This window comes from Mycobacterium sp. 050128 (assembly GCF_036409155.1).
Lineage (GTDB): Bacteria > Actinomycetota > Actinomycetes > Mycobacteriales > Mycobacteriaceae > Mycobacterium.
The window spans coordinates 1-226138 of the sequence record NZ_JAZGLW010000001.1 but is presented as its reverse complement, the minus strand read 5'-3'; the positions used below and the strand labels follow the sequence as shown (position 1 = coordinate 226138).

Below are 226138 nucleotides of genomic sequence, written 5' to 3'. Positions count from 1 at the left end.
TCTATGCAATCGGATTCGTCGGCAACATGGTGGTGCCACGAAGTGTCGACCACGCGCTCTCGGCGCCCGTCGGCTTGGCGGTGCTGATTGACGCACTGCTGCTAGGTATTTTCGCAATTCAGCACAGCGTCATGGCGAGGCCCGCGTTCAAGAGATGGTGGACCCGATTTGTGCCCCCTTCGATCGAACGCAGCACCTACGTGATCCTGGCGAGTGCCGCGCTATTGCTGCTCTACTGGCAGTGGCGCACGCTGCCCGACCTCGTGTGGGACGTGAGTCTGCCGGCGGCACGGGTGGTTTTGTGGGCGTTGTTCTGGCTCGGCTGGGCTACGGTGTTCTTCTCGTCCTTCATGGTCAGCCACTTCGACCTGTTCGGCCTGCGGCAGGTGTACCTGGCCTGGCGCGGAAAACCCTACCGCGAGTTGGACTTTCGTGTTCGGTACCTGTACCGGTTGGTGCGTCACCCGCTGATGCTGGGTTTCCTGATCGCATTCTGGGCGACACCCACGATGTCGGTCGGGCACCTGCTGTTCAGCGCCGCCACAACGGGTTACATCCTGATCGCGCTGCGGCTGGAAGAACACGACCTGGTCGAGTCGCTGGGCGAGCAGTACCGTGCCTACCGTCGCGAGGTCCCGGCGCTGGTGCCCGGGACACGGCGGCACCCGCACGCGGCGGCCGGCCAGCACTAGCCCTCGACAAGCGTCGCGATCCGGTCCAGGGTGGCGCGCATACCGTCGGCGGTCTTTTGCGGCATCGAGCCACTGATGACCATCCGCTTGTTCTTTTCCTGCGACACGTCCCAGGTTTCGCGCACCAGCGTGCCGCCGTCCGCGGGCGAAAGCTCGTAACGCCAGATGCGGCCACCGACCAGGCCGCCCAGCCCGTAGGTTTGCCACGCGATGCGACGATCCGGCTCGTACTCGATGATGGTGTTGGTCGTGCGGTAGGGGAGGAACAACGTCTCCTTGCGCCCCCGCATCGCCATCCCGAATGTTGAACCCTTGGTCAGGGGAACCGAGTCCTGCGTGCAGCGATTCACCGACTCCGAACCGTCGAAGCTGGCATGTTTGCCGGCGTCGGCCAGTAGCGCGAAGATCCTGTTCGGCGGTGCTTTGATGACCCGCTCGACGCTGACCGTGTTTCCGTCCATTCGGCAACACTAGCCCCGGTCGAAGGATATGAGATCGGTCTGTATCGCCGCAGTCCGCGCGGTTTTTCGTCGCGGGTTCCCGGTATGTTGCGGATATGGATGTCAAGGAGGTGTTGCTGCCGGGCGTCGGCCTGCGATACGAGTTCGTCAGCCACAAGGGCGACCGGATCGGCATCATCGCGCGACGCGGCGGCGACTTCGACATCGTCCTGTACGGTTCCGACGATCCGGACCAGGCCCGGCCGGTGTTTCACCTCACCGACGAAGAGGCCGACACCATGGCCCAGATTCTGGGCGCTCCCCGCATTGCCGAGCGGTTCACCGAGCTCACCCGTGAAGTGCCCGGGCTAGAGGCGGGTCAGGTCCATATCGAGCCGGGCAGCCCGTTCGTCGACAAACCGTTGGGCGACACCCACGCTCGCACCCGCACCGGGGCGTCGATCGTCGCGATCGTGCGCGACGAGGATGTGCTCGCCTCTCCTGGTCCGGCCGAAATGCTAAGGGAGCGAGACGTTTTGATCGTCATCGGCACCGAAGAGGGCATCGCCGCCGTCGAGCAGATCGTCGACAAGGGCTGAGCCAGTGCAGGTTTCGGGGGCGCTGCTGTTTCAGCTAGGCGCCCTCCTCGCCGCACTCGCGGTGTTGGGGGCCATCTCGCGGCGGTTGGCGCTGTCGCCGATCCCGGTCTATCTGATGGCGGGTCTTTCGCTGGGCAAAGGTGGCATCTGGCCGATGGCCGCCTCGGGCGAGTTCATCATGACGGGTGCGCCCATCGGCGTCGTGCTGTTGCTGCTGACCCTCGGACTGGAGTTTTCCGCGACGGAATTCGCCGCCAGCTTGCGTCACCACCTGCCGTCGGCCGGGGTCGACGTGGTCCTCAACGCCACGCCGGGAGCGGTGGCGGGGTGGCTGCTGGGCCTCGACGGCATCGCGATCCTGGCACTGGCCGGCGTCACCTACATCTCGTCTTCGGGTGTGATCGCGCGCCTGCTGGAGGACCTGGGCCGGCTCGGCAACCGCGAAACGCCGGCCGTGTTGTCGGTGCTGGTGCTCGAGGACTTCGCGATGGCCGCCTACCTGCCGCTGTTCGCGGTGCTCGCGTCCGGCGGTACCGGGCTGGAAGCGGTCGCGGGGATGGCCGTCGCCGTCGGTGCTCTCTTCGCGGCTTTCTTCGCCTCCTATTACTGGGGCCATCACGTCGGACGGCTGGTGGCCAATGCCGACTCCGAGCAGCTGTTGCTGCGGGTGCTGGGCGTGACCCTGTTGGTGGCGGCGCTGGCCGAATCGTTGCACGCCTCGGCGGCCGTCGGCGCTTTCCTGGTCGGGCTCACCCTGACCGGTGACACGGCCAAACGAGCGCGCAAGGTGCTGGGCCCGTTGCGCGACCTCTTCGCCGCGATCTTCTTCGTCGCGATCGGTCTGCAGGTCGACCCGCATGAGCTGGTTCCCATGCTTCCGGTCGCGCTGTTGCTGGCCGCCGTCACCGCGGCCACCAAGGTGGCCACCGGGATCTTCGCCGCCCGGCGCGACGGCGTGGCGCGGCGCGGGCAGTTGCGGGCCGGCACCGCACTCGTCGCGCGGGGCGAGTTCTCGCTGATCATCATCGGATTGGCCGGCGCGGCGATCCCCACCGTGGCCGCGCTGGCGACGGCGTATGTGTTCGTGATGGCGACCCTGGGTCCGGTGCTGGCCCGATTCTCCGGCGGCCCGTCCCCCGCCAGCGGCTGGGGTCCCCGCGCAGCAGGGGAGGGGCCGCAGCCCGAGGGAGCCGGATCGCCGGCCTAGCCGATCAACCGATGTGCAGAGCCACCACCTGCCACCGGATTCCGTTGCTGGTGGGCAGCTTCTCCACCCGAGCGGCGATCGCGTGGATGCGGTCGCCGCGGCTGTAGCAGCCGAACACCTCGGCGGCGGTTTCCGGATCCCGGTGCCCGACCGGCTGCAGCCGCATCCGGCGCAGCACCGCGGCACCCTGGCGCCCGCCGCTCGACTGGCTGACCGACAGCACGGAGTCGACGAGGCCGCGCACCAACAGCGGCTGAAGCTGGGTGACCGGCCGCCGGTGATCGATGACCTCCAGCACCCGGCGCAGCGCGGCGTCGGCGAACGCCGCCGCCTGACGCATTGCCGCGGACCAGACCGCCGTCGTCGGCTCGGGTTGCCTGACCGGCCGCCCGCTGTAAGGCCGGCGCGGCCCACCGCCGCTTCGGCGTGCCACGGCCGGCTGCCGGCACCCGGCGACGTTGCGCGGCACCTCCCGTGGCGGCGGTTCGTACTCGACGACCGGCACGACGGCGAAATCGTCACGGTGAGCGGGGTTTACGGAGCTGATAGTCAATGCGCACTCTCCAAGGCATCGGACAACGAGCGGCCTGCAGGAGAGTGACAGACAATTGGTCTTTCAATTGCCGGTCATCATCGCACAATTCGACATCGCGCGTACCCGCGCCGTGTTGCGCCCTAGCGGACGATTACGGTGAGCGAGAAACCCGAAGGATTGACCTAGGAGGCCAGGGCCGCAATGGTGACCCGGTTGTCCACATCGGACGCATCCTTCTTTCGGCTCGAAAACACCGCCACCCCGATGTACGTCGGATCGCTGTCCATCCTGCAGCGTCCGCGCGCCGGACTGAGCTACGAGACGCTGCTCGCCGCCGTCGAACAGCGGTTGCCGCAAATACCTCGCTATCGGCAGAAGGTGCGTGAAGTCGGGGTCGGCATGGCCAGGCCGGTGTGGATCGACGACGCCGACTTCGACATCACCTACCACATCCGGCGGTCGGCACTGCCGTCACCGGGCAGCGACGAGCAGCTGCACGAGCTCGTCGCCCGGCTGGCCGCGCGGCCGTTGGACAAGAAACGACCGTTGTGGGAGATGTACCTGGTCGAGGGGCTGGCCCAAAACCGGGTCGCCCTCTACACCAAGTCGCATCAGGCGTTGATCAATGGGATGACCGCGCTCGAGATCGGCCACGTGATCGCCGATCGGACCCGAAAGCCGGCGCCGTTCCCCGAGGACCTCTGGGTCCCGGAACGCGAGCCCGGCTCGACGCGGCTGCTGGTGGGCGCGCTCACCGACTGGATGGTGGGGCCGGGTGCGCAGCTGCAGGCCGTCGGCTCCGCGATGGCCGGGCTGGCGACGAACTACGGCGAGCTGCTCAACGTGGGCCGCCGGGTCTTCGACATCGCGCGCACCGTCGCGCGCGGTACCGCGCCCAGTAGCCCGCTCAATGCCACCGTCTCGCGTCATCGGCGGTTCACCGTCGCCCGCGGAAGTCTCGAGGACTACCGCACGGTGCGCGCACGCTACGACTGCGACATCAACGATGTGGTGCTGGCGGTCGTGACCGGCGCCCTGAGCAACTGGCTGATGTCGCGCGGGGAAGGGGTGTCGTCGAGCGCGACGATCCGGGCGATGGCACCACTTTCGGTGTATGCCGAGGATCAGCACGATTCGACCGGGCCCGGCCAGATGATCAGTCAGGTCACCCCGTTCCTGGTCGACCTGCCGGTGGGCGAGGGCAATGCCGTGGTGCGGCTGTCGCAGATCGCGCATGCCACCGAGTCGAATCCGTCCGCCGCGCGGCTGGTCGACGCCCGGACCATCGTCACCTTGTCGGGCTTCGCGCCGCCCACCCTGCACGCCATGGGCATCCGGGTCGCCACCAACTTCTCGGCGCGGTTGTTCAACTTGTTGATCACCAATGCGCCCGGAGCCCAGTCGCAGATGTACGTCGCCGGCACCAAGCTGCTGGAGACCTACGCGGTACCGCCGCTGCTGCACAATCAGGCGCTCGCCATCGGTGTGACCTCCTACAACGGGACGCTGTATTTCGGAATCAACGCCGACCGCGAGGCGATGAGCGATGTCGACCTGCTGCCGGCGTTGTTGAAGCAATCACTCGAGGAACTACTCGAAGCTTCCCGCTAGTTGTGCGGTGAAATTGGTATGCGTGCATCTACCATTCGTTGATGTGGGCACTTCGAATCACGGCGCACCGGCAGCGAAGGTGAAGAAAAAGAAATCGCCGGCGCGCGACGCTGCCAGGATCTCCGATGCCGTCTATGAAGCCGAATTGTTCAGGCTACAAGCAGAATTCGTGAAGCTGCAGGAGTGGGTGCGGTATAGCGGCTCGCGAGTCGTAGTGCTCTTCGAAGGCCGCGACGCCGCAGGCAAGGGTGGTGCAATCAAACGGATCACCGAATACCTCAGTCCCCGTACCGCCACTATCGCCGCCTTGCCGGTGCCCACGGGTCGAGAACGTGGCCAGTGGTACTACCAGCGGTATATCGCGCATCTGCCCTCCGAGGGCGAAATCGTGCTGTTCGACCGATCGTGGTACAACCGCGCCGGCATCGAGAAAGTCATGGGATTCTGCACGCCGCAAGAACATGCGCTGTTTTTGCGGCAGACTCCGATATTCGAGCAGATGCTGATCGACGACGGGATTCTGCTGCGCAAGTACTGGTTTTCGGTTTCCGAGTCCGAACAGTTGCGCCGTTTCAAGGCGCGCCGTAACGATCCCGTCCGGCGCTGGAAACTGTCCACGACGGACTTGGAATCGGTGTACCGCTGGGAGGACTATTCGCGCGCCAGAGACGAGATGATGGTGCACACCGATACGCCGGTAAGTCCCTGGTACATAGTGGATTCCGATATCAAGAAGCACGCGCGGCTGAACATGATGCACCACCTGTTGTCCAGCATCTCCTACCACGAGGTCGACCAGCCGAAGGTTGATTTGCCGGCACGTCCGGTCCTCAGCGGCAACTACCAGCGTCCGCCGCGCGAGCTGTCGACGTATGTCGACGACTACGCCGCGACCTTGATCGAGGCCTAGGGATGGGCGCGACCCAGGTCTACATTCCGGCCACACTGACGATGCTGCAGCAGCTCGTCGCCGAGGACTCGCTGCGGCCGGTCAACGGCACCGCATTCGCGGTGACGCCGACACTGCGCGAGGCCTACGCGGAAGGCGACGAGGACGAGCTCGCTGACGTCGCGTTGCGTGAGGCGGCGCTGGCCTCGCTGCGGCTGCTGGCGGACCGGGAAGCCGGCGGAGCCGATCAGTCGGCACGGCCACGGCGCGCGGTGCTGGCCGCCGAGGTCGATGACGTCACCTTCCGTCCCGATCTCGACGATGCGGTGGTCAGAATCGGCGGGCCGGTCTCGATGGACCAGGTGGTCGCGGCCTATGTCGACAACGCCGGCGCCGAAGAGGCGGTCGCCAAGGCGATTGAGGCCATCGACGCCGCTGACCTGGGGGATGAGGATGCGGACCTGATCGTCGGCGACGCCCAGGACCACGATTTGGCGTGGTATGCGAACCAGGAATTGCCGTTCCTGCTCGAGCTGTTGTGACCGCCACGACGCGTCGGCGAATGTGACGCAATCCGGGCGTGTGGACCTGGAAAAGATACCGTAACTTACGGTACCGTAGCTTTCATTATGGGTAGGAAATTCCAATCGGTCACCGCGAATGTCGTCGACACCAAGCGCCCCACCGTCGCGGGGGCGGAACGGCATCCCGGCTGGCATGCGCTGCGCCAGCTCGCTGCGCGCATCACGACGCCGCTGTTGCCCGACGACTATCTGCATCTGGCCAACCCGCTGTGGTCGGCCCGGGAATTGCGGGGCCGCATCGTGCAGGTCCGCCGCGAGACCGAGGACTCCGCGACCCTGGTCATCAAGCCGGGCTGGGGTTTCAGCTTCGACTTCGAGCCGGGCCAGTACATCGGGATCGGACTGCGGATGGACGGCCGCTGGCGCTGGCGGTCGTACTCGCTGACCTCGAGCCCGGTCGCGCGGTCGGGGTCCGGCCCCGAGCGCACCGTGACGATCACCGTCAAGGCGATGCCGGAAGGCTTCCTGTCCAGCCACCTGGTGGCCGGCGTCGAGCCGGGAACCATCGTGCGGCTGGCCGCACCCCAGGGCAATTTCGTCCTGCCCGACCCGGCTCCGGCGTCGATGCTGTTCCTCACTGCGGGATCGGGGATCACGCCGGTGATGTCAATGTTGCGAACGCTGGTGCGCCGCAAGCAAATTGGTGACATTCAGCACATCCATTCGGCGCCCACCGAATCGGACGTGATGTTCGGCAGCGAGTTGACCGCGCTCGCGTCGGTGCACCCCGGTTACCGGTTGCGGGTACGCGAGACCCGAGCGCAGGGGCGGCTCGACCTCGCCCGGCTCGACGACGAGGTGCCGGACTGGCGCGAACGTCAAACCTGGGCCTGCGGACCCGAGGGCATGCTGGCCCAGGCCGAGAAGGTCTGGGCGGCCGCGGGGATCAGCGACCGGTTGCACCTGGAGCGGTTCGCGGTGGCCAAGGCGGCACCGGCCGGGGAGGGCGGAACGGTGACCTTCGGCCGAACCGGTCGCACGGTGGCCGCCGACGCCGCGACCTCGCTGATGGACGCGGGGGAGGGGGCCGGAATCCAGATGCCCTTCGGCTGCCGGATGGGTATCTGCCAGTCCTGCGTGGTACCCCTGCTGGAGGGCCACGTCCGTGACCTGCGAACCGGGCAGGAACACGAGCCCGGGAGCCGAGTGCAGACCTGCGTGTCGGCCGCTTCCGGCGATTGTGTGCTCGACATTTAAGTATTACTCATAGGTAACCTACGGGGTCGTAGGTTACGATAGCGTAGGTACTGACCATAGAATCGAACGCCGGGAGGTGAGAACGATGGCGATCACAGACGTCGACGTATTTGCGCATCTGTCGGACGCTGATATCGAAGCCCTGGCCGTTGAGCTGGATGCTATCCGCCAGGACGTAGAGGACTCACGCGGCGAGCGGGACGCCCGCTACATCCGCCGCACCATCGCCGCGCAGCGTGCGCTGGAAGTGTCCGCCCGACTGATGCTGGCCGCGAGTTCGCGGCGCTCGGCATGGTGGGCCGGCACTGTGACCCTGGGCGTGGCCAAGATCATCGAGAACATGGAGATCGGCCACAACGTCATGCACGGCCAGTGGGACTGGATGAACGACCCGGAGATCCACTCCTCCTCGTGGGAGTGGGACATGAGCGGGTCGTCCAAGCACTGGCGTTACACCCACAACTTCGTGCACCACAAGTACACGAACATCCTCGGGATGGACGACGACGTCGGCTACGGCATGCTGCGGGTCACCCGCGACCAGCGCTGGAAGAAGTTCAACCTTTTCAACCTGGTGTGGAACACGTTGCTGGCCCTCGGTTTTGAGTGGGGCGTCGGCCTGCAGCACGTCGAGATCGGCAAGATAGTCAAGAAGCGGATGGATCAGGACGAGGCGCGGGAACGCACGGAAGAGTTCTTCGCCAAGGCCGGCCGTCAGCTGCTCAAGGACTACGTCGCGTTCCCGGCGCTGACCTCGCTGTCACCCGGCGCGACCTACAAGTCCACGTTGAAGGCCAATGCCGTCGCCAACGTGATCCGTAACGTGTGGGCCAACGCGGTGATCTTCTGTGGCCACTTTCCAGATGGCGCAGAGAAATTCACCAAGACTGACATGATCGGCGAGACGAAGGGCCAGTGGTACCTGCGCCAGATGCTGGGCAGTGCCAACTTCGAAGGCGGATGGCTGCTTCGGTTCATGAGCGGCAACCTGTGCCACCAGATCGAGCACCACCTCTACCCGGATCTGCCGAGCAACCGGCTCCACGAGATCTCGGTGCGAGTGCGCGAGATCTGCGACAAGTACGACTTGCCTTACACCACAGGCTCATTCCTGGTGCAGTACGGCAAGACCTGGCGCACGTTGGCCAAGCTGTCATTGCCCAACAAGTACTTGCTCGACAACGCCGACGATGCGCCGGAGACGCGCAGCGAGCGGATGTTCGCCGAACTGGAGGCCGATTTCGCCGGTACCGACCCGGAGACCGGCCGGCGGCGCGGGCTCAAGACCGCCATCGCGACCGTTCGGGGTTGGCGCCGCAACAAGCGCGCCATGAAGAAAATGGAGCAGATGCTCAGGGACGCCGACGATCTGGCGGCCTAGGCGCTGCGCCTAGAGCTGGGTGAAGAACATCGCCGCGGTGCCGGCGGCAGCGCATGCTTGATAGAGCGGTTCCAAGCGCGCGGACTGCCGCCGGGCGGCGCAACGGCTTGACCAATACAGCGCCGCCACCGCGAACCCGAGTGCCACAATCCAGTTCACCGTGGTGATCCACCCGAATCCGGTTGGCGTCCTGGACATCCCGTGTACCGGCATCTCCATGCCGGGCATGTTCATGGCCAGGGAGTCCAGCTTCGGGTGGCTGGCCTGGCCGGGCAGGTTGCCGCTCATCACCGCGTACATCCACACCATCGCCGCCGCCATCACGGCGTAGTAGGAGTTGGTGAGTCGCGCACCGGTAGCGGACGAGCGTGCGCAGGCCGCGCGCACAAACCAGGTACCCGCCAAAACGAAGAAGATCATCGGCCCGGCCGTCGAGAGACTTATTCCGATGTGCCACGCCATCAGGATCATTGCCGCCGCCATCGTCAGGTGCAACAGATGGTCGATTGTGCGGGTCGATCGGTCACGTTGCGCGACAAGGATATAGACGTAAGTCGCAATGCTGACACCGAAGAGCGCGGTGACGATCCACCGCAGCGCAAAGTCGTCGATCAAGAGGTGGTCGCGCCTTCAAACATGCGCCGAACGGTACCCCCCTAGGGTACTAGGGTCAAGCATGGTGGCCGCCGGCGCGCCGCGTGGCGAAGGCGGGAGCGTTGCGGTCCGGGGCCGAGTCCGTCAGCGGCGCCGCGCACGTCGACTCGAATATTTGGTGCATGTACGTGCCGCAAGCTCAGGTTAGGCTAACCGCGGGTGACGTCGAGGCGTCCTCCAAGGGTCGCCGAGATGTCCCCTAACCCACGTTGCCGGTTCGCCAGTTGCCGGTGGCGTTGTGTGATGAAATCTCAACGACGCTGGTCGTCCGCTTTTCCAAGCCCTGTGGCCGCTAGGAGATGATTCACCATGACGCTGACGGTGATCCCCGACAAACTCAAGCAGCGAGCCGACGTGCTGGAGGTCCCGCTCCGACGCCCGCCCGCCGACAACCCCCAACCGGCCTGCACCCTCGACTTCGTAAGAAATGCGGTCGCCGACCTTGCGTACGGCGCTGACCAAATGCGAGACAAGATTTCGCGTGCAGAAACGGAGTGGAAAAGTCTGGCCGAGTCGCTGCGCAACGCGGCCTTCGCCTACGAAGTCATCGACGAGGGGAGCGCTGCGGCCCTCAGGAATGAAACGTCCGCGCCGCAGGCGGTCATGGTTGGGGTCGCCAATGAGGATTTCGGGCCGGCGATGCTTGGCACAGGGTCGGTTCTCGCCGCCCCCGTCCCGATCCCAACCCAGTTCCGAGAGGTAGAAGTTACGGCGCGGCAACTCGAGGAAAGCGATCAGGGCGCATCGCTGAGTCGCTTCGCGGATGCGTGGGAGCAGTACAAGTCGGTGTTACGGGATGCCACAAAGCGATTCGTACCGATCGAGGGATGGAGCAGCGACGACATCACCGGCGCGTGTCAGAAGGTCCAGGCCAATTTCAACGCGTACGCAACGTGGTTGAACGCGATGGCGGCACTGTGCCAGCAGATGGCTGACCAGGCGCGAGCAGTTGTGGATGCGCACAAAAAGGCTCGCCACGACCATGTCTACGCGGGCAATTGGCGGGCTGAGGGGCGCATCAAATATGACCACCAGACATTCGTGGACCTGGAGAAATTCATCTTGTCACCCGCGGGCGAGAACTTCACCAGAAAATATCCGAATTGGTGGCCTACGTTTTACACGGGGGTGTCCCAGGAGTCGTTGGAGGCAATCGCCCCGTACCGGGCAAGTCTGAAGAGCGTGGCACCGGTCAACCCGGATGCGCCGCCCCCGGCCCAAAATGTCGACAAGCCGAAACCCCCGAAACCATTCGTGCCCACCCCCGACCAATACTGGGAGTGGGAATGGGCCGCGGAATTGGAGGAGAGAAAAAAGCATAATTTGAAACCCGCGACGAAGCCGAAGGACGTTTTAAGGCCACCGTCGAAACCGGATCCGGCGAATGACCCAAACATCACCCCCGGGGGTGGGGGCAGCGGCGGACTCTCGGGTCTGCCCTCGATGCCGATGATGCCGATGACGCCTTCGACACCCCAGCCCGACCCGGCGATCGCTGAGGCCTTGAAGGACCTGAAAGGCCAAGGGGGGCCGAAGCTTCCGCACGGCGGTGGGGTCAAACCGGCATCGTTCGGTGGGGCCGGTGGGCCAGGGACGCCATTGCAGTCCTGGGGAGAGGACAGTGCGACGCCCAAGGCCGGCGCCGCCGGGCCCGCGGGTCCGGGTCGTGCAGTCCCGGGTGTCGGCGGGACGCCCGGCGCCATGGGCGGTGGCATGGGAGGCGCTCCCGCCGCCGGTGGGGACAAGGGCGGCAAAGGCAAGCGCGTCGAGGGTGATAAGGAAGCGCTGTATACCGAGGAACGGTCGTGGACTGAGGGTGTCATCGGTTTGCGCGGTGCCAAGGAAGTGCCCAAGCAGTAGGCGGCAGTCGTGGAACGAGGAGTAATCGATGGGCTTGGCGCCGCCGACGGGTGAGTACGCCGTGGAGATGCTTGCCCCGAACGCGTGGCCGGAGTCCGACGAGGACGTCAACTTCGACCGCGCCGAGCAATACATGCGGGTGTTGCGACAGGTCAGCGACGTAGCGGATAACTGCCGGCATCAGCAGCTCGAGATCTTCGACAGCAATGTCTGGTCGGGAAGTGCCTCCGGGGCCGCCGATAGCGAAGTAGGAACACTCGTCGCAGCGTTGGCGACTCTGCAGAACGGCCTTGCCACTGTGATCACCTGGCACAGAACTATCGCCAGATCGATCATTCAAGCCAAGTCAGACATCTACGACAACGTCGACGTCGCCGAGCGCAAGATCGACGCTCTGGCAAACGAATTCAGGCTGACCGAAGCCGAGCGGACCGAAGCGATCCGCGCGGTGGTCACCGCCACGCACGAGGCAAACGCCGGCGTGGTGACCGCGACTGCCGAGCAGATCCTGGCAAGTAAGGCCTGGACGCCGCCCGACACCGCACTTCAGGACTTGTTGGACCAGAAGGCGCCGCCCGGGAGGCCCGGCGACGACGAGCCGTCAGACACCGATCCAGCGCTGCCGGGACCCGTCGCCCCGCCGCCGCCAGGACCGGTTGCGCCGCCCCCGGTGGGGCCGGCGATTCCGCAGCCGTCGCTGCCCGGTCTCGGTGCGCCGACGATTCCCGGCTGGTCGCCGGCTACGCCTGCTGCCGCAACGCCCGGTCACACAACGCCGGGCAGCGGACCGACAACGCCGGGCACCGTCCGTCGCCCGGCGGCATCGGAGCGGGATGGCAGTGACGGTCCGGCTGATCCGCTGCTGCCGGATGCTGCGCCGTATGGAGTTGGGCCGCAAGATGATTCACCGCGGGTAGCGCCCGCCAGTGCGAGTGTCATGCCCGCGATGCCGATGGCGCCGGGTGCGGCCGGCGCCGGTGCCGCGGCCGGGTCCGCGTCGGGTGCCGGGCCGGGTGGTGGCGGGGTGCCGGGAGTGGGCGGTCCGGCCGGGCGAGTGTCCCGGGGTCAATCCGCAGGGGTCCGGCCGGCCGCTGCGACGCATCGTCCGGCGCCGCGTGCCGAAGGCGTAGCGCATCGTGAAACGGTCGATGCGGGGCAGGTGGCGGAAGTCAACGCGATTGCAGCGATCCCGGTTTCGCCGGCTCGGCTAGAACGCGACGCGATTGCCGACGCCGCAACTGCCGATGCCGCGCGCCGACGCGGGGCCGATCCGCTGCAGTTGGCTCGGCGCATCGCGGCGGCGTTGAACGCCCCGGTTGGCGACAAAGGGCCGGACCTCGGGTTCTTCTGGGTGACCGGTGTGACCACCGACGGCGCAATCGTGGTGGCCAACAGTTATGGGCTGGCCTATATCCCAGACGGCGTGCAGTTGCCCGAGCCGGTATTCATGGCCACAGCCGAGGACGCGATTCCGGCCGCCGAGCGGGCATCCTGGGCCACGTATCCGGTGGTGGCCGTGCAAGGCTGGGTGGCTCATCGCGACGCGGAGTTGCGCGCGGTGATCGGTACTGCCGAACAGTTCGCCGATTCCGACCCGGGTGTGGCCCAGCTGGTGCTCGACCCCGATGACATCCCCGAGAGCGGGGAGATGATCGGCCGCTCCCGGTTAGAGGTGGTGAATCCCGAAGCGGCCGAGCGGTTGGCGCAGACGCCCGACGCGCAGTTGCTCGCATTGCTGCCGCCGGCGCCGGCGGATGCCAACCCGCCCGGTAATGAGCGCATCAGACTGTGGCTACAGGTGATGAAGCCCATGGCCACCACCGACCCTCTTCGTCAGACGCCGCATCTGCAGGCCTTCCACGCCTACGTCAGTCATGCCCAGGGCGCCGTCGTCAACGATGCTTACGCCGCGGCCGACCCGGTAGCCCAGCGCTGCGCTATCGCCGACTGGTTCTACTGGAAACACCTCGCCGAACTCCTCGACGCCGCGTTGTCCATTACTTCTTAGTGCTGGCTCGGTGACCGCCCAGGTCTACTCTCGGAAATATGCTTGCAGCGTTTGGATTCGAAACCCTGGGTGTAGTCGTCGGGGATATGTTCTTCGTCGACCCGACCCCGAACGAAGGTCAGGAAACCCCGGAGCGGGGAGTCAGACTGGAACTCCGTGTTGTCGACCGGGCCGAGCCGCAGGGATCGATATACGCGGGCATCCCGATCGCCTTCAACCGTCCGGTCTGGCGGGTGGACCTGTTCGGGTCCACCGAGAGCCCACCGGGGACGCTGGACCGGGCCCATCACCACCCCAAGTTCAAGGGGTGGGAACCCGGGCGCCGGCACTTCGTCCCCGAGCTGTCAGCCGACCCGGTGTCGTGGTTGACCGAGCAGCTGGCCGATCCGGCCGCCGTGCTGGCGCGGGCGGGCGTCGAACCCGACGACGTCCCGGAGGCCGACAAGGCCGGACTCGCCGCGGCCGCCCCGGAGATTGTCGCGGCGGTGAAGCGGATGCTCGACGGCGTGCGTGACGGGGAATTGGCTCCCGCGCCCGCCGAACCGGTTGCCGCCGCACGCACCGGCTGGCTCTGACTTCGCCCGGCACGGGCTCGCGCCAAAGAGAGTGCCGGGCAACGACATTGTTATTACGTGCTGGGATGCTCCATTTCGACGAGCTTGCGAGCGATGTCCACCAGTCGGATGTTCGCCTCCTGCGACAGCTTCGCCAATAGGTCGAACGCCGCGGCGGCGTCGACGTTGAACCGCTCCATCAGCATGCCCTTGGCCTGGCCGATGATGTCGCGGGTTTCGACTGCCCGCTGCAGCTGCTCGATCTCGCCCGTCATGGCCCGCGCCCGACTCTGGTCCTCGCGGGCCTTGTTGGCCAGCGCCGCCAGCACGTGCATGTGCTCGGCCGCGAGGAGTGACTCACCACCCGCGACGTTCTGCGCCAACGCGGACAACGCTTCGTCGAGCGACGTGATCTCGGCTACCTGGTGCAGCACCCCGAATTGCTCGTCGCCTTCGTCGACCGCGACGTTCTGGCATGTCCACAGCTTCGGCAGAAAGACGTCCGGCTGCTGTGGGTCGGTGATGTCGTACCGCAAGATTGGCATGCTGTCGGCTCCCCGCCGTCGCATCGCTGATTCCACGGACGCGGCAAGCTGCTCCGTGCCGCGGGCCTGCGCGTCGTCAGGGTTGTCCGGAAACACGTCGGACACGAGCTCGCCGAGCAGCTCGCCGCGTGGTCGCAAGGAGAGGACTTCAAAGGTCGCATTGACGCCGCGGATACGCAGGTCGCGGTCCAGCAACATCATGGCCGCGTTGGACGCTTCGAGTGCCAGCGACGCTGACACGGCATCGAAACGATGCTGGTCCAGAACTCGCCGATGCTCGTACATTGTTTTGCGATACCCGATCTGGTCTCGATCGAATCCGCAGCCATTTCGTGAGCCGAACTGTAATTCTTACAGTATGGTGTGATAGTGGCCCCGGTGACCGAGCAGAAGCCGACCTTTTGTCGCATCTGCGAGCCGCTGTGTGGCATGATCGCGACGGTTGAGGATGGGCGCCTGGTGGCGCTTCGTCCCGATAAGGATCACCCACTCTCGTCCGGGTTCGCCTGTCAGAAGGGCATCGCGTTCGCCGAGGTGCACAACGATCCCGACCGCGTCACCACGCCACTGCGCCGCACTCAGGACGGCTTCGAACCGACGACTTGGGATGCGGCGCTGACCGACATCGCCTCGCGGTTGACGACACTTCTGCGCACTCACGGATCCGGCGCAGTCGGCTGGTACATGGGCAACCCGGGCGCCTTCAGCTATGCGCACGTATTTGCCGCGCTGATGTTCATCAAGGGACTCGGCCGTCACGGCCACTACTTCACGTCGTCGTCTCAGGACACCAACAGCAGGTTGATCGCGAGCCAGTTGCTCTATGGTGCACCGACTTCGGTGCCCATTCCGGATCTGACCCGCACCGACCTGCTGGTGCTGATGGGCGCCAATCCCGTTGTGTCACATGGCAGTTTTCTGACCGCACCGCGGATCAAGGACCGCATGCACGATATCGTCAAGCGTGGTGGACGCATCGTGGTCGTCGACCCGCGCCGCACCGAGACCGCCGCAGCGTTCGAATGGCTGGGCATCGTCCCGGATACCGACTCGTTCCTCTTGCTGTCGCTGTTGCACGTGATATTCGCCGACAACCTCGTCGACCACGCCGCCGTGCGCCGGCAAGCCGACGGAATCGATTGGCTGCGCCGACTATCCGAGCCGTTCACCCCGGAGGGCACCGCTGCCCACACGGGCATCGACCCTCGCGACGTACGGGCCCTCGCGCACGATCTGGTTCGCACGCAACGAGCGGCGATCTACGGTCGACTGGGCACCTGTATCGGGCGATCCGGAACCCTCACCACCTACCTCATCGACGCGGTCAATCTCGTCGCGGGGAACCTCGACACGCCGGGCGGTTCCGTATTCAGTTCGATGGAGACACTGGGGCAGCGGTGGCAGAACACGCTGATGGGTTTTGCGCTGCGACGTTCCTACCGTCGCAACCGATCCCGCATCGGCGGGATGGCCAATGCCATTGGCTCCGAACCCGCCGCGCTGATGGCGAAGGAAATCACCACTGCGGGTGATCGTCAGCTCAAGGCCTTGTTTGTATCGGCCGGCAACCCGGTTCTGTCGGTGCCCAATGGCAACGAACTCGAAGCCGCGTTCGAAGCGCTGGAATTATCCGTGGCACTCGACTTCTACGTCACCGAGACCACGGCCCACTGCGACTACATCCTGCCGACTACGACGATGTACGAACGCGATGACTTTCCGTACACCTTCCAAGGGTTCCAAGCCACGCCGTTTCGTCAGGCCACCGAGGCGGTCGTTGCGCCGGCGGGACAGGCGCGGCCGGAATGGGACATTGTCGACGACCTGACCCGGCGCCTGGCGCGCGCCGTGCCGGTATTTGCGGTTCTCGGGATTGTTCGAAAAGTGCTGGGAATCTTCGGAATCGCACTTTCGCCGCGAATATTGATGGATGCCCTCATCCGGATGTCTCAGGGCGGTGACCGGTTCGGCCTACGGCGTGGCGGGCTGACGCTGAAGCGGCTCATGCAGCAGTATCCGCACGGCGTCGTTGTGGCACAGCATATTCGGACCGGCGTATTACGCAACGCCATCGCCTACCTGTCGCGGCGCATCAAGCTGGCGCATACCGGCATCGCCGACGAAGTCGAGAAACTCGCGAACCGGCGCCAGCCCGACGGTTACCCCATGAAGATGATCGGGATGCGCGAGCCGCGTTCGGAGAACTCCTGGATGCACAACTCGCCTTTACTGATGCGCGGCGGCCGGACGCACCGCGCCCTCGTCCATGTCGACGACGCCGAGAGGCTGGCAATCGCCGACGGCGACCTGGTTCGGATCTCGTCCCCGTACGGTGCGATCACCATCCCGATCTCCACCACTAAGGACCTGGTGGCCAGGGTGATCGCGGTGCCGCACGGCTGGGGCCACAAGGGAACCGGGACCTGGCAACTGGCCAATCGGGCGCGTGGCGAGAACGTCAACCAGTTAACGTCAAGTGAGCCTGAGGATGTCGAGTACCTATCCGGAATGGCGTGGCTGACCGGCGTGCCGGTCCGGATCGAAGCGGTGGACGCGCGCAGCTCAGCCACTGGATAGCGAGTGCCCCTGTTTGGCGGTGCTACTGGATCGCGGTGCCGAAGAGGTGGCCGACGCCGTAGGTGAACGCTAGGCCCGCCGCCCCTCCGAGCACGACGCGCAGCACCGCCCGCCATACGCTGCCACCGCCGATCCGGGCGCTGAGCGCACCGGTGAGCGCCAAGGCCGCGAGCACGGCGATAAATGTCACCGGCACTCGAATGGCCGTGGGCGGCAATAGGATTGATATCAACGGTAGCAGCGCTCCGATGATGAACGACGCTGCTGACGCGGCGGCGGCCTGCCAGGGGTTGGCCAGCTCCTGGGGATTGATGTTGAGTTCGGCGTGCGCGTGGGCGGTCAGCGCGTCGTGCGCGGTCAGCTCTTTGGCTACTTGCGCCGCGGTTTCAGCTGATAGGCCTCGGTCCTGGTAGATGGCGGTGAGCTCAGCCAACTCGGCCTCGGGTATGTGCCGTAGCTCATGTCGCTCGGTTGCAAGTTGCGCCTTCTCGCTGTCCCGTTGGCTCGAGACGGAAACGAATTCGCCAAGGGCCATCGAGGCCGCCCCGCCGACCAGGGCCGCCAGTCCGGCGGTGAAGATCGGACCGCGCTCTGTGGTTGCCCCGGCCACACCTACCACCAGACTGGCCACCGAGACGATGCCGTCGTTGGCCCCTAACACCGCTGCTCGAAGGCTGTTCAGTCGGCCTGAACTGTGGCCGGCATGCGGTTCCGCCGCATGCGATGGTTCGTCCGGTACTGCCGCATCGGAGGGCCGGGGCGTTTGCGACATCGGGGGCTTAAGTGGCTGATCGTCACCCATGTCGCCTAGCCAAGCGCATTTCCACCCTGTCGCGCCAGCAAGCGCAGCCTCATCAAACTTTGTCGAGGTACCCATAGTTAGCTTTGCCTTTGCCGCGGTGAACGACGTTATGATCACGCTCGCCCGACCTCACTGGGCGTCCGTTCTAGCCAGCCGCCGCACAAGCCATGACGTTGGCGCCCGAGGTATTTCAACTTCGCAAAGGACCTTCATGACGGTCATTCATGGCTTGCCCGCCCATGTGCTGCTGGTGCATTTCCTCGTCGTGCTTGCGCCGCTGACGGCTCTGCTCGAGATCGTGTGCGCCCTGTGGCCCGCCGGCCGGCGGGGACATCTGGTCTGGTTGACCGCCATACTCGCCGTCGTGACAGCGGTGCTGACACCGGTCACGGCAAACGCCGGTGGCTGGCTGTATGACTTGCGGCGCGATCCCAGCCCGATTCTGCGCGAGCACGCCGAGCTGGGCGACACCATGAGCTATTTCGCTGTGGGGTTATTAATCGTTGCCGCGGCGCTTTTGGTACTCGGGTGGGCCGAACGTCGATCCGGCCCGCGTCACTTGGGCGTCAGCGCTACCGTCGCGGTGGTCGCGCTCGTCGTTGGTATCGCGACGATAGTTCAGATCTACCGAATCGGCGACGCGGGCGCAGATTCGGTGTGGGGCAACGAGATAGCGCACCTGAAACAGGCCAACAACAAGTAGTGGCGGTTTCAGGGTGGTCTCATCATGCCGCCGGGACCCATCATGCCGCCCCCCATTCCCGGTCCCATCATTGTCTGCATCATCGCCGGCATGCCCTCGTTCACAAATCCAGTGACCTCGCGGGCGTGAGCACGGATGGTTTCCGTGAGGGCGGGATCGTCAGCGGTCTCTTCGGCGATCACACCCGTGGGGGTCAGCGTGAGCTGGCGACGATAACCGCCGGCCTGGCGGAAAAGAGTCGGCAGGCTTTGGCTCATGCACATCACCTCGGTTCCCTGATCGAGGTGGGCGTACATGCTTGAGACATGCGCCTGCAGTTGGGCGGTCAGATCTGGAGACTTCGATTCGGTGGTGGTGCGCACGCCGCCGGGAATGTCTTCGACCACACGGCTGATCTCGGTGTGTCGCTTGAACATTTCCATGTAGCGGCTCATATCCATGTGACCGGCGCCCATGAAACCGTCTCCGTCGGTGAGGCGGATGGCCGAGGACGGTTCGAACAGGTTGCGAAGGACATAGCCGAGACCTACGACGCTGCTCGCTGCGATCGAACCGAGCGCAACGAGGGCCGCCCGTCGCGTCAACCTAGCCATCGCGGTCAGGCACGGAGGCAGCTGTCCCCTTGCCCTGGCTGCCGTCCCGAATCAAATCGCGCATCGCGAAGGCCACTACGACGACCATGGCCACCAGAAGCGCTGCCAACACGACGTACATCACGCCGCTGCCCCATCCCCAGCCACCGCCGTTCCACATCCAGCCCCAACCGCACATGTCCGGCGCTCCCTTTGTCAGGTGATCCTTGAGACAGAGGATGCGCGGGCCGTTCGCGAGCTTCTAGGGTCGATGGTCCCTCTTTATGCGTCGAAGCGCCTAGCCGAGGCGCTCGATGATGGTGGCGTTGGCCATGCCGCCGCCCTCGCACATCGTCTGCAGCGCGTACCGTCCGCCGCGCTGTTCGAGGGCGTTGACCATTGTGGTCATGATGCGAGCGCCGCTGGCGCCCAACGGATGTCCGATCGCGATGGCGCCGCCGTTGACGTTGGTCTTGGCCAGGTCGGCACCGGTGTCGTGAGCCCAGGCCAGCACGACCGGAATGCCACGTTGCGGGCGCGGGCGGCGGGCATTCCGGAGCCCGCCATGCGCGCATCATCGGCAAGATCCCCTCGGGCGGCATAGGGGGCAATCAACCCAAAGCGGCGAACCATCAGCGGATCGACAGGCCACTCATCAATGTGTCGATCAATCCGTCATAACGTCCAATCGCTTCGTCCACCGATGTCGTGACGCTGAGCATGCGATACAGCGTGGCTCCGATTAATGCGTCGGCGGCAGCGTCAATGTCGGCGTCTGCGCGTACGTGACCCACTGAGATTCCGATCTGTAGGCGGTGCCTTAGAGCGCCGTGGAAGCGGTCCGTGAGTTGCTGGTACAAGGTGTCACGGTCTCGTAGATCCTCAGCGGCGGCGGCGGCAAGGGCACGGACGAGCGCGACGTTTTCAGGCGCTGCACTGAGTGCGGCGTACTCGTGCATCCAGGTCCGTAAGTCTGCGACGGTGTTGCCCGTATTTGGCAGGGTGAAGTCGGTCAAGGCGTAGGCCTGCATGACGGCCTCGGCCACTAAGGGACCTTTCGACGGCCACCGTCGATATACGGTCTGCACCCCCACCCCGGCATCGGCGGCGACCTTATCCATCGACACCGCCCCATATCCGCCTTCTATGAGCAGGGCGCGGGTGGCTTCAAGGATCGCCCCATGTGCCGCTGCGCTGCGGGGTCGTCCTCGGCGGGATTGACTCACCAGCAGAACCTTAGGGCAAGATTCAGCGCCCTAACTGTTGCTCGTGCCTCCAGGAGGCCGGACACCCAGCTGTGTACATCGGCTTGCGAACATGAGACTATTTTCGAGAAAAATATTCTCGTAATAAGGATGGCCGGCTGGATGAGCAGCAAAGGCGGGAGAGGATTGTCCGATGACTGAGACCCACACTCGCGGTCTCCGGACAGGCGGCTATCGGGCCCTCGCGGTCGTCGCCATCGGCGTCTTGCATTTTCTAGTTCCAAGCGCTTTTGACCCCATCAACCGGCTCAGCTTCCCTGGCCATGCGCGGAGATTCACCTACATCAACGGTGCCATCGAAACAATGATCGGCGTCTTGATGGCATGTCCACGGACGCGTCGACAGTTGGTTGCCGTATCTGTCTGCTACGTCATCTACCTGACGGGCAACATCATTCGAGCCCGGACTGAAATCTGTAACCGTCAAGTTCGCCTGAGCGGGCGGGGCGGATAGGGGGAGCGAGATGTCGATCAATCACACCGCGCGGAGGGCTGTTGAAGCCGTCAAGCCTTTTGGTGATGCAGTCCGGATGAACGCGTCAGCCGCGATTCGGACCCGTCGACGTGGCTACGACGGCTGGACGGGTGCCGTGAACACCGACTACGACCCACAGAATCCGGGCACTGCTGCGCAACCGTTCGACGCCTACCGCGCGCTGCACAGGGGTGGGCGGGTGCATTACAACCCGAGGCGAGCCACCTGGATCCTCAGTCGACTCGAAGACGTTCAAGCCGCGTTGCGCGATACCGACCACGTCACCAGTACCCAAGGGGTCACCCGACTCAGGTTCTCGGCACCGCTCGCGGTGCTCACCGACGGCGAAGAACACACCCGGCTGCGCAAGCAGGTCCAACCCGGATTTAGCAAGGGAGCCATGAATATATGGCAGGGAATGACTGAGAAGCTCGCCGTGGAACTCGTGTCGGACCTCTTGGCCAACCCCGGTTGCGATGTCGTGCAGCACTTGGCGATACCCATGCCGATACGCCTGATCGCACAAATCCTTGGAGTACCCGAATGCGATGTCAGCGACTTTCGGCGATGGTCGGAAAAGGCTGTGGGCATCATGGAATTGACCCCCACCCCGACAGGCCTGGTCGGAGCCGCCAAGTCGCTGGCCGCCACAGTTGCGTTGCAACGTTACTTTGCAAGGCAATTCGCTGTCGGTGGACTCAAGGGCTCGGGCACCGTGTTGGGTCGGCTGCTTGAACACAACACTGATGGCAGCCTCACAGATCGCCAGCTTCTCCTCATCGCGATTCACCTGTTGATCGCCGGAAATGAAACAACCACCAACCTGCTCGGCGGGATGTTCGATACCTTTGCGCACAACCCCGAACAGTATGACTTGATCCGCGCCAATCCCGACCTCATCCCCATGGCAGTCGAAGAGCAACTTCGCATCACGACCCCGATACAGAACCTCTACCGCTATACCCGCGCCGATTACCGGATCGGTGATGTCACCATCCCAACCGGATCACGGGTCCTTCTCTCCTTCGGCGCGGCCAACCGTGACCCGCTGATCTTTGAGGATCCCGACGAGTATCGCGCCGACCGCAACCCGCGCATGCACCTCGCGTTCGGGTACGGCGCACATATGTGTCTAGGGGCACCATTGGCCCGCATGGAGGCACAAGCGGTGCTGCGCGAACTGGTAACCCATGTCGCCAGGATCAACCCAGATGGGCCGACGACGTGGTCCAGTCACAGCTCCTTGCGCGGGCCAACCCATCTGCCGGTCCATCTGATGCCAGCCTGACTGCTTCGCTTCCCCTAGCAGAAGTCTCAAGAAGTCGATCCTTCGTTGTGAAGCCGCCTAGCCGAGGCGCTCGATGATGGTGGCGTTGGCCATGCCGCCGTCCTCGCACATCGTCTGCAGTGCGTATCGTCCGCCGCGCTGCTCGAGCGCGTTGACCATTGACCGCGCCACCCGACGAACTGTAATTCGCGGTGCAGCCTCTTGCCGCAAGTTGTTGAACCTCAGGCGGTCGGAGGGAACACGGCCTCCGGCGGTAGGGAACTCATGGGGTACTCATTTCGCGATAGGACAACCGTCCCAGTCGGCGTGGACATACCTTCGAGATAGTGGTGTCCATCGGGAATCCCCGAATCAACCATCGAATTCAGCAATTCGACGACTTCTGTCGCTTTGGCGGCGTCGAGCCGCCACAACACGGTGCCACTGTGAAACTCAATGTCTGCGGCGCCCGGTTCGATGCGGAACAGTAGAGTCGACGCGCCGTGGTCCAGGCGAGCTGATCCTTGCTGCGTTGCCTGAGTGACCGCTGCCAGCACTTCGCTTACACCCGCATCGTCCATCGCCAGCAGCACCGCGTCGTGACCGGAATCGAGCTTTTCGGCCAGTTCGACGTAAATCACGCTCATGAGGACCATGCTTCCGTCGCGAATACCTTGAGCGGGTTGGCTGCCATTTCATCCCCACTTCTTCAGCAATCCGACCCTATCGCGACAGGCTACGCCCGTTCGCCGATCCGCTGATCTAGCCCAACCGCTCGATGATGGTGGCGTTGGCCATGCCGCCGCCCTCGCACATCGTCTGCAGCGCGTACCGTCCGCCGCGCTGTTCGAGGGCGTTGACCATTGTGGTCATGATGCGAGCGCCGCTGGCGCCCAACGGATGTCCGATCGCGATGGCGCCGCCGTTGACGTTGGTCTTGGCCAGGTCGGCACCGGTGTCGTGAGCCCAGGCCAGCACGACGGGCTTGCGGCGAGGACATCGGGCAGTCGAAAATTGCCGAAATCCTTATACGGTCGCGGGGACGAGGGCGCTAATGTCTTCGCCTTGAAGGAGTTTCACGGTCAGCGATACGTCGAAGTAATCCGTCCAGCGGGTGATCTTCCCGTCGTCGCCGACTACGAAGGTACCCATCACGGGGACTGCCGGCTTGCTGCCGTCCGGTGCCTGGATGTAGTCAAGGCGCTCGGTCAGCACCACTGGTCCGTCGCTGGCCATGTTCACGATTTCAAAGGCGTAGGCATCGGGAAACATTGCAAACTGCGCCGCCATATTCTCAACAATGGCATTCACGCCGTTGGACGCTGGCATGCCGACATTCTGATAGACAGCGTTGTCGGCAATCAGCGGTCGCAGCGCCTCTGCGTCACGTTCCTCCATCAGCGCGCAGAACCTGCGGACGACATCAACAGGTGCAGACATATCGCGGAACCTCCACGTCAGACTGAATCAGTGGGCATCACCTACAAGATGTATGTGACATTCGGACTGTATGTGACCTACACCGTGTATGCAATAGGCTGGCGCAGTGGCGCTTGACGATGAGGCCCTAGACACGAAAGCGCGCCGGGCGGCGCAGGCAGAAGCCACTCGTGCCGCACTCGTCGCTGCCGCTCGACGGCTGTTTGTCGAAAAGGGCTATCACCGAACGGGCACCCAAGAAGTTGTGGCAGAAGCTGGCGTCGGCACCCGTGGTGCGCTCTACCACCACTTCGCGGATAAGCAGGCGCTATTCGAAGCGGCGTTCCTTGCGGTCGAAGAGGACCTGGTCGTCGAGGCCGCAAAAAACCTTGCCGACCCTGCGGACGGCGCGCTAAACCAATTGCGGCAGGGCCTAATTGGCTTTCTGGATGCCTCGCTCACTCCTCATGTTCAGCGGATATTGTTGATCGACGGGCCAGCCGTCCTCGGCTGGGTCAAGTGGCGTGAATTGGAAAGCCGCTACGGACTTGGGGCCATCCGGGCCATGCTTGAACGTGCCATCGACGAGGGCGACCTTGCGGTAAATCAGCCCACTGACGCTTTGGCGCACCTTCTACTCGCCGCTGCCGACGAAGCCGCCCTTTTCATCGCGAACGCACCCGATCAACTTGTAGCGCGCGAGCAAGGAGTGCGGGCGCTGAACGCCCTGCTTGACGGGCTTCGAGTCAAGTAGTGCGATCAACAGTTAATAGAAACCCCACGCCTATGAAGCAGGGCCCTGTCGCTTCGTTGACTCTTATTAGCGGAGCCGCTCGATGATGGTCGCGTTGGCCATGCCACCGCCCTCACACATCGTCTGCAGCGCGTAGCGTCCGCCGCGCTGTTCGAGCGCGTTGACGAGTGTTGTCATGATGCGGGCACCGCTAGCGCCGAGCGGGTGACCAAGGGCAATGGCACCCCCATTGACGTTGGTCCGTTCAAGTATGCCGCTCTGCTCCCTATCCACGTCCTTTGCCCAGGCCAGCACGACGGGCGCGAAGGCCTCGTTAACCTCGAACAGGTCGATGTCGGCCAGCGTCAGGCCGGATCGCTGCAGTACCTTCTCGGTCGCCGGGATGACGCCGGTCAGCATGTAGAGCGGGTCATCGCCCACCACCGTGGTCGTGTGGATGCGCGCCAGCGGCCGCAGGCCCAGCTTCTTGGCGACCTCGCTGGTGGTGATCAGCACCGCGGCGCTGCCGTCCGAGAGCGGCGACGAGTTACCCGGCGTGATCTCCCAATTGATCTGCGGGAAGCGCTGTTCCATCTTCTCGCTGTAGAACGCGGGCTTCAGCGTGGCCAGCGTCTCCACCGTGGTGGCGGGACGAATGATCTCGTCGGTGTGCAGCCCGGCGATCGGGATCAGCTCGTTCTCGAACAGCCCGTCCTTGGTGGCGCGGGCGGCCTTGTCGTGGCTGCCGGCGGAGAACTCGTCGAGTTGGGTGCGCGAGAAGCCCCACTTGGCGGCGATCAGCTCGGCGCTGATGCCCTGTGGCACCAGCCCTTCGGGGTAGCGCGCGGCCATACCCTCGCCGAACGGGTCGCTGCCCGGCAATACTTGGGTGCCCATCGGCACGCGGCTCATCGACTCCACGCCCGCGGCGATCACCAGGTCGTAGGCGCCCGCGATAACGCCCTGGGCGGCGAAGCTGATGGCCTGCTGGCTGCTGCCGCACTGCCGGTCGATGGTTACTCCGGGAACCGACTCGGGGAAGCCCGCGCCCAGCAACGCGTTACGCGCGATGTTGACCGCCTGATCGCCAACCTGGGTGACGGCCCCGGCGATGACGTCGTCAACCTGCGCCGGGTCCACACCGGTGCGGGCCACCAGTTCGCGCAGGCTGTGCGCCAACAGGTCGACCGGCAGTACGTCGTGCAGTGCTCCGCTGGCCTTGCCCTTGCCGATCGGGGTCCGGACGGCGCCGACGATGACGGCGTCGCGGCCCTGAGAACCGGTCGAGAATGCGGTCATGACTCCTCCTCGAGTCCTGAGTATGGCTTGATATACCCAGCAAAACGCCTAGGTATACTGAAATCAACCCAGATGGGAGGTGATCTACATGACATTTCTGCAGGGCGCGCTGGCGGACCGCGAGAAATGGTCGCCGGTCGGTCAGTGCGCGATCGAGAAGACGATGGCGGTGGTCGGCACCAAGTCCGCGATGCTGATCATGCGCGAGGCGTACTACGGCACCACTCGGTTCGACGACTTCGCCCACCGCGTCGGTATTACCAAGGCCGCCACCTCGGCACGCCTGTCCGAATTGGTGGAGCTGGGGCTATTGGCGCGCCGGCCTTATCAGGAGCCGGGGCAGCGCAGCCGCGAGGAATACGTGCTGACCGAGGCCGGCACCGACTTCATGCCGGTGGTCTGGGCGCTGTTCGAGTGGGGACGACACCACCTGCCGGGCCGTCACAAGCTGCGCCTGACGCATCTGGATTGCGGCGCCGAAGCGCGCGTCGAAATCCGTTGCACCGAGGGTCATCTGGTGCCGCCCGACGAGCTCGGCATGCGGCTGGCTAAGTCTCCCTGAGCGCCGCCAGCAACCGGCGAGCTGCCGCGACACGGCGAAGGGCGGGACCGGAGAGCGTGTCCAGCGCGCATTCCGGGTCTGCCGGGGGGCCCATGTGCCCGCAGCCGCGCGGGCAGTCCTCGATCGCCTCGGCGAGGTCCGAAAAAGACTTCAGCACGTCGTCGGGCTGGATGTGGGCCAGCCCGAAGGAGCGGATGCCCGGGGTGTCGATCACCCAGCCGCTGCCGGGCAGCGTGTCGCCCAGCGGCAACGCGACGGACTGCGTTGAGGTATGCCGGCCCCTGCCGATGTCGGTGACTACGCCGACGGCCCGATCGGCTTCGGGCACAAGACGATTCACCAAAGTCGATTTGCCGACCCCGGAATGCCCGAGCAGCACGGTGATCTTGCCGTCGAGCAGGTCCGCCACGGCGAGCAGGGGGTCGTCGACGCCGGCGGCGATCACCGTGAGATCCAGGTCGACGAACTGCTCGGCGAAGGGTTCGGGCGGGGCAAGGTCGGTCTTGGTCAGGCACAGAATCGGTTTCAGCCCGCCGGTGTAGGCGGCGATCAGCGTGCGGTCGACCAGGCCGGTGCGCGGCGGCGGGTCGGCCAGCGCCACCACGATGAGCAGCTGGTCGGCGTTGGCGACCACCACGCGCTCGGTGGGATCGGTGTCATCGGCGGTGCGCCGCAACACCGTTCGTCGCGGACCCCGGCGCACAATGCGGGCCAGCGTGTCCGTCTTCCCGGACAGATCGCCGACGATGTCGACGTCGTCGCCGACCACGATCGGAGTGCGGCCCAGTTCGCGGGCCCGCATGGCGATGACCCGGTGATCCGGGCGGCCGCCCAGCACGCATCCCCAGCGGCCACGGTCGACGCTGACCACCATGGCGGACTGGGCGTCGGCGTGCTCGGGACGGGTTTTGGTCCGGGGTCGTGAACCCCGGCCGGATCGGACCTTGACGTCGGACTCGTCGTAGTCGCCCGGCCTCAAACGCTGGACTCCCCGTCGGCCAGCATCCGCGCCCACAGCTGGGCGAATTGCGGCAATGTCTTGGTGGTGGCGCCGATGTCGTCGACCTGGACTCCAGGTACTCGCAGCCCGACGATCGCGCCGGCCATTGCCATGCGGTGATCGGCGTAGACCCGCCAGGTGCCGGAATGCAGCGGCGTCGAGGTGATCACCAGGCCATCGGCGGTCTCCTGGCAGTCGCCCCCTAGCCGGTTGATCTCGGCGCTCAGCGCGGCGAGGCGGTCGGTCTCATGGCCCCGCAAATGGGCGACACCGGAAAGCCGTGACACCGAGCCAGGTGTTGCCAACGCCGCCAGTGCCGCGACCGACGGCGTCAGCTCACCGACCGCGCGCAGGTCGACATCAAAGCCTGGGTAGCCGTTGTAGCCGTTGGCGCCCTGCACTTCGAGATATGAATCAGACTGGGTGACAACGGCATTGAGCTTTCCAAACACGTCGAGAATGTCGTCGGCGGGTTGCACGCTGGTCGACGGCCAGCCGGTGATGCGTACGGTGCCGCCGGTGACCACCGCTGCCGACAGGAACGGAACTGCGTTGGTGAGGTCTGGCTCGACTTCCCAGTGCCGGGCCGCGACGGTGCCGGGGCGCACGTGCCAGCGGTTGGGTACCGAATCGTCGACGTCGACTCCGCCCTGCCGCAGCATCACGGTGGTCATCGCGATGTGCGGTGCCGAGGGCAGCGACGCACCGATGTGCTGCACCGTCAGGCCGTTGCTGAACGACGCACCGCACAGCAACAGGCCGGAGACGAACTGTGACGACGCCGACGCGTCGATCGCCACGGTGCCGCCGGCGACCGATCCGCTGCCCAGCACCCGGAACGGCAGTCCGGTTCCCTCGATCGGGACACCAAGGTCGCGCAGCGCGTCCAGCAGCGGCGCGATCGGACGGACCCGGGCTTGTTCGTCGCCGTCGAATTCCACCGGAGCGTTCGCCAGCGCCGCCAGCGGCGGCACGAAGCGCAACACGGTGCCGGCCAGGCCGCAGTCCACGCGGGCGCCGGGGCCCGGGTCGAGTCGGCCGCTGACCCTCAACTCGGAACCGTCGCCGTCCACCCGCAGCCCCAGCGTGGCGAGCGCGCCGATCATCAGGTCGGTATCGCGGCTGCGCAGCGCGCCGCTGATGGTCGAGGCGCTCTGCCCTTGCGCACTCGCTAGTCCCGCGAGCACCAGCGCCCGGTTGGTCTGCGATTTCGAGCCCGGCACGGTCACGGTCGCATGCACCGGCGTCGGCGCGAAGGGGGCCGTCCAGGCGTCGGTGTTCACGGCTTCATCCTGCCGTGTCGGCGGGTGTCGTGGGTACGGGGCACCATGGAAGTCATGTGTGGACGGTTTGCGGTCACGACGGATCCGGCCCTGCTGGCCGAGAAGATCAAGGCGATCGGCGAAGCTACCGGTACCTCGGAGCGTGCGTCGGAGCCGAACTACAACGTGGCTCCCACGACCACGGTCGCGACGGTGGTCTCCCGCCACAGCGAGCCGGACGACGAGCCGACTCGCCGGGTGCGGCTGATGCGCTGGGGACTGGTTCCGCCGTGGGTCAAGACCGGTCCCGACGGTGGGCCGGATTCCAAGGGTCCGCTGCTGATCAATGCCCGGGCCGACAAGGTGGCCACGTCACCGGCCTTCCGCGGTTCGGCCAAGAGCAAGCGTTGCCTGGTGCCGATGGACGGCTGGTACGAATGGCGACCCAATCCGGACAACCCTGCGGGCAAGAAGACCGCCAAGACGCCGTTCTTCATGCACCGCGACGACGGTGAGCCGCTGTTTATGGCCGGCCTGTGGTCGGTCTGGAAACCGGACAAGGCTGCGGACCCGCTGCTGAGCTGCACGATCATCACCACCGACGCCGTGGGTGAGCTGGCCGCCGTCCACGATCGGATGCCCCTGGTCCTGGCCGAGCGCGACTGGGATGCCTGGTTGAATCCCGATGCCCCGCTGGACCCCGAGCTGCTGAACCATGCCCCGGATGTGCGGGGCATCGAGCTGCGCGAGGTGTCGAGGCTGGTGAACAGCATTCGCAATAACGGTCCCCAGCTGCTCGAGCCGGCCGAGCCGGAGGCCGAACAGATCACACTGCTATAGCGGGTCATCCCCTTCGAGAAGCAGCTTCTCGGGGTGGTGGTAGGAGTTGGTGCGCGGTTGGCCTCGATCAAGGTGCGGGGGCGGGATCCATTCGGTATCGCCGTTGGCGCGTTTTCTGGTGGTCCAGCCCGTCGGTCGCAGCATTCGGTGGTGGGGGCCGCAAGCGAAAGTGAGGTCGTCGACGTCGGTGGTGTGGCACTGGGCATAGTCGGTGACATGGTGAACTTCGCAGTAGAAGCCGGGCAGGTTGCATCCGGGCGCTGAACAGCCGCGATCCTTGGCGTACAACACGATTCGTTGTCCGGGTGAGGCGAGGCGTTTGGTGTGATGCAGGGAAACAGCTTTGCCCTTGTCGAAGATGGCCAGGTAGTGGTGGGCGTGGCGGGCCAGGCGGATGACGTCGCTGATGGGCAGCCGGGTGCCTCCGCCGGTGATCCCGTGGCCGGTGGCGGCTTCCAACTCGGCCAGGGTGGTGGAGACGATGATGGCGGCGGGCAGCCCATTGTGCTGACCGAGCTCTCCGGAGGCCAGGACCGCGCGCAGGGCGGCGTTGAGGCCGTCGTGGTGGCGTTGGGCTGCTGAGCGGGGGTCGTGATCGATGGCGTCTTGGCTGGGGGTGCCGTCGACGCAGGGGGTGTGGTCGTCGGGGTTGCACATGCCGGGGGCGGCCAGTTTGGCCAGCACCGCTTCCAGGGTGGCACGTAGTTCGGGGGTGATCCAGCCATGTAGGGCTGACATGCCGTCGGGTTGCTGGCTGCCCAGGGTCACCCCGCGCCGCCGGGCGCGGTCGTCGTCGGAAAAGTTGCCGTCGGGGTTGAGCAGGTCGGTGAGGTGCTCGGCGAACCCGGTCAACTGGTCAGGCCGGTAGTGGGTGGCCAGCCGGGTCAGGTCGGCTTCGGCGCGGGTGCGGGTCTCGACATCGACCCACCCGGGCAGCTGGTGGTAGAAGCGGCGGATCACCGCCACATGCTCGACCCCGAGCTGCCCGGCGCGTTGGGCTTCGGCGGTGGCGGCCAGCACCGGTTTTAAGGGTTCACCGGTCAGGGCGCGGCGCTCACCGAGATCAGCGGCTTCCCGCACCCGCCTGCCGGCTTCGGCGCGGCTGATCAATGTCCACTCCGCGATCGCGTGGGACAGTTTGCCGCCCAACTCCGCCGGGGTGGCCTCCTGCTGGAGTTGGTTGATCAGGGGATGCTCGCCGGCGGGTAGGCGCCGTCGTATCTTCTCGTAGCGGCCCAGCAGCACCAGCCGCTCGCGGGTGCACAGCATCTCGGTATCCAGGCCCAGGACGCCGTCCAGGGCGGTGTCGAGCGCGTCGAAGGCCGCCGTGACGACGTCCCCATCGACGACCACCGCTGAACTCATACCCTGAAACTAAACCCACCCACCGACAAAAAACGCCACCATGTGACTACAGAAACCACAGTGGCGCAAGAGAATTCGCCCGTGTGCACGCACGGCGACTGCCCCTCAAGGCAGGCAAAACGACACACGGCCACGAGGGAGTGCGGACTGGGTGAGGGCTCCAAAGATGCGAAGCTTAAACAGTTTTGGTGACACCGACATACGACAGCACCACATCGGATTCGTCGGTCACCTGAGTCAGCGTCGCGAAGGAGCGGATAAACGACTGACCCACGCATCCGTCGATTTTGACGTGGAAGCCGGTGATGATCACCCGGGGGTGTGGCCCCTTGAATTCTTTTCTCACGACCGGCACCACAACGACAATGCCGGGCTTAAGACCCACGGTGATCACCCCGTTCATCGGTGTGGTCACCAACGGCACAACACCCGGCACACCGGTCAACAGCCCGGTGAAGCCTAGGCCTGGACTGACGCCCGCGCTGCCTGCCATCGTGACGCCGTTCGACGTGCTCATATCGATTCCGCAGCCGATCTCGTAACCCACTTCGAGGACGCCCCGAGGCTGCTCGGGCCCGTCCAGCGAAGCGACGAATGTTCCGCGCGCGAGGTATTCGCGAGATGAGACCGCGGTGGTCAGCGGCGCAACGGGAACTTGCGACTCGTCCTTCGCCCCGAGGGCCAGGGTCCAGCCTTCGGGCGACACATAGGTAACCGGATCGGCCGAGGGCACCTGCCCTTCGACCGGCGCTACCGCGGCCGCGGGTGCGGCCACCGGAGCGGGATCAGGATCAGAATCGGGGTCGGCGGTCGTTGGAGGCGCCATGGTCACTGATGTGACAAGGCAAACCGCGACAACCGCGGCGCGGCGAAAGACCACGGTCATCGGTCTCACGCGCGTCACGGTACGGACTGTCTTATTCGAGTTGCGGGAGGCCCGAGCCGAGAGAGCGGAGTTGTTATTTATTCGTAATTGCGATGCGCTGCGAGTGCGCAACCCTGAGGCGACACAGTTTGTTCGGCAGACAGCTAGAATTTGTAGCGGCAGAGAGGACGACGATATGAAGCGTCATATGTGCGCTCGCGCCCTGCTCGTCGGTGCAATGAGCGCTGCGGCACTCGCGGCCAGCACCGGCACAGCGAACGCGGACTCGGACGCCTTCGGCGTGCCTTCGCCCGGGATCATCGATTTCCTCTTGACGAACACTCCCTCATTGTTCGCTGATCCATCCGACGAAGGTGGTCGGAAAGCGAACTCGGATCGGGTCGGAATGTATTGCGAAAATCTATTGGTGCACTGCCACTGAAAACACAAGTTCCGGCGATCTTTGTCGCTCAGCGACAAATCCCGGCGCGCAGCCGCGGACTTAACATGCACATGTGACCGGTTCGTACACCTACACCTTCGAAGACATCCAAAAACGCCCCGTCGCGGTGATCGGCGCGGGTACTTTGGGCCGCCGCATCGCCTTGATGTTCGCCACCCGCGGCGGAACGGTGCGAATCTACGCGCGGCGCAAGGAACAACGTGACGAAGCCATCCAGTACGTGACCCAGGCCCTGCCGAAGGTATTGGCCGACAGGGGATTAGGCGAAGCCGGCGTCGTGACCGCCACCGGATCGCTCGACGAGGCGTTGGACGACGCGTGGCTGGCCGTCGAGTCGGTCCCCGAGAAGCTCGAGATCAAGATTCCCTTGTGGGGCGAGATCGACCGGGCGGCGCCGGCGGGCACCATCTTCGGGACCAACTCGTCGTCCATCCCGTCGCGGCTAATGGGCGAAAACATCGGCGACAAAGCACGTTTGTGCAACATGCACTTCTACATGCCACCGGACATCAACGCGATCGAGTTGATGTCGAATGGCCAGACCGACCGCGGTCTGCTCGACACGCTGCTGACGGTGCTACCCGAATTCGGCCTGCATCCCTTCGAAGCGCGCAAGGAGAGCACGGGCTTCATCTTCAATCGCATCTGGGCGGCCATCAAGCGCGAGTCCCTCGCCGTGGTCGCCGAGGGCGTGGCCCGCCCCGAGGATATCGACGGGGTGTTCAAGCTCGTTCTGGGCGTGTCGGTCGGCCCGTTTCAGATGATGGACCTGGTCGGCCTGGACGTCGTGCTCGACATCGAAAACCACTACGCCGCCGAGCTTCCGCACCTGCCGAAGAGCGTGCGCGATCTGCTGCAGTCCTACATCGACGCCGGCAAGCTCGGCATCAAGACCGGCGAGGGCTTCTACCGGTACTAGTTGCTGAGCACCAGCTTCCAGTTGCCGTTGACGTTGCGGTCCGGCACGCACCAGAAGTTGTTCCAGTTGCCCGGAGTCGTCGCCTTCACGCCCGGGCCGGCGTCCTGACAGGCCTGCCGCGTCGGGTAGTTGCCCTCGGTCTGAATCGTGTCGGCGTTGCTGACGCCTAGTCCGGCCGTCATCAACCCCGCAAAAGCCAGCACACCGGCGGCAAACAGTCGCTTCATGTTCATCCAATCCTTCGTGGAACGTCGGCGATAACGTTAAGCCTTGTCAGGCGGCAGCATAGGGCTTTTCGCCGCGATGCTTATGCCCGCTGCAGCGAGACCGCGGTGGCTACGGCTTCCAGCAGCCGGGTGAGTTGCCCGGCGTTGCTGATCGTGCGGTCTCCGCCGGCGAGCCGGGTGAACACGCCCGCGATGAACGTGGTGACGGCCGTCGTCTGCGCGTCGAGCAGTTCGGGGTCGTCGGTGCCCGGCTGTAGGTGGGCGATCGCCTCGCGGGTCATCGCGTTCATCCGGGCGACGAACGCCTGGGACGTTTCGGCCAGATCGGGATCGCGCACCGCCCCCATCAGCAATTCATGGCGGGCCCGGTTCAGCATCAGCCCGGGCCCGTCGGCCTGCATGATGGTCAGCTCGGCCAGGTGTGCGAACGGCGAAAGAGGGTCGAGCGGCTCGTCGATCACCGACTGCAGGTTGGCGACGTCGATCTCGGCGACCCGTTTGCCGACGCCTCGTAACAGCGCGGCGCGGGTTCGGTAGTAGTAGGACGTGGTGCCGTCCGGCACTCCCGCGCACCGATCGACCCGTCCGTGCGTCAGCCCACGCGATCCCTGCTCGGCCAGCACCTGGATCGCGGCGTCACACAGTTCGCGCCGGCGCTCGTCGCCGTTGCGTTGCCGGGACCGGGTGCTGGCTGCCATAGGTCACCGAAGGACGGTGCCGCCGTCGATGTTGACGACCTGACCGTTGATCCATTCGCCTTCCTCGGACAACAGGAAGGCGACCAATGCGGCGATGTCCTCCGGATCGCCGACGCGGGTTCCGCGAATGCGCTTCAGCGCTCCGGCCTGCAGGTCCGGCCATTGCGGAACGGAGCGGATGGCCTCGGTCGCGGTGAACCCCGGCGCCACGGCGTTGCAGCGGATGCCGTCCTTGCCCCACCTGGAGGCGACGTGGCGGGTCAGCGCACCGATGCCGGCCTTCGCGGTGGCGTAGGCGGGTCGGGCGGGCTCGCCCTGGAACGCCGCCGCCGAGGACATGTTGACGATCGCGCCGCCCCCGCTGGCGAGCATGCGCGGAATCGCGTATTTCATCGCGGCCACATAGCCGCGCAGGTTGACGGTCATCACGCGATCCCACACGTCGAAGTCGATGTCGACGACATCGGTGTCCGCCCGGATCGTGCTCATGTCCGCGCCGACGTTGAACAACAGGTCGACTCCGCCGAAAGTCGTTGCGGCCGAATCGATCAGATTGGACACCGACGCGGGATCGGCGAGATCGAACCCGACGTGGGTTGCCGTGCCGCCGGCTGCCGAGATGCGCGCCGCGGTCTGCGCCGCGGCGTCGGCCGCGATGTCGCCGACGACGACCCGGCAGCCTTCCGCCCCGAGCCGGGCGGCGGTCGCGGCGCCGATGCCGGTGGCGCCACCGACCACAACCGCAACTCGTTCGGCCATCCCGCGCAATCCCATGAGTATTGACTTTACCTCTAGAACTGTAGAGGATCGCAAGTCATGGCCGGAATTCACCGGGAGCGGCCCGGGGCCGCCGATCTAGCGGCGGCAACCGACACTCCCGCGTCGCCGCTCGGCGACGACATCTGGATGTCGCGCGGCGTCTCCAATTCCTACGCGGTCGCCACCGACGACGGACGGGTCATCGTCAACGCCGGCCTGGTATTCGAGGGCCCGTTGCACCGCAAGGCCTTTGCCGACGTGCCCGGCCCGACCCGGGCCATCGTCGTCACGCAGGGTCACGCCGACCATTGGGGCGGGGTGCACACGCTGCGCGACGACGGCACCTCCAAAACCCAAGTGATCATGCACCGCAACTACCGGTACTGGCGTGACGACAACACGCTGCTGATGGGCTATCGCGTGCCCAAGACGTCGTTCGCCTTCCAGAAGTTCTCCGACGCCGTGCTCGAGCACTTCAAGACCATCGACCCGGCGACGATCGACTTCTCCTTCCCGGAGCCGACCACAACATTCGACCGCCACCATGAATTCACGGTCGGCGGCCGGCGGATCGAGCTGGCCTGGACGCCCGGCGGTGAGACCACCGACGCGCTGGTGGTGTGGCTGCCCGAGGATCGAATTCTGTTCAGCGGCAATCTGTTCGGCCCGTTGTTCGGCCACGTCCCGAATCTGATGACGATTCGCGGCGACCGATACCGCGACCCGATTCTCTACATCGAATCGCTGAACACCGTGCTGGAGTACGGGCCGCGGCGACTGATCACCGGCCACTTCGACCCGATCGACGGTGCCGATCGTATCGCCGAGGAAGTCACCGCGATGCGCGACGCCATGCAAGCCGTGCACGACCGCACTGCCGAGCTGATGAATGCCGGCGCCGATATCCACACGGCGATGCGCGAGGTCACGGTGCCCGAGTGGCTCGACATCGGCGAGGGCTACGGCAAGACCGCCTGGAACGTGCGCGCCATCTGGGAGATGTACACCGGATGGTTCCGGCATCGCTCCACCACCGAGCTCTACGGCGTAGCACCGGATTCCGTTGCGGCCGATGTGGTTAACGCTGCCGGAGCCGACGCCCTGGTCGACGCGGCCCGCGCGCACGTCGACAACGGGCGTCCGCTGCAGGCGATACACCTGACCGACCTCATACTCATTGCACAACCCGCACACCCGGCGGCACGCGCGGTCGCCGCCGACGCCCACGAGGCGTTGCTCGCCGCTGCCGGAAACTTCTGGGAAAAGGCCTGGCTCACCAAATCCATCAACGAATTGAGGACCGACTCATGAATTCCGTCAAGTTCGACTTCACCGGCACTAATGTGCTGGTGACCGGCGGGACCAGCGGCATCGGTAACGCGATTGCCGCCGAGTTCGCCAAGGCGGGCGCCGCTGTCACGGTGACCGGCACCCGCGGGTCGACCGCCGACTATTCCGAGACGGATCTGAGCGCATTCACCTACCGCCAGTGCCTGATCCAGGATCCCGACGCGGTCGACGCGCTGGCGGACTCGCTGGGCGAACTCGACGTCTTGATCAACAACGCCGGCGGCCCGTACCCTGCGGGCGACGAGTACGACCCGGACGGCTACGTCGCGTCGGTGACGCAGAACATGTTGGGCCCCATGCGGTTGACGATGCGCTGCCATGAGCGCCTGAAGGCAAGCGAAGCGGCCGGCGGTGCCAGCGTCGTCAGCGTGGTCTCGATGTCCGCCTTCCGTTCGGCGGTCTTCGTGCCGGGCTATGCCTCCTCGAAAATGGGTCTGCTCGCGTTGACGATGAATCTGTCGCGTCGCTGGGCCGACGACGGCATCCGCGTCAACGCCATCGCGCCCGGCCTGATCGACACCCGAATGACGCACCCTGCCATGGGAATTCCCGAAGTGATGGACGTCGAGATTGGCTTTCACACGCCGTTGGGCAGACCCGGAACGCCCCAGGACTGCGTCGGCGCGGCACTGTTCCTCTGTACCGACGCCGCGTCGTACATCACCGGCAGCACGATCGCCGTCGACGGCGGATACCTGACGGTCTGAATCATGAGCGACCCCAAAGATCTCGACAACGTCGCCACCCCCGATGACGTCTTCAAGCTGGCGTCACAGCGCACCGGCCTCACCGAAATCGATTCCGACTCTTGGCGAGACGGATTGCAGCTGATTCTCGACGACCTCAACAACTCGCCGGCGTTCACCCGGTACGGGCGCGAACGCATCTTGACGGACTCGACCGCGGCCCTGGGCCGGCGGATGCAGGTCCACGGCTACATCCAGGAGCATCCGGAGGTGCTCGACGCGCCGGTCGAGCGGCCGCTGGTCGTTCTCGGTATGCCGCGCACCGGCACCACCGTGATCAGTTACCTGCTGGACCAGGACCCGGGCCGCCGCTCGCTGTTGCACTGGCAGTGCGTGGACCCGATACCACCGGCGCCTACCGAGAGGTTGCGCACCGACCCGCGCTGCCTGGCCCTGCTGGAGGAACAGCGCAAGATCCTGGAGATGGTGACGCAGGCGAAAGTACCGCTGCCACACTGGGAAGACGCCGACGGCCCGACCGAGGACATGTTCATTCACAACCAGGACTTCAAGGGCCTGTCCTGGGACTCGTTCCTGTCGAGCGCGCGCTACTCCGAATGGCTGTTCGACGAGACCGATATGACGAGCACCTACGAATACCAGAAGCGGTATCTGCAGGTGCTGCAGTCCACCGCGCCCGGCGCATGGAGCCTGAAGATGCCGTCGCACTCGGTGCACATCGAGGCGCTGCTGAAGGTCTTTCCCGACGCCCGGCTGGTGTGGGCGCATCGCGACCCGTACAAGGCCACCGGGTCGCTGGCCAACCTATGGAAGCTGCCCAAAGGGATGACGCATTATCCCGAGGCTGTCGATCTGGAGGCCATGGGGCGCAACGCAATGTGGCAGATGCGCTATCACGTGGACCGGCCGTTGCGGGCCCGCGAGCGCATCGGCGACGAGCGCTTCTTCCACATGTACTACCACGAGATGATGCGCGACCCGATGGACGTGATGCGACGCCTTTACGAGTGGGCCGGCGATCCGCTGACCGCGGAAGCCGAAGCGCGCATGTGCAATTGGCTCGCCGAGCATCCGCAGGATCGGTTCGCGCTCAACTCCTACAGCCTCGACCAATACGGCCTGAGCGTTGAACAACTCGAGCCGGTCTTCGCCGAATACCTGGACACCTTCGACATCGAACTCGAGGCAGCGCCATGAAAATCTCCGTGGTCACCGGGCCGGGAAAGGCAGAGGTGCTCGAGGTCGACCGTCCGCAGCCCGGCGCGAACGACGTGCTGGTCCGGATGCGCGCCTGCGGCATCTGCGGTTCCGACGCGTTCTACATCACGATCGGGGGTATCCCGCCGCGCCAGGGACACACACCGCTCGGACACGAACCGGCGGGCGAAGTCGTCGAAGTCGGCGACCAGGTGTCCGGCATCGCCGTCGGCGATCACGTCGTGATCAATCCAATGGCCGCACCCAGCGGCATCATCGGCAACGGGGGCGCGGCCGGTGCGCTCGCGGATTACCTGTTGATCGAAAACGCGCTTCGCGGAACAAGTCTCGAAGTCATTCCCAGCCACATCCCGTGGGAGGTAGCCGCGCTCAACGAGCCGATGGCCGTCGCCCGCCACGGCGCCAACCAGTGCAAACCCAAGCCGACGGACAAGGTCGCCATCTTCGGTGCCGGCCCGATCGGCCTGGGCGCCACGCTGGCGTTCAAATCCCTTGGGGTAAGCCATGTGGTGGTCGTGGACCTGATTCCCGCCCGGCTGGAGAAGGCGCTGCAGATCGGGGCCGACGCGGTGATCAATTCCGCAGAGGAGCGCGTCGTGCAGCGCCTGATCGAATTACACGGCGCGGGTGAGTCGATGTTCCCGGGCAAGGCCGGAACGAACATCTACCTCGACGCGGCGGGGGCGTCCGCGGTGATCGATACCGCACTGGCCGCCGCCAAAAAGGGTGCGACCCTGGGAATCGTTGGCGTCCACAAGGAGCCGGTGCCCGTCGAGTTCGTCAACATCATGAGCAACGAGATCACCATTGTCGGCTCGATGGGATATCCCGATGAGATCTTCGAGGTGACCAGGGACATCGTCGCGAATTGGGAGAAGTATGCGGTGATCGTCAGCCACACAATCCCGTTCGACAGTGTCGGTGAGGCACTCGAACTCGCCAGCACGCCCGGCGCGGCCGACAAGGTCGTGGTGACCTTTTAGCCCCGTTCGGCCAGGTAGTCCAGCGCGAGTTTGGCGGCGTTGGCGCCGCACATGCCGTGCGCGCCGGGCCCGGGTGGGGTGGCCGCCGAGCAGATGTACATGCCGGGAATGCCAATGGTATAGGGCGACAGCGTGATTCGTGGGCCGAAGGCGAGCTGGCGAATGTCCTTCGAGCCGGTCATGATGTCGCCGCCGGCGTAGTTGGCGTTGTAGGTGGCCATCTCCGTCGTTGTGCGAACGGTGTGCCCGACGATGCGCTCGGAGAAGCCGGGTGCGAATCGCTCGATCTGGGCGATGATCGCCTCGGTGGCGTCACCGGTGTAGCCGTTGGGGACGTGCGCATAGCTCCACACCGGATGCGTATTGCCCACTGACCGTTGCGGATCGGCCAGATATTGCTGACCTATCAGCACGAACGGCCGCTTGGGCATGCGCCCGGCGTGGATGTCGCGCTCCGCCGCGGCCAGCTCCGCGTAAGTGCCGGCCAGATGCACCGTGCCGGCTCGGTGCGCGTCCGGGTTGGTCCAGGGCACGCCGCCCTCGACGGCGAAGTCGACCTTGAACGCGCCGGGGCCACGCCGGAACCTGGTGAAGGCGGCCGAAATTCGGCGGGGGAGACGGTCTCCCAGAATGCCGGCGACCGCGCTGGGCGCGAGATCGAACATCGTGACGTCTGCCGTCGGCAGCTGCGACGTGTTCTGCACCCGGACGCCGGTTTCGATCTTGCCGCCCAAGTCGCTCAGCAGCGCGACCATCGCGTTGGCGATCGACTGTGATCCACCCTCGGCCACCGCCCAGCCGTGCCGGTGCCCGGCCGCGATGATGCCCATCCCGATGGCGGAGGTCATCGGGTAGTGCAGCGGCCGGAAGGCGTGGGCCGCAACACCACCGAACAAGGCCCGGGCTTGCTCGGTGCGGAACACCCGCGCGAACGTCGACGCGGGAAGCACCGTGGGTGCACCGAACCGGGCCAGGATCAACGGATGATGCGGGACCCGCAACAGCGGCCCCATGATGTCGTCGCTCAACTCGTCGAATCGCGAGGCGGGGTAGCCGAACGCGAGGCGCCAGCGCGTCCCGTCACGTCCCAAACCCGCCGCCGTCTGCTCGACCGAGCGGTACAGCACACCGGCGCTGCCGTCGTCGAGCGGATGGACGCAATCGATCTCCGGCCAGCGCCACGACAATCCGTACCGCTGCAGGTTGAAGCCGCTCAGGAACTGCGAGCCGACGGCCATCGGGTGAATCGCCGAACAATGGTCGTGCAGCAGGCCCGCAACGATGGCCTCGCTGCTGCGGGTGCCGCCGCCAACCTCGTCGGCGGCTTCGAGCACGGTGACCTGCACACCCTGGGCGGCCAGGCGGATGGCGGCGGCCAGCCCGTTAGGCCCGCTACCCACCACTACTGCGGTACTCATGCCAGCGCTCCGTGACCGTGTTGTTGGTCGTCCCGGACGACCGGTTTGGTGCCGCTTAGGGACCATTCCACGTTAGTCGGGATCGGCCCGTTAGGGAGCCAGGGCTGTTCGGCGACCGCGTCGGCCACCCTCCAGGTGCCCCGCTCGACCACACCGAGGGCCGCGTCGATCAGCTGGTAGTGCTGGACACCGCTGCCGAAGGCCTCCGACTCGACCCAGGCGATCACGCACTCGCCCGGTTCGAACGCGGCTTCGCGCTGCACGGCCCGGATCATGTCCGCGTTGTGCAGGTGACCATCGCCGAAGTTGAAGCCGATCAACGAGTTGCAGACGAACTCGCCCTCGCGCACCGTGCGGCCGTCGATGTCGGGCAGGTGGGTCAACAGCAACGAGTACAGGCCGCGACCCTGGCTGTGCATGCTTCGCCACGCCGTGGTCTTCTGCAAGGTGATCTCCGCCCACCGCGGCTCGTAACCGGCCGCGACGAACTGGTCGAGCTGATTGGCTGCCGAGCGGGTGACGTTGTTCAGCTTCTGCTCCGCACCCGGCGCGAACGTCCACAGCGCCGAGGCCCAGTTGCCCGCGTACTGACGCATCGACGGCAAGAACGACACCTTGTCCGGCCGCAGATTGCCCAGCGCCGGGTAGAACAGCAGCGCGCCGGCGACGATGAACGCTAGCCAACCCGGCGTCATGTTCCACGGGGCGTACCGGTTCCAGTTCGGGAAGCCGAGGAACAGGAAGATCGTCGTGTAGGCGAAAACCACGTTCCATTCCAGCGGCACCGCCAGTGGAAAGGTGGAAATGATGAACAGGTGAAAGCCCACCATCAACAACACCGCGAGCAGCGTCACCCACTTGTTGGTGGAGAAGAACAGCACCAGCGGAGCCAGGATTTCGACGGTGGTGCCATTGACGTGTGCCATGAAGTCGGCCAGTCGCGACGGCCGCATATCGCGCGGAAATTCGCGATAGTGGGCCCGCTTTACCCATTTAGGCGCGAATATCGTGTTGCTCACCATCGGTGGGATGACGTTGGAGAAGTGCTTGCCGAACTTCGAGAAGCCGGCGCCGATCCAGACCACCACGATGACCATTTTCAGCGCGATGATCATGTTGACAAACGGCAGCGCGGCGAAGATGACGAGGACCGGCAAGTACTGCTCGCCGCGCGCGGCCAGGAAAATGGTCTTGTCCCGCAGACCGATCAGCACCAGTAGCGCGATCGGCGCGATCAGCAGGGCGGGGCTGACGAGACCGGATGTGTTGTCCGGCAATGCCTCTGAGAGCGAATCGCTGTGGACGCCCGGTGACAGCAGCGGCACGGCCAGGCTTGCCAGCAGCGCCAGATAGACCACGACGTCTAACCGGTTGCGCCGGTCGCCACCGGTGAACGGCACCCACTTCCAGGGACGCAGCCGGATCGTTCCCGGCCGGGCCCAGAACAGGATGCCTCCGGTCATCGGCTTGACCTTGCCGGCCAACGGGCCCCACGAGCCGGCCACGCCAATGGCTTCGAGGAGCACCGTCCACAGAATGACCTTTTGATAGACGATTGGCTGATTCCACCATTCGGTGACATGCCAGAAGGCGGGCAGACCTGACGTCGCCGTCGCAACGGTGATACCGCCAATAGCGAAGAACGCGACCAGCTTCACGACATAGATGGTGTGGATCATCTTGGGTGAGCCGAAGCCGTTTTCGGCCCAATTGGTGACGAGGATCCGCATTCGTTCCATCAACGGCTTCGCCAGGAAGGTATCCGGATCAACGTCGGGGAGATACGGCTTCGTGAACCCCATCGGAGTTGCTCCTTTGCTGGCGGGTTTCGGTGTGGCCACAACGTAGGAAATCGGGCGGGTCGCCAAGCAGTTGGCGGCCGACGAATTTGCGAACGGGAATTGTCGCCGGAAGACAACCCGAGGTCTACCGTCAAAGGGATGGCGAAAGCGCAGATCGGCAGCGACGTTGAGGTCAGCCGGCACGTCGCCGAGACCGCCGACCGATTGCACCGTCGGCTGGCCGAACTGGCCGCGGTGATGCACCGCTCCCTGGTAGGTCAGATTCCGGAATTGCCCGGCGATGAGCGGTTAACCGAGCTTCTCGGGGCCAGCGTCGAGGGAAATGTGGACGCGATTCTGCGTGCATTGCGCTACGACATCGCCGTCGAGCGGGTCGAGGCGCCGACCGCAGCGCTGGAGTACGCCCGGCGATTGGCACAACACGGCGTGCCCGTCAACGCGCTCGTTCGCGCGTATCGGCTCGGTCAGCGGCTGATGAATGAGTTGGTCTTTGCGGAAGTGCGCGCGCTCGATATCTCCGAACAGATGAGGTACGCGGTCATCGAGGCGATCAGCGCCACGCTGTTCGAATACATCGACTGGATCTCGCAACAGGTCGTCGCTTGCTATGAAGACGAACGTGAACGTTGGCTGGAGAACCAGAACAGCCTGCGCGTCCTGCGGGTGCGGGAAATCCTTGCCGCGACCAAGGCCATCGACGTGGATGCGACCTCCACGTCGATCCGCTATCCGCTGCGCTGGCACCACCTCGGCCTCGTGCTCTGGTACCCGGATACGAGCACCGAAGGCCGCGAACTCGCTGGGCTGCAACGGTTTCTGCGCGAACTGGGCGAAGCCGCCGGTGCGGCCGCAGGCTCGCTGTTCGTCGCCGCCGATCAAACCTGCGGATGGGGTTGGCTGCCTTACCGTGCGATGATGCCCGACGCCGCGGCGAAAGTTCGCCAATTCGCGCTGACGCGACCGGATTTCCCGAGTGTGGCGATCGGGACACTGTCGCACGGCATCGAGGGCTTCCGCCGATCACACCGGGAAGCGCTAAACGCCCGCCGCGTTGCGATGGTCGGCAAGCGGGAGCCGACGGTGATTGCGGCCACTGACCCGGGTTTGTCCATCGCGGCGCTGCTCAGCGGTGACGTTGCGGACACCCGCGCCTGGGTGCTCGACGTGCTTGGCGACCTGGCAGGCGACGACGAGAACGACGCGCGGCTGCGTGAGACGTTGCGCGTCTTTCTGGGCTCCGGCTGCAGCTACAAGACGGCGGCCGAGGTGCTCAACCTGCACTTCAACACGGTGAAGTACCGCGTCGGCCGCGCCGTCGCCCGGCGCGGCCGCGAGATCGGCGACGATCGGCTCGATATCGAACTCGCGTTGCTGGTCTGCCATTGGTACGGCATCGCCGTTTTGCAGCCGAGATGAGCGGGTTGGAGCAGCTCAAGCGCCCAGACGCGCGGTTGTAGCGCGGCGCCCGACGTTGGCCGCAACGCGGTCCCGGGTGCTGATTTGCGGCTGGGGCGTCAGCGCGTGGACGGCGGTGATGATTGCGGGCAGGAGCACGGGGGATAAGACCAAAAGGAGGATGAGGACGGGCAGCAACATGGGGTCACCTGATTTCTCCGCGCGCGCGGAAGAGCTGAAATAGATTGTGGTACTGGACGATTCGAGCCGGTCGCGGTCAGCTGGCTGCTGAGGGGCGCGGCGCTGGGTTCGTCGTGAAACCTATTGGCGCCGCCGTGTGCCGGCGATGTCGCGCAGCGACCAACTTGCGCGAAGGCGTTGTCTCCAAACGACAACTCGTCGGCGCCGGGGCGACGTTACCGCCTGGGCGCGCACCGTACCTCAGCCGGTTCCGTCGGTCATTGTTCGCTATACCCGTGCGCGATGCGCAATTGTGTCGCCGCGGACATTTTCTTTTCATCGAATGTGGCTAATGATATTGAGATGGCTATTCGCGACGACACCGTTTTCGAAGGTCCTTTGCAAGCACTCGCCCGCAGCGCCTGGCAAGTGCTCCTCCTCACCGGCATCCTGGCGGTTGCGCTGGGTGTCATTGTCCTGGCCTGGCCAGGACAGACGCTATTTGTGGCAGGCGTCCTGTTCGGCATCTACCTGGTGGTTTCCGGAATCGGCTACGTGTTTGCCGCCTTCGGTTCACACGCCGGCGCCGCGATGAGAGTGTTGACGTTCATCACCGGCATCGTGTCGCTGATTCTGGGATTCTTTTGCTTCCGCGAAGAATTCGAGGCGGTGACGCTTTTGGCAATCTGGATCGGCATCAGCTGGCTGTTCCGGGGGATGACGCTGCTTGCCGCGGCGTTGTCGTTGGACCACATGCCGGGCCGCGGCTGGCAGGCGCTGTCGGGGTTGGTGATCGTGGTCGGTGGTGCCGTACTGATCGTCTCGCCGCTGCACTCGATCGCTGTGCTGACCTTGGTCGCCGGCTGCTGGCTGATCGCCATCGGCATCGTCGACGTGATCAGCGCATTCCAGGTTCGCAGCCGGACCAAGGCCGCCTAGGGCAGTCGCGCTTCGACCTCCAGAGCCAGACACAGCTCGGCGATGTCTCGGGGCCGAGAAAGGGATCGGCCGGTCAACTCCTCGACACGGTGCAGCCGGTGCCGCACCGTGTTGGGGTGGCAATAGATCTTGGCGGCGGTGTCGTTTGCGGAACCGCCGACCTCCACCCAGGCGCGGAACGTGCCGAGCAGAATGGTGCGTTCCTCGTCGGGCAGCTCGTCGAGTCGCTGCAGCACCAGTGATTTGATCCTCGTCATGACCTCGGGGGCACTGACCGCGGCGACGGCGAGCGGAGTGTCGTCGAAGACCGTGATCAGTGAGCCGCCGACGGCCTTCCCCGTGACCGCCAGCCGGGCTAACCGCAACGCGTCGCTGGTTTCGGCGAGCTCGAGGAAGGGCGGACTGATGCCGACCCTGGCGGTCGCGGCGTGCTCGAGCACCTCAACGAGCGTGCCCAGGGCTTCTGGTACCGGTCCGCTCAGATGGACGATGCCGACCTGTAAGTCGGGCAACAGTCGCCACGCGGAACGGATATCACGGGCGGACAGCTTGTTCTCGATCGCTGGAAGCCCCAGCTTGCCAATGGCGGGCAATTCCGCGGCCACGACGGTATACGGCCCCGAAGTCGGCAGCCGCAGCAAATCGGCTGCCTCCCAAAGACTTTGGCTGTCGGTAATCCTGTGTGACAGCAAAGCTTCCACCAATGCCGAGCGCTCTTCCTCGCGCTCGAGAATCTGCGCGGTCAACTGCTGACGGTAGGCGTTGCTCATCGCCTGGGTGAAGATTTCCTGGGCGAGGAAGACCCGCGCCGTGGCGTCCAGGATGGAGTCGGTGGGAATTGCCGCGGCGCGCGCGGTGGCCAGCGTCTGTTCCCACATGAAGCGGAATCCGATTCGGTAGGCGGTCATCACGGCCGGCAGGGGTACACCCGCGACTGCGCGTTCTGTACCGGTGCGCTCCGCGGGCGCAACATTGGCATCGCCCTCACGGTTGAGCGAGTCGAAGATGAACGTCAGGTTCGCGACACAACTTTCGACGACGTCATCCTTCGCAACGACGTTGCCGTCGCGGTAGGCGTCGATCTCCCGGCAGAGCAGATCCGCCATCTGCGCGCCTAATCTCGGGGCGCGCGCCAACATGAGCCTGCCGAGTTCGACCACGAATGGATCGGCGGCGGCGTCACGCGGGACGCCGTCGGTCTTCGATGCGACGCTCATATCGAAACCCTATTCCGGGCATTGCCCGATGTGAACGGTCACACCGAATCCGTCCCGCTGTTGTTTTCGGCGACATTGTCCTGCGCAGATTCCGGAATGACGATGGAAACGGCACCACAGCACGTTTCCGAAAGGCATCCCATGACCGCCCTCAGCGCCAGTCTCGTCGCATCGAAGGATCGCCACCCCCAACGCGTAGCGCTGCGGTGCGACGGCCTGCAATTCACCTTCGCGGAGCTCGACGACGCGGCCGCGCGGGTAGCGACACTGCTGGAGCAGGCCGGCGTGGAGCCGGGCGATCGGGTGGGCATCATGCTGCCCAACACCCCGGCCTTCGCGATCGCGTTTTACGGCATCATCTACCGCGGCGCGGTCGCGGTTCCGATGAACCCTTTGCTCAAGGCCCGCGAGGTGGCGTACTACCTGTCCAACAGCGGCGCCAAGGCATTGTTCGCGACGCCGGCGTTCGCCGACCAGGCCACCGCGGGCGCCGCGGAGGTTCGGGCGCGGTGCTGGGTTGTCGACGACACCGCGCTCACCGACGTGATCGCGGGCCTGCCGGCTCAGAGCTCACCGGTCGATCGCGCCGACGACGACGTGGCGGTCATCCTGCACACGTCGGGCACGACCGGAAAACCCAAGGGCGCCATGCTCACCCACGGCAATTTGGCCCGTAACGCCGACGTAGCCGTCCGCACCCTGGTCGAAACCGGTCCGGACGACGTGATCATGGGCTGCCTGCCGCTTTTCCACGTCTTTGGATTGACCTGCGGGCTCAACGGGGCCGTCCTCGCGGGTGCGACGCTGACGCTCATTCCCCGGTTCGACCCGCGCAAGGCCCTGGAAGTGATTGAGCGGGATGGCGTCACGGTGTTTGAGGGGGTGCCGACCATGTACTCGGCGCTGCTGAGCGTGTCCGAAGAGGCCGCCCCCGAAGCGACACGGAGTCTGCGGACCTGCGTCTCAGGCGGTGCGGCTCTTCCGGTGCAAGTACTCGCCGACTTCGAAAAGGCGTTCGGTTGCGCCGTTCTCGAGGGATACGGCCTATCCGAGAGTTCTCCGGTCGCCGCCTTCAATCATCCGCACCGGCCGCGCAAGGCCGGCTCGATCGGCACGCCGATCGAGGGCGTGGAAATGCGGGTCGTCGACCTGGATGGGGTGGAGGTTCCGCAAGGGCAAAGGGGTGAGATCCAGATCCGGGGCCACAATGTGATGAAGGGTTACTGGAATCTTCCCGACGCCACCGAGGCCACGATCACGCCTGACGGCTGGCTGCGCACCGGCGACGTCGGCCGCATCGACGAGGACGGCTATTTCTACATCGTCGACCGGACCAAAGACCTGATCATTCGAGGCGGGTACAACGTTTACCCCCGCGAGATCGAGGAGGTGCTCTACGAGCACCCGGGGGTGGCCGAAGCCGCCGTCATCGGCATCCCGCACGACTCCCTCGGCGAGGAAGTCGGTGCCGCAATCGCTCTCAAGAAGGGCGCTGCGGTCACCGCCGACGAACTGCGCGAGTACGTCAAGGCCCGGGTAGCCGCATACAAATATCCGCGTCTGGTCTGGCTGGTTGATGCTCTGCCCAAGGGTCCCACCGGCAAGCTGCTGAAGCGCGAAATCGCCGTCCCGACAAGCGAAAGCACCCGCTAACCATGGCTGAAGCCCGGAATCCATCGAACGTCAGGGCCGACGAGCTGGCCGCCCCGCTCGATCTGCTACTCACCAGCGCCACCAAGCCATTCGCCGGCCGAATGACGCCGAACGCCACCTGGGCCCGCTTCGGCGCCGGCCTCGCCCAGCATCCGGGGGCGGTGGCCGACCGGGCCGGCACGCTGGCGCGCGAGCTCGGCAGTATCGCCACGGGTAAGTCACACCGTGTTCCGGCGCGCGCCGATAAGCGTTTCAGTGATCCTGCGTGGCAACAGAATCCGTTGCTGCACCGAATCATGCAGGCCTATCTGGCCGGCGCCGAGGCCGCCGAAGGGTTGCTCAACGACGCCGGGCTTGACTGGCGTGACAACGAGAAGATGCGGTTTGTGGTGGACAACCTGGTGGAAGGGCTGGCGCCGACCAACAACCCGCTGATCAGCCCACTGGGCTGGAAGGCGCTGATCGACACCGGCGGTCTGAGTGCGGTGCGAGGCGCGAAAGCCTTTGCCCGTGACATGCTTTCGAAGCCGCGAGTGCCGGCGATGGTCGAGCCGGACGCCTTCGCGGTGGGCGAGACCGTCGCCGTCAGCAAAGGTGCTGTCGTGCTGCAAACCTCGATGTTCGAACTGATCCAGTACATCCCGCAGACACCCAAGGTGCGCGCCATACCGTTGCTCATGGTGCCGCCGGTGATCAACAAGTACTACATCATGGACATCGCGCCGGGCCGCAGCATGATCGAATACTTCGTGCAGCAAGGGCAGCAAGTGTTCGTCATCTCCTGGCGCAATCCGCAAGCCCGCCATCGTGATTGGGGCTTCGATGCCTACGGCGCGGCGATCATCGAGGCGATGGACGCCGTGCAGAAGATCTCCGGGACGAACAGCACTCATCTGCTGGCCACCTGCTCGGGTGGCATCCTTGCTGCGATGACCGCGGCCCACCTCGGTGAGATCGGCGAGCAGGACCGGGTCGCGGGCCTGACTCTGGCGGTCACCGTGCTGGACGAGACCCGGGCCGGCTTCGCGGCCGCGTCGATGAGCGATCGCGCGGCGCAGGCGGCGATCCGGGTCTCCGGACATAAGGGCTACCTCGACGGACGCGACATGGCGGAGATGTTCGCCTGGCTGCGGCCCACCGACCTGGTGTGGCGGTACGTGGTGAACAACTATGTGCAGGGCCGCAAGCCGGCACCCTTCGACGTGTTGTTCTGGAATGCCGACACCACCCGGATGACGGCCGCCCTGCACCGCGACATGGTGCTGATGGGCCTGGGCAACGCGTTGGTCACCCCCGGGGCGGTCAGCATGCTGGGCAGCCCGGTCGACCTGTCCAAGATCACCTCAGACGCCTACGTCATCGGCGGTGTGGCCGACCACATTTCCCCGTGGCAGGCCACCTATCGCAGCGCTCGCCTGCTGGGCAGCAAGGACAACCGCTACGTGCTGTCCACCAGCGGCCACATCGCCGCACTGGTGAATCCGCCGGGCAATCCGAAGGCGTCGTACCGGACCGGTCCGGTCGATGTGGAGACCCCCGAGCAATGGCTGGATACGGCGGAAGAGTCGGCTGATTCCTGGTGGCCGGACTATGCGGCCTGGCTTGCCGAGCGCAGCGGTCCGGAGGTCGACGCTCCGAAAACGCTTGGTGGGGACGACCTGCCACCGCTCGGCCCGGCACCGGGCAGTTATGTGATGGAGAAATGAGAGCCACGCGCAGGCTGACACCGGTGAGCACTATTGGCGAACACCGATACGTCACCGCCGGCGGTCAACGGATCCGAGTGAACGTGCGGCCCGGAACCGGCGTGCCGCTGGTGCTGTGCAATGGCATTGGCGCCAGCCTGGAAGTGCTCGATCCGCTGGTGGAGCGCTTGAGTCCGGATGCGATGGTCCTCAGATTCGACGTTCCCGGCACCGGGGGATCTCCCACATCCGTTGCCCCCTATGGCTTTCCCTACCTGGCCTGGGTGCTTGGGCGGGTGCTGACCAAGCTGGGAATCGGCGAGGTGGACGTGCTCGGCCTGTCCTGGGGCGGCGCGCTTGCCCAGCAGTTCGCCTTCCAGAATCCGCGCCGCTGCCGGCGCCTGGTGCTGGTGGCGACGGGTACCGGCCTGCTAATGGTGCCCGCCCACCCGCGGGTGCTGGCGAAAATGGTTACCCCGCACAGGTTCTCGGACCCGGACTATGCCGCATCCATTGCCGGTGAGCTCTATGGCGGCACCGTCCGCGCGCACGGTGACGACGTTGCGCAACTGTTCGTGCGGCAATTGCACGCGGGTTCAAAAGTCGGGTACCTGCACCAGCTGCTCGCCGGTTCGGTCTGGACCAGCCTGTTCGCGCTGCCGGCGGTACGGCAGCAGACATTGGTCGTCGCGGGCACCGATGACCCGATCATCCCGGTGGTCAATGCCCGCATCATGCACGCATTGCTGCCGCATTCGCGGCTGCATCTGCATTCCGGTGGGCATATCGACCTGGTGCACAATGCAGTCGAACTTGCTCCCGTCATCGGGCAATTCCTGAACGAGCCAGGGCAACGACCGTGAGCCACGCCGACATTGAGGACATCGGTGCCTCTGACTTCTACTGCCACGAGCACTTGCCGGACGACGAGGAGCGCCAACCGCTACACGCTGTGCGCATGATCAGCGAATCAGCCAAGCAGCGTCCGCGGCCCACATTCTCCAGCTGCTCCTCGAGCACCAGCAAATTGCATGCCAGCTCGGCGGCCTTGCTGGAGGCTATCCAGCGCACCCATCGATGACCGCGGCACCCGGGGAGCCGGCCCCGCACCGCCGCTAGCCGACCGTCGTTCCCTGCCGAGCGTTCGTCAATGTTCGGCCGCACACAATGTTGCGCGGAAAATGGTTCGTGCGACAACGTCGGTCACTCGGCCAGATCCATCACGTTGCCGCTTACCGCTTATTGTCTGTCGGCATTGCTACACCTAGGCGGATTCCGGTGTCAGAAAACCGGTTTGGTGATGGAGTTTCGCGCGCATGTTACTGGCGACGGTAACTGTCAGTCTTGTCGCCGGATACCGTCGGTCTCCTGTTGCCGGTCACACAGGACGCCATTCTTGCGCGACGGATGACATATCGTACTCAGTTCTGAAAGGCTCGGAACGTAACCGTGACGGGAGCGGCTGGAATACGCGCCAGGCGGCTCGCGATGGAGGAGAAGACCGGATGGGCCACAAAATTCTTCCCGGCTGGTCATCACCTCTGGGCGCGACTACCAACCCGCATGGCACGAACTTCGCGGTTTCGTCGAGCGGCGAGCAGGTGACCCTGTGCCTGTTCGACGCTGACGGCACTGAGGAACAATTGGTTCTGCCGGAGCGTGACGGCGACGTTTGGCACGGGTTCGTTTCGGGGGTAGGGCCGGGGCAGTTCTATGGTCTCCGCGTCAGCGGGCCCTACGAACCCGAACGCGGCCTGCGCTACAACGCCGCCAAGCTGCTGCTCGACCCGTACGCTCGCGCAATCGAGGGCCAGGTGAGGTTCGGGCCCGAACTGCTCGGACACGCAACAGATAACCCATCCGCGCGAAGCCCGCTGGACTCGGCAGCTCACATGCCGCGCGGGGTGGTCCTCCCCGGCGCACCCGCCCCGACAGCACTCCGCCCACAGCACGCGCTCGCCGACACGATCGTCTACGAAGTGCACGTGCGCGGATTCACCGCCGCCCATCCCGGTGTGCCCTCGGAACTGCGCGGCACCTACGCCGGTTTGGCGCACGAGGCGGCGCTTGAGCACCTGATCCGTCTCGGTGTCACCACGGTGGAGTTGCTGCCGGTGCACCACTATGTGCCCGAGGAATTCCTGGTGGCGCGCGGTCTGACGAACTACTGGGGATACAACACAATCGGCTTCTTCGCCCCGCACGCCGGCTATTCCGCGGCCGTGCGGGCCGGCCGGCCCGGCGGCCAGGTCGAGGAATTCCGCGCAATGGTCGATACCTTGCATGCGGTAGGACTGGAGGTTGTGCTCGACGTGGTGTTCAACCACACCGCCGAAGGCGGACCCGGAGGTCCCACAATGTGCTACCGGGGCTTGGACAACGCCGCGTACTACCGCCTCGATCCTAAAGACCCAGGCTGCTACATCGACACCACCGGGTGCGGTAATTCGGTGAACACCGGAAACCCTGTCGCACTGCGGATGATCATGGATTCGCTGCGTTATTGGTTCGGCGAGATGGGTGTCGACGGCTTCCGTTTCGATCTGGCACCGACCCTGGGCCGGCAGGAGGGCGGCTTCGACCCGTTCTCGGCCTTTTTCGATTTGGTGGCTCAAGATCCACTCATTTCGCAGGCGAAGCTGATCGCCGAGCCGTGGGACGTCGGCCGGTGGGACAGCTACGACGTCGGCCGTTTCCCGCCGCTATGGAGCGAGTGGAACGGGCGCTTCCGCGACACCACCCGCGACTGGTGGCGCAGCCAGGACGGGATGCTGGGTGACTTCGCGTCGCGACTGTGCGGCTCGGCCGACATCTACGGCGGGCGTGGCGAGGGACGCCGCCCCAGCGCATCGGTCAATTTCGTTACCGTGCATGACGGCTTCACCCTGGCCGATCTGGTGTCCTACGACGGCAAGCACAACGACGCCAACGGCGAGGGTAATCGCGACGGCACCGACGACAACCGCTCCTGGAACTGTGGGATCGAGGGTCCGACAACGGATCCGGACGTGCTGGCGTTGCGGGCGCGACAGCAGCGGGCCTTTCTGGCGACCCTGTTGCTCTCGGCCGGTGTGCCGATGTTGCTGGGCGGCGACGAGGCCGGCCGGACCCAGCGGGGCAACAACAACGCGTACTGCCAGGACAACGAGATCACCTGGTTCGACTGGTCGACGATCGACCGCGACTTGCTGCGGTTCACAACGGATCTCATCGAGTTGAGGCGCCGTCATCCGGTGTTCCGACGGCGGCGCTTCCTCACCGGTCCAGCCGCTGCGGACTTGCGCTGGTTCACCGTGTCGGGGACGGAAATGACCGATCACAATTGGGCCGATCCCTTGGCGCGGAGCGTCTCCCTTTGGATAGACGGCTCAACGGACCCTGACGTCGACGCCGACGGCACACCACTGCTCGATGACGACTTCCTGTTCTTCGTCAACGCATGGTGGGAACCTCTGACCTTCACCGCCCCCGCCGATGCCTGCGCTCGCTGTTGGGACATCGTCTGTGACACGTTCGATCCTGCACGAACGGGCACTGCCGGCGCACAACTCGACGTCGGCCCGCGCTCGATCGTCGCGCTTCGGGGCCGCGCGGGTGACAAAACCCGGCCCGCAGGTGATTGACCGGCACGTCGAGATCGCCATGGGGAGGCTCCCGTTACGTTCCTTCGTATTGGTGGCGGGAGGGGCTGAATTGCTCGGGGCGCGAAGCGCCGACTCCACCTGGCGACTTCGCCGCTGAGCCAGGGAGGCGCGACGCGCGAGCGCGGGCAAAATCATGACGACCGCGTGGATCAAAGGATGACGAAACGTGTTGGGCTGCAGCGAGGATGGTGTGGTCGGCCAACGTTATCGCGGGCGTGCCTCCGCAAGCTGACGCCCGCGACGTCGGTATTGCATTGTCAACACGACCACCCCAACGAATACCAGCGCCGCGATGATCGCCCCGACCAGGGACGCTCCGCGGAATCCGGGTGCCTCCACGTCCATGATTCGTTGTCCCGCATGCGCGGCATTGCTGCCCCCGAACACGATGCTGAGCGTCATCAGATTCGGCAACGCCAACAGGAGCGCCAGTAGGGCCGCGATGCCGGCGATGACTCGCCCGCCGCGCTTGTGCCGAACCAGGACGGCCAGTAGCACCTGCAGCAACGGCACCAGTGTGCACAGTCCGCCGAAGAACAGACCCCACGCAATACCCCGGGCGAAACCTCTGTCGGACAGCTCGCCGATCCGCTCCGCCCACCAACGCGGGACGAACGCCGCCAGAATGAAATGCACGATGACGAGAACAGCGCCGACGCTCGCGAACAAGATCACTCGCTTGAGCCAGCTCGGCATTCCCGACTTCGAGGCCGTCGATCGATCCTTGGAGTCGGTGGCCACTAGGGCACCATACTTGTTGCTAGGCTGCTTACCGTTGGTTTGGCCGGTCAGGTCTCCCCGTCCGAGAAAGCATCGAACCTCTCGCCGCTTGGGGACCTGCGGCGTCTGTTCGCCAGGCGGACTTCAACGTGAAGGACGTTGCCAGGTCGTCGATTCCTGCCGATTCCGCGGTGCTGAAGTCGTCCCAGTACGCCGCAGGCGTACCGGGATAACGAGCAACCCATGCGGTACGTCAGGACCTTCGGCCCTACGTCCGGCCGCCGAGCACGCGCATGCTTTTCGACATCGGAGACGACAAATTCTCGAAGGAGTCGATCATGAAACCGTTGTCGGAGTCGCTGATGGATCTTGCCGCTCGGGTGAAAACGCTCGAAGACTCGGCCGCCGCGGTGCGGGACGAGAACCGAGCCGCGCTGCAGGCGCGCCGCGAAGAACTCGAAACCGTCATCGACCGCGAAGTCAAAGAGATTGAGAAGACGACGGCGGAGGCGAAGCAAGCCGCACGGGCCTGGTGGTCAGACACCAAGGGCGCAATCGAACGACAGATCGCCGCGATGCGCGCTGACTTCGAAAAGCGGCACGCTGAACTTGAGCAAAAGAGCGTAGAGCGGGCCGCCGAAAACGCCGAGGACGACGCGGTGGCGGCCGTCACTTTGGCAGGCTACTGTCTTGACGCCGCAGAGTGGGCCGTCGTGCGGGCCGAACAGACGCGCGGCGAGGCCGACGAGTTGGCCGCCACCAGGAGCTGACCTGCCATGACCACGTTGCAATCTCCGCAACTTTTCGCCGCATTCTGCTTCTCTCAATAGCTTTCCTACTGCTTGCGTCATCGTCTCTCTCGCAAGCGGATCGGCGTAGGGTTCGAAGTCATCGTCATCGTCAGCGTCGCGGCTGGGGGCAAAACACCGGAAGGGCTCGGTAGCGGACACTGAAGCGTGCATCTTCATGCTGTCCATCCACCTCGCCATCAAATGCAATGGCGGTCGGCCCGTCGACGCATTTGAAGCTGAACTCAGGAACATGCTGCTCGTGATACAGCCGGCTGCGTACCAGCCGTCCGGCCATCATCGCCGTCATGACGCGGATCTTGCTGAACGGTCTCCCGGTTTCCAGAATTCGCACATCGATCAGTCCATCATCGATCCGGTTGCGTTGCGCCGGCGCGAATCCGGACGGCAGGTACGTGGAGTTGCCCAGGAAGAACAGCGAGGTCTGGAGGGTCTTGTTGTCGTAGCGGATACGCACCGGCTCCTCATTCCGCAAGGTACGCAGCATTGCGTAAGCCGCCGCCGGCGGCTTGCCGATCTTGTGTTCAAGCCGTTCGCGTGCCCGCACGAAAGTGGGGTAGGCGCCGATGCTCGAAGTGTTGATTATCATTCGAGTGTCGTTGAAGCACATGAGATCGACGCGGAAAATGCTGCCCTCCCGTATCGCCCGAATGGTCTTGCTCACGTCCTCACAGCCAATGTCCTTGGCGAAGTGGTTGAACGTGCCGGCCGGGAAAACAGCCAGCGGACGGCCGCTATCCATCGCTGCAGCCGCCGCGCACGCGACGGTTCCGTCGCCACCACCGATCCCCAACACTTCGGCCCGCTCGGCCGCCGCACGCAGCACCTCTTTGATGTCGTCGTTGACGGCCAGTTGAATGATCTCGGCATTGGGCAGTTCCCGGCGAATTTGGGCGATCACCCGTTCGCCGGTCCCGCTGCCCGCGGCGGGGTTGACGACCACGATCAGGCCGGCACCGTGCGGGCGCGGCGGCGTATCGACGCGCAGCGGGTCGGCGTTCGGCAGATTGTGTTCGACGATCGGGGGGACCAGACGCCCACCCAACACGGCGATGGACGCGCCAATACCGAAGCCTGCCAACACATCACTGGGATAGTGCGCCCCCGTCGCGACGCGCGAAAGCCCGACCAGACCGGCCAGCACGGCGAGCACCAGCCCCAGCGTTGGGTTTTCCAGACCGACACCGACCGCGAACGCTGCTGCGCTGGCGGAATGACCGGAGGGCATGGAGCGCGACCTCGGAAGGGGCAGGCGCCGCGCCAGCGGAACCGACCCGAATCGGGGCCGCTGGCGTCGCCACACCCGCTTAGCCAGCTGATTGGTAATCGCACTTGTCACCGCCAGGCTGACGACACCGCGGCCCGCGCCGCGCCGCGCCGCGCGACTCCCCGAGAGCGCCATAGCAGCCGCTATCGCAAACCACAGCTTGGCGTTATCGGCGGCACGGCTGAGCGCTGGCATCGCGCTGTCAAGCAAGAGGCTGTGCGAGTCTGCGATCGCCTCAAACACCTCGGCGTCGAGGGCGCCGAGGCCCTTGCCGATCTGCCGCAACCCGGGTGATGTGCGCGGCGCCGCTTTCATCAAATCAATCTATATCTCGACGCCATCAATCGGATCCGAATGAAGCGCGTAAAGGCCCCGGTGGTGCTCCCCGGCGTCGCCCAGAATCTCAACACGGGCGTCTGGCGGGAGTGACTGCCCGTACTCCGGCCGTCCCAGACCCCTTGGCGGCTCGCTGAATCCGCGGTTGACACCCTTGACCCCGGGCTCACCCGACCCGCCAGCGCACCAAAGCTGGCCTCCTATAGGACATTTGGGGCCTGGGTGCTCACCCATCGCGGCCTGAGGGCCACGATTCGTCCGGTGTCCACAAGGGTCCTGTCACGACAGCCCCGAAGACGAATCCTCCGATGTGCGCGAATAATGCGACACACCATCGACTTCGGCCTGATGGGTGCGGGCGACCCCGATCCGACCTGATTATTGCGTGGAATTTACTGTCAGCGCCCGCCTGTACTCAGTTCGGCGCGCTGTCCGCGTACGACGACAGCTAGGCCCGTGGGCCCGGCAATGCGTTACGCTCGCTGATGCGGTCAAGCCCGGGAACGGCGAAATGCCGCCGACAACGTAACCGGTGGAGCGCTCGGCGGCAGCGCGTTTCGTCTAACGAGCGGGGCTAAGGCTCATCACGGGGTGCGGTTTGCTGGACGTACGAGTCGGTGGCCGGCCTTCGATGGCGTCCGGGCTGCTCACGGCGATAGATTAGCGCCCTTGGGTGGACATGGGCGCTGCAGGCCCAGTTCGCTGAAGGCGGGCTGGGCGGGGCGCTCCGGTGGGCCGCATAGACTGGAACGCCGGACCGTCGATCAAACTTCGATCGCATGCCGCGATGCCCAGTTAAACCCCGATCTCAAAGGTTGTGCCTTGTCTTCAAAGAAAAGCGAAACTCCTGGCTTGACGCCGCATTTCGAGGATGTGCAAGCGCACTACGACCTGTCCGACGAGTTCTTCGCGCTTTTCCTGGACCCAACGCGCACGTACAGCTGCGCCTATTTCGAGCGTGACGACATGTCGCTCGAAGAGGCCCAGTACGCCAAGGTCGACCTGTCGCTGGGCAAGCTCGGGCTGCAACCCGGCATGACGCTGCTCGACATCGGCTGTGGCTGGGGCACCACGATCGTGCGCGCTCTCGAGAATTACGACGTCAACGTCGTCGGCCTGACACTGAGCCGCAATCAGCAGGCGCACGTCCAGCAGCGTCTGGACAAGCATCCGTCCGGGCGAACCAAGCGGGTGCTGCTGCAGGGCTGGGAACAGTTCGACGAGAAGGTCGACCGCATCGTGTCAATCGGTGCTTTCGAGCACTTCGGTCGCGACCGGTACGACGATTTCTTCAAGATGGCTCACGAGGCGCTGCCGGCCGACGGAGTGATGATGCTGCATACCATCATCAAGCCCAGTGACCAGGAATTCGCCGAACGCGAGCTGCCGCTCACCATGACGAAGATCCGCTTCATGAAATTCATCATGGACGAGATCTTCCCGGGCGGAGACCTGCCCAACGCGAAGTCGGTCGAGGAGCACGCCAAGCGCGCCGGCTTCAGCCTCGAGCTCTACCAGCCGTTGCGGCTGCACTACGCGCGCACGCTCGACAACTGGTCGGCCGCGCTTGAGGCGAGGCGCGACGAGGCCATCGAGATTCAGTCGCAAGAGGTCTACGACCGCTACATGAAGTACCTGACCGGTTGCGCGGACCTGTTCCGCGAGGGCTACACCGACGTCGCGCAGTTCACCCTCACCAAGGGCTAGACCTGAATGTCGGCGGTGACCGCACCGGTGACGCTGATCAGATCCCGCGGGTCGACCGCGACGTCCCAGCCGCGGCGCCCGGCGCTGCAGAACACCCGCTCCCAGGCCAGCGCGCTTATATCGACGACCGTCGGCAGCGGCTTGCGCTGACCGAACGGCGAGACCGCGCCGACGATGTACCCGGTGGTCCGTTCGGCGACCACGGGTTCGGCCAGCGCGGCTTTGCCCACGCCCAGCGCCGCGGCGGCCGCCTTCAGCGACAGCCGGGCGGACGCCTGCACGATCGCGACGGCTAGCCCGTCGGGCACGGCGATCACCAGCGTCTTGTAGATCTGCCCGGGCGCAATGCCGTTGGTGCCCAGCGCGTTGACGGCTTCGACCCCGAACGAGTGCTCCCGCGGATCGTGGTCGAACTTCACCACCTCGTGCGGCACACCGGCCTTGGTCAGCGCCGCCAGTGCGGGCGTCGCGGCCACCGCTACGGCCCGGTGTACCCCGGCGGGTTGACGCCGTCTACCCAGAAGTCGACGCCGAGTGTGCCGCCCGGTACGCAGTTGTAGACCGACAGGTCCGTGACGCCGTTTTCCAGCAGCACGTCCTCGCACAGCAGCATGTTGCCGGTGTACTCCTTGGACGGCTTGGTGAGGACGATGTAGGCCGCGTCCGAGTAGACCTCGGGTTTGCGGGCCCGGCCCATCGCCTCGTCGCCGCCGAGCAGGTTCTGCACCGCGGCGGTGGCCACCAGCGTGCGCGGCCATAGCGTGTTCGACGCGATGCCGTCGGCGCGCATCTCCTGCGCGATGCCCAGCGCGCACAGCGTCATGCCGAACTTGGCCATCATGTACGCCGTCGGCTTCAGCCACTCCTGGCCGAGCAGCACCGGCGGTGACAGCGTCAGGACGTGCGGATTCTCCCGGCCCTTCATGTGGGGCAGACAGGCCTGCGACACGGCGTAGGTGCCGCGCACCTGGATGCCGTTCATCAGGTCGAACCGCTTCATCGAGACCTCGGCGATGGACCCCAGGTTGATCGCCGACGCGTTGTTCACGCAGATGTCGATGCCGCCGAACTGCTCGACGGTCTTGGCCACCGCGGATTCGACGGATTCCGGGTCGCGGACGTCCCCGACGATCGGCAGGGCCTGGCCGCCGGCCTCTTCGAGTTCCTTGGCGGCGGTGTACACCGTTCCCGGCAGTTTCGGGTGCGGCTCGGCGGTCTTGGCGATCAGCGCGATGTTGGCGCCGTCCTGTGCGGCGCGTTTGGCGATGGCCAGGCCGATACCGCGACTGGCGCCAGAGATGAACATGGTCTTGCCTTGCAAAGACGTGGCGTGGGACATGGCGTCACCCTAACGCCCGGTCCCAACCGGGCGGTTGGGGGGACCGCGGCGGAAATAGCACGTCGGCTGGTGCTGTTGATTCTCTCGTTCCCTGAAACGTTTGTGAGCCACCCGGGCCAACGTTGTCGGTCGCAGCCTTTAGATTGGGAGGTGAGGATCTGGTGTCAACGGCGACAAGCCTGTTAGGCAGTTCAATAGGCGAGGAGCAGTTGGCTCGCTTGTTCGCGAGTCCGGTGTCGCTAGCAGTGCTACGTGGCGACGCTGCAACAGAAGGGACCGTGTTAGAGATGGCCGACTTAGACGATGGCCCAGACACAGTGACCGGTTCCGACACCGTGGAGCCTGTTGCAGAAACCGATGAGCAACTGACCGCGCGCTTCGAGCGCGACGCGATTCCCCTGTTGGATCAGCTCTACGGCGGCGCGCTGCGCATGACGCGCAACCCCGCAGACGCCGAGGACCTGCTGCAGGAAACGATGGTCAAGGCCTACGCCGGATTTCGGTCGTTCCGGGCCGGCACCAACCTCAAGGCGTGGCTGTACCGGATTCTGACCAACACCTACATCAATAGCTATCGCAAGAAGCAGCGCCAGCCCGCGGAGTATCCGACCGAGGAGATCACCGACTGGCAGCTGGCGTCCAACGCCGAACACTCCTCGACCGGGTTGCGGTCGGCCGAGGTCGAGGCCCTGGAGGCGCTGCCGGACACCGAGATCAAAGCCGCGTTGCAGGCGCTGCCGGAAGAGTTCCGGATGGCCGTCTATTACGCCGATGTTGAGGGTTTCCCGTACAAGGAGATCGCCGAAATCATGGACACCCCGATCGGGACGGTAATGTCTCGCCTGCATCGGGGCAGACGCCAGCTGCGCTCGTTGTTGGAAGACGTGGCCAAGGAGCGCGGCTTCATCCGGGGTGAGCAGACGCACGAGGAGGTGTCGTCATGAGCGAGCTTTCGCCCGATGGCGCCTCGGCAGGCTCGGATTCACGCACGAAGGCCGAATGCGCTGAATTGATGGCCGAGGTATGGACGCTGCTCGACGGCGAATGCACGCCGGAGACGCGGAAAAAGCTCAAGCAGCATCTCGACGAATGCCCGCCCTGCCTGCGGCTGTTCGGGATCGAAGAGCAATTCAAGGCGCTGATCGCGACCAAATGCAGCGGTGACAAGGCCCCCGACGGCCTGCGCGAGCGGCTGCGGCTGGAGATCCGCCGCACCACGATCATTCGGGACTCGTAGTAAGGGCGCGCTCCGGCGCGACTACCAGGGGTTAGGCGTTGGGACGCCTGCCGTGGTTGGCCTTGCTGTGCTTGCGGTCACGCTTCTTGCGGCCACGTTTGGCCATGGGAGAACCTCCGTCGTTCGTTCATGATCTGCGGCGCTTGGCGCCCGTCAGGTTGCCGTCAATTCTCTCACGGCGCAGCGTGTGCTTTTTCACCCCACCGGGGGCCGGCCCGCGCGCCGGTATGCCTGATGATGTTGTGGTTCGATATACATGAGCTTGAGATGGAAGCCCAGACCAGCCAGCATGCGCAATGGCCGAAACGAGTGGGGTGAAGATGGCCGAGGATGTTCGAGCCGAGATCGTGGCCAGCGTGCTCGAAGTCGTTGTCAACGAGGGCGACCAAATCGGCAAGGGCGACGTCGTGGTGCTGCTGGAGTCCATGAAGATGGAGATTCCGGTCTTGGCCGAGGTCGGCGGCACGATCAGCAAGGTGAGTGTGGCCGTCGGCGATGTGATCCAGGCGGGCGATCTGATCGCCGTGATCAGCTAGCCGTCCGGCGCTTCGCACCTACCACCGTGGGACGACGCGGGAGTATTTGATGTCCACGCTCGGTGATCTTCTGGCCGAACACACGATGCTGCCCGGCAACGCCGTGGACCACCTGCATGCCGTGGTCGGGGAGTGGCAGCTGCTGGCCGACCTGTCGTTCGCCGACTATCTGATGTGGGTTCGCCGCGACGACGGCGTGCTGGTGTGCGTGGCGCAATGCCGGCCCAACACCTCGCCCACGGTTCTGCAGACCGACTCGGTGGGCAGCGTCGTGGCCGCCGATCGCCTAAGGCTGGTCGCCGAGACCTTCGCGTCGGGCATTGCGCAGCTGAAAACCGAAGCAAGCCAACAAGATTCGTGGCAACTTCCCGGGCCGCACGTCGCGGCGTCGCCGGTGCGCTACGCCGATCAGGTGGTCGCGGTGCTCACCCAGCACCAAACCGCGCTGACCGCCAACCAGAACTCCGGGCACCTGGAGACCGCCTACCGCGAATGTGCCGCCGATCTGGTCCACATGCTGGCCGACGGCACCTTCCCGGACGTACGCGACGTTGCCATGTCACGCTCCACGCCACGCGTCGGCGACGGATTCATCCGCCTCGACGTCGACGGCGTCGTCGCCTACGCCAGCCCCAACGCCCTGTCGGCGTATCACCGGATGGGACTGACCAGCGAGCTGGAGGGCCACAACCTCATCCGGATCACGCGGCCGCTGATCTCGGATTCGTTCGAAGCCCAGGAGATGGCCGAGCACGTGCAGGACCTGCTGGCCGGCGGTAAGAGCATGCGCATGGAGGTCGACGCCGGCGGGGCCACGGTGCTGCTGCGGACGTTGCCGCTGGTGGTGCACGGCGCCGGCGCGGGCGCCGCGGTGCTGATTCGCGACGTGACCGAGGTGAAGCGCCGCGACCGGGCCCTGATCTCCAAGGACGCCACGATCCGCGAGATCCACCATCGGGTGAAGAACAACCTGCAGACGGTCGCGGCGCTGCTGCGCCTGCAGGCCCGCCGGACCGCCAACGCCGAAGGCCGCGAGGCGCTGATCGAATCGGTGCGCCGGGTGTCGTCGATCGCGTTGGTCCACGACGCGTTGTCGATGTCGGTCGACGAGCAGGTCAATCTCGACGAGGTCATCGACCGGATCCTGCCGATCATGAACGACGTCGCGTCCGTGGACCGCCCGATCCGGATCAACCGCGTCGGTGATCTGGGCGTGCTCGACTCCGACCGCGCCACGGCGCTGATCATGGTGATCACCGAGCTGGTGCAGAACGCGATCGAGCACGCGTTTGACCCGGCTGCCCCGGAGGGGTCGGTGACTATTCGCGCCGAGCGCTCGGCGCGCTGGCTCGATGTGGTGGTGCACGACGACGGGCGGGGACTGCCCGACGGGTTCAGCCTGGAGAAATCCGACAGCCTGGGCCTGCAGATCGTGCGCACCCTGGTGGCGGCCGAGCTGGACGGCACCCTGGGGATGCGTCAAGCACCCCGCGGCGGCACCGATGTGGTGCTGCGGGTGCCGATCGGCCGCCGGTCCAGGCTGCTGTTGTAGACACCCACGCAACAGCGCGGCCCCGACGATTTGTCGGGGCCGCGCTGTCAAGAGACTGGGGTCAGACTCCGCTGCGGGCCTTCGTCCGGGCGTTGCGGCGCTTGAGCGCGCGCCGCTCGTCTTCGCTCATGCCGCCCCACACTCCGGAGTCCTGACCAGTGTTCAGCGCCCATCCGAGGCACTCCGTGGTCACCGAACACCGATTGCAGACCAGTTTCGCGTCAGCGATCTGCGCGAGCGCCGGGCCACTGTTTCCTACCGGAAAGAACAGCTCGGGGTCCTCGTCGCGACACACCGCCTTGTGGCGCCAATCCATAAGTAGTTACTCCTCACTATGTGCGCAGCATCGCGCACTGGCGTTATTCTTCGGCTCTTAACGCTTGCATGAGTAGGGATCTGTTCGGTACCCCCACATCTCTGCATGCAACCTTTCGATCGTTTCACAGGCACAACAGATGTCAATAGCGTGAGTTAGGCCGTGGGCTATCTCACTTTGGTTAAGGCTTAGTCAAGCCCTTACTCCGTTGTACTACACTCGCCGATTACTCTGCCGAGAATTTTCGGCCGCCCCGGCCCTTTGGCCCCGCGTTTTCGCAGCTCAGGATCGTTTGCTTTTCGGCGGCGCCGCCACTGGAAGCGCATCGCGCACCGCCCGGAACGTCATGGATTCGCGCAGTCCGAGGTACTCCCCGTCGTACTGACTGGCGACCGGCTCGCCGCTGCAAGTGATTCGCAGACAAGCTGTGTCGTCGTCTCGGACAAGTTGTTTGGCGTCCGGGTTCGGGTTCTTCGCGAGAATCTCGCGCAGTAATCGAAGCGTCGGAATCACCTTCAAACTCGTGACCGCGAACACGCCGAGGCCCGACTCGAAGCTGCAACCCGGGTTGGTCACCATAGGTCGGCTGTTGCTATAGGTCCAGGGCGTCGTGTTGGACACCCAGGCGAATTGCACGCCCGAGATGGGATCACGGCCGGGTAGCTCCAGCGTCATGTCCGGCGCGCGGCGGCGATAGCGAATCGTTGCGGGCACCGCGACCCGCCAATACCGCACCGGCGTGACCTTGACGCCCTTGTTGCGTTGGGCCTCCACCGCGGCGACCACCTCGGCGTCGACGCCCATTCCCGCGTTGATCACCGCGTATTGCTCACCGCAGTCGATCAGGCTGATGCGCCGCCAGGTCTGGTGGCGGCGGTAGTCGTCGATCAGCTGGATCAGCTGGTTGGTGGCGGCGACCGGGTCCCGGGAGATTCCCAGCGACCTGGCCAGCACGTTCGCCGAACCGCCCGGTACCACGGCGACCGCGGGGACGTGTCCCGGCCGCGGCGCACCGGGGCGGCCCAGGATGCCGTTGACGACCCCGCTCACCGAGCCGTCTCCGCCATGCACGACGACCAGGTCGACCCCGCTCTCGGCCGCCGCGTGGCCGAGCTCGGTCCCGTGACCGCGGTGGTTGGTGTGCTCGACGGTGAGCTCGAGACGGCTCTTGAGCGCATGCGCCAGCAGATCGCGGCCGGCGGGCGTGGTGGAAGTGGCTGCGGGGTTCACGATCAGAACGGCTCGCATGAGGCACGAGCTTATGCGGGGCGGTTAAGGCCTTGCTGTGGGGGAAGCGGCGAATCGACGGATGAGGGGTACCGCGTGGTTACGCTGACGCTGTGAATCGCGGCCGCCGCAACCGGGAGATACCACCGCCCCCGTCCGCCGTTCGCGGCGCCGGATTCATCGTCGCGGCGCAGGGGCTGGCCGCACTGGCGATGGCCGCGGTCCTGGTGGTGCGTGCGGTCGCCGGAGCCGACCAGCGGGTGGTCAACGGTTTGGGCACCGCGCTCTGGTTCCTGGTGATCGGCGGCGTCGTGCTGGCCGCCGGCCGCGCGTTGGTCGTCGGCCGGCGCTGGGGGCGCGGGCTCGCGGTGTTCACCCAGCTGCTCCTGTTGCCGGTGGCCTGGTACCTCGCGGTCGGCTCGCATCGTGCTGCCTTCGGCATACCGCTGGCCGTGGTGGCGCTGACGGCGTTGCTCTTGCTCTTCAGTCCTGCGGCGTTGCGCTGGGTCGCCGGAGACGATCAGCGCGGTCCGGCCAGCCCGGACAAAGACGGCCCGGACAGCCGGTAGGTGGTCCACTCTCGTTGCGGTCGCGCACCGATCTCGTCATACAGCGCGATCGCGTCGGCGTTCCAGTTCAGCACCGCCCACGACAACCGGGTGTAGCCGTTGTCGACACACTCGGCCGCCAGGGTCGCCAGCAGTTTGCGGGCCAGGCCGCGGCGGCGAAATTTGGGTCGTACGAACAGATCTTCGAGGTAGATGCCCCTGACGCCGTCCCACGTGGAGAAGTTGACGAACCACAGCGCCATCGCGGCTATCTCCCCGTCGACTTCGCCGACATGTCCGTACACGATCGGCGAATGGCCGAAAAGTGCTGCGGAAACCAGCTTTTCGGTAACGGTGCATTCTTCGGCCGCGCGTTCGAATTCGGCCAGCGCGTGGATCATGTCGGCTATGTCGGCGGCGTCTTCGGGTTTCGCGCGACGGATGTCTTCGCTCATTGCTCAACTCCTAGCGCGTTGAGAATCGTGGCGAATTTCGTTGTGGTTTCCTCAACTTCGGCGTCGGGATCCGATTCCGCGACAATGCCGCCGCCGGCGTGGGCCAGGGCGGTGCGGCGATCCGCCGACAGCTGCGCACAGCGGATGGACACCACCCAATAACCGTCGCCGTTGGAGGCGCACCAGCCCACCGCGCCGGCATAGAAGCCGCGGTCACCCTCGATCTCGGCAATCAGCTCGGATGCGGCCTTGGCCGGCACGCCTCCGACTGCCGGGGTGGGGTGCAGGGCCAGCGCTAAATCGATTGCGGTGGTTGACTTATCGCGCAGCCGGCCGCTGATCGGTGTGCACAGATGCCATACCGCGGCGGTGCGGCTCAGCTGCGGCTCGGGCGCGATGGACAGCTCGTCGCACAGCGGTTCCAGCGCGGCCCGCATCGTGTCGATGACCAGCTGATGCTCGTGGCGGTCCTTGGCGGATGCGGCCAGCGCGGCGCCGTTTGCGGCGTCGCGTTCCGGGTCCGCGGCGCGTGGGGCCGAACCGGCGAACGGCTGGCAGGTCACCCGGTCGCCGGCGCGCGCGACCAGAAGCTCCGGGCTCGCACCCACCAGCGCCGCGCCCGCGTAGTTCGCGCCGGCGGCGGTCAGGTCGGCCAGATAGCAGTAGGCCGCCGGATCGTTGGCGGCCAGGCGGCGCAGAACGACACGGGCGTCCAGCGGGCCATCGGCGGCCAGCTGCAACGCCCGGGCCAGCACCACCTTGCTCAGCGAGGTGTTCGGCGCGGTCAGCTCATCGCGGGCGCGGCTGATGCGGGCGCGGTATTCGGCCGGTGGTGGGATGGCCGCGGTGATGCGCACGTTCGGCAGCGGTTCCGTCGGCCAGTCGGGTGGCCCGTCGCTGTGCCGCACGGTGTCCGGCACCAGCAATGCGGCGGGTCGCTCCAGATCAAAAGGCAATGCGCCCAACACTATTGGGGCCGATCCCGCTCTCAGCGCGGCTTGGGCGGCGCCCAGGTCGTCGTAGCGCGCCCGCACGCCCTCGGCAACCAGGGTGCCGCGCGTGCCACACAGTGCGAACGGCGGTTCCGTGGTGCTCAACCGGGTGCGATTGCCTGCGGGAGGCCGGTCAGTCCGAGCGCGGCGAGCTGTCGCAGACCATGCTCGAACCCGCATACCGCGATCGAGCCGGCCAGCATCCAGAAGCGGCTGCCCTCGACCAGCGGCAGCTCGACCCAGCGGGTAATGACCGAGCGGGAGAAATGGCTGTGGCCCACAAACACCACGTCGCGCGAAGCCATGTGCTCCAACGCCAGCGCGACGGCCCGATCAGCGCGGGCGCTGACTTGCGCCACACTCTCGCCGCCGGGGCAACCGTGGGTCCACACCAGCCAATCAGGGACCGATTCCCGGATCTGCGGGGTCGTCAGCCCCTCGTAGGAACCGTAATCCCATTCGGCGAGCAGTTCGGATACCTCGTCGACCGCGAGACCGGCCAGTTTGGCCGTGGTCAGCGCGCGTATCCGCGGACTGCTGATCACCAGTGGGTCAGTGAGTTTCAGCTCACGCAGGACATGCCCGGCAAGCTCGGCCTGCAGCCGGCCGGTGTCGGTGAGCTCTATGTCGGTGCGGCCGGTGTGCTGACCGGATTTCGACCATTCGGTTTCGCCATGGCGGAGCAATACAAGTCTGTTGTTGTGCAAGCCCATGTCGAGTGATTCTGCCCCACGACTTGCCGTCCCCGAAGTGGGAAGGTCCTTAGCTCCCGGCCCGGAACGTGCCAGGATGGCAGGTGTGAGCGCGCCGACGACGATGAGGGGAAAACGAGCGATGAGGTGGGGGTACCTCCCGCTTGCGGGGGAGAGCGGCGCTGATGAGTGAGACGCGGGTATTGGCGGTCGCCAACCAGAAGGGTGGTGTGGCCAAGACGACGACGGTCGCCTCGCTGGGTGCGGCGATGGCGGAGAGCGGCCGGCGGGTGCTGCTGGTCGACCTGGATCCGCAGGGTTGCTTGACCTTTTCGCTTGGTCACGACCCGGACAAGTTGCCGGTGTCGGTGCACGAGGTGCTGCTCGGGGACATCGAGCCGAACGCCGCGCTGGTCACCACCATTGAGGGAATGACGTTGCTGCCGGCCAACATTGACTTGGCGGGCGCCGAGGCGATGCTGCTGATGCGGGCCGGCCGCGAGTACGCACTCAAACGAGCGCTGGCCAAGGTGGCCGATCAGTTCGACGTCGTCATCATCGACTGCCCGCCGTCGCTGGGCGTGCTGACCCTCAACGGGCTGACCGCTGCCGACGAGGTCATCGTGCCGCTGCAGTGCGAGACGCTGGCACACCGCGGCGTCGGTCAATTCCTGCGCACCGTCTCCGATGTCCAGCAGATCACCAACCCGAATCTGCGGCTGCTGGGCGCGTTGCCGACGTTGTACGACTCACGCACCACCCACACCCGCGACGTGCTGCTCGATGTCGCGGACCGTTACGACCTGCCGGTCCTCGCACCGCCGATCCCACGCACCGTGCGTTTCGCCGAGGCCAGCGCGTCGGGCTCGTCAGTGATGGCCGGGCGCAAGAACAAGGGCGCGATGGCCTACGCCGCCCTGGCGCAGGCGTTGCTCAAACATTGGAAGTCCGGCAAACCGCTGCCGACGTTCGCCGTCGAGGCGTAGGCGCCAGTCGTCGAGTGTGCGTTGATGGCGGCGACGGTCGGCGTGTCGTCGCCCTGAGCGCACACTGGACGTCGCAGTTGCCATAGGGCGTCGAGGCGTCGGCGTCAGCCCAGCGCGACCACGGTGTCGCCGCGCTGCTCGAACACCCGGGAGCCCGATACCGCCGGGACCACCGCGCGGGTGGTCGGGGCCCGCTCCACCGGGATGTAGCGTTCGTTGGCTCCGGTCATCGGGTCATAGACGCCGATGCCGCCGGTGACCGGAATCAGCAGCTTGCCGGCCATCATGGTGCCGGGTCCCAACGGGACCGTCTTGTCGCCCGCGGCGATGGTGTAGCGCAGGGTCAGGGTGCTTGCCTCGAACACCAACACGGAATCGCCGGTCCACCAGGTCACCAGGTTGCCCGCCTGCGACACCGCCGAGTCCGTCGGCGCCTGGGGCAGCAGCGCGCTCGACACCGTGGTGCCCATCTCATCGATCACGTCGACCCTGGGCTGCGGTGTCGGCAGATAGACGGCCGTGTTGCTTTGCCAGACGGTGAGCACGCGCGCGCCCGAGTTCGCCTTGATCCCGGGCTCGGACACGAGATGCTGCCGGGGTTCGTCGTCTTCCTTGCCCGGGCGCAGCAGGGCCAGGCGCAGGTCGCCCTGGTTTCCGCAGCTCTCCAGCACCGACACCTCCAACGAGCTGGCCGCCCCCGAGTACAGCTGGCATCCGGAGTGCAGTCCCCGCGACGACGGTTTCACCCGAGCGTCGGTCTCGCCGTAGGCCAGCATCCGGACCATGTCGGAGCGCCACAGCTCCAAGCGCGTATCCCCGACCGACAACACCGTCGTGCCGTCCGAGGACAGTCGCACCCGCGGGTCGGCGTAGCTACTGCGGGCGGCCCCCCGGCGGCCGGTGGTCCCGTCGATGGTGCTGACCTGGCCGCAACCGCGGTCGTCGCGGTAAACGGCGACCGCGAAGTGGTAGACCCAGGACACGCCGCACAGGTCGCTGTCGCGGGAGTAACTCCAGCGCGTCTGGCCGGTGCCGGCGTCGCGGCCGTCCACCTCACGGCCGTCGCCGGTGGTGACCGTCCCGCCCACGATCACGGGTGCCGTGGTGGCGGAGCTGGGCGCGGTCCACAGCTGCTTCAGACTGGCCGGCACCTGCTTGGCCGGCGTCGGGTTGGGCGCCGGCGTCGCGGCGGGCCGGCTGATCGTGGCCCGGGCATCGCTGGTCCACCAGATCAGCGACGCGGTCGCTGCGACGACGACCGCGATCGCCGCGGCGGCCAGCAGATCGCCTTTGGTCCGGCGTTCCGGTTTGACCATGCCTGGGTGTCGGCTCAGTTGGCGGGCGTGGCGGCTTCCGCCGGCTTGCGGCGACGGCGGCGACGACGGGGGTTGGCGCCGCCACTACTGCCACCGCCGGTCGCCGAGTCCGACGGCGCCTCAGGGGCGGCCTCGCCATCACTGCCGTTGCCGCCCGGGTGGCCACTCACGGGCTCACCGCCGCGGGTACGCCGCCGCCTGTTGGCCGAGCGTGCTCGCGCCGGCCTGTCCGATGTCGTGGTGCGTTCGGTGCGGTCGGTCTCGCGACGCTTGACCGGCGACTTCTTCGGCGCACCGATCGTGCCGGTGGCCTCGCCCGGAATGCCCATCTCGGTGTACAGGTGCGGCGAGTTGGAGTACGTCTCGGCCGGATCGGGGGAGCCCAGGTTCAGCGCCTTGTCGATGGCCGTCCAGCGCGGCAGTTCGTCCCAGTCCACCAGGGTCACGGCGATTCCGGTCTTACCGGCGCGTCCGGTACGGCCGATCCGGTGCACGTAGGCCTGTTCGTCCTCAGGGATCTGGTAGTTGATGACGTGGGTGATGTCATCGATGTCGATACCGCGGGCGGCCACGTCGGTGGCCACCAGCACGTCGACGTCGCCGGCCCGAAACGCCTTGAGCGCCTTCTCGCGGGCGATCTGCCCGAGATCGCCATGCACGGCGCCGACCTTGAAGCCGCGCTCGGCCAGCTCGTCGGCGACCTTCTGCGCGGTGCGCTTGGTGCGGGTGAAGATCATCGTCGCGCCGCGGCCGTCGGCCTGCAGTATCCGGCTGACCATCTCCACCTTGTCCAGCGCGTGGGCGCGGTAGACGAACTGCTCGGTGGTGTCGTGGGTGGCCGCCGAGTGCGGTGCCTCGGCGCGGATGTGGGTGGGCTGCACCATGAAGGTGCGGGCCAGCGTGATGATCGGGTCCGGCATGGTCGCCGAGAACAGCATCGACTGCCGGTCGGCCGGGATCTGGCGCAGGATGCGCTCGATATCCGGCAGGAAGCCCAAGTCCAGCATCTCGTCGGCCTCGTCGAGCACCAGCACCGACAATCCGCCGAGCTGCAGGTGGCCCTGCTGGGAGAGGTCGAGCAGTCGGCCCGGGGTGCCCACCACGACGTCGGCGCCGGTGCGCAGCGCGTCGATCTGGGGTTCGTAGGCCCGTCCGCCGTAGATCGACACCACCGACAGGCGGCGGCCTTCGTCGGCGGTCAGATGCTTGGCGGCGGCAGCCAGGTCCTCGGTGACCTGCAGACACAGTTCCCGGGTGGGCACCACGATCAGGGCGCGCGGCGTGCCGTTGAGCGGCCGCGCGTCGCCGCCGTTGGTGATGCGCTGCAGCAGCGGCACACCGAAGGCGAGGGTCTTGCCCATACCGGTGCGGGCCTGGCCGATGACGTCGTCACCGGACAGCGCCATCGGCAGGGTGAGTTCCTGGATGGCAAAGGCATGCTCGATGCCCTTTTCGGCGAGCGCCCGGACGATTTCGTCGCGTACGCCGAGTTCGGCAAAAGTCGGTTCAGTCTTGCTTGTCAATGCAGTCATGCGTGAGTGATGTACCTTTCGGTGACTTATTCGATTGGGTCGGTTTTCTCTCGCGGTCACGCGCGCACGAGTTCCGACTCCAAGTCGCCGAGTCACCGGGCCCTGCTGAGATTGGGCGGGCCAGCTGTGCACGCACATTTTCGCCGATAGCGGCAGTGCAAAGAAATACAGCCACTATCAATCTGCATGATAGCTGGTCGACAGCTCATCCCCATCTTCTGCCAGGTCTGCCGACTACAGTGATGCCCATGACTTCGGCCTCCTCTGCCGACCAAGTAGACGAATCGCCTTCCGTAGGACTGACCGCGGACCATCCAGGCGTCAACGAGCTGTTCGCAGTGCTCGCCTATGGCGAGGTGGCCGCGTTTTACCGGCTGACTGACGAGGCTCGGATGGCCCCTGACCTGCGGGGTCGCATATCAATGGCGAGCATGGCGGCCGCCGAGATGCAGCACTACGAGCTGCTGCACGACGCCCTGGAAAGCCGCGGCGTCGACGTGGTGTCGGCCATGTCGAAATACGTATCGGCGCTGGAGAACTACCACCGGCTGACGATGCCCAGCACATGGCTGGAAGCGCTGGTCAAGACCTACGTTGGCGACGCGCTGGCCGCCGACCTCTACCTCGAGATCGCCGACAAGCTGCCCGACGAGGTCGCCGACGTGGTGCGCGCTGCCCTGTCCGAGACCGGGCACTCGCAGTTCGTCGTCGCCGAGGTGCGCGCCGCGGTGACCGCGAGCGGCAAACAGCGCAGCCGGCTGGCGCTGTGGGCCCGCCGGCTGTACGGCGAAGCGTTCACCCAGGCCCAATACCTGTTGGCCGATCATGACGAGCTGGTCGACCTGGTGGTGTCCGGTGCCGGCGGCCTGGGTCAGCTCAGCGCGTTCTTCGAGCGTCTGCAGCAAACCCACGAGCGGCGGATGCGCGAGCTCGGTCTGGGCTGAAGCCCTACTTGGTGCAGGTCGCCAGGTTCGAGCCGTTGGCCGACGCCACCTCGACCTGACCCGCGGCGTTGACGATCGCGCAGTTCAGCTTGCCCACGATGCTGGTCGCGACGACCGATTGGGTCGTCACCCCCGGATTCAGCACGACAACCTTGGTCCAGGGCAGCGACACGTTGAACTCGGTCTGAGGGTAGCCACGGGCGTCGGTGTAGACGACGTTCACCAGGTCCAGCAGCGTCTTCGTCCCGGTCACGCTGTAGTAGATGGTGCTGGGATTCACCGTGGCCCTTGGTGCTACGACCGCGGGCGGCGGCACGGCCAGCGGCGGAGTCGTCAGCGCCGCGCTCGGCGGGGCCAGCGTCGTGACGGTCTCCGGCGGTAGCTGGGGCGCTTGCGACGTGCTCGGTACCGGGCGCTGCGTCGCGCTCGGCGGGCTGCTGGTCCGCGGTGCGGACGTGGTGGGAGCAGGCGGCGCGATGGTGGCCTTCGTCGACGCGCTGTCGCCGCTGTTGATGATCACCGCGGTCGCGATCGCGCCGATCGCCACCACCGCGCCGAGCACCGCGACCGCGGGGCGCCAGGAGCCGATCGGCCAGAGGAGCTCCTTGAGCTCGTCGTACTCGTATTCGTCGGTCGGGTGCTCGTCGTCGGCGTACTCGTCATCGTCGTAGCCGTCATCGTCGTAGCCGTCATAGCCGGCTCCGTCGTAGTCGTCGTCATCGGGGTAGTCGTGGGCGACGCCACGAGCTAGGCCGGCGCGATCATCGAGTGTGTATCTGATGATGCCGATGTTACTGAGGTGAATAGCCGAAAACGGCCGCCGCGAGCCACCTTGATCAGGCTGGGAGCCAATCGTTATCTGCCGTTCGACAGCGCTTCGCTTACCGCGAACTCCCCGCTGTCACCCTCTGCTCGGAGCGCACCGGCCGCGTCCACTAACCTGCTGCTTGAGACGCCTGGGACGGAACAGCAACGGAAGGGGCCATCGTGGAGGTCAAGGTCGGTATCACGGACAGTCCGCGCGAGCTGGTCTTCGCCAGTCCGCAGACGCCTGCAGAAGTCGAGGAGGCCGTGAGTGCCGCGCTGCGCGAAGGCTCGGGTCTGCTGGGCCTCACCGACGAGAAGGGCCGCCGCTATCTGATCCACTCCGCCAAGATCGCCTACGTCGAGATCGGTGCCGCCGACGGCCGTCGGGTCGGCTTCGGAATCGGGTCGGACGCCGGCGCGCACTCCGGCGGTAAGCGCGCTAAGAGCGAGTAAGCGGCACGTGTGACAACCCGCCCCAGGCGAACGCCACGGTGCCGTCGACGGCGTCCGACTTCGAGATCGGGCGGTCGGAGTCCAGCCAGTACCTGGCGCAGTCGACGCTGATGCCGACCAGGCCGACGGCGATCATCCGGGCGCGGTGCGGGTCGAGGCCGGAATCGGCGCTGATCAGCGCGAATACCGCGTCGATACACGATTCAGTGGCCGCTCGCACCTGTGCGGCGACATCGGGCTCGGTGACGTAGTCGTTCTCGAAGATCAGCCGGTACCCCTGGCTGTCGTGCTCGATGAAGTCGAAGAAGGCCTGAACGGCCGCGTGCAGCCGCCGCCGGTTATCGGTGGTGGTGCTCAATGCGTTCTGCACACCCGAGACCAGGTTGTCGACGTGGCGATTGAGCACCGCCAGATACAGCTCCAGCTTGCTGGAAAAGTGTTGGTACAGAACGGGTTTACTGACTCCCGCCCGATCGGCGATCTCATCCATGCCGGCCGCGTGGTAGCCATGGTCGACGAAGACATCGCTGGCCACGATCAGCAGTTGGCCGCGACGCTCGTCACGCGGCAACCTGTTCCCTCGCCGGTTCGTGGTCGCTATGCCGTCACTCGGCCGACCGCGGTCACCCGATCTGACGGCACGCCGTGCCGCCGACTTGGCGAGATCGCTCACTTGGTCCTCATTTGGATTGTGGCGACCGACCATCAGATATCGACAAGCCGGCCGCGCGCCGCTCGTCGCACAGACATTACTACCCATGGTGTACCTGTGACCGGCATCGGCACCGTCCGCGCAGGCCGAACCGGTGTCGTAGGGCGCGCCAGGGACACCCGGCGTCGCGGCTGTGCCATCCTGGGGCAATGACGTCCGAGCCGCCCGTGCACGGCAGCGGTCGAGTGCCGATGCTGCGTGACGAGTGGCGAGAACCGCTTCGCGCCCTGCGGGATCCGGTCGCGGTGGGCACCGGACGCGCCCGCGCCGATCGCGACCGTCCCCGCCAATGGCGGAAACAATCGTGGCTGGGCCGGTTCGTCTCCACCTACGGCTGGCGCGCGTATGCGCTGCCCGTTCTGGTGGCGTTGACCGCGGTGGTCATCTACCAGACGGTGACCGGCGTCGGCGCGCCGCAGCCGACGGCGACCAAGCCGACAATCCAAGGACCACCGGCCATCGGGGCGGTCGGCACGGCCATCCTCGACGCACCGCCGCGCGGCCTGGCCACCTTCGACGCCAATCTGCCGGCCGGGACGCTGCCGGACGGTGGCCCGTTCACCGAAGCCGGCGACAAGACCTGGCATGTCGTGCCCGGCACCACGCCGCAGATCGGCCAAGGCACCGCCAAGGTGTTCCGGTATACCGTCGAGGTCGAGAACGGTCTGGATCCCGCGATGTTCGGCGGGGACGATGCGTTCGCCACGATGGTCGATCAGACGCTGGCCAACCCCAAGGGCTGGACGCACAATCCGCAGTTCGCGTTCGTCAGGATCGATAACGGCAAACCCGACTTCCGGATTTCGCTGGTGTCTCCGGTGACGGTGCGCGAGGGGTGCGGCTACGAGTTCCGGCTGGAGACCTCCTGCTACAACCCGGCCTACGGCCCGGAGCGCCAAGCCCGGGTGTTCGTCAACGAGGCGCGCTGGGTGCGCGGCGCCGTGCCGTTCGAGGGCGACGTCGGCTCGTACCGGCAGTACGTCATCGACCACGAGGTCGGCCACGCCATCGGCTACGTGCGCCACGAGGCGTGCGATAAGCAGGGTGGATTGGCGCCGGTGATGATGCAGCAGACGTTCTCCACCTCCAACGACGACGCCGCGAAGTTCGACCCGGAGTACGTCAAGGCCGACGGCAAGACCTGCCGCTTCAACCCCTGGCCGTATCCGATCGCCTAACAAGCCGTCGGGGAAGCATCGCCGGCGATCGAAGCGTTGACTGGAGAAGTTGAGTCGCAAAGCTGACCGAGGAGATGTTCGGTGTCCACATCGTTGCCGCCGCTAGTCGATCCTGCCGGCGAGCTGAGTCGCGACGAAGTGGCGCGCTATAGCCGCCATCTGATCATTCCGGACCTGGGCGTCGACGGGCAGAAACGGCTGAAGAACGCGCGGGTGCTGGTGATCGGCGCCGGTGGGCTCGGCGCGCCGGCGCTGCTGTACCTGGCCGCGGCGGGCGTCGGGACGATCGGCATCGTCGACTTCGACGTCGTCGACGAGTCGAACCTGCAGCGTCAGATCATCCACGGCACCGCCGACGTCGGACGCGCCAAGGCGCAGTCGGCGCGCGACTCGATCCACGCGATCAATCCGCTGGTGCAGGTGCGGCTGCACGAGTTCCGGCTGGAGGCGAGCAACGCCGTCGACCTGTTCAGTCAGTACGACCTGATCGTCGACGGCACCGACAACTTCGCCACCCGCTATCTGGTCAACGACGCCGCGGTGCTGGCCGGCAAGCCCTATATCTGGGGATCGATCTACCGCTTCGAAGGTCAGGTCTCGGTGTTCTGGGAGGACGCCCCCGCCGACGAAGCCGGCAATGAGCGCGGCCTGAACTACCGCGACCTCTACCCGGAGCCGCCGCCGCCCGGCATGGTTCCGTCGTGCGCCGAGGGAGGCGTGCTCGGCATCATCTGCGCGTCGATCGCGTCGGTGATGGGCACCGAGGCGATCAAGCTGATCACCGGTATCGGTGAACCGTTGCTAGGCCGGCTGATGATTTACGACGCGCTGGAGATGAGCTACCGCACGATCAAGATCCGCAAGGACCCGGCCACGCCGCGGATCACCGAATTGATCGACTACGAGGCGTTTTGCGGTGCGGTTTCCGACGATGCCGCCGAGGCGGTCACCGGCTCGACGATCACCCCGGCCGAGCTGCGCGCATTGCTGGACTCGGGCAAGAAGCTGGCCCTGATCGATGTTCGCGAGCCGGTTGAGTGGGACATCAATCACATCGACGGCGCCCAGCTGATCCCGAATTCGTCGATCAGCTCCGGCGAGGGTCTGAAAAAGCTGCCGCACGACCGCAAGGCGGTGCTGTATTGCAAGACGGGCGTGCGCTCGGCCGAGGCGTTGGCCGCGGTGAAGAAGGCCGGTTTCGCCGATGCCGTCCACTTGCAGGGTGGCATCGTGGCGTGGGCACAGCAGATGCAGCCCGACATGGTGATGTACTGACGCTCGCCAGCGCGCCGCGCGGACCTGCATCATCTCCCCGCTGAGCCGATTGCCGGCCTCCTCAGCGCGTCGTAACGACGCGCATCGTCGCCCGGCTAGGCTAACCCCCGTGAGCGTCGAACCACCGCCGGAGCATGTGCTTTCGGCGTTTGGTTTGGCCGGTGTCGAGCCCATCGCGCTGGGCGCCAGCTGGGAAGGCGGCTGGCGGTGCGGCGAGGTCGTCCTCTCGGTCGTGGCGGACCACGCGCGCGCGGCCTGGTCTGCGCGAGTGCGGGAAACGCTGTTCGTCGACGGGGTGCGGCTGGCCCGTCCGGTCCGCTCGACCGACGGGCGCTACGTGGTCTCCGGATGGCGGGCGGACACGTTCGTCGCCGGTACACCGGAGCCGCGCCACGACGAAGTCGTCTCCGCCGCGGTGCGGCTGCACGAGGCCACCGGCAAACTCGAACGCCCCCGATTCCTGACCCAGGGTCCGACCACGCCGTGGTCGGACGTCGACGTGTTCATCGCCGCCGACCGGTCCGCCTGGGAAGAGCGGCCACTGCAGTCGATTCCACCCGGCGCGCGCACCGCTCCGCCCAGCGCCGACGCCCAGCGGTCGGTCGAGCTGATCGGCCAGCTGGCCACGCTGCGCAAGCCGACCAAGAGCCCAAACCAGCTAGTGCACGGGGACCTCTACGGGACGGTGCTCTTCGTCGGCACCGCCGCGCCGGGGATCACCGACATCACGCCGTACTGGCGGCCCGCGTCGTGGGCCGCCGGTGTGGTGGTAGTCGACGCGCTGTCCTGGGGTGACGCCGACGACGGGCTGATCGAACGCTGGAACGCCCTGCCGGAGTGGCCGCAGATGTTGTTGCGCGCGTTGATGTTTCGTCTGGCGGTGCATGCGCTGCATCCCCGGTCTACCGCCGAGGCCTTCCCGGGTCTGGCCCGCACGGCGGCCCTGATCCGCCTGGTGCTCTAGTCCTGCGGAAACGCGTAGCGCACTTCGCTGAGCGCGACCCTGCCGTCGACGGACAGCACTCCTTCGGCGCGCAACAGTTCCAATTGCCGCGTCGTCAGATGCCGGGCCGGTCGTCCGGAGGCGGTGATCACCCGATGCCAGGGCAGGTCGGAGGAGTCGGTGCGCATGATCCAGCCGACGATCCGCGGGCTGGAAAGCCCTGCGACAGCGGCGATGTCGCCGTAGGTGCAGACGCGGCCGGCGGGGATCGCGGCGACCAGCGCACGCACCCGCTCGACTTGCTCCTCGGTCACCGGCGCCACGGTCAGCCGGCCTGCAGCTGCTTGCGGATCAGCGCGGCGACCTCAGTCGGTTTGGCGCCGGGCACCATGTGGTTGCACTCGTAGGTCAGCGATTCGAAGTCAGAGCCCAACCGTTGCCGCAGACCCGTGACGAGCTGCTCGGTGACGTAGGGCGGCGACGTCCACGCCGCGCGCACCAACGTCGTCGGCATTCCCGCCCGCGGAAGCACGGCGGGACGGGCCAATTCGCTCCAGTAGGACATCATTGCCGGCACGCTCACCCGCCAGCCGTAGCGCCCGCTGGGCAGCTGGACCAGGTGCTCGTCGAGTTCGGCGTCGAGCACGTCCGGATCGACGTCCGCCCAAGAGCCGGTTGCCTTTTCCATGCGTGCTTCGGCCGGGTCCGGGTAGTCGGGGGAGGAGAACATCGCCTCGGCGATCTGGCGCATCCAGTCGCCATCCAAGCCCACCGCGGGGTCGAGCAGGAGTAGGCCCGCCACCAGGTCCGGCCGGGTCGCGGCCAGGTTCATGGCCAGCCCGCCGCCGAATGAGTGCCCGACGACCAGCACCGGGGCCTCGGCCGCCTCGTCGAGCAGCGCGGCCAGCGCCGCGACGTTGGCGTCAATGGTCCACGGCGCAGCCCACGACGACCTGCCGTGGCCGATCAGATCGGGAGCGGCAATGGTGATTTCGGGCAGCTGATCGCCCAGCTGCTGCCACCGCTGGCCGTGGCCGGTCAGTCCGTGCAGGGCGAGCAGCTGCACCGGGCCGGCCGGACCGAAGCGGTGCACGTGAAGGTCGCTGGTCACGCGTTGATGATGCCAGGCGCGGGGGACACCGCCGGTCGTAGCCGGACCAACTTGTCAGACCCTCGTGATGTCATGCCGGTATGTCGTTGACCTGGGGTGCCGAGGCGAGCGCCGTGCTGGCTCCGGGCGCTCGCGGTGCGATCCGGATCCTGGGCGGCCCGGGCACCGGGAAGAGCAGCCTGCTGGTCGATGCTGCCGTCGCCGCGGTCGACGCCGGTGTCGGTCCGGAATCGGTTCTGCTGCTTACCGGTTCGGGACGGATCGGGATGCGTCAGCGCAGTGCGTTGACGATGTCGCTGCTGCGTGCCACCGGCCCGGGTCGGTCCGCGATCCGAGAGCCGGTCGTGCGCAGCGTGCACAGTTACGCCTACGCCGTCTTGCGGCGGGCGGCCGAGCGTGCCGGGGACGCCCCGCCGCGGCTGGTCACCAGCGCCGAACAGGATGCCATCATCCGCGAGCTGCTGGCCGGCGACCTCGAAGACGAGGGCACCTCCGGCTGGCCGGCGCACCTGTGGCCCGCGCTGAGCACCGCGGGATTCGCCACCGAACTGCGAAATCTGTTGGCGCGCTGCGCGGAACGCGGCGTGGACCCACAAGAGCTACAGCGCATCGGCCGGCTGTGCCGACGACCGGACTGGAGTGCGGCGGGCCGGTTCGCTCAACAGTATGAGCAGGTGATGTTGCTGCGCGCGGCGGTCGGAACCGCGGCGCCGCAAGCGACGACACCGGCGCTGGGTGCCGCCGAACTCGTGGGCGCCGCCCTGGAGGCGTTCGCGGTCGACGCTGAGCTGCTGGCCGCCGAGCGCACCCGCATCCGGGTTCTGTTGGTCGATGACGCCCAGCAACTCGACCCGCAGGCCGCGCGGCTGGTCCGGGTGTTGGCGGCGGGAAGCGAACTGGCGCTGATCGCCGGAGACCCAAATCAGGCGGTGTTCGGATTCCGGGGCGGCGAGCCGGCCGGGCTCCTCGACGGCGATTCCCCCGCGATGACGCTGACGGAGTCGCATCGGTGCGCGCCGGCGGTCGCCCGCGCCGTCAGCGGCATCGCGCGCCGGTTGCCCGGCAGCAGCGACGGACGGCACATCGATGGCACCGGCGCCGAGGCGGGATCGGTCCAGGTGCGGCTGGCGGCGTCGGCGCATGCGGAGGCCGCGCTGATCGCCGACGCGCTGCGGCGTGCGCACCTGGTCGACAACGTGCCGTGGTCACAGATGGCGGTGATCGTGCGGTCGGTGCCACGAGCCGGAGCCCGGTTACCGCGGGCGCTGGCGGCCGCCGGGGTGCCGGTCGCCGCACCCGCCATGAGCGGCTCGCTGGGCGAGGAGCCCGCGGTGCGGGCGATGCTCACGGTGCTGGCCGCGACCGCCGAGGGGCTGGACGGCGATCAGGCGCTGGCACTGCTGACCGGGCCCATCGGTCGCGTCGACCCGGTTTCGTTGCGGCAGCTGCGCCGAACCCTGATGCGCGGCAAACCCGCCGATGCGGCAGGCGGTTTCGGTGATCTGCTGGTGGCCGCGCTGGGCGGCGGCGCGCCGCCGACGTCTCGCCCGCTGCAGCGGGTGCGCGCGGTCCTCGACGCCGCCGCGCGCTGCCATCGCGACGGCCAAGACCCGCGCTACACGCTCTGGGCGGCATGGCACCGGTCCGGTCTGCAGCGGCGCTGGCTGGCGGCCAGCGAGCGCGGCGGCACCGCCGGAGCCCAGGCCACCCGGGACCTGGACGCGGTGACCGAATTGTTCGACGTCACCGACCAGTACGTGTCGCGCACCCCAGGGGCGTCGTTGCGCGGTCTGCTCGAACACGTCGCGGCGCTGCAGCTGCCGAGCGTCAAGACCGAGCCGGCATCGACGGTCGAGCAGGTCCAGGTGCTCAGTGCCCACGCCGCGTTGGGACACGAATGGGACGTGGTGGTCGTCGCCGGCCTACAGGATGGGTTGTGGCCCAACACCGTTCCGCGCGGTGGTGTGCTGGCCACCCAGCGACTGCTCGACGTCGTGGACGGTGTCGGCGCCGACGTTTCGGTGCGTGCGCCGCTGCTGGCCGAGGAACGCCGGCTGCTGGTGGCCGCGCTGGGCCGCGCCCGGCGCCGGCTGCTGGTGACCGCCGTCGACAGCGACACCGGCGGGGCGGACGGGGGAGCGGCGCTACCCTCGCCGTTCTTCTTCGAGGTTGCGCAGTGGGCCGATGAGGACACCGATCTTGCTGTAGCGCAGCCTGTTTCGGCACCGCGTGTGTTGTCGACCACAGCGCTGGTCGGCCGGTTGCGCGGTGTCGTCTGCGCGCCGGACGGCGCCGTCGACGATGAAGCTCGCCATTGTGCGGCAACGCAATTGGCCCGGCTGGCCGCCGCCGGTGTGCCGGGCGCCGACCCATCCGGCTGGCACGGTCTGACCATGGTCAGTACCAGCGATCCGCTGTGCGACGGCGGCGATGCCGTCACACTGACGCCGTCGACGCTGCAGACCCTCACCGACTGCCCGCTGCGTTGGCTGGTCGAGCGGCACGGCGGGACTGACCCGCGCGAGCTGCGGTCCACGATCGGCTCGGTGCTGCACGCGCTGATCGCCGAATCGGGCAAGACCGAAACGCAACTGCTGGCCGAGCTGGAACGAGCCTGGGAGCACTTGCCTTTCGAGGCGCGGTGGCATTCGGCCAACGAGCTGACCCGGCATCGCGCCATGATCGAGGCGTTCGTCGAGTGGCGAGCGCAAACACGCGGCGATCTGACGGAGGTCGGCGTCGAGGTCGAGGTCGACGGGGTACTGGGCACGCCCCGAGCCGACGGTGGCGAAACCCGGCTGTGCGGCCGGATCGATCGCCTGGAACGCGACGCGGCCGGCCGGCTGGTGATCGTCGACATCAAAACCGGCAAAACCCCGGTCAGCAAGGACGATGCCCAGCAGCACGCTCAGCTGGCCATGTATCAGCTGGCGGTGGCCGAAGGCTTGATCCCCGACGGCGACGAGCCCGGCGGCGCGCGGTTGATCTACGTCGGCAAGCGCGGGGCAGCCGGCGCCACCGTCCGGGAGCAGGATCCACTGACGCCGGCCGGCCGCGACGAATGGCGCGACCTGGTCATCCGCGCGGCCGACGCGACCGCCGGGCCGCAGTTCGTCGCCCGGCGCAACGAGGGCTGCTCGCATTGCCCGATCCGGCCGTCGTGTCCCGCCCACGCCGACGGGTCGGCATCATGACCCCGCGTTACAGCCCGGACGAATTGGCTTGTGCACTAGGGCTTTTCCCGCCGACCGCCGAGCAGGCCGCGGTCATCGCCGCGCCTCCTGGGCCGCTGGTCGTGATCGCGGGGGCGGGTGCGGGTAAAACCGAGACGATGGCCGCGCGGGTGGTGTGGCTGATCGCCAACGGGTACGCCGACCCCGGCCAGGTGCTGGGATTGACGTTCACCCGCAAGGCCGCCGGACAGCTGCTGCGCCGGGTCCGCTCCCGGCTGGCCCGGTTGGCCGGTATCGGCCTTGGCTACGGCGAAACCGGCCCGGCGGCCCTCGAAGCGACGGGCACCCCGGCGGTCAGCACCTATCACGCGTTCGCGGGCTCGCTGCTGCGCGACTACGGGCTGCTGCTGCCGATCGAGCCCGACACCCGGTTGCTCAGCGAGACCGAACTGTGGCAGCTCGCCTTCGACGTGGTCAACGGCTACGGCGGGCAGCTGCATACCGACAAGGCACCGGCCGCGGTCACCTCGATGGTGCTGCGACTGTGGGGCCAGCTCACCGAGCATCTGGTCGACACCGACCAACTCCGCGACACCCACCTCGAGCTGGAGCGGCTGGTGCACGCCCTGCCCGCCGGCCCCTACCAACGCGACCGCGGCCCGAGCCAATGGCTACTGCGGCTGCTGTCCGCTCAGACCGAACGCACCGAGCTGGTACCGCTGCTCGACGCGTTGCAGGAGCGGATGCGCACCGCGAAGGTCATGGACTTCGGTGTGCAAATGGCGTCGGCGGCACGGCTTGCCGCGAACTTCCCGCAGGTCGGGGAGGACCTGCGCAACCGCTACCGGGTGGTGCTGCTCGACGAGTACCAGGACACCGGCCACGCCCAGCGCGTCGCGTTGTCGGCCCTCTTCGGCGGCGGCATCGACGATGGGTTGGCGCTCACGGCGGTCGGCGATCCTATTCAGTCGATCTACGGCTGGCGCGGCGCTTCGGCAACCAACCTGCCCCGGTTCACCACCGACTTCCCGCAATCCGACGGCACTCCCGCGCCGGTTCTGGAGCTGCGGACCAGCTGGCGCAACCCGCCCAGCACCCTGCACATCGCCAATGCCATTTCGGCGGAGGCACGGCGCCGGTCCGTGGCCGTGCACGCCTTGCGATCCCGCCCCGACGCCCCGCGGGGCACCGTCCGCGCCGCGCTGCTTCCCGATGCGCAAGCCGAACGCGAGTGGATCGCCGACCACCTGCACGAGCACTACCAGCGGGCGCGTGCCGACGGCGTCAACCCGCCGACCGCCGCGGTGCTGGTGCGCCGCAACGCGGATGCCGCACCCATCGCCGATGCGCTTCGCGCGCGCGGGATCCCGGTTGAGGTCGTCGGGCTGGCCGGCCTGCTGTCCATCCCGGAGGTGGCCGAATTGGTGGCCATGCTGCGCCTGGTCGCCGACCCGACGGCCGGTGCGGCGGCAATGCGGGTACTGACCGGGCCGCGCTGGCGCCTGGGCGGCCGGGATGTCGCCGCCCTCTGGCGGCGTGCCGCATCGCTTGGCGCGGGGCGCCCCGCAGATGCGTCCTCGGCCGAGTCGATCGCGATGGCCGCGGACCCCTCCAACATCGAGGCCGACACCGCGTGTCTGGCCGATGCGATCGGTGATCCCGGCCCGGCCACCGCGTATTCGGCTGCGGGATATCAACGCATTACCGCCCTGGCCGCCGAACTCAGCGCCCTGCGTGGCCACTTGGGGCATTCGCTACCCGACCTGGTCGCCGAGGTGCGGCGCGCGCTGGGTATCGACTGCGAGGTCCGTGCCGCCGCGGGTCATGGCGGCTGGGCCGGCACCGAACATCTCGACGCCTTCGCCGACGTGGTCGCCGCTTACGCGGAACGAACGAGCGCGATAGACGTGTCGGCTGCGGCGCCGGTGCTGGGATTGCTGGCCTACCTGGACGCCGCCGAGGTTGTCGAAAACGGTTTAGCGCCTGCGCCGTTGACGGTCGCGAGGGATAGGGTCCAGGTGCTCACCGTGCACTCCGCGAAGGGCTTGGAGTGGCAAGTGGTCGCGGTGGCCCACCTGTCCGGCGCAACGTTCCCGTCGACCGCGTCGCGCAGCAGCTGGTTGACCGATGCGGCGGAATTGCCGCCGTTGTTGCGCGGCGATCGCGCTTCGGCGGGCTCGCTGGGCATTCCGGTGTTGGACCTCTCGGATGTCACCAGTCGAAAGCAGCTGTCGGACAAGATTGCCGAGCATCGGCGGCAGCTGGAGCAGCGGCGCGTCGACGAAGAGCGCCGATTGCTCTACGTCGGGATCACCCGGGCCGAGGACACCCTGCTGGTCTCCGGTCATCACTGGGGACCCACCGGGATCAAACCGCGCGGGCCGTCGGACTTCCTGTGTGAACTCAAGGACGTCATCGAGCGGTCGGCCGCGGCCGGCGAACCCTGCGGGGTGGTGGAGCAGTGGGCGCCGGCGCCCGTCGACGGCGATCGAAACCCACTGCGCGACAACGTTATTGAAGCGATATGGCCTGCCGATCCGCTGGCCTCGCGGCGCACCGACGTCGAACGTGGGGCAGCGCTGGTGGCCGCCGCGATGGCGGTCCCGGCGAAAGACTGCGTGGACGTCGACGGCTGGGCTGCCGACGTCGATGCGTTACTGGCCGAGCGTGCTCGCTGCGAACGACGAGTCGAACGCGCCCTGCCCAGCCAGTTGTCCGTCAGTGGCCTGGTTGACCTGGCCCGCGATCCCGAGGGCGCGGTCCGGCGGATGGTGCATCGCCTGCCGACTCGTCCTGATCCACATGCATTGCTGGGCAATGCCTTTCACTCCTGGGTGCAACAGTTCTACGGAACCGAGGGGCTCTTCGACCTCGGCGACCTGCCGGGTGCGGCGGATTCCGATGTCGGCCACACCGCAGAATTGGCCGCGCTGCAGGAGGCATTCACCCGATCGCGGTGGGCGGCCCGCACACCCATCGCCGTCGAGGTCCCGTTCGAGATGCCGATCGGCGACACCGTCGTGCGCGGGCGCATCGACGCCGTCTTCGCCGAACCCGACGGCGGTGCCACCGTCGTGGACTGGAAGACCGGCGAACCGCCGCGCGGTGCCGAGGCGATGCGACAGGCCGCCATCCAGCTCGCCGTCTACCGCTTGGCGTGGGCGGCGTTGGCCGGATGCCCGGAGTCCTCGGTGCGGACCGCGTTCCATTACGTACGCACCGGCGCCACCGTGGTCCCCGACGAATTGCCCGATCTCACCGAGCTGGCACGGCTGGCCCCCCACCGCGAGCGTGAGGTCGCCGTCTGAGGCCATCAAGTGTCTGTCGACCGGCGATCGTGGTTACATTTGTGTCGTGCGTGTGGCGTGCGGTGTTGTCCAGCCAATGATGGACCGCTGTGCCCAACGGTAGGTTGCGACGGCTGAGAGGTCTCGACGAGAGACTGACCACCCAGCCCGGTCACTTGCTGATCGGCGTGTTGCGTATCCCCGAAGACCACGGCAGCCCGGCCCGTGTCATCACCCGCCGGCTGATCATCGCGCTGCTGGTCTTGTTCGGTGCCGCCCTGGTCGTCTACCTGGACCGCAACGGCTACCGCGACGTGCGCGGTGGACGGCTGACGTTCCTGGACTGCCTGTATTTCTCGGCGGTCTCGCTGTCAACGACCGGTTATGGCGACATCACACCGATTACCGAAACCGCGCGCCTGGTCAACACCGTCGTCTTCACCCCGCTGCGCATCGCGTTCCTGGTCGTGTTGGTCGGAACGACGCTCGAGGTGCTGTCCGAGCGGTCCCGGCAGGGGTGGAAAATCCAGCGTTGGAGGAACAGAGTGCGTAACCACACCATCGTGATCGGGTACGGCACCAAGGGCAAACGTGCCGTCGCCGCCCGGGTCAGCGACGAGGCCGCTCAGGGCGAAGTCGTCGTCGTCGATACCGATCGCAGCGCCCTCGAGCACGCCACCACCGCCGGGCTGGTCACCGTGCACGGCGACGGCACCAAGTCCGACGTGCTGCGGCTGGCCGGGGCGCAGCACGCGTCGTCGATCATCGTGGCCACCAACCGTGACGACACCGCCGTGCTGGTGACCCTGACGGCACGCGAAATCGCGCCCAAGGCCAGAATCGTGGCCGCCATCCGGGAAGCCGAGAACTCGCACCTGCTGCAGCAATCGGGGGCGGACTCGGTGGTCGTCTCCTCGGAGACCGCCGGCCGGCTGCTCGGTCTGGCCACCACCACGCCCAGCGTCGTGGAGATGATCGAGGATCTGCTCACCCCGGACGCCGGGCTGGCAATCGCCGAACGCGAAGTGGAGGCGAGCGAGGTGGGCGGATCGCCGCGGCACCTGCGCGACATCGTGCTCGGCGTCGTGCGCGACGGACATCTGCTCCGCATCGGCGCACCCGAAGTCGACGCCATCGAGGCCACCGACCGGCTGCTCTACATCAAAAACGCGGGGCATTAGTGGCGATCGCACGCGCGGCGAAGCCGGGCGAAGTCCCCCGCAGGCGGGCGGTGCCCCCGGGTCGGCACCAGGAGGCATAGCGTGGACTTTCAGCTGAGCAGTGTTCCGCTGCTCTCGCGCGTCGGCGCCGACCGGGCCGATCAATTGCGTACCGATGTCGAGGCGGCCACCGTCGGGTGGGCGGATGCGGCACTGCTGCGGGTCGACTCGCGCAACCAGGTGCTGGTCGCCAACGGCCGGGTGGTGCTCGGCGCGGCGGCCGAACTGGGCGAAAAGCCGCCGCACGACGCTGTTTTCCTCGGCCGCATCGAGAACGACCAGCATGTCTGGGCCATCCGGGGAGCGCTGCAGGCACCCGAGGACCCGGATGCTCAAACCGAGGTGGTGAACCTGCGCAGCCTCGGCCCGATCTTCGACGACACCAGCAGCCAGCTGGTGTCGTCGGCCGTTGCGCTGCTGAATTGGCATGACAGGGCGCGGTTTAGCGCGGTGGACGGCTCCCCGACGAAACCGGCCCGGGCGGGCTGGTCGCGAGTTAACCCGGTCACCGGGCACGAGGAGTTCCCGCGCATCGACCCGGCGGTCATCTGTCTGGTGCACGACGGCGGCGACCGCGCAGTGCTGGCCCGCCAGGCTGTGTGGCCCGAGCGAATGTTCTCCCTGCTGGCCGGATTCGTAGAAGCCGGAGAGTCTTTCGAGGTCTGCGTGGTCCGGGAGATCCGCGAGGAAATCGGCCTGAACGTGACCGATGTTCGCTACCTGGGCAGTCAGCCGTGGCCCTTTCCTCGTTCGCTGATGGTCGGCTTCCATGCGTTGGGCGACCCCGACGAGGAATTCGCGTTCAACGACGGCGAGATCGCCGAGGCGGCCTGGTTCACCCGCGACGAGGTGCGCGCGGCGCTGGCCGTCGGCGACTGGAGTAGTTCGTCGGAGTCGAAACTGCTTCTGCCAGGCTCGATTTCGATCGCGCGGGTGATCATCGAATCCTGGGCGGAACTCGACTGAAGCGCTAGCCGATGCGATCGGTGATGATCTGTAAAACGGAATTCGCGATCTGATCCGAGGCTTCAAGACCCACCACGCCGACCGACGCCAGCACCGCGGACTTGACGCGGTACAGATGGCTCCACTGGTGGGCGCTGAGCCGCAATGTCGACGGATCCGGCTTGTCGAGGGCGAAGCTGTAGTTCGGATCGTGCAGATCCATACACGCGTGCAGCGACGATTCCAGCTGACGGAATGCGCCTTGCGCCGCATCGGGATTCGGATAGCGCCCTGCCGCCTGGGTGACTCCATTGATCATGGCCCGGCCCATCGGCACGATGTCGTCGGTGACCCCGTGATAACCCGCGCTGCGAAATTCCGTCCAGTTGTTGCCGAAGGTGAGCTCATTGTGGCCGACTACCCGACACGGTTCGGCGGCGTTGGCGTCCGAAGGGGCTGGCTTCTTCAGGTCCGCCTCGGCGCGGTCGAGATCGTCGGCTTTGGCGATGCGGCGGACCTCGTCGAGTCCGACGATCATGTCGTCGACATGTGTGACATGCTGCTGCGACTTGGCCGGAGTGCTCGGATGCGCGCATCCCGACATCAGCATCACCGTGCAGCCCGCGATTGCGGCCGGCCACAGTTTACGAATCGAGCCGAATGGTCGCGATCGCGAATTCGACGCCATGGTTCGTATCGTAAGGCGCGAGCGATGGCAGTTGCCGTGGCTCAGCCGGCGACCTGAGCCAGCTTCGCTTTCACCTCGGCAGCACTCGGGTTGGTCAGCGTCGATCCGTCGGCGAACTTCACCGTTGGCACGGTCCGGTTGCCGCCGTTGACCGAACCGACGAATTCGGCGGCCGCCGGGTCGTGCTCGATGTCGACGGTCTCGTAGGGGATTCCGTTGGACTTGAGCACGGTCATGAGTCGGTGGCAATAGCCACACCATGACGTCGTGTAAACGGTAATCGGAGCGTTGCTCATAATCCGATAACGTAGCCCGCCGACGTTGCGTTCCGTGACGGGGACACCCGGGCGTACGGCGTGGCGAAACACCCGGTTTGTCGGCGACCGCTGCCAAGATGGACGGCATGCCGATGCTCGCCGATCCACTGACCGCCGGGCTGGACGACGAGCAGCGTGAGGCCGTGCTGGCGCCGCGCGGACCCGTTTGTGTGCTTGCGGGTGCTGGAACAGGTAAGACCCGCACCATCACGCATCGCATCGCCCAGCTCGTCGCGAGCGGCCATGTCGCCGCGGGGCAGGTGCTTGCGGTCACGTTCACCCAGCGCGCCGCGGGGGAGATGCGATCGCGATTGCGGACGCTGGACGCCAATACCCAGACCGGATCGGGCGTCGGCGCCGTGCAGGCCCTGACCTTCCACTCGGCCGCACACCGCCAGCTGCGGTACTTCTGGCCGCGGGTGATCGGCGACACCGGCTGGCAGCTGCTGGACACCAAGTTCGCCGTCGTGGCCCGCGCGGCCGGCCGGCTACGGCTCAATGTCAGCACCGACGACGTGCGCGACTTGGCCGGCGAGATCGAATGGGCCAAGGCGTCGCTGATCGGCCCCGAGGCGTATCCGAGCGAGGTCGCCGCCGCCGGCCGTGACATCCCGCTGGACGCCAAGAAGGTCGCCGACGTGTACACCGCCTACGAGGCCCTTAAGGTCCGCGACGAATCGGTGACCCTGCTCGACTTCGACGACCTGCTGCTGCACACCGCGGCCGCGATCGAGAACGACGCCGCGGTCGCCGAGGAGTTCCGCGACCGTTACCGCTGCTTCGTGGTCGATGAGTACCAGGACGTCACCCCGCTGCAACAGCGGGTGCTGTCGGCGTGGCTGGGCGATCGAGACGACCTCACGGTTGTCGGCGACGCCAACCAGACCATCTACTCGTTCACCGGCGCCTCGCCCCGCTTCCTGCTGGACTTCTCGCGGCAGTTCCCGGACGCCACGGTGGTGCGCCTGGAGCGCGATTACCGCTCCACCCCGCAGGTGGTCTCGCTGGCCAACCAGGTGATCGCGGCGGCCCGCGGCCGGGTCGCGGGCAGCAAGCTGCAGCTGTCCGGCCAGCGAGCGCCGGGTCCGGCGCCGACGTTTAGCGAGCATCCCGACGAAACCGTCGAGGCGGCCGCGGTCGCGAAGGCGATCGGCGGGCTGATCGAATCCGGCACCGCGCCGTCGGAAATCGCGGTGCTCTACCGCGTCAATGCCCAGTCGGAGATCTACGAGGAAGCGTTGACCGAGGCCGGCATCGCCTACCAGGTTCGCGGCGGCGAGGGCTTCTTCAGCCGCCAGGAGATCAAGCAGGCGATGGTGGCCCTGCACCGCCGTGCGCAGCGCAGCTCCGAGCAAGATCTGGAGGGGTCGTTGCCCGACGTGGTCCGCGCGGTGCTCGAACCGCTGGGGCTGACGGCCTCCGAACCCGACGGCACCCGGGCCCGGGAGCGCTGGGAGGCGCTGTTCGCATTGGCCGAGCTGGTGGACGCCGAGGTGGCGCAGCGCCCACAGCTGGATCTGCCGGGCTTGGTGGCAGAGCTGCGGGTCCGGGCCGATTCGCGGCACCCACCGGTGGTGCAGGGCGTCACGCTCGCGTCCTTGCACGCCGCCAAGGGGCTGGAATGGGATGCGGTGTTCCTGGTCGGATTGGCCGACGGCACTCTGCCCATCTCGCACGCCTTGGCCCATGGCGCCGAGAGCGAACCGGTCGAGGAAGAGCGTCGCCTGCTGTATGTCGGAATCACAAGGGCCCGAGTGCATTTGGCGCTGTCCTGGGCGCTGTCGCGCAGCCCGGGCGGTCGGCAGACCCGCAAGCCGTCGCGGTTTCTCAACGGCATCGCACCGCAGGCGCGCGTCGACCCGGCGCCGGGCAAATCCAGGCGTAAGCAAGGCGCTTCGCGGTGCCGGATCTGCAACAACAACCTGACCACCCCGGCGGCCGTCATGCTGCGCCGCTGCGAGACATGCTCGGCCGACATCGACGAGGCGTTGTTGCTGCGGCTCAAACAGTGGCGGTTGGACGTCGCCAAGGAGCAGAAGGTGCCCGCGTATGTCGTCTTCACCGACAACACGCTGATCGCGATCGCCGAACTGCTGCCCGACGACGAAGCGGCGCTGATCGCGATCCCGGGTATCGGCGCACGCAAACTCGAGCAGTACGGAGCCGACGTGCTGGAGCTGGTGCGCGGGCGCTGACGTCCAAAAACCGCAGGTCAGAAAATCGGTTGTCAGTGCGGTGGGCTAACATCTACTCTCGGTTACGCAATCTGCTGCCGGTGCGACGCCGGCATGCGCCCAGGCGAGAGGAGGTGGCCACGATGATCAACGACACGTTCGAGGTAGGCGTGGCCGGCGCGGTGCTGTCCGCGTGGACCTTCCATGCCGCCCACGCCGCCGTAAAGGCGGCCGGTGCAAAGCATCGCGCCGCCGCCGCGACTGACGCGTTCGTGGATCGGGGAACTACGTAAGCACTACGTAACCCGCCCGGTTTTCAAATGGCCACGGACCCTAAGTCACAAGGATCCGTGGCCATAGTTTTTGGGGCTGGAGTTTTTCAAAGCCCGCAACCTGGTCCGGATCACCGAAGAAGGACACCCAACCAGGAAGCAGGTGAGCAGGACATGTCGGCACAGACAGTCCCCAGACAGCCGGCGCCGGTGTTGCCATGTCACGCCGACGATCCCGATCTATGGTTTGCCGACGACCCGGCCGACCTGGAGCGCGCCAAGACGCTCTGCACGGACTGCCCGGTCCGGCGACAGTGCCTGGCCGCGGCGCTGGACCGTGCCGAGCCGTGGGGAGTGTGGGGCGGCGAGATATTCGAGCGGGGCTCGGTCGTGAGCTACAAGCGCCCGCGCGGACGCCCCCGCAAGGGCGCGGTCGCCGCCTAGACGGCCGCGACGTCGGGGTCGGCGAAACCCGGGACCAGCTCCTCGGTCAGCGCCTTGATCGGCACGTGAGCATCCAGCTGGCACAGGATCGCGGCGACCGACATGATCACCCGCATCGGGATCACCAGTTTGGGCGGTAGATCCATCTGCCGGGCCGTCCGGATCTGGGACACCGATCGGTCGATCTCGACGGCAGACATCTTCTGCAGCCACTTGCGGGTGTAGTGGAAGACCTCCACCTCGACCGGTTCGACGTACTGGCGCAGCATGTCGTCGATATCGCGCACCGACACCTGCTGGCCTTTCTGGATGAAGCCGGCCTTCTCCATCGTCGGCAACAGCAGGTCGTAGTTCTTGTCGCGGGCCAACCGGATCGTCATCCCGAGTTCGATCGGAAAGCCACCGGGCATGGGTGCGACGGCGCCGAAGTCGATGACGGCCATCCGGCCGTCGGGCAACAGCATGAAGTTTCCCGGGTGCGCGTCGCCGTGCAGCATCTGCAACCGGCCCGGTGCGTCAAAGGTGAGCTCGAGGAGCCGGCTGCCGATCAGATCGCGCTGCTCGACGGTGCCGTGGCGGATGATCTCGGCCATCGGCACACCCTGGATCCACTCCTGGACCACGACCTTGGGCGCACTGGCCACCACCCGCGGCACCGCGAAGTGCGGATGATCGCGGTACGCCTTGGCGAACGCGCGCTGGTTGTCGGCCTCCAGCCGGTAGTCGAGTTCCATCTCGGTGCGTTCGATCAGCTCGTCGACCACGCCCTGGACGTCGGCGCCGGGCGCGAGCTGTTTGGCCACCCCGACCATCCGCTGCATCGTCTTCAGGTCGGCCCGCAGCGCCTCGTCGGCGCCCGGGTACTGGATCTTGACGGCCACCTCGCGGCCATCGGACCACAACGCCTTGTGCACCTGGCCGATGCTGGCCGAAGCCACCGGGGTGTCGTCGAACGAAGCGAACCGGTCCCGCCACTTGGTGCCCAACTGCGCGTCGAGCACCCGGTGCACCTTCTCGGCGGGCAACGGCGGAGCATCCTTCTGCAACTTCGTCAACGCTTCGCGGTACGGCTCGCCGTACTCCTCGGGGATCGCGGCTTCCAGCACCGACAAGGCCTGGCCGACCTTCATCGCCCCGCCCTTGAGCTCGCCCAACACCTGGAAAAGCTGGTTGGCGGCCTTCTCGAGCAATTCGGCCTGAACCTCGTCTTTCGACTTGCCGGTCAGCCGCTTGCCGAACCCCAGCGCGGACCGCGCAGCAAAGCCGACCGGAATACTGGCCAGCTTCGCGTTGCGCGCCGCCCGACCCCGTTTGATCTCAGACACCTCTCCATCATCCATGACGACGCGGCCGCCCCGAGTTTGATCTACGCAACAGCACGGTGTCGGGCCGACCGACGGTCGCGTCGGTTACGCCTCAGCACGAACACAACGGATGCCTGGTCCACTGCCGCGCGACGATGGCTCCGGCGTGCAGATCGAATTCCAGGGTGGCGTTCAACGCCTGCGGTGGCCCGGGATCGGGCCCGGCATCGCGGCCACGCACGGCGGCGATCACCCGGTTCACCTGACTTAGGGCCAGCGCCGCGGTCGCCAGCAGGGTGGCGCGATCGGCCACGCCGACGGTCTCGCGCAGCTGGGCGGCGACCGCCGGCCACGCGGCATCGCGGTCGCTGCGATGTAAGTCGGCGCACCCCAGGCAGCTGGTCACGCCGGGAATGACCAACGGCCCGACCAGCCCGGTGCCGTCGCGGACCCGGACCGCCAGGTGCGCGACGCGCTGGCTGTGCAGATCGCGCACCATGCGCGGGTCGACGACCAGGTAGTCGGCCAGCACCACCAAGTCCACGGCGGCACGCGACACCGCGGCGTGCGGCTGGCTGCTGTGCGCGATCCGCGCCCCCGAGCAGCGCAGCGACTCCATCAGCAGGTCCGACAGCGGCCCGCGGCCGTGCACCCGGATCGACGCCGCCCGGCCGCCGGCCTGCCGGCAGCCGCGGGTCACTACCCCGGCGTTGACCAGCAGCGTGATGAGGTGCGTCAGGCCGTCGGGGTCCGTCAGGCCGTGTTCGAGGGCGAGGCGCTGCAACTCGGCGAACGGCAGGGGCGATCGCATCGCGTGCAAGAGCGCCGCCAGTGCCGCCGCGGCCAAGCCGCGCGGTGGCCGGACCAGCACCGCGCGCCGTGGATCCCAGCCCACTTGCACGGCACCGTCGGGGCGCAGCAACACGGGCATCGCCGGGTCCAGCGCATACGTCGCGGTGCCCGGCATGAATCCAGACTGTGCCACGGCCGGCACGCCGGGTGATTCAGCTGTCCACAGGAGCCGTCAGGACCTTCGCGAGGCCGCGTCCGGATCGTCGACATCCGCCAGATCGGGCAGTAGGCCAGCGTGCCGGCCGTGATCGTTAAGCGTTATTCACCCGGTGCGGGCGGCGGTGGACACGGTCGTGCGTAACGCCACGCCATGATCGTTCCGAATTGTGCGTGCGTATTTACTGGGCCGAACGTGTATCCGCAGGGCCAGTTGCGCTGTTCGCCGGGATCGTCGTTCGGGTCCGGATCAGCGTGCGCGATTCCAGCACCGAACGCCAGCGCCAATAGCGCCGATCCCGCCGCGATGATTGGTCGTTTGTGCATTTCCTTCACCTCGATCTATCGTCCGTGGCCGGCATCGCGTCCCTGGGCTAGTGCACCGGGCCGATGCGATCAACCTCTCCCGACAGTTACCCACACTGCGCGAGGGCTTTGCAACGATGCCGTGAACAGCGCGCAAATTATGTTGCGCGCCAGCGTTTCAGCCGGCCGGCGCGGTCACGATGATCGTCTGTTGCCCGGTCTTCCACGCAGTCATGAACGTCGTGATGCTGACCTTCGTGTTGCCGTGGTCGGCATACGGGTCGTTGAGGTGCACGGTCTCGTTGTTGGTGTCGACCCCGGTGACGACGAGCAGGTGATCGGCCGTTTTGCGCTGGTCGTTGCTGTCCAGAATGGTTCCGCCGTTGACCCAGGCGATGACCTTGCGATTGGCGCCGAGGTCCTGCTCGAGCGCGGACAGAGTTACCTCGTCGGGGTATTTGTCCCAGGTCATGCGCGATTTGATGCCGTAGTGGTCGAGCAGTACGACGGTATCGGCCGCGTCGATGCCGCCCTTCTCGGTTTCGTGGCCCGGGTCGCCGGTGGGCAGGTAAATCGGTCCGTCGCGGATCACCGAGGGTGTCTTCTGTGCCAGCTTGATGATCTGTTGCTCTGTCGCGGGGGTGCCGGTGACTTCGCCGACCACGTCGGCCACCGAAGCCAGTCCACAGGTGTCCTCCGTCGACTGCTGCACCCAATACTTGGCGGCCGCCTCGGGGTCGCCGTACATGCCGCTGACCGTCGGCCTCGCCGGCGCCGGCCCGCCGCTGGTCGAGACCGCGGGTGAGGTCGCCGCGGCACCCGTCGATGATGGCGCCGCACCGCACGCCGATACCACCAAGACGTTGCACAGACCGATGCAAGCGCAAACCAACGCGGTGCGCACCGCGGCTGCCATTCGGGAGTTAAACATGTTGCCGCCAAGGCCAGTCGGATGATCGATCAATGACAAAGCTAGCACCTGCAGCAAACACCCGCGACCCAATTGGACGTAATTCCAATAAGCCGGATTAACGGGTGCGCGGATGCCTGGCTCGGCTGTCTACCGAAACCGTCTACCAATTTGCTCCTGCGGTCCAAGTACGGAACTGCAATAGTGGTCGCGGGCTTTGCGGCGCCGCCGTGGCCCACAGCACCAAACCCGGGCAAAAGGTGAGGTCGGTCGATGAAAAGTCGTCTGTGTGGGCTGTCACTGGCGGCGTCGGTGATGCTGGTTGCGGCGGCCTGCGGTTCGCACTCCGCGAGCCCCGTGGCGCAACTGGCCACGGCTCCGCCGACGTCGACCGTGACGTTGACCGAGACCGGTTCCAACAACCTCTACCCGCTGATGGATGCGTGGGCCGCGTCCTACCACTCGAAATACCCCAACGTCACGATCACCGTCGCCAGCGACGTATCGGGCAATGGGATCGCGCAGGCCGCTAGCGGCGCGGTCAACATCGGTGCATCCGGTCTCTACCTGACCGAGGGTGACTTGTCCGCACACCCGGGCCTGCTGAACATCGCGTTGACCGTTTCTTCCGTGTACGTCAACTACAACCTGCCGGGTGTCCTCGTCCACCTCCGGCTGAATGGCAAAGTACTCGCGGCCATGTACAAGGGCACCATCAAGACGTGGAACGACCCGCAGATCGCCGACCTCAATCCGGGGGTGATCCTGCCGGCCATCCCGGTGATTCCGTTGCACCGCACGGACTCCGGGAGTAACGACACCTTCCTGTTCACCCAGTATCTGTCCAAGCAGGACCCCGACGGGTGGGGCAAGTCGCCAGGCTTCGCCACCGCCGTCGACTTTCCCGCCGTCGGGTCGGGTCAGAACGGAATGGCGGCCGTGGTGACCAGTTGCGCCCAGAGCCCGGGATGCATCGCCTACCTTGGCACCCGCTACCAGGCCGAGGCCGCACAGAAAGGGCTGACCGAGGCCGAGTTGGCCAATGCCTCAGGCCATTACGTGCTCCCCGACGCTGAGAGCGTCGAGGCTGAGGCCGCCGGGTCCGCCTCGCAGACGCCGGCCAATCAGACGGTCTCGTTGGTCAACGGGCCCGCCCCGGACGGGTACCCGATCGTCAACTACGAATACGCCATCGTCTACAGCAAACAGAAGGACCCCGCCGTCGCCCAGACGCTGCAGGCCTTCCTGCACTGGGTGGTGACCGACGGCACCGGCCCCAAATTCCTAGACCCCGTTCACATTTACCTTCGGCCGCTGCCGGATGCGGTCAGGACGCTATCCGATGCCCAGATCGCCAAGATCACCAGCTGAGCAAACGCTGACTCAGTCGTTGACGGGACCGCGTCCGGAACCGGGGTCGTCTTGCTCCAGCCGGGCGATGGCTTCGTCGATTCCGCTGGTATCGCCGCCGATGACGCGGTCGATGAACCCGGCGGGCTCGTCGAGGTCCTCGGCGCCGGGCAAGAGATCGGGATGTTGCCAGACGCCGTCGCGGGCATCCATGCCGGCGGCTTCCGTGAGCCGCTCCCACAGGGCCGCGGCTTCCCGCAGCTTGCGCGGGCGCAACTCCAGACCGACCAGCGTGGCAAACGTCTGCTCGGCCGGACCGCCGCTGGCCCGGCGTCGGCGCAGCGTCTCGCTCAATGCGGCCGCTCCCGGAATCCGGTCGCCCAGGGCCGCGGTCACCACGACCTGCACCCAGCCCTCGATCAGCGCGAGCAGGGTCTCCAGCCGTTCCAGCGCCTGGGTCTGCGCCGGCGTCGCCTTCGGCTCGAAAACGCCTTGGCCGAGCAGGTTTTCGATCGCGGCGGGATCCGAGAGCGACGCGGGGTTGAAGTCCCGTGCCAACTCCTCGATCCCGCTCATGTCGATCTTCATGCCCATCGCGTAGGCCTCGATGGCGCCCAGCAGCTGGCTGGATAACCAGGGAACATGGCTGAACAGCCGGTGGTGGGCCGCTTCCCGGGCGGCCAGGAACGTCATGATCTCGCTGCGGGGCTGCTCGAGTCCGGCGGCGAAGGCTTCCACGGCCTCGGGCATGATCGCCGCCACGCCCTTCGGCCCTAGCGGCAGGCCGATGTCGGTCGACGTCAGCACCTCGCGGGACAACCGGCCCAGGGCCTGGCCCAGCTGCGAGCCGAACGCCATGCCGCCCATCTGCGACATCATCGCCATCAGCGGGCCCGCCATGCCCTTGGCCTCCTCGGGCAGCGAAGACGCCCACACCGTCGAAATCTGTTGGGCCATCGGGTCGCACAGCCGCTTCCAGGTCGCCAGGGTGTTGTCCACCCAGTCGTTGGGGCTCCAGCCGACCGACTTGGTGGTGCCGGCGGGCAGCGCGGTGACGCCGTCGAGCCAGGTGTCGGCGAGGTGTACCGCATCGGCGATCGCGGAGTTCGTCGTGGCCGGGATCGGTGCGACGAATCCAATCGAGCTGGACGCGACTTGCCGGGCCAGGTCGTAGTTGACGGGTCCCGACGGGGTGCCCCCGGCCGGCCCGGTGCCCGCGTTGCTGAACATCTGACCCAGCTGCGTGAAGATTTGGCCCAGGTCACCCATGCTGAAGTCCCCGCCCATGCCGGACGCACCGAGCGGGTCTGACGGGCCCGAGCCGGACTCGGGGTTCTTCTTCCCGTGCTTGTCGCGCTCGGGGTCTTCTCCGTAAGAGAAGCCGAAAGGCAGGTCAGCCATGACCTCAACGGTACTCACCGGCGGAACAGAAGGCGTCATCCGGCGTCACGCTTGTAGCTGAACGAGACGCCGCGGTGTCCGGTTAGGGTAAGCGGCGTGAACAGGCGGATTCTGACCTTGATGGTCGCGTTGGTGCCCATCCTGGTCTTCGGCGTGTTGCTCGCGGTGGTGACGGTGCCGTTCGTCTCGCTGGGCCCCGGCCCGACTTTCGACACGCTCGGAGAGGTCGACGGTAAGCAAGTGGTCGCGATTGAAGGCACCCAAACTCACCCGACCACCGGTCATCTCAACATGACGACGGTGTCCCAGCGTGACGATCTGACCCTCGGCGAAGCGCTCACGCTGTGGTTCTCCGGACAGGAACAGCTGGTGCCGCGTGACCTCATCTACCCGCCCGGCAAGTCACGCGAAGACGTCGACAAGGCCAACAACGCCGACTTCAAAGACTCCGAGGACAGCGCCGCCTACGCCGCCCTGGGCTATCTGAAATTCGCGCCCGCCGTCACCGTCGCGACCGTCACCGACGCCGGACCGTCGACGGACAAGCTGAAGGCCGGCGACGCGATCGACGCGGTCAACGGCACTCCCGTGGTCAATGTCGAGCAGTTCACCGGATTGCTGAAGAACACCAAGCCCGGCCAGACGGTGACGATCGACTTCCGCCGCAAGAACGAACCGGCCGGCGTCGCGCAAATCACGCTGGGCACAAACAAAGACCGCGACTACGGCTTCATGGGTGTCGCGGTGCTTGATGCGCCCTGGGCGCCGTTCGCGGTGGACTTCAACCTGGCCAACATCGGTGGGCCCTCGGCCGGCCTGATGTTCAGCCTGGCGGTGGTCGACAAGCTCACCACCGGCGATCTGGCCGGTTCGACGTTCATCGCGGGGACCGGCACGATCTCGTCCGACGGCAAGGTCGGCCAGATCGGTGGCATCACGCACAAGATGGTTGCCGCCCAGGAGGCCGGCGCCACGGTGTTCCTGGTTCCGGCGAAGAATTGCTACGAGGCGACCTCGGACAATCCGCACGGGTTGCGCTTGATCAAGGTCGAGACCCTCGGGCAAGCGGTGGACGCGCTACACGCGATCCAACAAGGAGGTCAGGCACCGAGCTGCTAGCCCGCCATCGCGCGTGCTGAGAGTGCGTACAGTTGTGACCGTCCAGGAAAACCGGCAGCAACCGGCAACTAAGACGACGCCAGCCATTTCGATCAGGGAGCGTAGCCAGTGGGGATGCGGCCCACCGCAAGGATGCCGAAGCTGACTCGGCGCAGCCGGATTCTGATTTTGATCGCGCTAGGTGTGATCGCGCTGCTGCTCGCCGGTCCGCGCCTCATCGACGCCTACGTCGACTGGTTGTGGTTCGGCGAGCTCGGGTATCGCTCGGTGTTCACCACCGTGCTGATGACCCGCATCGTGGTGTTCCTGGTGGCCGGCCTGCTGGTCGGCGGGATCGTGTTCGCCGGGCTCGCGCTGGCCTACCGCACCCGTCCGGTCTTCGTCCCGAGCAACGACAACGACCCGGTGGCGCGGTATCGCACTGTCGTGATGTCGCGGTTACGGCTGGTGGCCATCGGTGTCCCGGCGGCGATCGGCCTGCTGGCCGGCATCATTGCGCAAAGCTACTGGGTGCGGATCCAGCTGTTCTTGCATGGCCAGAGCTTCGGGATCAGGGATCCACAGTTCGGTAAGGATCTCGGCTTCTACGCGTTCGAGTTGCCGTTCTACCGGCTGGTTCTCAGCTACCTGTTCGTGTCGGTATTCCTGGCCTTCGTGGCGAACGTGCTGGCGCACTACATCTTCGGCGGCATTCGGCTCTCCGGCCGCACCGGCGCATTGAGTCGTTCGGCGCGGGTGCAGCTGGTCAGTCTGATCGGCACGCTGGTCGTGCTCAAAGCCATCGCCTATTGGCTGGACCGCTTCGAGCTGCTGTCGCACACGCGCGGCGGCAAGCCGTTCACCGGCGCCGGCTATACCGACATCAACGCGGTGTTGCCGGCCAAGCTGATCCTGATGGCGATCGCGCTGATCTGTGCCGCCGCGGTTTTTTCCGCGATCGTGCTGAAGGACTTGCGGATTCCGGCGATCGGCCTGGTCCTGCTGCTGCTGTCGTCGTTGATCGTGGGCGCCGGCTGGCCGTTGATCGTCGAGCAGATCAGCGTGAGACCCAATGCCGCGCAGAAGGAAAGCGAATACATCGGCCGCAGCATCGCTGCGACACGGCAGGCGTATGGTCTGACGTCCGACCAGGTGACCTATCGCAACTACAGTGGTGACGGCCAGGCCATCGCCCAGCAGGTGGCGGCCGACCGGGCGACGACCTCGAACATCCGGTTGCTTGACCCGACGATCATCAGCCCCGCGTTCACCCAGTTCCAGCAGGGCAAGAACTTCTACTTCTTCCCCGACCAGCTGTCGATCGACCGCTACCTGGACCGCAACGGCGCGTTGCGCGATTACGTGGTCGCGGCCCGAGAACTCAACCCGGACAGGCTGATCGACAACCAGCGCGACTGGATCAACCGGCACACCGTTTACACCCACGGCAACGGGTTCATCGCCTCGCCGGCCAACACGGTGCGCGGCATCGCCAACGATCCGACCCAAAACGGTGGCTACCCAGAGTTTCTCGCCAACGTCGTCGGCGCCAACGGCAGCGTGGTGTCGGATGGGCCGGCGCCGCTGGACCAGCCGCGCATCTACTTCGGACCTGTCATCTCCAACACCTCGGCCGACTACGCGATCGTCGGACGCAACGGCGCCGACCGCGAATACGATTACGAGACCAACACCGAAACCAAGAACTACACCTACACCGGACTCGGGGGCGTTCCGATCGGTGACTGGCTATCCCGAAGCGTGTTCGCCGCCAAGTTCGCCGAGCGAAACTTCTTGTTTTCCAGCGTGATCGGCTCCAACAGCAAGATCCTGTTCAACCGTGATCCGGCTGCTCGGGTGGAGGCGGTGGCGCCGTGGCTGACCACCGACAGCGCGGTCTACCCGGCGATCGTCAACAAGCGCCTGGTGTGGATCATCGACGGCTACACCACCTTGGACAACTACCCGTACTCCGAACTCACGTCGCTGGAGTCCGCGACCGCCGACTCCACCGAGGTGGCGTTCAACAAGCTCGGACCCGACAAGCAGGTCTCCTACATCCGTAACTCGGTGAAGGCCACGGTCGACGCCTACGACGGGACCGTGACGCTTTACCAGCAGGACGAGCAGGATCCGGTGCTGAAGGCCTGGATGCAGGTCTTCCCGGGCACGGTCAAACCCAAGAGTGACATCAGCCCCGAACTGGCCGAGCATCTGCGTTATCCCGAGGACCTGTTCAAGGTGCAGCGGATGCTGCTGGCGAAGTATCACGTCAACGACCCGGTGACGTTCTTCTCCACCTCTGACTTCTGGGACGTGCCGCTGGACCCGAATCCGACGGCCAGCAGCTATCAGCCGCCGTATTACATCGTCGCGAAAAACATTGCGAAGAACGACAATACGTCGTCATACCAGTTGACGAGCGCGATGAACAGATTCAAACGCGATTATCTGGCCGCCTACATCAGCGCCAGCTCCGATCCCGCGACGTACGGCAAGATCACTGTGCTGACCATCCCGGGTCAGGTCAACGGTCCGAAGCTGGCCAATAACGCGATCACCACCGACCCGGCGGTGTCCCAAGACCTGGGAGTGATCGGGCGAGACAACCAGAACCGAATACGTTGGGGCAACTTGCTGACGCTGCCGGTTGCTCAGGGTGGATTGCTGTACGTCGAACCCGTCTACGCCTCTCCGGGAGCCAGCGACGCCGCCTCGTCGTACCCACGGTTGATCCGGGTGGCGATGATGTACAACGACAAGATCGGCTACGGCCCGACCGTCGGTGACGCGCTCACCGGGTTATTCGGGCCGGGCGCAGGTGCGGCCGCTACGGGGATCGTTCCCACCGATTCGGGTGCCCCGGCGACGCCGCCCGCGACCCCACCGACACCGGCCGTGGCGCCCGGCCCGAACAGCCCGCCCACCGCGGTGCCGCCGGCTCCGGATGGGGCGACGACGCTGTCGCCAGCGAAAGCCGCTGTCCTGCAGGAGATTCAGACCGCGATTAACGCCGCGCGCGACGCCCAGAAGAAGGGCGATTTCGCCGGATACGGAGCGGCGCTGCAGCGGCTCGACGATGCGATCACCAAGTACAACAACACCAAATAGATCGCCTTAGCCCGGCCGCGTCGCAGTCCCCAGGCGCCACAAGAAAGACGGCACAGGACGGTTCGCCGAAGCGATATCGCCGGTGCTATCGCATATGAAGACCACGTGGTCCCAGGCCGGTGGTGCTGATGTGAACAGCTGTGACGCACAGCTACTTTCACGTGCAGGCGGTGCGGAACCTATCCCGGTAGGCCTTCGGGCTGATGCCCAAGTGGTTGACGAATACCCGTCGCAGCGTTTCGATGCTGCCGAAGCCCGCGAGATGCGCAGTCTCGGTGACGGTTCGGCCGGATTCGAGCCCGGCACGCGCCAAGTCGATTCGCACCAACTCGACATAGCGCGCCGGTGTCATCCCCAGCTCCGACTGAAACAACCGGGTCAGCTGACGGGTACTCAGCGACGCTTTGGCCGCGAGCTTGGGCACGCTGTGGTCACGAGCGGGATCGGCGCTGATCGCATCGGTGACCGTGCGCAGCGGCGATCCCGCCGGCGGATCGGCCTCGACCAGCACCGAGAATTGCGATTGGCCGCCCGCGCGTTTGAGATAGACGACCAACCACCGGGCCACCTCACGGACCAGCTCTGTGCCGTAATCCATTTCGACCAACGCGAGCGCCAGGTCGATGCCCGACGACACTCCCGCGGAGGTGTAGACGTCGCCGTCGCGCACGAAGATCGCGTCCGGCTCGACCGTGACATCGCCGAAGGCCCGGGCCAATCGCCGTGCCTCGTGCCAATGCGTGGTGGCGCGCCGGCCGCTGAGCAAGCCGGCCTGCGCGAGGATGAACGACCCCGTGCAGATGGACGCCAGCCGCCGGGTGCGTGCCGCCAGTGATCCGATGGCCTGCACGAGTGCGGGGTCGATCGCCTGCCCGGGCAGATTGTCACTGCCGGCGACCATGACCGTGTCGGCGGAGTCGATGGCCGAGATGCTGTCCGTGACGCCCAACCGGGTCCCGATCGAGCTCGTCACGTCGCTGCCGTCGAGCGACGCGATTTTGAGCTGGTAGTCGGCGCCGAACCGGTTGGCCTCGACGAAGACTTCACCCGCCCCCGCGACGTCCAACAGCGTTACTCCGTCGAACACGACGATGACCACCACTCGCGAACGCGCTTCGGCCATCGATCCATTGTGTCGCTTTCTGTGGAGAAGACGGCAGGAACGACGAGGGTCGGTGTGCCCGTATTCCCACAAACTGACTGGCAACACCAACGAGGAGGCAAACCATGGATATTCAAGTGATGGACACCATTGCTGGCATCGCGATCCCCGACACCCCGCTGGTTCGCGAGATCACCACCCACATCCGCGAGGCCGAAGACGACTTGCTCTTCGACCACTCCCGCCGGGTGTTCCTGTTCGGTGCTCTGCAGGGGCGCCGCCGCGCAATCGAACCGAACCTGGAGCTGCTCTACGCCGGGGCGATGTTCCACGATCTCGGCCTCACCGAGCGCTACCGCACGTCGCAGCTGCGTTTCGAGGTCGACAGTGCCAACGCGGCGCGTACCTTTTTGCTCGAGCACGATGTCGACCCGGCCGACGCCGACAAGGTGTGGCTGAGCATCGCGTTGCATACGACTCCCGGCATCCCCGAGTTCCTCGCTCCGGAAGTCGCCCTGGTGACCGCCGGTGTCGAAACTGACGTGTTGGGCATCGAGCGCGACGAGCTTTCGCCCGAGGCCCTGGACGCGGTCATCGCGGCGCATCCGCGCCCGGATTTCAAGCAGCGCATCCTGGCTGCGTTCAACGACGGAATGAAGCACCGCCCGCACAGCACCTTCGGAACGGTCAACGACGACGTGCTCGCGCACTTCGATCCGACGTTCGTCCGGGAGAACTTCGTCGAGACCATCCTCAACAACACCTGGCCCGAGTAGGCATTGCAGCGCAACGGCTTTCGGAGGAATGCAAGCACATGAACCAAATCGGGGTGATTGTGGTGCAACCGGGGGAGGGCGAGGTCGTCGCGCTCCCCGGGTTCGGCGCGGTGTTCAAACTGTCCGGCAAGGCCAACGGCGGCGAGGTCTCCATCGTCGAGCATCCCTTCGAGGTCGGCCTGCTCACCGCCGCGCATCGGCACACCCGCGAGGACGAGCACTCGATCGTGCTGGCCGGCGAGATCGGCTTCCGCTCCGACGACAGCGAAGTAGTCCTCGGTCCCGGCGGCTACATCACCAAGCCGCGGGGGCAGATGCACGCGATGTGGAACGCCGGCAGCGAGCCGGGCCGCATCATCGAGATCATCACTCCGGGCGGGTTCGAGAACTACTTCCGCGAACTCGGTGAGCTGCTCCTCGCAGCGATATGGCCTGAACCCGCCTTCGCATTGAGGTCAGCTGATACCCCCGCTGACCGCGCGATTTGGTCGCCGTGATGCGGGTTCGGTAACCTTGCATTCACCAACGCGGGGTGGAGCAGCTCGGTAGCTCGCTGGGCTCATAACCCAGAGGTCGCAGGTTCGAATCCTGTCCCCGCTACCAGTGTGGTGTCGAAAGACATCGGAATAGCCGCGGACCTACTCCAGGTCTGCGGCTTTTTCCGTTTGGGGCCTTTGGGTGCGCCGGTGAATGGCTCACCACCTGAATCAGTCCGCCTCTTTCCCAGAGGTGAAGGCCGGATGTCCAGGGATAGTTCTCGACGTGAATCCCGGGAGTGGGGCCGATCGCGAATCACTTCGTCACCGGGATTGATCGGCCCCGGCGATCGGTGTGATTCGATACTGGCCCTTTTTCCATTCGCCGGCGCCGGGCAGTCTAAGTCCGGAACAACTGATAGGGGAAGATCACCATGACGCTGCCGCAGACGGTAAACGTAGAATACGAGGAGCTGATCGCCCGCGCTGAAGAACTCGAGCGACCGCTTCCGCCGATCCCGCCCACCAATCCACCCGAGCCATGTGCCATTTCTTTCGCCAAAGACGCCGCCGCACAGCTCGCACTTTCCGCCGACGCCGTGCGATTGTATTTAAAGGGTTGCGAACGGGAATGGAAGGCGCTGGCGAAATCCCTGAGGAAGGCGGCGAAAGCTTACGAAGAAGCCGACGACGCCGCCGCGGATTCCATCAACGACGAAGGGGCCGGAGGCGGGAAGGTCCAGCTATTGACCGACGCCGGCCCGGACGAAGATCCTGGCTTTTCGCCGCCGCCGCCACTGCCCTTCTCTGCTCCCTTCGACTACCCTTACTACGAGGTCAGGCAGGCGACGATGGACATCGAAGACGGCGACCAGGGCGTGGCGTTCGCGGCTTTTAGCCACGACTGGGACACGTTCCAGCGCACACTCCAGCAGGAGGCCTTCCGGTTTCGCCCGTTTGTTTCCTGGGAAGGTGACGCGAGAACCGCCGTGGAGCAGACTTTCGAGCAGCACCGAGCCTGGATATATTCGATGGTGCAATCGTGCACCACGCTTAGTAAGCAGGCCAGCGGGGTCGTTGACGCCCAGAAAAAGCTCAGGGCCGCAAGCGGTTCGGCGGACGAGGATTCGGACGGAAATTATCTGAATCCCGAAGAGCATCCCGGACCTATAGACATATCGAATTGCGATTATTGGTACAAGTACTATATGGATGCTGATCGGGACGGTCTGCATTACGCAATCGCTTGGTATACACGAATGCAGAAGCAGTCCGAGGGGGCGTTGAAGCTTTATGTTGCTAACGCCTCGTTGCCGCTAGGGCCGGTGAACCCCGATATGTTTCCTACCGGCTCCGTTTCCGACTTCGACTTGGGAGTCGACACGTTTGGTGACCTGGGCACCAAGGACCTGCCCGATGAGTTGCCCCAGGGCGACGGCTTCGGTGGCCTGGGTGGCGTGCCCCCTCTGCCATCGGTCGGGATGCCGCCCAACCCCGCGGGGTCGAAGCTGAGCGATGCCGCGGCTGGGCCGCCGGTCCCAGCGGCAGGCTCGGGCCGATCGACCGGTTCAGCGGTCAAACCAGCGTCATTCGGGCTCGGCGGCATCGGCGGTGGCGTGCCAACGATGCCGCTGATGCCCCCATCCACTCAGGAACCGTCGCCGGCCCCGGCGGCGAACGGCGCTGCGGGTCCGGGTGTGGGCCGTGGATTCCCGGGCGCCGGCGCCGCGATGGGCTCGGGTGGCATGGGCGCGGGGCCGATGGCTCCGGCCGGCGCGCAACGGGCAGGCGCCGAAAAGAGCAAACGCGTGCAGGCGGAGGGGGCGCTCTACACGGAGCGGCGGGCCTGGACCGAGGGAATCATCGGTCGACGCGTCAAGACATCACCCGAAAAGGAAATAGTGAAACCCCTCGCCTACGCACGCCTCGATGCGTGATCGCGCAAGTTGTGCGTGAAAAGAGCAGGTGCGCAGGTCTAGCTGCCGGCATGGGTCACCTGGGCTGCGGTGATGAGACGGTTGAGGAGCCGGGTTTTCACCGCGAGCCCGTGTCGGCCCGCTCAGCCGGGGTGATGGTGCAAGTGATCGGGCTGGGTGACCCAGCACGAGGGCACTTGTGCGGTGAGTGCCAAGTGCACGAAGCGGCTCACCGCGGCGGTCGGGGCTCGATCGGGATTCCATTGCAACGTGTACGGCACGAATTGGCGGGGAACCACGGGCCGAATTAATGAGTGCACCTCGGGCCCCGCGATAGATCGCGTCTTGAGGATCCAGTCGACGCCGGTCTGCGACGTCCACTGACCTGCGGACAAATCGAAATCTGCGAGCTCGACGGTGGGCGGCGATGCTCCGGCGGCCGCAAGGGCTTGCCGTTGGGCCAGCGCCCACGCCGGGAATAAGGCCTCGCTGTGCATACCGAGCGTCTCACCCGCCAAGTCGGCCAGCGCAACCGTATCGCGCGTTGCAAGGCGGTGATCGGTCCGCAATTCCACCAGCAAGGGTTCGCCGCAGAACACTTCGCCAACGACTCCGGGGGGATCCGGCACCAGGCCGCAGGTTATCGCCACGTCGACCGTGCCGTCCGCGACCGCGCGATCGAGATCGGTCAACCACATCCGCCGAACGATGAGTTCGACTTCGGGCGCAGCGGCTTGTAGGGCGACAGCAAGGTGAGGTGCGAGCACCGGTGCGACGGTCGGGGTGATACCCAGGCGCACGGTGCCGGCGTCACCCTGGGCCAGTCGACGCACCGCGGCGGTAGCCGACGCGACGTCGTCGAGGATGACTTTGGCACGACCGAGCAACTCGGTTCCCGCGTTGGTCAAGGCGACCCGGCGGGTGGTGCGCGTCAGCAACGGTGCACCCAGCTCGCGCTCCAACCGCTGCACCAGCTCGCTCAGCGTGGGTTGGCCCATGTGCAGTTTTTTGGCGGCGCGTCCGAAATGCAGCTCAATTGCCACTGCCACGAAGGCCTCAAGCTGACGCAGCTCCACGTGCCGATCTTAAAGTGCGTGCGCCGGCCTTCGGGCGGTTCGGCGCCGGGCGCTCACGCGACCAGGTCATCCGCAACAGGTTCACAACGAGCCTCACCCGCCGAACAGGCGCCAAGCGGTCTACTGGCAGGGGGCGTTCCCACTAATGCTGGGTTCGCCTCTCGGGCAGCAGGATCGCGTCCGTCAGGAGTATGGAGGTAACGGTGCATGGTTGCGGCAGTAGACATTTCGCGCTACCGGTCCACATAGTCTGACCGCTGCACGGCAGGGCGCCTTCGAGCTCGATATTGTACCCATTCCAGGTGGTCCGAGATCGCTTGCAGCCGTAAGTATTTCGTTGCCGTCAGATGACTGGTCCACTGAATGTCTCCCGCCCGGCCGTCGGAATCGGCGGTCTTGGTCGGCTCGGTGTACAGCGAGTGGCGGTCGCCCGCTCTCCAGCTCAAAGCACTAACGCAGTTGCGACATCACCTCGGCCGCCAACAGCTCTAGATGGGCCAGATCAGACAAGTCCAGGACTTGGGCGTAGATCCGTTGCACACCCAAGTCCGTCCACGCGCTCAACTTGTCGACGATTTCGGCGGGGGTACCGGCAAGCGGGCTGTTAGAGCGCAGTTCCTCCACGTCGCGGCCGATCGCTGCCGCGCGGCGGGCCACCTCCGAGTCATCGCGTCCCGCACACAGCACGAACGCGCACGAGTAGACGATCGAGTCGGCCGGGCGGTTGGCCGCCTCCATCGCAGCGGCCACCCGGCGGAATTGGGTTCTGACGACGTCCATCGGCGCAAAGGGGACATTGAATTCGGCGGCATAAGTGGCCGCCAGTGCCGGGGTGCGTTTGGCTCCGGCGCCCCCGATGATGATCGGCGGATGCGGACTCTGCAGCGGTTTAGGAAGTGCCGGCGAGCCGCTGACTTGATAGTGCTCTCCCGGGTAGTCGAATGTCGTGCCGGATGGCGTTGTCCACAATCCGGTGACGATGGCCAGCTGTTCGGTGAGCCGGTCGAACCGTTCGTGCACGGACGGAAACGGAAGCCCGTAAGCGGCGTGTTCTTTTTCGAACCAACCGCTACCGAGGCCCAATTCGACTCGCCCGCCGCTCATTTCATCCACCTGGGCCACCGCGATCGCTAACGGTCCCGGGTAACGGAAGGTCGCGGAAGTCACCAGCGTCCCCAGCCGTATGCGGGAAGTCTCGCGCGCGATCGCCCCTAGCGTGACCCACGAATCAGTCGGTCCCGGCAAGCCGTCGCCGCTCATCGCCAGGAAGTGGTCGGATCGGAAAAACGCGGCGAAGCCGAGCTGTTCGGCGCTCTGAGCGACAGCGAGTTGATCTGCGTAGGAGGCACCCTGCTGTGGCTCGACGAATACCCGAAAATCCATGGCTCTCTTCGTATCCTGTCTGCTTCATGGTCAAGTGGTGACCGCGTTAGGTGCGCTGACGACTATGCCCACGCTAGCCGAACTCGCACCACGGGCGGCGCGCTCGACCCCGTCGCACGGTTGCGGCGCCTCCAGCGAGCACAATGCGCAGAACTGAAGAAATCGTTGCTTATGTCTCCAACATGTCCCGATCGGGTGGGGCCAACCTGACGCTGCGGGTGGTGGCAACTACCACGAACGCCACGTGCGTGCGCAGCTGAACTCGCGACCTGACGCTTTGGATGGGGCCGGTCGCCAGTTCGTCAACGAATCCCGGGAGCGGGCTGGCCGGCGCGGCATCGTAATGAGAAATGTTGAGCACGGTCGGCGCAGAAGCCACCACACGGGCGGTATCAAGCGCGTGGATGCCGTACTGGACTAACCGGTGCCGGTTGTAGGGGGCGAACAAGGCGAACGTAACCATCAGTGTCAGCGCTACGACAACGAGCTGCACCAGCAGGACTTGGGTACCGAGTCGCAGGTCGATGCGGCCTTTAACGGCCATGGCAAGACCCACCGGTGCCGTGAGCAAAACGCGCGGAAGGCGAACCGTCGTCTACCGGGGCAGGACGGCCTCGATGGCGGTGATGACCTCGGGGGCGTCGGGCTCGGTGCGGGGCCGGAACCGGTTGGCCACCGCACCGTCGGGGGAGAGCAGGAACTTCTCGAAGTTCCACTGAATGTCTCCCGCCTGGCCGTCGGAATCGGCGGTCTTGGTCAGCTCGGTGTACAGCGGGTGGCGGTCCTCGCCGTTGACGTCGGTCTTTTCCAGCAGCGGGAACGTCACCCCGTATGTCGTCGAGCAGAACTCCTGGATCTCATCGGCCGTGCCCGGCTCCTGGCCCATGAATTGATTGCACGGGACGCCGACGACCGTCAGGCCGCGGTCGGCGTACTCCTTGGCCAGTTTCTCCAGCGCGGTGTACTGCGGCGTCAGTCCGCATTTGGAGGCCACGTTCACGACCAGCGTTGCGCCGTCGGACAATTCGGCCAGCGTGGTCGGCCGGCCGTCGAGGGTGGTCAGGGCGATGTCTTTGAGGGTCACGCCGACGACGCTAACGCACCGAACCGATACAGGGCTACGCCTGTTCGCCACCATCAGAAGTGGGTAACCGACTCGGTAACGCGCGGGACGTTTCGACAACAGGTTGCTAGCTGGGAAGGCGGGGTCGAATGGCTGATCAAGAGGGAAGCCGGTGGGACGTCAGTATCAAGAGCAACACGGTTTGCGTTGAGCGCATCTCCGACGCCGAAGACCAGGTCTTCGAAGACTCGTTGTCGGCAGAGGAGGCCCGGCAACTGGCCGCGCTCCTGACGAAGTTCGCCGACAAGCTCGACGACTCTGAGGACTCCGACGACTCCCAGGACTCCGACGACTCCCAGGACTCCGACGACTCCGAGGACTCCGAGGACTCCGAAAACTCCGACGACTCCGAGGACTCCGAGGACTCCGACAAGTCGCAGGACTAGACCTCGACGCGGGGTCGTCACGCATTCTTAAATGCGTCACGACCTGCAATTGCTCCGACCGCTCTAGCCTTTCGATAACGGTCCTTTCGCCGGCCGCAACGTCGTACGCTCATTGCGATGCTGGCAAAGTCCGAGATCCGGTTCCTGCGCGTCGGAGACCGCCGCGTGGCGTTCGACGTACGCGGGGACGGCCCACCGCTCGTGGCTCCGGCATGGTGGGTAAGCCATCTCGAACTCGACTGGGAGGGCGCCGGCTTCCGGCAATTCTGGGAAGCCGTCGCCGACGGGTACACCCTGGTCCGCTACGACCGGCTCGGCGTCGGCATGTCGGACCGCACGGTCGAAGATTCGGACCTGACCCTGGACGCGGAAGTGGCCATGCTGCGCGCGCTGCTCGACGAGCTGGGGTACGAACGCGTATCGCTGCTGGGCGGGTCCTGCGGAAGCTGCACCGCAATCGCTTATGCCGCAACGTATCCCGAACAGGTCGAGCGGTTGGTGTTGTACGGGTCCTATGCCAACGGCTCGGCTATCACCACAGCGGAAGTGGGCGACGCGATCGTGGCGGCGGTTCGTGCGCATTGGGGACTCGGCTCCCGTCTGCTCAGCAACATGTTCCTCGGCGCAGCCGAATCCGCGGAGCACGAACGCTTTGCGCGGTTGCAGCGTGAGGCCGCGACCGCCGAGGCCGCCGCGGCGTTGTTGCGCCTCGTCTATCGCCTCGACGTGCGGGCATACCTCCCGAGGGTCGGCGTTGAAACGCTGGTGGTGCATCGACGCGACGATCGGGCCGTGCCGCACCGGCTCGGGCGCGAGGTCGCGGCCGCGATCCCGGGGGCTGCTTTGACCTCGCTGCCCGGGAGCGCGCACTTCCCCTGGCACGGTGACGTGGATTCCGTCGCACGCGCATGCCGCGAGGCGCTGGGGCCGCTGGCACCTGTGTCGCAGCGGAACACGCCCGACGCGGAGCCGGACCTGCTCTCGGCCCGTGAACGGGAGATTCTTGCCTGCCTCGCGCGCGGTCTGAACGATCGCGAGATCGCCGAGCAGCTGGTGCTGAGCCCGCATACGGTGCACCGTCACGTCGCGAACATCCGCCGCAAGCTGGGGCGCACCTCACGCGCGGCCGCCGTTGCCGAGGCAGCGCGTCTCGGACTTCTCTGACGTAGCCGAAACGGGCCATCGCTCAAAGATGGCCGCCCTGGGCGATGCGCGCACCCCGTGGCCGCTTCTACGTTAGGCGCCATGACTGATATTGCGACCGAACTGGAAGTGCGCCCGCCGTCCGCGGCCTGGCTGCGGATCATGGCGCTGGTGTACGACCCGTTCGTGTGGCTCGGCGAGCTGGCGGGGATGCGGCGGCGGCGGCGCACGCTGGTGAGTGCCGCGCGGGGGCGCGTCGTCGAGATCGGTGCGGGGACGGGGCTGAACATCGCGCACTATCCCGACGGCATCGATGATCTCGTGCTCATGGAGCCCGAGCCGGCCATGCGCCGAAAGCTCGCGCGCCGCTTGCAGCGGCATGCCCGTTCGGCACGGATCGTCAATGCGCCGGCGGAGTGCCTCCCGCTGACCGACGAGTCGGTGGATACCGTTGTCTCGACGCTTGTCCTGTGCACCGTCGAGGATCCTGAACGTGCCTTGCGCGAGATCGCTCGCGTGTTGCGCCCCGGTGGGCAGTTGTTGTTCGTCGAGCATGTGCGGGCGAATTCACGGTTGCTTGCGGCTTGGCAGGACTACCTGTTCCGTCCATGGCGTGCCTTCGCCGGCGGATGCTGCTGCAACCGCCCGACAGGGGAGCTGATGCGCGCCTGCGGATTTGCTGTCACGGCCGAGAATTCCGTGTGGCGCGGAATGCCACGGATCGTCCATCCGCTCTTGATGGGGCGGGCTACGCCTTAGTCTCTTTGACTACCCCCGTTTTCATCACAGTTCCACGACGTCCACGTGTGACCTCGGTCGCTAGCATCGGGTGGACTTGCCGAAAGTGATCGGCAGGACCTCCACGACGCATCATCTAGATGCTGCCGGATGTTTCTGTCTTGCTTACCAATTGGCTACTGACAGGAAATCGCCGGACGTTCTGATGCGCGAGGAGCCCGCTGTGAAAAGAGGACGATGGAGTCGGCTGGAGTGCTGTCGCGTGATCGAATCGTTGCCAGCCCAGGATGGAGTAGGTGGCTCGTTCCGCCCGCGGCGCTCGCGATACATCTAGCGATCGGCAGTGTTTACTCCTGGAGTGTATTCAAGCTTCCACTGCACGAAACACTGAGGGCATCAGGACTTTTGAGTGCCATGCCGTTCACGCTGGGCATCGTCATGCTGGGAGCGTCAGCAGCCGTCTTCGGCACGGCGGTGGAACGGCGAGGCCCCCGTTGGGCGATGTTCGTGGCGACCGTCTGCTTTTGCGGCGGTTTGCTCATTTCGGCGGTGGCGGCCGAGATCGGCCAGATGTGGCTGATCATCCTCGGCTACGGAGTCATCGGCGGTATCGGGCTCGGAATTGGTTACATCGCACCGGTTTCCACATTGATGAAATGGTTTCCCGACCGGCCGGGCATGGCGACCGGATTCGCTATCATGGGGTTCGGCGGCGGTGCGCTGATCGCCTCGCCGTGGTCGTCGCAGTTGATGAAGTGGTTCGGTACCGACCGGCATGGGCTGGCGGCGACGTTCTTGGTCATGGGCGTGGTGTATGCGGTCTTCATGGCGGTGGGAGTCCTTCTGGTCCGCGTGCCGCCGCACGAATGGGAGCCGCCCGTCGTCAGGGTGGCCGCGTCGAAGATCCCGCATGCCGCGGGGCCCGATCGCACCGCCAACGAGGCGATCAAGACGCCACAGTTCTGGTTGCTGTGGATTGTGTTGTGCTTCAACGTCACTGCGGGTATCGGCATCCTGGAACGGGCAGCACCGATCTACCGAGACTACTTTCCGCATGCGGCGTCTCCCGCGGCGTTGACCGCGGCCGCGGCGGGATTCGTCGCGATGCTGTCGCTGGCGAACTCGTTGGGACGCATACTCTGGTCCACCGCTTCGGATACGGTCGGTCGCAAGAACATGTACCGGCTCTATCTCGGTGTCGGTGCGATGCTGTACGCCGTCTTGATCGTCACGCAAAACGCGAGCAAGCCGCTGTTCCTGGTGGTCTGCATCCAGCTGCTGTCCTTCTACGGCGCGGGGTTCGCGACGGTGCCGGCCTATCTGCGCGACCTGTTCGGCTACCTCGAAGTCGGAGCGATCCACGGCCGGCTGCTGACCGCGTGGTCGACCGCGGGCGTGCTCGGACCGGTGATCGTCAACGCGATCGCCGACAATCGCATTGCCGCCCACGTGGTGGGCCCCGAGCGATACCGATGGTCGTTCACGATCATGGTGATCCTGTTGCTGATCGGCGTGGTCTGCAACGAGCTGATTCGCACGCCGCGGCCGCCCAGCTTCGTCGTGTCGCCGGTCGATACGCGAAAGCCGGAGTGCGTGATTTCCGGAGAGCCCGCACAATGACCGCCGGCCGATCGGTCGCGACATCGCCGCGCGTCAAGCTGCTGGGTCTTGCCAGCTGGTTGTGGGTGGGAGTGCCATTCGGCTACGGCGTCTACGAGCTGGCGGTGAAGATTCCCGCGTTGTTCACGAACTGACTCGGCGTCGAGGGAATAGCCGGCTGTGGCCGCTGCGTTCACCGGGCCATGACTGCTTTCAACGTGCCCCAGCGCCAGGAGTTCCTCGCAGCACTACACGTCGGCGTGCTGTCCGTCGCCGCCGAAGACGGCCGCCCACCGGCCAGCGTCCCGATTTGGTACGACTACGTCCCGGGCGGAAACATCCGGGTCAACACCGGAGCGTCGTCTCGCAAGGCCAAGCTCATCGAGCGGGCCGGGGTGGTGACACTGGTCGTGCAGCGCGAAGAACCGCCGTATCAATACGTGGTCGTCGAGGGCACCGTGGTCGACACCGCCAAGCCGACCCCTGCGGCGGTGCGCGAAGAGATCGCGATCCGCTACCTCGGCGAGGAGGGCGGGCGCGCATTCGTCAGCAGCATGGAGAATCAGGAAACCGTGCTGTTCACCGTCCGCCCGGACCGCTGGATCACCGCTGATTTCTCCGGTGAACTCTAAGCACGCCGTCCGTGGCAAACGGTTAAAGGATCGTCGTTTCGCGAGCAATAGGACGGTCCGGAGCGTAATTGCGGTTTAGCCGGTCCTCGTGAGGGTATTCGGTAACGACTTCTCACGGGGAAAGGACGTCGACATGTTGCACTCGGTAATTCTGGCTAGTTCGGATCCGCTTGCGGCAGGGTTCATTCTGCGCGGGATCAAGGGGATATTCGTCGCGATCGGCAGCGTGATCGCCGCAATAGTCTGCGGCCTCATCGCCGCCATGAAGGGCCGCAATCCGTTGGGATGGGGACTTCTCGGACTGTTCTTCTCAATCCTCACCCTGATCGTCGTTATCGTCATTCCGAGCAAGAAGTCATAGCGCGGCCAGCAAATCTTAGGTGTCCTTTACGGTTCCTATGGAATTGCCGGGTCGACGCGCTGGTGCGCGGTCAGCAGTAAGTGGTCGAAGTCCGACTGCGAACTGACGCGGGGACCGAGGGCGCGGAAGTCTTCGCAGATCTGTTCTGCGAGCGGCCGCAGCTTGACGTTCGCCTCCTGGGATAGCCACTTGAGCAAATCGAAGGCCGGACCATCGCCGATGCCGTAGACCAGCATCAACATTCCTTTGGCCTGCTCGATACCCGCGCGCTGTCCGGCGATTTCGGCCAGCTTCGCGGTGACGAGGTCTTCACGTGCCTGGTCGGGCAGCGGAGAGACGTCGACGTAGAAGCCGTGGGTTCCGATCACATCACCTTGGTCATCGCACAGTTGGTCGCCGACGACCACCACCTGGTGCACCTGTCCGCGGGTGTCGATGATGCGGTGGCGGGTGCTGAACGCCTGATGGGTGTTGAGGATCTGATCGATGGTGGCCGCGACGGGCCCGCGGTCGTCCGGGTGTTTGTGGGACAACACCAGCTCGGTGGTCGGGGTCACGCTGCCGGGCTCATACCCGTGCAACAGTTGTACCTGTTCGGACCACTCCCAGCGCTGGTCGGAGAAGTAGAACCGGAACCAGCCTGCTCGCTGCGGCGCCCCGCCGGCCAGGGCTTCTTCGACGTCGGCCGATTGGCCGTTGAGGTCCCAATTCATCGCGGACTTCGTCTCCTCGGGTTCAGATCACCGGACGCGACCGACCGCTGCCACACGTGCAGTGTCCCACCCCAGCGGGGGCAAAGATGATGCGAGATTTCGCGAGGCCACGGCGTCGATATGTATGGCGCTGGTGGTTCAACGCCGAGGGCGAGTCAAATCATGGCATAAGGGACGGCGCTGCTGGGCGAGCGGCGGGTGCGGCGGCGGTCGCGGAACTCGGCCGCCGCCCCGCCTCGCCAGCCGACTAGGCGTTGATGACCTCCCGTTGGTCGATGGCCTGGCGTCCCTCGCCGCGGCCGATGCTGATCTTGCGCGGCTTGGCTCTCTCGGCCACCGGGATGCGCAGTCGCAGGACGCCTTCGGTGTAGGACGCCTCGATCTTGTCGGTGTCGAGGTTGTCGCCGAGCACCAGCTGTCTGCTGAACACGCCGCGGGGCCGTTCGGTGGCGAGCATCTCCCGGTTGGGATCGAGGGCGGGACGTTCGGCCCGCACGGTGACCACATTGCGCTCGATGTCGATGTCCAGCGAATCGGCGTCGATTCCCGGCAGGTCGAACTCGACGACGAATTCCTCGCCCTCGCGCCAAGCGTCCATTGGCATCACCGCGGGGCGGGCGGCCGTGCCCAGTACTTGTTGGGCGAAACGGTCCAGCTCCCGGAAGGGGTCGCTACGCATCAGCATTGCAGCCATCTCACACTCCAATCTGTTGCCATGGTGTTGAACTTATCTATGCCATCTGGCATAGGTTTTATATAGCACTGTCGAAAGTCTAGTGCAAGTGTGATAAACAGGTTTTCTGTGCACGCAAGCGAGGAGGTGCTGGATGACGGATGTACCGGACGATACCCGCGCGCCGTCGCCCGACCATGGCGTGTACGGCATCTCGGTCGCCGCTGAGCTTTCCGGCGTCGCCGTGCAGTCGCTACGTCTCTACGAGCGCCACGGCCTTCTCACGCCTTCTCGAAGCAATGGTGGGACCCGGCGTTACAGCGCTGCCGACTTGGCTCGGCTGCGGCGCATCAGCGCGCTGGTCGACGCCGGGGTCAACCTGGCCGGCATCGCCCGCATCCTCAACCTTGAAGACGACAATGCGGAACTATCCGCGGCGAACACAGATCTGCGGTCGAGCAACCGCACCTTGCGCTCCGCGGCGAGGGCCGCGAAATCCAAAGGAAAGAAATGAATTACGCGACTACGCCTGGTGCGCCCGAGAAGCCGACGTCTAGCGCCGGCGACAATCCCAGGCCGTAGTCGTAAGCGCCCAAGTTCGTCTACGCCAAGGCCGCAGCGGGCAGCGGAAAGCGAGGCACCACAACAGAGTTCGCAGTCATCTCTCAACGTTGAAGAATGAGTCACCGTCCTCCGGCGTGCCGTCGATCTGGCCGCGTTCGCGACCGTAAACGTCCGGGTCGATCCTGTCCAGCTGGTCGTCGCTGACCAACACGACCTCGTCGGAGTCGTGCGATTCCCCCGATGGCCGGCCGTTCTCCGGATTGTCCGACGTCTCCGCCGCGAGTTTCTCGTCGAGTGACTCGTGTTCGTCGGCATCGATCCACCGGTCGGGTGGGTCTACTACTTCGTCGCCGTCGTCGTTGCGCACCTCGTCGGAATCGAGGCTTTCGGACTGGTCCAGCATGTTTTCGTCGTTGCTATCCACATCGGCCGATTGCCCGGCGGCGCAGGGGATTAAACCGGGGTGGCAGCCGATCCCGGTGATCAGGACCTGCCTTCGTGACCGGGTGTTTCCGATTTGGCGCCGTCGAGAAGGCTTCGGGAAAAAGCCGGCGGGTGCAACAGGACTAGGCGCGGCTTATGATGCGCCCAGCAGCACGGTCGCGCTCAGTACGTGGATCGCCCTCCGTGGTACGGGGCAGGGCCCGGCTCCCGAGAGGGGGTTATGACATGCCGGACGACAACAACACGATCGTCTCGCCATTGGCAGAACTCGTTGCCGGCATCGCTCGCCAGAGCACGGACACCGAGGCCGGGCTCCAGGAGCTCATCGACAGCGGCGTGCAGCACGTCGCCGGTTGCCAATACGCGGGAATCACCCTCGCCGAGGCGGGCAAAGCGGTCACCAATGTGGTTGCCACGCATCACTACGTGGCGGATCTCGACGCCGCACAGGAGCGCTACCGGGAAGGGCCGTGTCTCGCTCCCGCTTGGGAGCACCACATCATGCACGTCGCGGACCTCAGCGTTGACGATCGATGGCCGTGTTATCGACAATTCGCCCTGGAGAACACCCCGATCCGCTCCGTATTGTCCTACGAGCTGTTCGTCGACGACAGCACCTCCGCGGCGCTGAATCTGTACGCCGAGCAGCCACATGCCTTCACCCAGGACTCGGTCGAACTCGGCGCCATCTTCGCCACCCACGTCGCACTGGCGTGGTCGATGATGCGGCACCAAGCCCAATTTCGCAGCGCACTGGCATCGCGGGACATCATCGGCCAGGCCAAAGGCGTGCTTATGGAGCGGTTCAACATCGATGCCGTCGAGGCGTTCGAACTCCTTACCCGGCTATCGCAGCAATCCAACACGAAGCTGATCGACCTCGCCGAGGCGCTGATCGAAAGCGAACATCCACTCAAGCGCCGGCACCAGCCTTAGCGCTCGATGGGGAAGGGCACGGGCCGGCTCTCGGCGATGAGCCGTTCGCCGAGGTCGTAGTCGTTATCGGCGTTATAGGTCAGCACCCCGACCACCGCATCGCCGGACTCGTACCAGACGGTGAACCCGTCGGGATGCTCGCGTAACTGGCTGTGCTCGTAGCCGTCACCCCAGGCATGATATTTCAGGGTCGCATCGCCCACGGAAGTCCAAAATCCGGGTACACCAACCCATTTGGTAGGCCACGCCGCTGCGCAGGCCCCCGCGATCGCGCCTTGGTCGCTCGCGTCCTGCCAGTGTTCGATGGCCAGGTGGCGCCCCGCGACCTCATGGCGCGCCAATGCGACGTCCCCGGCGGCGTAGACATCGCGTGCCGTGGTGCACATATCGGAGCCGACGACGATGCGGGAGTCGCGAATCTGCAATCCCGCCTCGGCGGCGATGTGGCTCTGCGGCGCGACGCCCGTCGCCGCCAGCACGAGATCGCAGTCGATGGTGACGCCATCGTCCAGCCGTACCCCGGTGTCGGTGATTTCTTCGACAGCGACTCCGCCGACATGGCGGGCCCCGGCATCCGTCACCAGATCACGCAGGCGTTCGGCGGCCTGCGTTCCCAGCCGTTGTTGTTGCGGAAGTGGTTCGGGGGCAACCAAAGTCACTGACACGCCACGTAGTGCCAATGAAGCTGCCGCCTCGCAGCCGATGAAGCCGGAGCCGATCACCACGGCGGAGTCGGCGGTGTCCGCGGCGTGGCGCAGTGCGGTCGCGTCCGCCAATGAGCGCAACAGCAGCGCCTGCTGACCGCCGGGGATCGGAGGGCCCTGCGGCGCAGCGCCGCACGCCAAGATCAAGCTGTCGAACGCGTGCCGTTGCTCGCCGACATGCACTGTGCGCTGGGCGAGGTCCAGGCGATCGACTCGCGCGCGGGTGGTGAGTTCGATCTTCCGGTCCTCGAACCACTGCGCGTCGTGCAGTGCGACTTCGTCGGTCTGACCGCGCAGGTACTCCTTGCTCAGCGGTGGGCGCGCGTAGGGCAGGTCGGCGTCCGCGGTGAGGATGTGCACCGGCACGTCGGCGTTGTGTTCGCGGAAGGACTGCGCCGCCGATACTCCGGCGGGCCCGCTGCCTACGACGATCAGTCCCGAGTCGGCCACTACGGCGTGATACCCGCACACGGGAGGCTAAACCGGTGCGTTGTTTTGACGACCTCGACGCGGGTAGCCCGCCGTATATGAAAGCCGTGACCTGGCAGGGCAAACGCGACGTGCGCGTCGAGTCGGTGCCCGACCCGAAGATCGAACAACCCACCGATGCCATCATCGAGGTGACCTCGACCAACATCTGCGGGTCGGATCTGCACCTGTACGAGATTCTCGGGGCCTTCATGAACCCGGGTGACATACTCGGCCACGAGCCGATGGGGATCGTCCGTGAAACCGGCCCGGAAACCGGCGCCCTGCAGGTGGGTGATCGGGTCGTGATCCCGTTCCAGATCTCCTGCGGCAGCTGTCACATGTGCCACCACGAACTCTTCACCCAGTGTGAAACCACCCAGGTGCGCGAACAAGGCATGGGCGCAGCGCTTTTCGGCTACTCGGAGCTCTACGGCTCGGTACCCGGTGGGCAGGCCGAGCTGCTGCGGGTTCCGCAGGCGCAGTTCACCCACATCAAAGTCCCTGTCGGACCGCCGGATTCGCGGTTCGTTTATCTCTCGGATGTGTTACCGACCGCGTGGCAGGCGGTGGACTACGCCAATATCCCGGACGGTGGCACAGTCGCGGTGCTCGGGCTGGGGCCGATCGGAGACATGGCCGCCCGCATCGCCGATCATCTGGGGTACCGCGTCATCGCGGTGGACCTGGTGGCCGAACGCCTGGCCCGCGCCGCAAAGCGGGGGATTCACACCATCGACATCGGGCACCTGGACGCTTCGTTGGGTGATGCGATCCGCGAACTGACCGACGGCCGTGGAGCCGATTCGGTGATCGACGCGGTGGGCATGGAGGCGCACGGTTCGCCGGCGGCCAAGTTCGCCCAACAGGCGACCGCCGTGTTGCCGGATGCGATCGCCAAGCGCTTCATGCAGACCGCCGGTGTGGACCGGCTCAATGCGCTGTATTCGGCCATCGACATCGTCCGCCGCGGTGGGACGATCTCACTGATCGGCGTCTACGGCGGAATGGCCGATCCGCTCCCGATGCTGACGCTCTTCGACAAGCAGGTGACGCTGCGCATGGGCCAGGCCAACGTGAAGAGATGGGTCGGCGACATCATGCCGCTCCTGACCGACGACGACCCGCTCGGCGTCGACGAGTTCGCCACTCACGTGTTGCCGCTCGACCAGGCGCCGCACGCCTACGAGATTTTCCAGAAAAAGCAGGACGGCGCCGTAAAGGTCATGCTCAAACCGTGAGCTCTACTGCGCGAGTCGCGAAATAACAAGTCCACTATGGCGTTTCGCACAATTGTTTGATCGCCGCATGTCTCGGGTATCAAGTGCGCCATGACCAGAGCAGACGCGCCAGCACCGACGCCCACCGGTGAACTGTGGCCGGGCAAGGCGTATCCGCTGGGTGCGACGTACGACGGAGCCGGCACCAATTTCGCACTGTTCAGCGAGACGGCTGAGCGGGTGGAGTTGTGCCTGTTCGACGCCGACGGCGCCGAGACGCGAGTAACCCTGCCCGAGGTCGACTACTACGTCTGGCACGGCTACATCCCGGCGATCGAGCCCGGCCAGCGCTACGGCTATCGTGTCTATGGCCCCTACGAGCCCGCCGAAGGGTTGCGCTGCAACCCGAACAAGCTGCTGCTCGACCCGTACGCGAAGGCCATCGACGGAACCTTCGACTGGAACCAGTCGCTGTTCAGCTACAACTTCGGCGATCCCGACAGCCGCAACGACGATGACTCCGCGACGAGCATGCCGAAGTCCGTGGTGATCAACCCGTACTTCGACTGGGGCAACGACCGTCCGCCGTCGCACGAATACGCCGACACGGTCATCTACGAGGCGCACGTCAAGGGTCTGACGCAGACTCATCCGGACATCCCCGAGCAGATTCGTGGCACTTACGGTGCCATCGCCCACCCGGTCATCATCGACCACCTCAAGAGCCTGGGTGTCACCGCTATCGAGCTGATGCCGGTGCACCACTTCGCCAATGACTCCACTTTGGTCGAACGTGGATTGTCAAATTACTGGGGCTACAACACCATTGGCTTCTTTGCGCCCGATTTCAAATACACCAGCACGGTGTCACCGGGCGGTCAGGTGCAGGAGTTCAAGGCGATGGTGCGCGCTCTGCACGAGGCGGGCATCGAGGTGATCCTCGACGTCGTCTACAACCACACCGCCGAGGGCAACCATCTGGGACCGACGTTGTCGATGCGCGGCATCGACAACCAGGCGTACTACCGGCTGGTCGACGACGACAAGCAGTACTACATGGACTACACCGGCACGGGAAACAGCCTCAACGTGGGGCATCCGCACTCGCTGCAGCTGATCATGGATTCGCTGCGTTACTGGGTGACCGAGATGCACGTCGACGGCTTCCGGTTCGACCTGGCGTCGACCTTGGCCCGCGAGTTCTACGATGTGGACAAACTTGCGACGTTTTTCGAACTCGTGCAACAGGATCCGACCGTCAGCCAGGTCAAGCTGATCGCCGAGCCGTGGGATGTCGGACCCGGTGGCTACCAGGTGGGTGGCTTCCCGCCGCAATGGACGGAATGGAACGGAAAGTACCGCGACACCGTCCGCGACTTCTGGCGCGGCGAGCCCGCCACGCTCGACGAGTTCGCCTATCGGCTGTCGGGATCGGCGGACCTTTACGAGCACACCGGGCGCCGGCCGGTGGCGTCGATCAACTTCGTCATCGCCCACGACGGATTCACCCTGCGCGATCTGGTCTCCTACAACGAGAAGCACAACGAGGCCAACGGCGAAGACAACAACGACGGCGAGAGTCATAACCGTTCGTGGAACTGCGGCGCCGAAGGGCCGACCGACGACCCCGCTGTCAACGAGCTGCGCGCCCGGCAGCAGCGCAACTTCATCACCACGCTGCTGCTGTCACAGGGTGTCCCGATGATCTGTCACGGCGACGAGTTGGGTCGCACGCAGAACGGCAACAACAACGGCTACTGCCAGGACAGCGAGCTCACCTGGGTCGACTGGGACGATGCCGACACCGACCTGCTGGAGTTCACCCGCACCGTGTCGGCGCTGCGGGCGCAGCACCCGGTGTTCCGCCGGCGGCGATTCTTCTCCGGCAAGCCCGTCGGCCGCCGCGGCCAGGACGGGCTGCCCGACATTACCTGGTTCGCCCCCGACGGCGACGAGATGACCGACGAGGACTGGGGCGCGAGCTTCGCGAAATCCGTCGCGGTATTTCTCAACGGGCACGGCATCCCCGACCGCGATGCGCGCGGCCAGCGGGTAGTCGACGACTCGTTTCTGCTGTGTTTCAACGCCCACTACGAGCCGATTGAGTTCACCCTCCCGCCGAAGGAATTCGGCGCATCGTGGCAGCTGGTGGTATTCACCGGACCCGAGGAGACCACACCCGCCGACGAGGTGCCCGGGGGAGGCAAGCTGACCGTGGAAGCCCACAGCGCAGTAGTGCTGCGGGCGCCCGACGGCGGCTGAATGCACCCGCGGCGCCGCGACAGGGCGCATCATCGGTGACTTTCGCGCGACGATTTGTGACCTTGTGCTCCGAGAGATTGCATGCCTTCCCATGCACAATGGCGGTTGCGCCGCCGCATGGGAAAGGCACTCATGGAGAGATCGAACCCCGACGCATGCCTGAACGACGTGGTCTTGTGCCGGCGAGCCGCCATGTCAGCGGTGTTCGGCATCGCGGCGCTGTCATGGGCCGGCTGGGCGGCCGGTGTCGACCGGTTGACCCGCATCCATCCGAACTGGCCGCAGATGATGCCGTGGACCGGCGTGTGGCTGGTGGCGCTGGGGGCGGCGATTTGGGCACAGTCGGGTGACCCATCGCGGGGGCGAGTATTTGCCGGGCGTGCCTTGGCCCTGGTGGTGGGAGTCTTAGCCCTCATCACCCTGGTGGAGTACGGGACTCGTGGGTTGGGCGGCCTGGACGAGGTGTGGTTCGGCGACGCGGTGCGCGCCTCGGGATGGGCCTGGCCGGGCCGGCCGAGCCCACAGACCGCGGCGTCGTCCCTGCCCCTGGCGACCGCCATCGGGCTGATGCGGGTGGATGGCAGGGCCTCTGTGGTCTGGCCCGCGTTCATCGCCGCCGGTGGGGTTATCCCGTTCGTCACGGTCGGGGCCTACCTGTTCGACGCCTTGGCGCTGGTGGGCACCTCGTCCTCGACCGGCCAGGCGCTGATGACGGCCCTCGCGCTGTTGCTGCTCGACGCCGCGATAGTGCTGGCACGCCCCGACCGGTTCCCGGTCGCCTGGCTTCTCGCCCGGCCCGACAAGACGTCACTGCTGCGGCTGGCGGCGATCCTCGCGGGCTTTCCGGTGGTGGTCGCGGTGGCGCGGCCGATCTTTCTGTCGCTCGGGTTGGGTGAGCAGACGGTATGGACCTTCTCGATTCTGCTGGGCACCGCCATCGTCGGGGCGATCACGTTCTTCTTCACCCAGCGCGAGCAGAAACTGCTGATAGAGAAGGAGCTGGCGAGTAAGAAACGCGCCGAGGCCGAAATGCGCTATCGCATCCTCGCGGACAACGCGGTGGACATCGTCGTACACCTGCGCGGCAGCGAGCTTGCGTGGGTCTCGCCGTCCGTAGAGGCCGCGTTGGGCGTGCCGCCGCAAGCCTGGATGGGCCCCCAGGATCTAGACCGCTATGTCCATCCTGAGGACGTCGAGGCCGTCAGTACCGCGCTAAGCAGGGTCACGGCCGGCGAATCGGTGCTGCACCGGTTCCGCGTGCACTCCACCGACGGCGTCTACCACTGGGTCGAGGGCCACGGGAAACCGTACGTCGACGCTGAGGGCAACACCGACGGTCTGATCGCCGCGATGCGCATCATCGACGAGCAGGTCGAGGCCGAGCAGCGGCTCGAACGGCTGGCACGGTTCGACCCGCTCACCGGCCTGGCGAACCGCGCCGAAGCCATCGGCCGGCTCGCCACCGCACTCGAGCAATCACAGCCCGAAGGAATCAGTGTCGGGGTTCTTTACTGCGACGTCGACCATTTCAAAGACATCAACGACACGTGGGGACACGGCATTGGCGACATCGTGCTCGCCACTCTGGCGACACGGATCCAGAAGAGCGTTCGCCGGGGCGACACCGTCGGCCGGACGGGAGGTGACGAGATTCTCGTCCTGTTGCCCGGTGTTCGCAGCATCGACGAGCTCACCCGGATCGCCGAGAAAATTCGTTGTCGTGCCTCCGAACCCATCCACGCGTCCGGCAAGACGTTCTCCGCGACCCTCAGTATCGGCGCCACGCTTGCTCTTCCCGGCGAGTCCGTCGACACGGTCACGTCCCGTGCAGACGCGGCGATGTACCAGGCCAAGCTGGGCGCCAGAAACACTGTTCAGCGGATTTGAGCAGCGAGCTATCACCGCACAAGGCGGCCCTCGAAGGGCTCGTCGAGGCGTGGCGAGCCGAGCATTGCTGCAGGCCCTGTCCGCCGAAGGGGCATGACGCCCGCCCGATGACTCTCCTGCCGAAATCGCAACATCGGTAGCGTTTTCTGCGCAAAATGACGAGGCTGAGAGTCACGTGGTGCCGCGGTGGGAAGCGCAACCGAACGCCACCCTGGCAGGGAGGGCAGCGGATGTACGAGGCCGGCCCCACCGCACGCCTGGAGTCGGCGCTGCCCCGGTTTGCGCGGGCGGCCGTGGTGCTGGTACTTGCGGTTGCCGCGGTAGCTTGGGTGGGCTGGATTTCCGGGGTCGAGCCGTTGACGCGGCTCTATCCGACCTGGCCGGTGATGACGCCGTGGACCGCCTTGTGCCTGGCCGCGCTCGGTGCGTCGATCCTGGTGCAGTCGGGGCTTCCGTCGCCCGAGCGCGTCTGGGTCGGTCGGGGCCTGGGTCTCGCGGTCATTGCGTTTGCCGCCGTCGTGATCGCTGAGTACGCGACCGGTAGATCGTTCGGACTGGACCTGGTGTGGTTTGGCGACACAGTGCGGATGTGGCAATCGTCGTGGCCCGGCCGTCCGAGCCCCCAGACGGCTGTTTCGCTGCTGCTCGTCGCCGCGATGGCGGGTTTGATTCGCCAAGAGCGCGGCGCCCGACTGCTCTGGCCCCTCTGCGTGGGCGCCGGCGCCGTCATCCCCGTCGTCACGGTCGCCTCTTACTTGTTCGATGCGATGGTTCTCGCCGGTGTCACGCCGTCTACCGGCCAGGCGATCGCGACTGCCGGAGCACTGCTGCTGCTCGTCATCGCGGCGTCGCTGGCGCGCCCCGACCGGCCCCCGCTGGCGTTGCTGCTCGGCCGCCCCGACTGGCGCTCACTGGTCAGGTTGTTGGGCATCCTGGCCGCTTTTCCGCTGGTCGTGGCGCTCGCCAGGGCGACTTTCCTGGCTCTGGGTCTTCGCGGCGAGCATGCGGAATGGACCCTCTCTATTGTGGTGGGCACGCTCATCGTCGGGGTGGTTACGTTCTACCTGAGCCAGCGCGAGCAGCGGGAGTTGATCCAAAAGGAGTTCGTCGGCAAGCTGCGCGACGACGCCGAGAATCGCTATCGAATTCTTGCCGACAATGCCGTCGACGTCATCGTTCACCTGCGCGGCCGCGAAGCCGCCTGGGTTTCGCCGTCTATCGTGGCCACGTTGGGCGGTCCACCGCAGCGGTGGCTTGGCTCCGGCTTCAGCGCCCGCATCCATCCCGACGACCTCGGTACCGTCGCCGCGGCACTGCAGCGGATCGCAGAAGGTGATGCGGTCATCCAGCGCTTCCGGGTCCAGTCGGTGGACTCCGGATACCGCTGGGTCGAGGGCCACGGGAAGCCTTATGTCGATGCGGAGGGCAATACCGATGGATTGATCGCCGCGCTGCGTCTCGCGGATGAGCAAGTCGAGGCGGAGCAGCGACTGCAACGGTTGGCCCGTTTTGACACCCTCACCGGGTTGGCGAACCGGGCCGAGACTTTCGCGCGCCTGGAGTCCGCGCTGGGCCAGCCGCGTCCGCCCGCAAAGGGTGTCGGCATCCTGTTCTGCGACGTCGACCACTTCAAGGCCATCAACGACACGTGGGGCCACGGCGTCGGCGACATTGTGCTGGCAACGCTGGCGACGCGGATCCATGACAGCGTCCGGCCAGAGGACACGGTTGGGCGCACGGGTGGCGACGAAATCCTCGTGCTGCTGCCCGACGTCGACGGAATGGACGAGGTCGCGGAGATCGCGGAGAAGATTCGTCGGGATGCCGGCGAACCGATCGACATCGCCGGAAACATGCTCAGGGCGACGGTGAGTATCGGTGCTACCGTTGCCCTTCCCGGCGAAGCGGTCACCTCGGTCACCGCCCGGGCGGACGCGGCGATGTACCAGGAGAAACTGGGTGAAAAGGATGGCGTCGCCCGCTTCTCCGCGGAGCGATCCTTGCGACGGTCGCGTCGAGCCTGAGGCGCTCGAATTCTGCCCGGCAGTTACATGTTCCACCCGTGGTGGATACGCTGTGCCGACGGCGTCATGCGTTACAGGAGAGGGCAAATATGTCACGGACAGTGGTTGTCGGCGCGTCGAGTGGCCTTGGGCGCTGTATCGGAATCGGGCTTGCAGAACGCGGCGATCAGGTCGCGCTGCTGGCCCGCAGGCGTGAGCGCCTCGAGACCGCCGCGAAGGAGGCCGGGTCGGGCGCGATCGCCGTCGAGTGCGACATCACCGACCAGGCGTCGTGCCGATCGGCCATCGGCGAGGTCGCCGACGCGTTCGGCGGCATCGACAACATCGTCTACACCCCCGCCATCAGCCCGCTGGTCCGCATGGTCGACACCGACGCGGAGACGTGGCGCCGGATCTTCGACACCAACGTGGTCGGGGCGTCGCTGGTAACCGCGGCGGCGATGACCCACCTGACCGAATCGGCCGGCAAGGTGGTCTACCTCTCCTCCGACGCGGGCCCGTACGGTCCTTCGTGGCCTGGGCTCGGCGCCTACGGCGTCAGCAAGGCGGCCCTGGAACGACTCGTCGAGGCGTGGCGATCCGAACACCCCGACGTCGGCTTCACCAACCTGATCGTGGGGGAGTGCGCCGGCGGCGAGGGTGAGGCGGCGACCGGGATGAACGCCGGCTGGGATATGGACCTCACCATGCAGGCCTACCCGCTCTGGGTCTCGCGCGGCTGCATGCCGGGCAAGTTGATGCCCGTCGAGGATCTGATCGACGTGGTCCACACGATCCTTCGCACCAATTCCTCGACGTCGATGCCGCTGGTCGTTGCCCGTGGCGCGCCGGCGAGCCCCGCCGCGTTCGCCGAGGCCAATCAGTCCTAGCTCAGCGACCGGTGAGTTTTTCTCGCACCAGGTCGGTGATGAAGCGAACCGGCGAGACCGGCCGGAACGCGAGAGCCGCCTCGGTGAGCGCGTCGCGAGACGCGATCGGCAGTTCGATATCGCCCGCGGCCACGTTGAACTCGAGTTGCTCGACGCTCGAGGCGCCGGGAATGGCGACCACGCCCGGATAGCTGATCAGCCAGGCCAGCGCGACCTGGGCCGGCTTGGCGTCGACTTCCTTCGCGACATCGCGCAACAACTGCAGCAATGGCTCGAGGCGCCGCAGGTTTTCGGTACCGAACAATGCATTGATCGCACGGACGCCGCCGGGACGATTGTCGACGTTGTACTTGCCGCCCAGCAGCCCCTGCTCCAGTGGGCTGTAGGCGATCACGACGCGGTTCTCTCGTTCGGCGAACGGCACCAGCTTCTTGAGCGCCTTGGGGAAGGCGAGCGAGAAGTGGACTTGATTGCTGACGACCGGACGGCCCAGCGCGGCATCGGCTTTAAGCCAGCGCTCCAGCGAATAGTTCGAGACGCCGGCCGCGCCGATGTCACCGCTGTCGATGAGGTCACGCATGCCCGGCATGATCACCGAGTCGGGGACCACCGGGTTGGACTGGTGGATCTGGTAAAGCGGGATACGGTCCAGTTGCAGCCGCCGTGCGCTGGCGCGCTCGCGCTGCTTGATCACCGCGGGGAAGGGTGCGACCGGCATGATCTTGCTGGCCACCGCAACCTCGGCACGCTCGTCGCCGAGTGCCTCGCCGAGGATCCGCTCGCTCTTGCCCAGCCCGTAGACCTCGGCGGTATCGAACAGCGTCACGCCCATCGCGCGGGCACGCTGCACGATGTCCCGGGCGGCGCCGGCGGCGTATTCATCCCCGTAACCCCATTCGCGTGAGCCGAACTGCCAGGTGCCCAACCCGATCCGGCTGACCTGCCCCACTCCGTCGACATCGAGATATTTCATGTGCTCACCGTACTGGGCGGGGTGGTCGCGCGTGATGGTCAGTCGGGGATCTTGTTGAGGATGTAGTTGACGATGCTCACGGCCGTTTGGCGAGGCCCGCTGGCATCGGTGGTGCCGAGGCTGACGACGTACAGGTCGACCACGACGTTGGCTTTGGCCGCCGCGGCCCGAACAAATCGCACCTTCAGGCCCTTGGGTGCCAGATCCATCGTGGTGATGCCGTTGCCGGCATCGGCAGGCGGGCTGAGCGACAACGTGTACGTTGGCCCGCCGCGGGCGGTCAGTGTCACGGGTGCCCCGCCGCAATCGCGCCAGCCGTCGGTCAGCTTCGTGACTTGCGTTTGCGCGGTCGGCGAATCGCGAAACGCCATGACCGCCTGGATAACCTGGATCGACTTCAACAGGGTTTGCGTATCGGAGAATGCCTCCGCGCGATACCGCAGCATGGTCTTGAGGTCGTAGGCCTCCGGGGCGCCGGGCATTACGCTTCCCCAGCACTGCGGCCGATCGATCGTCGCGTCCGTATCGCTCTTGCTCGGCCGATCCCAGGTTTGGCCGGCCTCCAGGTTCTGGTCGTTGGTAAGGCTTTTCAGGGCATCCAGCTTCGGCAGCATCCTGATGACGTCATCCGGCGCCACCTTGGGTGACGGCGGCGGCTCGGTGGTAGTGCCGGGGGTGGCCGTGCTGGGCGGCGCCGCGGTCGGTTGGGGTCGCGAGACGGACAGCGTGGACAACGTGGCCCACCCGAGCAGCGCGACGACGGTCAGCGTGATGAACGCGTACGACAGCGACAACCCGACGAGTGCCCGGTCACGTCCGAGCTCGCCGGTGCGCCGGATCTGCGCGAGGCCGAGATGTCCGAGAAGCGCTCCGACAGGGGCGAACACGAAGGCGAACACCAGCGACAACGTCGCGAAGGTGTTGACGGGCGGGGGCTGCTGCGGCGGGGGCGGCGGCAGGAAGACCGGCGGTCCGACCGGCGGCGGGGCGTACGGGACACGGCCCAGCGGATCGTAGGTAAGGGACTCCGGGCTAAAGGGATTGTGTCCGAACGGATCCTGAGGGTTCGTCGCGGCCTCCTTAGCTGGGATCCTGCTCAGACTCTAGTACCGGGACCTAGGCCATCGGTAGTTCTGCCGCCAGCTGCGGCGCCACACCAGCTTGGCCTGGTCTGACCCGGCAGCACGTTTGGTGGCTGTGTCGGCGGGTAGCCGATTGGGAGCGCGCAACAGCCCGCGCGTTACAACCGGACTAATTCGGGAGGACATCACTATGGTTGACAGTGCCATCATGTCGCCCACGGACGTGGTCGACTTTCTTTCCAGTCAGCACCAGCAGATCAAGTCTCTGTTCGCCAAAACGCTTGCGGCGAAGGGTGAAACACGTGAGCAGAATTTCGTAGATCTGCGGCGTCTGCTCGCCGTGCATGAAACCGTCGAGGAAGAAATCGTTCACCCTCGGGCCAAGCGAAAGATCGCCAACGGCGAAGCCGTGGTTCGGCAGCGACTGGAGGAAGAGCACGAAGCCAAGACCGTCCTGCAGCAGCTGGAGAAGCTCGACGTCGACAGCGAAGAATTCACCCAGCTGCTGACGGAGCTTCGCGACGCGGTCCTCGACCACGCCGAACACGAAGAGAAGGACGAGTTCGCCCGGCTGGGCCAGGAATTGAGTAGTCACGAGCTTGAAACCATGGGGCGCGCTGCCAAGCTCGCGGCAGCGATCGCGCCGACTCGGCCGCACGCCGGAGTCGAGTCGCAAGTGGCCAATCTGGTCGCCGGCCCGTTCGCGGCGATGCTGGATCGGGCTCGCGACGCCATTGTGGGCAAGGGCTAACCGGTCTCGGCACGTTTTCTCGCCGCTGGAGACCATCATGATCGCAGCAAAGGCGAGTGCCGAGCGATACTTGCCCCAGAGGCGTTCGCTTCGTTCGTTGGCAGCCGCGGCCGAAAGATGCGAAGGGTGTTCACTTTTCGAGAACGCCACCCAGACCGTCTTCGGCCGCGGTAAAGCCAAGACGCCGATCATGCTGGGCGGTGAGCCCCGGCTGCTCGCCGAGATCGAGGCGCTGCGGCCGCAGGTGATCGTGTGCCTCGGCGCGACTGCCGCGCAGGCCATTCTGGGCGCGACTGCCGCGCAGGCCCTTCTGGGAGCGTCGAGATTGCGGGCAATCGCCCAACGTGGCAATTCGGCGGTGGTTGTTCACGCGGGCGAAGAGGTCGATGCATTCAACATAGCCACCTGGCGCCGCCTGATCAGCGTGGCCCCGAAAGTCAACTTTTCTTGTGCGGCAACAACTCCTGGACCTTGGCTTTCAGGCCCTCCTTGACGAACCCGATGCGGTCCTCGTCGCCGGCCAGCACTGCGGCGGTGGTCGCCTTGAACTGTTCCCACGTGGCGTGCGGCGGGATCGGCGGCATGTCCGGGTCGGTGTACACGTCGAGCACGGTGGGACGGTCGGCCGACAGAGCCTCACGCCAGGCGTTCGCGAGGTCTTCGGGATCCTTGATCGTCAATGCGTTGAGTCCCAGCCCGGACGCGAACGCGGCGAAGTCGACATCGGGAAGTACCTGGGATTCCACAAATTTCGGGGCTCCGGCCATCGCCCGCATTTCCCAGGTGACCTGGTTGAGGTCGTTGTTGTGCAGGATCGCCACGACCAGACGCGGATCCTCCCACTCCTGCCAGTACCGCTTGATCGTGATCAGCTCGGCCATGCCGTTCATCTGCATTGCGCCGTCGCCGGCGAATGCGATCACAGGCCGCTGCGGGTGTGCGAATTTCGCGCCGATCGCATAGGGGACGCTGGGACCCATCGTCGCCAGGTTTCCGGAGAGTGAACCGCGAATATTTCCGCGGAACTTCAGATTTCGTGCGTACCAGTTGGCGGCCGATCCGGAATCCGCCGTCACGATCGCGTCGTCCGGCAGCTGAGGGGAAAGCTCGGAGAATAGCCGTAGCGGGTTGATCGGGTGGGCGCTGACGTGCGCCTCCTTGTCCATCGTTTCCCACCATCGCGACACGTTCTTTTCGATGGTTTCGCGCCAGGACCGGTCTTCCTTGCGCTTCAGCTGGGGAATCAGGGCCTGCAGTGCGGACTTCGCGTCGGCGACCACATTGATCTCATAGGGGTAGCGCATTCCTATTAACCGGCCGTCGACGTCGATCTGGACCGCCCGGCATTGCCCGAACTCCGGCAGGAACTGGGTGTAGGGAAAGCTGGACCCCACGGTCAGCAGGGTGTCGCAGTCGCGCATCATCTCGTAGCTGGGCCGTGTCCCGAGCAGGCCGATAGATCCTGTGACCCAGGGCAATTCGTCGGAGAGTACGTCTTTGCCCAGGAGTGCCTTGGCTGCGCCGGCGCCGAGCAGCTCGGCGACCTCGGTGACCTCAGCGCGCGCCCCCCGCGCGCCGGTACCCACCAACATGGCAACTTTCTTGCCCGCGTTGAGTATCTCGGCGGCACGCGCGATCGCGGCGTCGTCGGCAACGATGGCCGGCCACTCGACACCAAGGCTGGACGGCACCATTTTGAAGGCGTGGGTGGGCGCCGAATACGGCAGCTCTTGCACATCGGCCGGAATGATCAGTGCGGTCGGGGTGCGCTGCGCTATCGCCACCCGGATGGCGCGGTCCAGCACATTGGGCAATTGTTCTGGGACGGTGACCATTTGGACGTAGTCACTGGCGACGTCTTTGAACAGGCTCAGCAGATCGACCTCTTGCTGGTATGACCCGCCCATGGCGCTTCGGTTGGTTTGTCCGACGATCGCCACCACCGGAACGTGGTCGAGCTTGGCGTCGTAGAGACCATTGAGCAGGTGGATCGCGCCGGGCCCGGAGGTGCCCATGCAGACCCCGACCCGTCCGGTGAACTTGGCATAGCCGACCGCCTCGAAGGCACTCATCTCCTCGTGACGCGACTGAACGAACTTGGGTTCGTTGTCGGCGCGCCCCCACGCGGCAAGGATCCCGTTGATGCCGTCGCCGGGATAGCCGAAAACATGTTGAACGCCCCAGGCGCGCAGTCGCTCCAGCAGGTAGTCACTCACCTCTTGCTTGGACATTCGTTTCCTTCCTAGAGGCAACAGTTCGGCACCATCACTGCACCTGCCGCACGCCAACTCCGTCCGTCGCCGTGAGCGCGACGGCCGTGGCGCCGCCGAGAACGCCGTGTTGGTGAGAAGCAGCAGCCGACGGCTACGACCCCTCGACCGGTCGTCAAAGATGCCGTGGGCGCCGTAGTCGTGACCGTCGTGGTACCCGCAGCAGTTCTGGTTATGCGCAGTTGAAATATGTGAGCCGTTGACCAGGCGGGATTGCGTGGGATTGCGTATACCCGTTTAGGCGGCCGCATCGAGGGAAGCCATTACAAGCGAACGAATTGATCGACGTGGCAGGCGATTTGTCTGCGTCGGTCGCAGCTCAGAGTTGATCAATCCGATCGCGGTCAGACGGGCGCAAGTTCAACAACCAGAGGGAGGATCGAGCATGGGTGAGCAGAACAGTGGCGCCGAAGAAGGCATCAAGGGAGCCGTCGAGGGTGTCAAGGGGAAGGTCAAAGAGGTCGGCGGATCGCTGATCGGCCGTGACGACGTCGTCGAAGAGGGCAAGGCCCAGCAGGATAAGGCCGATGCTCAGCGCGACGCCGCGAAGAAGGAAGCCGAAGCCGACGCTGCGCGCGGCGGTGCGAAAGCCGCTGAAGAGCGCCAGAAGTCGCACCAGTAATTTTCTAGGTGTGGATGGGGGCCGGCCCGCAGTTGTGCCGGCCCCTTCTGCTGCCTCAAGGTTTCAAAGCCCGACGACCGGTTATTCCTGCAGGGACTGCGGGCGTCCCGCCCCGTAGTGGGACAGTGAGGTAGCAGGTCATGGACCCCGTCGGCCGCGTGTCGCGCATTGTCGCGTTTTTGCGAGCCGGCTATCCCAGCCGCGCGGGGGTATTCGGCTATCTGCCGCTGCTGGCGCTGTTGCCGCGTCGCGTATCCGACGACGAAGTCACCGAGATCGCGAGCGAACTGGCGGTGCGCGGACGTCCGGTCGACAACGCGGACATCGGCGTGCAGATCACCCGGAGCATCCACGAGATGCCTTCGCTGGGCGACATCAAGCGCGTCCGGCGACGCCTCACGGCGATTGGCGGGCCGGGCGCAGCGGGTCGCGATAGGTAACTGGTTCGGTTCGAGAACTGCTGTGCACCAGCACTACGGCCGGTCACGCGTGGTCGAGGTCGACCACCAGCGGCCGATGATCGGAGATCGGCATGCGCTCGGTCTCGGTCGTGCCAGCGCGCAGGTTGCGCTCATCGGTCAGAATGTGGTCGAGCTGGCGGTCCGGGGCCTCCGCGGGAAACGTGTCGCCCCTAGCGAGCGCGCGCATGCCCGACCAGCGATGCACTGCGGGTGGCGTCATGTTGAGGTCACCGGTCAAAAGCCGCGGACCGGGAAATCCGCGCAAATCGTAGATCAGGCGGCGCAATTGGCGCCGATTCCAGCCGGGCACGAAGGACAGATGCGTGTTGGCCACCGTCAGCGGCCCCAATGGTGTGTCCAGCCGGGCAATGACCGCCGCTCTGGGTTCTTCGTCGACGACCATCACCCGGTTAGGTCCGGGCAAGTACATCGGAAACCGCATGGGAATCCGGGGCAGTCGCACGACTTGCCAACTGGCCGCTGGGAATCGGGACAGTAGCGCGATTCCGTAGGCAGTGGTCCCGGGTTGCTCATCGCCGGTGGCGGCCATCCATGTCGCGCCCGGAGTGCCGGCAATCGCGGCCACGAATCGGTGTTCCACCGCTCCCATCGCTTCGGCTGCCAACGCGGTGAGGTCGGCGCGCGAGGACCGCTCTTGATCACAGTCGACTTCCTGCAACGCCAGTATGTCGGGATCCAGGCGGCGCACACAGTCCAGTAGCCGCTGCGGGTCCACCCCGTCGCCCACGGTGCGGCCGTGCAGGATGTTGAATGTTGCTACGCGCATTAGGTTTCGGCTTTCGATTCCCGCTAGCGGGCTCCGGGGACCTTTTCGCGCGCCGCCACCGAGCGGCCGTCGCCGGTGTCGAAGACCTCGATGACGACGTCACGGTCCTGGTAGCGGCCCAGCGACGTCAGGCCCGGTGTTCGCGCGATGATGGCGTGAGCGGCATCACCGGTGAGCGGATAGTCGGCCACAGGGTGGCGCCAGTGTGCGGCAACAACATTCGCGCCGGCTTGTAGCCGATTGCATCCCCGGGCCAACACCGCGGCGAGTGTCTCCGCCTCGAGGTAGTAGGCGATTTCGCTGAGCACCAAAAGATCGAAGGGGCCGGACGGCCACGAAACATCGATCGAAGACCGGCTCAGCGTCACCCGATCCCGACACCCGGCTTGCCGCAGCCGCATATCGGTGCCACGCACCGCCGCGTCGGCCACATCCACCGCGGTCACGCGATCACAGCGCTGTGCCAGCCGCGCGGTCAGGATGCCGATCGAACAGCCGGGCTCGAAGGCATGCCGATAGTGGCGATTGGGCAGCATGGCCAGCGTGATCTCGTATTTGCGCTGCTCGTACCATCGCGTCGACAACTGCCAGGGATCGTCGCCGTCGGCATACATCTGGTCGAAATAGGCGTCGGGTAGGCGTGCGCTCAGCGGAACGTCACCTCTCCCACTGCCATCAGTCGCGGCAGTACGTACGTCGGCAGCGCCGGCGGTGAGCCGGTGCTCGACGCGAATTGGCTGCGAAAGCATTGCGCAGCAAGGCGTTTGCGCAGAGCTGCCCAGTCGGGCGCGGGTAATGAATGGGCACGATCCCACGGCACCGCGGGATCGCGGGGAGTGGCCCAGTGCCACATCCAGATGGGGTACTCCAGCAGCACGGCGTCGGTGCGTGCACAGGCCGTGGCGGCAGCGCGTCCGACCGCCTCGTGATCGGGATGTCCGTCACCTCTCCAGGTGGCGGCACACCAGGGGCGCACGCCGGCACCGTCGAGGATCTCGACGAGTAAATCGGTGAGCTTGTCCTCGTAGTCGGTCAGCTGGCCGTCCGGCAAACCCAGCGACACCGGCGTGGGGACTCCCAAAATGCCTGTTGCTCTGCGTAATTCATGCTGCCGTGTGGCCCCCATGCGCGTCCGGTCCAGTGGCGTCGCCCCGGGGTGGGCCGCACCGCCGTCACTGACGGACACGACCAGGACGTCGACACCCGATGCGACCAGCTGGGCGATCGTGGCCCCCAGGCCGAGTGTCTCGTCGTCGGGGTGGGGTGCGACGACGACGAGGCCCGGGCAGTCGGTGAGATCCAGCGGCGGCAGGGGCTCGTCGTTGAGGGCGGCCAGCCATACCGGCGCCGGTGTCCCGCTGTGGGTCAGCGGCTTGGCCGCAAACCTGGCGCAGTTACTAGTCGATAGTGTTTTCACGTCGCCCTCAGCGCCGCTGGCCCGCAAGCCCCCCGAGCGCGGCCAGATCCCGCTCGGCGTGGCTTTGCCGTATGTAGATACTCAAGTCGGCCACCCGCTGAGCATGGCGGCCGTCCTGACACAGGGGACCGGGTCCCAACGCGCGGCCCGTGCGGGTGATCGCCTCGTCGGCGGCGTGTTCGACGACCGCCCGAACCCGGCGCGCGAGCAGTTCGGCGCTGCACGAGCGGTCGAACGGGTCGGCATCGACCTGGGCTGCCGCGGTGCTCAGCATCGCCTCGCCGGCCGCGACCGCGGCGTCGACCGCGCCCAGGTGTGCCAATGAATATGCGTCCGCTGATTCGCTTGCAGCACAGCGATATAGCGGCTCGGCAACCCTGCGCGCACCGCCGAGCCAGCACGCGGCAACGCCGATGGCGCCGTGCCAGAATCCGGGCCGGCTGAGATAGTCACCGGGATCGCCGATCGCGACGGCTTGGGCATTGGTGAACTGCACCGGCCGGGTGTCACTTCCGGCCATCCCGGCGTTCCACCACGTGGACGGCAACGCCTTGACCGCGGGGTCGACGACCGCGACCGCGAAGAGGCCTCGCTGGCCGTCGTCCAACCGGGCGGTCACCAGGGCATGGGTGCAGAACCCGGCGCCCGAGCACCACACCTTGGTGCCGTTGAGGGTGAACGCCCCCCTCACGTCAGTGGCCGTCACCACCGCATCCGGCGACTCGGCCGCCCACACCCCCCACAACTGACCGAGTTCGGGTGGCTTGCCGCCTAATTCGTCGAGGATCGCAACGGCATCGACGTGGGCCTCGACAATGCGGGCCGCCACGACGTCTTCTTCGGCCAGCAGGGCCAGACGTTGCCAGCGTTCCAGCGTGCGTCCCGACGCGGGCAGCGGCAGCTCGAGTCGTCCGGTCTCGAGCCAGTGCTTGATCAACCCTGCCGTCACCCGTGATCACCCGCCGCCGTTCTCCCCAATTGTCTTAAGTCGTAGGCGAATCCGCGCGGGGCTCGGGCCTGGGTCCGTGCCGAGGTGATCACCGACAAATCGGTATCGCGGTGGATGCGATAGCCGGCAGCCTCGAATCGCTCGACCAGGTCGACGTCCTCTCCGGAGGACAGCGCGCGAAAGCCGCCGACCCGCCAGTACGCGCGGGCACTGAAACCCATGTTGGCGCCGTGAACGTGGTCGTGCTGGCCGTTCTGATCAGACTCGTAGGCCTGCGCATGGCGCCGCGCGACGTCGGGCGAATGCTGGCGCCAGTCGGTAATACGCACCACGCCAAGAGCCATGTCGGCGCCGAGCTCGAGCTGATGGATCAGCCACCCCGGGTCGACTCGGCTGTCCGCGTCGGTGGTGGCATACCAGCACTCCTCGTCGTCGCGGCACATCGAGCGGCCATAGCCGAAACCGGCTGCCCGCGCGGCGCCCACGTTGTGGGCCTCGACGCTCACGAAGTGCACATCGGGCCCGTACTGTCCGGCCAGCAGCGCGCTGTCGTCGTTGCTGGCGTCCAGAACCACGACCGTCGAGACCGGAACCGGTACGCACAACGCACTGGTCAGCACCGCACGCAAACACGCCGGGAGGTGGGCCTTTTCGTTGTGAGCGGGGACCACCACGACGACTCGGTCGTAGACGCGGAGCGATGGCACCGACATACCCAACGGTTGCCCAATTCGTCAGTGTTTAAACAGATGACAACGGGTTGCCCACGTCGTAGGCCGGGTATGACCTAGTCACATGGCATCCACGCAAGCACCAACACAATCGCACGGCGGCTCGGCGCAACTGCGCGAGGCATTGCGTGGTGGCTGCCGCGACCGGCACCCTGCGCGACGCCGGATTCACGATAGAAAACCCGCCGGAGGATTGGCTCTTCAAGGCCCGCATCGGCGAGGCGTTCGTGGACGTGCTGCACCACCTGAACGGCGAGCCGGTCGCGCCGGCCACCCTGGACTTTGCCGAGCAGCGTGACGTGCTGGCAATCGGGATGCCGGTGTTGCCGCCCACCATGGTGTTGATCCAGAAGTTGCGCGCCCTCGACGAGCATCATTGCGATTTCGCAAAGCTGCTGCCGCCCGTGCGCGCAATCCGGGAACGGCTCGACTGGAGCAACATCAAGTCACAGACCGCCGACAACGATTACGCGGTGGCCTTCGTGGTACTCGCCGACCGGCTCGGGCTCACCGGCTGAACGCCGTTGGCCACTCAGTGGTTGCGCAGCTTGGCGACCAATTTATCCTTGGTCAGGCCCGAATAGCCAGACATACCAAGCTCTTTGGCGCGCTTCTTGAGCTCTGGCACCGTCCAGTCGGTGTACGAGCCGGACTTGCCGCCCTTGCGGCCGACCGCGGATTTACCCCGGGCTGCGGCGGCGTTGGAGATCCGCGCCGCCTTTTCCTCTGAGTTGCCCTGCTTTCGCAGGTCACGGTACATCTTCTCGTTCTTGATCGACGGGTTCGGCACGGTGCTGACCCTCCTGTAATCGACGGACGTCGTTGCGAGAATTCCCAGCCTGACCGGGGTGAAACCGGACCCCGCGAAATTCCATTGATTGACCGGTGCAGCAAGCGTCAATCGCAGACATATCCATCCACCGCGCGGTTACCCACCCTGGGGAGGGGTAGTCGGAGATGATGACTCAGGCCAGCCCATCCGTCGGTGTGGACGTGGAACGTCGGCAGGATGCCGCGGTCCTGAAGGTAACCGGCCTGCTGAACAGCGCCACCTACCGCACGCTTCGTGACGCGGTCATCGAAGCTGCGCTGGATCGGCCGCGCGCGGTGCTCGTTGATGTCAACGGTCTGTTGGTGCCCTCGGAATCCGCCTGGTCGGTGTTTACCAGCGCTCGCTGGCATGTCATGACGTGGCCGGACGTGCCGATCCTGCTGGTGTGTCAGCACACTGCGTATCGGCAATCCATCACCGACAACGGTATTGCCCGATACGTCCCGGTGTATTGGGACCGCGAGTCGGCGCTGGGCGCCGCCGTCATGCGGCCCTCGGATGATCGCCGCCGCGTCCGAACCCAGCTTCCGGCAAGGGCGGTCAGTCTGGGCCTCGCCCGCGCCCTGATCGGGCAGTGGCTTACCGCTTGGGCCCAGAGCCGTCTGATTCCGGTCGCGGGCACGATTGCCACGATCCTCGTCGGAAACGTCCTCAAACACACCGACAATGCGCCGGTACTGATCGTCGAAAGCCAGCACGACACGGTCGTCGTAGCGGTGGAGGATGACAGCCACGTGCCGGCTTGCCGACTCGAGAATGAAAGCGGCGGCGAAACCTTGTCGGGCCTGTCGATCGTTTCCGCACTGTGTCGCGCGTGGGGCAGCACACCGAGGTCGTCCGGGAAGACGGTCTGGGCACTGATCGGTCGCGAAAACCAACTCTAGCGTCGCGGTCTTCAGCTCGTGGGGACCTCATCCGCGTCGGTCAGGCCGTCTTGGCGAGGGCTGGTATATGAGACATGTTGCTGCCCTTGGCTACCCGACGAATCAGCATACGAGTCGCCTTCTCGGTGATCTCCTGCCCCGGTGGCTGACTGGGAATTGCCCACCCGCGGTGCGGTTCATACCGGTTCGACCGCAAATGCAAACGACCCGCCACGGCAGTGTGGCGGGTCGTTATGCGCGGAATCAGCCGGCCATGAACTCGTGGTAGGCCGATTCCAGGTTGCCCGGCAGCGCCGACACGTTGCACTGGCGCTCGGTGTCGCCGATCGGCGCCAGGATGCCGCGCAGGTCGTAATACTCCTGAGGGTGCGCGGTGAAGTAGCCGCGCAGGCTGGAGGCGGCCTCCGCCCGTGGCTGTCCGTAGGCGGCGCTGACAACCTGGTTGGCACCGGGGTGCGCGGCGAGATATTGCTCTGCCGCGCCCTGTACCGAGGAAACCGTGGCGTTGACACCCGCGGGGCTGCAGTCGGGTGCGGCGGTGGCTGACGGCGCGGCGACCAGGCCCAGGGCCATTCCCCCGAGCAGGCAGCCGGCGCTGACGCCGGCGACTCGTCGGCGCGCGACGATACTGCTGAAATTCATGATCAGTGTTGTCCTTCGAATCGGTCCGAATTGATTCGCGGGGACTCCCGATTCCCCGAATTCCAAAGTAGCTGAGACTAACGCGGGCAACATGTGTATCCCGCGTGCAGCTAACGGCTGGATCGACGAAAGGCCCCGGCTTGGTCACGCCCTGGCAGTTGGTACCCGCACGTCGTGACCAAATCGTGACCAACTCAAGCGGGTACCAGCAAAATCTCCTTATGATTTCTCTAAGGCGTAGATCCGGGTGTCGTGTATCACCGCAAAGATATCTGCCGTTGCCAGCCTTGCGCGCTGCAGTTCCGGTGCGACCGGCGGTTAGCATGGCGTACGGTCAATGCCGTACCTGCCAGGCGGGAGTTCTGATGGTTGAGATTCATTTGGAACGCACGATCGCCGCACCGCTGGAGCAGGTCTTCGACTGGCTGGCCGACCCCGCCAATTTGGCCGCTGCACCGTTGGCTCTCAAGGGATTTTGGGCCAAAGGCACATCGGGCCCGGCGGCCGGAGCGCTGCGCGAGGTGATCGGCGTCGGTACCTATTTCCGCGAGGAGCTCACGGCCTATGACCGGCCGCACAGCTACACCTACCTGATCGTCAAGTCGATCCCACCGTTCAAGCACGACGGCGGCACCCTGACGTTCACCGCCGCGGGCGACGGGACGCACGTCGACTGGCTTACCAACTACACCCATCCGGCCGCGGCCGGAGGAAAAGTGCTGGAGGCCCTCAGCCGTCGGCTGCTGCGCGGGAGTTTCCTCGCGATCCTGAACGCATGCGCGAAGGCTCTCGAGCAGTGACGTGTCGAGTTGCTTGGTAGCGCAAGGCTATTGGGCGTGTATCACTGATGCGGGGCGACCGAGTTGGCCAGCAGCGAGCCGATCACGCCCGCGGCGATGATCACGATGAGCGCGGTGGTTGGCCACACCCACATCGTCCGCTTTCGCGCCGCCGCGACGATGACGCCTCCGACGGCGATGACGGCCGCGACGCCGACGCCGCCCCACGTCACCGCGTAGGCCCAATCGAGCGCCGAAGTGTCGCACCGGTTGCCTGTGCACGAATCGGTCGCCATCACGAAAAAGAAAGAAAACGTGATGGCCAGTGCTCCCGCGATCGCGGCGACCACGAACATGGTGATTGTGGCGATGGTGTCGGCCGTCGAACGCTGTTTCTGCTGCGGGGGATGGTTAGCCGTCATGTATCAGCTATGCCCAATCCCTGGCTCAGTAATCGCGCGGCAAAGCCGCCACCATTGTCGCGACCTGTGTGCGGTTGAGCACGGCGATGCTGCCGTCGGGTAGTCCGAGAACCCGGTCGACCGCCACCCCGTGCAGCTTGAATCTGGTGGTCAAAACATCGATGGCGTGCTGCCTGCTGGGTTCATCGGTGGCGTCGACGATTTGGATAACGTTGGTGTTGAGGCGCGCGGCCAGGCCTTGAATCATGTCGGCGACACCCTCGGCGTCGAAGGTGTGGAAAATGCGCGTTTTCGGGCCGTAGCAGCGAGACCATGGCCGCCAACTGTTCGGGTGTGCCGGTCTGCATCTTGACGTCAAAACCGGCCTGCAGCAGCGTGTTGAGCCGGTCCAGCGCATTGCCGTCGCAACGCGCGGTCGCCTCTTCGATGACCGCGAGTTGCGCGCGGGCGCTGCGCTCGGCCAGCGTCGTGATGGGCGCGTCCTTCGACGGAAACCGCTGGTCGGTCATTGTCGGAGGGATGTTTGCCCGCTGGCGGGGTATCCGGGGGAGATGGACGTTGCCAAGGACATCAGGGACTTCTTGATGTCCCGACGGGCGAGGATCACCCCCGCAGCGGTTGGCCTGCCGCCGGGTCGGCGGCGCCGCGTGCCCGGGCTACGGCGTGAGGAGGTCGCTCGGCTGGCCGGCGTGAGCATCGACTACTACACGCAGGTAGAGCGGGGAAATGTGGCCGGTGTCTCCGAGGACGTGTTGCATGCCGTTGCCGGGGCCCTGCAACTCGGTGAGGCAGAGGAAACTCACCTGTTCGATCTGGTTCGCGCCGTCACCAGCAAGGGCGGTCGGGCCCGATGGGTACGCCCCGCGGGCCGGACCATCCCCCAGGGCGTGCAGGCATTGCTGGACAGCATGGTCGCCGCGCCGGCGATCGTGATCAACGGCCACCTCGATCTCGTCGCCGCCAACACGCTCGGGCGCGCGCTGTACGCACCCGTCTTCGCCCGCGCCAAGGCGACACCGAACCTGGCTCGATTCATGTTTCTCGATTCCGCGGCCGATCAGTTCTTTCCCGAGTGGGACCGCGAAGCCGACGACGTCGTTTCCCTGCTGCGGGCCGAAGCGGCGCGCGCTCCCGATTCGCCGGCCGTCACCGACCTGGTCGGTGAGCTCGGATTGCGCAGCGCGCCATTCCGCACCAGTTGGGCGGCGCACAACGTCAAGGGACATCGCCACGGCCTCAAGCGATTCCGGCATTCCGAGGTCGGTGTCCTGGCGCTGACCTACAACGTGTTCGACATCGCCGGCGTCGGTGGGCTGTCGTTGATCGGCTATACCGCCGAACCGGGCTCGCACTCGGACGAGGCGTTGCGACTGCTCGCCAGCTGGACGGCGACCGACCACGATTCCAATGCGGCGTCCACCTAGCCACGATCGCCGAATACGCGGCCGAGTCAACGCAATCTCTCCGGACTGGAAACCTACTGTACGCCTTGGATTTTCGCGCTAGCTCTTAAGCCGGCGCATCAATTCATCGGCGGCATAGCGCCCGCTGACCACGGCCCCGATGACGGTGGACGGGTTTTTGGTGTCGACAGCCTCACCCGCCAGGTAAAGCCGGTCGCTGATCGGTTCCCCCAGGCGGCGGCGGTCGTCGAGCCCGGAACCGGGCGCGTGGAATGAGTAGCTGCCCCGCGCATACGGGTCGGTGCTCCAATTCGAGGTCCGGACTTGCACCGGCGCGACGTCGTCGCCGAACAGCTGGCGAGCGATCGGCAGCGCCCGGGCCGTCACATCGGCTGCCGACGACGCCTCCACCGCCCGGCCGCGTTCGCCGGCATTGAAGGCCACCACGATCGGCCCGGCGCTGTTGGACAAGGTGAACCACTGCGCCCACGCGCCCGGGTCGGTGCCCATGAAGAGGTAAAAGGCGTTGTCCGTCTTCCAGGTTCGCCGGTTGAACCGAAAGAAGCTCTTGGACAGCACGCCGAATCCCAGGGCGTTCACGGCGCGAGCATGTCCGTCGGGGAGCGGGGGGTCGAAGGCGATCGCACCGGCTTTGAGCACTCCGAGGGGAACGGTGACGATCGCGGCGGGGCCTTCGAAGGATTGATTTCCGGCGTGCACGATGACGGAGTTGTCGCGTCGAGTGACCGCGGTGACCGGCGTGCGCAGGACGATCGGAAGTCCGTCGGCCAGCAGCTTGGGCAGGGCGTCGTAGCCGTTCGTGATGACGGCCTGGTCGCCGTCGGCGTAGTCGCCGGTGTCAAATGTGGTGGCGGAGAGCTGGTCTGCGCTGGCCGCGTATTCGTCCTCGATCTCGGTGGCGACAAAGAATGCCAGCTGAGTGCGATCCGAGCTCGAAAGCTCCGCGCGCTTGGCCGCGGAGTCGACGGCGGCGCCGAGGCTCCCGCCGGTGACCCGGTCGCAGGCCCGTTCGACGAACTGGCGCCAAGAGTCGGCGTCGTAATCCGTTGCCGGCAGCCGGCGATCCACCGCGAGCTTCGCCCAGCCGTAGTAGTCGGTCGGGATGACCTCGGCGTGCGCCTTGTCAGCCAGTTCCATCATCGGATCGCTGGCGGTGCCGTGGATCCAGGACGCGCCCATCTCGATCGGCACACCCCAGTCGCGGGCGGTATAGACACGACCGCCGATGCGGTCGCGGGCTTCGATCAGGCGCACCGGCCATCCCGCGTCGGCGAGGCGGCGCGCGGCAGCCAAGCCGGCCATGCCGGCACCCACGATCAGGACCGACCCGGTGTCCGGTTTGATTTCGGGCGGCGGGGGTGGTGATGACATCGAACGTTCACCCGATGCACAGGCAGCCAGCAGCCCGCCAGTGACCGCGCTCATCGTTGCTGTGAGCGCCGCCCGACGGGACATCGGGGACATGACAGTCAGCCTCTCACACCGCAACCGGCGCCGTGCCGCAGTTTGCTGGTTAGTGAGAAATTGTGTGCTGCGATTCGGGCGCGCGGGTTTGGCCGAAATTGCATAGTTGGACGCCCGTGCCGTTATAGGATCGCTGCATCCAGAGTGCGGCGACGGGGCCGTGTTCGACGGGGGGAGCTGGCGATGAGTGCTCGGCGAACGACACGTGTGATTGACCCGCTGCCCGAGGAATTGCCGCCGAGCCGCACGCTGACCGTCCGCGCGGTCGACGGCACCACGCTGCACGCGGAGGTCTTCGGGCCGCCGGACGGCTACCCGATCGTGCTGACGCACGGCATCATCTGCGCGATCCGGGCGTGGGCCTACCAGATCGCCGATTTGGCCACCGAATACCGGGTGATCGCGTTCGACCACCGCGGCCACGGCCGAAGCGGGGTTCCGCGCCGCGGCGGATACGGCCTCAAACACCTTGCGTCCGACCTGGATTGCGTGTTGGATGCGACGCTGGCGCCGCATGAGCGCGCCGTCATCGCCGGGCACTCGATGGGCGGGATCACGATCGCCGCGTGGTCGGCCCGCTACCGCCACAAGGTCGCGCGGCGCGCCGATGCCGTGGCGTTGATCAACACGACCACCGGGGACCTGGTGCGCCAGGTCAAGCTGTTCTCGGTGCCGGGGCAGCTGTCGCCGGCGCGCTCGCTCGCCGCGCGCGGCTTGATCAACGTGTTCGGTGGGGTCCCGATTCCGAGTCCGGCGCTGCTGGCCACTCGCAGCCTGATCGCGATGCTCGCCGTCGGTAAGGACGCCGACCCGAGTCACGCCACACTCATCCACGACTTGTTCGCGCAGACATCCCCCGCCGGGCGCGGCGGTTGCACGAGGATGCTCGTCGAATCGCTGGGGTCGCGGTACCTCGACCTGACCGGGTTGACGGTGCCGACCCTGGTCATCGGCAGCGAAGACGACCGGCTGACGCCGATCGCCGCGTCCCGCGAGATCGCACGCACCGCGCCCAACGTGGTCGGCCTGGTCGAGCTGCCCGGCGGTCACTGCTCGATGTTGGAGCACCACCGCAAGGTCACCGGCGAGCTGCGGTTACTGGCCGAATCCAGCACCCTGCCGGTCGCGCAGATCAGCTCATAGCAGGGCGGTGATCTCGGCGGCCGCTCGCAGACCGGACCGGACCGCACCGTCGAAAAACCCGGTCCACTCGTCGGCGGTCTCGGTGCCCGCCCAGTGAATCGGTCCGACCGGTTCGCGTAGCCAGGGCCCGAACCGCGTCCACGAGCCCGGCGGCACCGCCGCGGTCGGGCCACCCGGAGCGAAATCGTCGGTGCCCCAACGATAATCCACATAGTCGAGTGGCTTGAGTGCCTCCTCGCCGAACAGCGATGCGAAGCAGCGCAAGGTGTCGCGGCGGCGTTGGTCGGTGGGCAGTGAATCGAACGCCCGGGCGTCGACAAAGCCCAGCAGGATGCCCGGCCCGTCCGCCTGCGGGCTGACGTCGAAGGTGATGAACACCGGTCCCTTGTCGGAGAGCGCCTGTCCCGAGAATCCCTTGGCTCGCCAGAACGGTGTCGAATATGCCGCGAAGGCCTTGCTGAGCCGGCCCTGCGGCCATTGCTCGGCCAGCTGCTGGTACTGGGCGGGTAGCGGGGGAGCGAACTCGATGTCCCCGCGATGAGCGGGCGGGATCGCGACTATGACGAACCCGGCGTCGGCGGTACCAGCGTCCGAGGTGACTGTCACGCCGGAACCGTGCCGTTCGATGCGGTGCACCGGGGCATTCAGCACCACCCGCGCGCCCAGTTCGTCGGCCGCTGCCCGGGCGATTTGCTGGGTGCCCCCCGGGAAATGGTCCTGCTGGGCGCCGTCCTCGGTGTCGAGCATCCGGTCCAGACCGCCCGCGGCCCGGATGTAGCGCGCGGCGTGCAGCATTGACACGTCTTCGAGTTCGCATCCCCAGCTCACCCGGGCCATGATGGCCATCAGGTCGCGCGACGAGGCGGTGGCGCGCATCGAATGCAGCCACTGTCCGAACGACACCTCATCGAGTTGGCGGGCGCGTTGGGCCCGCCAGGGTGCGTCCACCGGAATGCTGCGCGCGATTCTTTCGAATTGCCAACGCAGCCGGGCGATGTCGAGCAACCCAGTCAGCGAAAGCTTGGGGATGGTGCCGTGGTAGGAGCGTGTCCAGCCGCGCCAGTGGATGACGTTCTTCCCGTCGTGATAGGTAGGCGTGGTCGGGATCTGCAGCTCGGCCGCCAGCGCCAGCACGGCGTCCTGGGTGGGCCCGACGAACGCGCCGCCCATATCCGCCGGCAATCCCGCGACGCTACCGGTGAACGACCGCCCGCCGACGCGGTCGCGACCCTCGAACACCACCACGTCGTGGCCCTGTCGCGTCAGCTCTCGCGCCGCGGCGAGGCCGGCGAAGCCCGCGCCGACCACGACAACATCGACAGTCCACGACGGCATCGTCACACCCCCTAGTCAACCGCATGGTGACACGCCCGCGGTAGAGGACGTTCGCATCACGGCGATGGCAACGGGATGCCCTGGCGCGCGCGGCACGAAAAGGGCTACGGCGCAACCGTTAACCAGTCGGCGAACCCGGACGGGTCGTGGCGGCCCAGGGCGCCGTGCTCGTAGAGACCCCAGCCCTCGACCGGCGGCTTATCGCCCTCGATGCAGACCGCGCGACCGACGTGGTCGATCACCCCGAAGCCGGCGCGCCCGATGATCGCCGGATCGGTCATGTTGTAGGTCAGGCGTTCGGCGTACTTCTCGCCCTTCCAGGTGCCGTGTATCCAGTCCGAATCGCCGCCGTAGCCGCCGCCGACGTGAATGGGCACCGGCAACTTGGACTCGACGTCGAAGTGGACCGGGGAGCCGTCCGGGGTGGTCGCGTCGATGCTGGCGCCGGTCGGAATGCGGGTGCCGGACGTGTAGTGGATCTTGACCCGCGGCCAGCCCAGCTGCTCGACTCGGCCGTCGCGCCAGATCCGGGTGCAGTCGTTGAGCGAGCGGAACCCGTCGGGTTCCTCCTGGATGATCAGCACGATCGCGAAGTCGTCGAAAGCCATTGGTACGTATAGCCACCACATGCCCTCGAACGGCGGGTCGGCCGGTCGGCCGGCCGGCTCAGCCTCGCCGATCGGGCGGATGCCCCACGACCGGTCGCGGCTCCCCAGCCAAGTGTTGGGGTCGACGACGATCTCCTCGCCGTCGATCATGACGTGGCCGCTCCAGCTGCCCAGCTGGGCGAAGCGCTGCGCGTCCAGGGTGACCCGGTTGCCGGACCGCAGGATGTGCGGCTGTTCCTGGACGACGTCGAACAGGCCCTTCCAGGTGAGATCGGCTGCGATGCCTTCGGTTTCGTCGAGGACGATCCGCAATTTGTGCAGCGGTTCGATCACCTCGACCCGGTAGCCGTTGACGTGCTGGTTGAGCCGGTCGGAGTCGATGGCGTCCGAAACATGCACCGCGGTCTGGGTATCCCCACGCCGGACGAGCACGAAGGCATCCTTGACGCCGAGGTTGGGGTAGTAACCGATACCGCTGATCAAGAAGATGTCGCCGGTGCGGTCGTGGGCGTTGAAATAGGACCGGTCGTAGAAGTTGCGGTCCGAGGAGCCGGGCCAAGCGATCGGCTGGGGAATCTGGTGTACCGGGTACTCGTCGAGCGGTCCGAGCATTACTGGTCCTCTCCGATAAGACGTTTCATCAATCCGGCGTGGTAGAACAACGACTCGACGTCGTCCGGCTTTTCGGTTTCGCCGAAGTGCACTCGCCGCGCACCGGTGCGCATGAAGACACAAGCCCACATCACGCCGGAATACACGTAGAACCAGTGCAGTTCGCTCACTTCGACGCCCGCCAGGCGCTGGTAGGTGGAGCGGACGTCCTCCTCGCGCATCACATCGGGCAGTCCCGGCAACCCGGCAAGTCCGGTGAGTTCCTGAAACACCATGTGCGCGTAGATCATCCACGCGACATCGAGTTCACGCGGACCCAGCGTCACCATCTCCCAGTCCAGCACCGCTACCGGTTGGAAGTCGCGGTACAACACGTTGCCCACCCGGGCGTCACCCCACAGCAGCACGGGTTCGCGCGCGTCCACGTCCGCCGGCCAGTTGTCTTCCAGCCAGGTGAAGGTGCGCTCCAGCAGCGGCGATCGGCCGATGTCGGGCACCGCGAAGTCGTACCAGTCCCGTACCCAGTTGAAATGCCGGCGCAGCGCGGTATCGCCCTTGCCCTCGGACAGGAATCCAAACGTGTTCTCGGCATTGGGGATTGAGTGCAGCTTCGCGAGTACGCCGACGGTGGCGTCCTGAAGTTCGCGTTGCCGCTCAACGGGTGCGTCGGCGAACCAGTTGTTGCCGAACGTGTAGGGCATCACGTCGGGCGGCACTTCACCGGCGACGTAATCCATCACGAAGAACGGTGTGCCCAGGACCTCGCCGGTGGGTTCGAGCCAGCGTACCGGCGGGACCGGGACCTCGGTGAGTTCGCCGACCTTGCGGATCACTTCGAATTGGTGATCAAGCCGGTAGGAGGGGAAGACTTGCACGTCCTCGGCGCAGGGCGCGACCCGCGTCACCAGCTTCTGCTCGGTCGGCTGCCCGCCGTCGTGCCAGCGGGCGGTCAGGATGATGGTTTCCGACGACATCCCGGTCGAGTCGATGCCACTTTCGACCGTGACCTCGGGGTTCGCGCCGTCGGGCAGCACCGTAGACAGCCATTTCGACATCACTGCAGGTAGCGTCGTGACGTCGCGGCTGGAGCGCTGAAGTCGGTCGACGTTGTCGAGCACAGGTTCATTGGCCACGGGGTGCCTCCATTCTTTGAGACCTTTCGCGGCAATTACGATACGGTAGGTAGCGTTATGAAAGCAGACCCGTCCGACCTTGACAAGGCCCCAGGTGCCGGGCGGCCCAGGGACCCGCGTATTGACTCTGCCATCCTTGCGGCGACGGCGGAACTGCTTGTGGAAATCGGCTATTCGAACTTGACCCTGGCCGCCGTCGCCGAGCGGGCGGGCACCACGAAGTCCGCGTTGTATCGCCGGTGGTCGAGCAAGGCGGAGTTGGTGCACGAAACGGCGTTTCCGACCGCGCCCAGCGCGCTGGAGACGCCGGCCGGTGACTTCACCGCCGACCTGCGGATGATGATCGCAGCGGCGCGGGATGTGTTCACCACCCCGGTGGTGCGCGCCGCGCTGCCCGGGCTGGTCGCGGACATGTCGGCCGATCCGGACCTCAACGCGCGGGTGATGTCACGCTTCAACGACCTGTTCGCCGCGGTCCAGGTGAGGCTGCGCGAGGCCGTCGACCGAGGTGAAGCGCATCCCGATGTCGATCCGGATCGCTTGATCGAGTTGATTGGGGGAGCGACGATGCTGCGGATGCTGTTGCGCCCGGACGAGAAGCTGGACGAAGCGTGGGTGGATCAGACCACCGCGATCGTCGTGCACGGGGTGACGAGATGACGCAGCGACTTGCCGGGCGTGCCGCGATCGTCACCGGTGGCAGCCGTGGTTTGGGGCGGGCGATCGCGCTGGCGCTTGCTGCCGAGGGCGCGGCGGTCGCGGTGGCCGGGCGTACCGAGCAGGTGTGGGATGACCGGCTGCCGGGAACCATCGGCGAGACCGTCGCCGCCATCGAAGCGGCGGGTGGGCACGCGGTGGCGGTCCGCGCCGATCTGACCGACCGAGACGACGTCGCCCGGCTGGTGAGTGAGGCGCGAGATGCGTTGGGCCCCATCACTGTTCTGATCAACAATGCGGCCTTCACCGCACCGGGACGGCCGCCGGTGCCCGGTGGACAGCCGCGGGCGAAGGCCGCCAAACCGGCCGGCGCCGCCAAGCCCGGCTGGCCGGGGTTCGTCAGCACGCCGTTGTCCGCATTTCGCCGCCACTTCGACATCGCGGTGTTTGCGGCCTATGAGTTGATGCAGCTGGTGTCCCCGGACATGATCGAGGCCGGGGGCGGCTCGATCATCAACATCACCTCGGTGGCCTCGCGGCTGCCCGGCGACGGACCCTATCCGGACCGCAGCGGCGGTGTCCTGCCTGGTTACGGCGGTTCCAAGGCGGCGCTCGAGCATCTCACCCAGTGCGCGGCGTTCGACCTGGCCGACCACAACATCGCCGTCAACGCGCTGGCACCGTCGAAGCCGATCATGACGCCCGGCCTGTCCTACTACGCCACCAACTTCAACGACACGGCCACTGAAGACGAATTCGCCCGGGCGGCAGCACAATTGGCTCTCGTGGACCCCGCCGCCGTCACCGGTCGGACCATTGGCCACCATGAGGTTCTCGACGGCAGCTTCCGGTCGTTTGATCCTGCCTAGGCGAGTGGGGACGCTTGCGGGCTGGCGGTTATCCCTGGCCACACCGCCGCGCGACGTGCAAGTATGAATCAAGCCTGTGCCGCAACGGCATAGGAAAACCGGCGAGTGGTGTGCCAAATGCCCGATAAGCCGACAGGGCGCGTCGTTGCGCTCATCGTGCTGTTGATCGTGGTTGCCGCCGCCCTGCGCGGATACCTTCCGGCTCGCGATCACGCGGCGCGCGCGGAAGGCAGCGGCCGGGCGGCGCTGGTATTCGTCGTCGTCCTGCTCAGTGCGGCACTCGCGCTGCTCGCGGTCGCCGTCATCGCGCGGCTTCGGGACCCACGCGCGGTGGCACCGAAGACGGGCGACCTCTCCGGGATGCTCGGTACCGGCGCAGGGCGACCGAGCTGGCGCGTGCTGCTGATCGGACTCGCGGTGATCGTCGCGTGGTTGCTGATTGCGATGCTGTTGTCCCGGTTATCGCTGCCGCACGGTGCACCTGCCGCGCAGCACGCACCGGACACCAGCGCGGCGCCGCACGCCGGCGCGCCTACACCGCAGCCCCGGCACCCGGAGAGCGACCATGGCAACATGCTGGGAATTCTGTTGGCCGCCACGGTTGCGATGATGCTGCTCCTCGTCGTCGCGACATTCATCATGTCGCGACGACGATTCCGCGCCGCGACGCTGCACACCGCCGCCGATGACAGCGCCGAATATGTACCGCCGACGGGGCCTTCGGATTCTCTGGTGCGAGCCGCCGAACTGGGATTGGCCGAGATGGCCGACCGGGGGCGCGAACCGCGGGAGGCGATCATCGCCTGCTACGCCGCAATGGAACACGAGCTCGCGAGTGTTCCCGGGGCCGCTCCTCAGGACTTCGACACACCGACCGAGGTGTTGGCCCGCGCCGTCGAACTCCATGCTCTGCATATCGATAACGCCGTTCAGCTGGTGAACCTGTTCGAGGAAGCGCGGTTCAGTCCGCATGTGATGAACGAGGGGCATCGCGACGTCGCGGTTGAGGTGCTGCGGCTGGTTCTCGCGGAGCTCCGGAGCGCGGTATGAAAAGGCTGATAGCTCTGGGTGTTTGCCTCATCGTCGGGGCGGAGCTGCTGGTGCTGATCGTTCACGATCGCCCCTTGGTGTTGGTCGCGTCGGGTGTCGCGCTGGCTCTGGTGTTGCTCAATGTTCGTCGGCTGCTCGGACACGGGAGCGAACCCGCGGCCGACGTGGACGCTGACGACCTCGGGGATTCGTTGCGCCGCTGGCTCGCCACCACCGAGACGACGATTCGCTGGTCCGAGTCCACCCGTACGGACTGGGACCGGCATCTGCGTCCGATGCTCGCCCGCCGGTACGAAATCGCGACCGGGCAACGACTGGCCAAGGACCCGGTGGCTTTTCAGTCGACCGGCCGGATGCTGTTCGGCGCCGAACTGTGGGAATGGGTCAATCCCAACAACATCGAGCGCTCCGCTGACCACCAGCCCGGCCCCGGCCGGGCTGCGTTCGAAGAAATCCTCCGCCGGTTGGAGCAGGTATGACAGGGGGCGCCGCGATGCCGACCGCTTTGCCAGCCAGTACGACCACCGCACACTGCGAGGCGGTGCTCGATGAAATCGAGCGCGTGGTGGTGGGCAAGCGTTCCGCGCTGACCCTCATCCTCACCGCCGTCCTGGCGCGCGGCCACGTTCTCATCGAAGATCTGCCCGGACTCGGCAAGACACTGATCGCGAGATCCTTTGCCGCCGCATTGGGTCTGCGATTCACCCGGGTGCAGTTCACGCCGGACCTGCTGCCCGCGGACTTGCTCGGGTCGACGATCTACGACATGCAGTCGGGCCACTTCGCGTTCCGGGCCGGACCCATCTTCACCAATCTGTTGCTCGCCGACGAGATCAACCGCACCCCGCCCAAGACGCAGGCGGCACTGCTCGAGGCGATGGCCGAAGGCCAGGTCAGCATCGACGGCGAGACCCACAAGCTGCCAATGCCTTTCATCGTCCTGGCGACCGACAACCCGATCGAATACGAGGGCACCTACCCGCTGCCGGAGGCGCAGCTGGATCGATTCGCGATGCGGTTGGAACTGCGCTACCTCTCCGAGCGCGACGAGGCCTCGATGCTGCGCCGCCGTCTGGAACGTGGCTCGGCCGAACCGACGGTCAATCAGGTGGTCGACGCGCAGGACTTGCTGGCGATGCGCGAATCGGTCGAGCAGGTGACGGTGCACGAGGACGTCCTGCATTACGTGGTGTCGCTGGCCACCGCCACGCGCCGCCATCCGCAGGTCGCCGTCGGCGCGAGCCCGCGTGCCGAACTCGACCTGGTTCAGCTCGCCCGGGCGCGGGCGCTGTTGCTTGGCCGTGACTACGTGATCCCCGAGGACGTCAAGGCGCTCGCGATAGCGGCGGTCGCGCACCGGATCACCCTGCGCCCGGAGATGTGGGTGCGCAAGATCCAGGGCGCCGACGTGGTCGGAGAACTGTTGCGGCGCTTGCCGGTACCCCGCACCAACGAGGGCACCGCGTGAGCTTGCCGTGACCGAGGCCGAGTTCCGCTGGCGCGCATCACCATTGACGCGGGCGATCGCGACCTGCGCCGGTGTCGCCCTCGTTGCCGCCGTGATCGGCGCGCATTGGCAGCTCATCGCGTTCGCGGCGCCCCTGCTCGGCGTGCTGTGCTCGATCAGCTGGCAACACCGGGTCCCGAAGATCCATGTGCACGGGGAACCGGAGTCACAGCGATGCTTCGAAGGTGAGCAGGCGCGGGTGACGCTAACGGCGACCGAGGAAGCCGGGGCGCCCAATGCCTGGGCGATCGAGCTCACGGTTCCCGCCGTCGAGGGCCTGCAGCTCGAGGTTTCCGATTCGGATTCTTCGCACGCGAAAACGGTTGTCGCCGTGGCGCAGCGCTGGGGCCGCTACACGATCTGCGCCCGGATCGACGCGGTCGCCCGCGGTGGGTTGCTCACCGGCACAACAACTGTCGATGCCGCCGATGTCATCGTGTTTCCCGTGACGCCGCCGCAGTCGACGCCCATCCCGCGAACCGAGTTGCTCGACCGCCTCGGCGCTCACCTGACCGGGCATATCGGTCCGGGCGTCGAGTACGCCGATATCCGTCCCTACGTTCCGGGTGACCAACTGCGGGCGGTGAATTGGCCGGTGAGCGCGCGTCGCGGCCAGCTGCACGTGACGGAGCGATTGACCGACCGCGCCGCCGACGTGGTGGTGCTGATCGACGGGTATCGGCAGCCGGCGGGCCCGGCAACCGATGCAACCGAACGAGTGGTGCGGGGTGCCGCTCAGGTGGTGCAGACCGCGCTGCGCTACAGCGATCGCGCCGGAATCGTCGCGCTGGGCGGCAATCGCCCGCGGTGGCTCGGCGCCGACATCGGTCAGCGCCAGTTCTATCGGATTCTCGATACCGTGCTGGGTGCGGGCGATCGATTCGAAAGCACCACAGGCTCACTGGCGCCGCGTGCGGCCGTCCCGGCCGGGGCCATCGTCATCGCGTTCTCCACCCTGCTCGACACGGAATTCGCACTAGCGCTTATTGATCTGCGCAAGCGCGGTCATGTCGTGATCGCCGTCGACACTCTTGATGTTTCTCCGTTCGAAGACGAACAGGACCCGCTGGTGGATCGGCTGTGGGCATTGCAGCGCTCCGCCATGTATCGCGACATGGCGACCATCGGTGTCGACATCGTGTCCTGGCAGGAAGATCACACGCTGGAGCAGTCGATGGGCGTGATGCCGGATCGCCGCCACCGAGTGCGCGGACGGCTGCGGGGGTAGCCATGTCATTTACCGCGCGCTTGGGGGTCAATGCGCTGGCGATCGCATTCGGGCTGCTGATGGTCGGCCTGGCCGTGGTTGGCGCCCACGGGCCCGCGCTGGGCGCCGGGATGGTGGCGCTGGCAGCGGTGGCACTCGGGATCGTCTTTCGGCCCGCAGCGACGGTCGCCGTGCTGCTCTGCGTGACCGTGATCGCTATCTCCGATCCCTCCTATATTTTCGTGGGACTTTCGGGGTTGTGCGCGGCCGCCTACCTGGTATCCCGATACGCGGCCGCAATGCCGGACGCGGTCGTGATGGCAAGCTGGCCGACACTCGTTGGCGCCGTGGGATTTACCTTGGTGGGCGTGGCCGCGGTGGCGTTCCCGCTACAGCTGCCGTGGGTACCGTTGGCGGCGCCGCTGGCGGTGCTGGCGATCTACGTCCTGGCGACCCGCCCGTTCTTGAGCTGATCACGCGTTGGGCTTGCAACGCCGCGCGGGGTTGAGGGACTGCGCGTTGCCGACCGTCGGTCATGGCGTCCATCACCGGCGGCAACGCGTGTCAGACGGTTACTGCAGCAACTGCGCGGCGTGATCCGCGAGGTCGAGCAGCGGCTGCGGGAAGATCCCCAGAATCACGGTGATCGCAGCGCACAGCGCGATCGCGATCTTGCTCAGGATCCCCGGCGCGACGACCTGAGGGGTGTCGTCGGTCGGTTCGGTGAAGAACATCAGCACGATCACCCGGACATAGAAGTAGGCAGCGACCCCGCTGGCGATCACACCGATGATGACCAACGGCACGGCGCCGCCCTGGGCGGCGGCCTTGAACACCGTCAGCTTGCTGATGAATCCACTGGTCAACGGGATACCGGCGAAGGCCAGCAAGAACATCGAAAGCATCACGCCCACAATGGGGGAACGCTGCCCGAGCCCCGCCCAGTGCGACAGTGTGGCGTCCTCGACGCCGTCGGAGTTGCGAATCAGGCCGACGATCGCGAACGCACCGACCGTGCTGAAGCTGTAGGCCACCAGGTAGAACAAGGTGGCCGCGAGGCCGGCATGGTTGTCGGCGATGACACCGGTGAGAATGAAACCGACGTGGGCAACTGATGAATAGGCAAGCATGCGTTTGACATCGGCCTGGTTGACCGCGGTCACGGTACCGACGGCCATGGTCAGGATCGCGATCGCCCACAGCACCGGTCGCCACTGCTCGTGCAGCGGCGGCAACGCGACGTAGACGACTCGCAGCAGCGCACCGAATGCCGCGACCTTGGTCGCCGCCGCCATGAACCCGGTGATCGGCGTGGGTGCGCCCTGGTACACGTCGGGAATCCACGAGTGGAACGGCACCGCGCCCACTTTGAACAACAGGCCGACCGACAACAACGCGACGCCGACCAACGCCATCGAGCTATCACCATGGGCGGCAAGGGCATCCCGGATGCCCGGCAGCAACAGCGTTCCGGTCGCGCCGTAGATCAGCGCCACGCCGTAAAGGAAGAACGCCGACGAGAAGGCGCCCAGCAGGAAGTACTTCATCGCCGCTTCCTGCGACAGCAGCCTGCGGTGACGCGCCAGCCCGCACATCAGGTACAGCGGCAGCGAAAGCACTTCCAGCGCGACGAACATCGTCAGCAGATCATTGGCCGCCGGAAACACCATCATGCCGCCGACGGACAGCATCAGCAGCGGGAAGAGTTCGGTCTGCGCGGCGCCGGCCCGTTCGGCTTCACGCTCGACGTCACTCCCGGGGACCGCGGATGCCTGCGGGGTGAAGGCATCCAATCCGGAAGCAGTGGAAACTCCCGCGGCCACCTTCACTTTGTTGGCGGTTGCGGCGACGTTGGTGCGTTCGGCGATGAAAATGACGGCCAGCAAGGCCACCAACACCACGGTGCCTTGCAGATACAGCGTCGGCCGGTCGATGGCCACTGCGCCCAACACCCCGCTGCGACCGGATGCCGGGAGCGAGCGGCTGACCACGATGTCGGCGACGAACGCCGCGATCAAACCACCGAGGGCCAGCGTCACCTGCGAGACATAGCGAATGTTTCTGGGCAGGAACGCTTCAGCAAGTACTCCGACCACCGCGATACCGAAGACGATGAGCATCGGGCACAGCAGGAAGTACTCGATGCTGGGGGTGGGAAGGGTCATTGGTGCGGTCCTTCGGCTGTACCGGGGGTTGCCCTCAAAACCGGGCGGGGCACGCTCGGCGCGGGATCATGCTGCCCGATGGTGATCATGGTGTGGTCCACAGCGGGATTGATGATGTCGAGCACCGGCCTGGGATAGACGCCGAGGACGAACAGCAGCGCCAGCAACGGTGCAACGACGACGAGCTCGCGCAGCCGCAGATCGGTGATTCGTTCGTTGCCTTCGGCCACCGGCCCGGTCATCACCCGCTGGTAGAGCCACAGCATGTAAACCGCCGCCAGCACCAGTGCGGTCACCCCGAAGGCGCCCGCCAGCCAGTACCGGTTGAAAGTGCCCAACAGGACCAGGAATTCGCTGATGAACGGTGCAAGGCCGGGCAGCGACAGGGTGGCCATGGCCGAGACCATGAAGGTGCCGGCCAGAATCGGCGCCACCTTCTGCACTCCGCCGTAGTCCGCGATCAACCTGCTGCCGCGCCGGCTGACCAGGAATCCGGCGATCAGGAACACCGCCGCCGTGGACAGGCCGTGGTTGAGCATGTACAGCGTCGAGCCGCTTTGCCCCTGGGTCGTCATCACGAAGATGCCGGCGATGATAAAGCCGAAGTGCGAGATGGAGGTGTAGGCGATCAGGCGCATCATGTCTTTTTGGCCGATCGCGACGATCGCACCGTAGATCACCCCGATGATGGCCAGCGTCACGATCAGCGGGCGGAAATACGTTGACGCATCAGGGAACAGCTGCAGACAGTAGCGCAGCATCCCGAAGGTGCCGACCTTGTCCATCACCGCGGTGATCAGGACAGCGGTTGCCGGAGTGGCCTCGACGCACGCGTCGGGCAGCCAGCGGTGGAACGGCCACAGCGGAGCCTTGACGGCGAACGCGAACATGAAGCCCAGGAACAGCGCCTTGAACACCGCCGGGTCCACGCCGGCGAAGCGGCCCGAGGAGATGCCGGTCACGATTTCGCGGAAGTCGAACGTGCCCGAACCGTGCTGGGCGGTGACCACGTACAGACCGATCACCGCGGCGAGCATGATCAGACCGCCGAACAGGTTGTACAGCAAGAACTTCACCGCGGCCCGCGACCGTCCGGCTCCCTTGCCGAACCCGCCGATCAAAAAGTACATCGGGATCAGCATGGCCTCGAAGAACACGTAGAACAGCAGCACGTCCAGCGCGATCACCGAGATCAGCACCATCGACTCGATGGCCAGCGTCAAGGCGACGTAGGCGTGGACACCCCGGGTGCCCTCGCCCCCGTCGTTCCAGCCCGCGACCAGCAGCAGTGGAATCAGGATCGCGGTCAGCAGCACCAGGATCACCGCAATGCCGTCCACGCCGAGGTTGTAGCCGGCGCCGAAGGCCGGAATCCAGGGATGCTTTTCCAGGAATTGGTAAGGGGCGCCGCCGGTTTTGAAACCGAGCGCGACAACGAGCGCGACCGCCAGGGTCAGGACGCTGACGACCACACCGGTCCACTTGGCGAGCTGCCGCAGGCCGGGAGGCATCAGGATGATCAGGATGGAACCGGCCAGCGGTACCAGCCACAGCACGCTCAGCCAGGGCACGTTAGTCATGAGCGCCGCTCCTTCTCATCGCTTCGTCCCCCGCGAGCGGGCGGTGCCCCCACTGCATCGTCACGGCGCGAGATCACCACAGTTGCACCGCCAGGATCGCCGCGACCAGCAGGGTGGCGCCGGCCAGCATCGACAGCGCGTAGGACCGGGCGAAGCCGGTTTGCAGTCCCCGCAAGCGATTCGACGTCCGGCTGACCAGCGCGGCCAGCGCGTTGACCGAGCCGTCCACCGCCGCGTTGTCGAACTCGGTGAGCTCCTCGGTCAACTGCGCGCCAGGGCGCATGAATACCTCCTCGTTGAAGGCATCGCCGTACAGATCTCTGCGTGCGGCCGTGGTGAGTGCCGACACCTGAACGGGAGCGACTCGGGGGATCTCCCGCCTGCCGTACTTCTGATAAGCCACCGCGATTCCGACCACGACGACCGACAGCGCGAGCGTGGTGCTGATCCACGCCGGCAGGGTGTGCGTGGCTTCCTCATGCGCACCGACGACCGGTTCCAGCCAGTGCGGCAGGGTGCCTCCGATGGCGAACAGTCCACCCGAGAACACCGAGCCGAACGCGAGCAGGATCATCGGCCCGGTCATCAGGGCGGGCGCCTCGTGCGGGTGACTGCCCGGCGCCCAACGCTTTTCGCCGAAGAAGGTCATCAGCATCACCCGGGTCATGTAGAACGCGGTGACGCCCGCGCCCAGCAGCGCCGCTGCGCCCAGCGTGTAGCCGCGGACGCCGCCGGCGCCCAGCGCCGCCTCGATGATGGCGTCCTTGGAGTAAAAGCCCGCGAACGGCGGCACGCCGATGATGGCCAGATAACCCAGGCCGAAGGTGATGAAGGTGATGGGCAGGGCGGCGCGCAGCCCGCCGTAGCGGCGCATGTCCTGTTCTTCGTGCATCGCGTGGATGATCGAGCCCGATCCGAGGAACAAGCCGGCCTTGAAGAAGCCGTGCGTGAGCAGGTGCATGATCGCGAACGCGTATCCGGCGGGACCGAGTCCCGCAGCCAGCACCATGTAGCCGATCTGGCTCATCGTCGACGCGGCGAGCGCCCGCTTGATGTCGTCCTTGGCGCAGCCGATGAACGCCCCGAACAGCAGGGTGACGGCGCCGACGAGGACCACGCCCAGTTGCGCTCCGGGAGCGAGGTTGTAGAGCGGGTTGGACCGCACGATCAGATACACACCGGCGGTCACCATGGTTGCGGCGTGGATCAGCGCGGACACCGGCGTCGGGCCCTCCATCGCGTCACCCAACCAGGCCTGCAGCGGGACCTGTGCCGACTTCGCGCAGGCACCCAGCAGCAACAGCAATCCCATCGCGGTGAGTACGCCCTTGCCGGCGGAGGGGGCGCCGGCGAAAACCCCGGCGTACGAGAGGGTGCCGAACGTGCTGAACATCAAGAACATGCCGACGGCCAGCCCGGCGTCGCCGACCCGGTTCATCACGAACGCCTTCTTGGCGGCCGTCGCCGCCGATGGCTTGTGGTACCAGAAGCCGATCAGCAGGTAGGACGCGAGACCGACGCCTTCCCAGCCGACGTAGAGCACCAGGTAGTTATCGGCGACGACCAGCAACAGCATCGAGGCCAGGAACAGGTTGAGGTACCCGAAAAACCTTCGGCGGTCCGGGTCTTCGGCCATATAGGCGACCGAGTAGATGTGGATCAGTGATCCCACGCCGGAGATCAGCAGCACGAAACAGATTGACAGCTGGTCGATCTGCAGCCCGAAGTCGACTTGAAATTGGTCGACCGGGATCCAGGTGAACACCGTCTGGTGGATGGCGCGGTGCTCACTGTCGCGGCTCAGCAAGTCCGACAGCAGCGTGACGCCGACCCCGAACGCCCCCAGCGCGGCGAGCACGCCCAGCCAATGTCCCCACGCGTCGGTGCGTCTGCCGCCGAACAGCAAGATTGCGGCACCCGCCAGCGGTAGTAACACGAGCAACCAGGTGAAGTGTGCGATGTTTGTCACGGCGGCGTTCTTCTACCCTTTGAGTAGGTTCGCGTCGTCGACCGACGCCGATTTGCGGGCACGGAAAATCGTCATGATGATGGCCAGGCCGATGACGACCTCGCACGCGGCCACTACCATCGTGAAGAACGCGATCATCTGCCCGTCGAGGTGGCCGTGCATGCGCGCGAACGTGACGAACGCCAGGTTCACGGCGTTGAGCATCAACTCGACGCACATGAACATCACGATGGCGTTGCGGCGCAACAACACACCTGAGGCCCCGATGGTGAAAAGCAGTGCCGAAAGGTAAAGGTAGTTAGCCGGATTCACGATGTACCGCCTTTGATGGCTTGCCGGCGGGGAGTCTCCTTGCCGTCCGCACCACGGGTTCGCAGCATCTTCGACACCGAATCGTCCGAGTAGGAGCCGTCGGGCAGCAACGCGGCAACGTCGACCGCGTTGTGGCGTGCGTAGACGCCGGGGTTGGGCAGCGGGGTCGGCCGGCCGGACCGGAACCGTTCTTCCGAGAGTTCGCGCTGGGTCTTGCGGCGTTCGAAACGCTCGCGGTGTGCGAGCACCATCGCGCCGACCGCGGCGGTGATCAGCAGCGCGCTGGTCAGCTCGAACGCCCACAGGTACCGCGAAAAGATCAGTGCCGCCAGGCCTTCGACGTTGCCGTTGGCGTTCGCGGTGGTCAGTCCGACGAAGCCCCCAGTCGTCACCTTGCCGATGGCGGCAACCAGCAGGACGCCGAACCCGACTCCGGTGACGACCGCGGCGACACGCTGTCCGCGTAGCGTTTCCTTCAGTGATTCCGCCGAGTCCACGCCGATCAGCATCAGCACGAACAGGAACAGCATCATCACCGCGCCGGTGTAGACCACGACTTGAACCACACCCAAGAACAGCGCGTCCTGGATCATGTAGAAGATCGCCAGGATGATCATCGTCATCGCGAGGAACATCGCCGAGTACACGGCGTTGGCGGCCGTGACCACCCCAATCGCGCCGATCACGGCCAGCGCGCCCAGCAGCCAGAAGGCCACGGCTTCGCCGGTGGAGGTGCGAACGATGACGTCGCTCGCCAGGTTGGTGGCAAGTATCGTGCTCACCTTGCGTCTCCGACCGCATCTTTGGCGTCGTTCCTGGCGCTTAAGCCATCCGCGGTGACGTTGCCCTGGTAGTAGTCCTTGTCGGTGGCGCCCTCGGCCCGAGGATGCGGCGGCGCGAGCATGTTCTGCAGCAGCGGCGCCAGCAGCCGGTCCTTTTCGTAGATCAGGTCGGCGCGGTTGTCGTCGGCCATCTCGTAGTCGTTGGTCATCGTCAGCGCGCGCGTCGGGCAGGCCTCGATGCACAGACCGCAGCCGATGCAGCGCAGATAGTTGATCTGGTAGACCCGGCCGTAACGCTCACCCGGCGAAAACCTTGCCTCATCGGTGTTGTCGGCGCCCTCGACGTAGATCGCGTCGGCCGGGCAGGCCCACGCGCACAGCTCACAGCCGATGCACTTCTCCAGCCCGTCGGGGTACCGGTTGAGTTGGTGGCGGCCGTGATAGCGCGGGGCGACGGGGCCGGGCTTCTCCGGATACTCCTCGGTGACATTCTTTTTGAACATCGCGGCGAATGTCACGCCGAACCCGGCGACGGCGTCGAGGAATTTAGCCATGTGCTTTCTCCTTGCTGGCACCGGCTGCCGAGGTCAGAACTTTGCTCGGCAGCGGTGGTGTCGGGAATGCCGGTGGCAGCGCTAAGGTGTCGCCGCGCTTACGAAGCTCTCTCGCCAGCGCACGATTGGCCGGTGTGCTGAATGGCTTGCGCAGCAACAGCACCAGCGCCACGGCGAAGACGAGGCTGCTGACCACCAGTAGGGGAGTCCAATGCGCGTAGCCCTCGTTGCGCAGCGTGCGGATGATCCCTGCGATCAGCACCCAGACCAGCGACGCGGGAATCAGCAATTTCCAGCCCAGCGCCATGAACTGGTCGTAGCGCAGCCGGGGCAGGCTGGCTCGCAGCCACATGTAGATGAACAGGAAGACCCACATCTTGGCGGTGAACCAGAGCACCGGCCACCAACCGGTGTTGGCGCCGTCCCACATGTTCAGCGGCCACGGCGCATGCCAGCCACCGAAGAACATCAGCGTGGCAAGCGACGAAACCGTCATCATGTTCACGTATTCCGCCAGCATGAACATCGCGAACTTCAGCGACGAATACTCGGTGTGGAAGCCGGCGACGAGTTCACCCTCGGCCTCGGGCAGGTCGAAGGGGGCGCGGTTGGTTTCGCCGACCATCGAGATCAGATAGATGATGAACGACGGCAGCAACAGGAATACGTACCAGACGCCGTCCTGCGCCTTGATGATTCCGGACGTCGACATGGTGCCGGCGAACAGGAAGACGGCCGCGAACGACAGCCCCATCGACACCTCGTACGAGATGACCTGCGCGGTGGACCGCACCCCGCCCAGCAGCGGGTAAGTCGAGCCGGATGCCCAGCCGCCCAACACGATCCCGTACACGCCGATCGCCGACAGCCCGAGGATGAACAGCACCGCGGCCGGCATGTCGGTGAGCTGCAATGGGGTGCGGTGACCGAAGATCGACACCTCGGGACCGAACGGGATGAATGCGAAAGCGGTGAATGCGGGGATCGTCGAGATGACCGGCGCCGCCATGTAGACAAACCAATCGACCCCGCGTGGGGTGATGCTTTCCTTGAGCGCCAGCTTGATTCCGTCGGCCAGGCTCTGCAGGACGCCCCACGGGCCCGCCCGGTTGGGGCCGGGCCGCAGTTGCATCCAGCCAAGGATCTTGCGCTCGAGCAGGATTGCCACCAGCACGTTCAGCATCAAGAAGACGAAGATGGCTAGCGCCTTGCCGAGCACCAGCCACCAAGTGTCGTGCCCGAAGGCGCTCAAGGTGGTCGTCATGAACCCGCTCCGATTCGCACGATGTTGCCGACGGTCACGCCCAGGTCCCGATGCACCGCCGAGCCCGGCGAATTCAGCGGCAGCCACACCACCCGGTCGGGCATGTCAGTGATGTTCAGCGGCAAGCTGATTGATCCGCGCGACGTGCTGACCGTGACCGTGTCGCCCTCGGCCGCGCCGATCTCGGCCGCGGTGCCCGCCGACAGCCGGACCACGGGTTTGCGTGCGGTGCCCGCCAGATAGGGTTCGCCGTCTTGGGCGCGGCCGTTGTCGAGCATCATCCGCCAGCCGGTGAGCACGGCTTCGCCTTGGCCGGGCTGCGGCGGCTGCGGCGCTTGAACCGTTGCGCCACTTGCGCGATCGCCCTGCCAGTTGCCCAGCGCCGCGACCTGCTCGCGGGCCGCGTGGACGCCGGTCATGCCCAGGTAAACACCCATTTCGTCGGCCAGCGTGTCGAGGATCTGGTGATCGGACTGAGTGGCCCGCTGGGTGCTGCCGTGCAGCGCGGGCTCGAAGGGCCGGAATCGGCCTTCCCAGTTGACGAATGCGCCCGCCTTCTGTGTGGTGGGCGCGACGGGGAACACCACGTCGGCGCGTTCGGTGACCTCGCTGTGCCGCAGTTCCAGGCTGACGACGAAGTTGGCGGCGTCCAGCGCGGCCAGTACGGCATCCGGATCGGCGAAGTCGGCGGGCTCGATACCGCCGACCAGCAGCGCGCCCAGGGATCCGTCCCTCGCGGCGGCCAGAATGCCGTCGACGTCACGCCCTGCGGCAGAAGGCAATTCGTCGACGTTCCACGCCGCGGCCACCTCCGCCCGGGCGGCCTCGTCGGCGACCAGACGACCGCCGGGCAGCAGGCCGGGCAGTGCTCCGGCTTCCAGCGCGCCACGGTCCCCAGCGCGCCGCGGCACCCAGGCGAGTCGGGCTCCGGTGGCATCCGCGAGGCGCGCCGCGGCGGACAATCCGCCCGGCACCGTGGCCAGCCGTTCGCCGACCATGATGACCGCTCCGGGCTTCGACAGCAGCTCGCCGACCTCGCCGGTGGCCAGGTCGTCCAGCGTGGATGGTTCGGCTCCCGGCACGGTTTGAAGCAGCCGGCCAGACATCTTCGTCAGCGCGCGAGTGGCGAACGGGGCGACCGCGTAAATCGGCACGCCGCGCTTGCGGGCGGCCTTGCGCAGCCGCAGGAATACGATCGGCGCCTCGTCTTCTGGCTCGAACCCGACCAGCACGACCACCGGCGCCGATTCCAGATCGGAGAAGCTGACCACGAGCGGGCGGCCCGCGATGCGTGCCGAAAGGAACTCCGCCTCTTCGGCCGAGGATGGGCGGGCGCGGAAGTCGATGTCGTTGGTGTCCAACACGATTCGCGCGAATTTGGAATAGGCGTAGGAGTCTTCCCAGGTGCCGCGGCCGCCGACCAGCACACCGGTACGCCCGCGGGCTGCTTCGAAACCCTGCGTTGCGGCCACGATCGCGTGCGCCCACGAAGCCGGCTGCAGCGTGCCGTCGGCGTCGCGGACCAGGGGAGTGGTGAGCACGTCGGGCTGGGTGTCGTAGCGGAACGCCCAGCGGCCCTTGTCGCAGTTCCACTCCTCGTTGACCTCGGGATCGTCACCGGCGAGCCGGCGCAGCACCTTGCCGCGGCGGTGGTCGGTGCGCTCGGCGCAGCCGCCGGCGCAGTGCTCGCACACGCTGGGGCTGGAGACGAGATCGAATGGACGGGCCCGGAATCGGTAGGCGGTGCCGGTCAGCGCGCCCACCGGGCAGATCTGCACGGTGTTGCCCGAGAAGTAGGAGTCGAACGGCTCGTTGGCGTAGATGCCGACCTGCTGCAGGGCGCCGCGCTCCTGCATGTCGATGAACGGATCACCGGCGATCTGCTCGGAGAACCGCGTGCAGCGTGCACACAGGATGCACCGCTCGCGGTCCAGCAACACCTGCGAGGAGATGTTGATCGGCTTGGCGAACGTGCGCTTGACGTCTTCGAAACGAGAATCGCTGCGGCCGTTGGACATTGCCTGGTTCTGCAGTGGGCATTCGCCACCCTTGTCGCACATCGGGCAGTCCAGCGGGTGGTTGATCAGCAGCAGCTCCATCACCCCGTGCTGGGCCTTGTCCGCGGCCTCCGAGGTGAGCTGGGTGCGCACCACCATGTCGTCGGTGCACACGATGGTGCACGACGCCATCGGCTTGCGTTGCCCCTCCACCTCGACCATGCACTGCCGGCACGCGCCGACCGGGTCGAGCAGCGGGTGGTCGCAGAACCTCGGAATCTGAATCCCCATCAACTCGGCCGCTCGGATCACCAGAGTTCCCTTGGGAACTGTGATTTCGGTGCCGTCGATGGTCAGCTTGACCATGTCGGGCGGCGTCGTCTCGCCACCGGTCTCGGTTTTGGCCGCGCTAGTCATCAGGGCGTCACGCCTTTCCGTTGGCCGTCAGCATGGAGTCTCGTGGGTCGAACGGGCAGCCGCCTCCTTCGACGTGGGCGATGTACTCGTCGCGGAAATGCTTGATCGACGACATCACCGGGCTGGCCGCACCATCGCCCAACGCGCAGAACGACTTTCCGAGGATCGCGTCGGAGATGTCCAGCAATTTGTCGAGATCGTCGTGGGTGCCCTTGCCCGTCTCGAGCCGTGTGTAGATCTGGTCGAGCCAGAACGTGCCCTCGCGGCACGGCGTGCACTTGCCGCACGACTCGTGCTTGTAGAAGTACGTCCAGCGCTGCACCGCGCGCACCACGCACGTGGTCTCGTCGAAGATCTCCAGCGCCTTGGTGCCCAACATCGACCCGGCGGCGCCCACACCCTCGTAATCCAGTGGCACGTCGAGGTGTTCGTCGGTCAGCAACGGCGTCGACGACCCGCCCGGTGTCCAGAACTTCAGGCGATGCCCGGCGCGGACCCCGCCGGCGTAGTCGAGCAACTCGCGCAGCGTGATACCCAGCGGGGCCTCGTATTGGCCGGGCCGGGTGACGTGCCCGGACAGCGAATACAGCGTGAAGCCAGGCGATTTCTCGGTGCCCATCGACCGGAACCAGTCGACGCCGTTGAGAATGATCGACGGCACGCTGGCGATGGTCTCGACGTTGTTGATCACCGTGGGGCAGCCGTAAAGGCCGGCCACGGCGGGGAACGGCGGGCGCAGCCGGGGCTGACCGCGCCGGCCCTCCAGGCCCTCCAGCAGCGCGGTTTCCTCGCCGCAGATGTAAGCGCCCGCACCGGCGTGCACCACCAGCTCCAGGTCGTAGCCTGAGCCCCCGATGTCGCGGCCCAAAAAGCCTGCAGCGTAAGCCTCGGCGACCGCGTTCTGCAGCCGGCGCAGCACCGGCACCACTTCGCCGCGCACATAGATGAAGGCGTGGCTGGCCCGGATGGCGTAGGAGGCGATGATGGCGCCCTCCACCAGTAGATGGGGCGTCGCCAGCATCAGCGGAATGTCTTTGCACGTACCGGGTTCTGATTCGTCGGCGTTGACGACCAGGTAGTGCGGCTTGGCGGCCGCGCCGGAGTCACCCTGCGGGATGAACGACCACTTTGTTCCGGTCGAGAAGCCTGCACCGCCACGGCCGCGCAGGCCCGAGTCCTTCACGGCCCCAATCACCGCGTCGGGCTCCATCTTCAGGGCCTTCTTCAGCGCCTGGTAGCCGTCGTGGCGCTGGTAGGTCTCCAGCGTGAACGACTTCGGGTCATCCCAGTAGCGGCTGATCACCGGGGTGAGCGGGGTGGTCATGACGTGCCTCCGGGAGCCGGCGGGGCTTCCATGCCCTTCTCCTTGGCGACCTCTAGTCCGGCCAGCGTGGCCGGACCGGCGCCGCCCTGACCTTCGTCGGGACGTTCGTCGGGGAGACCGGCCAGGATGCGGGAGGTCTCGCGGAACTTGCACAGCGGCGCACCGCGGGTGGGCGCCTTGGGCTTTCCGGCCCGCAGCGAGTCGACGAGTTCCCGCGCCGATTCCGGGGTCTGGTTGTCGTAGAACTCCCAGTTGACCATCACCACCGGGGCGAAGTCGCACGCGGCGTTGCATTCGATGTGCTGCAACGTGACCGATCCATCGGAGGTGGTCTGGTCGTTGCCGATGCCGAGATGCTCTTTGAGCGAGTCGAATACCGCGTCGCCGCCCATCACCGCGCACAGCGTGTTGGTACAGACGCCGACCAGGTAATCGCCGGTGGGGCCGCGGCGGTACATCGTGTAGAAGCTGCCCACCGCCGAAACCTCGGCGCCGGTCAGTCCGAGCTGCTCGCCGCAGAACTCCAGGCCCGCCGGTGTGAGATATGAATCCTCTGCTTGGACCAGGTGCAGCAGCGGCAACAACGCGGAACGCTTGTTGGGGTAGCGGCCGATGATCTCCTTGGCGTCGACCTCCAGCCGCGCCCGAACCTCCGGCGAATACGACTGCGGCGCACCCTCAACCACGAACTGGTTGTCTTCCTCGGGTGGCGGTCCCAGCCGGATGAACACGCGCTCGCCGGAGCCGCCCCCCGGGGTGGGAGCACTGGGTGCGGTCATCGGTCGACCCCGCCCATGACCGGGTCGATGCTGGCGACCGCGGTGATCAAGTCGGCGACCATGCCGCCTTCGCACATCGCGGCGACCGCTTGCAGATTGGTGAAAGACGGATCGCGGTAATGCACTCGGTAAGGCCGGGTTCCGCCGTCACTGACCATGTGCACGCCGAGTTCTCCGCGGGGTGATTCCACCGCGCTGTAGACCTGGCCGGCCGGCACCCGGATGCCCTCGGTGACCAACTTGAAGTGGTGGATCAATGCTTCCATCGAGCCGCCCATGATCTTGGCGATGTGCTCGGGTGAATTACCCATGCCGTCGGGACCTACCTTCAGGTCGGCGGGCCAGGCGATCTTGCGGTCCTCGACCATGTGTGGCCCCGGCTTCAGCTTGTCCAGGCACTGCTCGACAATCTTGATCGACTCCCACATCTCCTTGACGCGAATGATGTAGCGCCCGTAAGCGTCACACGTGTCAGCGGTGATCACGTCGAATTCGTAATTCTCGTATCCACAGTAGGGTTCGCTCTTGCGCAAGTCGTGCGGCAAACCGGTGGCACGCAGGATCGGGCCGGTGATACCCAGCGCCATGCAACCGGCCAAGTCGAGATAACCCACATCCTCGGTGCGCGCTTTCCAGATGGCGTTCTCGTTGAGCAGGTCGCCCATTTCCTTCAGCACTTGCCGCAGGCCGTTGAGGCCCTCGACGATGTCGGCTTCGGCACCCGGCGGTAAGTCCTGCGCCACCCCGCCCGGGCGGATGTAGGCACTGTTCATTCGCAGACCGCTGATCTTTTCGAACAGGGTCAAAACGATCTCGCGTCCCCGGAAGCCGACGAACATCGGCGTCATGGCTCCCAGTTCCATACCGCCGGTGGCCAGCGCGACCAGATGCGAGGAGATCCGGTTCAGCTCCATCATCATCACCCGGATGACGTTGACCCGCTCCGGGATCTCATCGGTGATGCCGAGCAGCTTCTCGACGCCGAGGCAGTAGGCGGTCTCGTTGAAAAACGGCGACAGGTAATCCATCCGGGTCACGAAGGTGACACCCTGCGTCCAGTACCGGTATTCGAGGTTCTTCTCGATTCCGGTGTGCAGGTAGCCGATTCCGCAGCGGACCTCGGTGACGGTCTCACCTTCGATCTCGAGGATCAGCCGCAACACCCCGTGTGTGGACGGGTGCTGGGGACCCATGTTGACGACGATGCGTTCACCGGGATCCGCGGCACGGGCGGCCTCGACGACCTGCCCCCAGTCCTGTCCACCGGCGACAACGACAGTTTCGGCGCCACCATCGTGCGTCGAGTCAGTGATTGTGCTCATTAGTTGTACGCTCTCCGCTCGTCGGGCGGGGGTATCTGTGCTCCCTTGTACTCGACGGGAATACCGCCGAGCGGGTAGTCCTTGCGTTGCGGATGGCCGTGCCAGTCGTCCGGCATCTCGATGCGGGTCAGCGACGGATGCCCGTCGAAGATGATGCCGAAGAAGTCATACGTCTCGCGCTCGTGCCAGTCGTTGGTCGGGTAGATCGCGTACAGCGACGGGATGTGCGGATCACCGTCGGGCGCAGACACTTCCAGCCGGACGCGGCGATTGTGCGTGATCGACTGCAACGGATAAACGGCGTGCAATTCGCGACCGGTCTCGTGCGGGTAATGCACGCCGTTGACGCCCAGGCACATCTCGAAGCGCAATTCGGGTTCGTCGCGCAGGCGTTGGGCGACGTGGGGGAGTGCCTCCCGGCGCACGTGCAACGTCAGTTCGTTGCGGTAGACGACGACTTTCTCTATCGCGTCTTCGAATTCGATGTCGCCGGCCTTCAGTGAGTCGGCCAGCCGGTCGACGACGTCGTCGAAATAACCGCCGTACGGCCGGGTACTGCTGCCCGGGAGCGTGATCTCCCGCACCAGCCGTCCGTAACCGGAGGTGTCACCCGACCCCGAAATGCCGAACATGCCGCGGCGCACGTTGATCACTTCTTCGTCGGGCGAGGGCACCGGACCGCCCACTTCGCTGGCGGCTACCTTCGGGTCCTGTTCCGGTGAGCTCATCGCAGCAGTCCACGCATCTCGATGGTGGGCCGGGCGCCCAGTGCCGCTTGCTCGGCTTCAGCAATGGCCTGCTCGCGGTTCACGCCGAGCGGCATTTCCTGAATCTTCTCGTGCAGCTTGAGAATTGCGTACAAGAGCATCTCCGGACGGGGCGGGCAGCCGGGGAGGTAGATGTCCACCGGAACCACGTGGTCCACGCCCTGAACGATCGCGTAGTTGTTGAACATCCCGCCGGACGACGCGCAGACGCCCATGGCCAGTACCCATTTCGGTTCTGCCATCTGGTCGTAGATCTGGCGCAGCACCGGGGCCATCTTCTGGCTCACCCGCCCGGCCACGATCATCAGGTCGGCCTGGCGCGGTGTTGCCGAAAACCGCTCCATCCCAAACCGTGCGATGTCGAACCGTGGTCCGGCAGTTGCCATCATCTCGATCGCGCAGCACGCCAATCCGAACGTTGCCGGCCACAGCGAGTTCTTGCGGACGTAGCCCGCGATCTTCTCGACAGTCCCGAGCAGGATGCCGGCGGGTAGCTGTTCTTCCAGGCCCATGAGTTACCTCAATCCCATGTCAGGCCGCCGCGACGCCACACGTAGGCGTAGGCCACGAAGACGGTGAGCATGAACACCACCATCTCGATCAGAGCAAACATCCCCAGTGCGTCGTAGCTGACCGCCCACGGGTAGAGGAACACGATTTCGATGTCGAAGACGATGAACAGCATCGCGGTCAGGTAGTACTTCACCGGAAACCGCTGCCCGGGCGTCGCATGCGGCCCACTCACCGACGTTTCGGTCGGCTCGATTCCACATTCGTAGGCCGCCAGCTTCGACTTGTTGTAGCGCGACGGGCCGGCCAGGCTCGCGATCACCACCGAGCCCACAGCAAAGGCCGCGGCGATTCCGCCGAGCACCAGGATGGGTATGTAGACGTTCAACTCGCTCCAAGATCCGTCGTGGGCCGCCTATAAAGCGACCAGGCGGCGACCGGGCTGCTGTGACGGACTGGGTCTGTAGCCCGGCACAGTGATCTTCAACATAGCGTTGAGCTGGCCGGGGCACGTGGTCGGGGTGGTGCTAATGCGTGGTTTGTGGTGTGAGATCCGGCACGTTTCTGGGCCACGCCAAAGACGGCGCTAAAACGGCACCCGGAAGGAGCAGGTCGTTAGCTTCAGATCGCGGGAGCGCGCAGCAACCCGAGCACGGTGCGACCCAGCACGATCGGGTCGATCGGGTGCGGCACCGCGGCCTCGGCGCGCGACCACGTCGCGAGCCACGCATCGTCAGGGCGCCCGGTGAGCACCAGGATCGGCGGGCAGCTTTCGAGCTCGTCCTTGAGCTGTTTGGCGATTCCCATGCCGCCGGTCGGTGTCGCTTCGCCATCGAGGATGGCCAGGTCGATGCCGCCCTCGTCCATGGTGCGGATCACCATCGGTCCGGTAGCCACCTCGACGTAGTTCAACTCCGGCAGGTCCGGGTGCAGTCGCTTGCCCAGTGCCCGCTTCACTTTGTCGCGGGTGTTGGGGTTGTCGCTGTAGACGAGTATCCGCAGAGCGATGGTGGCGTCGGGCACGGTGCAGATGCTACTGGTGCGCGGCCGGCTTTATTGGCCGGACCGCACGAAAACGGCCTGTGCCGCCGCCTTGGCCGTCGGCGCGATCACGCCGAACTTGTTCCACCCGATGTCGAACTGGGATCGATCGATCCTGGTTTCGCCCGAGATTTGGATCGAACCGTCGCCGGCCTCGGTGACGGTGACGGGCAGCGGTACCGGCGCGCTGATCCCCTTGATCGTGAAGCCGGCCCGCGGTCCGCGGCCTTGCCCTCGGTCGGGTGAACCGCCGTGACGACGACGCTGATTTCGGGAAACCGCTCGACATCGAAGAAATCGGCCGAGCGCAGATGCTCGTCGCGACGGCCGATGCCGGTGTGCACCGACGCGGTATGGATGTCGAGGCGGCCGAAGACCGAGCCCTTGCCGGTGAGTTGTCCAGCGCCGGTGAACTCGGTGAAACGGCCCTTGACGTTCAGCAGACCCCACATGTTCCTGATCTTGAACGTGACGGCCGACCGGTCCGGGTCGATGTTCCACACCCCGGCCAGGTCGGGATCGTTCAGCAGTGTTTCCAGCGTCGTCATCGTCCGTCTCACCTCATCAGCGGCGCAATCTCGGCGGGGTCGAAGTATTCGTCGATCCGGTCGATCAGACCATTTGTGCCCACCCTGATCACGATGCAAACGCGCATGGAGATCGATTGGCCGGCATGGCCGGTGGCGTGCAGGACGTGCTGCTGAACGAAGCCGCTGATCGATTCGTCGTCGAAGAGCCGGCGATCGAGGATCTCGTAGCGACGCTGCGTGGTCACACCGATGAACCAGTCGATGACTTTGAGCGCCCGCGCTTTGTCGTTGTCCCGGCTGGCGCCCACCCGCCACACCGCGATGTCGTCGCTCCACAGCCGATCGACCGCGGCCTTGTCTCCGTTGACGATCGATGAGAACAGCCGGTCGGCCGTGTCGAGGACGACCTCAGCAGGTGCAGCGGGCATGGCGGGCTCCTATTCGCTGTCGTATCCGGGGTGGGCAACCGCTAACCGATTGCGCACCAGGATTCTCAGGGCGGCGAGGACCTCGCCGGCACGGTCGTCGAGGTCGCCGGCCCGGATGGCGGCGGCAAGCTGTTCCTCGTCTCCGAAACCCAAGCCGGTCAGCGCGGCTCGCGATTCCGCTTCACTCTCGTCGAGCAGTTCACGTTCGACGATGCGCAATGCGTTGGCGGCCACCCGGGAGTGGAAGTTGACCTGTCCGCTGGTCGCCGCCCGGACGTCGGTTTCCAGGAACTCAGCCACCGCGGCCACGAGTTCGGCAGCCAGCGGGCGTCCGTACGCGCCGATCACGAGCCCAGCCCCGATTGCCCGGCTTCTCGTCGCGCCGTCGCGGGGCGCGCATCGTCGCCGGACGCCTGCTCGAGCAGATTGAGGATGTCCCACTCCGTCTCGCTGACCCGGCGACCGATCGTCGCCAGCTCGACCGAGCGCGATTGACCGCTCAAATGCCGCTCCGCCTGGAAGCGGCAGATCACGCCCCAGCGCAACGTGGCCAGCACCAGCCACCAGTGCAGCGCTGCCCGGTCGACGGTCGTCCCGCTGGCCTGTTCGTAGTCGCGCACAAAGCTCTCGATGCTGCCGAGGCCGCCGGCGCCGAGGCTGGCCGGAGCGCCGAACCGCCACGCGCGGATGCAGAACCAGGCCAGGTCTTCGTAGGCCTCGCCGAGGTGCACCAGCTCCCAGTCGAGCACGGCGGCCAGGTTGGATCCGTCGACGATCAGGTTTCCCATCCGGTAGTCACCGTGCACCAGCACGGTCGCCGATTGTTGCGGCCGGTGCGCGGCCAACCAGCGAAACGCCCATTCGAAGGTGGCGGTGGTGTCGTTCATCGCGTCGAGCCGCTCGCGGTATTCCACGAGCTGGTCCTCATAAGCCAGGCCCGGAATCTGCGGGTCGGCCCGGTGAATGGCGGCCAGCGCCTGCGCGCATTGCCGCAGCAGCTCGGTTCGGCGCGCGTGCCCGTCGGCCGTGTCGAGCTGGCGCGCAATGCGCCGGACGATGGTTTCGCCCTTGATCTCGTCGCAGACCAGAAATGGATTGCCCAGTGCCGCAACCGAATCATCAGCGATCAGAATGTGGGGGACCGGTGCGCCGGCAGCCGCGGCCGCGGCCTGCGCGCGGGCTTCGAGCTCCATGCCGGCATGCACGTCGTCGGGTGGGCCGGTGCGCAGGATCAGCGCGCGGCGTTGGCTGCCGGTGACCGCGTCGAACGCCCAGGTGGTGCGGCTGGCACCGCCGGTCAGCGCGCGCAGATTCTCGATCGTGGTGGCGGCGCCCAGTACCGGCACCAGCACCGCTTCCAGTTTGGCGACGAGTTCCCCGGTCACTGCTTGCCAAACTTGAACAGCCGCTGCGCCACTCGGCGTATCTGGATTTCTTCGGCGCCCTCGGTGATCCGGTAGCGGCGATGGTGTCGGTAGATGTGCTCGAATTGCTCATGCCGGCTGTAGCCGAGGCCGCCGTAGACCTGCATGGCGCGGTCGGCGGCGTCGCATACCAGGCGGTTGGCGCGATAGTTGGCCATCGACACCTTGTCGGACACCTCCATGTGGTGGTCGCGGTCCAGGTGCCAGGCGGCGAATTGCACCAGTAGCCGCACCATCTGCGCTTCGGTCTGCAGCTCGGCCAGCGGCCATTGCACGGCTTGATTGACCGACAACGGCTTGCCGAACACCGTGCGCTTGGCGGCATATTCGGCGGCTCGGTCGATGCAATACTGCGCCGCGCCCAGGCTGCTCGCGGCTTGGCGAATCCGGTTCTCGTGCAGGAACGTCTGGGCGACCTCCAGGCCGCGGTCGACCTCGCCGAGCACCGCATCGGCGGGGATGCGGACATCGGTCAGCTCGACTTCGCCGTGGTCGGTGGGCATGTTGAAGGTCCACCAGTAGTAGGGGACCGTGAATCCGGGGGTGTCGGTCGGGACCAGGAACGCGGTGATGCCCCGGGCTTGTCCCGGCTCGCCGGAGGTGCGGGCGAAGACCAGGTCGTGGGTGGCGCGGTGCACACCGGTGTTGAAACGCTTTGAGCCGTTGATCACCCAGCTGTCACCGTCGAGTTGGGCTTGGGTTTCCAGCCAGGTCGCGTCGGATCCGTGCTGTGGCTCGGTCAGTCCGAATGCCATGGACCGCTCGCCGGTGATCAGCGCCTCGGACCACACCCTACGCTGCTCGTCGGTGCCGAAGCGTTCCATCATGATCACCTGAGGGAAGTTCCCGACGATCGACGACTCGTTCTGCAGGTCGTTGTGCAGTCCGAGTCCCTTGTGCGCCAAATGTTCCCGGATCACCGCCATGTCGACGTTGGTGCCGTCGCGGCCGCCCAGCGAGGCCGGCAGTCCGTAGCGCAGCCAGCCCGCCTTGTCGGCGCGCCGGCGCATCTCGGCGAGCAGCTCCTCCCACTCTTCGGTCGGGATTCCGTCGTTGTCCCAATCGGTGCGGGCATGCTCGCGGCGCTGGTCGAAGTACTGGATGTTTTCGCGTTCCAGCGGCTTGATCTCCGCCTCGATGAACGCATCCATCTCGGCCAGTACGCCCGGAAGATGTTCTGGCAGGGTGAAATCCACAGTTGTCTCCTTGGGAAAGGCTCAAGCGCCGTACAGAGTTTTCTTCCACACCGTCGACAGGGTTGCAATGGCGTCCTCGTCGCTGATCTCCATCCCGAGACCAGACTGCCCGACGAAGACGGTGGTGAAGTTTTCGAACAGCAGCGCGATGGCCGCCGCCGTGTGCTGCGGGTTGAGTTCGCCGCCGTAGCCCTGTTCCTGAGCGCGTCGCACCGAAGCGGCCACGATGTCCATGCCGAACCTTCGAAACTCGTTCTGCACAGCCGCGAACCGCTGTTGCGTGGTGGCCAGTTGTGCGACGGCGATCATGATGCCGATGTTCTGCTTGAAGATGTTCCAGTATCCGGTGACCACCGCGGTAAAAAAGTTGTTGTCGTCTGTGGGGGCCCCTCCCGCTTGCGGGGGAGAGTCGGGCAGGTGCACGCTCAACCCGGACGGCGCGACGACATCGTGCAGGAAAGATTGCGCCAGCGCGGCCAGCAGGTCTTCCTTGTCGGCGAAGTACCGGTAGAACACTGCCGGCGATTTTCCGGCGGCCGACGTGATGTCGGCCAGTGTGGTGCCGTGGAAGCCGCGCTCGGCGAACAGCTTTCGCGCGGCCTGTTCGATGGCCTCCCTGGTCTGGCGGCCTTTGGAGGTCAGCGCCCGCGACGCATCGGGGGCGGACATGCCCATCAGTTCCGGATCCGGTCGCCCGCGCGCAGCAGCGCGCTCGGCAGGTCATGGCCCACAGCCGATTTCGCGACATCGGCGGCGGCGATCGCGGCTTGCAGGTCGACGTCCACATCGATGTCACTGTCGGTGAGCAGGTAGACCAGGTCTTCGGTGGCGATGTTGCCGGTGGCGCCCGGAGCGAACGGGCAACCACCCAGTCCGCCGACCGAGGCGTCCAGGCGGGTGACGCCGGCGCTGACCGCCGCGTAGGCGCTGGCCAGCCCGGCGCCGCGGGTGTTGTGGAAGTGCGCACCCAGCGGCAGGTCGCCGATCACCGGACGCAGTTGGGCGATCAGCGAACTCACCCGGCCCGGGGTGGTGGTGCCGATGGTGTCGGCGATCGACAGGCGGTCGGCTCCGCGGTCGCGGGCGGCCGCGGCGATCTCGAGAACCCGCTGCGCCGGGGTGGGGCCTTCGAACGGCGAGTCCCATGCGGTGGCGATGACGACCTCGACGGTGACAGGAAAACTTGAGGGGCCGCCGTGCGCGATGGCGACGATCTCGTCGATCTGGTCGGTGGCCTGGATGCTGGTGCGTCCGACGTTGGCCATGCTGAACGTATCGTCGGCAGCTACCACGTATTCGATCGACCGCAGCCCGGCGGCAACCGCGCGCTTGGCACCGTTGGGGCTGGCGACCAGGGCGGAGAACTCGATGTCGGGGTAGTTGTGCAGCTGCGCCGCAAGCTCGGCGGCGTCGGCCATCGACGGCACCTTCGTCGGGGAGACGAACGCCGTCGCCTCCACCTCACGCACACCGGTGGCGGCGACCGCTGCGAGCAGTTCCAGCTTGGCCGACAACGGGATTGGCTTTTCGATCTGTAGCCCGTCGCGCAGCGCCACCTCACGGATGTCGACGTGCCGGTTTTGGGTCGGTTTCACAGCACCCCCTCGCCGCGCAGTGCCTCCAGCTCGTCGGCGGTCTTGCCGAGCAGCCCGGCATAGACATCGTCGTTGTGTTGTCCGGGGCGGGCCGGCCCTGCATGGCGGACACTGCCCGGCGATTCCGACAGCACCGGAACAACGCCGGGCCCCAACACATTACGCTCGATGCGTTCGTCATAGTGCTCGACCAGCATGCCGCGCGCCCGCAGCTGAGGGTCTTCGACCACTTCCGCGACGGTGTTGATGGGACCCGCGATCACGCCTGCGGCACTGAGGGTTTCGACGATGTCGCCGGGCTGCCGTTCGGCGGCCCACGCGCCGATGATCTTGTCGAGCTCGTCCTGGTTGCGGCCCCGGGCGGCGTGCGTGGCAAACCGGTCGTCGCCGGCCAGCTCCGGGCGGCCCATCGCCGTGCACAGCCGGGCGAACACGGTGTCCTGGTTGGCGGCGATCACCACCCACGAATCGTCGGCGCTGCGGTAGATGTTCGACGGCGCGATACCTTCCAGCCTGGTGCCCGACGGTCCGCGCACCACGCCGCCGACGTCGTAGTCGGGAATAGTGGATTCCTGGATGGCCAAGCATGATTCGGTCAGCGCGACGTCGACGACTTGTCCTCGCCCGGTGACGCTGCGGCGGTACAGTGCGGCCATCGCGCCCTGGGCGCCGAACATGCCGGCCAGGCTGTCGCCGAGCGAGAGCGCAATGCGCGGCGGCGGCCCGCCGGGAAAGCCGTTGAGGTGTCGCAGTCCGCTGGCGGCCTCGGCCACCGATGCATAGCCCGCCTTGTGCGCGTCGGGCCCGGTCTGCCCGTAGCCGGACACCCGGACCAGGATGATGCCCGCGTTGTGTTCGCTGAGCACGTCGTAGCCCAGGTTCCACTTCTCGAGAGTGCCCGGGCGAAAGTTCTCCACCACGATGTCGGATTTCTCAACGAGCTTGAGGAAAAGCTCGCGCCCGTGCGGTTTGCGCAGGTCGAGCGTGATCGCTTTCTTGTTGCGCGCGGCCACGGTCCAGAACACGTGGTGCCCCTCGTGTTCGGCCTGACCCCAGTTGCGCAGCGGGTCCGGGGCGCCCGGCGGCTCCACCTTGATGACCTCGGCGCCCATGTCCCCGAGCAAGCGGCCGGCGAACGGACCCGCGATCAAGGTGCCCAGTTCGAGCACCCGGATGCCGTCCAGCGGTCCGAACGGTACTGCATGCCGCCGCTCGTCGCCGTCGCTTCGTCTTCCGCACGCGGGAGGTGCCCCCACTGGGTCGTCGCCGGCGGACGTCATTCGGCGCTCGCGAATTCGTGGCGGACCAGCCAGTCGGTGACGATGTCGACGGCCTTGCGCAACTTGTCGCGCTGATCCGGACCGGCGTAATAGTGTGTGGCGCCGGGGATTTCGTGCATCTCCTTGTCGGGATGGCCGATCGCCTCGAACAGCCGCCGGGTGTGGCTGGGTGTGCAGGCGTCGTCGGCCAGATTGCCGATCACCAGCGCGGGGACCGCGATGTCGCGCCCGCAGTCCACTCCGTCGCCGCGGGCCTCGTCGTAGCTCCATTGCGACAGCCAGCCGCGCAGCGTCGAGAAGCGGGCCAGCCCGACCGGGCTCATGTTCACCACCTGAGGGTCACCCAGGTAGCAGGTGCCTGGCGTGCGCTCATTGGGATCCACGGTGGGATCCAGCCAGCGGGGATCGGCCATCGTGCCATGCACGACGAATCCGAACTCATCGTCGGGGCGGCCCTGAGCGGTCAATTCAGCCAGCTTCTCTTTGGCCCATGCGGTGATGCGGCGGTTGCGGGCGATCTGCGCTCGACGGTACCGGTCCAGGAACTCCTGGGAGTAGGGCGGTTGGTTGGGATTGTCGGGGTTGTACAGATCCAGCTCGGGATCGCGCTTGCTGGGATCGGATTCGTCGAGGATGGACGCGTCCAGCCATTCGGTCAGCGTGCCGTGCCGGCTGATGTGCGCGGCCAGCAGCATGATGCCGTCGGCGGCGGGCAGCCCCAGCTTGGTCAGGTCCGGTCCGTCGCCGGTCGGGCTCGACGTGATCGTCGCGTGCTGGGCCTGCTGCTGGTAGAACACCGACAGCGAGCCGCCGCCGCTCCACCCGGCCAGCACCACCTTGGGGTAGCCCAGCCGATTCTTGGCATCCTTGATGCACTCGCCGAGATCCTCGACGACCTTCTCCATCAGCAACGCCGAGTCTGTGCCGCGGAACCGGCTGTTGCAGTAGATGACGTGGTGGCCGGCCCGGGCCAGCGCGTTGATCATCGGCAGGTATGCGCCGCCGCCGATCGGGTGCATGAACACCAGCACGGTGTCCGACGGCTTGTCTTTCGGCTTGAGCAGATAGCTCTCCAGCACGGTGATCTCGGCCAGCCCGCCATAGACGTCGCGGACACCGGAATTGTTTTGGAACGCAATCAGATACGGAATCCGCTCGTATTCGTGCTTGACGGTTTGCTGCACGGCTTGGCTCATCGGTGTTGTCCTAGATCGTTGGCCAGTACTTCGGGTGACGGTGTCAGGCGCTTGCGGGTGTCGATGGCGATGACCTGCCAGTCGACGCGCGAGTGCTCGTCGAACTTGCGGCGTGCCCGCTCGCGCGCCTTCTCCGGCGCGCCGTGGTGAACCCCTTGCGGCGCATGGGTAATCAGGCCCGGCGGCATCGGGATGCCGTACAGCGAGCCACCGTGGAAGAACGCGATTTCGTCGTAGTCGACGTTGCGGTGATACCAGGGAGTGCGTTCGGTGCCGGCAACGCCCTCCGCGGGCTTGGGCAGGAAGTTCATCACGTAGACACCGGTGGCCTGCATGAACAGGTGCACCGTCGGCGGCAGGTGAACGCTGTCGGAGGTGATCACGTTGTAGTCGTCGATGTTGAAGGTGAACGCGAAGTTGTCGCCGCGCCATCCCTCCACGTCGAGTGGATGGTGTTGGTAGATAAGCGTTGTCGGGCCGCCTTCGAGCAAATCGCGGTGGACGAGCCGGACCTCGTACTCGTCGCGGGCCGCCAAACCAGGGGGGTCGTCGATCGGAGCCGGCTCGGGAATGGTGGCCTGTGACGGGTCGAAGGGGAAGTGCCGGCCCAAAGGCCCGGGCGGTGGCACCCGGAACTCGTCGGTGGCCTCGATCATCAACCACGTGGTTTCGCTATCCGGCACCTGGCGCCAGGTGCAGGCCTTCGGGATGTAGACCCAGTCGCCCTCTCGGTAGCGCAGTGGACCGAATTCGGTCTCCAGCAGTCCGGTGCCTTGGTGCACGAAAGACAGCAGATCGCCGTCGACGTGGCGGGCGAAGTAGGGCATCGGCTCGTGGCGGCGGCTCAGCAGGACGCGGCAGTCCTCGTTGCTGAACATCAGCAGCGGCGCACCGTTGGCGTCCGTCGCATCGCTCGGCTTGAGCTCGCTGGACAACACGTCGACCGGGCGCAGCGGTCCGGACGCCCGGAAGGCGGTGGGGTCGTTGCGGCGGTAGATGTTGGCCGTGCGTCCGGTGAAACCGCCCCGGCCCAGCTCGTCGTCCTTGAGGCCGCCGAGGTCGGCGTGCAGCCGATGCGGCGTTTTGCCTTTGCGCAGGTGAACGAAGGATTCCATGGTGACTCCCGAATAATGGGCGGGTTCGCCGGGGCGATAAAAACTGAAAGTGACGTTACTTTCTCTTTTGGCCACGCACAAGGGTCGGCGTAAGCGCGGGCTCGCACAGAAGCCAGGCGACTAAGCCCGGCGACTTGGCTTGGCGTGCCCGCCGCTAACCGCGGACGCGCAGGACGACTTTTCCTTTAGCGCTGCGATTCTCCATGGAGGCGACGGCCGCGGCGGCCTGGTCCAGTGGGTAGACCTCCGGCTCCGGGGCCGCCAGCTTGCCCGAGGTGAGTAGGCGCTCCAATCCGGCCCATTGTTCGTCCAACGCGCCGGGATGGGTAGCCGTCCACGCGCCCCAGCCGACGCCGACGACGTCAATGTTGTTGAGCAGCAGCCGGTTTACCTTCACCGTGGGGATCTCGCCGCCGGTAAAGCCGACGACCAGCAGCCGTCCGCCCGGAACAAGCGAGCGCAAGGAATCGGTGAACCGGTCACCGCCGACCGGGTCGACGACCATGTCGACGCCGCGGCCGCCGGTCAATTCCTGCACCGCGTCCTTGAAGCCATCGGCCAGCACCACGTCGGTCGCGCCGGCCGCGGTGGCGACCCGGCCCTTCTCCTCGGTGCTGACCACCGCGATCGTGCGCGACGCCCCGAGTGCCGGCGCCAAGCGCAGCGTTGAGGTTCCGATCCCGCCGGCCGCGCCGTGCACCAGCACGGTCTCACCCTGGTGCAGGCGCCCGCGCACCGTCAGCGCGAAGTACACCGTCAGATCGTTGAACAGCAGTCCGGCGCCCGCCTCGAAGCTCACGTTGTCCGGCAGCTTGAACGCCCGGTCGGGGGAGAGCACCGCGACCTCGGCCATGCCGCCGGTCAGCATCGTCAGGCCGACGACCCGGTCGCCGGGACCCACGTGAGCGCCCGCCGGTGCCGATCGAACGACGCCGGCGATCTCGGCTCCGAGCACGAACGGCGGGTCCGGCCGGTACTGGTAGAGGCCGCGGGTCAGCAGCGCATCCGGGAACGCGGCACCGGCGGCATGCACCTCGACGACGATCCCGTCGCCGGTGGGCTCGTCGACCTCGCCCACCTCGATCGCGTCCGGGCCGTCTAGCCGCGTCACCCGTGCTGCACGCATGCTGCCTCCGTTGTCGGTTGGGCCGGACGGCTCCGTCCAGCGCTCGAATAGCCTACTGCCAGCTCAGAATCCGCCGGCGACACGTACCACCGCGCGACCCGAATAGGTGCCCGCGCGCAGTTGATCCAGAATCCCGACGACGTCTTTGACGTCGACGTCGTTGGCGACCGTGTCCAGGTGCCGTGGCTTGAGCGAGTCGCCCAGCAACGCCCACAGCTTGCGTCGCCGCGCGATCGGCATCAGCACCGAGTCCATGCCGAGCAGGGAGACGCCGCGCAGGATGAACGGCATCACCGTGGTGTGCAGCGCGGGGCCGCCGGTGAGACCGCTGGCCGCCACGGCCCCGCCGTAGTCGACCGTGCTGAGCACATCGGCGAGCGTCGCGCCCCCGACACAGTCCACCGCGCCCGCCCAGCGCGCCTTGGCCAGTGGTCGCGGCTTGGCATCGGGATCGGCCGGCAGCCGTCCGATAACCTCAGCAGCGCCAAGCTCTTTCAGCATTGCGGCGGCCGATTCCTTACCGCTGGACGCGACCACGTGATAGCCCGCCGCCGCGAGTAGGTCCACGCTGACCGACCCGACACCGCCGGAGGCGCCGGTGACGACGATGGGCCCGGCGTCGGGCGCGATGCCCCAGTCGATCAGGGCCTGCACGCTCATCGCTGCGGTGAAGCCGGCGGTCCCGATGGCCGCACCCTCACGCGGGCTCAGAGCTCCAAGTGCCACCACCTGGTCAGCGGGCAGTCGCGCGTACTCGGCGTAGCCGCCGTGATGACCGGTGCCGATCGCATACCCGTGGGCCAGCACCTTGTCTCCGACCCTGAAGTCCGGCGATTGCGATTCGACGACTTCGCCGGTGAGGTCGATGCCCGGCACGATCGGATAGTCGCGTACCACGCCGCCCTTGGGCGTCAGCGCCAGTGCGTCCTTGTAGTTGACGCTGGAAAACAGCACCCGGATCGTCACCTCACCGGGCGGCAGGTCGGCCGCGCGGAGTGTCTCGACCGACGCGGTGATTTGGTCACCATCTTGACGGGCCACCAGCGCCTGAAACGTGTCCATGCGACGACGTTAGCCCTGGGCGGTGTCGCGCTTTCTCTTGGTTGCTTTTCAGTCGCCCAGATAGGCTTTGGCGAGTCATGACACGAGTCGGACCGCCGCGGACATCTCGAGGATGGCAGTGAAGCCGTCACATGTATCAGGGTCGGGGACTGTTCACGAAGCCCCCGGCAACGGGATCACCGAGATCACCGACACCGAGCTGGACGCGGTATTCCGCGTGCATCGGTGGCGTTCGCTGCGAGTCGCGTCGGTGCAACGCATGATCGTCGTCTTCATCATGATGGGGGCGGTCCTGGTCCACACGGATTACGGCGCCCCGAGGTGGGCTCCGGACGACGCGGTGGTAGTGGTGTACGCGCTCATTGCATTGAGCGTCCTGATCTTGGTGTATTCCCCCGCGAGTCGATTGATCGTCCCGGACCGTGCGCTGTTCGTTCTCGCGATGGTCGACGTGGTCGCCATCGTCGGCTTCAAACTCTTGTCGCCGGGCGGGCACATTCCACTGCTGTTGATGGTGCTGGTGCCGCGGATGGTTGCGCTGGATCTGTCGGGACGGCGCGCCACCGTGGGGCTGACCTTCGCGTTCGTTGCGTTTACCGCATCGATCCTTCAAGACCCCGTCATTGTGCGCCAACTGGGCTGGCCCAAGCTATTGCTCATCGTAGTGATCTACGGATTCCTATGTGGCACAGCGTTGTTCGCCGTCATCTTCCGGCAACGGTATGTCAACGAAATTGCCAGAATCACCGCGTCACGGGATGCGTTGCTCGCCGAGACGATGACCGCCTCGGAGCGCGAGCGGCGAGAGATTTCCGAAGCTATCCATGACGGGCCTTTGCAAGATGTCCTCGCGGCCCGACGCGACGTTGTGGACTTCGCCAAGAAATCACCCGCCGAGCCGCTGCAGCGGGCGGTTGCCAGTCTCGATGAGGCCTCGCGGCGACTGCGGGAGGCGACCTTCGAGCTTCATCCGGCTGTCCTCGAGCAAGTCGGATTGGGTGCTGCGGTAGAAAAATTGGCCGTGTTCACCGCCGAACGCGCGGGCATCACGATCACGACCGATGTGGATCACCCGGACCGAACCGCCGCCGACCCAATGGTGTTCGGGGTGGTGCGCGAGTTGTTGTCCAACGTGGTCCGCCATTCCGAAGCGACCCGGGCGTCGGTGCAGCTCAAGGTCCGCGATGGAACGTGTCGTCTCGACGTGGTCGACGACGGCATCGGGATCACCGCTGACGTGATGATGCGCCGCCTCGCCGAGGGGCACATCGGTCTGGCCTCGCAGCGGGCTCGGGTGGAAGCCGCCGGCGGCAGTTTCACAATCGTCGAGGTCCCCACGGGGGCACACGTCCGCGTGGAATGGCCGCTGTAAGGCCGAGCTCACTCCAGCAGCCGACGGCGCATCGCCTCGGCCACGGCCGCACCCCGGTCGGAAACGCCGAGCTTCTCGTACAGGTTTTGCACATGCGACTTGACCGTGCTGGGCGCCACGAAAAGACGTTTCGCGATCTGGGGGACCGACAAGCCCTCGGCGATCATTCGCACGACCTCGAGTTCGCGTGGTGTCAACAACGGCGCATCGCCGCGGGCGCGAAGTTTCACCTCGCCCGCCAGCGCTCCCGCCAACTGCGTCGGCAGATATGTCGCGCCCTTCTCGCACTTGAGCACGGCGGCCACGATCTCTTCGCTGTCGGAGTCTTTCGTCAGGTAACCCGCGGCGCCTTCGGCGAGGGCATGGTAGATCACCGCACTGTCCTCGAAGGCGCTGAGCAATACGACGCAGGTGTCCAAGCCGTCGCGCACCACAGCTCGGACGACTTCGAGCCCGTTGAGTCCGGGCATCTTGTAATCGATCAAAGCCACCCGGGGCCGTAGCTCGCGGATCGCCGTCAGTGCCGCTCGACCGTCGGCCACTTCCCCGATCACGTCGATCCGCCCGCTCGACTTCAGGGCCCGCACGACGCCTTCGCGAGTTACCGGGTGATCGTCGGCGACGACGACCTTGACACGTTCTGACTGGGATGACATCGGCTGCGCTCCACCGGCCGTTGGTATCTCGGGTGCGCTCGTCGCGCGACAGGCGCCGGCCCCATTCTCCCTTGGCCGAATCGGCCCGGAGGTCGTTTGCGCGAACCGCTGCGGCGTCGGCGTCGACACCGGGCCGTCGGGCGCGAGTGGGCCTTTCTCCCCCTATTGGGGGAGGACATCTCATCCACCGAACCCGACGTTTGCGCGAGAGACCACAACCGGTCGCGCCGGAATAGTCATAGGTGGTCACGGCGAAGAAGCCGAAACGCCAATTCAAGAAACCCGCGTAGAGGACATGATCCGCCATGACACAGCCGCAGACGCTCAATGTGGAATACGCCGAGTTGATTGCCCGGGCCAACGAAATCGAGGAACTACTCCCTCCCATTCCGTCCGCTAACCCGCAAGCGCCGTGCGCCCTTTCGATGGCTTCTGACGCCGTCACACAACTCGGACTTTCCGCCGATTCAATCCGGCTGTACTTGAAGGGCTGCGAGCGGGAATGGAAGACTCTTGCAAAATCCCTGAGGAATGCGGCCAAAGCCTATGAAGAGATCGACGAGGGTGCCGCGGATGCCATAAACAACGAGGGGACGCCGAACTCCCTGGGCGGAAATGGCCAGATATCGACCCTCGACGATTCGGACATGCCGTGGGACCCGCCGGCGCCCCGACCCGCGCCGCCGCCCGCCGACGACCCGTACTACGAGGTCAGGCAGGCCACGATGGCGATCGAAGCCGGCGACCAGGGCGCGGAGTGCAAGATATTCGCCCAGGAATGGCACACCTTCCAATTTGCGCTGCAGGAGATCTCCTACCGGTTTCGCCCATTTACCTCCTGGGAGGGTGACGCGAGGACGGCCGTCGAGCAAAATTTCGAACTGCAGCGGCAGTGGATAGCTTCGATGGTGCAGATGTGCTGCACGCTCCGCGACCAGGCCAACGACATTTTCGACGCACAGAAAAAGATCCGGCCCGCCGGCGCGACGGCGACGCAGGATTTCAACGGGAACTACACCATTCCTGAGGAGCACCCCGGGCCCGGTGACATCTTGTTTGTCGAAAACACGTACAAGGCCGGTGTGGAAGACCATATGCAGGCCCTGATTGAGACGTCGATCGAGTGGTATGCGATTCTGCAGAAAAAGTCGGAGACGGCGCTGAAGTTTTACCGCGACAAGACGGCATTGCCGCCGCTGAATCCGCCGATGTTCCCGACCGCGGCCGGGGCCGCAGCGGCAGTCGACTATGGCTCCGGTGGTTCCGACGGCGTCGACTTCGGGGATCTGCCTGACGGGCTGCCGTCGGGTGACGGCCTTTCCGGCCTGCCCGCGATGCCCACGTTGCCGGGCGGCGGGATGCCGGCGATGCCCAACGCGTCGCTGCCGAGTGGTGCCGCCGTGCCGCCGCTGCCCGCGGCGGGGCAGGGCCTGCCGAAAGGGGCGCAGGTCAAGCCGGCGTCGTTGGGTGGTGTCGGTGGAGGCGGCGGTGGGGTTGCCGTTCCGAAGCTGCCCTTGCAGTCCTGGTCGACCACCGGGGCGAGCGCCGGGGCCGCCGCGGCACCAGTGGGCGCGGGCGGTGGGATCCCGGTCCCGCCCGGGTACGCCAAGCTGAACGGCGCGGGCGGTGGGATGGGCGGCGGCATGCCGATGGGCGGCGCCGGCGGTCAGGGTCAAGGTGCCGGCAAGGGCAAGCGGGTGCAAAGCGAGGACCAAGCGCTCTACACCGAAGACCGGGCGTGGACGGAGGGTGTGATCGGCCGACGCCGCGCCTAGGCGCTCCCCGCGCGACGCTAACCTCACCGTATGGATGCCTTTCCTCTTGGTCGCTATTCGGTCGCCCGTATCGGCTTCGGGGCTATGCAATTGCCCGGTCCCGGGGTGATGGGGCCGCCGCGTGATCGCGACGAGGCGCTGGCGGTGTTGCGCCGGGCCGTCGAACGCGGCGTGAATCACATTGACACCGCTCAGTTCTACGGCCCCGATGTCGCCAATGAGCTCATCCGCGAAGCGCTGCGCCCGTATCCGGAAGATCTGGCATTGGTGAGTAAGGTCGGCGGGCGCCGCGATGACGCCGGTGCCTGGCTGCCGGTCGAAGAGCCGGCGGATCTGCGCCGCGACATCGAAACGAACTTGCGCAGCCTCGGCGTCGACCAATTGGCCGCGGTCAATCTGCGACTGTTCGAAAGCGACGGCCCGGACCAGCTTTTCGACGAGCAGCTCTCGGTCATGATCGATGCCCGTGACGAGGGATTGATCGGCGGTATCGGGCTGAGCAACATCAACCGCGAGCACCTGCTGCACGCGCTGGAGCGCACCGAGATCGCCTGTGTGCAAAACGCTTTCAATCTCGTGAGCCGGGACGCCGCGGCGGTGCTGGAGGAGTGCACCAGGCGCGGAATCGCGTTCGTCCCGTTCTTCCCGTTGGGCGCGGCGTTCATGCAGCCGAACCCGGTGCTCAGTCACGAGCTGGTGCAGAGAGCCGCGCAGCGGCTCGGGCGCACGCCCGCGCAGGTCGCGTTGGCATGGACGCTGGGCGTGGCGCCCAACGTGCTGTTGATTCCGGGTACCTCGTCGCTGGGCCATCTCGAGGAGAACCTCGACGTCGCCTCGATCGAGCTCGACGACGACACCCGCGAGCAGCTGAACGCCGTCGCTGCCTGATGAGGGTTCGACGCGCGACCGCGGCCGACGCGGCGGCGTGTGCCGAGATATATCGGCCGTACGTGCTGGACACCGCGATCACCTTCGAGACCGACGTGCCGGAGGCGGCTGAGATGGCGGCGCGCATCGTGAAAACGCTTGCGATGCACGAATGGCTGGTGCTCGAAGCGGACGGCAAAATCCTGGGCTATGCGTATGCGCAACAGTTCAATCCGCGCGCTGCCTACCGGTGGGCCGTCGAGACGAGCATCTATCTCGCCCAGGACGTGCGACGCGCCGGCGGTGGCAGGTTGCTCTACGCCGAACTGCTACATCGGTTGGCAGAGCGCGGTTTTCGGCAGGCGTTCGCCGGCATCGCGCAACCCAACGAGGCCAGCAATGCGCTGCACGCGGCGTTCGGGTTTGCCCCGGCTGGTTATTACCGGCGCGTGGGGTGGAAATTGGACGCGTGGCACGATGTCGAATGGTGGCAGCTTGATCTGCTCGGACCGGACGCCGAGGCGGCGCCGCCGCGTCCGATCGCTACTTGAGTTCGGAGGAGGACAGGCCGAGCAGCCGGCGGGCCACCACGAGCTGCTGGATCTGCTGGGTTCCTTCGAAGATGTCCATGATCTTAGAGTCACGTGCCCACTTCTCCAACAGCATCTGCTCCGAATAGCCTGCGGTGCCGGCTAATTCGACCGCTTTCAGGGTGACGTCGGTGCCCACCCGGCCTGCCTTGGCCTTAGCCATCGATGCTTCTTTGGAGTTGGGAATCTTGTTGTCGGCCTGCCACGCCGCGCGCAGGGTCAGCTGGTAGCTGGACTCCCAGTCGGCCTCCATCCGCAGGAATTCGGCCGCGGCGGCGCTTTGGGCGTGCGCGGGCCTGTCGTAGGAGATCTCCACTCCGGCCTCGGTGAGAATCTTGCGCAGTTCCTCCAGGGCGGCCCGGGCGATGCCGATGGCCATGCCGGCGACGACCGGCCTGGTGTTGTCGAAAGTCTCCATGACGCCGGAAAACCCTTTGCCCGATTGGATTTCAGGATTGCCCAGCAGGTTGTCCTTCGGGATCCGCACGTTGTCGAACCGGATCACCGCGGTGTCGGAGCCTTTGATGCCGAGCTTCTTCTCGAGCCGCTCGACGCTGACACCGGGATGTTCGCGCGGCACTATGAACGACTTGATCGCCGGACGGCCCAGCGACTTGTCCAGCGTCGCCCACACCACGATGTGCGTGGCCCGCGAACCGGCTGTGACGAAGATCTTTTCGCCGTTGATCACGTATTCGTCACCGTCCAGCTTGGCGGTCGTCGATACGGCCGCCGAGTCGGATCCAAAGCTCGGTTCGGTGATCGCCATCGCCGCCCACACCCGGCCCAGCCGGTTCAGCTGTTCGTCGGTGGCAACGCCACTGATCGCAGCGTTGCCCAGGCCTTGATAGGGAATCGACAGCATCATCGCCGCGTCGCCCCAACTGGCCTCGAGTGTCTGCAGCACCGCGGCCATGTTGGAGCCGTTGCGGTTCTCTTCCTTGCTCTCGCTGCTGCGGAACGCCTCGGCCCCGGCGAGTCCCATGGCATTGGATTCAGCAGCGCCGGAGAACAGACTGGCCAACGTGTCCAGTTCCACCGGGTAGGCGTGCTCATGGTCGTCGTACTTGCGGGCGATCGGTCGCATCATCTCCGCGCCGGCCTGATGGGCCTTGTCGATCACCGCTTGCATCTTGCGGGGCAGTTCCAGATTGATTGCCATGATTGATCTTTCGCTAGGTGACGACTTAGATAACGACGACGCCCTCGGCGACGCCGATGGCCCGCAGGTCGCGGTACCAGCGTTCGACGGGGTGTTCTTTCGTGTAGCCGTGGCCACCGAGAAGTTGCACGCCGTCCAGTCCGATTTGCATGCCCTTGTCGGCGCCGATCCGCCTCGCCAGCGCGGCTTCGCGGATGAACGGAAGGCCTTGTTCGGCACGCGCGGCGCCGCGCCAGGTGATCAGCCGCAGCCCGTCCAGCTCGATCGCGATGTTCGCGCACATGAACGCCACGGCCTGACGACGGGCGACGGGCTCGCCGAATGCCTGGCGCTCCTTCACATACGGGATGACGTAGTCGAGGACCGCGTGCGAGGTGCCGACGGCCAGCGCCGCCCAGCCCAGCCGGGACAGTGCGATCGCCTCGGAGTAGTCCTCAACGGTGGCTTCGTCCTCGCCGAGGCGGGCATTTATCGGCACGGTCACGCCGGAGAGCTCGAGCTGACCCAACGCGGCGGCCCGGATCCCCATACTCGGATCCGGCTTGACGCTAAGGCCTTTGGCGCCCGATTCGACGATGAACAGTGCGGGCTTGCCATTCAGTTGTGCGCCGACGATGAACAGCTCGGCATCGGCCGCGGCCGGGACCAACGACTTCACACCGTCGAGGCGATACCCGCTCGGTGTGCGCACCGCCGTGGCCTTCAACCGGGTGGGGTCGAACAGCGGTTGCGGTTCGGCGATTGCCACGCAGGCCTGCGGGACATTCTCGCCGGCGAACTCGGGTAGATAGGTGGCCTGCTGGTCCGCGCTGCCCCAGTGGGTCAACGCGGCTGCCACGCCGCCCGGGGCCAGGATGGGCAGTGCCAACCCCATGTCGCCGTAGGCCAACGCCTCGGCCACCAGCACGTTGGTGACGCTGGAGCGGTGGGCGGCAATGCCGTCGAAGTCCTCGGGGATGTTGATCGCGGTGATGCCGAGTTCGGCCGCCTTGGCCATCAAGTCAGGCGGGTAGCTCGCCGCCTCGTCGGCCTCGGGTGCGGCGGGCCGCAGTACCTCTTCGGCGAATTCCTCGAGGGTCTCGACGATCATCTTCTGTTCGTCGTCGGGCCGCAGGTCGTAGTAGTCCTGGCCGCTGGACTTCAGCCGGGTGGGTCCACTGCGCAGGTTCTGAACCCGCTTGAACTGGCGTGAAGCGGCTCCGGCGGTGGAAAAGATCGTCTTGGTGCCGTAGCGCAGGCCCCGGTTCATCGGGTCGCGCAGGTGGTATTTGTCCAGAAAATCCTGGCCGACGAGCGGGGTGAGCAGCGCCAGGGTGATGTCGATCCCGGTGCGGCGGTGCGGTTGCATCCCGACGCCGGTCTTGCGGCCGCGCCGTTTTCCGCGTGGACGGGAGGTATTTGAACCGGAGACAGTGTCCGTCATTTCAGCAGCCTCTGTAGTTGGGGCGATGCAGTCAAGAGGCTATCTTACTCCGGAGTAAGATAAAGAGCGCTTGTTAACTACTTCACACCGAGGCTGCGCAGTACGCGCTCGTGCAACAGGCCGTTTGTGGCCACGGCATCGCCGCGATGAGGGCCCGCGATGCCGTCCAGGCCGGTGAATGTCCCGCCGGCCTCGCGCACCAGGATGTCGAGTGCTGCCAGATCCCACACCGAGACTTCCGGTTCGGCCGCGATATCCACCGCGCCCTCGGCGAGTAGGCAATACGAGAAGAAATCGCCATACGCACGCACCCGCCACACGGCGTCGGTCAGCTCGATGAGATGGTCCCGCAGGCCGCGTTCGGCCCAACCCGACAGGCTGGAAAACGACAGGCTCGCCGAATCCAGCTGTGCCACTGAGGAAACCGACAAACGCCGCGACGGTGCGCCGTCGACCGAGACGAAGGCGCCTTGGCCGCGGGATGCCCACCACCGTCGTTGCAGCGCCGGCGCGCTCACGACACCGACCACGGGCACGCCGTCGTCAAGCAGTGCGATCAGGCTGGCCCACACCGGAACCCCGCGCACGAAATTCTTGGTGCCGTCGATCGGGTCGACGATCCATTGCCGGCCGGTGAAGCTGGTTGTCCCGCCGAATTCCTCGCCGACGACGCTGTCGTCGGGTCGCTCGCGGGCCAGCACCTCGCGGACTTCAGCTTCAACCGCCCGATCGGCGTCGGTCACCGGGGTCAGGTCCGGTTTGGTGTCGACGCGCAGGTCCAGGGCGCCGAACCGATCGCGAGTCAGTCTGTCCGCACGGTCGGCAAGCGTCATCGCCAATGCGAGATCATCCTGACTCATGCCAGCAGTCCTACCACGGGCCAGCCGGCGTCCGTCATCCCCGGTGATTGAAGCTGTCGACGACAGCCCGCAAGGCCTCGGCGCTTGCGCAGAAATGGCGCGACGATGTCGACCGCGAGGGGAAAGACCACGCCGGCTCGTAACCAATACACCTGGGGGACAGGCACTTCGGGCCAATTCGAATTCCATTGTCCGGCAGGCATTTCGAACGTTGGCTGACCCGTGTTGACGCACACGAGCTCGACGCGCCGCCCGCGGCCGGCCGCGTCAGGCAAACGATGCGTGCGGATCCGGTTCCGGTCCAAATGTGAAGTGGCGGCCCGTTATATCGGTCGGGGTCACCCGGACGTAATGCTTCTTTACGGTCGCCGTCCACGGCATCAACTGGGCGCGGTCGGCTTGCTCGATGTCCGCCGCGGTCTTCAGCACTCGAGCACGGCCCCGGACGATCACGCTCCAGCCTTCGGCGACGTCGTGGTCGTCGGCCTCGAACACCACCACGCTGTTCCCCACGGCGGAAAACAACTTGGTGCCCTCGGCGGTGCGGAACAGCACCGTTCGGTCTTGCACCGCATAGTTCACCGGGAAGATCTCGGGTTCGCCGGCGAAACTGGTCACCAGCCGGCCCAAGGCGACGCCGCCCAACCTGCGCCAACTCTCGTCTTCCGACAAAACGACCGCGGGCTCATCAGTCATCGACCTCACCTTTCCTTGGGCGCACCGGTACCCACGACGCTACGGCGAATCCGCGTGGGACAGTAGGGTCCTAGGTCAATTCGACCGTACATCGCGTCGGGCGTCCTACCATGGCGACGTGTGGGAATTCGCGCTGTTACTTCTGGTCGTCGCGGTACTGGGGGGATTTCTCGCTCAGCGCTTCATCCCGCGCGGCCCGCGTGGTGAGCTACTCGGGGGCACGTTGTTGGTGACCGGGGTGAGCCCGCGGCCCGACGTCACCGGCGAGCAGTACGTCACCATTGCCGGTGTGATCAACGGACCCACCGTCAACGAGTATCCCGTCTATTGGCGGATGGTGGTCGACGTCGACCAATGGCCGAGCATGGGCGAACTACACGAGGTGGTGTATTCCTCGAAGAATCCGGACAACTGGAGGTTCGCTCCGCCCGAATCGCCCGCGGGCGCCGGCTAGTTGGCGAAATCGCTTGTGGTACCAAGTCGGCGCCGCGTCCGTTCAGCTCTTGCATTGTGGTTGTGGGATGGCATTCTTTAGCCATGGCGGGCAAAGACATCGACCCGATCCGGGCGAAAAGTGCACTTGAGGTGATCCGGCAGCACCCGGTCTTGGTGCTCTTCGCGGTGTCGCCCGCGCTCGCGCTGGTGGGCGTCATCTGGTGGCTCGCCGGCGGTGGGTGGGCCATCGCCAGCGCCATCGTCCTGTTGCTCGTCGGCGCAGGCCTCGTCGTCCTCAGGCGCTGAATCGAGCCCAGCCCCAACGTGATTGCGTCAGTACGCGATCAGCCGTGGCCGATGCGCAGCAGCTCGACGAGGTTCGGCAGTTTGACGCGGGGACGCCCGTGCGGCTCGCCGGCCGCACGCTCATGGGCATCGATCATGTCCCAATGGGCCGAGGTGACCAGCTTCGGTTGGCGCGAGGCCAGCCAGTCGGCCAATTTCTCGGCATGGTCATCCGGGAATGCGGACAGTTCGTCGGCGCCGGTCAGATCCGTGATCACGGTGTCGACGGTGTCTTGAGAGTCCTTCTTATTGGTGCCGATGACGCCGGTCGGCCCCCGCTTGATCCAGCCGACCACGTATTCATTGCGGCTGCCCTCGACCCGGCCGTTGGTGTTGGGGATGGTCGCGGTCTTGTCGTCAAAGGGCAGCCCCGGGGTGGGCATGCCGCGATATCCGACCGAGCGCACCACCAGCTGAGCCGGCAGCTCCTCGCGCTCCCCGGTGTCCTTGGCCGATACCCGCCCGCTCTGGTCGGCGACCAACTCGTTGCGGCCAAGGACGATTCCCTCCACCTTGTCGTCGCCCTTGATCTCGATCGGAGAGGTCAGGAACCGGAACACCATGCGCCGGTGTCCCGGGCGGGGTTCGCGGTTGGCGTAGTCGCGCAGCACCTTGATGTTCTGTTTCGTGGTCTTGCCGGCGGCCTCCGCATCCTCATCGCTGATGCCCTCCAGCTGCGCGGGATCGACGATGACGTCGACCCCGTCGAGGTCGGCCAGCTCGCGCAATTCCAGCGTGGTGAACGCGGCCTCCAAGGGACCGCGTCGGCCGACGATCACCACTTCTTCCACACCGCATGGGCGCAGGGATTCCAGCGCGTGATCGGCGATATCGGTCTCGGCCAGCGCGCCGGGGTCGGTGATCAGGATGCGGGCGACGTCGAGGGCCACGTTGCCGTTGCCAATCACGACGGCACGGGCCCCGGACAGATCCGGGGTCGCGCTCTCGAAGTGTGGATGGGCGTTGTACCAGCCCACGAATTCGACGGCGGCCATGCTGCCCGCCAAGTCTTCGCCGGGAATCTTCAACGAGCGATCCGATTGCGCCCCGATCGCATAAATCACGGCGTGGTAGCGCTCGCCTAGTTCGGCGGGAGCCACGTGCTCACCCACCGCCACGTTGCCGAAGAACCGGAAGCGGGGATCGCCGGCGATCTTTTCGAACTGCTTGCTGATCGACTTGATCTTGGGATGGTCGGGTGCCACGCCGGAGCGCACCAGTCCCCACGGTGTCGGCAACATCTCGAGCATGTCGACCGCGACATCGATCTCATCGGAGGTATCGGCGGCCTTCAGCAAAGATGCTGCGGCGAAGAAACCCGATGGTCCGGAGCCGACGATGGCGACATGAAACCGACGCATACCCAAGCCTTCTGTTCATGCCCGGCTGCGACGCAAGGGCCTGAGATTGGGCTGGGCGTCGCAGTCGCGGGCGCACATGATGGTGATTCGATGCTAGACGGTGAACCCCAGCCGGTGGTCGAAGTGCCGCGCGTCGCCACCTGAGCATTCGCCGCCGACCAGCGCGCCGGTAACGTGGTCGGCTGTGGAACCTGACCGTCAAGCCGATATCGCCGCCCTCGACTCCGCCCTGACCACGGTGGAAAGGGTGCTCGATGTGGACGGTCTGCGCAGCCGCATCGAGAAGCTCGAGCACGAGGCGTCCGATCCCAAACTGTGGGACGACCAGGCCAACGCGCAGCGGGTGACCAGCGAGTTGTCGCACACCCAGGGCGAGTTGCGCCGCGTCGAGCAGTTGCGTCAGCGGGTCGACGATCTGCCGGTGCTCTACGAGCTGGCCGCCGAGGAGGGCGCGGAAAAAGAGGGAGCCGACGCCCTCGCCGAGGCGGACGCCGAGCTGAAGGCCTTGCGTGCCGACATCGAAGCCGCTGAGGTGCGCACCCTGCTGTCGGGGGAGTACGACGAGCGCGAGGCGCTGGTGACCATCCGCTCCGGCGCGGGCGGGGTGGACGCCGCGGACTGGGCCGAGATGCTGATGCGGATGTATATCCGGTGGGCCGAGCAACACAAGTACGGCGTTGAGGTGTTCGACACTTCTTACGCCGAAGAAGCCGGGATCAAGAGCGCTACCTTCGCCGTGCACGCACCGTTTGCCTACGGCACGTTGTCGGTGGAACAGGGCACCCATCGGCTGGTGCGGATCAGCCCGTTCGACAACCAAAGTCGGCGTCAGACGTCCTTCGCCGAAGTCGAGGTGCTGCCGGTGGTGGAGACCACCGATCACATCGAAATTCCGGAAGGCGATCTGCGTGTCGACGTGTACCGATCCAGCGGTCCCGGGGGGCAGTCGGTGAACACCACCGACTCGGCGGTTCGACTCACCCACATCCCGACCGGTATCGTCGTGACTTGCCAGAACGAAAAGTCGCAATTGCAGAACAAAGTTGCGGCGATGCGGGTTCTGCAAGCAAAGTTGTTGGAGCGCAAGCGTTTAGAAGAACGTGCTGAGCTGGACGCGCTCAAAGGTGACGGCGGCAGCTCCTGGGGTAACCAGATGCGCTCCTATGTATTGCATCCGTATCAGATGGTCAAGGATCTGCGGACCGAGTACGAGGTCGGCAATCCGGCGGCCGTCTTGGACGGGGACATCGACGGGTTCCTGGAAGCGGGGATCCGGTGGCGCAACCGAAAAGATGACGACTAATACAAATTATGTTGCTAGCGCGATGACGCAGCCGTGGCACAACTTTTGGCACGGCCACATCGGTGGCTGGATCCTCGACCAGGGCCTGCGCGTCGTGATGTTGCTGATCGCGTCGGTGCTCGCGGTCCGCTTCGTCACCTGGGTGGCCCAGCAGGTCACCCGGCAGCTCGACGTCGGCTTCACCGAGAGCGACGCCCTGGTGCGTTCGGAGGCGACCAAGCACCGCCAGGCCGTGGCGTCGGTGATCCAGTGGGTGTCGATCGTCCTGATTGCGATCTGGGCCGTCGTCCAGATCAGCGACGTGCTGAACTTTTCCGTCGGCGGCCTGGTCGCGCCCGCCACTGTCATCGGTGCGGCGCTGGGTTTCGGTGCTCAGCAGCTGGTCAAGGATCTGCTCTCCGGTTTCTTCATCATCGTTGAGAAGCAGTACGGCTTTGGTGACCTGGTCTCGCTGACGGTCGCCGGGATCAACGCCGAGGCGCGCGGCACGGTCGAGAACGTGACCTTGCGGGTGACGCGGCTGCGCTCGTCGGACGGCGAGTTGTTCACCATCCCCAATGGCCAGATCGTCAAGACCGTCAACCTGTCCAAGGACTGGGCGCGAGCGGTGATCGACATCCCCGTCTCGACCAGCGCCGACCTCAACCGGGTCAACGAGGTCCTGCATGAGGTGTGCGACCACGCGATGGACAACCCGTTGCTGGGTGAGCTGCTGCTGGACGCACCCACCCTGATGGGCCTGGAAAGCATCGAAGTCGACACCGTCACGCTGCGCATGGTGGCGCGCACGTTGCCCGGCAAACAGTTCGAGGCCGGCCGGCAGCTGCGGGTGCTGGTCATGCGGGCACTCGCCCGCGCCGGCATTGTCACCACGGCCGACGCAACGGTGAGCGTGGTCGAGGACGACGCCGGCGTCGCAAAGTCCGCCGAAGCAGCGGCTGAGATCGCGCACGAGTCGGTGAAACAGTGAAGCTGACCCTCAATGTCCTCGAAAAGCACCGCGACGAGGAACACCGGTGGCCCCGTTATATGTTCGGCGGCCGGATGCGCACCTCGACGGTGGCGCTGATCATCGCCTTCCTCGCCATCTGGTGGGTCTATGACATCAACCACGCGGAGCCGGCTCCCAAGGCGCCCGCTCCGCAGGTAGTGCCGCCGGGCTTCGTACCGGACCCGAACTACACCTGGGTCCCGCGCACCAGGGTGCAGCCGCCGGCGAACACGTACGCGCCGACTCCGACCACCACCGCGCCGACCCCGACCACCACGTCGCCGCCGCCCCCGCCGCCAACGACCACGTCACCGCCGCCGTTCCAGCTCCCTTGCCTGCTGCCGCCGCCCTTCTGTCCGCCCAGCCCCAGCCCCACTTCACCACCCCCGCAGCAACCGCTGCTGGGGGTGGGGCCGTCGCCCACATCGACGCCACCCGGGCGCTGACCTTCGCGGTCCAGCGAAATTCACCGCTACACTGGCGTGCCGTGATGATCACCCTTGACCATGTCAGCAAGAAGTACAAAGCGTCGGCGCGTCCGGCGTTAGACGACGTCAACGTCAAAATCGACAAGGGTGAGTTCGTCTTCCTGATCGGTCCGTCGGGTTCGGGAAAATCGACGTTCATGCGGTTGCTGCTGGCCGCGGAGACGCCGACCACCGGGGACGTGCGGGTCTCGAAGTTCCACGTCAACAAGCTGCCCGGTCGGCATGTGCCCAAGCTGCGCCAGGTGATTGGCTGCGTTTTCCAGGACTTTCGTCTGCTACAGCAAAAGACGGTGTATGAAAACGTCGCCTTCGCGCTGGAAGTCATCGGCAAGCGCGCCGATCAGATCAACCGGGTCGTGCCCGACGTGCTCGAGACGGTCGGTCTGTCCGGCAAGGCCAACCGGCTGCCGCACGAGTTGTCGGGTGGTGAGCAGCAGCGGGTGGCGATCGCCCGCGCGTTCGTCAACCGGCCGCTGGTCCTGCTGGCCGACGAGCCGACCGGCAACCTCGACCCCGACACCAGCAACGACATTATGGATCTGCTGGAGCGAATCAACCGCACCGGGACGACGGTCCTGATGGCGACGCACGACCACCACATCGTCGACTCGATGCGCCAGCGCGTCGTCGAGTTGTCGCTGGGCAGACTGGTTCGCGACGAGCAGCGTGGCGTCTACGGGATGGACCGCTAGTGCGCTTCGGCTTCCTACTCAACGAGGTCCTCACCGGTCTTCGTCGAAATGTGACGATGACGGTCGCGATGATCCTGACGACCGCGATCTCGGTTGGCCTGTTCGGCGGCGGTCTGCTGGTGGTGCGGTTGGCCGAGCACTCCCGCGCCATCTACCTCGATCGCGTCGAGACGCAGGTGTTCCTCACCGACGACGTCTCCGCGAACGATCCGACGTGCGGCACCAATCCATGTAAGGCGTTGCGGACGAAGATCGAAGGCCGCGATGACGTCAAATCGGTTCGCTTTCTTAATCGTCAGGACGCATACGACGACGCCATCCGAAAGTTCCCGCAGTACAAGGACGTTGCGGGCAAGGATTCCTTCCCCGCGTCCTTCATCGTCAAGTTGAACAATCCCGAGCAGCACAAGGACTTTGACCTTGCGATGCAGGGCCAGCCCGGTGTGCTCTCGGTGCTCAATCAGAAAGACCTGATCGACCGGCTCTTCGCGGTCCTGGACGGCTTGAGCAATGTGGCGTTCGCCGTCGCATTAGTGCAGGCTGTCGGCGCGATTCTGTTGATTGCCAACATGGTTCAGGTCGCCGCATTTACGCGGCGCACCGAGATCGGAATCATGCGGCTGGTGGGGGCAAGTCGCTGGTACACGCAGTTGCCGTTCCTGTTGGAGGCGATGCTCGCGGCGGCCCTCGGTGTGGCGATCGCGGTTGGCGGCTTGATCGTGGTGCGTGCACTGTTCCTGGACAACGCGTTAAACCAGTTCTACCAAGCCAATTTGATCGCTCGCGTTGACTACGCCGACATCCTTTACATCTCCCCGATTCTGTTCCTGCTCGGCGTGTCGATGGCCGGGTTAACGGCTTACGCCACGTTGCGCCTCTACGTACGGCGTTAGCTGTGGCCGCAAAGTCCAGTGGGGGCAAGGCCAGTGGTGGCAAGCGAGACGGCAAGAAGATCGTCGCCACCAATCGCAAGGCCAGACACAACTACGCGATCGAGGAATTGTTCGAGGCCGGAGTGGCTTTAGTCGGCACCGAAGTGAAAAGCCTACGGCTGGGCCAGGCTTCGCTCGCTGATGCGTTCGCTACCGTCGATGACGGCGAAGTGTGGTTGCGTAACTTGCACATTCCCGAGTACGAGCACGGTAGCTGGACAAACCATGATCCTCGTCGCACTCGGAAGTTGTTGTTACATAGGCGACAGATCGACACACTCATCGGAAAAATCCGCGATGGTAACCTCGCCTTGGTGCCGCTGTCGCTGTATTTTTCCGAGGGCAAGGTCAAGGTCGAGCTCGCACTGGCACGAGGTAAGCGAGCGTACGACAAACGTCAGGACCTCGCCCGCCGTGACGCCCAGCGTGAAGTTGTTCGCGAACTGGGGCGACGAGCAAAGGGTATGAACTGATCGGAGCCGCGTACGCCCAGCTGTCTGCCGTGTCCTACGGCGTCAGTGATTTCGTGGGCGGCGTGGCGGCGCGCCGCGTGGCTGCGCTGCGCGTGATGTTGGCGGCTTATCCGGTCGAGGCGGTGTTGCTGGGCCTGATCGCGCTGAGCGTTGGTGGGCCGATTCATTCCGGCGCGATCTTGTGGGGCAGCCTGTACGGCGTCGGTCAGGCGTTCGGCATGTGGGCGTTCTATGCGGCGCTCGGGTCTGGGCCTATCTCGGTGGTCGCGCCACTGGCGGGCGTGCTCAATGCCGCGGTGCCTGTGGCGGTCGGCATCGCACTGGGGGAGAGGCCGGGCCCGGCGGCGTCGGCTGGCGTGGTGCTGGCCATTGTCGCGGTGATGCTGGTCAGCCGTGAGGCCACGGTCGAGGGCAAGAGGCAATTCCGCTTCACTCCCAAAGTGGCCTGGCTGACCATATTGGCCGGGTGTGCATTCGGGCTGGACTTGGTGTTCCTGCACCAGTCACCACACGAATCCAAGCTTTGGCCGCTGATGTTCGCCCGGCTGTCGGCCACGGTGGTGATCACCGCGCTGGCCGCGTCCCGACGCAGCTTGCGGCTTCCGCGGGGGGAGTCGATGAAGCTGGCGCTGGCCATTGCGCTGCTCGACATCTGCGCCCTGGTGACCCAGCTGATAGCGCTGCAGTCGTGGCTGCTGTCGTTGGCCAGCATCATGATTTCGATGTATCCCGCCGCCACCGTCGTTCTGGCGATGATGGTTCTGCGCGAGCGTGTGACTCGCTGGCAGGGCATCGGCATGGTGATGGCCATGGGATCTGTGGCCATGATCGCCGCCGCCTAACGTCTGCGTCCCGACCTACTATGGACCGGCAGGCCTAGGTCGGGAGAAAACGTTGGGTGAAGACCCGGTTATTCGCGAGTTGTCTGCTGCCGTCGAACGCAGCCCCGACGTGGTCGAGTTGCGGTTGCATCTGGCCGGCCTGCTGGCCGACCGAGGACGCTACGCGGAGGCGCTGGGCCACTGCAGCGCGGTGCTGCACCACGACGCCGGTAACGCCAACGCGCTGAGCCTGTTGCAGCGCTGCAGCACCGCGCTTGCGGCACCTGCTGCGGCGGCTGAGGAGGGGGAACCCGTGACCGGGCGATCGGCCCGCGATGCCCAGTTCGATTGGTCCAGCGCCGAACGCCAAGTCGCCGACATCATCGAGCCGGCTTTCGTCGACGCCCCCGCCGACGTCGTCAACGAGCGCGACTTCGACGCTTTGGAGCGCAGCGCCATACGGCTCGACGATGTCGCGGGGATGGCCGATGTCAAACGGCAGATTGAACTTTCGCTGCTCGGCCCGATCCGTAATCCCGAGTTGATGAAGGCGTACAAGGTCTCGGCGCGCGGTGGCCTGTTGCTCTACGGGCCGCCCGGCTGCGGCAAAACCTACATCGCCAAGGCTATTTCGGGTGAACTCGGGGCGAATTTCTATCAGGTCGGGATCGCCGATGTTCTGCACCATTGGTTTGGCGAGAGCGAACGCAGCATCCGTTCGGTTTTCGATAGCGCGCGCCGTAACGCTCCGTGCGTGTTGTTCTTCGACGAATTGGACGCCTTGGGGCACCGGCGTTCGGCGCTGAGCGGAAGCTCCGGGATGCGCCCCGTCGTCAATACCTTGTTGGAAGAAATGGATTCGGCGACGTCGACCAACGATGGGGTGTATGTGCTCGGCGCCACGAATGCACCCTGGGATGTCGACCCGGCGCTGCGGCGGCCCGGCCGCTTCGACCGGATGATCTTCGTGGGCTTGCCCGACGCCGAAGCCAGGACGGGGATTCTGCGCTCGCACCTGAAGGATCGGCCGGTGGCGGGCATCGATTTGAAATCGATCGCGAAGCGCACCGACGGGTTTTCCGGCGCCGACCTCGCGCATGTGTGCGACAGCGCAACGCAATTGGCGATGTCGGCGTCGATGCGCAGCGGACAGGTCCGCCCGGTGACGATGGCCGATGTGGACGAGGCGGCGGCGCAAATCCGTCCCAGTACCGGGCCGTGGTTCGAGGTCGCACGCAACATCGTCGAATTCGCCAACAACGACGGCACCTACGACGATCTGGCAAAGTACTTACGGCGCAGGAAAATTCGGTAACCGTCGATGACATCGGAGCCCGGTGTCGACCAAGCCGGCCAGGCCATTCACGTTGCCGAGGCGTACTTCGACACAGAAAATTACGAACGCGGGCGTGAGGTTCTGCGCCGTTCGTTGGCGCAGAACCCGAACGATCCCGGCCTTCTCGCTCAATATGCCCGCGCTGAATACCTGCTCGAAAACTATGACGGCGCCTCGCGCAGTGCGTACGCCGCATTGGCCGCCGCGCCACAGCACGAGTTGGCCATGCGGATATATGCGCTGTCGCTCGACGGCCTTGGCCGTTACGGCGACGCGCTGTGGATGGCGTGGCAGGGAGTCAAAACTCACCCGAATGAGCCTCTGCAACACCGGGTTTACGCGCGACTGCTGCAAAAGTCCCATCAGTTGAATTCGGCGCTGGTGGTCGTCGACGAGGCGTTGCGTCTCGACCCCGCGAGCCCCGACGGGCTCGTCCTGCGCGGCTCGATACTGCACGATCTGGGCCGCATCCGGGAATCGACGGACTCGTACTCCCAGGCGTTGGCGTTGGATGCAAACCATGCCGCGGCGCTGAACAACATGGCCGTCAATCGGTTGCAGCGCGGCAAGTTCGGCCACGCCCTGCGCGGGTTTCTCGGCGCCGCGGGCAGCGACCCGACGTTGGGCGATCTCGTCCGCCGGAATATCGGGGCGGTGCTGGCGAAGATGTTGCGTCGGTTGACGATCGTCGCCACCGTGCTGGCGGTCCTGATCCAATTCGTCGGGTTCAACCACGTCGACGGTCATCCGACCGTGGTGCTGCGGGTGGCGACCGGGATGGTGACCGCGGCGCTGATCGTCATTGTTGGCCGGCTCTTTTATGCCATACCCCGTACGGTGCTCGCGTCGGTCTTCCGGGAGCGCGCCTTTGTTGTTGCCCGGCTCGTCCATGCGCTGCTGGTGATCGGCCTGGGCGCGTGGGTAACCGCCTTCGGCGGAATGGCCTGGACGATTGCGGCGGCAGGCATTCTGACAATTGCCGGTCTGATTCTGGCGAGGGTGGGGCTAACGATCGGCCGGTAATCGGCCTAGCATCCGAGCATGACCACACGTGCTGTCACCCTGCTCGACAAATCCGATGTGCTCGACGGGCTGTTCGCGGTGTGGGACTCCATCGATGCGCTGCTCGCCGGGTTGCCCGAGGCCGACTGGCGGGCGGCGACGCCGTTGCCGGGCTGGGACGTGCAGGGCGTGGTGTCGCACATCATCGGCACCGAGTCGTTCCTTCAGGGCATCGCCGCGCCCGAACCCGACATCGACGTCAAGACGCTCGACCATGTGCGCAATGACATCGGGGCAATGAACGAGTGCTGGGTCCGCGAGCTTGGTTCGCAACCCAGCAGCACTGTCCTGGAGCGATACCGCGCGATAACCGGCGAACGACGCAAGGTCCTGCAGGAGATGTCCGAACAAGAGTGGAACGCTGAGACCTTCACGCCCGCCGGCCCCGAAAGTTACGGACGGTTCATGCGAATCCGGGTCTTCGACTGCTGGATACACGAGCAAGACATCCGCGTGGCGATCCAACGGCCGTCGTCGGATGCGGAGCTGGAGGGGGCCGCGTCGCGGCTGTCGCTGGATGAGGTCGCGGCCACCTTGGGCTTCGTGGTTGGCAAACTCGCCAAAGCGCCCGACGGTTCCCGCATCCTGTTCGACCTGACCGGTCCGCTGGCGCGCAGCATCCGCGTCAATGTCGACGGGCGCGCAGCGGTGGTGGCGGACTTCGGCGGGCTGGAGCCGACCGCGACGGTCCGGGTGGACGCCCTGCAGTTCACCCGGCTCGCCGGCGGACGCCCGATGTGCCCGGCGCGCCCGCAGGACGTCGAACTCGCTGGTGACAAGGACGTCGCGGGACGAATCGTCGAGCGGCTGAACTTCGTGATCTGACGGCGTCCTGGCGCGGGAACATAATTCCGTTGCCGCAGGTTAATGCTGCCGTAGAATGGGTTGTCCTGCCGAAAATCGGTAGGTGCAAGAAAGCTCGAGCGCGAAAACACTAGACAAGGGGCTGAACGGTTTCGACTTCGCGCATCGAATCAAGGGAAGCGTGCCGGTGCAGGCAAGAGACCACCGTAAGCGTCGTTGCAACCATATAAGCGCCGATTCACATCAGCGCGACTACGCTCTCGCTGCCTAAGCGATAGCTAGTCTGTCGGACCGGGAACGCCCTCGCCCCGGACCCCGGCATCAGCTAGAGGGATCAACCGATGAGTCCGGTCGCGGGACTCATCGGGACACCAACAGCGACTGGGATCGTCATCCTGGCTAGTTCGCGTGATCAGGAGATCCGAGTAGAGGCATAGCGAACTGCGCACGGAGAAGCCTTGAGGGAATGCCGTAGGACCCGGGTTCGATTCCCGGCAGCTCCACGACAGCGTGGCAGGCCAGGCCGAAAGGCCTGGCCGTTTCGCGTTTGTAGGCGCACTCGCCACCGCGGCCAAGCCCGGCATGCAAGTGTGGGCTGCGGCCCCGCTAGGCTCGTATGCATTGACCGGCAAGGAGATTGTGATGCGCCGTGGAATTCTCGGGACCGCCGTGGTGCCCGCCGTCAACGCTGTAGCAGCCAAGCTCATCGATGCGCCACTGGTAGGCAGGCTGGTGCGCCGAAACACGGTGATGATTTCCTACGTTGGCCGCCGCTCAGGCAAGACTTTCACGACGCCGGTGAGTTATCGGCGGGTCGGTGACGAGATTGTCATCCGCGTGATGTTTCCCGACGGTAAGAACTGGTGGCGAAATTTCTTGGACGGCGGCGGCCCGATTGCGCTGCAGCTCAACAGAAGTCATCGAACTGGGCACGCCGTCGCAGTCCGCGACGAGCGGGGCCGGGTGACCGTCACAGTCAAGCTGGATGACCAGTAGGCGATTCCCGACCCCAAGCGGACGGCGTTTTCACAATCCAAGTGCAGATGCTGGCGAACCAACCTGCTTAACTACATCACCCGACTCTCATTAAGTACGAGTGCGAGGAGCGCCCGTGGGTGGCAAACGACTGCTTCTGCTGATCACCATCGCCGGTGTCGCGGGTTTGGCGGCATGTAGCAAAACGACCACCACACCCGCCCAGCCGCCCTCGATCTCCAGCGAGCCGTTCGGTCAGGTGGATGGGACCCCGGTGACCCGCTACACGCTTACCAACGGGCACGGCATGCGCGTGCGAATCCTGACCTACGGCGCCATCATTCAGGCAATCGAGGTCCCCGATCGAACCGGCCATGTCGGCAATGTGGTGCTGGGCTTTCCGACGCTCGACCGCTATGTCAACAACACCGGATCTGCCAAGACCTATTTCGGCGCGATCGTCGGCCGCTATGGCAACCGGATCGCCAAGGGAGCATTCTCGTTGAACGGCAACGAGTATCACTTGCCCATCAACAACAACGGCAACAGTCTGCATGGCGGCACCGCGGGCTTCGATACGAAAGTGTGGCAGGCCAGTCAGCAGACGGCTAACGACAGTGTGGGCCTGAAGCTCCAATATGTCAGTCCCGCAGGCGAAATGGGTTACCCCGGAACACTATCGACCACCGTCACGTACACCTTGAACCAGAAGAACGAACTGCGTATCGACTACCGTGCGACCACCGATGCGCCGACCGTGATCAACCTGACCAATCACAGCTACTTCAACCTGGCAGGTGAGGACACGCTCGACATCTACGGCCACCGGGTCACTATCCATGCCGACAACTACACGCCGACCGACCCCACGCAGATCCCTACCGGGCAAATCGTTCCGGTCCAGGGGACACCGTTCGATTTCACCTCACCGACCGCGATCGGCGCGCACATCACCGCGAATGACCCCCAGCTGTTGTTGGCCCACGGTTACGACCACAACTGGGTGATCAACCGCGCCAACAACACTGGGCTGGTGGAGGCGGCCAGGGCCGAGGATCCGCAGACGGGACGCACCCTGACGGTCTCCACCACCGAGCCCGGTGTGCAGTTCTATACGTCCAACTTCATCGACGGGGCGTTTACGGGCACCAGCGGGCATATCTACCGGCAGGGCGCAGGATTCACGATGGAGACCCAGCACTACCCGGATTCGCCGAATCACTCGAACTTCCCGACCACCACGCTCAATCCGGGCCAGACCTACGATTCGACAACAGTTTTCGCCTTCGGCACGGAATGAGGGCCGGTGCAGGCGCTCATGTATGCGGCTTTTCGTGCACTTTCGCGTCGTTTCGTGCACCGAGATTTCGCACTCCTGGGGGTCAGCGCGAATTTTGAGGTTCGATTCCGGTGGCTCCAGCGAGAATGCGCTGGTCAAAGCGACGGGTTGGATTGTTTCCGGGGTGAGCGGCTTTAATCGTGCTACGAGGGCGATGTCACGTTGGGCACGCCCGACCGCATCACGAGGAGTTCTGATGACCTATCGCCGTCTCGCTTGCGCGCTTGGCGCGATGGTGGTGGCGGTGGTGGCGGCCTTGCTTCCCGTCCAGGCCCATGGCCAACCGCCGACGAAGTGTCTGACCAACACTCAAACCGGCAAGCAGGTCTACGTGCCCTGCGATCTGCTCAACGCCGGCGCCAATTTTCCGCCGGGGCAGCGCTGTCCTCCACCGCTCGAGCAGTACCCGAAAGATGTGGCGGACTGGTGTGGCGTAGGCCCCGGCCTGGCGACTCCGACGCCCACGACTCCGCCGAATGCGACCAGCGCCACGACTCCGACCAGCCCGACGAGTCCGACGAGTCCTACGAGCTCTGTGCGGCCTACGAGCTCCGCGAGCCCAACGACGAGTTCTGTGACTCCTACGACAACGACTACGGCGACCCCACCGACTCCCACAAGCCCGGCGGCGCCGGGCGATGCAGGCTGACGACGTCCACAGCCCGCGACTTACAACAGACCGAGTTCTCGTGCCCGGCTAACTGCGGCGCCGCGGTGCTCAACTTGCAGCTTGCGGTACACGGCGCGCTGGTGGGTCTTCACGGTACTGAGCGAAATATACAGCCGCGCACCGATTTCCGTTCGCGATAACCGGCCGGCAGCAGACGAAGAACCTCAAGCTCTTTGGGGGTCAGCTCTTCACCGACAACGCACCCCGCGTTGCGCAAAGCCACCGCTCCGCCCGGCCAAGGACGGCCCGCCCTCGCCGGCAGTCCGTGGTCCGCGGGATGAAAACTGCTGTCGCAGCGTGCCACGCCGGGAATCAACTCGACCGCGATGGCGTTTGCGCTGCGGTGGCGTGGTCGACGATTTGTCTTAATATCAGCCCATCGTGCATTCGGGGGCGGGAGGCACTCTATTGCTGACACTTCTCAAGCGAGGCTGGGTTGCGCTGGTCGTGGTCGTGGCCCTGATGATCGGCGGCATCGCAGTGGACCGACTCCACGACGTCTTCCCAGGACCCGGCCTGGCCAAGCCCGATCCCCGGGATGCGACGCCGCCGTACGCGGCCAAGACCGCCGTTTACGAAATCTTTGGACCGCCCGGGACAACCGGTGTCGTGAACTGGATGGACGCGGAGTCACTACCGCAAAAGGCCGACTTCACCACACTGCCGTGGTCGACGACGATCGTCGCGGAGATGCCCGGCATTTTCGCGTACGTGGTCGCCCAAGGTGACAGCCCCTCTATCGGCTGCCGGATCACCGTCGACGGCAAATTGGTCGACGAACGCCAGGTCAACACCCGCGACGCGCAAGTTTCCTGCTTGGACAAATCCGCATGACGAGCGACGCGCGCGACGCTGACGACACCGCCGAAATCCCCGTCGCCCAGCCCTACGAGCTTGAGCGCCGACCGCGCCTGGCCCGCACCATCCGCGTCCTGGCGCTGCCGATCGTCGTGGTCTGGGTGCTGATTGCGATCGGGGTGAACGTCTTCGTCCCGCAGTTGGAGAAGGTTGCCGAGGAGATCTCCGTCCCGCTCTCGCCGTCAGACGCACCATCGGTAACCGGGATGAAACACATCGGCGAGAAGTTCAAAGAGTACGACTCCGACAACCTCGTCCTGGTCACCCTGGTCGGTGACAAACCGCTCGGCCCGGACGCCCACCGGTTCTACGACGACCTGGTCAAAAAGATCCAGGCCGACCACGAACACGTCGAGCATGCGCTGAACTTCTGGGGCCAGCGATTCACGTCCTCAGGTGTGGAGAGCTACGACCATAAGGCCGCCTACGTCCAGGTCAACCTCAAAGGCGATCAGGGTGGGGCGATCGGCGACGAATCCGTTGCCGCGGTGCGCAAGATCGTCGCGGACTCCAAGCCGCCCGCCGGCGTCAAGGCCTACGTCGCGGGCCAGGGTGCGCTGACCGCCGACGTGATCGTTGTCGGTGACAAGAGCCTGGCCAAGATCACGATCATCACGGTCGTCATCATCGCGCTCATGCTGATGTTCGTTTACCGGTCCATCAGCACCGTGTTGCTGACCATGGTGATCCTCTTCGTGGGACTCGCGGCCGGCCGCGGCGTGGTTTCGCTGCTGGGCGAAACCGGCGTCATGGGGTTGTCGACCTTCGCCGTGAACCTGCTGACCTCACTCGCGATCGCAGCGGGTACCGACTACGCGATTTTCATGGTCGGCCGCTACCAGGAGGGCCGTGAACGCGGTCTGGACCGTGAGGCCGCCTATTACGACACCTTCGCCGGTGTCAGCAAGGTGGTCCTGGGCTCCGGTCTGACCATCGTCGGGGCGCTGGCCTGCTTGAAGTTCACCCGGCTGCCCTACTTCAGTTCGCTGGCGTTCCCGTGCGCGGTGGGACTGCTGGTGGTGGTGGCGGCTGGGGTCACGCTGACGCCCGCTCTCATTGCAGTCGCCAGTGGCTTTGGCCTTTTGGACCCCAAGCGCAAGTTCAACTACACCCGCTGGCGCCGCCTGGCGACGGCCATCGTGCGCTGGCCGGCGCCCATCCTCGCGACCTCCGTCATCCTGGCGATCGTCGGCGCCCTTGGTCTCGCGGGCTTCACCCCGCGTTACAACGACCTGTACTACTTGCCGAAGAGCGCGGCCTCGGTGCAGGCGTACGACGCGGCCGATCGGCACTTCACGCAGGCCCGCCTGAACCCGGACCTGCTGATGATCGAATCGGACCACGATCTGCGAAATCCCCGAGACATGCTGGTGTTGGACAAGGTTGCCGGTGCCATTTTCCGGGTGCCGGGCATCGAACGGGTGCAGAGCATCACCAGACCGCTCGGCCCACCAATCGAAGACGGGTCCATTCCATTCCAGCTCAGTGTGCAAACCGCGCCGATTCGTGACAACCTCAATTATTTGAGGGACCGCGTCGGCGACATCAAGAAGATCACCGGGTTCCTCGACACCCAGATCTCCCTGCTGGAACGCCAGTACGCGATCACCCAGAAGCTCGCCAACGCCGCCGACGACAGCTCGAAAACCACCGCGGAGACGGCAGAGATCACGGACGAGATCCGGGACCACATCGCGGATTTCGACGACTTCTGGAGGCCGATTCGCAGCTACTTCTACTGGGAGAAGCACTGCTACGACATCCCGATCTGCTGGTCGTTACGGTCGCTGTTCGACGCGCTGGACGGATTCGATCAGCTGGCCGAAAAGTTCCACGCCCTCACGAAAGACCTCACCAACACGGCCAGCGCCACCCGCGAATTGCTGGCGATCATTCCGGAGAATATCGCTGTCTCCAAGGCGATCCGGGATACGACGCTGACCATCTACAGCTCGTTCGACAGTCTGATCGACCAGTTCGACCGGCTGACCGACACCAATGCCGTGATGGGCAAATCGTTCAACGACGCTCGGGTGGAAAGCCTGTTTTACCTGCCGCCGGAGATCTTCCAAAACTCCGACTTCCAATTCGGGCTGAGCTTGATGGTGTCGCCCGACGGAAAGGCCGCGCGCTTCATCATCACTCACGCCGTGGACCCGGCGACCGCGGAAGGCATCAAGTCCGTCGAGCAAGAGCGCAACGCGGCCAAGGAGGCGCTGAAGCTCACCTCGCTAGAGAACGCCGACATCTACCTCGGCGGCACCGCCGCAACATTCCACGACATCGCCACTGGCGCCTGGTATGACCTGCTGATCGCCGCGGCGGCGTCGATCGTGCTGATCTTCATCATCATGGTGATCGTCACCCGCGCACTGGTAGCAGCGGGCGTCATCGTCGGCACGATCGTGCTGTCGCTAGGCGCAGCGTTCGGATTCTCGACATTGATTTGGCAGCACTTGGGCCACTTCCAGTTGCACTGGGTGGCAACGGAATTCGCGTTGATCGTGCTCTTAGCGGTGGGGTCCGATTACAACCTGATGCTGGTGTCCCGAATCGAGGAGGAAATCGGGGCCGGCCTGAACACCGGGCTCATCCGCGGCGTCGGCGTGACGGGCCCGGTGGTGTCCGCAGCCGGTGTGGTTTTCGCCGTCACGATGGCCGCGATGCTCTCCAGCGATCTGCGGGCGATCGGTCAGTTCGGGTCCACGATCGGTATCGGTCTGATGTTCGACACGTTCGTCGTTCGTACGCTCATCACGCCATCGATCATGACGGTGATGGGACGCTGGTTCTGGTGGCCGAAGCGGGTCCGGGTCCGCCCCGCCAGCCAGATGCTTCGGTCCCTCGGCCCGCGCCCGCTGGTTCGCGCACTGTTGCACCAACCGCGACACACGGCTCCGCGGACGTAGCTTTCGGAATAGTCCAGCCCGTCAATTTCGAATGTGCCGGGCTGACAACAACTCCTATCCATAGCCTGTTTAACGAATTTCCGGACGACGCCAATTAATTTGGTCGGATTGCACGCCACCGAGACGGCTTTCGCGCGTATTCTGAGCGTTATGGTCAAGACCAAGGCCTGCGTGCATTGCGGACACACGTTCCATCCGGACGAGCGACCGCGCGACGTTTCCGATCCGGAATGGCTTCCGGCGGCAGCCGGCTATTGTTCGCATGAATGCAGTGACCGGTACCACTGCGAGATGGGTCATGCCTGCTCCTCCCATGTGAAAGAGAAGGCTCGGCGCGAGGCCGCCAAGGCGGCACAGGTACAGCAATAAACAACATGTCCCTGACTAGTCCGTCGAACTACTTGAGTTCAGCTGAATCTGTTGTGCCACTGTGGCGTTGGGGACCAAAACTCTAGATTCGGTTCGGTATCGCCGTACTCGATGAGTGATCCACCGCACGATATTCATTGCGGCAAAGACTGTTTCGCCCATATTGCTCTTAGCCGTCCACAGGCTTCGGTTACATGATCGCAGTCAAGACTTGCGGGCCACGATCACGGAGGACTGGGCCCGGTTGACTACCGCAGCACCGACCGATCCCAGCAACCTGCCACTGAACCAGCCGCAACCGTGGCTGCCGACCACAACCAATTGCGCACGCTCGGAGGCGGTGATCAGCCAACGTGCGGGATCGCCAATCTCGATCCTGCGACGGATGTCCACCTCGGGGTAGCGGTCGTGCCAACCCGCCAGCCGCTCCGCAAGCGTCTCCTCCTCCCCGGATAGCTCAGCGTCCCATTTGGCGTTCTGGACCAACCCGCTGGAACCGGAGACACGGGGATCCATCCAGGCGTGTAATGCCGTCAGGCCGACACCTCGTCGGGAGGCTTCCTCGAAAGCAATAGCAGTCGCCACTTCCGAGGCCGGTGAACCGTCGATGCCCACCAGCACCGGCGCCCGTGCGACATCGGCCACGAGGGCGTCGTGGTCACGGATCACGGCGACCGGGCAATGCGCGTGGTGGACCAACGCCGAACTCACCGAGCCCAGGAAAGCTCGGGCCACCGCGCCGCCACGTCCCCGGCAGCCGACCACGACCATCTGAGCCTCTTTGGAGAGGTCGACGAGCGTCGGGACAGCGGCCGAATGACACAACTTGCTATCGAGCCGCAGTGGACCGCGCCCACCGGCGCCCTCTTCGGCGACCTCGATCGCCGCCTCGATGACGTTGTGTGTCCGCCGTTCCTGCGAACGCCGAGACCCGGCCAGCGCCGCGACCTCAAGCCACTCCGGTAAGGCCGTGTCGACGGCGTGGACCAGCGTGAGGGGCACATTGCGTAGTGCCGCATCGCGGGCCGCCCACCGCACAGCACCCAGTGCCGCTGCGGAGCCGTCAACGCCTACGAGGATCGCGCCACGTGGTGGTTGCCACATATCGGTTTCTCTTCTCTCGGCTGCGTCCCCACCGACAGGATCACTCAGGGCGGCGGTGATGGTCAGGGCCGAAAAGATGCAAGCCACAGGACTAAAGGCACCCAACCCGTGGACACTGAGATCGTGCGCCCTTCACCCTCGGCCCGCAGTTGACGAATCGTGCCGGCAAATCGCTCCGAAAGGCCGTTGCCCTCGGAACCCTCGCGCTTGGATTGGTTGCGGCCTGCTCGCGTGGCGATGCAGCACATGAAGCATCGAGCGACGGGGTACGGCCGACGCAGGCGCCCGCCGCGGCCCCCGCGCCTGACTTCACAAAAGTCTCCGAGCTCATCAACGATTCGATTGCGGCCAACAGGCTGCCCGGCGCCGTGGCGGTGATCGGGCACGCCGGCAAGATCGCCTTCCACCAGGTTTACGGCTGGCGCAAGCTTGCGGGCGAACCTGGGCTAGACGGATTGCCGGCACCCGCCGAGCCGATGACGGAGGACACGATCTTCGACTTGGCGTCGCTGACGAAAAGCCTCGCGACGGCGACTGCCGTCATGCAGCTCTACGAACAAGGCGAGGTTGAAGCCGACGATCCCGTGCAGCATTACTTGCCCGACTTCAATACAACGAACAATCCCCGGCGTACGCAGGTGACCGTCCGCATGTTGCTCACGCACACGTCGGGCTTGCCGGGCGATGTCAATCTCGGAGATCCGTGGGGACTGGACGGGGCCGATAAGGCAGAGGGCATTCACCGTGCGCTCACCACACCGTTGGAGTCCGGCCCCGGCGACGGGTTTCGGTACTCCGACATCAACTTCATCCTGCTCGGGGCTCTGATCGAGAAGGTCACAGGTGAGGGCCTGGATGTCTACGTCCAGCAACATGTGTTCGCGCCGCTCGGCATGACAGATACCCACTACCTTCCCCCGGCTAAAGCATGCGGTCCGCACACGACCATCGGATCCGCGGTCGGCTGGGCTCCCTCGCCACCAGGGTCGGCGCGCGACGCCTGTCCCGCCGGGACCTGGGACGTCGATCTATTGCCGCGCATCGCGCCTACAGCACGCGACGAAGAGGGGAGAGCCGATCCGGGCAAAAATCCCGACCTCGATCACCTGTTGCGTGGCACCGTGCAGGACACCACCGCCCGGCGCATGGGTGGGGTCGCCGGGCATGCCGGCGTGTTCTCGACGGCACACGACGTGAGCGTCTTTGCGCAGGCACTGCTCGACCGGCTCGCGGGTCGTCCTAGTCAATTTCCTTTGATGCGAACGACTTTGCAATCGATGACGAGCCCGCAGCAGCCGGGACACAGCGCGCACCAACTCGAAGCGGCGAATGCGGCGGCCCGAGCAGCCGGACCGAATACGGCGGATCCGCTTCTCGCCCGCCACTATCCGGCGATCGCGGGTGCAAACCTGCGCGGCTTCGGCTGGGACATCGATACTGCCGACTCCACGGCGCGGGGCGCGATCCTGCGCATCGGAAGCTTTGGCCACACCGGCTTCACCGGAACCTCGCTTTGGATGGACCCCGACTCAGATACCTATGTAGTTCTGCTCTCGAATTCGATCCACGTGCGCGGCAGTCCGCCGATGTCGGAGTTGCGGGGCGAGGTTGCGACGGCAGCGGCGCAGGCCCTTCACCTCTGAGGGGTTCAATGAAGTGACGGCATCCGTTTCGCGGCAACGCTATTGGCGTTGGTACAGCCGTCCGTGACTGCGAAACCACGCGATCTTGCCGTCGGGGCCGCGAAGGAAATCGGATCGTGTGCCGGTTTCTTTGTTGTTCTCGTCGAGGTCAAGCCCATAGTCGGGTCCGAACACGGAATCGTAGAAGGCGAACCCTATCTTCTCGGGCGGATCGTCGCCGCTGACCATGGTGCCGACGAGTTGCTTGTCGCCCGCCTTCCAGTCAACCGTTATGGGGGCGACCTCGCCGGACAGGTCGGTCTCGTGACCGATGTACTGGCCCACGTAAGGCGCTGGGTCGGGACTTTTCCGCGGGGCGGGTAGATTGCTGATCCCGGCGAAGCTGTTCAATATCGAATCACTGGCGTAAAGATCGTTCAGCAGCTGAGTCCCGCCCTCGGAATTGGTGAGAACGGTCATCGCAAACCTCTTCTCGGGCACCATGAAGAAGCCTGAGTGTTGCCCTGCCCAGGTGCCGCCGTGCTGGACGATGGTGACATTCCTGCGGGAGACATTGTCGATCGACGGCCGCAGCATCCACGTCACGCCCATCCCAGTGAGCTCCACTTGCAGCGTTCCCCCCGCGCCGGGGTTCGAGCGCATCGCCGCCAACGACTCCGGTTTCAGTAGCCGCGTGCCGTCGGGCGTTGTGCCGTCGCCGAGATGGAACCTTAAGTAGCGCAGTTGATCTTCCACTGTGGACATCAGCCCGCCGGTCGAGTGACAGCTGCGTGGGAAGTACCAAAACTCTTTGCTCACAACGGGTTGGCCGGCGTCGTCGACATCGTGTGGTGCCGCCACGTTCGAGCCGATGATCTGATCGGAGAAGTAATAGGTGCTGGTCATCTTGAGCGGATCCAGAAGTAATTTCTGCACCGCCGACTCGTAGGTCGTTCCGGTGACCTTCTCGATGATCCTGCCCGCAACCACCAAACCCGCGTTGTTGTAGGCGAATACGGTGCCCAGTGGTGTCAGCTGCGGCATGTTGGTCATCGCGCTGACGTAACCGGCGATCGCGTCGTCGCCCCGCCCGAAGTCCTGTACATCGTCACCGTTCCAGCCCGACGTATGGTTGAGGAGGTGACGCACGGTCACTGCGGCGCTAACGGATTCGTCGGCCACTGCGAAGTCGGGGATGTAGTGGCGCACCGGTGCATCCAGGTCCACCAAGCCCTGGTCCACCAGACGCATCATCGTCGTTCCGGTGAATGTCTTTGTGGTTGAGCCGATCCGGAACACGGTATGGTCGTCGACGGGTTGCGGATAATCGACGTTGGTGACGCCGTAACTACTAACAGATCTCATGTCGTTGTAGACGACCCCGACCGCGACGCCCGGAATCCCGTAGTCGTGCATGCCTTCTTTGATCTTCGCGTCGAGTTGATCGAACGGGGGGTTGGTTGTCGGTGGCACTGTGGGGGCGGTCATCGGAAATTCTCCTTTCGGATGGCGGTGAGGGTTAATGGCTGTTGCCGCTTGGGGGGCGGATCCGAACAACCACGGGCCGCGTTCGACTTCGCTGGTATCACCGCCAGCGTGGGGCCGCTTCGGATGGAGCCGTGCATCCTTAATGCGGCCATGTTCACACATGGATGCCGTTTTCGTCAGGTGAACATTCGATATATCCTCAGCGACCAATTGGCCGCGGTCGCGCATGAGGCGGCGAGGGACAAGCGCTTCGGCGACGTGCCGCGCGCGCAACAGGAGCCAGATCGACTCAGTCCAGCAGGCCGCTGGTCAACATCGTCCGCAACGCTTTTCGGTTGAGCTTGCCGCTGGGCAAGGTGGGTATTTGGTCGCTTGTCGCGACGGACCAGCGCGTCGGTACTTTATAGCTGGACAACTGATTTCGCGCACGCGCAGCAAGCGATGAAACATCGATCTTCGCGTTCGCCGCTACGACGACGGCGCACACCTCTTCGCCGCGCTCGGGGTCATCGACACCGACGACGACGCATTGCGCGACATCATCGAATGCCTCAATGACCGCCTCGACCTCGAGCGGGGAGACATTGGCGCCCGCCGATTTGATCAGCTCACTGGTTCGTCCGACATAGAACAAGCGCGGGTCGTTTTCTCGGCGATAGACGCGGTCCCCGGTGTGGTACCAGCCGTCGGCGTCGAAGGTTTCCCACCGCTCGCGCTTGTTGTAGCCGACCATGGCGCCGATCCCGCGGACCAGAAGCTCGCCGGTGGACCCTACCGGCACGGGTGCACCCTGTTCGTCCACGATGCGCATCTCGGTGCAGACGAAACCGCCAGCGGTCTCAGACATGGTGCGGTGCACGGGAAACCCGTCCGGTACGTCGATCATCGCCAAGTCCAGCGGACCATCCCGCAGCATCGGCGCGCTGCTGAGGTCGCGACTGGCGAAGGTCGGGTGCTCGCGCAAACGCTGGGTGAAGGCGGGCCACCCGACGATCCCCGTCGCGCGTTCGTGTTCGACGAGGTCCAACGCCGTGCCCGCGTCGAGCCGCGCCATCACCAATAGCGTGACGGGTTCGTGCAAAGCGCCCGTCGCGGCGAGCAAGCCACCGATCCAAAAGAACGGCATCGCGCAGAGGATCTTGGTCGGGGATGCCGGCCCGGTGAGCGCTCGAATAGCGCTCGGCCACGTCGAGGTCTGCCGGACCACGGTGCCGTGGGTGTGCAGAACACCCTTGGGATCCGCGGTGGATCCCGAGGTGTGCACCATGATGGCCAGATCGGCAGGCGACACCTCAGCTTCTGCTGCGGCCAGCACCTCGTCCGGAACGCCCGAGGCGTTATCCCCAGCCCAGCGGGTCGCCCATTGGCGGTCCGTCTCACCGGTGATCACGATGCGTCGCAGATACGGCGCCGCGGGCAGTGCCAGGCGTCCGGCCTGCTGATCGGATAGCTGCGGCAGCGCGGCTTCGAACTGTGCGGCGACATCGATCTTGAGGACCTGGCTGGGAGCAACCAGTAGACCAATATCCGCCAGCCGCAACACTTTTGCGATCTCCGCCGGAGTGTACATGGTGCTCATCGGGACGACCAGAGCGCCGATCCGCGAGGCGGCAAGCCACCAAATGATCCACTCCACGCCATTGGGGAAGAACAGACCCACCCGGCTGCCCTTGCCGACGCCTTCGTGCAGTAACCAACGCGCGATGTGCGCCGAGCGCTGTTCCGCCTGCCCGTAGGTGAGGCGCTCCGTCGGTGTGACCACGTACGTCTCCTGGCCGAACAGACGAACGCTCTCTGCGAGGAGCGCGGGGATGGTGAGTGGTCGTGGTTGGGTCACACCGGGTCCTATCCAACAGCGGGGGCCACCCAATTAAAGGCGATGGGAAGCTCGTCGGACCGCCGAGCCCAAATAGCGCTTCCACGGGCCAGCTTCGCGATGCGACCCCGGCGGCCCCTGCACTTCGTATGGTGTTCAACATGGACGCTGTCATGCCCGGCCGTCGCGACGGTGGCCGTGCGCCCGTCAGCCGTCGCAAGCTGCTCCAGCTGGTCGGTGGCGCAGGGGCTGTGGCGATCGCGGGCGGGTGCTCTCAATCGGTCGCGGAGCCCATCGTCCCGCTCAGCACGGCTTCAGCCGTGATGTTGTGCCGAGACGCTTGGGGTGCCCGGCCGGCCTTAGCCGGCGGCAGGCCTCACACCATCACTCGCATGACGCTGCACCACGAAGCTGTCGTCCTGGGGGACAACCGCAACGCTCCGGGCCGTCTGCGTCAGGACCAGCGGTACCACCAAGACAAGGGATGGGTCGACATCGCCTATCACGTCGGCGTCGACCGCGACGGCAACATCTACGAACTGCGCACGCCGCAGATCGCGGGCGACACGGCAACGGATTACGACACGACGGGACACTTCCTGGTTCTCTGCGAAGGGGATTTCGACAAAGAAGCCGTCTCCGAAGCCCAACTTCACGCGGCCGCACTTGCCTTCGCGTGGGCCACGCAGACCTTTCACATCGCCAGTAGCACCCTGGCCGGCCACCGCGACCTTGCCCAAACCTCATGCCCGGGTGCAAATCTGTATGCGCATCTTTCGTCGGGGGACCTCAAGCACCGCATCGACGATCTAGTGGCAGCGGGACCCGTGAACCTGCAACGCATCTGTGGGCCGGATGCGGCGGCAACCGTTTCGGCAATCGAAGCAGGCTAATCGCCTTGCATCCGACGCCATCGGGCGTCGAGGACGAAAGCGCGCGAGATAGGCCGTAGTCTTCCCCCGTGAATGCGATCGACCCGGACAAGCTCGACATTTGCCTGCAGGTGCTGGCCGACGTCGAGTCATTGCCGCCCGAGCACCCCGATGCCGTTGCGGTGCGCCGGGCGACCGCGGGCATATTCAAGTCAGTCAGGAAGGCCCGGCGTGCCGCCAAGCGCGACGCGGTGGCAACCGCCGACGATGCCGTGACCGCTGCTACCGCCACCGGTGCGCCCGGTCGCATCGACGACGAGACCCGCGGCCTGCCTTTGGTGTCGGCAGCGGTCGGCGCCAGCGCCGGCACATTGCTGCGGCCGCGCTCTTGCTACGTGTGCAAACACCGCTACACGGTGGTCGACGCCTTCTACCATCAGCTCTGCCCGGAGTGCGCCGCGCTCAACCGCGCCAAGCGCGACGCCCGCACCGACCTGACCGGTAGGAGCGCCCTGCTCACCGGTGGTCGCGCCAAGATCGGCATGTACATCGCGCTGCGACTGCTCCGCGATGGTGCGCACACGACCATCACCACCCGCTTTCCGAATGACGCCGTGCGGCGGTTCGCGGGGATGCCCGACAGCGCCGACTGGCTGCACCGGCTCCGCGTCGTGGGTATCGACCTGCGCGACCCAGCCCAGGTCGTTGCGCTCGCCGACACCGTGGCCGCCCAGGGCCCGCTCGACATCCTGATCAACAACGCCGCCCAGACGGTGCGCCGCGCTCCCGGCTCCTACGCCGCGCTCATCGAGGCGGAGCGTAGCCCGGCGCCGGAACTCGTCGACGTGATCACGTTCGACCGCGTCAGCGACGCCCATCCCGCCGCACTCGCCGGAAGCCTCGCCGAGCACCAAACTCCGCATGCCGTAACTGAATTGGCGCTTACCGCCCGAAGCGCGTCTCCGGACCGGATCGTCGCGGGCACCGCCATCGACGCCGGTGGTCTGCTGCCCGATATCGCGCCGATCAACAGTTGGACCCAACGCGTGCACGAGGTCGATGCGATGGAACTGCTCGAGGTTCAACTCTGCAACCAGACCGCGCCGTTCATTCTGATGAGCCGCCTGCGCCCGGCGATGGCCGCTTCACCCGCGCGCCGCAAGTACGTGGTGAATGTGTCTGCGATGGAGGGACAGTTCAGCCGCGCGTACAAGGGCCCGGGGCATCCACACACCAACATGGCGAAGGCCGCACTGAACATGCTTACCCGCACCAGCGCCAAAGAGATGCTGGAGCAGGACCACATTCTGATGACGGCCGTGGATACGGGCTGGATTACCGACGAGCGTCCGCACCCGACAAAGCTGCGGCTTGCCGACGAGGGCTTCCATGCCCCGCTTGACCTGGTCGACGGTGCCGCTCGCGTCTATGACCCGATTGTCCGCGGGGAGTCTGGCGAAGATCTGTACGGCTGCTTCCTGAAGGACTACTCGCCGAGCAATTGGTAGCTACGACGCACTATTGAGCGCCCATGGTCACAAGTCGGTAACGTTTGCTTGCCTAATACCGAAATGCAGTAGGTGGCGACAGGCAACACGATGAGGAAAATCAAAACTGTCACCGTGGTCTCGGTCGGCGTCTTGGTCATCACGGCTCCGGGGACGGTTGCTGAGTTTCCCGCGCGCGCCGACGGTGCAGGGGCCGCGTTGTACGGCGGCGTCAACCGGGTTCGCGACGCATGCGGCGCGCTCGGCGCCGACCCACGTCTGACAGAAGCAGCGCAGCGGCATGCGGACGACATGCTGCGCAACGGTGTGAACGGCCATATCGGTTCGGACGGCTCTTCCCCGCAAGTGCGTATCACCGACGCGGGCTACCGGACCCCCTACAGCGGCGAGGTCGTCTTCTGGGGCACCGGGTCGGCGGCGAATCCGAACCAAGCGCTCGACTTGTGGATGCAAAGTCCCCCGCACCGCGCCATCATCCTGAACTGCGCATACACCACAGCCGGCTTCGCCACCGCATCCGACGGCAACAAGATGACCATCGTCGGCGACTTCGCCGCATAACGCCGGCGGGGCAAGCTGTTGCCGGAAGTCATTGAGAACATGGGTGACTCGTAGGCATGCCGGCCTGCGCTCGGTCCGCGACCCTTGACATAGTATCTAGAACCTCAGTCACGCAACGCTTTTCCCGTGGGCGCGGGGACCCAGCTTTGCAAAGCCTTGCGGCCAATCAACTGGCAACCGTGCGTGTAGGCCAACTGCTTTGCGGCAGTGGTGAACTCCTGATTGCTCACCACGATGCTTCGCGTGCACCCGTGATGGCGCGCACCCGCCACCACCTGCTGGACAGCGGCGACTCCAATCGTCTTGCCGTGCCGCTTGCACTGGATCGCCGCATACTGGCCGTCCTTCTGCGCGATCAGGTCGACGCCGTAGTCGCCGACGGCAGGGGTGAAGCTGACCTGCCAGCCCGCGCGCTGCATGCGTGCGGCGACGTAGTCTTCGAACTCCACGCCGTCCATCGCGTCGATTTCCCCGATGCCCGCATAGGTCCGTAATCGTCGCCGCGATCGACGATAGGCCGGCTGTACCAAGCCGGCGAAAAGCAAACCACAGCAAGCGCCTACCAGTCCCAGCGCAACGCGGTGCGTGAAGAATCCAAGCAGAAGCCCGAAGTAGAGCGGGAGAAAAGCGAAGGCCGTCTTCATGACGTGGAGAGGTCTCCCAGGCCCAGCGCGACGGCCGCGCAAGTGACGATCGTTGACGCCCTATTCATGAGCCGATGATAGAGATGAACGACGACAAACAACGTTGTCCGGCGACGGCGCTGTCGCACGCTTACAGTACGTGTCCCGCGAGGAGCCGAAAACGAAGGTGAGGACGTGAAAATTCGCTACCGCACGGTGTTGGTGGTTGTGTCGCTGGCGTTGGTCGCGGCCTGCGGATCAGGCAAGCCAGGGGGTCCGTCCGGGTCAGCTACGGCGTCCGTTGCCACTGCCCCCGCGACGTCAAAGGTGACGTTGTGGGAGACCGGTTCCAAAGATCTCTACCCGTTGATCGATGCATGGGCCTCGGCGTATCACCTGAAATATCCCAACGTCACGATCACAACCGACGGCACCTTGTCCGATTTCGGAATCTCGCAAGCGGCCGCCGGCGAGGTCAACATCGGCGCCTCCGGCGCCTACCTGTCCGAAGCCGACATGGCCGCGCACCCGGGGCTGATGAACGTCGCCGTGGCCGTTTCGGCGCTGCACGTCAGCTACAACCTGCCCGGCATCACCGAGCACCTCAAGCTGGATGGCAAAGTCTTGGCGGCGATCTACCGGGGCACGATCAAAACCTGGAACGACCCGCAGATCGCCGCTCTCAACCCCGGCGTGAACTTGCCTGCTACCGCGGTGATTCCGCTCCATCGTTCCGACGGGTCCGGCGACACATTCTTGTTCACCCAGTATCTGGCGAAGCAAGACCCCGACGGCTGGGGCAAGTCGCCCGGCGCGGGCACCACCGTCGAGTTTCCGGCGGTACCGGGTGCACGGGTTGAAGACGATGCCGAGGGCAAGGCGGGCATGCTGAACGACTGCGCCGCGAACCCCGGCTGTGTCACCTATCACGGCAGCGGCTACCTCGACGTGGCCCACCAGAAGGGACTGGGTGAAGCCCAATTGGGTAACGCTGCGGGCAATTTCCTGCTCGCCGACGCCCAGAGCATTGGCGCCGCAGCGGCCAGCTTGGCCTCACAGACCCCGCCGAACCAGTCGATCTCGCTGGTCAACGCGCCCGCCGCGGGCGGGTACCCGATCGTGAGCTATCTGTACGCTGTCGTCTACGGCAACCAGAAGGATCCCGCCACGGCGCAGACGCTGCAGGCGTTTCTCCACTGGGCCGTGACCGACGGGAGCAGTCCCTCGTTCTTGGATTCCGTTCATGCCTACGTTTGGCCCCTGCCGGGAGGGGTCGCGAAGTTGTCCGACGCTCAGATTGCCAAGATCGCCGGCTAGGCGCACGTGCGCTGAATGCCGAAACCTGAAGACACGGTGTGGGTTTGATCTCTTGGATGAGCTGGCATTGTCCGGGCTGAGGTAGCGCAATAGCCGCGTTTGCGCCGCCGTAGATCACTACAACAGTCTTCCGATGGGCGGCAAATAGTTCTTGCGTTGGCTAATGAATGGGCGCTGACTGAGTGTCGAGAAGGTCCGCATCCAGCCCACGCCCGCAACGGGTTCGCGCTAAAGGTGAGGGGCGCCGCTTCGCAAAACCAGCTAAGCTTCACGGCGCGGTGCCGGGGACCGAGAGGGGGGCCATCGTGGCTGATGAGTTGGATGTCGATCTCGTTGCGCTGCACGTTGGCAGCAATCATGTGCTCAATGGGATCGGCGAGGCCGCCGTGGAATTCGTCGGCCATGAAGACGTGCTGGCCGATGCCGCGCCGGGCTGGGCCGGGTCCTCGCAACTCGCCTTGGGTCAGCTGGCGGCGCGGTGGGAGGCCAGGCACAGTCAACACAAGCTTCAGGTAGGCGGATTGGGGACCCACGTCGCCGAAGCGATGGTCAGTTTCGCCACGAACGATGACGATTCGGCCAGCCTGCTCAGGTCGGTGCGGGAACAGGGGTAGCGCGTGGGGTCGCTGACTCCAGCAGACGTCAAGCGCTGGGATCTGAACGCCATTCGAGCAGTGTTCGAGACGGCCACCGGACGCGCAAATACGTTGCAGCGCTTGGGGGAGAGCCTGCAGCAGGCCCACAACGTGCTCGCCGAGTGGCAAGGTGAAGCAGGCGACGCATTTCGCGTCGACGTAGGAAAGATTCGCCGCGACATCGAGGCGGATGGCGCGGAATCCCAGCAGGTGGCGGCGGCGGTGTCGCGCGCCGAGGCGGATGTGAGCGCGTGCAAACGCGAGCTGGATGACATCGAACGCGCCGCCCAGGCTAACGGTTGGTCCATCACGCCGGACTGGCGAATCGACGTCGGCCCCGCGGGGATTCCAGCGGATCGACTCGATCTCGCCTACAAGCTGCAGAACCTGCAGGGAGACCTCGACGCCTGCAAGGTGCACGCCCACACCGCCGATCACGAGCTCGCCACGGCGATCGGTGCTGCCGTCGGCGCAGCCCCGCCGGGTGCTCCCGGATCCGCGTCGGGTGGTGCCCCGGCGCCCCAAGGCACACCGAACCAGGCGCCCGCGGGCAAGCCGAAGACTTGGCAAGACATGTTGACGCCCGCTGGCGGCGCGGACGGTGCGCCGGGAGGCGCCCCGCCGAAGGACGCCGCCGCGCCCGGAGGCAAGCCGAACACATGGCAAGACATGTTGATGCCCGCCGGCGCCGCTGACACCCCGCCTGGCGGTACCCCGCCTAAGGACTCGCCGGCTCCGACGGCCATGGCGCCGGGCGGCACGCCGCTTCCGAAGGGCCCGCCGGTCCCCGCAGCCGGAGGCAAGCCGCGGTCGCTGCAGGAAATGCTGTTGCCCGGAGGGCCCGTTCCGCTGCCGCAGCCGAGCCCGGCGGAGTTGGAAAGCGCTAAGGCATTGTTGCGCAAGGTGATGCTCGGCGATGGCGTGCCGCCGGATCAGATCGAAGCACGCGTGAACGAAGCGGTGGCCGGCGCACAGCGGTGGATCGACCAGGGCGGAATTGCTCCCTACCTGCCTCCCGAGCCCAAGGCTTCGCCACCGCCGGGATTCGGTGAAGGATTCGCCGACCGCTGGTTTGCAACCGAAGAGAACGTTCACAACCTCCTCGGGGTGGGAAACCGCGGATTACCGGGCGCGCTTGACGCGTGGAAGCAAATGATCCAAGGCACGGTCGAGACTGTCCAAAACCCGGCGGGGGCGGCGATCGGCGAAGTGCAAAACGCCCTGAATTCGCCGAGTCCGGCCTACTATCTTGGCGGCAAATCCGCCGACGCCGCGGTCTCCTTGCCCGCGATGCTCTTCGGCCCGGAAGCGGCAGGCGTTGGAAAATTGGCAGACATTGATGCCGCCGCCGCAATCGATTACGGCCCAACGCATTTGCCACACACGCCGGTCGGTTTCGAACAACCAATCGGCTTCCACCCGTTTGCAGACCAAGCAGGGCAAGATTTGTACGCGGCGTTCATGCACGGAGAACCCACCACAGAGCTCAGTCGGCAAATCGCTGAAATGTCGACTCACTACGTCGGTGAAAACCCGGACCGGGTCGTCTTGGGCAAATACGGCGGGCTGGAGGGCGGCTACATCGGCGAAGCCAGAGGCCAGGGCGGAATCTACTTCAACACTGGCGACCCGGCTTGGGACGCGATGGCGTTCGGGCTTAGCAAGGTAGAAGAGCACGGCCTCGTCTGGCCGGTCAACGAGCAATTCCTCCGTGGCCAAATGGAGAGCGGCGTCCCTCGGATCGAATACCATTTACCGCAGGGAGTTGGTAGTGTTGAGGAGCTGATGACGCTAGATCCGAATTCCTATTCCGCCAAGGAAATTGTGTTCTTGAAGAGCAATGCCGCGACATACGGTTATCAGCAAGTCGGAGATTCGTGGGTGCGTATCCCGGGGGGTCCGAGATGACACAAGAGTTCTTGGTAGGAGTCCGGTCTATCGTCGAGCCCTTATTGACTGACCTTGGTTTTCAGTTGGATGAGTTCGACGATGATGTGGATGAATGGGGCCGAAAGGGCTCTGTTGTGTTCTTCCGTTCGAAGGATTGCAGAATCCAAATCTATGACTCGACCAGGGACGGTTCGATCAATTGCATGATTGCCCCATTGGATGCCCCAAAGGTGTTCGGTCCCCACGATCAGTCTGGGAAGTGGCAATACCTTCCCAGGTTTGCGATTCGGCAGGGAGTTCCACTCGAGGAAATCAGGAAAGACAACCTGAATGTCGATTTTCCGACGACTAGTCAATTGCTTGAATCGGTGCGGGAGCGCATCCAGAAGTATTTTCCCATCGCACACAAAGGCATTCTCGAGATGGGCGGGCCGGAGTACTGGAAGTCGAGCCGGTGAGGTTTCCCTTGCGTTTTTCGCCAGGGAATTTCTCGGCGGTGGAGATCGACATCCTGAAGACAACGCAAGCCGGAGACACGCGTTGCTTCCCGATATCGGCGAGCCGCTGTAGGCCCCCCACACGCCAATGGTGCTCGTGTGCCGACGGCGGGCGGCCCGGGGATTAGCGTCGTGCGTGCGGGTGTTGGTTGACGGGTACGCGTCGAGTCACGACCGGCAGACAGGGGCGAGCATGAAATTCGGAATCGCGACGTTCGTCAACGACGACACCATCGACACGATCTCGCTGGCACGCGCCATCGAAGAGCGGGGCTTCGAGTCGCTGGTGATCGCGGAGCACACGCACATTCCGGCGAGTCGGGAGTCTCCGTATCCGCAGGGTGGCAAGCTGCCCTCGATCTACTACCGGACCCTCGACCCATTCGTGACGTTGGCCGCGGCAGCCGCGGTGACCTCGTCGATCGAGTTGTTCACCGGGATCGCGCTGCTGATTGAACGCGATCCGATCACCACGGCCAAAGAGGCCGCCAGTATCGACCTGATCTCCGGTGGGCGCTTCGTGTTTGGTGTGGGTGCGGGATGGAACATCGAGGAGTTGCGCAATCACGGAACTGACCCGAAGACGCGTGGCGCACTGCTCGACGAACGCATCGAGGCCATCAAAGCGCTGTGGACAACCGAACCCGCTGAGTATCACGGCAAGTACGTCAACTTCGACGCTTCTTACCAACGCCCCAAACCGGTTCAAAAACCGCACCCGCCGATCTTCATCGGCGGTGACTCGGACGCCACCGTCAAGCGGGTGATCCGCCATGACGCCGGTTGGATATCCAACCCACTTCCGGTGGAGCGGTTGACCAAGCGGGTCGACCAAATGCGCGAGGGCGGGGGCAAGGCGGTTCCGCTGGCAACGTTTGGCACGCCGGCCGATCCGGACTATTGGGACGGGCTGGCAGGCTTGGGTTACGAACGCGTCGCGTTGCTGTTGCCGACCAAGCCGCTTGACGAATCGCTTCGGATACTCGACGACCACGCCGCAAAGGTGGCCAGCTACAACGGTTAGGGGTCTCTTCGTAAGCGAGAGTGCATCGCCCGACATGGCGAGGTGCTTCCCGAACACCGTTGAGCTGATTCGGCGGTTTTCGGATAACTCGCTTTACGCACCTGAATGTTCCTACAGAGGAGTCGTTGCGGCGGTGGCCGTTTCGGCGTCGCGTTGTGCCCATCGTTCGGCCCAGGCGTGAAGCGGCGGATAGAGGACGAGCAGTCGACGGCCCTCGTCGGTTAGGGCATAACCGCCGCGGTCTAGTTCGACAATGCCGGCAGCGCGAAGTTCTTGGAGGCGGTCGTTGAGTACCGACGAGCTGATGCGCCCGCAGCGCAGCTGCAGGTCGCGGAAGGTGATCGAGGCGGTGCGCAGCTCCCAGATGATGCGTAGTAGCCACCGGCGTCCCAGCAAGTCGAGCAAGGCCATGATCGGTTCACCGGTGGTCGAGCCGCGGACGGGATGGTTCGGGCGCGGAGTCCTCATCGAGTCAGTCACTAGTTGCGCTTCGCTTTCCGAAGCGCTAACGTCACGCTTCGTATTCCGAAGCAGGAGCATAATCGATGACTGATCCCGTCGCACGTATCGCGCCGTTGGAGCCCCCCTACGAACCGGCGCTTGCGGCGCTCTTGGAAAAGTGGATGCCGCCGGGCAGCGGTATGGAGCCGCTGGCGCTGTTTCGCGTCCTCGGCCGCCATGAGGAGCTGGCGGCGCGGGCGCGGCCGTTGGGCGCGGGCATCTTGGGCAAGGGAAAGGTCGATCCTCGGCTGCGGGAAGTGATGATTCACCGCACCTGCGCGCTGACCGGCGCGGAATACGAGTGGGGCGTGCACGTGACGGGCTTCGGGCGGCCGCTGGGCCTGTCGGATAAGCAGCTGGCCTCCACGGTGCACGGATCGGCGGAGGATGAGGTGTGGAGCCCGCCCGAACGGGCGGTGTTCCGCCTTGCCGACGAGCTGCACGCCACCAGCAGGGTGTCTGATGAGTTGTTCGCTGCGTTGACCGAGCACGTCGACGACGAGCAGATCCTCGAGCTGTGCGTAACGGCCGGGTGGTACCACGCCATCAGTTACGTGATCAACGCCGCGCGGCTGCCGCTGGAACCGTGGGCAGCCAGGTTCCCTGCAGCACGTGAGATGTCGTGACGGGTGGGCCGCTGGCCGGTGTACGGACGCTCGATTTGAGCCGCTTGTTGTCGGGAGGCGGGAGTTCGCTGCACGGGTCACCTCGGTGGTGTGGCGAAGCTCAGGGGTAGGAACCCGCATCGTCACCCACGAGGCCCCACCTCACCGAAACGACACGCCCCACCCGCGCGGAGATATCCGCCCACCACCGGTGCCCCTCAATTGCGAAGAGCCGGTTAGGGCCTGGGTTTCGTGGCCTCGGCGTCGATATTGCGAAATTCGGATAAATTCGCGCGGGTCGATGATCACCGCACTACACTCCGTCCATGGAACTCGAGGCCCCGGAATTTCGGCCTTCGCCGCTTTGGACTCTCAAAGCGAAATTTATCCAGTTCGTATACCAATATTTTTATCCCTACCTGACCCGTCGGCTTCGTTCGGACGACGTGTTGTTCCTCAATTACGGATACGAGGAAGATCCGCCGATGGGCGTGCCGCTGTCGGCCTCCGATGAGCACGACCGGTATTTCATTCAGCTTTATCACCGGACGGCGACCCAGGTCGACCTTGCCGGTAAGCGGGTGCTAGAGGTCGGTTGCGGCCACGGCGGCGGGGCCTCCTACCTGGTGCGTACCGTGCACCCGGCCTCCTACACCGCATTGGACTTGAACCCCATCGGTATCGCGTTCTGCCAAGAACGGCACCGTCTGGCTGGCCTGGAATTCGTCAAAGGCGATGCCGAGCATCTGCCCTTCCCCGACCAATCATTTGACGCGGTGATTAATATCGAATCCTCACATCTCTACCGCGAGTTCCCGCGTTTCCTCGATGAGGTAGCCCGCGTGCTGCGCCCTGGAGGGCATTTCTTATATGCCGACTTCCGCTTCGCCGACACCGTCGCCGACTGGGAAAAGGAACTGGCGAACGCTCCTCTGACGATGCTTTCGCACACGACGATCAACGAGCAGGTCGTCCGCGGCATGGAGAAGAATTCGCAGTGGTGGGTACGCGCGGTCGATCGCCTGGTGCCAGCGATCCTGCACAGGTGGCTGCTGGTCCACGGTTATGTGCTGGTGTGGCGGGTCTACCAGGACATGCAAAGCGGCGGATCCACCGATTACCGGATGTACTGCTTTGCCAAGGCATAAGCCATTGCCCGGAAAAGGTTCGCAGAAAAGCGGATTTCAGGCGGGGACGACCCCGCGCGGGACGCCGCGCGGAACCTCGTATAGCCGACGCGTCAGCGTCCGCCTCCACCCCGCCGCTTTCATCGGCGGCCGACTGGGTCGTCAAGCGTCCTGGTCGGGCGCCCATCTGGGTGGGCGCGCGTCCGGCCGGTGCGCCGAACGCGCCGCGGCGAGCGTCGCGGCGCGCTGACCGTTGATTGCGGTCAGCGGTGGAGGCTGACCCTTGCGCAGCGTCGCGATCAGCTCGCGGTAAGGCCCGACGAGGTATACGGTGTCGCCGGCCTTCAGTCGGGCGTCGCGGCGAGGGCGCAACCTGATCGGCCCTTCGGGCCGAGTGATCGCAATGACGCGCGTCTGGGTGGACAGTTCGATCATCTGCAGGCCATCTAGCTGTTGCGGGTCATGACGTTGTAGACGCCGACATGGTCGGGATGTGAGGAGGACGGGTCCTTCGGCGGCAGGATGAGAAATCGCCAAACCCCTCGT

At 65.7% G+C, this 226138-nt stretch carries 223 protein-coding genes, 1 tRNA gene, 1 other RNA gene and 7 pseudogenes (1 of these 232 cut by a window edge); 119 read left to right on the top strand and 113 right to left on the bottom strand.

The window, feature by feature from the left end; genetic code table 11:
- Window positions 1-692: the 3' portion of a methanethiol S-methyltransferase gene (gene mddA / locus SKC41_RS01155; RefSeq protein WP_330975940.1), read on the top strand. 64 nt of this gene lie to the left of the window's left edge; the window shows 692 of its 756 coding nt (coding positions 65-756); the start codon falls outside the window, past its left edge; the stop codon is at window positions 690-692.
- On the opposite strand, the gene SKC41_RS01150 is transcribed toward mddA, so the two are convergent.
- Complete coding sequence (locus tag SKC41_RS01150; RefSeq protein WP_330975939.1) at window positions 689-1153, bottom strand: SRPBCC family protein; 465 nt, start codon at window positions 1151-1153, stop codon at window positions 689-691. The genes mddA and SKC41_RS01150 overlap by 4 nt on opposite strands.
- 95 nt (window positions 1154-1248) lie before the next feature.
- Here SKC41_RS01150 and SKC41_RS01145 point away from each other — a divergent pair, with 95 nt between their 5' ends.
- Both SKC41_RS01145 and SKC41_RS01140 read left to right on the top strand, forming a co-directional pair.
- Window positions 1249-1731 (top strand): cation:proton antiporter regulatory subunit, encoded by a 483-nt coding sequence (locus SKC41_RS01145; RefSeq protein ID WP_330975938.1) that lies wholly within the window; start codon window positions 1249-1251, stop codon window positions 1729-1731.
- 4 nt (window positions 1732-1735) lie between these two features.
- Complete coding sequence (locus tag SKC41_RS01140) at window positions 1736-2938, top strand: cation:proton antiporter (RefSeq protein WP_330975937.1); 1203 nt, start codon at window positions 1736-1738, stop codon at window positions 2936-2938.
- Window positions 2939-2942: 4 nt separating this feature from the next.
- Here the strand turns inward: SKC41_RS01140 and SKC41_RS01135 are convergent, their stop codons facing one another.
- Window positions 2943-3491, bottom strand: coding sequence for an Rv3235 family protein (locus SKC41_RS01135; protein WP_330975936.1), 549 nt, complete (start codon window positions 3489-3491; stop codon window positions 2943-2945).
- Between the two features lie 183 nt (window positions 3492-3674).
- Here SKC41_RS01135 and SKC41_RS01130 point away from each other — a divergent pair, with 183 nt between their 5' ends.
- The 5 genes from SKC41_RS01130 (at window position 3675) to SKC41_RS01110 (ending at window position 9135) form a co-directional block, all read left to right on the top strand.
- Window positions 3675-5084 (top strand): WS/DGAT/MGAT family O-acyltransferase, encoded by a 1410-nt coding sequence (locus tag SKC41_RS01130; RefSeq protein WP_330975935.1) that lies wholly within the window; start codon window positions 3675-3677, stop codon window positions 5082-5084.
- 43 nt (window positions 5085-5127) lie between these two features.
- Entirely contained in the window at window positions 5128-5994 is an 867-nt protein-coding gene (gene ppk2 / locus SKC41_RS01125) for a polyphosphate kinase 2 (RefSeq protein ID WP_330975934.1), read from the top strand.
- 2 nt (window positions 5995-5996) lie between these two features.
- Window positions 5997-6515: a DUF6912 family protein gene (locus SKC41_RS01120; protein ID WP_330975933.1), complete on the top strand. Its 519-nt coding sequence runs from the start codon at window positions 5997-5999 to the stop codon at window positions 6513-6515.
- A gap of 87 nt (window positions 6516-6602) precedes the next feature.
- A complete protein-coding gene (locus tag SKC41_RS01115) occupies window positions 6603-7754 on the top strand; it encodes a ferredoxin reductase (protein ID WP_330975932.1) in 1152 nt (383 codons plus the stop codon).
- Window positions 7755-7839: 85 nt separating this feature from the next.
- Window positions 7840-9135, top strand: a complete 1296-nt coding sequence (locus SKC41_RS01110; protein ID WP_330975931.1) for a fatty acid desaturase family protein — start codon at window positions 7840-7842, stop codon at window positions 9133-9135.
- A gap of 9 nt (window positions 9136-9144) precedes the next feature.
- On the opposite strand, the gene SKC41_RS01105 is transcribed toward SKC41_RS01110, so the two are convergent.
- Window positions 9145-9750 (bottom strand): DUF5134 domain-containing protein, encoded by a 606-nt coding sequence (locus SKC41_RS01105; RefSeq protein WP_330975930.1) that lies wholly within the window; start codon window positions 9748-9750, stop codon window positions 9145-9147.
- Between the two features lie 348 nt (window positions 9751-10098).
- Between SKC41_RS01105 and SKC41_RS01100 the strand changes: the two genes are divergently transcribed.
- The 3 genes from SKC41_RS01100 to SKC41_RS01090 are packed head-to-tail and all read left to right on the top strand — an operon-like array spanning window position 10099 to window position 14232.
- Entirely contained in the window at window positions 10099-11649 is a 1551-nt protein-coding gene (locus SKC41_RS01100; protein WP_330975929.1) for a PPE domain-containing protein, read from the top strand.
- Window positions 11650-11677: 28 nt separating this feature from the next.
- On the top strand, window positions 11678-13657 hold the full coding sequence (locus SKC41_RS01095) for a hypothetical protein (protein WP_330975928.1): 1980 nt from the start codon (window positions 11678-11680) through the stop codon (window positions 13655-13657).
- Between the two features lie 38 nt (window positions 13658-13695).
- Entirely contained in the window at window positions 13696-14232 is a 537-nt protein-coding gene (locus tag SKC41_RS01090) for a hypothetical protein (RefSeq protein WP_330975927.1), read from the top strand.
- 53 nt (window positions 14233-14285) lie between these two features.
- Here the strand turns inward: SKC41_RS01090 and SKC41_RS01085 are convergent, their stop codons facing one another.
- Entirely contained in the window at window positions 14286-15041 is a 756-nt protein-coding gene (locus tag SKC41_RS01085) for an ANTAR domain-containing protein (protein WP_330975926.1), read from the bottom strand.
- Window positions 15042-15185: 144 nt separating this feature from the next.
- Between SKC41_RS01085 and SKC41_RS01080 the strand changes: the two genes are divergently transcribed.
- Window positions 15186-17333: a molybdopterin-containing oxidoreductase family protein gene (locus tag SKC41_RS01080; RefSeq protein WP_442931649.1), complete on the top strand. Its 2148-nt coding sequence runs from the start codon at window positions 15186-15188 to the stop codon at window positions 17331-17333.
- 22 nt (window positions 17334-17355) lie between these two features.
- On the opposite strand, the gene SKC41_RS01075 is transcribed toward SKC41_RS01080, so the two are convergent.
- On the bottom strand, window positions 17356-18105 hold the full coding sequence (locus SKC41_RS01075) for a VIT1/CCC1 transporter family protein (RefSeq protein WP_330978713.1): 750 nt from the start codon (window positions 18103-18105) through the stop codon (window positions 17356-17358).
- A gap of 241 nt (window positions 18106-18346) precedes the next feature.
- Between SKC41_RS01075 and SKC41_RS01070 the strand changes: the two genes are divergently transcribed.
- Window positions 18347-18838: a DUF2231 domain-containing protein gene (locus SKC41_RS01070; protein WP_330975924.1), complete on the top strand. Its 492-nt coding sequence runs from the start codon at window positions 18347-18349 to the stop codon at window positions 18836-18838.
- Between the two features lie 8 nt (window positions 18839-18846).
- Here the strand turns inward: SKC41_RS01070 and SKC41_RS01065 are convergent, their stop codons facing one another.
- The 5 genes and pseudogenes from SKC41_RS01065 to SKC41_RS01045 all read right to left on the bottom strand — a co-directional run.
- Window positions 18847-19431 (bottom strand): hypothetical protein, encoded by a 585-nt coding sequence (locus tag SKC41_RS01065; RefSeq protein WP_330975923.1) that lies wholly within the window; start codon window positions 19429-19431, stop codon window positions 18847-18849.
- Complete coding sequence (locus tag SKC41_RS01060; RefSeq protein ID WP_330975922.1) at window positions 19424-19609, bottom strand: hypothetical protein; 186 nt, start codon at window positions 19607-19609, stop codon at window positions 19424-19426. The genes SKC41_RS01065 and SKC41_RS01060 overlap by 8 nt, the downstream gene beginning before the upstream one ends.
- Window positions 19610-19708: 99 nt before the next feature.
- A pseudogene (locus tag SKC41_RS01055) lies at window positions 19709-19930 on the bottom strand (steroid 3-ketoacyl-CoA thiolase); the annotation flags it as partial.
- A gap of 112 nt (window positions 19931-20042) precedes the next feature.
- Window positions 20043-20456 (bottom strand): TetR/AcrR family transcriptional regulator C-terminal ligand-binding domain-containing protein, encoded by a 414-nt coding sequence (locus tag SKC41_RS01050; protein ID WP_330978712.1) that lies wholly within the window; start codon window positions 20454-20456, stop codon window positions 20043-20045.
- Between the two features lie 3 nt (window positions 20457-20459).
- A pseudogene (locus SKC41_RS01045) lies at window positions 20460-20636 on the bottom strand (helix-turn-helix domain-containing protein); the annotation flags it as partial.
- A 503-nt stretch (window positions 20637-21139) separates the two neighbouring features.
- Here SKC41_RS01045 and SKC41_RS01040 point away from each other — a divergent pair.
- Window positions 21140-22438, top strand: a complete 1299-nt coding sequence (locus tag SKC41_RS01040) for a cytochrome P450 (protein ID WP_330975921.1) — start codon at window positions 21140-21142, stop codon at window positions 22436-22438.
- Between the two features lie 57 nt (window positions 22439-22495).
- Here the strand turns inward: SKC41_RS01040 and SKC41_RS31805 are convergent.
- The 4 genes and pseudogenes from SKC41_RS31805 to SKC41_RS01025 form a co-directional block, all read right to left on the bottom strand.
- Window positions 22496-22585, bottom strand: a pseudogene (locus tag SKC41_RS31805) (hypothetical protein); the annotation flags it as partial.
- Window positions 22586-22659: 74 nt separating this feature from the next.
- Window positions 22660-23064 carry a hypothetical protein gene (locus SKC41_RS01035; RefSeq protein WP_330975920.1) on the bottom strand — a complete coding sequence of 135 codons (405 nt, stop codon included), beginning with the start codon at window positions 23062-23064 and terminating at the stop codon, window positions 22660-22662.
- A 115-nt stretch (window positions 23065-23179) separates the two neighbouring features.
- A pseudogene (locus SKC41_RS01030) lies at window positions 23180-23401 on the bottom strand (steroid 3-ketoacyl-CoA thiolase); the annotation flags it as partial.
- Between the two features lie 42 nt (window positions 23402-23443).
- On the bottom strand, window positions 23444-23857 hold the full coding sequence (locus SKC41_RS01025) for a limonene-1,2-epoxide hydrolase family protein (protein ID WP_330975919.1): 414 nt from the start codon (window positions 23855-23857) through the stop codon (window positions 23444-23446).
- A 106-nt stretch (window positions 23858-23963) separates the two neighbouring features.
- On the opposite strand from SKC41_RS01025, the gene SKC41_RS01020 reads away from it, so the two are divergent.
- A complete protein-coding gene (locus SKC41_RS01020) occupies window positions 23964-24590 on the top strand; it encodes a TetR/AcrR family transcriptional regulator (protein ID WP_330975918.1) in 627 nt (208 codons plus the stop codon).
- Window positions 24591-24656: 66 nt separating this feature from the next.
- Here SKC41_RS01020 and SKC41_RS01015 read toward each other — a convergent pair whose 3' ends face one another.
- The gene (locus SKC41_RS01015; protein WP_330975917.1) at window positions 24657-25868 is read right to left on the bottom strand and encodes a thiolase family protein; all 1212 of its coding nucleotides are present in this window, start codon (window positions 25866-25868) and stop codon (window positions 24657-24659) included.
- An 88-nt stretch (window positions 25869-25956) separates the two neighbouring features.
- Between SKC41_RS01015 and SKC41_RS01010 the strand changes: the two genes are divergently transcribed.
- Window positions 25957-26430: a winged helix-turn-helix transcriptional regulator gene (locus SKC41_RS01010; protein ID WP_330975916.1), complete on the top strand. Its 474-nt coding sequence runs from the start codon at window positions 25957-25959 to the stop codon at window positions 26428-26430.
- Here SKC41_RS01010 and rsgA read toward each other — a convergent pair.
- Together rsgA and aroA are read right to left on the bottom strand one after the other, a co-directional pair.
- Window positions 26417-27409 (bottom strand): ribosome small subunit-dependent GTPase A, encoded by a 993-nt coding sequence (rsgA, locus tag SKC41_RS01005; protein ID WP_330975915.1) that lies wholly within the window; start codon window positions 27407-27409, stop codon window positions 26417-26419. The genes SKC41_RS01010 and rsgA overlap by 14 nt on opposite strands.
- Window positions 27406-28713, bottom strand: a complete 1308-nt coding sequence (gene aroA, locus SKC41_RS01000) for a 3-phosphoshikimate 1-carboxyvinyltransferase (RefSeq protein WP_330975914.1) — start codon at window positions 28711-28713, stop codon at window positions 27406-27408. Before aroA ends, rsgA begins: the two co-directional genes overlap by 4 nt.
- Window positions 28714-28767: 54 nt before the next feature.
- Here aroA and SKC41_RS00995 point away from each other — a divergent pair, with 54 nt between their 5' ends.
- On the top strand, window positions 28768-29532 hold the full coding sequence (locus SKC41_RS00995; protein ID WP_330975913.1) for an SOS response-associated peptidase: 765 nt from the start codon (window positions 28768-28770) through the stop codon (window positions 29530-29532).
- Here the strand turns inward: SKC41_RS00995 and SKC41_RS00990 are convergent.
- Together SKC41_RS00990 and SKC41_RS00985 are read right to left on the bottom strand one after the other, a co-directional pair.
- Window positions 29527-30897 carry an HNH endonuclease signature motif containing protein gene (locus SKC41_RS00990; protein WP_330975912.1) on the bottom strand — a complete coding sequence of 457 codons (1371 nt, stop codon included), beginning with the start codon at window positions 30895-30897 and terminating at the stop codon, window positions 29527-29529. The two genes, SKC41_RS00995 and SKC41_RS00990, sit on opposite strands and share 6 nt — an antisense overlap.
- 175 nt (window positions 30898-31072) lie before the next feature.
- Entirely contained in the window at window positions 31073-31777 is a 705-nt protein-coding gene (locus tag SKC41_RS00985; protein ID WP_330978711.1) for an MspA family porin, read from the bottom strand.
- 500 nt (window positions 31778-32277) lie between these two features.
- Between SKC41_RS00985 and SKC41_RS00980 the strand changes: the two genes are divergently transcribed.
- Entirely contained in the window at window positions 32278-33144 is an 867-nt protein-coding gene (locus tag SKC41_RS00980) for a 3-hydroxyacyl-CoA dehydrogenase family protein (RefSeq protein WP_330975911.1), read from the top strand.
- Here SKC41_RS00980 and SKC41_RS00975 read toward each other — a convergent pair.
- The 3 genes from SKC41_RS00975 to SKC41_RS00965 form a co-directional block, all read right to left on the bottom strand.
- Complete coding sequence (locus SKC41_RS00975; RefSeq protein ID WP_090600764.1) at window positions 33141-33377, bottom strand: hypothetical protein; 237 nt, start codon at window positions 33375-33377, stop codon at window positions 33141-33143. The genes SKC41_RS00980 and SKC41_RS00975 overlap by 4 nt on opposite strands.
- Window positions 33378-33451: 74 nt before the next feature.
- Complete coding sequence (locus SKC41_RS00970) at window positions 33452-34069, bottom strand: TetR/AcrR family transcriptional regulator (protein WP_330975910.1); 618 nt, start codon at window positions 34067-34069, stop codon at window positions 33452-33454.
- A gap of 3 nt (window positions 34070-34072) precedes the next feature.
- Entirely contained in the window at window positions 34073-34843 is a 771-nt protein-coding gene (locus tag SKC41_RS00965) for an SDR family NAD(P)-dependent oxidoreductase (protein WP_330975909.1), read from the bottom strand.
- Window positions 34844-34885: 42 nt separating this feature from the next.
- On the opposite strand from SKC41_RS00965, the gene SKC41_RS00960 reads away from it, so the two are divergent.
- The 4 genes from SKC41_RS00960 to SKC41_RS00945 are packed head-to-tail and all read left to right on the top strand — an operon-like array spanning window position 34886 to window position 39086.
- A complete protein-coding gene (locus tag SKC41_RS00960) occupies window positions 34886-36139 on the top strand; it encodes an alkyl sulfatase dimerization domain-containing protein (protein WP_330975908.1) in 1254 nt (417 codons plus the stop codon).
- A complete protein-coding gene (locus SKC41_RS00955) occupies window positions 36136-36885 on the top strand; it encodes an SDR family NAD(P)-dependent oxidoreductase (protein ID WP_330975907.1) in 750 nt (249 codons plus the stop codon). The genes SKC41_RS00960 and SKC41_RS00955 overlap by 4 nt, the downstream gene beginning before the upstream one ends.
- 3 nt (window positions 36886-36888) lie before the next feature.
- Window positions 36889-38082, top strand: coding sequence for a sulfotransferase family protein (locus SKC41_RS00950; protein ID WP_330975906.1), 1194 nt, complete (start codon window positions 36889-36891; stop codon window positions 38080-38082).
- A complete protein-coding gene (locus tag SKC41_RS00945; RefSeq protein WP_330975905.1) occupies window positions 38079-39086 on the top strand; it encodes a zinc-dependent alcohol dehydrogenase in 1008 nt (335 codons plus the stop codon). The genes SKC41_RS00950 and SKC41_RS00945 overlap by 4 nt, the downstream gene beginning before the upstream one ends.
- On the opposite strand, the gene SKC41_RS00940 is transcribed toward SKC41_RS00945, so the two are convergent.
- The gene (locus SKC41_RS00940; protein ID WP_330975904.1) at window positions 39083-40504 is read right to left on the bottom strand and encodes a phytoene desaturase family protein; all 1422 of its coding nucleotides are present in this window, start codon (window positions 40502-40504) and stop codon (window positions 39083-39085) included. The genes SKC41_RS00945 and SKC41_RS00940 overlap by 4 nt on opposite strands.
- Window positions 40501-42306 carry a DUF3556 domain-containing protein gene (locus SKC41_RS00935; RefSeq protein WP_330975903.1) on the bottom strand — a complete coding sequence of 602 codons (1806 nt, stop codon included), beginning with the start codon at window positions 42304-42306 and terminating at the stop codon, window positions 40501-40503. The genes SKC41_RS00940 and SKC41_RS00935 overlap by 4 nt, the downstream gene beginning before the upstream one ends.
- 138 nt (window positions 42307-42444) lie before the next feature.
- Here SKC41_RS00935 and SKC41_RS00930 point away from each other — a divergent pair, with 138 nt between their 5' ends.
- Together SKC41_RS00930 and SKC41_RS00925 are read left to right on the top strand one after the other, a co-directional pair.
- Window positions 42445-43722: a PucR family transcriptional regulator gene (locus SKC41_RS00930; protein ID WP_330975902.1), complete on the top strand. Its 1278-nt coding sequence runs from the start codon at window positions 42445-42447 to the stop codon at window positions 43720-43722.
- Window positions 43723-44244: 522 nt separating this feature from the next.
- A complete protein-coding gene (locus SKC41_RS00925; protein ID WP_330975901.1) occupies window positions 44245-44820 on the top strand; it encodes an HdeD family acid-resistance protein in 576 nt (191 codons plus the stop codon).
- On the opposite strand, the gene SKC41_RS00920 is transcribed toward SKC41_RS00925, so the two are convergent.
- Window positions 44817-46037, bottom strand: a complete 1221-nt coding sequence (locus SKC41_RS00920; RefSeq protein WP_330975900.1) for a PucR family transcriptional regulator — start codon at window positions 46035-46037, stop codon at window positions 44817-44819. The two genes, SKC41_RS00925 and SKC41_RS00920, sit on opposite strands and share 4 nt — an antisense overlap.
- A 141-nt stretch (window positions 46038-46178) precedes the next feature.
- Between SKC41_RS00920 and SKC41_RS00915 the strand changes: the two genes are divergently transcribed.
- The 5 genes from SKC41_RS00915 to glgX (SKC41_RS00895) all read left to right on the top strand — a co-directional run bounded on the left by SKC41_RS00915 (window position 46179) and on the right by glgX (SKC41_RS00895) (window position 52998).
- Complete coding sequence (locus tag SKC41_RS00915) at window positions 46179-47690, top strand: long-chain-fatty-acid--CoA ligase (RefSeq protein ID WP_330975899.1); 1512 nt, start codon at window positions 46179-46181, stop codon at window positions 47688-47690.
- 2 nt (window positions 47691-47692) lie between these two features.
- Complete coding sequence (locus tag SKC41_RS00910; protein WP_330975898.1) at window positions 47693-49396, top strand: PHA/PHB synthase family protein; 1704 nt, start codon at window positions 47693-47695, stop codon at window positions 49394-49396.
- Entirely contained in the window at window positions 49393-50238 is an 846-nt protein-coding gene (gene phaZ / locus SKC41_RS00905) for a poly(3-hydroxyalkanoate) depolymerase (RefSeq protein WP_442931498.1), read from the top strand. Before SKC41_RS00910 ends, phaZ begins: the two co-directional genes overlap by 4 nt.
- Window positions 50235-50456: a hypothetical protein gene (locus tag SKC41_RS00900; RefSeq protein ID WP_330975896.1), complete on the top strand. Its 222-nt coding sequence runs from the start codon at window positions 50235-50237 to the stop codon at window positions 50454-50456. Before phaZ ends, SKC41_RS00900 begins: the two co-directional genes overlap by 4 nt.
- Window positions 50457-50880: 424 nt before the next feature.
- The gene (gene glgX / locus SKC41_RS00895; protein ID WP_330975895.1) at window positions 50881-52998 is read left to right on the top strand and encodes a glycogen debranching protein GlgX; all 2118 of its coding nucleotides are present in this window, start codon (window positions 50881-50883) and stop codon (window positions 52996-52998) included.
- 225 nt (window positions 52999-53223) lie between these two features.
- Here the strand turns inward: glgX (SKC41_RS00895) and SKC41_RS00890 are convergent, their stop codons facing one another.
- Window positions 53224-53760 carry a permease gene (locus SKC41_RS00890; protein WP_330975894.1) on the bottom strand — a complete coding sequence of 179 codons (537 nt, stop codon included), beginning with the start codon at window positions 53758-53760 and terminating at the stop codon, window positions 53224-53226.
- Window positions 53761-54086: 326 nt separating this feature from the next.
- Between SKC41_RS00890 and SKC41_RS00885 the strand changes: the two genes are divergently transcribed.
- Window positions 54087-54509: a hypothetical protein gene (locus SKC41_RS00885; protein ID WP_330975893.1), complete on the top strand. Its 423-nt coding sequence runs from the start codon at window positions 54087-54089 to the stop codon at window positions 54507-54509.
- Window positions 54510-54639: 130 nt separating this feature from the next.
- Here SKC41_RS00885 and SKC41_RS00880 read toward each other — a convergent pair whose 3' ends face one another.
- Window positions 54640-56130 carry a bifunctional phosphatase PAP2/diacylglycerol kinase family protein gene (locus SKC41_RS00880; protein WP_330975892.1) on the bottom strand — a complete coding sequence of 497 codons (1491 nt, stop codon included), beginning with the start codon at window positions 56128-56130 and terminating at the stop codon, window positions 54640-54642.
- 843 nt (window positions 56131-56973) lie between these two features.
- Between SKC41_RS00880 and SKC41_RS00870 the strand changes: the two genes are divergently transcribed.
- Complete coding sequence (locus tag SKC41_RS00870) at window positions 56974-57858, top strand: cyclopropane mycolic acid synthase family methyltransferase (RefSeq protein ID WP_330975891.1); 885 nt, start codon at window positions 56974-56976, stop codon at window positions 57856-57858.
- Here the strand turns inward: SKC41_RS00870 and SKC41_RS00865 are convergent.
- On the bottom strand, window positions 57855-58334 hold the full coding sequence (locus tag SKC41_RS00865) for a YbaK/EbsC family protein (RefSeq protein ID WP_330975890.1): 480 nt from the start codon (window positions 58332-58334) through the stop codon (window positions 57855-57857). The two genes, SKC41_RS00870 and SKC41_RS00865, sit on opposite strands and share 4 nt — an antisense overlap.
- A gap of 2 nt (window positions 58335-58336) precedes the next feature.
- Window positions 58337-59197, bottom strand: a complete 861-nt coding sequence (locus SKC41_RS00860) for an SDR family oxidoreductase (protein ID WP_330975889.1) — start codon at window positions 59195-59197, stop codon at window positions 58337-58339.
- A 287-nt stretch (window positions 59198-59484) separates the two neighbouring features.
- Here SKC41_RS00860 and SKC41_RS00855 point away from each other — a divergent pair, with 287 nt between their 5' ends.
- Together SKC41_RS00855 and rsrA are read left to right on the top strand one after the other, a co-directional pair.
- Entirely contained in the window at window positions 59485-60141 is a 657-nt protein-coding gene (locus SKC41_RS00855) for a sigma-70 family RNA polymerase sigma factor (protein ID WP_330975888.1), read from the top strand.
- A complete protein-coding gene (gene rsrA / locus SKC41_RS00850) occupies window positions 60138-60434 on the top strand; it encodes a mycothiol system anti-sigma-R factor (protein WP_330975887.1) in 297 nt (98 codons plus the stop codon). The genes SKC41_RS00855 and rsrA overlap by 4 nt, the downstream gene beginning before the upstream one ends.
- A gap of 31 nt (window positions 60435-60465) precedes the next feature.
- On the opposite strand, the gene SKC41_RS31800 is transcribed toward rsrA, so the two are convergent.
- Window positions 60466-60540 carry a 50S ribosomal protein bL37 gene (locus SKC41_RS31800; RefSeq protein WP_085976028.1) on the bottom strand — a complete coding sequence of 25 codons (75 nt, stop codon included), beginning with the start codon at window positions 60538-60540 and terminating at the stop codon, window positions 60466-60468.
- A 214-nt stretch (window positions 60541-60754) separates the two neighbouring features.
- Between SKC41_RS31800 and SKC41_RS00845 the strand changes: the two genes are divergently transcribed.
- On the top strand, window positions 60755-60970 hold the full coding sequence (locus tag SKC41_RS00845) for a biotin/lipoyl-binding carrier protein (RefSeq protein ID WP_330978710.1): 216 nt from the start codon (window positions 60755-60757) through the stop codon (window positions 60968-60970).
- A 49-nt stretch (window positions 60971-61019) separates the two neighbouring features.
- Window positions 61020-62522 carry a sensor histidine kinase gene (locus SKC41_RS00840; RefSeq protein WP_330975886.1) on the top strand — a complete coding sequence of 501 codons (1503 nt, stop codon included), beginning with the start codon at window positions 61020-61022 and terminating at the stop codon, window positions 62520-62522.
- A 61-nt stretch (window positions 62523-62583) separates the two neighbouring features.
- Here the strand turns inward: SKC41_RS00840 and whiB1 are convergent, their stop codons facing one another.
- Both whiB1 and SKC41_RS00830 read right to left on the bottom strand, forming a co-directional pair.
- Entirely contained in the window at window positions 62584-62838 is a 255-nt protein-coding gene (gene whiB1 / locus SKC41_RS00835) for a transcriptional regulator WhiB1 (protein ID WP_036467351.1), read from the bottom strand.
- 282 nt (window positions 62839-63120) lie between these two features.
- Entirely contained in the window at window positions 63121-64086 is a 966-nt protein-coding gene (locus SKC41_RS00830; protein WP_330975885.1) for a diacylglycerol/lipid kinase family protein, read from the bottom strand.
- 119 nt (window positions 64087-64205) lie between these two features.
- Here SKC41_RS00830 and SKC41_RS00825 point away from each other — a divergent pair, with 119 nt between their 5' ends.
- Window positions 64206-64634: a hypothetical protein gene (locus SKC41_RS00825; protein WP_330978709.1), complete on the top strand. Its 429-nt coding sequence runs from the start codon at window positions 64206-64208 to the stop codon at window positions 64632-64634.
- Here the strand turns inward: SKC41_RS00825 and SKC41_RS00820 are convergent.
- Genes SKC41_RS00820 through SKC41_RS00810 form a run of 3 tightly spaced genes read right to left on the bottom strand, consistent with a single transcriptional unit; the run spans window position 64586 to window position 66773 of the window.
- Window positions 64586-65068, bottom strand: a complete 483-nt coding sequence (locus SKC41_RS00820) for a GNAT family N-acetyltransferase (protein ID WP_330975884.1) — start codon at window positions 65066-65068, stop codon at window positions 64586-64588. The two genes, SKC41_RS00825 and SKC41_RS00820, sit on opposite strands and share 49 nt — an antisense overlap.
- Window positions 65065-66165 (bottom strand): isochorismate synthase, encoded by a 1101-nt coding sequence (locus tag SKC41_RS00815; RefSeq protein ID WP_330975883.1) that lies wholly within the window; start codon window positions 66163-66165, stop codon window positions 65065-65067. The genes SKC41_RS00820 and SKC41_RS00815 overlap by 4 nt, the downstream gene beginning before the upstream one ends.
- Window positions 66162-66773, bottom strand: coding sequence for an acid phosphatase (locus tag SKC41_RS00810; RefSeq protein ID WP_330975882.1), 612 nt, complete (start codon window positions 66771-66773; stop codon window positions 66162-66164). Before SKC41_RS00810 ends, SKC41_RS00815 begins: the two co-directional genes overlap by 4 nt.
- Window positions 66774-66937: 164 nt before the next feature.
- Here SKC41_RS00810 and SKC41_RS00805 point away from each other — a divergent pair, with 164 nt between their 5' ends.
- Window positions 66938-67738, top strand: a complete 801-nt coding sequence (locus tag SKC41_RS00805) for a ParA family protein (protein ID WP_330975881.1) — start codon at window positions 66938-66940, stop codon at window positions 67736-67738.
- 104 nt (window positions 67739-67842) lie between these two features.
- Here the strand turns inward: SKC41_RS00805 and SKC41_RS00800 are convergent, their stop codons facing one another.
- Window positions 67843-69054, bottom strand: coding sequence for an Rv3212 family protein (locus tag SKC41_RS00800; protein ID WP_330975880.1), 1212 nt, complete (start codon window positions 69052-69054; stop codon window positions 67843-67845).
- Between the two features lie 14 nt (window positions 69055-69068).
- Window positions 69069-70586 (bottom strand): DEAD/DEAH box helicase, encoded by a 1518-nt coding sequence (locus tag SKC41_RS00795; protein ID WP_330975879.1) that lies wholly within the window; start codon window positions 70584-70586, stop codon window positions 69069-69071.
- Between the two features lie 248 nt (window positions 70587-70834).
- Between SKC41_RS00795 and SKC41_RS00790 the strand changes: the two genes are divergently transcribed.
- The gene (locus SKC41_RS00790) at window positions 70835-71530 is read left to right on the top strand and encodes a ferritin-like fold-containing protein (RefSeq protein ID WP_330975878.1); all 696 of its coding nucleotides are present in this window, start codon (window positions 70835-70837) and stop codon (window positions 71528-71530) included.
- A 4-nt stretch (window positions 71531-71534) separates the two neighbouring features.
- Here SKC41_RS00790 and SKC41_RS00785 read toward each other — a convergent pair whose 3' ends face one another.
- Complete coding sequence (locus SKC41_RS00785) at window positions 71535-72320, bottom strand: MmpS family transport accessory protein (protein ID WP_442931647.1); 786 nt, start codon at window positions 72318-72320, stop codon at window positions 71535-71537.
- A 197-nt stretch (window positions 72321-72517) separates the two neighbouring features.
- On the opposite strand from SKC41_RS00785, the gene SKC41_RS00780 reads away from it, so the two are divergent.
- The gene (locus tag SKC41_RS00780) at window positions 72518-72790 is read left to right on the top strand and encodes a DUF3107 domain-containing protein (RefSeq protein ID WP_330975877.1); all 273 of its coding nucleotides are present in this window, start codon (window positions 72518-72520) and stop codon (window positions 72788-72790) included.
- Here the strand turns inward: SKC41_RS00780 and SKC41_RS00775 are convergent.
- Window positions 72777-73463: a TetR/AcrR family transcriptional regulator gene (locus SKC41_RS00775; RefSeq protein ID WP_330975876.1), complete on the bottom strand. Its 687-nt coding sequence runs from the start codon at window positions 73461-73463 to the stop codon at window positions 72777-72779. The two genes, SKC41_RS00780 and SKC41_RS00775, sit on opposite strands and share 14 nt — an antisense overlap.
- A gap of 188 nt (window positions 73464-73651) precedes the next feature.
- Between SKC41_RS00775 and SKC41_RS00770 the strand changes: the two genes are divergently transcribed.
- The 3 genes from SKC41_RS00770 to SKC41_RS00760 all read left to right on the top strand — a co-directional run bounded on the left by SKC41_RS00770 (window position 73652) and on the right by SKC41_RS00760 (window position 76919).
- On the top strand, window positions 73652-74680 hold the full coding sequence (locus SKC41_RS00770) for a DUF3152 domain-containing protein (RefSeq protein ID WP_330975875.1): 1029 nt from the start codon (window positions 73652-73654) through the stop codon (window positions 74678-74680).
- 81 nt (window positions 74681-74761) lie between these two features.
- Window positions 74762-75955 carry an adenylyltransferase/sulfurtransferase MoeZ gene (gene moeZ, locus SKC41_RS00765; RefSeq protein ID WP_330975874.1) on the top strand — a complete coding sequence of 398 codons (1194 nt, stop codon included), beginning with the start codon at window positions 74762-74764 and terminating at the stop codon, window positions 75953-75955.
- A gap of 109 nt (window positions 75956-76064) precedes the next feature.
- Window positions 76065-76919 carry a TIGR02569 family protein gene (locus SKC41_RS00760; RefSeq protein WP_330975873.1) on the top strand — a complete coding sequence of 285 codons (855 nt, stop codon included), beginning with the start codon at window positions 76065-76067 and terminating at the stop codon, window positions 76917-76919.
- Here SKC41_RS00760 and SKC41_RS00755 read toward each other — a convergent pair.
- Window positions 76916-77221 carry an MGMT family protein gene (locus SKC41_RS00755; protein ID WP_330975872.1) on the bottom strand — a complete coding sequence of 102 codons (306 nt, stop codon included), beginning with the start codon at window positions 77219-77221 and terminating at the stop codon, window positions 76916-76918. The genes SKC41_RS00760 and SKC41_RS00755 overlap by 4 nt on opposite strands.
- A 2-nt stretch (window positions 77222-77223) precedes the next feature.
- Window positions 77224-78009, bottom strand: a complete 786-nt coding sequence (locus tag SKC41_RS00750) for an alpha/beta fold hydrolase (RefSeq protein WP_330975871.1) — start codon at window positions 78007-78009, stop codon at window positions 77224-77226.
- A gap of 80 nt (window positions 78010-78089) precedes the next feature.
- On the opposite strand from SKC41_RS00750, the gene SKC41_RS00745 reads away from it, so the two are divergent.
- The 4 genes from SKC41_RS00745 (at window position 78090) to nudC (ending at window position 86655) form a co-directional block, all read left to right on the top strand.
- Window positions 78090-81203, top strand: a complete 3114-nt coding sequence (locus SKC41_RS00745) for an ATP-dependent helicase (protein WP_330975870.1) — start codon at window positions 78090-78092, stop codon at window positions 81201-81203.
- Complete coding sequence (locus tag SKC41_RS00740) at window positions 81200-84490, top strand: ATP-dependent helicase (protein ID WP_330975869.1); 3291 nt, start codon at window positions 81200-81202, stop codon at window positions 84488-84490. The genes SKC41_RS00745 and SKC41_RS00740 overlap by 4 nt, the downstream gene beginning before the upstream one ends.
- Window positions 84491-84579: 89 nt before the next feature.
- A complete protein-coding gene (locus SKC41_RS00735) occupies window positions 84580-85650 on the top strand; it encodes a potassium channel family protein (RefSeq protein WP_330975868.1) in 1071 nt (356 codons plus the stop codon).
- 81 nt (window positions 85651-85731) lie between these two features.
- On the top strand, window positions 85732-86655 hold the full coding sequence (gene nudC / locus SKC41_RS00730) for an NAD(+) diphosphatase (protein ID WP_330975867.1): 924 nt from the start codon (window positions 85732-85734) through the stop codon (window positions 86653-86655).
- A gap of 4 nt (window positions 86656-86659) precedes the next feature.
- Here nudC and SKC41_RS00725 read toward each other — a convergent pair whose 3' ends face one another.
- Window positions 86660-87322: a sensor domain-containing protein gene (locus SKC41_RS00725; RefSeq protein ID WP_330975866.1), complete on the bottom strand. Its 663-nt coding sequence runs from the start codon at window positions 87320-87322 to the stop codon at window positions 86660-86662.
- Window positions 87323-87363: 41 nt separating this feature from the next.
- Complete coding sequence (mrx1, locus tag SKC41_RS00720) at window positions 87364-87618, bottom strand: mycoredoxin Mrx1 (RefSeq protein WP_330975865.1); 255 nt, start codon at window positions 87616-87618, stop codon at window positions 87364-87366.
- Window positions 87619-87725: 107 nt separating this feature from the next.
- Here mrx1 and SKC41_RS00715 point away from each other — a divergent pair, with 107 nt between their 5' ends.
- The 3 genes from SKC41_RS00715 (at window position 87726) to SKC41_RS00705 (ending at window position 90529) form a co-directional block, all read left to right on the top strand.
- Entirely contained in the window at window positions 87726-89834 is a 2109-nt protein-coding gene (locus SKC41_RS00715; protein ID WP_330978708.1) for an ATP-dependent DNA helicase UvrD2, read from the top strand.
- A gap of 122 nt (window positions 89835-89956) precedes the next feature.
- Window positions 89957-90106, top strand: coding sequence for a hypothetical protein (locus SKC41_RS00710; RefSeq protein WP_330975864.1), 150 nt, complete (start codon window positions 89957-89959; stop codon window positions 90104-90106).
- Between the two features lie 153 nt (window positions 90107-90259).
- Window positions 90260-90529, top strand: a complete 270-nt coding sequence (locus tag SKC41_RS00705) for a WhiB family transcriptional regulator (RefSeq protein ID WP_330975863.1) — start codon at window positions 90260-90262, stop codon at window positions 90527-90529.
- Here the strand turns inward: SKC41_RS00705 and SKC41_RS00700 are convergent.
- The 4 genes from SKC41_RS00700 to SKC41_RS00685 form a co-directional block, all read right to left on the bottom strand.
- The gene (locus SKC41_RS00700) at window positions 90526-91869 is read right to left on the bottom strand and encodes a macrolide-binding ATPase MABP-1 (protein WP_330975862.1); all 1344 of its coding nucleotides are present in this window, start codon (window positions 91867-91869) and stop codon (window positions 90526-90528) included. The genes SKC41_RS00705 and SKC41_RS00700 overlap by 4 nt on opposite strands.
- A gap of 76 nt (window positions 91870-91945) precedes the next feature.
- Window positions 91946-92800 carry a cyclodehydratase gene (locus SKC41_RS00695; RefSeq protein WP_330975861.1) on the bottom strand — a complete coding sequence of 285 codons (855 nt, stop codon included), beginning with the start codon at window positions 92798-92800 and terminating at the stop codon, window positions 91946-91948.
- A 143-nt stretch (window positions 92801-92943) separates the two neighbouring features.
- Window positions 92944-93168: a hypothetical protein gene (locus SKC41_RS00690; protein ID WP_330975860.1), complete on the bottom strand. Its 225-nt coding sequence runs from the start codon at window positions 93166-93168 to the stop codon at window positions 92944-92946.
- 157 nt (window positions 93169-93325) lie between these two features.
- The gene (locus SKC41_RS00685) at window positions 93326-94078 is read right to left on the bottom strand and encodes a C39 family peptidase (protein WP_330975859.1); all 753 of its coding nucleotides are present in this window, start codon (window positions 94076-94078) and stop codon (window positions 93326-93328) included.
- Window positions 94079-94330: 252 nt separating this feature from the next.
- Between SKC41_RS00685 and pstS (SKC41_RS00680) the strand changes: the two genes are divergently transcribed.
- Window positions 94331-95428 carry a phosphate ABC transporter substrate-binding protein PstS gene (gene pstS / locus SKC41_RS00680; RefSeq protein WP_442931492.1) on the top strand — a complete coding sequence of 366 codons (1098 nt, stop codon included), beginning with the start codon at window positions 94331-94333 and terminating at the stop codon, window positions 95426-95428.
- Between the two features lie 12 nt (window positions 95429-95440).
- Here pstS (SKC41_RS00680) and SKC41_RS00675 read toward each other — a convergent pair whose 3' ends face one another.
- Entirely contained in the window at window positions 95441-96826 is a 1386-nt protein-coding gene (locus SKC41_RS00675) for a zinc-dependent metalloprotease (RefSeq protein WP_330975858.1), read from the bottom strand.
- A gap of 78 nt (window positions 96827-96904) precedes the next feature.
- Here SKC41_RS00675 and SKC41_RS00670 point away from each other — a divergent pair, with 78 nt between their 5' ends.
- Entirely contained in the window at window positions 96905-97927 is a 1023-nt protein-coding gene (locus SKC41_RS00670) for a YlbL family protein (RefSeq protein ID WP_267731522.1), read from the top strand.
- 108 nt (window positions 97928-98035) lie between these two features.
- A complete protein-coding gene (locus SKC41_RS00665; RefSeq protein WP_330975857.1) occupies window positions 98036-101017 on the top strand; it encodes a UPF0182 family protein in 2982 nt (993 codons plus the stop codon).
- Window positions 101018-101174: 157 nt separating this feature from the next.
- Here SKC41_RS00665 and SKC41_RS00660 read toward each other — a convergent pair whose 3' ends face one another.
- Window positions 101175-102140, bottom strand: a complete 966-nt coding sequence (locus SKC41_RS00660; protein ID WP_330975856.1) for a GlxA family transcriptional regulator — start codon at window positions 102138-102140, stop codon at window positions 101175-101177.
- A gap of 119 nt (window positions 102141-102259) precedes the next feature.
- Between SKC41_RS00660 and SKC41_RS00655 the strand changes: the two genes are divergently transcribed.
- From SKC41_RS00655 to SKC41_RS00640, 4 genes are all read left to right on the top strand, one after another.
- Window positions 102260-102895: an HD domain-containing protein gene (locus tag SKC41_RS00655; protein ID WP_330978706.1), complete on the top strand. Its 636-nt coding sequence runs from the start codon at window positions 102260-102262 to the stop codon at window positions 102893-102895.
- A gap of 38 nt (window positions 102896-102933) precedes the next feature.
- Window positions 102934-103392, top strand: a complete 459-nt coding sequence (locus SKC41_RS00650; RefSeq protein ID WP_330975855.1) for a cupin domain-containing protein — start codon at window positions 102934-102936, stop codon at window positions 103390-103392.
- Window positions 103393-103421: 29 nt separating this feature from the next.
- Window positions 103422-103498 (top strand) — tRNA-Met (locus tag SKC41_RS00645).
- 307 nt (window positions 103499-103805) lie between these two features.
- The gene (locus SKC41_RS00640) at window positions 103806-105308 is read left to right on the top strand and encodes a PPE domain-containing protein (protein ID WP_330975854.1); all 1503 of its coding nucleotides are present in this window, start codon (window positions 103806-103808) and stop codon (window positions 105306-105308) included.
- A 122-nt stretch (window positions 105309-105430) separates the two neighbouring features.
- Here SKC41_RS00640 and SKC41_RS00635 read toward each other — a convergent pair whose 3' ends face one another.
- The 4 genes from SKC41_RS00635 to SKC41_RS00620 all read right to left on the bottom strand — a co-directional run bounded on the left by SKC41_RS00635 (window position 105431) and on the right by SKC41_RS00620 (window position 108830).
- Entirely contained in the window at window positions 105431-106363 is a 933-nt protein-coding gene (locus SKC41_RS00635) for a LysR family transcriptional regulator (protein ID WP_330975853.1), read from the bottom strand.
- 450 nt (window positions 106364-106813) lie between these two features.
- Window positions 106814-107746, bottom strand: coding sequence for an LLM class F420-dependent oxidoreductase (locus SKC41_RS00630; RefSeq protein WP_330975852.1), 933 nt, complete (start codon window positions 107744-107746; stop codon window positions 106814-106816).
- Between the two features lie 169 nt (window positions 107747-107915).
- The gene (locus tag SKC41_RS00625) at window positions 107916-108290 is read right to left on the bottom strand and encodes a hypothetical protein (protein ID WP_330975851.1); all 375 of its coding nucleotides are present in this window, start codon (window positions 108288-108290) and stop codon (window positions 107916-107918) included.
- Window positions 108291-108341: 51 nt separating this feature from the next.
- Window positions 108342-108830 (bottom strand): glutathione peroxidase, encoded by a 489-nt coding sequence (locus SKC41_RS00620; RefSeq protein WP_330975850.1) that lies wholly within the window; start codon window positions 108828-108830, stop codon window positions 108342-108344.
- 128 nt (window positions 108831-108958) lie between these two features.
- On the opposite strand from SKC41_RS00620, the gene SKC41_RS00615 reads away from it, so the two are divergent.
- The 7 genes from SKC41_RS00615 to SKC41_RS00585 all read left to right on the top strand — a co-directional run bounded on the left by SKC41_RS00615 (window position 108959) and on the right by SKC41_RS00585 (window position 113728).
- Window positions 108959-109255 carry a hypothetical protein gene (locus tag SKC41_RS00615; RefSeq protein WP_330975849.1) on the top strand — a complete coding sequence of 99 codons (297 nt, stop codon included), beginning with the start codon at window positions 108959-108961 and terminating at the stop codon, window positions 109253-109255.
- Window positions 109256-109372: 117 nt separating this feature from the next.
- Window positions 109373-110419: an alpha/beta fold hydrolase gene (locus SKC41_RS00610; RefSeq protein WP_330975848.1), complete on the top strand. Its 1047-nt coding sequence runs from the start codon at window positions 109373-109375 to the stop codon at window positions 110417-110419.
- Window positions 110420-110500: 81 nt separating this feature from the next.
- Window positions 110501-111157, top strand: a complete 657-nt coding sequence (locus SKC41_RS00605) for a class I SAM-dependent methyltransferase (RefSeq protein WP_330975847.1) — start codon at window positions 110501-110503, stop codon at window positions 111155-111157.
- 216 nt (window positions 111158-111373) lie between these two features.
- Window positions 111374-112756, top strand: coding sequence for an OFA family MFS transporter (locus tag SKC41_RS00600; RefSeq protein WP_330975846.1), 1383 nt, complete (start codon window positions 111374-111376; stop codon window positions 112754-112756).
- Complete coding sequence (locus tag SKC41_RS00595; protein ID WP_330975845.1) at window positions 112753-112890, top strand: MFS transporter small subunit; 138 nt, start codon at window positions 112753-112755, stop codon at window positions 112888-112890. The genes SKC41_RS00600 and SKC41_RS00595 overlap by 4 nt, the downstream gene beginning before the upstream one ends.
- A 48-nt stretch (window positions 112891-112938) precedes the next feature.
- The gene (locus SKC41_RS00590; RefSeq protein WP_330975844.1) at window positions 112939-113367 is read left to right on the top strand and encodes a pyridoxamine 5'-phosphate oxidase family protein; all 429 of its coding nucleotides are present in this window, start codon (window positions 112939-112941) and stop codon (window positions 113365-113367) included.
- 133 nt (window positions 113368-113500) lie between these two features.
- Window positions 113501-113728 (top strand): deoxyribodipyrimidine photolyase, encoded by a 228-nt coding sequence (locus SKC41_RS00585; RefSeq protein WP_096290915.1) that lies wholly within the window; start codon window positions 113501-113503, stop codon window positions 113726-113728.
- A gap of 35 nt (window positions 113729-113763) precedes the next feature.
- On the opposite strand, the gene SKC41_RS00580 is transcribed toward SKC41_RS00585, so the two are convergent.
- Window positions 113764-114441, bottom strand: a complete 678-nt coding sequence (locus tag SKC41_RS00580) for a PAS and ANTAR domain-containing protein (RefSeq protein ID WP_330975843.1) — start codon at window positions 114439-114441, stop codon at window positions 113764-113766.
- Between the two features lie 247 nt (window positions 114442-114688).
- A complete protein-coding gene (locus tag SKC41_RS00575) occupies window positions 114689-115126 on the bottom strand; it encodes an Hsp20/alpha crystallin family protein (protein ID WP_330978705.1) in 438 nt (145 codons plus the stop codon).
- Between the two features lie 142 nt (window positions 115127-115268).
- On the opposite strand from SKC41_RS00575, the gene SKC41_RS00570 reads away from it, so the two are divergent.
- Window positions 115269-115628 (top strand): MerR family transcriptional regulator, encoded by a 360-nt coding sequence (locus SKC41_RS00570; protein ID WP_330975842.1) that lies wholly within the window; start codon window positions 115269-115271, stop codon window positions 115626-115628.
- A 144-nt stretch (window positions 115629-115772) separates the two neighbouring features.
- On the opposite strand, the gene SKC41_RS00565 is transcribed toward SKC41_RS00570, so the two are convergent.
- The gene (locus tag SKC41_RS00565) at window positions 115773-116081 is read right to left on the bottom strand and encodes a hypothetical protein (protein WP_442931645.1); all 309 of its coding nucleotides are present in this window, start codon (window positions 116079-116081) and stop codon (window positions 115773-115775) included.
- Window positions 116082-116347: 266 nt separating this feature from the next.
- Here SKC41_RS00565 and SKC41_RS00560 point away from each other — a divergent pair, with 266 nt between their 5' ends.
- Window positions 116348-117058 carry a GAF and ANTAR domain-containing protein gene (locus SKC41_RS00560; protein WP_330975840.1) on the top strand — a complete coding sequence of 237 codons (711 nt, stop codon included), beginning with the start codon at window positions 116348-116350 and terminating at the stop codon, window positions 117056-117058.
- Here SKC41_RS00560 and SKC41_RS00555 read toward each other — a convergent pair.
- Window positions 117055-118212: an NAD(P)/FAD-dependent oxidoreductase gene (locus tag SKC41_RS00555; protein WP_330975839.1), complete on the bottom strand. Its 1158-nt coding sequence runs from the start codon at window positions 118210-118212 to the stop codon at window positions 117055-117057. The genes SKC41_RS00560 and SKC41_RS00555 overlap by 4 nt on opposite strands.
- A 77-nt stretch (window positions 118213-118289) precedes the next feature.
- Between SKC41_RS00555 and SKC41_RS00550 the strand changes: the two genes are divergently transcribed.
- The 5 genes from SKC41_RS00550 (at window position 118290) to SKC41_RS00530 (ending at window position 126492) form a co-directional block, all read left to right on the top strand.
- Entirely contained in the window at window positions 118290-119471 is a 1182-nt protein-coding gene (locus SKC41_RS00550; RefSeq protein WP_330978704.1) for a zinc-dependent alcohol dehydrogenase, read from the top strand.
- Between the two features lie 90 nt (window positions 119472-119561).
- A complete protein-coding gene (gene glgX, locus SKC41_RS00545) occupies window positions 119562-121712 on the top strand; it encodes a glycogen debranching protein GlgX (RefSeq protein WP_330975838.1) in 2151 nt (716 codons plus the stop codon).
- Between the two features lie 132 nt (window positions 121713-121844).
- Window positions 121845-123599 carry a sensor domain-containing diguanylate cyclase gene (locus tag SKC41_RS00540; RefSeq protein ID WP_330975837.1) on the top strand — a complete coding sequence of 585 codons (1755 nt, stop codon included), beginning with the start codon at window positions 121845-121847 and terminating at the stop codon, window positions 123597-123599.
- A 230-nt stretch (window positions 123600-123829) separates the two neighbouring features.
- A complete protein-coding gene (locus SKC41_RS00535) occupies window positions 123830-125623 on the top strand; it encodes a diguanylate cyclase domain-containing protein (protein WP_330975836.1) in 1794 nt (597 codons plus the stop codon).
- A gap of 101 nt (window positions 125624-125724) precedes the next feature.
- A complete protein-coding gene (locus tag SKC41_RS00530; protein ID WP_330978703.1) occupies window positions 125725-126492 on the top strand; it encodes an SDR family oxidoreductase in 768 nt (255 codons plus the stop codon).
- A 1-nt stretch (window position 126493) separates the two neighbouring features.
- Here SKC41_RS00530 and SKC41_RS00525 read toward each other — a convergent pair whose 3' ends face one another.
- Both SKC41_RS00525 and SKC41_RS00520 read right to left on the bottom strand, forming a co-directional pair.
- Complete coding sequence (locus SKC41_RS00525) at window positions 126494-127465, bottom strand: aldo/keto reductase (protein ID WP_330975835.1); 972 nt, start codon at window positions 127463-127465, stop codon at window positions 126494-126496.
- Between the two features lie 38 nt (window positions 127466-127503).
- The gene (locus tag SKC41_RS00520; RefSeq protein ID WP_330978702.1) at window positions 127504-128556 is read right to left on the bottom strand and encodes a sensor domain-containing protein; all 1053 of its coding nucleotides are present in this window, start codon (window positions 128554-128556) and stop codon (window positions 127504-127506) included.
- A gap of 181 nt (window positions 128557-128737) precedes the next feature.
- On the opposite strand from SKC41_RS00520, the gene SKC41_RS00515 reads away from it, so the two are divergent.
- The gene (locus tag SKC41_RS00515; protein WP_330975834.1) at window positions 128738-129298 is read left to right on the top strand and encodes a hemerythrin domain-containing protein; all 561 of its coding nucleotides are present in this window, start codon (window positions 128738-128740) and stop codon (window positions 129296-129298) included.
- A 37-nt stretch (window positions 129299-129335) separates the two neighbouring features.
- Entirely contained in the window at window positions 129336-129791 is a 456-nt protein-coding gene (locus SKC41_RS00510) for a uracil-DNA glycosylase family protein (protein ID WP_442931489.1), read from the top strand.
- On the opposite strand, the gene SKC41_RS00505 is transcribed toward SKC41_RS00510, so the two are convergent.
- A complete protein-coding gene (locus SKC41_RS00505; protein ID WP_330975833.1) occupies window positions 129736-131529 on the bottom strand; it encodes a thiamine pyrophosphate-requiring protein in 1794 nt (597 codons plus the stop codon). The genes SKC41_RS00510 and SKC41_RS00505 overlap by 56 nt on opposite strands.
- A gap of 424 nt (window positions 131530-131953) precedes the next feature.
- On the opposite strand from SKC41_RS00505, the gene mbp1 reads away from it, so the two are divergent.
- Together mbp1 and SKC41_RS00495 are read left to right on the top strand one after the other, a co-directional pair.
- Window positions 131954-132190: a microaggregate-binding protein 1 gene (gene mbp1, locus SKC41_RS00500; RefSeq protein ID WP_330975832.1), complete on the top strand. Its 237-nt coding sequence runs from the start codon at window positions 131954-131956 to the stop codon at window positions 132188-132190.
- Window positions 132191-132330: 140 nt separating this feature from the next.
- Window positions 132331-132630: a DUF3349 domain-containing protein gene (locus SKC41_RS00495; RefSeq protein WP_330975831.1), complete on the top strand. Its 300-nt coding sequence runs from the start codon at window positions 132331-132333 to the stop codon at window positions 132628-132630.
- Window positions 132631-132673: 43 nt separating this feature from the next.
- Here the strand turns inward: SKC41_RS00495 and SKC41_RS00490 are convergent, their stop codons facing one another.
- The 5 genes from SKC41_RS00490 to SKC41_RS00470 are packed head-to-tail and all read right to left on the bottom strand — an operon-like array spanning window position 132674 to window position 136511.
- The gene (locus SKC41_RS00490) at window positions 132674-133438 is read right to left on the bottom strand and encodes an endonuclease/exonuclease/phosphatase family protein (protein ID WP_330975830.1); all 765 of its coding nucleotides are present in this window, start codon (window positions 133436-133438) and stop codon (window positions 132674-132676) included.
- 23 nt (window positions 133439-133461) lie between these two features.
- On the bottom strand, window positions 133462-134052 hold the full coding sequence (locus SKC41_RS00485; RefSeq protein WP_330975829.1) for an SAM-dependent methyltransferase: 591 nt from the start codon (window positions 134050-134052) through the stop codon (window positions 133462-133464).
- A 32-nt stretch (window positions 134053-134084) separates the two neighbouring features.
- Window positions 134085-134855 (bottom strand): PIG-L deacetylase family protein, encoded by a 771-nt coding sequence (locus SKC41_RS00480; RefSeq protein WP_330975828.1) that lies wholly within the window; start codon window positions 134853-134855, stop codon window positions 134085-134087.
- Between the two features lie 7 nt (window positions 134856-134862).
- On the bottom strand, window positions 134863-135804 hold the full coding sequence (locus tag SKC41_RS00475) for an acyl-CoA dehydrogenase family protein (protein WP_330975827.1): 942 nt from the start codon (window positions 135802-135804) through the stop codon (window positions 134863-134865).
- On the bottom strand, window positions 135801-136511 hold the full coding sequence (locus tag SKC41_RS00470; protein WP_330975826.1) for a glycosyltransferase: 711 nt from the start codon (window positions 136509-136511) through the stop codon (window positions 135801-135803). The genes SKC41_RS00475 and SKC41_RS00470 overlap by 4 nt, the downstream gene beginning before the upstream one ends.
- Before the next feature lie 155 nt (window positions 136512-136666).
- Between SKC41_RS00470 and SKC41_RS00465 the strand changes: the two are divergent.
- Window positions 136667-137053: pseudogene (locus tag SKC41_RS00465) on the top strand (hypothetical protein); the annotation flags it as partial.
- Window positions 137054-137067: 14 nt separating this feature from the next.
- Here the strand turns inward: SKC41_RS00465 and SKC41_RS00460 are convergent.
- A complete protein-coding gene (locus tag SKC41_RS00460; RefSeq protein WP_090608550.1) occupies window positions 137068-137325 on the bottom strand; it encodes a DUF7218 family protein in 258 nt (85 codons plus the stop codon).
- A gap of 170 nt (window positions 137326-137495) precedes the next feature.
- Between SKC41_RS00460 and SKC41_RS00455 the strand changes: the two genes are divergently transcribed.
- Window positions 137496-138251, top strand: coding sequence for an STAS domain-containing protein (locus SKC41_RS00455; protein ID WP_330975825.1), 756 nt, complete (start codon window positions 137496-137498; stop codon window positions 138249-138251).
- Window positions 138252-138494: 243 nt separating this feature from the next.
- On the opposite strand, the gene SKC41_RS00450 is transcribed toward SKC41_RS00455, so the two are convergent.
- Entirely contained in the window at window positions 138495-138893 is a 399-nt protein-coding gene (locus SKC41_RS00450) for a heme-binding protein (RefSeq protein ID WP_330975824.1), read from the bottom strand.
- 365 nt (window positions 138894-139258) lie between these two features.
- On the opposite strand from SKC41_RS00450, the gene SKC41_RS00445 reads away from it, so the two are divergent.
- A complete protein-coding gene (locus SKC41_RS00445; protein WP_330975823.1) occupies window positions 139259-139693 on the top strand; it encodes an SRPBCC family protein in 435 nt (144 codons plus the stop codon).
- A gap of 41 nt (window positions 139694-139734) precedes the next feature.
- Here the strand turns inward: SKC41_RS00445 and SKC41_RS00440 are convergent, their stop codons facing one another.
- Together SKC41_RS00440 and SKC41_RS00435 are read right to left on the bottom strand one after the other, a co-directional pair.
- Window positions 139735-140094, bottom strand: a complete 360-nt coding sequence (locus tag SKC41_RS00440) for a hypothetical protein (RefSeq protein ID WP_330975822.1) — start codon at window positions 140092-140094, stop codon at window positions 139735-139737.
- Window positions 140095-140119: 25 nt separating this feature from the next.
- On the bottom strand, window positions 140120-140341 hold the full coding sequence (locus SKC41_RS00435; protein ID WP_330975821.1) for a hypothetical protein: 222 nt from the start codon (window positions 140339-140341) through the stop codon (window positions 140120-140122).
- 304 nt (window positions 140342-140645) lie between these two features.
- Here SKC41_RS00435 and SKC41_RS00430 point away from each other — a divergent pair, with 304 nt between their 5' ends.
- Entirely contained in the window at window positions 140646-141518 is an 873-nt protein-coding gene (locus tag SKC41_RS00430) for a helix-turn-helix transcriptional regulator (protein ID WP_330975820.1), read from the top strand.
- A gap of 78 nt (window positions 141519-141596) precedes the next feature.
- On the opposite strand, the gene SKC41_RS00425 is transcribed toward SKC41_RS00430, so the two are convergent.
- Window positions 141597-142889 (bottom strand): flavin monoamine oxidase family protein, encoded by a 1293-nt coding sequence (locus SKC41_RS00425; protein ID WP_330975819.1) that lies wholly within the window; start codon window positions 142887-142889, stop codon window positions 141597-141599.
- Window positions 142890-143165: 276 nt separating this feature from the next.
- Here SKC41_RS00425 and SKC41_RS00420 point away from each other — a divergent pair, with 276 nt between their 5' ends.
- Window positions 143166-144125 carry an alpha/beta fold hydrolase gene (locus SKC41_RS00420; RefSeq protein WP_330975818.1) on the top strand — a complete coding sequence of 320 codons (960 nt, stop codon included), beginning with the start codon at window positions 143166-143168 and terminating at the stop codon, window positions 144123-144125.
- Here SKC41_RS00420 and SKC41_RS00415 read toward each other — a convergent pair.
- From SKC41_RS00415 to SKC41_RS00405, 3 genes are all read right to left on the bottom strand, one after another.
- Window positions 144120-145466: a flavin monoamine oxidase family protein gene (locus SKC41_RS00415; RefSeq protein WP_330975817.1), complete on the bottom strand. Its 1347-nt coding sequence runs from the start codon at window positions 145464-145466 to the stop codon at window positions 144120-144122. The genes SKC41_RS00420 and SKC41_RS00415 overlap by 6 nt on opposite strands.
- Before the next feature lie 98 nt (window positions 145467-145564).
- A complete protein-coding gene (locus SKC41_RS00410) occupies window positions 145565-146680 on the bottom strand; it encodes a hypothetical protein (RefSeq protein WP_330975816.1) in 1116 nt (371 codons plus the stop codon).
- Window positions 146680-147813: a phosphotransferase family protein gene (locus tag SKC41_RS00405; RefSeq protein WP_330975815.1), complete on the bottom strand. Its 1134-nt coding sequence runs from the start codon at window positions 147811-147813 to the stop codon at window positions 146680-146682. The genes SKC41_RS00410 and SKC41_RS00405 overlap by 1 nt, the downstream gene beginning before the upstream one ends.
- A 57-nt stretch (window positions 147814-147870) precedes the next feature.
- Between SKC41_RS00405 and SKC41_RS00400 the strand changes: the two genes are divergently transcribed.
- The 7 genes from SKC41_RS00400 (at window position 147871) to SKC41_RS00370 (ending at window position 153576) form a co-directional block, all read left to right on the top strand.
- Window positions 147871-148473, top strand: coding sequence for a TetR/AcrR family transcriptional regulator (locus SKC41_RS00400; RefSeq protein ID WP_330975814.1), 603 nt, complete (start codon window positions 147871-147873; stop codon window positions 148471-148473).
- Complete coding sequence (locus SKC41_RS00395; RefSeq protein ID WP_330975813.1) at window positions 148470-149339, top strand: SDR family NAD(P)-dependent oxidoreductase; 870 nt, start codon at window positions 148470-148472, stop codon at window positions 149337-149339. Before SKC41_RS00400 ends, SKC41_RS00395 begins: the two co-directional genes overlap by 4 nt.
- A 117-nt stretch (window positions 149340-149456) precedes the next feature.
- Window positions 149457-150389 (top strand): DUF4129 domain-containing protein, encoded by a 933-nt coding sequence (locus SKC41_RS00390; RefSeq protein ID WP_330975812.1) that lies wholly within the window; start codon window positions 149457-149459, stop codon window positions 150387-150389.
- Window positions 150386-150868 (top strand): hypothetical protein, encoded by a 483-nt coding sequence (locus SKC41_RS00385; RefSeq protein ID WP_330975811.1) that lies wholly within the window; start codon window positions 150386-150388, stop codon window positions 150866-150868. The genes SKC41_RS00390 and SKC41_RS00385 overlap by 4 nt, the downstream gene beginning before the upstream one ends.
- Window positions 150869-150882: 14 nt before the next feature.
- On the top strand, window positions 150883-151857 hold the full coding sequence (locus SKC41_RS00380; RefSeq protein ID WP_330978700.1) for an AAA family ATPase: 975 nt from the start codon (window positions 150883-150885) through the stop codon (window positions 151855-151857).
- A 7-nt stretch (window positions 151858-151864) separates the two neighbouring features.
- Window positions 151865-153124, top strand: coding sequence for a DUF58 domain-containing protein (locus SKC41_RS00375; RefSeq protein ID WP_330975810.1), 1260 nt, complete (start codon window positions 151865-151867; stop codon window positions 153122-153124).
- 2 nt (window positions 153125-153126) lie between these two features.
- A complete protein-coding gene (locus SKC41_RS00370) occupies window positions 153127-153576 on the top strand; it encodes a hypothetical protein (RefSeq protein WP_330975809.1) in 450 nt (149 codons plus the stop codon).
- A 99-nt stretch (window positions 153577-153675) separates the two neighbouring features.
- Here the strand turns inward: SKC41_RS00370 and nuoN are convergent, their stop codons facing one another.
- The 27 genes and pseudogenes from nuoN to SKC41_RS00235 form a co-directional block, all read right to left on the bottom strand.
- Complete coding sequence (nuoN, locus tag SKC41_RS00365) at window positions 153676-155268, bottom strand: NADH-quinone oxidoreductase subunit NuoN (RefSeq protein ID WP_330975808.1); 1593 nt, start codon at window positions 155266-155268, stop codon at window positions 153676-153678.
- On the bottom strand, window positions 155265-156848 hold the full coding sequence (locus tag SKC41_RS00360) for an NADH-quinone oxidoreductase subunit M (protein ID WP_330975807.1): 1584 nt from the start codon (window positions 156846-156848) through the stop codon (window positions 155265-155267). Before SKC41_RS00360 ends, nuoN begins: the two co-directional genes overlap by 4 nt.
- Before the next feature lie 73 nt (window positions 156849-156921).
- Window positions 156922-158808 carry an NADH-quinone oxidoreductase subunit L gene (gene nuoL, locus SKC41_RS00355; protein ID WP_442931643.1) on the bottom strand — a complete coding sequence of 629 codons (1887 nt, stop codon included), beginning with the start codon at window positions 158806-158808 and terminating at the stop codon, window positions 156922-156924.
- A gap of 21 nt (window positions 158809-158829) precedes the next feature.
- Entirely contained in the window at window positions 158830-159129 is a 300-nt protein-coding gene (nuoK, locus tag SKC41_RS00350) for an NADH-quinone oxidoreductase subunit NuoK (RefSeq protein ID WP_025735676.1), read from the bottom strand.
- Window positions 159126-159902, bottom strand: a complete 777-nt coding sequence (locus tag SKC41_RS00345; protein WP_442931642.1) for an NADH-quinone oxidoreductase subunit J — start codon at window positions 159900-159902, stop codon at window positions 159126-159128. The genes nuoK and SKC41_RS00345 overlap by 4 nt, the downstream gene beginning before the upstream one ends.
- Window positions 159903-159907: 5 nt before the next feature.
- Entirely contained in the window at window positions 159908-160465 is a 558-nt protein-coding gene (nuoI, locus tag SKC41_RS00340; protein ID WP_330975804.1) for an NADH-quinone oxidoreductase subunit NuoI, read from the bottom strand.
- On the bottom strand, window positions 160458-161717 hold the full coding sequence (gene nuoH / locus SKC41_RS00335) for an NADH-quinone oxidoreductase subunit NuoH (RefSeq protein ID WP_330978699.1): 1260 nt from the start codon (window positions 161715-161717) through the stop codon (window positions 160458-160460). The genes nuoI and nuoH overlap by 8 nt, the downstream gene beginning before the upstream one ends.
- Window positions 161718-161725: 8 nt before the next feature.
- Complete coding sequence (locus SKC41_RS00330) at window positions 161726-164143, bottom strand: NADH-quinone oxidoreductase subunit G (protein ID WP_330975803.1); 2418 nt, start codon at window positions 164141-164143, stop codon at window positions 161726-161728.
- Between the two features lie 7 nt (window positions 164144-164150).
- On the bottom strand, window positions 164151-165467 hold the full coding sequence (gene nuoF, locus SKC41_RS00325; RefSeq protein WP_330975802.1) for an NADH-quinone oxidoreductase subunit NuoF: 1317 nt from the start codon (window positions 165465-165467) through the stop codon (window positions 164151-164153).
- Entirely contained in the window at window positions 165464-166246 is a 783-nt protein-coding gene (gene nuoE, locus SKC41_RS00320) for an NADH-quinone oxidoreductase subunit NuoE (protein WP_330975801.1), read from the bottom strand. The genes nuoF and nuoE overlap by 4 nt, the downstream gene beginning before the upstream one ends.
- Window positions 166243-167568, bottom strand: coding sequence for an NADH dehydrogenase (quinone) subunit D (nuoD, locus tag SKC41_RS00315; protein ID WP_330975800.1), 1326 nt, complete (start codon window positions 167566-167568; stop codon window positions 166243-166245). The genes nuoE and nuoD overlap by 4 nt, the downstream gene beginning before the upstream one ends.
- Window positions 167568-168296 carry an NADH-quinone oxidoreductase subunit C gene (locus SKC41_RS00310; RefSeq protein ID WP_330975799.1) on the bottom strand — a complete coding sequence of 243 codons (729 nt, stop codon included), beginning with the start codon at window positions 168294-168296 and terminating at the stop codon, window positions 167568-167570. Before SKC41_RS00310 ends, nuoD begins: the two co-directional genes overlap by 1 nt.
- Window positions 168293-168847 carry a NuoB/complex I 20 kDa subunit family protein gene (locus SKC41_RS00305; protein ID WP_036467525.1) on the bottom strand — a complete coding sequence of 185 codons (555 nt, stop codon included), beginning with the start codon at window positions 168845-168847 and terminating at the stop codon, window positions 168293-168295. Before SKC41_RS00305 ends, SKC41_RS00310 begins: the two co-directional genes overlap by 4 nt.
- Before the next feature lie 8 nt (window positions 168848-168855).
- Window positions 168856-169233, bottom strand: coding sequence for an NADH-quinone oxidoreductase subunit A (locus tag SKC41_RS00300; RefSeq protein ID WP_330975798.1), 378 nt, complete (start codon window positions 169231-169233; stop codon window positions 168856-168858).
- A gap of 233 nt (window positions 169234-169466) precedes the next feature.
- Complete coding sequence (locus SKC41_RS00295; protein ID WP_330975797.1) at window positions 169467-169868, bottom strand: Rv3143 family two-component system response regulator; 402 nt, start codon at window positions 169866-169868, stop codon at window positions 169467-169469.
- 30 nt (window positions 169869-169898) lie between these two features.
- Window positions 169899-170434 (bottom strand): annotated as a pseudogene (locus SKC41_RS00290) (YceI family protein).
- 8 nt (window positions 170435-170442) lie between these two features.
- On the bottom strand, window positions 170443-170844 hold the full coding sequence (locus tag SKC41_RS00285; RefSeq protein ID WP_330975796.1) for a nuclear transport factor 2 family protein: 402 nt from the start codon (window positions 170842-170844) through the stop codon (window positions 170443-170445).
- Window positions 170845-170853: 9 nt separating this feature from the next.
- Window positions 170854-171192 (bottom strand): DUF6285 domain-containing protein, encoded by a 339-nt coding sequence (locus tag SKC41_RS00280; RefSeq protein WP_330975795.1) that lies wholly within the window; start codon window positions 171190-171192, stop codon window positions 170854-170856.
- The gene (locus SKC41_RS00275; RefSeq protein ID WP_330975794.1) at window positions 171189-172229 is read right to left on the bottom strand and encodes a phosphotransferase family protein; all 1041 of its coding nucleotides are present in this window, start codon (window positions 172227-172229) and stop codon (window positions 171189-171191) included. Before SKC41_RS00275 ends, SKC41_RS00280 begins: the two co-directional genes overlap by 4 nt.
- Window positions 172226-173464, bottom strand: coding sequence for an acyl-CoA dehydrogenase family protein (locus tag SKC41_RS00270; RefSeq protein WP_330975793.1), 1239 nt, complete (start codon window positions 173462-173464; stop codon window positions 172226-172228). Before SKC41_RS00270 ends, SKC41_RS00275 begins: the two co-directional genes overlap by 4 nt.
- A 21-nt stretch (window positions 173465-173485) precedes the next feature.
- On the bottom strand, window positions 173486-174133 hold the full coding sequence (locus SKC41_RS00265) for a TetR/AcrR family transcriptional regulator (protein ID WP_330975792.1): 648 nt from the start codon (window positions 174131-174133) through the stop codon (window positions 173486-173488).
- A 5-nt stretch (window positions 174134-174138) separates the two neighbouring features.
- Complete coding sequence (locus SKC41_RS00260; protein ID WP_330975791.1) at window positions 174139-175059, bottom strand: hydroxymethylglutaryl-CoA lyase; 921 nt, start codon at window positions 175057-175059, stop codon at window positions 174139-174141.
- Entirely contained in the window at window positions 175056-176339 is a 1284-nt protein-coding gene (locus SKC41_RS00255) for a CaiB/BaiF CoA transferase family protein (RefSeq protein ID WP_330975790.1), read from the bottom strand. The genes SKC41_RS00260 and SKC41_RS00255 overlap by 4 nt, the downstream gene beginning before the upstream one ends.
- Window positions 176336-177535, bottom strand: coding sequence for an alpha/beta hydrolase (locus SKC41_RS00250; RefSeq protein ID WP_330975789.1), 1200 nt, complete (start codon window positions 177533-177535; stop codon window positions 176336-176338). The genes SKC41_RS00255 and SKC41_RS00250 overlap by 4 nt, the downstream gene beginning before the upstream one ends.
- Entirely contained in the window at window positions 177532-178650 is a 1119-nt protein-coding gene (locus SKC41_RS00245; RefSeq protein WP_330975788.1) for a homogentisate 1,2-dioxygenase, read from the bottom strand. Before SKC41_RS00245 ends, SKC41_RS00250 begins: the two co-directional genes overlap by 4 nt.
- A 154-nt stretch (window positions 178651-178804) precedes the next feature.
- Entirely contained in the window at window positions 178805-179776 is a 972-nt protein-coding gene (locus SKC41_RS00240; protein ID WP_330975787.1) for an NADPH:quinone oxidoreductase family protein, read from the bottom strand.
- A gap of 63 nt (window positions 179777-179839) precedes the next feature.
- Entirely contained in the window at window positions 179840-180838 is a 999-nt protein-coding gene (locus SKC41_RS00235) for an oxidoreductase (RefSeq protein WP_330975786.1), read from the bottom strand.
- 118 nt (window positions 180839-180956) lie between these two features.
- On the opposite strand from SKC41_RS00235, the gene SKC41_RS00230 reads away from it, so the two are divergent.
- On the top strand, window positions 180957-182210 hold the full coding sequence (locus SKC41_RS00230; protein WP_330975785.1) for a sensor histidine kinase: 1254 nt from the start codon (window positions 180957-180959) through the stop codon (window positions 182208-182210).
- An 8-nt stretch (window positions 182211-182218) separates the two neighbouring features.
- Here SKC41_RS00230 and SKC41_RS00225 read toward each other — a convergent pair whose 3' ends face one another.
- A complete protein-coding gene (locus SKC41_RS00225; RefSeq protein ID WP_330975784.1) occupies window positions 182219-182866 on the bottom strand; it encodes a response regulator transcription factor in 648 nt (215 codons plus the stop codon).
- Between the two features lie 305 nt (window positions 182867-183171).
- Between SKC41_RS00225 and SKC41_RS00220 the strand changes: the two genes are divergently transcribed.
- Genes SKC41_RS00220 through SKC41_RS00210 form a run of 3 tightly spaced genes read left to right on the top strand, consistent with a single transcriptional unit; the run spans window position 183172 to window position 186059 of the window.
- Window positions 183172-184641 (top strand): PPE domain-containing protein, encoded by a 1470-nt coding sequence (locus tag SKC41_RS00220; RefSeq protein ID WP_330975783.1) that lies wholly within the window; start codon window positions 183172-183174, stop codon window positions 184639-184641.
- 30 nt (window positions 184642-184671) lie between these two features.
- Complete coding sequence (locus SKC41_RS00215) at window positions 184672-185529, top strand: oxidoreductase (protein ID WP_330975782.1); 858 nt, start codon at window positions 184672-184674, stop codon at window positions 185527-185529.
- Window positions 185529-186059 (top strand): GNAT family N-acetyltransferase, encoded by a 531-nt coding sequence (locus SKC41_RS00210; RefSeq protein ID WP_330975781.1) that lies wholly within the window; start codon window positions 185529-185531, stop codon window positions 186057-186059. The genes SKC41_RS00215 and SKC41_RS00210 overlap by 1 nt, the downstream gene beginning before the upstream one ends.
- Here SKC41_RS00210 and SKC41_RS00205 read toward each other — a convergent pair.
- From SKC41_RS00205 to SKC41_RS00190, 4 genes are all read right to left on the bottom strand, one after another.
- The gene (locus tag SKC41_RS00205) at window positions 186052-187260 is read right to left on the bottom strand and encodes an acyl-CoA dehydrogenase family protein (protein WP_330975780.1); all 1209 of its coding nucleotides are present in this window, start codon (window positions 187258-187260) and stop codon (window positions 186052-186054) included. The two genes, SKC41_RS00210 and SKC41_RS00205, sit on opposite strands and share 8 nt — an antisense overlap.
- Before the next feature lie 25 nt (window positions 187261-187285).
- A complete protein-coding gene (locus SKC41_RS00200; RefSeq protein WP_330975779.1) occupies window positions 187286-188683 on the bottom strand; it encodes an acyl-CoA dehydrogenase family protein in 1398 nt (465 codons plus the stop codon).
- A gap of 77 nt (window positions 188684-188760) precedes the next feature.
- Window positions 188761-189543 carry a histidinol-phosphatase gene (gene hisN, locus SKC41_RS00195; RefSeq protein WP_330975778.1) on the bottom strand — a complete coding sequence of 261 codons (783 nt, stop codon included), beginning with the start codon at window positions 189541-189543 and terminating at the stop codon, window positions 188761-188763.
- A gap of 267 nt (window positions 189544-189810) precedes the next feature.
- Entirely contained in the window at window positions 189811-190239 is a 429-nt protein-coding gene (locus tag SKC41_RS00190; protein ID WP_090600892.1) for a pyridoxamine 5'-phosphate oxidase family protein, read from the bottom strand.
- A gap of 118 nt (window positions 190240-190357) precedes the next feature.
- Between SKC41_RS00190 and SKC41_RS00185 the strand changes: the two genes are divergently transcribed.
- Window positions 190358-190693: a hypothetical protein gene (locus SKC41_RS00185; RefSeq protein ID WP_330975777.1), complete on the top strand. Its 336-nt coding sequence runs from the start codon at window positions 190358-190360 to the stop codon at window positions 190691-190693.
- A gap of 83 nt (window positions 190694-190776) precedes the next feature.
- Window positions 190777-190980 (top strand): hypothetical protein, encoded by a 204-nt coding sequence (locus SKC41_RS00180; RefSeq protein ID WP_330975776.1) that lies wholly within the window; start codon window positions 190777-190779, stop codon window positions 190978-190980.
- A 38-nt stretch (window positions 190981-191018) separates the two neighbouring features.
- Here SKC41_RS00180 and SKC41_RS00175 read toward each other — a convergent pair whose 3' ends face one another.
- A complete protein-coding gene (locus SKC41_RS00175) occupies window positions 191019-192380 on the bottom strand; it encodes an FAD-dependent oxidoreductase (protein ID WP_330975775.1) in 1362 nt (453 codons plus the stop codon).
- 184 nt (window positions 192381-192564) lie between these two features.
- Here SKC41_RS00175 and prfB point away from each other — a divergent pair, with 184 nt between their 5' ends.
- The 13 genes from prfB (at window position 192565) to SKC41_RS00110 (ending at window position 203557) form a co-directional block, all read left to right on the top strand.
- Window positions 192565-193683 carry a peptide chain release factor 2 gene (prfB, locus tag SKC41_RS00170; RefSeq protein WP_330975774.1) on the top strand — a complete coding sequence of 373 codons (1119 nt, stop codon included), beginning with the start codon at window positions 192565-192567 and terminating at the stop codon, window positions 193681-193683.
- Window positions 193673-194653, top strand: coding sequence for a mechanosensitive ion channel family protein (locus SKC41_RS00165; RefSeq protein ID WP_330975773.1), 981 nt, complete (start codon window positions 193673-193675; stop codon window positions 194651-194653). The genes prfB and SKC41_RS00165 overlap by 11 nt, the downstream gene beginning before the upstream one ends.
- Window positions 194650-195120 (top strand): hypothetical protein, encoded by a 471-nt coding sequence (locus SKC41_RS00160; RefSeq protein WP_330975772.1) that lies wholly within the window; start codon window positions 194650-194652, stop codon window positions 195118-195120. The genes SKC41_RS00165 and SKC41_RS00160 overlap by 4 nt, the downstream gene beginning before the upstream one ends.
- A gap of 44 nt (window positions 195121-195164) precedes the next feature.
- Window positions 195165-195854, top strand: a complete 690-nt coding sequence (gene ftsE / locus SKC41_RS00155; protein ID WP_036467593.1) for a cell division ATP-binding protein FtsE — start codon at window positions 195165-195167, stop codon at window positions 195852-195854.
- The gene (gene ftsX / locus SKC41_RS00150) at window positions 195854-196747 is read left to right on the top strand and encodes a permease-like cell division protein FtsX (RefSeq protein WP_330975771.1); all 894 of its coding nucleotides are present in this window, start codon (window positions 195854-195856) and stop codon (window positions 196745-196747) included. The genes ftsE and ftsX overlap by 1 nt, the downstream gene beginning before the upstream one ends.
- Before the next feature lie 2 nt (window positions 196748-196749).
- A complete protein-coding gene (gene smpB, locus SKC41_RS00145; RefSeq protein WP_330975770.1) occupies window positions 196750-197259 on the top strand; it encodes an SsrA-binding protein SmpB in 510 nt (169 codons plus the stop codon).
- A 92-nt stretch (window positions 197260-197351) separates the two neighbouring features.
- Entirely contained in the window at window positions 197352-198101 is a 750-nt protein-coding gene (locus SKC41_RS00140) for an EamA family transporter (protein ID WP_330978698.1), read from the top strand.
- A gap of 52 nt (window positions 198102-198153) precedes the next feature.
- On the top strand, window positions 198154-199395 hold the full coding sequence (locus SKC41_RS00135) for an ATP-binding protein (RefSeq protein ID WP_330975769.1): 1242 nt from the start codon (window positions 198154-198156) through the stop codon (window positions 199393-199395).
- A 6-nt stretch (window positions 199396-199401) separates the two neighbouring features.
- Complete coding sequence (locus tag SKC41_RS00130; RefSeq protein WP_330975768.1) at window positions 199402-200439, top strand: tetratricopeptide repeat protein; 1038 nt, start codon at window positions 199402-199404, stop codon at window positions 200437-200439.
- 18 nt (window positions 200440-200457) lie between these two features.
- A complete protein-coding gene (locus tag SKC41_RS00125) occupies window positions 200458-201303 on the top strand; it encodes a maleylpyruvate isomerase family mycothiol-dependent enzyme (RefSeq protein WP_330975767.1) in 846 nt (281 codons plus the stop codon).
- Window positions 201304-201420: 117 nt separating this feature from the next.
- Window positions 201421-201788: a transfer-messenger RNA gene (gene ssrA / locus SKC41_RS00120) on the top strand.
- 136 nt (window positions 201789-201924) lie between these two features.
- Window positions 201925-202278, top strand: coding sequence for a nitroreductase/quinone reductase family protein (locus SKC41_RS00115; RefSeq protein WP_330975766.1), 354 nt, complete (start codon window positions 201925-201927; stop codon window positions 202276-202278).
- A 115-nt stretch (window positions 202279-202393) separates the two neighbouring features.
- Window positions 202394-203557 carry an aldose epimerase family protein gene (locus SKC41_RS00110; protein WP_330975765.1) on the top strand — a complete coding sequence of 388 codons (1164 nt, stop codon included), beginning with the start codon at window positions 202394-202396 and terminating at the stop codon, window positions 203555-203557.
- A gap of 708 nt (window positions 203558-204265) precedes the next feature.
- On the opposite strand, the gene SKC41_RS00105 is transcribed toward SKC41_RS00110, so the two are convergent.
- On the bottom strand, window positions 204266-204358 hold the full coding sequence (locus tag SKC41_RS00105; protein ID WP_330975764.1) for a hypothetical protein: 93 nt from the start codon (window positions 204356-204358) through the stop codon (window positions 204266-204268).
- 319 nt (window positions 204359-204677) lie between these two features.
- Here SKC41_RS00105 and SKC41_RS00100 point away from each other — a divergent pair, with 319 nt between their 5' ends.
- The 3 genes from SKC41_RS00100 to SKC41_RS00090 all read left to right on the top strand — a co-directional run bounded on the left by SKC41_RS00100 (window position 204678) and on the right by SKC41_RS00090 (window position 208402).
- Window positions 204678-205100, top strand: a complete 423-nt coding sequence (locus tag SKC41_RS00100; protein ID WP_330978697.1) for an MmpS family transport accessory protein — start codon at window positions 204678-204680, stop codon at window positions 205098-205100.
- Window positions 205097-208033, top strand: a complete 2937-nt coding sequence (locus SKC41_RS00095; RefSeq protein ID WP_330975763.1) for an MMPL/RND family transporter — start codon at window positions 205097-205099, stop codon at window positions 208031-208033. Before SKC41_RS00100 ends, SKC41_RS00095 begins: the two co-directional genes overlap by 4 nt.
- A 150-nt stretch (window positions 208034-208183) precedes the next feature.
- Window positions 208184-208402 (top strand): ferric uptake regulation protein, encoded by a 219-nt coding sequence (locus SKC41_RS00090; RefSeq protein ID WP_330975762.1) that lies wholly within the window; start codon window positions 208184-208186, stop codon window positions 208400-208402.
- 204 nt (window positions 208403-208606) lie between these two features.
- On the opposite strand, the gene SKC41_RS00085 is transcribed toward SKC41_RS00090, so the two are convergent.
- The gene (locus tag SKC41_RS00085) at window positions 208607-209506 is read right to left on the bottom strand and encodes a universal stress protein (RefSeq protein WP_330975761.1); all 900 of its coding nucleotides are present in this window, start codon (window positions 209504-209506) and stop codon (window positions 208607-208609) included.
- Between the two features lie 149 nt (window positions 209507-209655).
- On the opposite strand from SKC41_RS00085, the gene SKC41_RS00080 reads away from it, so the two are divergent.
- Window positions 209656-211149 carry a serine hydrolase domain-containing protein gene (locus SKC41_RS00080; protein ID WP_442931477.1) on the top strand — a complete coding sequence of 498 codons (1494 nt, stop codon included), beginning with the start codon at window positions 209656-209658 and terminating at the stop codon, window positions 211147-211149.
- 39 nt (window positions 211150-211188) lie between these two features.
- Here SKC41_RS00080 and SKC41_RS00075 read toward each other — a convergent pair whose 3' ends face one another.
- Both SKC41_RS00075 and SKC41_RS00070 read right to left on the bottom strand, forming a co-directional pair.
- The gene (locus SKC41_RS00075) at window positions 211189-212616 is read right to left on the bottom strand and encodes a serine hydrolase domain-containing protein (RefSeq protein WP_330978695.1); all 1428 of its coding nucleotides are present in this window, start codon (window positions 212614-212616) and stop codon (window positions 211189-211191) included.
- 289 nt (window positions 212617-212905) lie between these two features.
- Entirely contained in the window at window positions 212906-214453 is a 1548-nt protein-coding gene (locus SKC41_RS00070) for a class I adenylate-forming enzyme family protein (RefSeq protein WP_330975760.1), read from the bottom strand.
- A 371-nt stretch (window positions 214454-214824) separates the two neighbouring features.
- On the opposite strand from SKC41_RS00070, the gene SKC41_RS00065 reads away from it, so the two are divergent.
- The 3 genes from SKC41_RS00065 to SKC41_RS00055 all read left to right on the top strand — a co-directional run bounded on the left by SKC41_RS00065 (window position 214825) and on the right by SKC41_RS00055 (window position 217373).
- The gene (locus tag SKC41_RS00065; RefSeq protein ID WP_330975759.1) at window positions 214825-215325 is read left to right on the top strand and encodes an N-acetylmuramoyl-L-alanine amidase; all 501 of its coding nucleotides are present in this window, start codon (window positions 214825-214827) and stop codon (window positions 215323-215325) included.
- Window positions 215326-215393: 68 nt separating this feature from the next.
- Complete coding sequence (locus SKC41_RS00060) at window positions 215394-216812, top strand: SDR family NAD(P)-dependent oxidoreductase (protein WP_330975758.1); 1419 nt, start codon at window positions 215394-215396, stop codon at window positions 216810-216812.
- 90 nt (window positions 216813-216902) lie between these two features.
- Window positions 216903-217373, top strand: a complete 471-nt coding sequence (locus SKC41_RS00055) for a CAP domain-containing protein (RefSeq protein WP_442931476.1) — start codon at window positions 216903-216905, stop codon at window positions 217371-217373.
- A gap of 104 nt (window positions 217374-217477) precedes the next feature.
- Here SKC41_RS00055 and SKC41_RS00050 read toward each other — a convergent pair whose 3' ends face one another.
- Window positions 217478-218017 carry a restriction endonuclease gene (locus SKC41_RS00050; RefSeq protein WP_330975756.1) on the bottom strand — a complete coding sequence of 180 codons (540 nt, stop codon included), beginning with the start codon at window positions 218015-218017 and terminating at the stop codon, window positions 217478-217480.
- A 174-nt stretch (window positions 218018-218191) separates the two neighbouring features.
- On the opposite strand from SKC41_RS00050, the gene pstS (SKC41_RS00045) reads away from it, so the two are divergent.
- The 5 genes from pstS (SKC41_RS00045) to SKC41_RS00025 all read left to right on the top strand — a co-directional run bounded on the left by pstS (SKC41_RS00045) (window position 218192) and on the right by SKC41_RS00025 (window position 223359).
- Entirely contained in the window at window positions 218192-219313 is a 1122-nt protein-coding gene (gene pstS / locus SKC41_RS00045) for a phosphate ABC transporter substrate-binding protein PstS (protein ID WP_330975755.1), read from the top strand.
- Between the two features lie 305 nt (window positions 219314-219618).
- Window positions 219619-219927, top strand: a complete 309-nt coding sequence (locus SKC41_RS00040; RefSeq protein WP_330975754.1) for an RNA 2'-phosphotransferase — start codon at window positions 219619-219621, stop codon at window positions 219925-219927.
- Window positions 219928-219930: 3 nt separating this feature from the next.
- On the top strand, window positions 219931-221856 hold the full coding sequence (locus tag SKC41_RS00035) for a hypothetical protein (protein ID WP_330975753.1): 1926 nt from the start codon (window positions 219931-219933) through the stop codon (window positions 221854-221856).
- On the top strand, window positions 221853-222296 hold the full coding sequence (locus SKC41_RS00030) for a hypothetical protein (RefSeq protein ID WP_330975752.1): 444 nt from the start codon (window positions 221853-221855) through the stop codon (window positions 222294-222296). Before SKC41_RS00035 ends, SKC41_RS00030 begins: the two co-directional genes overlap by 4 nt.
- 232 nt (window positions 222297-222528) lie before the next feature.
- Window positions 222529-223359, top strand: a complete 831-nt coding sequence (locus SKC41_RS00025) for an LLM class F420-dependent oxidoreductase (protein ID WP_330975751.1) — start codon at window positions 222529-222531, stop codon at window positions 223357-223359.
- Between the two features lie 111 nt (window positions 223360-223470).
- On the opposite strand, the gene SKC41_RS00020 is transcribed toward SKC41_RS00025, so the two are convergent.
- Entirely contained in the window at window positions 223471-223827 is a 357-nt protein-coding gene (locus tag SKC41_RS00020) for a winged helix-turn-helix transcriptional regulator (RefSeq protein WP_330975750.1), read from the bottom strand.
- Between the two features lie 77 nt (window positions 223828-223904).
- Here SKC41_RS00020 and SKC41_RS00015 point away from each other — a divergent pair, with 77 nt between their 5' ends.
- Complete coding sequence (locus SKC41_RS00015) at window positions 223905-224486, top strand: carboxymuconolactone decarboxylase family protein (protein ID WP_330975749.1); 582 nt, start codon at window positions 223905-223907, stop codon at window positions 224484-224486.
- Window positions 224487-224791: 305 nt separating this feature from the next.
- Window positions 224792-225613 carry a fatty-acid O-methyltransferase Mtf2 gene (gene mtf2 / locus SKC41_RS00010; protein ID WP_330975748.1) on the top strand — a complete coding sequence of 274 codons (822 nt, stop codon included), beginning with the start codon at window positions 224792-224794 and terminating at the stop codon, window positions 225611-225613.
- Between the two features lie 141 nt (window positions 225614-225754).
- Here mtf2 and SKC41_RS00005 read toward each other — a convergent pair.
- Window positions 225755-226045, bottom strand: a pseudogene (locus tag SKC41_RS00005) (hypothetical protein); the annotation flags it as partial.
- Window positions 226046-226138: the final 93 nt, after the last annotated feature.

Excerpts from the sequence above, each read along its gene's own strand:
- SKC41_RS00515 (WP_330975834.1), top strand. The coding sequence starts at position 128,738 with ATGGTTGACAGTGCCATCATGTCGCCCACGGACGTGGTCGACTTTCTT.
- SKC41_RS00030 (WP_330975752.1), top strand. The coding sequence starts at position 221,853 with ATGACACAAGAGTTCTTGGTAGGAGTCCGGTCTATCGTCGAGCCCTTA.
- SKC41_RS00495 (WP_330975831.1), top strand. The coding sequence starts at position 132,331 with ATGGACCCCGTCGGCCGCGTGTCGCGCATTGTCGCGTTTTTGCGAGCC.
- SKC41_RS00380 (WP_330978700.1), top strand. The coding sequence starts at position 150,883 with ATGCCGACCGCTTTGCCAGCCAGTACGACCACCGCACACTGCGAGGCG.
- SKC41_RS00390 (WP_330975812.1), top strand. The coding sequence starts at position 149,457 with ATGCCCGATAAGCCGACAGGGCGCGTCGTTGCGCTCATCGTGCTGTTG.
- SKC41_RS01060 (WP_330975922.1), bottom strand. The coding sequence starts at position 19,609 with ATGTGCGGTTGGGGCTGGATGTGGAACGGCGGTGGCTGGGGATGGGGC.
- SKC41_RS00505 (WP_330975833.1), bottom strand. The coding sequence starts at position 131,529 with ATGTCCAAGCAAGAGGTGAGTGACTACCTGCTGGAGCGACTGCGCGCC.
- SKC41_RS00725 (WP_330975866.1), bottom strand. The coding sequence starts at position 87,322 with ATGGCGTCGAATTCGCGATCGCGACCATTCGGCTCGATTCGTAAACTG.
- phaZ (WP_442931498.1), top strand. The coding sequence starts at position 49,393 with ATGAGAGCCACGCGCAGGCTGACACCGGTGAGCACTATTGGCGAACAC.
- SKC41_RS00610 (WP_330975848.1), top strand. The coding sequence starts at position 109,373 with ATGCTGGCAAAGTCCGAGATCCGGTTCCTGCGCGTCGGAGACCGCCGC.
- SKC41_RS00055 (WP_442931476.1), top strand. The coding sequence starts at position 216,903 with ATGAGGAAAATCAAAACTGTCACCGTGGTCTCGGTCGGCGTCTTGGTC.
- nuoN (WP_330975808.1), bottom strand. The coding sequence starts at position 155,268 with ATGACCCTTCCCACCCCCAGCATCGAGTACTTCCTGCTGTGCCCGATG.
- SKC41_RS00570 (WP_330975842.1), top strand. The coding sequence starts at position 115,269 with ATGACGGATGTACCGGACGATACCCGCGCGCCGTCGCCCGACCATGGC.
- SKC41_RS00330 (WP_330975803.1), bottom strand. The coding sequence starts at position 164,143 with ATGACTAGCGCGGCCAAAACCGAGACCGGTGGCGAGACGACGCCGCCC.
- SKC41_RS00090 (WP_330975762.1), top strand. The coding sequence starts at position 208,184 with ATGGTCAAGACCAAGGCCTGCGTGCATTGCGGACACACGTTCCATCCG.
- SKC41_RS00050 (WP_330975756.1), bottom strand. The coding sequence starts at position 218,017 with ATGAAGACGGCCTTCGCTTTTCTCCCGCTCTACTTCGGGCTTCTGCTT.
- SKC41_RS01035 (WP_330975920.1), bottom strand. The coding sequence starts at position 23,064 with ATGAGCGTGATTTACGTCGAACTGGCCGAAAAGCTCGATTCCGGTCAC.
- SKC41_RS00695 (WP_330975861.1), bottom strand. The coding sequence starts at position 92,800 with ATGCCGGGCACCGCGACGTATGCGCTGGACCCGGCGATGCCCGTGTTG.
- SKC41_RS01065 (WP_330975923.1), bottom strand. The coding sequence starts at position 19,431 with ATGGCTAGGTTGACGCGACGGGCGGCCCTCGTTGCGCTCGGTTCGATC.
- SKC41_RS00525 (WP_330975835.1), bottom strand. The coding sequence starts at position 127,465 with ATGAAATATCTCGATGTCGACGGAGTGGGGCAGGTCAGCCGGATCGGG.
- SKC41_RS00590 (WP_330975844.1), top strand. The coding sequence starts at position 112,939 with ATGACTGCTTTCAACGTGCCCCAGCGCCAGGAGTTCCTCGCAGCACTA.
- SKC41_RS00240 (WP_330975787.1), bottom strand. The coding sequence starts at position 179,776 with ATGCGTGCAGCACGGGTGACGCGGCTAGACGGCCCGGACGCGATCGAG.
- SKC41_RS00020 (WP_330975750.1), bottom strand. The coding sequence starts at position 223,827 with ATGAGGACTCCGCGCCCGAACCATCCCGTCCGCGGCTCGACCACCGGT.
- SKC41_RS00205 (WP_330975780.1), bottom strand. The coding sequence starts at position 187,260 with ATGGCAATCAATCTGGAACTGCCCCGCAAGATGCAAGCGGTGATCGAC.
- SKC41_RS00920 (WP_330975900.1), bottom strand. The coding sequence starts at position 46,037 with ATGAGCGTCGCATCGAAGACCGACGGCGTCCCGCGTGACGCCGCCGCC.
- mrx1 (WP_330975865.1), bottom strand. The coding sequence starts at position 87,618 with ATGAGCAACGCTCCGATTACCGTTTACACGACGTCATGGTGTGGCTAT.
- SKC41_RS00820 (WP_330975884.1), bottom strand. The coding sequence starts at position 65,068 with ATGAGCGAAGACATCCGTCGCGCGAAACCCGAAGACGCCGCCGACATA.
- SKC41_RS00705 (WP_330975863.1), top strand. The coding sequence starts at position 90,260 with ATGTCGGCACAGACAGTCCCCAGACAGCCGGCGCCGGTGTTGCCATGT.
- SKC41_RS00745 (WP_330975870.1), top strand. The coding sequence starts at position 78,090 with ATGTCGTTGACCTGGGGTGCCGAGGCGAGCGCCGTGCTGGCTCCGGGC.
- glgX (WP_330975838.1), top strand. The coding sequence starts at position 119,562 with ATGACCAGAGCAGACGCGCCAGCACCGACGCCCACCGGTGAACTGTGG.
- whiB1 (WP_036467351.1), bottom strand. The coding sequence starts at position 62,838 with ATGGATTGGCGCCACAAGGCGGTGTGTCGCGACGAGGACCCCGAGCTG.
- SKC41_RS00015 (WP_330975749.1), top strand. The coding sequence starts at position 223,905 with ATGACTGATCCCGTCGCACGTATCGCGCCGTTGGAGCCCCCCTACGAA.
- SKC41_RS00935 (WP_330975903.1), bottom strand. The coding sequence starts at position 42,306 with ATGGGGTTCACGAAGCCGTATCTCCCCGACGTTGATCCGGATACCTTC.
- SKC41_RS01145 (WP_330975938.1), top strand. The coding sequence starts at position 1,249 with ATGGATGTCAAGGAGGTGTTGCTGCCGGGCGTCGGCCTGCGATACGAG.
- SKC41_RS00915 (WP_330975899.1), top strand. The coding sequence starts at position 46,179 with ATGACCGCCCTCAGCGCCAGTCTCGTCGCATCGAAGGATCGCCACCCC.
- SKC41_RS00795 (WP_330975879.1), bottom strand. The coding sequence starts at position 70,586 with ATGACTGCATTGACAAGCAAGACTGAACCGACTTTTGCCGAACTCGGC.
- SKC41_RS01110 (WP_330975931.1), top strand. The coding sequence starts at position 7,840 with ATGGCGATCACAGACGTCGACGTATTTGCGCATCTGTCGGACGCTGAT.
- SKC41_RS00490 (WP_330975830.1), bottom strand. The coding sequence starts at position 133,438 with ATGCGCGTAGCAACATTCAACATCCTGCACGGCCGCACCGTGGGCGAC.
- pstS (WP_442931492.1), top strand. The coding sequence starts at position 94,331 with ATGAAAAGTCGTCTGTGTGGGCTGTCACTGGCGGCGTCGGTGATGCTG.
- SKC41_RS00225 (WP_330975784.1), bottom strand. The coding sequence starts at position 182,866 with ATGTCATCCCAGTCAGAACGTGTCAAGGTCGTCGTCGCCGACGATCAC.
- ftsE (WP_036467593.1), top strand. The coding sequence starts at position 195,165 with ATGATCACCCTTGACCATGTCAGCAAGAAGTACAAAGCGTCGGCGCGT.
- mbp1 (WP_330975832.1), top strand. The coding sequence starts at position 131,954 with ATGGGTGAGCAGAACAGTGGCGCCGAAGAAGGCATCAAGGGAGCCGTC.
- rsrA (WP_330975887.1), top strand. The coding sequence starts at position 60,138 with ATGAGCGAGCTTTCGCCCGATGGCGCCTCGGCAGGCTCGGATTCACGC.
- SKC41_RS00600 (WP_330975846.1), top strand. The coding sequence starts at position 111,374 with ATGGAGTCGGCTGGAGTGCTGTCGCGTGATCGAATCGTTGCCAGCCCA.
- SKC41_RS00975 (WP_090600764.1), bottom strand. The coding sequence starts at position 33,377 with ATGAACATGAAGCGACTGTTTGCCGCCGGTGTGCTGGCTTTTGCGGGG.
- SKC41_RS00450 (WP_330975824.1), bottom strand. The coding sequence starts at position 138,893 with ATGAATTTCAGCAGTATCGTCGCGCGCCGACGAGTCGCCGGCGTCAGC.
- SKC41_RS01115 (WP_330975932.1), top strand. The coding sequence starts at position 6,603 with ATGGGTAGGAAATTCCAATCGGTCACCGCGAATGTCGTCGACACCAAG.
- SKC41_RS00065 (WP_330975759.1), top strand. The coding sequence starts at position 214,825 with ATGACGCTGCACCACGAAGCTGTCGTCCTGGGGGACAACCGCAACGCT.
- SKC41_RS00305 (WP_036467525.1), bottom strand. The coding sequence starts at position 168,847 with ATGGGCCTGGAAGAACAGCTACCCGCCGGCATCCTGCTCGGGACTGTC.
- SKC41_RS01090 (WP_330975927.1), top strand. The coding sequence starts at position 13,696 with ATGCTTGCAGCGTTTGGATTCGAAACCCTGGGTGTAGTCGTCGGGGAT.
- SKC41_RS00565 (WP_442931645.1), bottom strand. The coding sequence starts at position 116,081 with ATGCTGGACCAGTCCGAAAGCCTCGATTCCGACGAGGTGCGCAACGAC.
- SKC41_RS00660 (WP_330975856.1), bottom strand. The coding sequence starts at position 102,140 with ATGGCCGAAGCGCGTTCGCGAGTGGTGGTCATCGTCGTGTTCGACGGA.
- glgX (WP_330975895.1), top strand. The coding sequence starts at position 50,881 with ATGGGCCACAAAATTCTTCCCGGCTGGTCATCACCTCTGGGCGCGACT.
- SKC41_RS00215 (WP_330975782.1), top strand. The coding sequence starts at position 184,672 with ATGGATGCCTTTCCTCTTGGTCGCTATTCGGTCGCCCGTATCGGCTTC.
- SKC41_RS00630 (WP_330975852.1), bottom strand. The coding sequence starts at position 107,746 with ATGGATTTTCGGGTATTCGTCGAGCCACAGCAGGGTGCCTCCTACGCA.
- SKC41_RS00190 (WP_090600892.1), bottom strand. The coding sequence starts at position 190,239 with ATGACTGATGAGCCCGCGGTCGTTTTGTCGGAAGACGAGAGTTGGCGC.
- SKC41_RS00830 (WP_330975885.1), bottom strand. The coding sequence starts at position 64,086 with ATGCGAGCCGTTCTGATCGTGAACCCCGCAGCCACTTCCACCACGCCC.
- SKC41_RS00860 (WP_330975889.1), bottom strand. The coding sequence starts at position 59,197 with ATGTCCCACGCCACGTCTTTGCAAGGCAAGACCATGTTCATCTCTGGC.
- SKC41_RS00440 (WP_330975822.1), bottom strand. The coding sequence starts at position 140,094 with ATGACGGCTAACCATCCCCCGCAGCAGAAACAGCGTTCGACGGCCGAC.
- SKC41_RS00285 (WP_330975796.1), bottom strand. The coding sequence starts at position 170,844 with ATGCCCGCTGCACCTGCTGAGGTCGTCCTCGACACGGCCGACCGGCTG.
- SKC41_RS00845 (WP_330978710.1), top strand. The coding sequence starts at position 60,755 with ATGGCCGAGGATGTTCGAGCCGAGATCGTGGCCAGCGTGCTCGAAGTC.
- SKC41_RS00930 (WP_330975902.1), top strand. The coding sequence starts at position 42,445 with ATGGCGAAAGCGCAGATCGGCAGCGACGTTGAGGTCAGCCGGCACGTC.
- SKC41_RS00685 (WP_330975859.1), bottom strand. The coding sequence starts at position 94,078 with ATGTTTAACTCCCGAATGGCAGCCGCGGTGCGCACCGCGTTGGTTTGC.
- SKC41_RS00025 (WP_330975751.1), top strand. The coding sequence starts at position 222,529 with ATGAAATTCGGAATCGCGACGTTCGTCAACGACGACACCATCGACACG.
- SKC41_RS01015 (WP_330975917.1), bottom strand. The coding sequence starts at position 25,868 with ATGACCGCATTCTCGACCGGTTCTCAGGGCCGCGACGCCGTCATCGTC.
- nuoE (WP_330975801.1), bottom strand. The coding sequence starts at position 166,246 with ATGACCGCACCCAGTGCTCCCACCCCGGGGGGCGGCTCCGGCGAGCGC.
- SKC41_RS00485 (WP_330975829.1), bottom strand. The coding sequence starts at position 134,052 with ATGTATGCCGACGGCGACGATCCCTGGCAGTTGTCGACGCGATGGTAC.
- SKC41_RS00385 (WP_330975811.1), top strand. The coding sequence starts at position 150,386 with ATGAAAAGGCTGATAGCTCTGGGTGTTTGCCTCATCGTCGGGGCGGAG.
- SKC41_RS00625 (WP_330975851.1), bottom strand. The coding sequence starts at position 108,290 with ATGGCCGTTAAAGGCCGCATCGACCTGCGACTCGGTACCCAAGTCCTG.
- SKC41_RS00180 (WP_330975776.1), top strand. The coding sequence starts at position 190,777 with ATGGCGGGCAAAGACATCGACCCGATCCGGGCGAAAAGTGCACTTGAG.
- mtf2 (WP_330975748.1), top strand. The coding sequence starts at position 224,792 with ATGGAACTCGAGGCCCCGGAATTTCGGCCTTCGCCGCTTTGGACTCTC.
- SKC41_RS00710 (WP_330975864.1), top strand. The coding sequence starts at position 89,957 with ATGATCAACGACACGTTCGAGGTAGGCGTGGCCGGCGCGGTGCTGTCC.
- SKC41_RS01040 (WP_330975921.1), top strand. The coding sequence starts at position 21,140 with ATGTCGATCAATCACACCGCGCGGAGGGCTGTTGAAGCCGTCAAGCCT.
- SKC41_RS00840 (WP_330975886.1), top strand. The coding sequence starts at position 61,020 with ATGTCCACGCTCGGTGATCTTCTGGCCGAACACACGATGCTGCCCGGC.
- SKC41_RS00580 (WP_330975843.1), bottom strand. The coding sequence starts at position 114,441 with ATGAATTGGGACCTCAACGGCCAATCGGCCGACGTCGAAGAAGCCCTG.
- SKC41_RS00395 (WP_330975813.1), top strand. The coding sequence starts at position 148,470 with ATGACGCAGCGACTTGCCGGGCGTGCCGCGATCGTCACCGGTGGCAGC.
- SKC41_RS01150 (WP_330975939.1), bottom strand. The coding sequence starts at position 1,153 with ATGGACGGAAACACGGTCAGCGTCGAGCGGGTCATCAAAGCACCGCCG.
- SKC41_RS01070 (WP_330975924.1), top strand. The coding sequence starts at position 18,347 with ATGACGGTCATTCATGGCTTGCCCGCCCATGTGCTGCTGGTGCATTTC.
- SKC41_RS00550 (WP_330978704.1), top strand. The coding sequence starts at position 118,290 with ATGAAAGCCGTGACCTGGCAGGGCAAACGCGACGTGCGCGTCGAGTCG.
- SKC41_RS00940 (WP_330975904.1), bottom strand. The coding sequence starts at position 40,504 with ATGAGTACCGCAGTAGTGGTGGGTAGCGGGCCTAACGGGCTGGCCGCC.
- SKC41_RS00640 (WP_330975854.1), top strand. The coding sequence starts at position 103,806 with ATGACGCTGCCGCAGACGGTAAACGTAGAATACGAGGAGCTGATCGCC.
- SKC41_RS00950 (WP_330975906.1), top strand. The coding sequence starts at position 36,889 with ATGAGCGACCCCAAAGATCTCGACAACGTCGCCACCCCCGATGACGTC.
- SKC41_RS01010 (WP_330975916.1), top strand. The coding sequence starts at position 25,957 with ATGACATTTCTGCAGGGCGCGCTGGCGGACCGCGAGAAATGGTCGCCG.
- SKC41_RS00420 (WP_330975818.1), top strand. The coding sequence starts at position 143,166 with ATGAGTGCTCGGCGAACGACACGTGTGATTGACCCGCTGCCCGAGGAA.
- SKC41_RS00740 (WP_330975869.1), top strand. The coding sequence starts at position 81,200 with ATGACCCCGCGTTACAGCCCGGACGAATTGGCTTGTGCACTAGGGCTT.
- SKC41_RS00770 (WP_330975875.1), top strand. The coding sequence starts at position 73,652 with ATGACGTCCGAGCCGCCCGTGCACGGCAGCGGTCGAGTGCCGATGCTG.
- SKC41_RS00095 (WP_330975763.1), top strand. The coding sequence starts at position 205,097 with ATGACGAGCGACGCGCGCGACGCTGACGACACCGCCGAAATCCCCGTC.
- SKC41_RS00085 (WP_330975761.1), bottom strand. The coding sequence starts at position 209,506 with ATGTGGCAACCACCACGTGGCGCGATCCTCGTAGGCGTTGACGGCTCC.
- SKC41_RS00445 (WP_330975823.1), top strand. The coding sequence starts at position 139,259 with ATGGTTGAGATTCATTTGGAACGCACGATCGCCGCACCGCTGGAGCAG.
- SKC41_RS00910 (WP_330975898.1), top strand. The coding sequence starts at position 47,693 with ATGGCTGAAGCCCGGAATCCATCGAACGTCAGGGCCGACGAGCTGGCC.
- SKC41_RS01085 (WP_330975926.1), bottom strand. The coding sequence starts at position 15,041 with ATGTACGAGCATCGGCGAGTTCTGGACCAGCATCGTTTCGATGCCGTG.
- SKC41_RS00805 (WP_330975881.1), top strand. The coding sequence starts at position 66,938 with ATGAGTGAGACGCGGGTATTGGCGGTCGCCAACCAGAAGGGTGGTGTG.
- SKC41_RS00855 (WP_330975888.1), top strand. The coding sequence starts at position 59,485 with ATGGCCGACTTAGACGATGGCCCAGACACAGTGACCGGTTCCGACACC.
- SKC41_RS00715 (WP_330978708.1), top strand. The coding sequence starts at position 87,726 with ATGCCGATGCTCGCCGATCCACTGACCGCCGGGCTGGACGACGAGCAG.
- SKC41_RS00245 (WP_330975788.1), bottom strand. The coding sequence starts at position 178,650 with ATGGAATCCTTCGTTCACCTGCGCAAAGGCAAAACGCCGCATCGGCTG.
- SKC41_RS00535 (WP_330975836.1), top strand. The coding sequence starts at position 123,830 with ATGTACGAGGCCGGCCCCACCGCACGCCTGGAGTCGGCGCTGCCCCGG.
- SKC41_RS00965 (WP_330975909.1), bottom strand. The coding sequence starts at position 34,843 with ATGGGATTGCGCGGGATGGCCGAACGAGTTGCGGTTGTGGTCGGTGGC.
- SKC41_RS00210 (WP_330975781.1), top strand. The coding sequence starts at position 185,529 with ATGAGGGTTCGACGCGCGACCGCGGCCGACGCGGCGGCGTGTGCCGAG.
- SKC41_RS00615 (WP_330975849.1), top strand. The coding sequence starts at position 108,959 with ATGGCTGATCAAGAGGGAAGCCGGTGGGACGTCAGTATCAAGAGCAAC.
- SKC41_RS00360 (WP_330975807.1), bottom strand. The coding sequence starts at position 156,848 with ATGACTAACGTGCCCTGGCTGAGCGTGCTGTGGCTGGTACCGCTGGCC.
- SKC41_RS00400 (WP_330975814.1), top strand. The coding sequence starts at position 147,871 with ATGAAAGCAGACCCGTCCGACCTTGACAAGGCCCCAGGTGCCGGGCGG.
- SKC41_RS00430 (WP_330975820.1), top strand. The coding sequence starts at position 140,646 with ATGGACGTTGCCAAGGACATCAGGGACTTCTTGATGTCCCGACGGGCG.
- SKC41_RS00200 (WP_330975779.1), bottom strand. The coding sequence starts at position 188,683 with ATGACGGACACTGTCTCCGGTTCAAATACCTCCCGTCCACGCGGAAAA.
- SKC41_RS00955 (WP_330975907.1), top strand. The coding sequence starts at position 36,136 with ATGAATTCCGTCAAGTTCGACTTCACCGGCACTAATGTGCTGGTGACC.
- SKC41_RS00510 (WP_442931489.1), top strand. The coding sequence starts at position 129,336 with ATGATCGCAGCAAAGGCGAGTGCCGAGCGATACTTGCCCCAGAGGCGT.
- SKC41_RS00265 (WP_330975792.1), bottom strand. The coding sequence starts at position 174,133 with ATGTCCGCCCCCGATGCGTCGCGGGCGCTGACCTCCAAAGGCCGCCAG.
- SKC41_RS00925 (WP_330975901.1), top strand. The coding sequence starts at position 44,245 with ATGGCTATTCGCGACGACACCGTTTTCGAAGGTCCTTTGCAAGCACTC.
- nuoI (WP_330975804.1), bottom strand. The coding sequence starts at position 160,465 with ATGGCTAAATTCCTCGACGCCGTCGCCGGGTTCGGCGTGACATTCGCC.
- SKC41_RS00435 (WP_330975821.1), bottom strand. The coding sequence starts at position 140,341 with ATGATTCAAGGCCTGGCCGCGCGCCTCAACACCAACGTTATCCAAATC.
- SKC41_RS00075 (WP_330978695.1), bottom strand. The coding sequence starts at position 212,616 with ATGACCGCCCCCACAGTGCCACCGACAACCAACCCCCCGTTCGATCAA.
- SKC41_RS00690 (WP_330975860.1), bottom strand. The coding sequence starts at position 93,168 with ATGCACAAACGACCAATCATCGCGGCGGGATCGGCGCTATTGGCGCTG.
- SKC41_RS00125 (WP_330975767.1), top strand. The coding sequence starts at position 200,458 with ATGACCACACGTGCTGTCACCCTGCTCGACAAATCCGATGTGCTCGAC.
- SKC41_RS00800 (WP_330975880.1), bottom strand. The coding sequence starts at position 69,054 with ATGGTCAAACCGGAACGCCGGACCAAAGGCGATCTGCTGGCCGCCGCG.
- SKC41_RS00650 (WP_330975855.1), top strand. The coding sequence starts at position 102,934 with ATGAACCAAATCGGGGTGATTGTGGTGCAACCGGGGGAGGGCGAGGTC.
- SKC41_RS00945 (WP_330975905.1), top strand. The coding sequence starts at position 38,079 with ATGAAAATCTCCGTGGTCACCGGGCCGGGAAAGGCAGAGGTGCTCGAG.
- SKC41_RS01120 (WP_330975933.1), top strand. The coding sequence starts at position 5,997 with ATGGGCGCGACCCAGGTCTACATTCCGGCCACACTGACGATGCTGCAG.
- SKC41_RS00990 (WP_330975912.1), bottom strand. The coding sequence starts at position 30,897 with ATGAGTTCAGCGGTGGTCGTCGATGGGGACGTCGTCACGGCGGCCTTC.
- SKC41_RS01080 (WP_442931649.1), top strand. The coding sequence starts at position 15,186 with ATGATCGCGACGGTTGAGGATGGGCGCCTGGTGGCGCTTCGTCCCGAT.
- SKC41_RS00790 (WP_330975878.1), top strand. The coding sequence starts at position 70,835 with ATGACTTCGGCCTCCTCTGCCGACCAAGTAGACGAATCGCCTTCCGTA.
- SKC41_RS00585 (WP_096290915.1), top strand. The coding sequence starts at position 113,501 with ATGTTGCACTCGGTAATTCTGGCTAGTTCGGATCCGCTTGCGGCAGGG.
- SKC41_RS01095 (WP_330975928.1), top strand. The coding sequence starts at position 11,678 with ATGGGCTTGGCGCCGCCGACGGGTGAGTACGCCGTGGAGATGCTTGCC.
- SKC41_RS00960 (WP_330975908.1), top strand. The coding sequence starts at position 34,886 with ATGGCCGGAATTCACCGGGAGCGGCCCGGGGCCGCCGATCTAGCGGCG.
- SKC41_RS00425 (WP_330975819.1), bottom strand. The coding sequence starts at position 142,889 with ATGTCATCACCACCCCCGCCGCCCGAAATCAAACCGGACACCGGGTCG.
- hisN (WP_330975778.1), bottom strand. The coding sequence starts at position 189,543 with ATGAGTCAGGATGATCTCGCATTGGCGATGACGCTTGCCGACCGTGCG.
- SKC41_RS01075 (WP_330978713.1), bottom strand. The coding sequence starts at position 18,105 with ATGTCGCAAACGCCCCGGCCCTCCGATGCGGCAGTACCGGACGAACCA.
- SKC41_RS00700 (WP_330975862.1), bottom strand. The coding sequence starts at position 91,869 with ATGGATGATGGAGAGGTGTCTGAGATCAAACGGGGTCGGGCGGCGCGC.
- SKC41_RS00810 (WP_330975882.1), bottom strand. The coding sequence starts at position 66,773 with ATGGGCTTGCACAACAACAGACTTGTATTGCTCCGCCATGGCGAAACC.
- SKC41_RS00540 (WP_330975837.1), top strand. The coding sequence starts at position 121,845 with ATGGAGAGATCGAACCCCGACGCATGCCTGAACGACGTGGTCTTGTGC.
- SKC41_RS00575 (WP_330978705.1), bottom strand. The coding sequence starts at position 115,126 with ATGCTGATGCGTAGCGACCCCTTCCGGGAGCTGGACCGTTTCGCCCAA.
- SKC41_RS00175 (WP_330975775.1), bottom strand. The coding sequence starts at position 192,380 with ATGCGTCGGTTTCATGTCGCCATCGTCGGCTCCGGACCATCGGGTTTC.
- SKC41_RS00655 (WP_330978706.1), top strand. The coding sequence starts at position 102,260 with ATGGACACCATTGCTGGCATCGCGATCCCCGACACCCCGCTGGTTCGC.
- SKC41_RS01100 (WP_330975929.1), top strand. The coding sequence starts at position 10,099 with ATGACGCTGACGGTGATCCCCGACAAACTCAAGCAGCGAGCCGACGTG.
- SKC41_RS00220 (WP_330975783.1), top strand. The coding sequence starts at position 183,172 with ATGACACAGCCGCAGACGCTCAATGTGGAATACGCCGAGTTGATTGCC.
- SKC41_RS00560 (WP_330975840.1), top strand. The coding sequence starts at position 116,348 with ATGCCGGACGACAACAACACGATCGTCTCGCCATTGGCAGAACTCGTT.
- SKC41_RS00595 (WP_330975845.1), top strand. The coding sequence starts at position 112,753 with ATGACCGCCGGCCGATCGGTCGCGACATCGCCGCGCGTCAAGCTGCTG.
- SKC41_RS00255 (WP_330975790.1), bottom strand. The coding sequence starts at position 176,339 with ATGACGTCCGCCGGCGACGACCCAGTGGGGGCACCTCCCGCGTGCGGA.
- nuoD (WP_330975800.1), bottom strand. The coding sequence starts at position 167,568 with ATGAGCACAATCACTGACTCGACGCACGATGGTGGCGCCGAAACTGTC.
- SKC41_RS00235 (WP_330975786.1), bottom strand. The coding sequence starts at position 180,838 with ATGGACACGTTTCAGGCGCTGGTGGCCCGTCAAGATGGTGACCAAATC.
- nuoF (WP_330975802.1), bottom strand. The coding sequence starts at position 165,467 with ATGACCACCCCGCTCACCCCGGTGATCAGCCGCTACTGGGATGACCCG.
- SKC41_RS00880 (WP_330975892.1), bottom strand. The coding sequence starts at position 56,130 with ATGAAAGCGGCGCCGCGCACATCACCCGGGTTGCGGCAGATCGGCAAG.
- SKC41_RS00370 (WP_330975809.1), top strand. The coding sequence starts at position 153,127 with ATGTCATTTACCGCGCGCTTGGGGGTCAATGCGCTGGCGATCGCATTC.
- SKC41_RS00130 (WP_330975768.1), top strand. The coding sequence starts at position 199,402 with ATGACATCGGAGCCCGGTGTCGACCAAGCCGGCCAGGCCATTCACGTT.
- SKC41_RS00165 (WP_330975773.1), top strand. The coding sequence starts at position 193,673 with ATGACGACTAATACAAATTATGTTGCTAGCGCGATGACGCAGCCGTGG.
- SKC41_RS00310 (WP_330975799.1), bottom strand. The coding sequence starts at position 168,296 with ATGAGCTCACCGGAACAGGACCCGAAGGTAGCCGCCAGCGAAGTGGGC.
- SKC41_RS00995 (WP_330975913.1), top strand. The coding sequence starts at position 28,768 with ATGTGTGGACGGTTTGCGGTCACGACGGATCCGGCCCTGCTGGCCGAG.
- SKC41_RS00605 (WP_330975847.1), top strand. The coding sequence starts at position 110,501 with ATGACTGATATTGCGACCGAACTGGAAGTGCGCCCGCCGTCCGCGGCC.
- SKC41_RS01130 (WP_330975935.1), top strand. The coding sequence starts at position 3,675 with ATGGTGACCCGGTTGTCCACATCGGACGCATCCTTCTTTCGGCTCGAA.
- SKC41_RS00455 (WP_330975825.1), top strand. The coding sequence starts at position 137,496 with ATGACTCAGGCCAGCCCATCCGTCGGTGTGGACGTGGAACGTCGGCAG.
- SKC41_RS00250 (WP_330975789.1), bottom strand. The coding sequence starts at position 177,535 with ATGAGCCAAGCCGTGCAGCAAACCGTCAAGCACGAATACGAGCGGATT.
- SKC41_RS01025 (WP_330975919.1), bottom strand. The coding sequence starts at position 23,857 with ATGTCTGCACCTGTTGATGTCGTCCGCAGGTTCTGCGCGCTGATGGAG.
- SKC41_RS00115 (WP_330975766.1), top strand. The coding sequence starts at position 201,925 with ATGCGCCGTGGAATTCTCGGGACCGCCGTGGTGCCCGCCGTCAACGCT.
- SKC41_RS00410 (WP_330975816.1), bottom strand. The coding sequence starts at position 146,680 with ATGCTCGGACCGCTCGACGAGTACCCGGTACACCAGATTCCCCAGCCG.
- SKC41_RS00970 (WP_330975910.1), bottom strand. The coding sequence starts at position 34,069 with ATGGCAGCCAGCACCCGGTCCCGGCAACGCAACGGCGACGAGCGCCGG.